Genomic DNA, 227152 nt, shown 5'->3' with positions numbered 1-227152 from the left:
ATGAAGCCGGCTCCTGTGCGCATGGCCTACGCTCTGGAAACGTAAGAACCGTCAGAAGTATTGACAACGAGTGTATCGCCTTCGTTCACGAAGAACGGAACGTTGACAACTAAACCTGTTTCTGTTTTTGCTGGTTTTGTTCCGCCTGATGCTGTATCGCCTTTGATGCCCGGTTCTGTTTCAACAACCTTCAGCTCGACCGTGTTCGGAAGTTCGATACCGAGCGTTTCTGATTGATACATCATGATTTGAACGGACATGTTTTCAAGCAGGAATTTAAGCTCATGCTCGATTTGCGAAGAGCTCAGCTCAAGCTGCTCGTATGAGCTCGTGTCCATAAAAACGTGCTGATCGCCGTTGGCGTACAGATACTGCATCGTTTTTGTCTCGATTTGGGCGCGGGCTACTTTTTCGCCTGCACGGAATGTTTTTTCCTGAATCGCGCCTGTGCGGAGATTTCTCAATTTTGAGCGGACAAATGCTGCACCCTTACCCGGTTTGACGTGCTGGAAATCAACAACGCGCCAAATGCCTCCGTCCACTTCAATCGTTAAACCTGTGCGAAAATCGTTTACTGAAATCATGGTTATCCTCCTATAGCTCCAATCAAACGGATTATAAAATAATTAGATCTTTTGCGGAATGGGTGAGAGATTCGTTCCCGCCCTCAGTGAGGACAATATCGTCCTCTATTCTGACTCCGCCCTTGCCCGGTATGTAGATTCCCGGTTCGACCGTAACGACCATGCCTTTTTCAAGAAGCTGGTCAGAACGGACTGAAAGCGCGGGGCCTTCATGGACTTCCATGCCGAGGCCGTGGCCGGTAGAATGGCCGAAATAATCGCCGTAGCCTTTGGAAGCAATATGGTCCCTCGTATAGGCGTCAGCCTGTTTGCCGGTGATTCCCGGCCTGATATTCTGCATGCCGAGCGCCTGCGCTTCAAACACGGTTTGATAAATGCCTTTCAGCTCATCACTCGGCTCTCCCACGGCGATCGTGCGCGTAATGTCCGAGCAGTATCCTTTATAGTAGGCCCCGAAATCCAATGTGACGAAATCGCCTTTCTCGACGGTTTTATCGCTTGCCACTCCGTGCGGCAGGCTTGAGCGGACGCCCGAGGCGACGATCATATCGAATGAAGAATGATCCGCCCCCTGACTCCGCATGTAAAACTCCAGTTCATTGGCGATTGAAATCTCCGTCATGCCGGGCTTAATCACCGTCAGAATATGGCTGAATGCATCATCTGCAATCTTAGCAGCTTCCTTTAATATCTTAATCTCTTCACTTGACTTAATCAAGCGCAACTTTTCAACCGAATGCGAAACCGGAACAAGCTCCGCCGGGCCGAGAAGATCTTTGTATGCGGCATACGTTCCGTATGTCATCTTATCCTGCTCAAAACCAATTTTATTTAGTCCCATTTCCTTGATCGCATCAGCTGCTTTTTTGATGATTGAGCCGGTATGCTCAACGATTTCAAAGCCCTTGATTTGATGTTTGGCCTGCTCGGTATACCGGAAATCCGTAATGAAGACCGCTTTGTCCTCTGAAATCACCGCAAGGCCCGCAGAGCCTGTAAATCCGGTTATGTACCTCAAGTTGACGCTGCTCGTCAGCAGAAGCCCTTCGATTCCAAGACCGCCAAAAAGTTCTCTCAGTTTTTTCAGTTTCATCGTTCTAGAGTCCCCCTTTTGCTATTTGTTGTTCAAAAAATAACAGACGGCAAGCTTGTAGCCTTCAAAACCGAGTCCGGTAATCCGGCCCTGAGCCACGGGTGCAATCACCGATTGCCGCCGAAACTCTTCCCTCGCATCGGGATTGGAAATGTGAACTTCGATCACCGGTATGCTGATGGCGGCCACTGCATCGCGAATGGCATAGCTGTAGTGCGAAAAAGCGCCCGGATTTAAGACGACGCCGTCATACTGATCCTCAGCCTCATGAAGAGCGTCGATGATATCCCCTTCATGGTTTGACTGGAAAAACGTCAGCTCAGCCTGAACGCCTTCGGCAAATTGAAAGAGCTTTTGCTCTAAATCGGTCAGCGTATCTCTTCCGTATATTTCAGGTTCTCGCTTCCCAAGCCGGTTTAAATTCGGTCCGTTCAAAATTAAAATGTGCGGCAACTCTCTTCCCCCTTTTTTCATTAAACAAAGCCACCGTTTGTTTCACGTTAAAAAATGTCCACTTACAGTGAACATTTTATCATAATGATTCAGGTATCAACACTATTCCTTCGATTCTCCAATCGCCTTTGAAACCTTTTCGGAATTTAATTCATTGTATTCAAACGAAATCGAATAGCCGACAAACAATCCGTACAGCAAGTAGATGCAAAACGTCGTGATAACCGTTTCCCTTTTCAGCTCGGAAACTGTCTGTACATCCGGAAACATCGGATTAAACAGATAGAATACGATGCCCCACAAAACAGCTCCGTATAAAATCCCGGGCCACATACCCTTGATTTGCTTCAGGCAGCCGAAGTACAGGAGGGCAGCGCCGATTGAAATCACCCCTATCAGCAAAATGCTGATCACCGTTCCGAGAAAACCGTTTTTCCATTCGCCGACAGCAATAGGCTGAAGAACCATGTTCGGCGTGACTTCTGAAAATTTAAACAGGTATGCAAGCTCTCCCAGCGCACTCCAGAGAATGCCGCCGATAAACCCTGTCGTAACCACCCTGCCGATGAAAGATGCCGGTTGTTCGCGTTTATTCTGCTCAAGTTCTTCGGGCTGTTTTTCATTGTCTTCACTGCTCATGACGTCAGTTCACCTCCATTTCCAGTATGTCCAAAAACAGCTGTGCCAACAGTATCTTTCCAAGTTTTTTTGAACGGAAGTGTAAAAATCAAGAAAACGGGTATACTTGAATTAGATTTGACGATTCGCTTCTCTAATTTCTAAAATTTTTAGGCACGTCAACCTAGAGGTTTCAGTACTTTTCCTGTACAATAGGTGTAAGGAAATGGTTAATGTAATCATAGATTGATACAGATAGGTTGATGCAAATGTCAAATCAAAAAAAGCCCGCATACGGAGGGCAGGCCGTCGTCGAAGGCGTGATGTTCGGCGGCAGGCGCCATTATGTAACCGCGATTCGCAGGAAGGATCAGAGCATTGAATTTTTCAAGCTGCCCCGCACATCACATCCCACGCTGGAAAAGCTGAAGAAAATTCCGTTTCTCCGGGGGATCATCGCGATTATTGAAGCGAGTGCGAACGGTACCAAGCATTTGAATTTTTCAAGCGAACGGTATGATCGCGACCCTGCATTGGACGATCAATTAAAAGAGGAGAAGCAGTCAAAGCTGACGATGATTTTTGGGCTTGCCGCTGTCGGGGTGCTATCATTCCTCTTCAGCAAATTTGTATTTACGCTTGTTCCCGTCTTTTTGGCGGAGCTTACCCGGCCTGTATTCCAATCTGATGTCGCGCAGATTATGGTCGAAAGCTTTTTCAAGCTGATCCTGCTGTTGGGCTATATTTACGCGATATCGTGCACCCCTTTCATTAAAAGGGTTTTTCAATATCACGGAGCCGAACATAAAGTCATAAACTGTTTCGAACAAAACATGCCGGTTACGGTGGAAAATGTTCAGCGTCAATCAAGGCTTCACTACAGATGTGGAAGCAGTTTTATTCTATTTACGGTGATCGTGGGCATGTTTGTTTACTTGCTTGTTCCTGCTGACCCTCTCTGGGTCCGTATTTTAAATAGAATCGCGCTGATACCAGTCGTTCTTGGCATTTCATTTGAAGTGCTGCAGCTGACGAACAAAGTGAGAAACATACCTGTGCTGAAAGCGCTGGGCTATCCCGGCCTTTGGCTGCAGCTTTTGACGACAAAAGAGCCGTCGGACGATCAGGTGGAAGTGGCAATCGCAAGCTTTAACGAGCTTCTTCATATGGAGACCAAAGCAGAGGACGAACAGAAGGAACCTTCTATATCGTAATGTAAACTTTAACGAATCGGTTAATTTTTTGGGAGGTGGACAGTTATGAAGCAACGGGTACATCCAGTCTCAGCTTTAGTGATTGCGCTTGGAATTTTTGGTTTCGTTTATTTTGCTGTCACAAGCCCCGGCCGCTTGCTGCAATATTTGTTTGTTTTTGCTGCGGTCGGCGCAATTGTCTATTTAGTCATCAGACATCTTATAAACCGCGACGCGGGCGGTGAAGGAGCAGCATTTAGAAAAGCAGCCAAACAATCAAACAAGCGTTTTCAGGATCATAAAAAACGCTCAGTCAGAGGCCGGGTGAATCATCTGAGAAGCGTGCCGTCTATCAACAAATCCAAGCCTGTCTTGGTCAAGAAAAAAAGCCAGACTCAGCTGACGGTGATCGAAGGAAAAAAGAGCAAAAAGAAAAACAGAGCTTTCTTTTAATACGTCCACTGTTTCAAAAATAATTCTGTTCGTTTTTTTCCTAGCTCAATCAGAGCTAGTTTTTTTTCTGCCGAAATCGCAAATTCCGTCGACAGCACTTCTTCGACGGGCAGGAAAATAATGTTGCGTTCGTGTTTAGTAGCGATATGCCTGGCGTCATGCGCTTCTTTCATCGTCTCAAAAAGCGCTCCGAACAGCTCAAACGCATTGTTGATCACCTTCTTCGGCCTTTCTTTTTCACTCGGCATCAAGGTAACGCCTAAAACCGGGCGTTTTTTTTCGGCGGTAAACAGCCAGATCGGAAAATTGCTCAGCACCCCGCCGTCGACGACCGTGCTGATGCCGTCAGAAGATTTCAGTTTGACAGGCTCAAAAAAATAAGGAATGCTGCAGCTCATCCGCACCGCTCTTGCGACGGAAAACCGCCCGGGATTCAGGCCGTAGCGGGTCAGATCATCAGGCAGGACAAGCATTTTGCCATTCGTTAAATCCGAGGCGATCAGTTTGAGCTTCCCTTGTTCAAAGTCGCCGAACACGGAGATTCCTTTTTCCTTTAATTTCTCGGATACCCAGTTTTCCAGTTTTTCTCCTTTATACAAACCGAGGCGCCAATAGATCGAAGCCCATTGCAGTATTTTTAACGGCAAAAAAGCAAATCTCGGGTCAAGGAGCTCGCGTTCATTCAATTCCTCCAGCATGCAGCGGATCTCCTTGCTCGTATACCCGGCCGCGATAAATGCTGCGATGATCGATCCGGCGCTCGTTCCGGCCAGTCTTTTAAATCGGAAGCCCCGTTCTTCGAGCGCTTCGTATGCTCCTGCGAGCGCAATTCCTTTCATTCCTCCGCCAGAAAAAACTCCGTCGATGTACATTCCGTTCTCCCCCCTTAAAAGATTGGCCTTACCATCATTTTAGGAAGGGGACAGAAAAAAAAGACCATCAGAAAAAGCTGCCGTTTAAAGCGGCAGCTTCTTCTATTGATTTTCCTGTTCATTTCTTTTTTGGACGCTTCTCAGATCATCGACCCTTTTGCGGTCATCCTCAAAATACTGCACAAGGTCGCCGACCCGGTCGATGCTGTTCCAGCTTAAATGATGTTCAATCCCTTCAACATCATCGTAAATTTTCTCTTCGTCAACACCAATGATTCTTAAAAACTGTTCCAGCAATTCATGTCTGTATACTAAACGCTTGCCTATTTTTTTTCCTTTAGGTGTCAGCACGAGACCGCGATACTTTTCGTAAATCAAATATTCGTCTTTGTCGAGTTTCTGAACCATTTTTGTAACCGAGGAGGGATGGACGGCTAAAGCTTCTGCTATATCTGAGACTCTTGCATATCCTTTTTCTTCTATCAGCATATAAATTTGTTCTATATAATCTTCCATACTCGGTGTTGTCATCTAATCCCTCCAAATCACACCTATTCAAATCATTACAAGTTTACACTATGTGCTTGTAAAAAACAAGCAGTCAGATAACGTTTACATCGATGTCCTATCTTTTATAATTCCATTCGTCTGTCGCGTATTTCGTCCTGGCCAGCTCCTCGACGAAGGCGATTTCTTCTTTTGTCAGTTCATAGGGCTCGAGATTGATGTTAAGCCCTTTCTCAAATCCTTTTTTAAATGCTTTGCTCGCTTCTTCTATGGTCACCTTTTCGGAGGTCAGCTGATTGATGGCGACCGCCTTTTGTTTAAAATTCCGCTGCATCCGCTCTCTGATGCGGTCGTTTTTATAGATGAATAAATCAAACAGCTTGTCTTCATCCAATTCAAGGAGAATCGAGCCATGTTGAAGAATGACTCCTTTTTGCCTTGTCTGGGCGCTTCCGGCGACTTTTCTGCCCTCGACAACGAGCTCATACCAGGAAGGCGCGTCAAAGCAGACGGATGATCTCGGATTTTTCAGACTTTGCTTTTCTTTCTCCGTTCGCGGAATCGCAAAATAAGCGTCAAGTCCAAGCTCTCTAAAACCTTCGAGAATCCCTTCGGAAATCACCCTGTACGCTTCCGTCACCGTCTGCGGCATGTCGGGATGGTCTTCTGATACGATCACGCTGTAGGTAAGCTCTTCGTCATGAAGGACGCCCCTTCCGCCGGTCGGCCTTCTCACAAAGCCCAGGCCGTGCTTTTTGACGGCTTCCAGATCGATTTCCTTTTCGATATTTTGAAAATAGCCGACCGAAAGCGTCGCCGGGTTCCATCCGTAGAAGCGGATGGTAGGCGGAATCTGCTTTTGGCTGTGCCAGTAAAGCAGCGCCTCATCAAGAGCCATATTAAAATCGGGAGCCTTGCGCCCCGAATCGATAAAACGCCATGTTTCCTTTTCCATAACCTACCCTCTTTTTCTTTGGTATACACCTAAGTCTACCATCCCCTATGAAAATTGAAAATAAATTCGGCTAATCAGATGACAGATTTCCCGCCCTTTACTATAATAGTATTTGTCTTAACATATCCATAAACATTTCCCGCTTTAGGCGGGACGATCTTAAAAAGGAGTCGGATCAGATTGTCTACCAGCAGCATTATCGTTCTCATCATTTGCGCCGCACTGATCATCTACATGGTCGTTTCATACATTTATCAGCAGCGGATTATGAAAACCTTAACAGAAGAAGAATTCCGGGCCGGCTACCGGAAAGCGCAGCTCATCGACGTGCGCGAGCCGAACGAGTTTGAAGGCGGCCACATCCTCGGTGCGAGAAACATTCCGCTCTCTCAGCTTAAACAAAGAAAAGCGGAAATCCGTCCGGACAAACCCGTCTATCTTTACTGCCAAAACAGCGTCAGAAGCGGACGAGCCGCTCAAATGCTCAAAAAACACGGCTGTCAGGAAATTTACAACCTGAAAGGCGGCTTCAAAAAGTGGACCGGAAAAATTAAAACAAAGAAATAAATGAACGCTGTCTCATGACGAGGCGGCTTTTTTCATACAAAAAAACGGCGGAATTGATCTGCACCCTGTCAAGTAGACAGTGGAAATAACTAAAACACACTAGACGGCTTTAGCCCTGTATTCCACTGGGCTGAGGCCGTTTAGTTTTTCTTATAGACGATCGTGGTTGTAAAAGTGGATATATTCATCAATTGCGCTTTGAAGTGCCTCAAATGTCTCGTACGAATTCCGTCTGTATTTCTCGCATTTTAATTTCCCCCAAAACGACTCAATGGGGCCGTTATCAATACAGCGGCCGACGCGGGACATACTCTGTGTCATATTTGCGTTTTCAATCATCCTTCTAAACTGGTGGGACGTGTATTGAAAACCTCTGTCGCTGTGAAGGAGAGGACGTGCGTTTGGGGCTGCCTCAAGCGCTTGGTTCAAGGTTTTAAACACAAGGGCGTTATTATTGGATTTCCCCAGCACATAAGACACGACCATTCCCTCATGAAGATCTAAAATGGCACTGAGGTACGCTTTCCGATGGCCGTATTTTAGCTCTGTCACATCAGTCACCCATTTTTGATTTGGTTTGTCCGCTTTAAACTCTCGATTCAGGATATTTTCGGACACATGTTGAGGCGTCGCTTTGCCGTAACGTTTTTTCTTCCGCCGAATGACACACTCCAGCTTGGCAATTTTCATCAGCCGATAGATGCGCTTATGATTGAGGCGCTCTTTAAAGCGGCGGTTCATGTTTAAGGTCATTCTGCGGTATCCGTAGATACCGCCAATTTGTTCGTGAAGTAGCGCCATTTTGGCGATAATCTTTTCATTCTGTTTTTCTCTCGCTGAAGGTACTCGGCTCCTCCATTTGTAATACCCCTGGCGCGAAACTTCGGCAATCTCACATAACATTTGGACAGAAAAGCCTTCTTTTCGATTCAGCTCTAAAATGGCGAGATATCGATCTTCGTACCGAACCTGACTTAGAACCGCCTCCTTTTGATCTCTTCCAACTTTTTTAAGAACGCATTCTCTGCGCGCAAACGCTCATTTTCCTGTTCCAGCCGTTTGTTTTCCCGTTGAATTTTTTCTTCAGGTGTCAGTTCTTCTTCGGTTTTGCGTTTTCCCCGTGTATCTTTTAAGGCTTCTTCTCCACCTTCTTGATACTTTTTCACCCATTGATACACCTGTTGGTAGGAGACTTGATGAATCTCCATTGATCTGGCGTAGTCCTTTCCATGAGCTAGACAATCCTTCGCAATCTCAATCCGTTCTTCCAATGAAACGTTCTTCCGTTTGGTCATCAAACGATTCCTTCCTCTCCCGCTGTCTTTTAACGTTTTATGACCATTATAAAGCTCAACCCACTTCATGAGTACGGATTTACTGGAAATCTTATATTTTCTCGAGATTTCTCTTTGAGAGTAGCGTCCGGATAAGAAGTCTTTCACGGCATTGTATTTTAATTCTGCGGGATAGAACTTATGGCGCTTTGAACGTTCCAAACTCTCCACACCCGCCATATCATGCGATGTTCTCCATTCACGAATCGTTTCGGCATGAATGCCATATTTTTCTGCGATCTCCTTCACCGAATTATTGCCCTGATCACATTCTGATAGAATATTCAATTTTTCTTCTTTTGAAAACCATTTTCCAGCCATGAAAAAACTCCCCCAAGGCAAACAGATTTTTTTATTTCATCTGTCTACCTTTAGGGGAGCATATCATCCGTCCAGGTTTTTTCTTTACAATAGATCGGCGGCCAGCCTTGCAAGCCCTGAGCGCTCCCCTTTTAAAAGCTTTACGTTTCCGGAAATTTTCTGATCTTTAAAGCGCTCCACGACGTAGGCCAAGCCGTTGTTCATCGCATCCAAATACGGATGATCGATTTGTTCGGTGTCCCCCATCAGGACGATCTTACTGCCCTCTCCGACGCGTGTAAGGAGCGTTTTGACTTCATGCTTGGTCAGATTTTGCGCCTCGTCGATGATAATAAATTGATCGGGAATGCTTCTGCCCCGTATATACGTAAGGGCTTCGACCTGAATAGAACCCATCCCGGCTAAAATATCCTCAAGCTCCCCGGGCTTTTTCGCGTTGAATAAATATTCCAGGTTATCAAAAATCGGCTGAATCCACGGGCGGAGCTTTTCTTCTTTTTCCCCGGGCAGATATCCGATATCCTTCCCGACAGGCACGATCGGCCTTGTGACGACCAGCTTTTTAAAATTCGCCAAGTCTTCCGTCTGCAATAAGCCGGCGGCCAGCGCAAGCAGCGTCTTTCCTGTGCCCGCCTTTCCGATCAGCGTAACAAGCGGAATGTCCGGCCTTAAAAGAAGTTCAAGCGCCATCGTCTGCTGGACATTTCTCGAGCGGATGCCCCAAACCTGCTCCTGATCAAAAACCAATTTTCTGACGGCTTTTCCATTCTGATCGACGATCCCGACCGCAGATGATGAGCCGCCGAGCGCATCCTTCATGATGATGAACTGATTCGGGCAAAACGGTTCACTGCTGATCTCATCAAGAGGCAAACAATGTTGTTCGTAAAAAGCGTTCATCTGGTCGGCATGAATATATAATTCGGTAAAACCGCTGTATATATCATCATTTTCAACAACCCGATCATGCAGAAAATCCTCTGACATCAAGCCGATCGCATCGGCTTTGACGCGGACGAGCATGTCTTTGCTGACGAGGATGACGGGACGCCCGTCCTCTTTCGTTTCCTCCTCAAGACTCAAATTTTTCGCAACGGCTAAAATGCGGTTGTCGTTTGTTTTTTTCACAAAAATTTCCTGAAGCTGATGAAAGGAGCGGTGATTGAGTTCGATTCTGATGCTCCCTCCATTTTGAAGCAATACGTTTTCATACAGCCTTCCCTTTTCACGCAATTCATCTATCAGTTTAGATACGCGCCTTGCGTTTCTCCCGATTTCATCCATATAGCGTTTTTTAGAATCAACCTCCTCCAATACAACAGCCGGAATGACAACCTCATTATCCTCGAAAGAAAAGATTGAATTTGGATCCTGCAATAACACATTCGTATCTAACACATAAATTTTACTCAATCCTTCGCCTCCTGATCAGGATTTTTAGCCTTTTCGTTTCAATCGGGTTAAAAGCTGATGGAGCGCCCGCTAAAATATATGTTTTCGTGAATAAAGATAGAAGGTTAATTCAACAATAAAAATATTGAAAGCATTTTTAAGGAGGCAACCTCAAGTGCGAATCATTTTTTTGATCTTCATTCAAACCGTTATGCTCCTTTCAGCCTGCGGCATTCAAAATAATGCACAAAATAACGCGAATGAACGTCCGCGCAACGGGACCGTTCAAGTGAAAAACACCGCCCAGGAGCCCGTCGGCCGCAAAGACGGCCAAGCCATTGCCAGACGCCTCGTGAAAATTACCGAAAGCGTTCCTGGAGTCAATGATGCAACGGCCGTCGTTCTCGGCAGGCTCGCAGTCGTCGGCATCGATGTCAAAGATAATTTGGAGCGCAGCAAAGTAGAGTCCATTAAATACTCCGTCGTCCAAGCGCTGAAAAGCGATCCGTACGGTGCCAATGCTGCCGTCGTGGCCGATCCCGACACCGTAAACCGCCTCAGGGCGATGGGAAAAGAAATTCAAGCGGGAAGGCCCGTAAAAGGCATCCTTGACGAGCTCGCAGCGATTGTCGGACGCGTTCTTCCGGAAGTGCCGAATGATGCAACAGACAATCAAAACACAAATCCGACAAAATCAAACAATGACCAGCTGAACGGAGAGCGGCAAAAAAATCTTGAAAAAGAGCAGAACGACCAATCGAATAAATACATGAAAAACAGACAGCAGTAACGAAAAAAGCTTGTGCCTTTACCTTCTCTCGCGGCACAAGCTTTCCTTTTTTCTTCTGCAGAACATTTTTGTCCTGTGAAATTGGTGATATAATGAATCACGAGCGAGGTGAAACAATGTGAGGGTAAAGTGTTCATTGTGTGACAAAATTGATCAGATCGATGATGACACACTGATTGCCAAGCGTCTTCGAAACCGGCCTATACATACGTATATGTGCAATGAATGCTATGAACGAATCAAAATCAAAACTGAGAACCGGGTGAAAACCGGCCGTTTTAAATTATATCCGCACAGAAAAGACAAAGAACAGGTAAAGTCATAGCCGTCTGAGACATGAACATGATTCATGTCTTTTTTTGCATTTTTGTTTCATACGAAACATTTTTTAGAAAAACATTGAAAATCAATCAAATAAATTGTATACTTAAATTGTTTCATACGAAACAAAAAAGGAGTGATATATCATGGATTTTGATGTTATTATCGTTGGAGGCGGCCCGGTCGGCCTGATGACTGCTTCCGAATTGGCGCTGGCCGGCGTGCGTGCTTGTATCGTTGAACGCCTGACTCAGCCTTCCCCCCATTCAAAAGCGCTGACGCTTCATCCACGGTCAATCGAAATTTTGGAAATGCGCGGCTTGTTTGAGCGGTTTAAAGAAAGAGGAAAGCCGCTGCCGCACGGACATTTTGCCGGTCTTGACACGGCATTGGACTTTTCTGAACTTGACACTCGCACCGATTATACGCTGTTTCTTCCTCAAACTGATACCGAGGAATTGCTTGAAGAACATGCTCGCAGCTCAGGTGTCTCTATCCTTCGCGGCCATGACGTCCTTGCCGTCCGGCAAAACGATGAACATGCAGAGCTCGTCGTCCAGGGCCCTGACGGCTTGTCATTTTTAACGGCAGCTTACATTGTCGGTGCAGACGGGGCGGGAAGCACCGTCCGCAAACAGGCGGGGATCGCGTTTCACGGAAGCGATGCAAGCCTGACCGCCGTGCTTGGGGATGTAGCGCTTCAATCGCCGCCAAATTCCAGTTTCTATACGCATATCAATGAAGAAGGCGCCGTCGTTATCGTCCCGTTGTCACCCGGCGTTTACCGCGTGCTCATCGTGTCGCCTCACAAACCTCAGCGCCTGTTGCACGAACCGGTGACACTGGAAGAAATACAAAAAGGCCTCGTACAGATATGCGGCACCGATTTCGGCGCCGGCAACCCGGTTTGGATGTCCCGGTTCGGCAATGCCAGCCGATTGGCGGAGCACTACAGATCAAAAAGGATCTTCCTGGCGGGAGATGCAGCGCACATTCATTTTCCAGCCGGCGGACAAGGGCTGAATGTCGGGCTTCAGGATGCAATGAATCTCGGCTGGAAGCTTGCTTCAGCCGTCAAAGGCAGGGCTTCCGACTGGCTCCTGGACAGCTATCACACGGAAAGGAATCCTGTCGGGAAAGAGCTTCTCCGGAATACGCAAATTCAAACAAAACTGTTTGATTTCACCAGGGCGGGACTCTATTTGCGCGAGCTGCTTTCAGACATCCTCACTTTCCCTGAGGTCAATCGCTACCTGGCAGAACAAATCGCCGCTCTCAGCGTTAATTACCCGTCAGATGAAATGTCGCCGCAGCATCAGCTGAATGGAAAACGACTGCCCGACCTGGATATCACGCTGAAAGACGGCTCTGCCAAGCGCCTCTATTCGTTTCTTCATTCCGGACACTTTTTGTATATCGCATTTGAAGATGATGATCCAATGCAAATCCCTTGCCTTCCGCATCTGAAAACGCTAATTGCAAAAGCTGTGTTGAACCGGCCGGAATGGGACGATGTCAAATCAGTCCTGATCCGTCCTGACGGCCATGTTGCCTGGGCTGTCAGCAAAGCGCACCAACACCCGAAACATCTCATTTCAGAAGGCATTCGCCGCTGGTGCGGAAATGTTCCAATGCCATCCTTATAATCATTTTGTTTCATCTGAAACAAAATGATATAATAAAGCAGGAAATCGATCAAAAGGAGACTGTTTTCTGCATGGAACATTTGACACACGCCAAACAAGAGATTTTTGACATGTACATTGCACTCATCCACCAGCAAGAACAGCAGGAAAGCGCAATGAAGGAGCGAATATCGGCAGAACTCGAAAACATGGAGCAGGAATTGGGCTCAGAGCTGAATCTGACCATGTCCGACATTCACACAATCGCCTGTATTGGGGATCACGAACCGATTAATGTCACCTCCATCGCAGGGAAAATGGGTCTGTCAAAAGCAACCGTTTCAAGAATTACGGCAAAGCTTATGAAAAAAGGCCTCATCGGCAAAACCCAGCTAAGCGACAATAAAAAAGAGGTCTATTTTCGCTTAGCCGGCAAAGGAAAAAAAGTGCATGCCGTTCATCAGCGGGAACACGAGAAAATCGAACAGCGGTTTAAAGGTTTTTTAGACCGCTACTCAACAGAGGAAATCCTATTTGCCAGACGGCTGTTCAGCGACTTGCTCATGAATGACTTTTTGGCAGAAACGTAAAAAAGACACAGCACTTGGCTGTGTCTTTTTTCGTACTGGACGCTTATGCCCCTGTCTCCTGTCCTTTTTTCGAGCGGTGCAGCCGGATTTTGTAGATCGTCAAAATAAGAGCGGCGACGATCAATCCTTCTCCAACCGGCAAAAACACGCCGAAAAACGTGAGAAACGTACATCCCAAAGCAAGAAAGAAATAAATAATCGCTGTTTTTAACAGGGGCAGCCGTTTGGCAAACCCCAATTGAAAAACGACGGCGGACAGGATGAAGATGGTAAAGTAAAGCCACCACATCCCCGCCCCGGGATTTTCGTCCACTTTATAAAGAGCGGCAAAAAACGAAAGCCGTTCACTTACTTCAGTCAAAAAGATTCCCCTCCCCTTTGCTTAGTTGGGTGCCTCTTTTTTCAATTCTGCGTAAACTTAAGACAATCCTGCCAGCTTCTTCTTTTTCGCTGCTTTTTCGCGTTCATTTTTATCGAGAATTTTCTTTCTCAATCTGATCGATTCAGGCGTTACCTCGCAGTACTCGTCCTCATTCAAATATTCGAGCGATTCTTCGAGAGACATGATGCGAGGTTTTTTCATGCTGACCGTCTGATCTTTTGTCGCTGAACGCACGTTTGTCTGCTGTTTCATTTTGTTGATGTTGACGACAAGGTCGTTTTCGCGGTTGTGTTCGCCGACGATCATGCCTTCGTACACTTCCGTACCCGGCTCAACGAAAATCACGCCCCGCTCTTCAACACCTTGAATACCGTAAGCTGAAGCTTTTCCGGTATCCATTGAAACGAGAACGCCCTGACGGCGTCCGCCGACTTGACCCGGCTCGACCGGCTGATAACTGTCAAACGTGTGGTTCAAAATACCGAAGCCGCGCGTCAATGAAAGGAACTCTGTCGAATACCCGATTAAACCGCGTGAAGGCACATTGAAAATCAGACGGACCTGCCCGTTTCCATTATTGATCATATCGATCATTTCGCCTTTGCGGGCGCCCATTGATTCCATCACGGCGCCTGTGTGTTCTTCAGGAACATCGATTTGAACGCGCTCAACAGGCTCGCAGCGGACGCCGTCGATTTCCTTGATGATGACTTCAGGTTTTGACACCTGCAATTCAAAGCCTTCACGGCGCATGTTCTCTATCAAAATAGAAAGATGAAGCTCACCGCGTCCTGAGACGATCCAGGCATCAGGCGAAGGCGTCGGATCGACCCTGAGACTGACATCTGTTTGCAGCTGCTGTTCGAGGCGCTCTTCGATTTTTCTTGCGGTGACATATTTGCCCTCGCGTCCGGCAAAAGGACTGTTGTTGACCGCAAACGTCATCTGAAGCGTCGGCTCATCGATGCGGAGAACCGGCAGAGCTTCCTGCTGATCGATCGGGCAGACGGTTTCCCCGACGTTAATGTCTTCCATTCCGGATACAGCGACGAGATCGCCGGCTTTTGCTTCTTCGATCTCGACTCTCTTCAGCCCTTGGAAGCCGAAGATTTTCGTTACGCGGAACGGCTTAACAGTGCCGTCAAGCTTCATTAATGCCACCTGCTGTCCAACCTTCATCGTGCCTCTGAAGACGCGGCCGATTCCGATACGGCCGACATAATCGTTGTAGTCAAGCAGCGCCACCTGGAATTGAAGCGGCTCTTCGCGGTTATCGACAGGGCTTGGAATATGGCTGACAATCGCTTCAAATAAAGCTTCCATGTTTTCATCCTGCTGATTCGGATCCGTTGAAGCGGTACCGTTGATCGCTGAAGCATATACAACCGGGAATTCCAGTTGATCTTCGTTTGCATCCAGCTCGATGAACAGATCAAGAACTTCATCAACGACCTCTTCAGGACGGGCAAAATCGCGGTCGATTTTATTGACGACAACGATCGGCGTCAAGTTTTGCTCTAGCGCCTTTTTCAACACAAAGCGGGTCTGCGGCATGCAGCCTTCATAAGCGTCGACAACGAGCAGTACGCCGTCAACCATTTTCATAATCCGTTCAACTTCGCCGCCAAAGTCCGCGTGTCCAGGAGTGTCCAAAATATTAATGCGTGTATCTTTATAATTAATCGCCGTATTTTTTGCTAAAATCGTGATGCCGCGCTCTCTTTCCAAATCGTTGGAATCCATCGCGCGCTCAGCCACGTTCTCATTTGCCCGGAATGTACCGGCTTGATGGAGAAGCTGGTCCACCAGCGTCGTTTTTCCATGGTCAACGTGGGCGATAATAGCAATATTGCGAAGATCTTCTCGAAGTTTCACATTTTCATCTCCTAAAAAAGTCAGATAACCTTTCATATTATACATGAGAATTGCAGTCATTTCAATTTGTTTAGCAAGATAAAGCGCTTCCCTCTTTATATTTTAAACATTTTTCTGTAAACTAACAGTAGACTGAAAAAGGGGATGGAAAACTTATGAAGCAAGTGAAATGGCTGTTTTTATTGTTTGCATTCGCCGCTGTCGCCAGCATCATGCTGATCGGGGTCGCGATCGCCGAAAAAAGCCTGGTCGGGGTACTAGTCGCTATAGCGGCTCTCATCGTTATCATGGGAGGCGGCTTTACGCTCAAAAAGAGAATGCGCCAAAAAGGGATACTCGAATGACAAAAGCATAAACCGGCGGTCTCGTGCCGCCGGTTTTCTAGAATAACAAAAGGTATAAGGCCATCATCAACACATACCCGCCGCAAAACAGCACGGTTCCGGTTAGGATCAGCCGCCTTAATTATCCGGTTACCTGGGCCACTTAACTACCTCTTTTTATAAACCATTTTGCACCCAAAAACCCTCTGCAACAAATTAAGGCCTCGCAACCTTAGACAAACAGCTATCCCAAAAGTTTCAGGAAAAACAAAAAAACGCACACGCGAAACAAATTCACGTGTGCGTCAGCGGATATACCATGATCAAATACCGGTTTCCCTTTTCATCCTTTTCCGTTTTCAGCTGTTCAAAACCGCAATGTGCGAGCATCTGCTGCCATTCATCCCGATCAAAAGGGACGGCGGCAAAGAGCGCTTTATGCCCTGCGTTTTTCAGCCTGCTCCCGATGTTCCCAATGATTGTTTTGCCGCGGCCCTTCCTTCGATAATCGGGATGAACGAGCAATGTGCCGAGCCAAGGTTTGCCGTTTGAGGGGGCCCATTCAAGGTGAAAGCTGACCGCCGCCGGCCGGCCGTCATCCTCCCACACGAGCCAGCTTCCGTTGTACATCGCATAGGACTGCATATAGCTTTTTACCGGTTCCCCGCTCAGCTCTTCTTCAGCCCATTCGGGACTGAAACGTATCAGCTCTTCGAAAAACGCAAGGTCAGACGCAGAAAAAGGTCTGCTATTCATGCGGCAGATAGTCTGTGAATATCGTTCGATGAGCGGCAGGATTGCCGGCTATAATGCTGTTGTTTTCAAGAAAATTGAGCGGTTTTCCGTCAATCGTCGTATATGTACCTCCAACCTCGTCAAGCAGGATGCAGCCGGCCGCATAATCCCAAGGGGCGAGACGCATCGTCACATAGACGTCCATTCTGCCCGCCGCCACATATGCAAGCTCCAGGGCTGCCGAGCCGTAAGAACGCGTTCCTCTGACCCGTTTGACGAGGGGGGATAAAACGCTTGGATCGATCCGTCTATTTTCCGTTATCCATGTTGCATTGATCGCCAAAATGGCTTCCTCAAGCGGCACCTCTTTCATCTTTTCAAGCTTGATGTCATTCATATATGCACCCTCTCCGCGAAACGCGTGGTACAATTCATCATGGGTTACATCATAAATAAGTCCGATTTTGCCTTTTCCGTTTTCAAAAATGCCGATTGAGATCGCGAAGTTCCGTTTTTGATGAACAAAGTTCATCGTCCCGTCGATCGGGTCGATAATCCAGACGATTCCATCGAGCGATGTGAGCTTGTCCCCTTGGCCTTCTTCGCCGAGAATATGATGGTCGGGAAAAGCCGATTGGATTTTTTCAATGAAAAAGCGTTCTGTTTCCTTATCGATATTCGTGACAAGGTCATTGGGATTCGATTTTGTTTCGATCGTCATCTTCTTTTTCATCGATTCCTGAATTCTTTGTCCAGCTTCCTTTACCCAGCTTTTTGCAAGCCGGTCGATTTCCTTCCAGTTTGTCATCGCACAACCTCCTTTCTATGTATACGTGTTGTTTTATTCATAGCATACTGATATTGATCTCAAAAAAGCAAGAAAAATGAAAGAAGAATCCCGTCGCCCAGATAAAAACGAACCGTCTGCCAGGTTCGTTTTTATTATGGTTTCATCCATGCAATCTGATCCATTCTTTTCTGAGCTGCTCCAGTTTTCGCTTGCTCATTTCGATTTGGGTTTCATCCTTTTTCTCCATCGCTTCATAAAGTGTTGCTAATTCATAATCGACCTCAAGCCTCCACACGGCGACCCGATTGTCTTTTTCTTCCTTAATCCCTTGTTTTACAATTGGTTTCATCGCCCTACGCCCCTTCCAGAGAAAATTGATTTGAAAAGTCATCCTTCTGGTCATAGCTTCTCGCGGCATTTATGATATTTTCTTATTCATATCGTATGAATCGCCGGTGCTTTCGCAACGTCATTCTAAAAATTGTGTGTTTACCTACCGTTTCCCATAATACGAAAGTTTCAAACGTTATTTTTTGTTTGGAAAGCTGGCTGTGGTAAAATATCATTACTGATTGGACAAGGAGGAAAAAAATGAACAATCTGCGTTTCACAGAAGAGGATTTTCACACATTTACAATAGAAGGTTTAGATGCGCGGATGGACGTTTTGAAAGAAACCGTACGGCCGAAGCTCCAGGGGCTTGGCGAACATTTTGCGCCTGTTCTTTCCGCCCTGGCCGGGGACGAAATGTTCGTACACGTTGCGAAGCATGCCCGCCGTTCGGTTAATCCGCCTGATGACAGCTGGGTTGCGTTTGCAAATAACAAGCGCGGCTATAAAAAGCTGCCCCATTTTCAAATCGGCCTTTGGGAAACCCATGTTTTCGTCTGGTTTGCCTTGATTTACGAATCTCCTCTTAAACAAGAATACGGAAAGCTGTTTAAAGATCATCTGTCAGAGATCAAAAGCACGATACCTGACGGATTTTTCTGGTCAGCCGACCATACGAAGCCTGAAGCCAGCAAGCAGTCCGACCTGGGGAAAGAAGGGCTCGAAAAGCTGTTTGACCGGCTCGAGAATGTGAAAAAAGCCGAGGCTCTGTGCGGCATTCAGCTTTCAAAAGAACAGGTGCTCAAGATGAACGAACAGGAATTTTTATCTGAAATCGAATCGTCTTTTGAAAAGCTTGCCTTTCTTTACCGGTTGACCCACAAAGTCGCGCTCTGACGATTTTGTAAAAAGGGATGAACACATTCATCCCTTTTTACATTTTGATTTTATCGTCTTCTGTCAGTTCTTTTGCCTTTTTTACCACCCGGTACGGAGAATAATCGCTCACCTCTTCAAACTGGCTGCACAGCTTTTTTTCCTCGGCTTTTCCAGGCACGATCTCTTTGAATCGACGGTATGCGCTCATTAATACATCGCGCTTTACGCCCTTTTCGTAAGCGAGCTCGACAGCCTGGAAAAACGAAATGACATCAATCGCTTCTTCGGTGCTCCAGTCTTCATCCATCGGATATTGATATTCTTCTTCCATTTTCTTCATCTCCTTGTAACGGCTTTGTTCTATGTAGTATTCGTTTTCTTTTTTGCGTCTATCCAAGGGCATGTTCCATCCCCTTAGAAAGATCTTAAATTGTTCTTTACATTCTTTCAAGAACATAATATAATTCATTTGTTTTATGCCATCAAGGAAAATAAAATCGATTTTTGACTAACAATAAGCAGTAGGCATCTACATGAAGGTGGGAATACAATTGTTGCAGCACGAAACACCCTTATTTACCGGTTTAAAAAAACACGCTGAAAAGCAGCCGATTCAATTCCATATTCCCGGGCACAAAAAAGGGTCTGGAATGGATCCTGAATTCAGACAGTTCATCGGCGAAAATGCGTTAAGTATAGATTTAATCAATATTGAGCCGCTTGATGATCTCCACGCTCCAAAAGGGATCATCAAAGAGGCGCAGGACTTGGCGGCTGAAGCGTTCGGCGCCGACTACACATTCTTTTCCGTTCAAGGAACAAGCGGGGCCATCATGACGATGGTCATGGCAGTCTGCGGGCCGGGAGACAAGATCATCGTTCCGAGAAACGTTCATAAATCGGTTATGTCGGCAATCGTATTTTCCGGTGCTGTGCCGATCTTCGTTCACCCTGAAATCGACGATGAGTTCGGGATTTCTCACGGTATTACGCCTGAATCAGCAAAAAAAGCGCTGCTTGAGCATCCAGATGCAAAAGGGCTTCTCGTAATCAATCCGACGTATTTCGGCATTGCGGCCGATTTAAAAAGCATCGTCGATGTGGCGCATTCGTTCAACGTCCCTGTCCTTGTGGATGAAGCGCACGGCGTTCATATCCACTTCCATGAGGACCTGCCTGTTTCAGCCATGCAGGCGGGAGCTGATATGGCGGCAACAAGCGTTCATAAACTCGGCGGGTCACTGACGCAAAGCTCAGTGCTCAATATGAAAGAAGGACTCGTCTCAAAAGAGAGGGTGCAGTCGATTTTGAGCATGTTGACGACGACGTCGACATCCTACTTGCTGCTTGCTTCCCTCGATGTCGCCAGAAAACGCCTGGCAACAGAAGGGCATAAATTGATCGGACAAACGATTCAACTCGCCAACCAAACGCGGGAGCGCATCAATCACATTAAAGGGCTCTTTTGCGCCGGCAGGGACATCCTCGGTTCAAAAGCAGCCTATGACTATGACCCGACAAAGCTGATTATCTCTGTGAAAAACCTCGGTTTGACGGGGCATGATGTAGAAAAATGGCTTCGCGAATCCTATCATATCGAAGTTGAGCTTTCTGACTTGTACAACATCCTTTGCATCTTTACGCCGGGAGACCGCAGCGAGGATGCAGAAGCGCTGATCAAAGCGCTGACGGAAATCGCCCGCCAGGCTGTTTCATCCGGAGTAAGCAAAACAAAGCCTGAAGTGCTTCTTCCCGATATCCCTGCCCTTGCAATGACGCCCCGTGATGCATTTTACGCAAATACGGAAGTCGTCCCGTTTAAACAAGCGGCCGGACGGATTATCGCAGAGTTTGTCATGGTTTATCCTCCAGGCATACCGATCTTCATTCCGGGAGAGATCATTACAGAGGAAAACATCACCTACATTGAAAAAAACCTTGAAGCGGGCCTTCCTGTTCAAGGGCCTGAAGATGACACGCTCCATATGATCCGGGTCATTAAAGAACAGCAGGCAATCCTGTAAAATACGAAAGCATGCGGCCGATTTGATCTGATGCCGCATGCTTTTTTTGTCTATTTCTCCTCTTCGTGACAGCAGTTGCAATGTCCGCACGTTCCGTAAAGAACCGTCACCTTTTCATCCTCAAAATGCTGAATGGTTTCATTGCATTCTTGACAAACGATCGTTCCCATCTTTCATTCCCCTTTTCATTTCAAAATGGAAGCGTTTAATTTTGTTACCCTTATAATATGATGTCACATTAACATTGTCAACGGTAAATTGTATAACACATTTATATTATTTTTGTATGTTTTTTAGCGATTGAACAATCCGGTATTTCATGTTTATTCACACTTTAAGCATGTGCAGAACGTTTTTTAAGACCTGTGTCATTTATCCTAATTTATCCTGTCATTAAGAAACATTCCGCAAATGAAACAAGAGTTATCAATTTGATAACAAATCGGTAACAACGAATGGATTTTCCTATTATCATGATAAAATAGGAATTGTTTACTAATTGAACAGTTATGTAAAAACAGGTAAATTGACTTGCATTTTTAAGAGAGGTGAAGGGACGGATGCTGTGTCGGGCTGTTATCACCGCTGTTTGTATCCTTTTTTTTGCGAGTGGATGTTCTTTATCTCACATCTCGGCTGATCAGAATGAGCAAAATGACAATACACATCGCGTCAAGCTTCTCTTTTTTTCCGATGACGAGCATATGGAACAGGAAGTCGCATACTATGATGCTCTGATGGATTTAAAACAGGAGTTTCCAAAGCAGGTTTCAGGTATGGAAATCTTGCATGAAAAGGGAGATTGGAAAAAGGACGTGCACACATTTCCAAGCTTGCTGCTTGTCCATGATAAAAAAGTACTGGTCAAGATTGAGGGAAAAATAAAAGACAAAGCAAAAATCGTGGAGCTTCTTCGAAAACAATTAAAAAAATAAGAAATCCCCGGAAAAAGGGGATTTCTTATTTTTTATTTTACGATATGGATCGGCAGGCCGATTGCTACTTCGGCAGCTTCCATTGTGATTTCTCCCAATGTTGGATGAGCGTGGATCGTCATGGCGATATCTTCTGCAGTCATTCCTGCTTCGATTGCCAGGCTCAGCTCAGAAATCATATCAGAAGCGCTCGCGCCGGCGATTTGTGCACCGATAACGAGTCCGTCTTCTTTGCGTGTCACAAGTTTAAGGAAACCGTCAGTTTGATTGAGTGACAGCGCGCGTCCGTTTGCAGCAAACGGGAATTTCGCAGCAGTGATTTCAATGCCTTCCTCTTTCGCTTGTGCTTCAGTATAGCCGACTGATGCAAGCTCAGGCTCAGAGAAGACAACTGCAGGAATTCCGAGGTAGTCGATCTCAGCAGCTTCACCGGAAATGGCTTCAGCGGCAATTTTACCTTCGTAAGACGCTTTGTGTGCAAGCGGCGGGCCTTCGATGATATCACCGATTGCGTAAATGTTTGGAATGTTTGTACGGCATTGCTTATCTGTTTTGATGATGCCGCGGTCTGTCATTTCGACGCCTACTTGCTCAAGGCCAAGCTCATCCGTATTTGGACGTCGACCGACAGTGATCAGTACGTAATCTGCATCAACGGTTTTTTCTTCACCTTTTACTTCAAAAGTGACTGTTACGCCGTCAGCTTTTTCTTCAACGCCTTTTGCCATCGCGTTTGTATGGATCTCAACATTGCCTTTTTTCTTAAGGTTGCGTTTGACAAGAGAACTCATTTGTTTTTCAAAGCCAGGAAGAATTTCGTCTCCGCCTTCTAAAATAACAAGTTCAGTACCAAAGTTTGCATACGCTGTTCCAAGCTCTGTTCCGATATATCCGCCGCCGATTACGACAAGCTTCTTAGGAATTTCTTTAAGAGCCAAAGCGCCGGTTGAATTCAGTACACGGTCGCTATATTTGAAGTTTGGCAATTCAATAGGGCGAGAACCCGTAGCGATGATCGCATTTTTGAACGTGTAAGTCTGAGCTGAATTCTCATCCATTACACGGACAGAGTTGCTGTCTACAAAATACGCTTCACCTTTTACGATATCGACTTTGTTGCCTTTCAGAAGGCCTTCAACACCGCCGGTAAGCTTGTTCACGACAGAGGCTTTCCATTCTTGAACTTTTGTAAAGTCCACTGTTACGTTTTCAGCAGTGATCCCCATATCTTCAGAATGCTTTGCATTCTCATAACGGTGGCCTGCATTGATCAGAGCTTTAGAAGGAATACATCCGACATTCAGACATACGCCTCCAAGATTGCCTTTTTCAACGATTGTTACTTTTTGTCCAAGCTGGGCAGCGCGGATGGCAGCTACATAGCCGCCAGGTCCCGCACCGATGACAAGAGTATCTGTTTCAATAGGGAAATCTCCTACTACCATGACATTACGCCTCCATTAAAATTAATTGTGGATCGTTCAGTAAACGCTTGATGTGATTCAACGCGTTTTGAGCAGTTGCTCCGTCGATCATACGGTGGTCAAAGCTCAAAGAAAGAGCAAGAACAGGTGCAACGACAATTTCACCGTCACGAACAACAGCTTTCTCAGCAATGCGGCCGATTCCAAGGATCGCAACCTCAGGATGGTTGATAACCGGTGTGAACCATTGTCCGCCCGCAGAACCGATGTTTGTGATCGTGCAAGAAGCGCCTTTCATTTCAGCAGGAGCAAGCTTTCCTTCGCGTGCTTTTGTAGCAAGTTCGTTGATTTCGTTTGAAATCTCAAAAATCGCTTTGCGATCCGCGTGTTTAACAACCGGTACAAGCAGGCCTTTATCTGTGTCTGCTGCGATTCCGATGTTGTAGTAGTGCTTCTGAATAACTTCATCAGTGTTATCGTCAATTGATGTGTTCAATACTGGATACTTTTTAAGAGCTGATGTTAAAGCTTTCACCACATAAGGGAGGTAAGTAAGCTTAATGCCTTGGTCAGCCGCAACTTGCTTAAACTGCTTGCGGTGTGCCACAAGGTTTGTAACATCGACTTCGTCCATTAATGTAACGTGTGGAGCCGTATGTTTTGAATTTACCATTGCTTTTGCGATTGCTTTGCGGATTCCGCTCATTTTTTCGCGTGTTTCCGGGAATTCGCCTTCCGGAGCTTGGGCTTGAGCTGCAGGTTGTGCGGCTGTTTCCGCTTTTTTGTCTGCTTGCGCAGCCGGAGCTTCCGCATTTCCGCCGCTTAAGAAGCTGTCGATATCTTCTTTGAGAACGCGGCCGTTTTTGCCGGATCCGGCAACTTTCGCGATCTCTACGCCTTTTTCGCGAGCGTATTTACGTACGGAAGGCATCGCGATAACGCGTTTATTCGGATCTGCATCCGCTTGGTCCTGCTTGCCTGCGCCTGTTTCTTGTGCCGGCTGTTCAGGACTCTTAGCTTTGTCCAGATCTTGACCGCCTTCGGCTGAAGACTGAACTTGTTCTTCTGTTTTGGCGTCGCCAGAGTCGTCGCCTTTAAATTGAAGATCTTCGTAACCCGGTGCATCAAATGTGATAATCGTCTGCCCGACAGTTGCGACTGTTCCCTCTTCAACTTTTAATTCTAATACTTTTCCTTTAACAGGTGAAGGAATTTCTACAACAGCTTTGTCGTTTTGAACCTCTGCCAAAACGTCGTCTTCGTTTACCTCATCGTTTGGCTTGACGAACCATTTTACGATTTCGCCTTCGTGGATTCCTTCCCCGATATCTGGAAGTTTAAATTCAAATGCCACAGTTCTCGACCTCCTAAGATATTTACGTAGTTGATAAATCCGTCAGCCGGGCGTCCCGGCCGACCGTCAGTTACACGGCTAAATGTTTCCGTCTGACTGTGGAAAGGCATGAGGGAAAAAGATGTATGACATCTTTTCCCTTTCCGGTTGTCAGATTAAAATTCCAACACTTTTTTCGCAGTCTCAAGCACGTCTTTATGGTTTGGAAGCCAAACGCTTTCAGCTTGAGAGAACGGGAATACAGTGTCAGGTGCAGCGACGCGAAGCACAGGCGCTTCAAGGCAAAGAATTGCGCGGTCGTTGATTTCGGCTACGACGTTAGCCCCGACGCCTGCTTGTTTTTGAGCCTCTTGAACGACGATTGCACGGCCTGTTTTTTCAACTGACGCGATGATCGTTTCAATATCAAGCGGGCTGACAGTGCGAAGGTCAATAACCTCAGCAGATACGCCTTCTTTTTCAAGTTCTTCTGCAGCTTTTAATGATTCGTGAACCATCGCTCCGTATGTGATGATGGAAAGATCTGTACCTTCACGCTTCACATCAGCTTTGCCGATTTCGATCGTGTACTCTTCCTCAGGAACCTCCTGGCGGAATGAACGGTAAAGCTTCATGTGCTCAAGGAAAACAACCGGATCGTTGTCGCGGATCGCGGAAATCAAAAGTCCTTTTGCATCGTACGGAGTTGAAGGAATTACCACTTTAAGACCAGGCTGCTGCGCAACAAGCCCTTCAAGGCTGTCGGCATGAAGCTCAGGCGTGTGAACGCCGCCGCCGAACGGAGAACGGATCGTCACAGGGGAAGTCCAGCGTCCGCCGGAACGGTAGCGCATCCGAGCCATTTGGCCGGAAACGGAATCCATTACTTCATAGACGAAACCGAAAAATTGAATTTCCATTACCGGACGGTAGCCTTGTAAGCCCAGACCGAGCGCAAGACCGCCGATACCAGATTCAGCAAGAGGAGTGTCAAATACGCGATCCTCACCAAACTCTTTTTGCAATCCTTCAGTCGCACGGAATACGCCGCCGTTAACACCGACGTCTTCTCCGAAAACTAAGACATTTTCGTCATTTTTCAGTTCTGTGCGTAACGCATCAGTGATTGCTTGAATCATTGTCATTTGCGCCATGGCTTACTTCGACTCCTTCTCTTTATAAATTTCCTTTTGTTCTGCAAGGTTGTAAGGAAGCTCTTCATACATGATGTCGATCAGGTCGGTCACTTTTTGCTTCGGCTCTTCGTCGGCTTTTTTGATTGCCTGTTTGATCTCTTCTTTCGCTTCTTCGATTACCTTGTTTTCTTCTTCTTCAGACCATAGGCCTTTAGCTTCCAAGAACTTGCGGAAACGGACAAGCGGATCTTTCTGCTCCCACTCATTCTCGATTTCTTTTGTGCGGTATTTCGTCGGATCGTCTCCGGCCATTGTATGAGGACCGTAACGGAAGCAAAGCGTTTCAATCAGAGTAGGGCCTTCGCCGTTGATCGCGCGTTCGCGAGCTTCGCGTGTAGCGGCATATACAGCAAGCGCATCCATTCCGTCTACTTGAACGCCGACGATACCTGCGGCTGCAGCTTTTTGAGCAATCGTCTCAGCAGCTGACTGCTTTTCGACAGGCGTTGAAATCGCATAGCGGTTATTTTGGACAACGAAGATAGCCGGAGCTTTGTAAGCGCCCGCGAAGTTGATTCCTTCGTAGAAATCCCCTTGAGATGCTCCTCCGTCACCTGTATAAGTAATCGCCACAGCCTGTTTGCCGCGCTTTTTCAGACCGAGAGCCACACCGGCTGTCTGAATGTACTGCGCACCGATGATGATTTGCGGTGAAAGCGCATTAACATCGTCAGGCATTTGGTTTCCACGGAAGTGTCCGCGTGAGAACAGGAACGCCTGATAAAGCGGAAGACCGTGCCAGATCAGCTGCGGAACGTCACGGTAGCCGGGAAGGACGAAGTCTTCTTTCTCAAGCGCAAAATGCGTAGCAATTTGAGAAGCTTCCTGACCTGCAGTCGGCGCATAGAAACCAAGGCGGCCTTGTCTGTTTAAAGAAATGGAACGCTGGTCTAAAATACGCGTATACACCATGCGGCGCATTAATTCTTTTAATTGATCATCAGATAAATCAGGCATTGCCGCTTCGTTTACGACTTTGCCTTCTTCATTCAAAATTTGAAACGTTTCGAACTGCTTTTTAATGGCATCAAATTGCTTTTTGCTATCAACGATTGCTTTTTTCGTTTTTGCAGCCATATTAAAGTCACCTCTTCCTTTCTTTTGACAGTCATAGACGTGTAATCCTTATACATACAGAATTAGGGTGTCCTAAATTGTCAGGCGCAACTCATATTTATTTCATATTAGCCGCTGTACTTGTTGTCGAAACATTTTATGTAAGGACAGCCCGACGCGTTCTAAAACTGTATCATTTATCGCTTGCTACAAACTAATACAACAAGTTCCACCACCGCTAAGTTTACACCAGTCGATGGTACTCGTCAATCGATTTCATTCCCGAAATTCAATAAATGTATTCGCTTTACTAAAACACTGTTTTCACGCTCTTCACCCTGTTATAAAACTGTTCTAGTATAAACCTCAAACTGTATTACAATAGCTTTGCAGGTTTTGTCGAAAAAAGGAGAGCCGAATCAACGGCTCTCCTTGACATCAAACCCTGCGGCCTTGTAAAAATCTTTTTTCGCTTTGTTGTAGTCTGTCGTGTAGGTATTAAAGCGTTCGTTTTGCTTTAACACTGCATCGTATGATTTGTTGATTTTATTCAGCTGCGCTTCAAGCTCGCTAAGTCCGGCGTCTTTATTCTGAAGCAGCTTGTACAGTTCTTTATCAAGCCCGAGCGCATCCTGATAGGACTTGTAGAGATTGTCATACGCCAGGTAGCGCTTTCTTCTTGACTTTCTGATCGTCGATTTTTTCGACGGAAGCTTTGTGCGCCTCAAACTCCTTTTTGGCCTTATCGATGCTTTCTTTTTCCGATTTCAAATGCCGTTCCCGTTTATCTGCTGATGTGAGCGCTTTTTCTGAGAGGGCAACGACTTGGTCAAAATCATCCATATTGAGTTTCATCATCTTGTCGTAAAGCTTTGATTCGGTTTGCTCCAGGCTTTTCAGAGATTTCTGCTCCTTTTGAAACGGCTTTTCCAGATCTACGACTTTTTCGAACGCGGCGTGCAGCGAGTCCACCGGATCTTCCCACCAGCATCCCGCAAGCAGAAAGGCCGCCGCGCAAAAGACGGCAATGCCGGTCGGCACGCGCATTTTTAAAGATTTCACTTTCGTATTTCCCCCAATCTAAACACAAATTCAACTATAAAGCGTCTTCGTTTGTTTGACAACCGAAGTCCCTGTCTCTATCGGACAAGCTGATACAAAATCGGTATGTAGCCGATATCCGATTTAGAACAGCTGACCCGGGAAATTTGCGCGAAAGTGGGCATTCGACTATACAACCTTTACGCTTTTACATAATTTATATTAGACGCTATGCCTACCAACGAAAAAAGGCTTTGCGTAAATTTACGGAGGAGGTCTTAATATGTACGGTTATTGCTGCCCTTCATATGGATACGGGTATGGCGGTTATGGTTACGGCCGCACATTCGCTTTGATCGTTGTTCTATTTATATTGCTGATTATTGTAGGTGCCGCTTATTTAGGGGGCTGCTAGTACCTGTGCAATGACCAGCCGAAACAGGCTGGTCATTTTACCAATGCGCTTTTTCAGACATTGCGCGGCATGCAAATGATCCGCTATACTTTACATATTAATCATTGGGAGTGAAGATGTTGATCACGATGGAAAACATTGTCCGCGACGGTCATCCCGCATTAAGGACCGTCGCCGAAGAAGTTCAATTGCCGGCAAACGAAACAGAAATCAAACAACTGACTGAAATGATCGAATTCGTCAAGAACAGTCAGGACCCCGAAATCGCTAAAAAATACAACCTTCGTCCAGGGGTAGGCCTTGCCGCTCCGCAAATTAACGTCAATAAACGGATGATCGCCGTTCATGCCGAAAGCGAGGACGGTACATTATACAGCTACGCGCTTTTCAACCCGAAGATCGTCAGCCACTCGGTCGAGAAAAGCTATTTGACGAGCGGAGAAGGCTGCCTTTCCGTCGATGAGCCGATTCCGGGCTATGTGCCGAGATATGCGCGGATCAGGGTAAAAGGAACGACCCTTGAAGGGGAGAATATTGACATTCGCTTAAAAGGATTTCCCGCAATCGTCTTTCAGCACGAAATCGATCATTTGAACGGTGTGATGTTCTATGATCACATCGACAAAGAAAACCCGCTGAAAGAGCCGGATCATGCAATACCGGTCGGCAGATAACAAAAAAACGGATCATGCTTTGATCCGCTTTTTTTGGATTATTTCAAAAGGCCGAGCGACTCAACCGCAAACGCAATTCCGTCCTCATCGACGGGTTTTGTAATAAAATCGGCGGCTTTTTTCAACTCTGGTACGGCATTTCCCATCGCCACTCCGGTGCCTGCAAATTTGATCATTTGCAAATCGTTCAGCCCGTCTCCGAACGCGTATGTGTCCTCCCTGTCAAATGGAAGCTTTTCGATGACTTTTTTAATCCCTTCGGCCTTTGATCCCCCCGCAGGCAGCACATCTGTCGAACGCTCGTGCCAGCGGACGAGGTCGAATTCGCTGAAGCGGCCGTATTGGCGTTCATCTGCCTCCTCACAAAACAAAAGCACCTGGAAAATGTCCCTGCCTTTATAATAAGAGCGGTCAAATTGCGGCGGATCGACTTTTAAGCTGCCGATTCCCTCGTGAATAAAGGGATGATCATCGACAGAAGACCGCATGCCTTCCTCTCCCATAAAAACGATGGGATGGCCGCATTGGTCTGAATGCGCAAGCAGCGCTTCAAGGGATTGCCCGGAAAGGGGGTTTTTATAGATGACGTCCCCTTCGAACACAACATATTGGCCGTTATAAGATATAAACGAGTCGATGCCGAGCTCTTCAAGCACTGGACTGACCATAAAAGGGGCCCGTCCGGTGGCGATGAAAACATGGTGTCCCCGCTCCTTCAAATTGGATATGGCCGTTTTTGCACTCGCGGGAATGGTTTTATCGTGGTCATAAATCGTTCCGTCAATATCAAAAAAAATCAGTTTTTTATCCATGACTGTGAATCCTTCTCCCTTAGTTGTATGATTTTATCATTCCTCTGTTCCATCATACAAAAACTGAAGCGTTCAGAAAACCTTCGCAACCCGAAAATCAAAACAAAATTGCATTCCAATAATATCCATGTAACAATGAGCAAATTCGTCATATAATAGAACTAAAGGTAACAAGGCCGGTTTGGGACAAGTCAGCGAAAGGAGGAATAAGACATGCTTCGCCGCCTTCGAAAAAAATTAAAAAAACAATTAAACGGCATGATGCGCAGAAAATCAATTGCGTAAAAAGGACCTTCACACAGGTGAACAGGTCCTTTTTTTCTCAATGCTTTTCTTATGAGGCAATTTCGCATATAATAGAAAGATGAGTCTAACAATCGGCAGTTAAGGAGAGATTTGGATGATTTATAAGGTATTTTTTCAGAGCAGCAATGACGAAGTACCTGTTCGTGAAAAAACAGATTCAATTTTTGTGGAAGCTCAATCTGAACGTGATGTCAGATCTAAATTAAAATCATACAACTACAACATTGAGTTTATACAGGAAGTTGAAGGCGCTTTTTTAGAATTTGAAAAACAGAGCGAAAAATTTAAAGTATTGGAGTTATGAGTGAATGAAATTTGTTAAAAACGATCAAACAGCCGTTTTTGCCTTGGGCGGACTGGGGGAAATCGGCAAAAATACGTACTGCGTTCAATTTCAGGATGAGATCGTGCTAATTGACGCGGGGATTAAGTTTCCGGAAGACGAGCTTCTCGGAATAGACTACGTTATCCCCGACTACACCTATCTGGTCAAAAACGAAGAAAAGATCAAAGGCCTTTTTATTACACACGGACACGAAGACCACATCGGCGGTATTCCGTACCTGCTCAAACAGGTGAACGTACCGGTTTACGGTGGGCAGCTTGCGATCGGCCTTTTAAGGAAGAAGCTTGAAGAGCACGGCCTCTTGCGCCAGACAAAGCTTCATATTATTGAAGAGGACGATATTGTCAAGTTCAGAAAAACGGCGGTTTCTTTCTTCAGGACGACACACAGCATTCCGGACTCATACGGTATTGTCGTAAAAACACCGCAAGGAAATATCGTACATACCGGCGATTTTAAATTCGATTTTACGCCGGTAGGCGAACCGGCCAACTTGACCAAAATGGCCGAAATCGGAAAAGAAGGCGTTCTCTGCCTCCTTTCTGACAGCACAAACAGCGAAATTCCGGATTTCACGATGTCCGAGCGCAAAGTCGGGGAAAGCATTGACGACATTTTCCGCAAGGTCGAAGGCAGAATCATCTTTGCCACCTTTGCCTCAAACATCCACCGTCTTCAGCAGGTGATCGAAGCAGCGGTTGCCAACGGCCGGAAGGTGGCCGTATTCGGACGAAGCATGGAATCGGCGATTGAAATCGGACAAACTCTCGGGTATATTAAATGCCCTAAAAACACGTTTGTTGAAGCCAATGAAATCAACAGGCTTCCGGCCGGGAAAGTGACGATTCTCTGTACGGGTAGCCAAGGCGAGCCGATGGCGGCTCTCTCGAGAATCGCAAACGGCACGCACCGGCAAATTTCGATCAACCCGGGGGATACAGTCGTATTTTCATCATCTCCGATCCCGGGCAATACGATCAGCGTCAGCCGCACGATCAACCAGCTGTACCGGGCAGGAGCGGATGTTATCCACGGCGCGGTAACGAACATCCATACATCCGGACACGGGGGCCAGGAAGAGCAAAAGCTGATGCTCCGCCTGATCAAGCCGAAGTTCTTCATGCCGATTCACGGTGAATACAGAATGCAAAAAATGCACGTGAAATTGGCGACCGACTGCGGAATTCCCGAGGAAAACTGCTTTATCATGGACAATGGCGAGGTGCTGGCGCTGACGAGCGAAGAAGCATCAGTCGCCGGAAAAGTCCCTTCCGGAAACGTTTATATTGACGGAAGCGGCATCGGCGATATCGGCAACATCGTCCTGCGCGACCGGAGAATCCTTTCTGAGGAAGGGCTCGTCATCGTCGTCGTCAGCATTAACATGAAGGAATTCAAAATTTCCGCCGGACCTGATTTAATTTCAAGAGGGTTTGTCTACATGAGGGAGTCAGGCGACCTCATCAATGACGCTCAGGAACTGATTGCCGGACATTTGAGAAAAGTGATGGAGCGCAAAACGACACAGTGGTCTGAAATCAAAAACGAGATTACAGACACGCTTGCACCTTTCTTGTACGAAAAAACAAAACGCCGTCCGATGATACTTCCAATCATTATGGAAGTATAATCGCGGGGCACTAAAAAAACGGATGCACCTTATCAGTGCATCCGTTTTTTCATTGCACGGAAATGTGCGTGAACGCTTTAACATCAAACAGCCCTTCGGTCGTCATCTTCACATCAGGAATGACCGGCAGCGCCAAAAAGGAAAGCGTTAAAAACGGATTGAAGCTTCCTGAAAAACCGGTTTGTTTCAAGGCGCCGTGAAGCGATTTCAAGCTCTTGTTGACCTCTTCCAGCGGTTTGTCTGATAAAAGCCCTGCGATCGGCAGTGCGACGGAATGGAGCTCTTTTCCCCCTTTCGCGACGGTCAGTCCTCCGCCGATCTTGCCCAAGATGCCAGCCGCTTTCATCATATCCTCATCATTCGTGCCGACGGCGATGAAATTGTGTGAATCATGCGATATCGTCGCTGCGATTGCTCCCTCTTTCAATCCGAATCCCTTTACAATCCCAAGGCCGATTTCCTTTATACCCCGGTGGCGCTCAATCACCGCGATCTTCAGCAAATCTCTTTCCGGATCTGCACGGAAAAATGCCCCGTCTTTCGGCTTAGCGATGACGAGCTTTGTTTCAAGCTGGTTGGGAATGATTTCGATGATGCGAACGTCCTTGTCCCGAACAAGGGGAATCCTGAGGTCCTCCGCCTGTAAATCGGGGAGATGCACCGTCTCGAGCAGCGCCGGTTCAGGCTTAGAGGCGGCAGCGTCCGCTTCATTCAGTCCGCTGTACACCTTCCCGTTAATCATCGTCTTTGTGATGCGTACATTCTTTAAATCGCTGATAAAGAGGAGATCTGCATCATAGCCCGGAGCGACCGCACCTTTCGTTTTTAACCCATAGCATTCTGCGGCATTGAGGCTTCCCATTTGATAGGCAAGAAAGGGATCAAGCCCTGACAGGATGGCGAGCTTCACCTGGTGATTAATGCTCCCTTCATCGATCAGTTCGTCCAAGTGCTTATCATCCGTACAAAAAAAGAAGCGCCTTGCATTTTTTTCGTTTACGGCGGGCAGTACGCTGCACACATTCTTTGCCACAGAGCCTTCCCTGAGCATGACATACATTCCCCGTCTGATGCGTTCAAGCGCTTCTTCAGGAGTTGTGACCTCATGATCTGTCAGAACCCCCGCCGCCCGGTAGATGTTGACGTATTTAGCCGTAAGCCCCGCTAAATGACCGTCGATCCGCTTGCCCGCTGCTTGCGCGTCAAACAGCTTTTGCGTCATGTCCGCCGCCAAAGATTCCACTGAAACGTAATCCATCACTTCCGCCAGGCCGAGTACATCTTCCCGGCTGTAAAACGGTTTTAAATCATCGGCATAAAGAGCGGCGCCCGATTTTTCAAACGCCGCCGCCGGTACGCACGAAGGGAGCATGAAATAGATGTTCAGCGGGGTCAGCCGGGCCTGTTCCATCATGAAATGCAGACCTTTTACCCCTGAGACATTCGCGATTTCATGAGGGTCTGTTATAACGGTCGTCACCCCGTGGGGAATCACCGCTTTTGCAAACTCCGGCGGCGTCACCATAGAAGACTCGATATGGACATGGCCGTCGATAAAGCCGGGAACAATCATCTGTCCCTCTGCGTCGATGACCTCTTCGCCCTCGTAATCGCCTAACCCGACAATGGCTCCGTCTGTGATGGCTATGTCTTGCTCGATCCATTCCTGATTAAAAACATCCATTATTTTTCCGTTTTTGATCACAATATCAGCTTTTCTGCGATGTCCCGCAGCACCAAGCCGGTGAATGAACATCTGTTTCTCCAAAGGTATAAAGCCCCTCTCGTTTTGTTATGTATATTGTTCAATATCGTATCTGAATCGATTGAAACAGTCAATGAAAAGATAAAAAAACCGCAAGCGAAAAACGCTTGCGGCATAAGCCGTACATTATGAATGCTGAAAAACCTTTTTCTCAAAACGGTCGATATCGGGATTGGAGCCGATGACAATGAGAATATCATCCTTTTGAATCTCCTCGGTGGCAAGCGGGGACACGATCACTTCTTTTCCGCGTTTAATCGCAACGATATTAATTCCGTACCTCGCCCTGATATCGAGGTCAAGCAGCGTATTTCCCGCGAGCCTGCTGTTGGCTACAATTTCGACAAGGCTGTGCTCATCTGACAGTTCGAGATAATCAAGCACATTGTTGGACACGATATTATGCGCGATTCTTTTGCCCATATCACGCTCCGGATGAACGATCCGGTCAGCTCCGATTTTCGATAGTACCTTTTCATGATAATCATTCTGCGCCTTGACGGTAATCGATTTAACGCCCAGCTCTTTTAGCATGAGGGTAGTCAGGATGCTCGCTTGAATATCTTCTCCGATCGCCACGATGACATGGTCAAAATTGCGCAGCCCAAGATTTTTCAGGACGGACTCGTCTGTCGTGTCGCCTATGACTGCATGAGAAGCGATCTTCGCGTATTCGTTGACACGGTCCTCGTCCCTGTCGATCGCCATCACCTCAAGGCCTTCTTCACTTAATGTCTTGCAAATGCTGCCGCCAAACCGGCCGAGTCCGATTACAGCAAATTCTTTTTTCATCGAAAATTCCTCCATGGGTCAATCTTTTACAAATTCTATCATATGAAAAAGGTTTTTTCCTCTTTTTCTTCATATGTATGTTCATTCAGGTTGCATGACTCAATTTCTGCGATTTTTCGTATTGTGCGCCCTCCTCAAGCGGCAGCAAAATGTGGAATGTGCTCCCTTCGCCCAATTTGCTGTCTACCTTTAGTTCCCCGTTATGGGCGCCGATGATATTTAAACAGATCGTAAGCCCGAGCCCTGTGCCTTCCTGTTTTGTCGAAAAGAAAGGTTCGCCGATCTTGGCCAGGTCATCTTGTGACATGCCTCCGCCTTCATCTTTGATGCTGATTTTCACAAAGCTTGCTTCCTTCTCTGATGAAATCGTGATTTTTCCTCCGTCAGGCATCGCTTCGATCCCGTTTTTGATCAAGTTGATGAACACTTGCTTGATTTGATTTTCGTCGCCGTTTATTTCCCACTCTCTTCCTTCCTTTTGAAAGGCTTTTTCGATTTCGATATGGGACAAAACCGCATTTGTTTCAAGCAGGGTCGTGACCTGCTGCAACACGGAATTGATCTTGATTTTTTTAAACTGAACCTGATGGGGCTTTGCCAATACGAGCAGCTCCCCGAGCACGGAATCAATCCGTTTGATTTCAGAAAAGATAATGTCAAAATACTCGGTTCTGTCAGGGTATTCCGTTTTCATCAGCTGCAGGAACCCATTTACAGATGTGAGCGGATTTCTCACCTCGTGTGCGATTCCTGCGGCAAGCTGACCTGCCATCGCCAGCTTCTGAGACTGCATGGCAAGGCGCTGATTTGATTTCAAAAGCTCCATTTCCGTGTTCTTTCTCTCTGTAACATCTGTCAGCGTGCCTAAGCTTCCCGTAAATTGGCCATTCGTATAATAAAGCTTATAGTGCACTTCACCCCAAAACTTGCTTCCGTCTTTGCGGTGGTACAGAACTTCGATTCTTCCTTCCCGCTCCCTGTTCTTCAGCTGGCTCATCAGATGATTCGAGATGCGCTCTTCATGATCAAAATAATCATTGTACATCGTTCCGAGACTTTCTTCAATGTTGAAGCCGGTCAGGGTGGTCCACGCCTGGTTCAAGAAGGTGATGTTGCCTTTCCGGTCGGTTTGAAACACGATTTCCTGAAGGTTGTCCATAATCCGGTTCGTTGCCGCCGAAAGCTCTTTATATTGTTTTTCGCTTTCCTTCAGCTTATAAACAAGCTGATTGGATTCATCGATGTACAGCGTCAGCCACCATACGCTGACCAATGTCACAAGTGTAAACAGCAGATCAACCGTCCAGTTAATTTGATTTCCCAATATCCCGTAAAATAAATAATTCCAAAACATAATAAAAGTCATTGCCAAAGCGGTCGCAATGATCCGTCCTTGATATCTTTTCATGACCCCACCTGCCACTTGTATTTCTCTGTTAATTGTAACATTCTTTACACCATCTTTGAGAGGATTGTTCGAAGTATTTATCGTCTGTATTGCCGAATTTTTCAGTGACGGTGATGTCGGTCATCTTTTCGGAGGAAACCGATTTCTGAACCAATTGGCAAAAAAAGCCCTGCCCGGGTGAACAGGCAGGGCGGCTCAATGTTACGATTTGGCCTGGTCCAGCGCGCTTTTGAGTTCTTCCAAAAGCAATTTGGCGCCATCCGGGCTGAGCGTAATGTTTCCGTTTCCGTATTCGCGGTTTTCGGATGTAATCTCTCCGGTTATCAGACAAACGCCGTAAGGTTTATATTTTTTCAAAACGATTTTATCCTTGTCAACGAAAAATTCAATGCTGTCCTTGATTGAGATATCAAGCGCCCTTCTCAATTCAATCGGCATCACAATGCGGCCGAGTTCATCTACTTTTCTCACAACTCCTATGGATTTCAAAGTCTTTCGCCTTCTTCCTCATTATGTTTCTATTTTTCTAAGATATTGTCTTAGTATAACGATAGACGTACAATAGGGGAAAAAGGTTTCCCCCTTTCAGACAAAAAATCCGCGCAATAAAAATGAAATAATTTTCTCATGATGCCAATATGAGGTCATCATTTTACAGGTTTTTTTCAATGTCGTCACAGACCCCCAAAAATCGATGTTTTTCAGAGAAAATTTAAATGGAATGAATATCTTTTTCTCAACGCGAAGAAAAACCATTTCGTTTATCAAAAAATTTTAAATAGAGATTGGGTGAAAATATGTTTCAAACAACCGAGATCGGAATTGATCTAGGAACAGCGAACATACTGGTTTACAGTAAAAACAAAGGAATCATTTTAAACGAACCTTCCGTCGTAGCCGTTGATACGGAAACAAAAAGCGTTTTGGCCGTCGGAATCGAAGCGAAAAACATGATCGGAAAGACACCGGGCAAAATCGTCGCAGTCCGTCCGCTGAAAGACGGGGTTATTGCCGACTACGACATGACGACCGACCTTTTAAAACAGATCATGAAAAAAGCCGGGAAAAACATCGGCTTTACATTCAGAAAGCCGAGCGTCGTCGTCTGCACGCCTTCCGGCTCGACCGCTGTCGAAAGACGGGCCATCAGCGACGCCGTCAAAAACTGCGGCGCCAAACAGGTCCACTTGATCGAAGAGCCTGTCGCAGCGGCAATCGGCGCAGACCTGCCTGTCGATGAACCCGTCGCCAACGTCGTCGTCGATATCGGCGGAGGTACGACTGAAGTGGCGATTATTTCGTTCGGAGGCGTCGTATCCTGCCACTCGATCCGAATCGGCGGCGATCAGCTTGATGAAGACATCGTTTCATTCGTACGAAAAAAATACAACCTGCTGATCGGGGAACGGACGGCCGAGGAAGTCAAAATCGAAATCGGCTATGCTTTGATTGAGCATGAAACGAAGACGATGGAAGTCAGGGGACGCGATCTTGTCACAGGCCTGCCAAAAACGATTACGCTTGAATCAAACGAGATCCAGGCAGCGATGCGCGAGTCCCTTCTTCACATTATCGAAGCGATCAGAGCAACGCTTGAGGACTGCCCTCCGGAACTGAGCGGAGACATCGTCGACCGCGGCGTCATTTTAACGGGTGGCGGCGCCCTCTTGAACGGCATCAAAGAATGGCTCTCCCAGGAAATCGTCGTTCCTGTCCACGTTGCTGCAAATCCGCTTGAATCCGTGGCCATCGGGACCGGCCGTTCTCTTGACGTAATTCACAAATTGCAAAAAGCCGCTAAATAATTTTATTTTTAACGTCTTTTTTGCAGACTTTCTTCATATCGTGGGAAATGGAGTAACGATAAGGAGGAAGAACATGCTCAAGGATTTGGGAAGACGCGTGGCCATTACCGCTATCTTAAGCGGGATCATTTTAGGCGGGATCAGTGTTTCGCTCAGCAACATGCCGAGCTCTCCCCCCGGCCAGACAGCCAAAATAAACCGCTGAAAAAGTTCGCAGCCTGCCCGCTGCGAACTTTTTATTTTGAGTCAAAATTTGTTATGATGTTATGGACAATAAAGGAGGTTTTGCAAACATGAGTTCATTTACCGATAAACTTAGTAAATACGCCCAGCTTGTCACAGAAGTAGGTGTCAACGTTCAAAAAGGACAGCAAGTCGTGATCAACGCTTCGACGGAGATTCGCGACTTCGTACGCCTGCTCGTAAAAAGCGCATATGAAAGAGGAGCAAAACATGTGACAGTCCGCTGGCAGGATGACGTCGTCACCAGACTGAAATATGAGCTTGCACCAACTGAAGCGTTCGAAGAGTATCCGGAATGGGAAGCAAAAGGCATGGAAACGCTCGCCAGAGAGGGTGCAGCATTTATTTCGATTGTCTCATCAGGCCCCGACCTTTTGAAAGGAATCGATTCAAAACGGATTGCAGCGCAGCAAAAAGCGGCCGGAAAAGCTTTGCATACATACAGACAAATGATTCAGTCCGATAAAGTGAGCTGGACTGTCGTGGCAGCCCCCTCTCCGGCATGGGCGAAAAAAGTGTTCCCTGAAAGCAGCGAAGAAAAAGCGGTGCAAATGCTTTGGGACGAAATTTTCAAGACGACCCGCGTCGACCGCGAAGACCCGGTCAAAGCATGGAAAGAGCACGACCAGACGCTTCGCGATAAAGTGAGCGTTTTAAACGAAAAGCATTATCAGGCCCTTCATTATAAAGCGAAAGGCACGGACCTCACGATTGAACTTCCTGAAAAACACGTCTGGGTCGGGGCCGGAAGCGTTAATGAAAAGGGCGATGAATTCATGGCCAACATGCCGACGGAAGAGGTGTTTACCGCTCCGAAAAAAGACGGGGTGAACGGAACCGTTTCCAGCACAAAACCGCTGAGCTACGGAGGAAACATCATTGACGGCTTTACGCTGACGTTTGAAAACGGACGGATTACCGATGTCAAAGCAGAGCAGGGCGAGGATATTTTAAAAGAGCTGGTCGAGACGGACGAAGGCTCGCACTACCTGGGCGAAGTCGCACTGGTAGCCCACGATTCGCCGATCTCAAAATCAAATATCCTGTTTTATAACACGCTGTTTGACGAAAATGCTTCAAATCACCTTGCCATCGGAAGCGGGTATGCGTTCAACATCGAAGGCGGCAAAGAAATGACGCGCGAACAGCTGGCTAAGGAAGGGTTGAATGAAAGCATCACCCATGTCGATTTCATGATCGGCTCAGGCGAAATGGACATCGACGGAATCACGGCCGACGGAAAAAGAGAACCAATCTTCCGCAACGGCAATTGGGCTTTTTAAGGCGAAAGGGCTTCAAATGGAAGCCCTTTTTATGATGCTCCGACCGGAAACTGTCCGTTTGTTGCACAGGATGTCAACAACCGGTGCAATTATCCTGCTGCTGAGTGACCCGAAACCCTTGCAGTCTAGGAAGGCCGGGCATCAGAGCGGACTTTCACAGGATGTGATGACGGCGGCGTTCAGGCAGGGCGCCTGAGCGTTTAGCCGCCGTTCCTTTCTTATTCGTGAGCACCGACTTAGCAGGCCTGGCAACGAATGCAAGGGTTTGTCGACACGCTGAAAGCCCGCCGAAGAGGCGGGCTTTCGTGTTATGCGTATAACTCGGCCAATTTGCTTTGAACCGTTTTGTCTTCTAAAAACTCATCATAGGTCATTTGCTTATCAACGATGCCGTTTGGCGTAATTTCGATGATCCGGTTGGCAATCGTCTGAACGAACTGATGGTCGTGGGACGTAAACAGCATGGCGCCTTTAAAGCTGATTAAGCCGTTGTTCAGCGCGGTAATCGACTCAAGGTCCAAGTGGTTTGTCGGCTCATCAAGCACAAGCACGTTCGCTCCTGAAAGCATCATTTTTGACAGCATGCAGCGGACTTTTTCTCCCCCTGACAAGACGCTTGCCTTTTTGAGCACTTCTTCCCCGGAGAACAGCATCCGGCCTAAAAATCCGCGCAAAAAGCTTTCGCTCTGATCGTTCGGCGAAAATTGGCGAAGCCAGTCGACAAGGTTCATATCGCTGTTCTCGAAAAACTCGCTGTTGTCCTTCGGGAAAAAGGCCTGCGATGTTGTCACGCCCCATTTAAAGGTTCCGCTGTCAGGCTCCATTTCCCCCGCCAAAATTTTAAACAGCGTCGTGGCGGCAAGCTCATTCCGGCCCGTAAAAGCGATTTTATCGTCTTTGTTCATCATAAAGCTCACCGAATCAAGCACTTTCACGCCGTCGATTGTTTTGGAAAGATCCTGAACAACAAGCACGTCATTGCCAATTTCGCGTTCCGGCGTGAAGTTGACGTACGGATATTTCCGCGATGACGGTTTAATGTCATCGAGCGTAATTTTTTCAAGCAGTTTTTTTCTGGAAGTCGCCTGCTTCGATTTGGAAGCATTTGCGCTGAATCTGGCAACGAACTCTTGAAGCTGTTTGATCTGTTCTTCTTTCTTCTTATTGGCTTCCTGGGCCATTTTAAGCGCAAGCTGGCTTGATTCATACCAGAAATCATAGTTGCCGACGTAAATTTGGATTTTGTTGAAATCGAGGTCGGCGATATGCGTACATACTTTATTTAAAAAGTGGCGGTCATGCGATACGACGATAACCGTATTCTCAAAGTTGATCAGAAACTCTTCAAGCCACTGGATCGCCTGAATATCAAGGTGGTTTGTCGGCTCATCCAAAAGAAGTACGTCAGGCTTGCCGAATAGCGCTTGTGCAAGCAGAACTTTCACTTTGTCAGATCCGCCGAGATCGGCCATTTTCTTCGTATGAAGCTCTTCAGGAATACCGAGTCCTTTCAGCAGAATCGCCGCTTCCCCTTCAGCTTCCCAGCCGTTCAGCTCGGCAAATTCACCTTCAAGCTCTGCAGCGCGAATGCCGTCTTCATCGGAAAAATCCGGCTTCATGTAAATAGCATCTTTTTCCTGCATGACTTCGTACAGGCGCTTATGGCCCATGATGACGACTTTCAGCACTTCGTGTTCCTCGTATTCAAAGTGGTTCTGCTTCAGCACGGCGAGGCGCTCTCCCGGGCTCATGTGAACGTCTCCGGTCTGCGGCTCGATCTCCCCTGATAATATCTTCAAAAAGGTAGATTTCCCCGCTCCGTTTGCTCCGATTAACCCGTAGCAATTTCCAGGCGTAAATTTAATGTTTACATCTTCAAACAGCTTCCGGTCCGCAAACCGCAAGCTGACATTACTCACAGCTATCATGTAATATCCTCCATCACTAATACTTCATTAAAAAGAGTATAACACGAATAGTCTTTAAGAGAAATGCTTTGCTTTTTTACAATAAAGTTTTAAAGCAATATGAACACTTGCATCTATGTTGTTACAATATGTTACAATTAATGTGGATTGGGGGATGGAATATGAATATAAAAGATGATCCTGAAATTAAAAGATGGATAAACATGAGGCCGTGGCATGCGCTGTTCGTCTCGCTCGCGATGGTGATTTCCACGATGTCGATCGGATTTTTTAAAGGCTATGATATGTGGACGACGGACTTTCTTATTTTTTCGTGCCTTTTAGCCTTTTTCGGCCTTCTTGTAGGCTGGCTCCAAAAGATATATTATAAAAAAGTAATGTTCGGGGAAAACACGGAAAATTAGACGGAGGAAAACATGAAGCTTATCACTCTGACAGAATACTGCATGTTTATTTTTTTTACCGGGGTATATGTGGCGGTAACCGGTTTTACAGCGCGCGATCTCGGCCTTTATCTCGGAATCGCCATCATTTATACGTTCGTACATATCGCAGCAAAGCGCATGCTGACAAAGCACGGAAAAGAAGCCGCCGACATCAAGCTCTTCTACAGCGTGCTCCTTATTACAGCTTCGGTGTTCATTACCGTGCTGTTTATTATAGTACTGGCATCATTCTCATCATAAAAGAAAAAACGCCTGGCGTCCGATGCGGACGTCAGGCGTTTTTTTAATCTGTTTTTCGGATTTCATTAAACGGGAAAAACACAAATTCCGATGTCCCGGCTATCCGCTTTTTATCAATCAGCCCGAGGCCGTTCCGGCTGTCCATCGATCTCTGGCGGTTGTCGCCCATCACGAAGTACTTGCCTTCAGGAACTTTGACAGGACCGAAGTCACCGGTCAGCTTCACCCCGACTTCCTCAGCTTCTTTTTTGTTGTGCGAAAGATACGGCTCATCCACTTTCTTCCCGTTAATGAGAAGCGTGTCATCCTTCATTTGCACAGTATCTCCCGGCAGACCGATCAGGCGTTTGACATAGTGGACATTTTTTTCATCGCCGTCGATAATGACGATGTCTCCCCGCTTCAATTCCCCGGCGTATTTCACCGTTTTATAAACAAACAAGCGTTCCCCGTCGTGGAGCGTCGGATCCATCGATGTCCCTTCAACTAAATACGGCTCGAATAAAAACGTCCTGATCAATAGAGCCAGAGCGACTGCAATGACAATGGCTTTTACCCATTCAAAGAGAGAACTTTTCTTTTTGGCGGATTTTTCTTCAGTCAAAACGCTTCCTCCTAAAACAGTCTATCACGCAAAATATCGGCTTTTCCTATACTTTATCATAAGTCATGGGATATTTCCTAATTCGCATGCCTTCTGCCGGAAAAAACAGTAAAAAAGAAAGTGCCGCAGAGAGAACAAAGCGGCACTTTCTAGCACTTATTATTCAGCTGGAACCGGCTTTTTCAAGATGCCGAGCAAGACAGCTGTGACAACTGCTCCGATCAGGACGCTCACCAAATAGAGAAGCGGATGGTTTGTTGTCAGGAAGACGAACACTCCTCCGTGCGGAGCAGGAAGCGTGACTCGGAAAAATTGAGACAATCCGCCTCCGATTGCTGATCCGATTACACAAGCAGGGATAACCCGTGCCGGATCGGCTGCCGCAAACGGAATCGCACCTTCTGTGATAAATGACGCACCCATGAAATAGCAAGTAATACCAGCTTCACGGTCGCGTTTTGAAAATTTGTTTTTAAAGATCGTTGTTGCCAGCGCGATGCCAAGCGGAGGAACCATACCGCCCGCCATAATAGCAGCGTGAGGACCGAAGTTTCCGGCGTCAATCATCGCAATCCCGAACGTAAAGGCCGCTTTGTTGATCGGACCTCCCATATCGATCGCCATCATACCGCCCAAAATGATTCCCATTAAAACAAGGTTTCCTGTTCCAAGGCCTTCAAGCCAGTGCGTCAATCCGTCCATTATCATCTTGACCGGCGTATTGACGACATAATGCATGATAATTCCTGTAAAGAAGATACCGAATAACGGGTAGATTAAAACAGGCTTCAATCCGTCAAGCACTTGCGGAAGACCTGCAAATACTTTTTTCAAGAGAACGACGATGTAACCGGCAAGGAAACCGGCAATTAATCCGCCCAAGAATCCTGCATCAGCCTGTGTTGCCATAAAACCGCCGACCATACCAGGCGCAAAACCAGGGCGGTCTGCAATGCTCATCGCAATAAATCCGGCCAATACTGCAACGATTAATTTCAAGGCGTTTCCGCCGCCGATCGCATTTAACGCAGCCGCAAATTCATTATAAGAAGGGTCTCCAGGCTTCGCTGAGTTAATGCCCCAGAAGAACGAAATAGCAACTAAAATCCCGCCGCCTACGACAAACGGAAGCATGTTGCTGACACCGCTCATCAAATGCTTGTAGAAGGCATTTCCTGCGCCGGATTTTCCTTTTGCTTCACCTTCATCATTTTGGGAAGCGCCGCCGCCTTGATAAATAGGCGCATCTTGTTTGAGCGCCTGCTCAATCAGTTCTTTTGGACGTCTGATCCCCGCTGTCACCGGCACTTCGATGACGTGTTTGCCGTTGAAGCGTTCCATCTCAACCTGTTTATCGGCAGCAACGATGATCGCGACTGCGTCTTCGATTTCCTGTGCTGTCAATTTATTTTTCACACCGCTGGAGCCGTTTGTTTCAACTTTGATGTCAACGCCCATTTCTTTTGCTTTTTCTTTCAAAGCGTCAGCGGCCATGAACGTGTGCGCGATTCCCGTCGGACACGCCGTAACCGCGAGGATTTTTCCTTTTGCAGAAGGAGCTTGAGCCTCTTCAGCCTGCTCTTCTTCTTCATCATCTTTATCATGCATGTTGATGATGTCAATGATTTCGTCTTCAGTTGCTGCTTCAAGAAGCTGCTTGCGGATTTCTTCCCGCATGAGCAATGTTGACAGCCTTGACAGCGCTTCGAGGTGCGTGTTATTCGCCCCTTCAGTTGCTGCGATCATGAAGACCAAATGGCTTGGCTGTCCGTCCAAAGATTCGTAATCGACGCCTTCTTTTGAACGTCCGAAAGCAATCGCCGGCTCTTTTACGCTGGCCGTTTTCGCATGGGGGATGGCAATGCCTTCGCCGATCCCTGTGGAACTTTGTTTTTCACGGTTGATGACGGCTTCTTTGTAGCCTTCTTTATCATTTAACTTTCCGGCTTGATCCAAAACCGTTACCATTTCTTCAATAACGTTTTCTTTCTTGCTGCTCTCAAGGCTTAGTTTGATCGTATGCTTCGTGAGTAGCTCTGTGATTTTCATAACCTTTCCTCCTTTAGATGGCTTTGACCTGAACTTCAGGAAGCAGCTTGTGTACCAGCTCTTCCGTTCCGAGTTCTTCTGAGAAAGCCGTAGCGCTTCCTGAAGCGACTCCTAACCGAAAAGCCTCTTCGATGCCCAGCCGCTTTTCGATGCCGGCAAGAAAACCGGCAACCACTGAATCTCCCGCGCCGACAGAGTTTACGAGTTTTCCTTTAGGAACGGTTGCGTGATATACCCGATCTTTCGTAAACAGCAGAGCTCCTTCTCCAGCCATGGAAACGATGGCGTTTTCCGCTCCTTGTTCGATCAGTTTTTTTCCGTAAGGAACCGCTTCCTCAGCTGTGTGAATCGTCGTCTGGAACATTTCTCCGAGCTCATGGTGATTCGGCTTCATTAAAAGCGGATTCATTTCCGGGGCCTTTAAAAGCGCTTCTCCAGAGATGTCAACAACAACCCTGACGTTTTTCTCCTTGCATTTTGCAGCAATCTTTTCATACGTGTCTTGAGGAAGTGAAGCGGGAATGCTGCCTGCCAATACGACGATATCCCCTTCCTGCATATCTGAAAACTGATCTAAAAACGCCGCAAAATCTTCGTCGGTAATCGACGGGCCCTGTCCGTTGATTTCCGTTTCGTCGCCCGTTTTCAGCTTTACATTGATCCGGGTATCGCCATTTACCTCATGAAAGGCTGTCTCAAGCTTTTCTTCTTCCAAAAATGACTTGATATATCCCCCGGTAAAACCGCCGACAAAACCGAGAACCTTTGATGGCACATGGTGTCTGTTTAATACCCTTGAGACGTTGATGCCTTTGCCCCCCGGATATTTCGAATCATAAGCTGAACGATTTAATCCGCCCAAGGAAAAGTTTTCAACGTGAACAATGTAGTCGACTGATGGGTTGAGAGTTACAGTGTAAATCATGTTTTCACTACCTTTACGACAGTTTTTTCTTGATAGTTATCGAATGAATGCTTTGCAGATCCTGCTGTAATAATCGTTGCTTCGTCTAAACTTGCAAAGGCAGAAAAAGACATTTCCCCAAACTTGGAAGCATCGGCTAAAATGAAGGCTTTTTTCGCCTGTTTGACAGCTTTTGCTTTCAGGAGGGCTTCCTCGGGATCGGGCGTTGTATATCCCGCTTCCTTATGAATGCCGTTGACGCCGATAAAGCTCTTGTCAAACCGGTACTGGCCGATGGCCAAAAGAGCGGATCCGCCTACGATCGCACCGGTTTTATGCTTCACGTGTCCGCCTAATAAGTAGAATGTTATGCCTTTTTGGATTAGTGCCTCGATATGCATGACTCCGTTTGTGACGACAATTATATCCTTCTCTTGATCTATAAAGTCGATCATTTGCAAGGTGGTCGTCCCGGCATCTAAATAAATGCAATCGCCTTCTTCAAGAAGAGAGGCCGCTTCCTTGGCGATGTTTTTCTTTTCATGAAGGTTTTTGGATGATTTCTCAAGCATATCAGGCTCCGTCCGAATGTCGGACAGCCTTGATGCCCCTCCATGAACGCGCTTTAAATATCCGCGGGCTTCCAGCGTCGACAAATCTCTTCTGATCGTTGACTCAGATGCTTTTGTCAAGCTCATTAAATACTGGATTTTCACGACATCATGCTTTTGGATCTCGTCGATGATCAGCTGATGCCGTTCGGGAGTCAACACATTACCACCCCTTTTGAAAACGCCTTCATTTCACTTACAATTCTATTGTAAACGCTTTTTCGACATAACTCAACAAAAATCTTTCAAATTCATTCAATAACCATCAAAATCCTTCACATTTTAACATCTTAACGCGATATATACCATTTGTAAACTGTATAAGCGATAAAAATCCGCAAAAATATGTGACATTATTATGATCTATTCATTCTTCATTCATTCGGGATAAACAAAATAAAACCTCATGCACAAGGCATGAGGCTGACAAAAGGCGGGTCCGTTAATTAGGTAAATTTGCTATTAAAAGAAGGAGCATCCCGTATAAATAAGCCAAAAGAAGCTTAAGGATAAATAAGGCGGCTACTCCGATCCATGCTGCCCGCTTTGAAGATCCGCCCGCTTTTTGCAGGCCGATCGCCGTTAGGGCAAATGACCAGATCGTAAAGATGTCACAGACGTTTAAAACGGTCGCAAGCGGTTCTTCGGCAGGAATCAATCCGTCCAGCGACGTTACCGAAAAGACGACGCCGGAACCCGTCATATAATAAATGACGCTGATGATAATATCCCTAATGGCAGGGATGAAATTCACAAAAACGCATAACGAAAGCATCGTGATAAAATTTGTTTTTCCCCCGCCGATTTTCGCAAGCAGCCATAGAACTAAAGCACCAATCACGAAGAAAATGACCGATTGGAAAATATTACGGACGATGATTGCAGTGCTTCTTACAGTGTTTAAATCCTCTTGACTGAATATGGCACTTTTGGAGATGACGAGATAGGCGGCCAAGGCTGATAATACAGCTGCGATGATCATCGGCAGCCAGATGGCGGGCCGTTCTCTCATTCTTTCAAATTGCTTGGCGGGACTTGTGATGAGGCCGATTAAAAACGGCTTTTTTTCTTTTGCTGTTTCTATCGTTGCTTCCACTTTCTAATTCCTCCTGAAAATTCCTTTTTATGAAATAAAGACAATACCCAGTCTAGCATTTATCAGACTAAGTTTTATTAAAATCAGCTTAATTTTGTTTTAAATTCCAATAAAAAAAGACCGATCGTCAAACGGTCTCTTTTCATTATTCATAACGCAAAGCCTCGATCGGATCTAATCTGGCCGCTTTGTTTGCCGGAAGCATTCCAAAAACGACGCCGATTACCATACTGAATAAGACCCCGCTGAGAACAACCTGCCAAGAAACGAGGGACGGCCACCCTGCCAAAAGAGAAACCAGTGAAGCTCCTCCGTATCCGAGCCCGATTCCGATCAGCCCCCCAATCAGGGTCAAAACAACCGATTCAATCAAAAACTGGGTGAGGATTTGTCCTCGCGTTGCTCCAAGTGATTTTCTGATCCCGATTTCCCTAGTGCGTTCAGTTACGGATACAAGCATGATATTCATGACACCGATCCCTCCGACCAATAGAGAGATGCCGGCAATTGAACCAATGATCGTCGTCATAATCGTTGTGACTTGGCCGATGCCTTTTGCGATTTCTTCCATGTTCATGACTTGATAAGAATCTTCAGTTCCATGATGGTCATTCATCAGCTGCACGGCTTCTTCACCGACCGCCTTGATATCATCAGCTGACTGCACCTGAAGGGACACTTTGCTGTAGTCGCTCGTGCCAAATGATGTTTTCATCATCGTAAACGGCAAATACATTTCGCTCTGTTCAAACGAAAGCAGCCCGGTTTCTTTTTTCAGGATACCGATCACTTCAACGGGTTGTCCGTTTACCCATATGACCTGACCAAGCGGTGATTTTTTGTCAAACAGTTCCTCTGCCAATTTTTCAGAAATGATTCCCGCTCGTTTTCCTGATAGAAAATCATTTTCGGTAAACCCTCTGCCTTCTTTTATGTCCAATGAATTGACATCCATATACCCGCTGTTAATACCGATTATTGATGAATCGGTTTCCTCTTCGCGATAGCGGGCAGACATACTTTCTGTTTTTGAAGCGACAACCTGCTTAACTCCTTCAATTTCCTTTAAACTGTTAATATCGGCTTCTGTAAAGCTTGCTTGATAAGCGGCAGGATTGCTGGCAAGCTCTTCTTCGCTCGGTGAATAATATAATTCCACTGTATTGCCGGGACCGCTGATAGACTGTTTGAGCATCTGTTCCCCGCCTTGTCCGACGGCTACCACGACAATAACCGAACCGACGCCGATTATGATTCCGAGCATCGTTAAGATTGACCGCATTTTATGAGCCAACACAGAGCTTAGAGCCATCTGCACATTTTCCAAAAGGCTCATTCCCCCACTCTCCTTTGTCCTTCAGGAGAGACGATTTCGCCGTCGCGCACCAAAATCATACGGTTCGTATAATTTGCTATTTCCGGTTCGTGTGTAACCAATACGATCGTCGTACCTTCGGAATTTAATTCAGAAAATTGCTCCATAATCGAAATGCTCGTTTTCGTATCTAAGGCTCCGGTTGGTTCATCTGCCAAAACCAGCTTTGGTTCATTCACAATGGCGCGGGCAATTGCCACCCGCTGTTTTTGCCCACCCGATAGTTCATTCGGCATGTGAAGCATTCTGTCTTTTAGCCCAACCTTTTCTAAAGCCCTTTCGGCCCGTTCCTGCCTCTCTTTTTTGCCGATCCCTGCATAAATCATCGGTAGCTCTACATTCTTTTTAGCGTTAAGCCTTGGCAAAAGCTGAAACTGCTGAAACACAAAGCCGATCGATCGATTTCTGACCGCCGCCAGCTCCTTATCTTTATAAGAAGAAATATCTTCTCCGTCCAGCTTATACGTACCCGACGTTGGGCGATCAAGACAGCCAATGATGTTCATGAGCGTTGATTTTCCTGATCCGGACGGCCCCATGATCGAAAGATACTCTCCCTGTTCAATGGCGACATCAATGGAATGAAGGACATCAAATGTCTCTTTCCCGATATGATAACTTTTTGTCACATTGGAAAGCTGAATCATCAGACTCTCACATCCGTTCCGTCAGTCAAATCGTCTGAAGGATTTAAAATGACTTGATCATCCGGTGAAATGCCATCCTTTATTTCGATGAGGTTATCCACCGTTTCACCGATCTTTACGTCGACACGTGTTGCCTTGCCGTCTTTTACCGTATAGACATAGTACTGATCGTCTTCTTTTTTGACAGCTTTTGCAGGCAGCGTATTCGCTTTACGCTTATCTGTTTCAATATTCATGATCAATTTAAATCCGGGCTTTCCTTGAGGGAGCCGACCGGCGATTTTAACTTTGAGCGGATACTGTACGGCTTTCTCCGTTTCAGAAGCCCCCGCAGCCGCTGTTTCGTTTTGCCTTTCGGGCACAAGACCGACAGCTGCAACCCTTCCTCTCCATTCATGATCCTGAATGACGTCTGATGTCAACGCTACTTTCTGGCCTTTTTTCACCTTTAGCGTATCGTATTCAGACAATGCACCTTCAACGATGAGACGATCAGTATTGCCAATATGTATAACCGGCTCCTGAATCTTGGATTTTTTAGATGCCGCTTCCCTTTCGACGGAAATGACAGTTCCTTCAATTTCGCTGCGGACTTCAAGGTCACTCAATTGGCGCTCAAGTGATTTCTTCTCCAGATTATACTGCCGCAACTCGAGTTTCGCCGTTTTTTCTTCCATATCTAGCTCAGATCGCTGAGACTCAAATTGTTCGCCGGCCTCTTTTTCTTTTTTGTTTAATGCTTTTTTCTTTTCGTTGATTTGCTTGAGTTTGAGCTGACTAGATTCTATCGCCAATTCATTTTTTTCTTTTTCCAGCTTCAGCTGTTCATTCGTATAGGTTAAGAGGACCGTTCCTTTTTTGACCTTGTCCCCTTCTTTTACTTTTATCTGATCGAGATCTCCCTTATCCGCCTCATAAAAAACAGATTGTTCATTTTCAAACTTTAACTTACCGGGAACCATAACGGTTGCCGCTATCTCCTTTTCCTCCAGCTTACCGGTTTTGAATTCGGCACCGGCGCTGCCGCCGGTTTGAGCAGCTGACCGGTACAAATTAATTCCGATAAATAGAGCGACAATCACGACTATACCGCTTCCGATCAATATTTTCTTCATCTTCTATGCACCCGCCGACATTGCATCAAAAAATCCGGATGCGACTGAGAATAACAAAAGAATTCCAAACAAGACAGCTACGCTGATCCACGCTGATTTTTTGGAGATTCCCCCTACTTTTTCAAGGCCGACAGCCAGCAAAACATACCCCCAAAGCGAGAATACTTCAAAGAGATTTAAAATACTTGCAAGAGGCTGCTCAGCCGGAATGATGCTCGCAAGCGATGTTACATTGTACAGTGAAGTTGAGTCGGTAAAATATAAGAATAGTCCGTTGATCAGTAAGCCGATGCAGGAAATAAACATAATGAAAAGGTTCAAAGACAGCATGTTCCGGTAAGTTGTCGTACCGCCGGATATTTTGACGCAGAGCCAATAAATAAGCGGAGCAATAAAAACGGTTGCGATTTGTATAAATATTGTGCCGAATATGGCTCCGCCCACCGCAAGTGGTCTGACAATTTCAAGTTCCTCACCCGTTAATCCGGACTCTTTAAAAATCGCGTCATAATTAGTGCCCACAGCCGTATACACTGCACCAACTACGGTTAAAACGAGTACGAGAAGCAGCGGCCCCCATATTGCCGGTTTTGTTTTGATTCTTTCAAATTGTTCGCCGGGGCTCGTAAAAATTCCAAATATCGAGGGACTTTTAACCGGATTTTTTTCCAAATTCGCTTCCATTTCGCAATACCTCCAATAGTTTTTTCTGAATATGAGTACGAATCATCCAGCCAAAAGTTTCATTTTTTCCGTTAATACGAAACTGTCATACTTGCAGCAAATGATATTGTGCTTTGACAAGCTCGTAGTAAATTCCCTTTTTTTCCATCAATTCGGAATGGCTGCCTTCCTCCATTTTTTTGCCATGATCAAGCACGATGATTTTATCGGCGTCTCTTATCGTGGAAAGCCTATGGGCGATCATAACCGCCGTCCTCCCTTTTAGCAGGGTTTTCAACGCCGCCTGAATTTTCACTTCCGTCTCTGTATCAATGCTTGCCGTCGCCTCATCAAGAATGAGAATGCGCGGATCTGCCAAAAGCGCTCTCGCAAATGAAATTAACTGCCTTTCGCCCGCCGACAGCATATTGCCGCGTTCTTCCACCTCTGTGGCATACCCGTCCGGAAGCTCCGCAATGAACGCGTCGGCGCTGACGGCTTTTGCCGCTTTGATGACTTCTTCATCCGTTGCGTTTGGGCGGCCGAACCGGATATTTTCCATGATCGTTCCTGAGAAAATAAATGTATCCTGAAGAACGACGCTGATTTGCGAACGTAGATCAGACAGCGATATATCGGCTATCGGAATTCCGTCCACCTTCACCGTTCCCCCCGTGGCGTCGTAAAACCGGCTGATTAAGCTGGCGATCGTCGTCTTGCCTGAACCCGTGTGCCCGACAAGCGCCAGCGACGTTCCGGCCGGAATGTCGAATGATACGCTGTGAAGCGCTTTTCGTTTCCCGCCGTATGAAAATTCGACCCTTTCAAACGATATGGCGCCTTTTAATTCCTTGATTTGGGCCGCATCTTCCTTATCAGCTACAATCGGCTTTTCATCAAGAAACTCAAAAATCCGTTCGGATGAAGCCATCCCCATCAAAAGCTGGTTGTACACCTGCCCCAGCCTTGATATCGGCTCCCAGAACATTCCGAGGTAAAAGGCAAAAGACACAAAGACGCCGATCGTAATCGTTTCATTTATGATGAGACTTGAACCGTACCAAATTAAAATCGCCGTTCCGACCGCATTCGTCATTTCCACGAGCGGGCGGAATGTCGCATTTTTTTTCGTCGCTTCCCGCCAGGACTCAAGGTTTTCGCCGTTTACGCCGTCAAAATACATCATGTTTTCTTTTTCTTGTGTAAAAGCCTGTGTAACACGGATTCCTTGGATGCTTTCATTTAAATGGGAGTTCAGCTTTGATTGCTTTAGGCGGACTTTTTGCCATGAACGCCTGATTTTTCTGCGCAGATTAGTAGAGATAAAAAACATGACCGGCAGCGTAATCATGATTGCAATCGTCAGCTCGGGACTGAGCGAAAACAAAATGACGATAATGCCAAGAAGAAGCAAGATATCCATCAGCAAATTGATGACCCCGCTCGTAAACAGCTCCTGAAGGGAATTGATATCATTCATGATCCGGACCAGAATGGAGCCTGCCGAACGTTCATCGAAAAAGCGGTGTGAAAGGCGCTGAACATGTGTAAACAAATGCTGCCTGAGATCGTAAATGACATGCTGCCCGAGCATGTTCATCCAGCGGATTCTCAGGACGTTCGCTCCGTAGTTGATCAAGTACATCAGGCTGATGACGCATATTAAGATCAATAAGAGGTTCATGTCCTTGCCTGTGATCGCTTTGTCAAGCGCATAGACGCCGATCAAGCTCGGCACCGTCAGCCTGACAGCGGCAGCGATCATCACCGTCAGAAAAGACAAGGGAAGCAGGTTATTGCGGTATGGCGCTAAGTATTTGAGCAAACGCCACATTTGCGACCAGTTAAAAGGCTTTTCAATGATCTGATCTGAGGAATAATAAAACCGGTTCATGAGCGTTTGTTTTTTCGCATGATTTTCCAAGGGCAAAACCTCCTATCGCGCAACATGCGGTTCATTCAGAATATTTTGGTCTTTATACTGCAAATCGAAAATCCGTTTGTACAAACCGTTTTTTCTTAATAGTTCTTCATGCGTTCCCCTTTCTTTGACAACGCCTTTATCAAGGACGAGTATTTCATCAGCATGCTTCAAGGATGAAATCCGATGGGCGATAATAAACGTCGTCCGGTCGCGCATTACATCCCGGAGCGCAAGCTGAATCCGGTGCTCCGTCTCCATATCGACGGCGCTTGTCGAGTCATCAAGAATCAGAATGCTCGGATCGAGACAGATCGCTCTCGCTATCGCAATCCGCTGTTTCTGCCCTCCCGACAGCCCGAGCCCCCTTTCGCCAAGCATTGTGTCATACCGATCCGGAAGCTCCATGATAAAATCATGGGCCTGGGCCCTTTTCGCGCTTTCGATGATGTCATCCATCGATGCATCCGGTCTGCCGTAAGAAATGTTCGCCCGTATGGTCGACGAAAATAAAAACGATTCCTGGGGCACAATCCCGATGTTGGAGCGGAGCATCTTTAATGAGTAATGGGAAAGGGGTTTTCCGTCGATTGTGACCGTTCCCGATGTCGGCTCGTAAAAACGGCTTAAGAGCTGTACGATGCTGCTCTTACCCGAGCCGGTACCCCCGATTAATCCAATCGTCGTTCCGCGCGGAGCCTGAAAAGACACCTCGTGCAAAGCGTCGGCGTTTCCTTCCGAATATTGGAGGGTCACGCCGCTGAACACGACATCACCATTCAGCCGGCCGGTTTCCTTCGGGTGAGCGCGGTCGGTTATATCCTCATCGGCGTCAAGAATCTCTAACAAACGCTCTCCCGATGCTTTCGCCTGTGAAAACAAGTTGATCACATAGCCGAGGTTCATAATCGGCCACATCATGTAATTGACAAGGCTGAAAAAAGCGACGAGCTCCCCCGGCTGCAGGCTGTTTTGAATGACAAGCCAGCCGCCGAATGAGAGAAGCGCTACGAGACAAATATTTCCGATAAACTCCATCAAAGGGAAGAATTTCGACATGATCAATGAAGCATTCAAGCTTTTGGTTCGAAAGTGTTCATTCGAATCGGTGAATTTGTGAATCTCAAAATCTTCTTTTGATAATGATTTGACGGTATTCATGCCGCTGATATTTTCCTGAACTTTCGTATTTAATCTGGCAAAGGATTTTCTGATATTTCGAAATGCGGGGTGTACTTTTTTGTCGAACCGATAGACTGCTGCTCCCAAAAACGGCAAAGAGGCGATGGTGACAAGCGAAAGCGGGACAGAATAGGAAAACATGACGGATAAGCTGAGCGTCACGAGCAGCACAAATCTGACGGCTTCTGAAAAACCGAACGATAAAAAGAATCTGATACCTTCGACATCTGCTGTGAGACGGGACATCAAATCACCCGTTTTTGCGCTGTCATAATACGAAAACGGCAGCCTCTGAAGCTTTGCATACAGCTCTTTTCGCAAACGGTATACTGATTGAATGCCGAACATATCTCCGAGATATTGGTGAAAAAACGTCGCAACGCCCTTTACCGCCATCACGACAATAAAGCCAAGGCTGATCCAAATCACTAAGCCATAGCGGCCGCCCAGGATCACTTCATCAATCGTCATCTGAAGCATGATCGGATAGACGACGGTGATCGCCGTCAGCAAAAGCATCGAAAACAGCGACCATACAAACAATTTTTTATAAGGCCAATAAAAGGCTTTTAGTTTTTTTAGCGACTCCATTCGCATCAGCTCCTTTCCAATTCATGTAAACAGGAACACATCATCTAATATATCGGTTTCCGAAATGAATTTCCACCGATTTTATAAAATTCAGACTACTTATGTAAACATTTTACCCCTTATGCTGGAAATCCCCTCAGTATCTAAAAATATATTTTTCCAAGTTTTTATAAAATGAGAAAGGAAATTTTTTGATGAATAGAGGAAAATGATGTAAAATAGTAGAAAATATTATCGAATAATAAATGACGGAGTTGATTGCAATGTCGAAACGAGAGGCTTTAAAAAATCGGCTTCTCCTCTTAGGTGAATTGGAACAAAAAATCTGGAAAGACTTCAGAAAAGAACGAGAAGGAATCTATGCAAGGCTCGGTGAGCTTGACAGGGAAATCCATCGACATAGACGTTCCAATAAAGAGTATTATGCAGCACATTGCGTGGAAATTATTAAGCAGCAGAAAGGAAAAATCGTGACGACGAAAGAGCTTAAAATGAAGCTGAAAGAACGGACCAATTTTAACGTTCACCGCATTAGTGAGCTTTATGAGCTGATTCAAAAATTAGAACCGAACATTTCGAAAGAACGGCGCGGCTGTTTTCTTTACCTTGGGAATTCGTCCGATAAAAACGGCAACCGGTTATAGCTTATGCATAACCGGTTGCCGCGCCAGTTTCTTCACCCGCCGCTTACCGGCGGAATAAAAGCGACTGTGTCACCTGACATTACGTCGCTCTCTCCCCTCTTGTACTCTTCATTGACGGCGATCATCGCCCGTTCGATTCCCTGAAGCTGGTATGTTTCTTTTAAATATGCCTTGATGCGGTCTGTTGTCGTTTTCTCTTCATCCATCATGATGCTCTGCGTCCCGGCTTGTTCCGCAAGGCCGGCAAACAGGAGAATTTTAATCATGTTTTAACACCTCTTTCTTTGCCGAAGCCGCCGCTTCGATGTCTGGTTTGCCATCCGGATAAGCTGTCGTTTCAAGCTGATCGCCGATCCAGGATTCCCCGTTTTCCCAATGCTCTTTTTTCCAAATCGGAACGATCTGCTTGATCCGTTCAATCGCATATTCGTTTGCTTCATATGCCGCTTTACGGTGAGGAGAAGAGACGGCGATGACGACCGCGGCTTCGGATATGTCCAGCCTGCCGATCCTGTGGGTAATCGCCGCAGTCGCTCCCGGCCATTTTTCGCTGATTTCTTCCCCTATTTGAGAAAGCATTTTAACCGCCATCGGGACGTATGCTTCATATTCAAGATAAAGTGTTTTTTTTCCATTTGTCCATTCCCTCACAGTGCCGATAAACGTCGTAATCGCACCCGCTTCCCTTTTTTCGACTTTTTTTACGACATCTTCGATCACGATCGGCTTTGCTGTTATGATAAATCGTTCAGACAAACGCCTTCCTCCTTTAAATGGTGTAATATGAATGATATGGCAGCCGGGTCTTCGATATGGAAGGATTGTACGTCCGGCCTTGGTGCAGGCGGTTCGCCGCGCTGATAAATAACAGCGCGGACCCCTTCCAATTGTTCGATCAATTGATGGTCCCCTTCATGTCTGGCCATCACGATCTTTGGATAAGGCGCTCCTTTAAAACCTTCGATTAAGAGGCAGTCAATTGACAGCAGACGGTAGACGGAAATCAGCTTGTCAAGCGTCCAGCTTCCGCGTGCTGTCAGCTGAAAAACACCTGCCCCTTCAACTCCGGAAACCGCTGCTCCCGAACGCAAATAACGGTCGCTGTCCTTTCCTTCCGAAAAGGAGTCGGGCTCTCCCCCATGTCCGTGATGCTTCAGGCATGCGGCCTTTACGCCGAGCCGCTCCAGCCTTTCCGTGAGCCGTTCGATAATGGTCGTCTTGCCGCTGTTTTGGTAGCCTACGATCTGGAGGATTGGAACATTTCCGGCCACAGCTGCTCACTTCCGTTCTCATCCCGATATAAAAGAACATGTACACGCCTTCCGGCTTCATAGCCCCTCGTACCTCCCGGCAGGACGACGAGGGCATTTGCATCCGCCAGCGAGGTGACCGCACTCGATTTATCCAAGCCGACAGGCTCTGCCTGGAGCATTCCGTCTTTGACCGAAACAAAAGAACGCACAAAGCGGGTAAACGGATTCGGCTTCGGAAAATCCCTGGTTAAAACGGCTTCAGCGCATAAGGCATACGGCTTTTGATCGAGAAGCCAGGTTCTGACGGAAGGCTTTACAAACAGTTCAAATCCGACAAAGCAAGCAGACGGATTTCCTGAAAGCCCGAATAACAGCTTTCCGTGCAAATGAGCAACAGTCGTCACGCTTCCCGGACGCATCGCGATTTTATTAAATAACACTTCTGCGCCGAGCTTCTCATAAATGGCTGGCAAAAAGTCAAAATCCCCGACGGAAACTCCTCCGGTTGTAATGAGAAAGTCAACTTTTTCAAGCGCTTTTTTTACGGCGTCAAAGCTCTCCTCGAAGTCATCCGAAATTTTCCCTAAATATAGGGGAATGCCTCCCGCTTCTTTGACTTGTGCCATTACCATGCTTGCATTGCTGTTGCGGATTTTCCCGGGAACGAGGGGATCGCTGACATTCAGCAGCTCTGTCCCGGTGGCGATGACACCGATGACCGGCTTTTTCACGACCGGTACCAATGCATAGCCGAAAGTCGCAAGCAGAGCGATCACTCCGGATGTTATTCTCGTTCCTTTCACTAAGAGGACCGAGCCTTTTTCAGCGTCTTCACCTTTTTTTGAAATATTGTCTCCAGGCTGAAAAGATCGCTTCAGCTCCATATACTGTTTTTCGCCCTCGCTGCAGGTTTTCGCAAGCTCCAGCATGACTACCGCATCAGCGCCTTCAGGTATTTGTGCTCCTGTCATGATCCTGACCGCTTGAAAGGGCCCGAGTGTTTTTTCGGAAACAGCACCCGCACCGATGTGATCAATGACTTCGAATCGCACCGGTTGTTCCCGGGAGGCGCCGGCCGTATCGGACGCCCTGACTGCGAAGCCGTCATATGGTGAACGGTCAAATGCCGGTACATCGTGATCAGCCGTTACATCCTCCGCCAAATATCTGTTCAGACTTTCTTCAAGATGAACCCATTCTATTTCTCCGTGTTTATGGTGCTGCGACACGAGCGCTGTGGCTTCATAAACTGGAATGGGCGTTCTTTTTTCGATCATTCAAAAAACCTCCTGTTGTTACATTCCGATCAGTCTGGCTAATACTGAATTGGCTTCCTTGATATCGTTCGTTCCGTGAACAAGCGCCCTCCCGTCATTAAAAATGACGATTCTGAACGCTTCATATGCGACATGAAGCAGATACTCATTTATGTCAACTTTCCCGATTGCGGCGAGCTTTTCGGCGAGCTCCTCTTTCGGGAGGCGTTTTAGCGCTTCGCTGCGGATCTGGACCGTTTCCCTTCCGCACAGCACGTCCGCTTTCTTTAGGCTTCTATCCGAAAGGTGGGGATAAACCGGCGCATGACCGCATGACGGGCATTCGCCATTCCTGCTGATCCGCATCTCAAAATGGGTGTTCATCCATAAATCAAAGGTCACAAAAGCGGTTTGAAGCGCTTCTTCCCTACCGGTCAAGACCTTTAATATTTCAGCCTGCTGATAAGCCGAGACCATTTGTACGGCAGGCGAAATGATTCCCGATGTATCGCATGTAGCCCCGCCGACCGGAATTTCTTCAAACAGACAGGCGAGACAGGGCGTACGCCCGGGAACGATTGTCATGTACATCCCCTGGCTGCTGACGCAAGCGCCGTATACCCAGGGAGTGCCCGTCTGTTGTGCGAGGTCATTGATGATCATGCGCGTCTCAAAATTGTCCGTCGCATCAATGACGGCATCTGCCTCTTCAATGAGAGGCTTCAGCGTTTCGGCGTTGCCTTCTGCAACATATGTATGCAAGTTGACATCTCGATTTATTTGCGCCAGGCGGTTTTTGGCAGCGATCGCCTTCGGCAAGCGGTTTTCCGCGTCTTTTTCCGTATAGAGCTGCTGCCTTTGCAGATTGCTCCATTCCACGTAATCGCGGTCAATGATGGACAAATCACCGACGCCTGCGCGCACCAGCCCTTCTGCGGCAGACGTGCCGAGCGCTCCGGCGCCGACTATCAAAACATGACTTTTATTGATTCTGTCCTGCCCTGCCTGTCCGATGTTTTGATATCTGATTTGTCTTGAATACCGTTCATCCATCAGGGGAATCTCCTTTGCTGTCTTTTTTAGTATCATATCACTTTTCCGCTGTAAAAATCTCTTTCTATTTTACCGTTTGACCGCCCGGTGGCTTCTTGAAAGCTTTGATAAAAGCGGTTCATTCAAAGCGAAACGCTTCTATTCTTTCTAAATCTGACTTTTTATTGACATTTGTAAATTCGTCTTCCTTTGCCCCGATTTCGCCTGCTTCAACGTACTCTACACAAATCTGCGAGAGGAAATCGCTGATTTTCAGCTGATCGCGACAAAGCTGTTCATAGATAGTTTGTTTGACTCTTTTATGATAGACTGCTGCAAGCGGCTGCGCTCTTCCTCCGGCGACAGGCACAACCGCATCTCTTCCTGTAGCGATCAGCTGCTTCAAAGCGGCTACAGTCTCTTTCCGGATAAGTGGCGTGTCACAGGCTAAAACGGTATAAATATCCCCTTCTTCATACGCCATGGCCGTATATATACCGGCCAAAGGCCCTTTCCCTTTGAACGGCTCGGCATCTTCAAGAACCGCCGTTTCTCCGCGGGCTTTAAAACGCTCGGTAAGCTCCGGACGGCTCAATATGAGCGCTTCCCCCCCGAGAGCTTGTTTGCACCACTGATAGAGGGGTTTGTTCTTCCATAAGGCAAATGCTTTCGGTTCCCCAAAACGGCTCGATAATCCTCCTGCCAATATGACATGAACGGGCTTCATCGCTTCCCTCCTTCGTTCAGATAGACGTTTCAGTGAAAATCATAGCAAAACATACGAAAAAGGAACAAGTCTGTAAAAGACATTTTCGAAAGCATGAGCCGTTCAAATTTTGCATATTGTAGTTGTAACTTCTTTAGGAGGCTGGGTCACCATGAAAAAACCATCAGGTTCGCTGCCTTTCTTCCATGATCTGTCACAGGAAAATCTTTTTTTAAAGGCGGAGGTCGCCAGATGCCATCAGCTGATTCATGAGCTTGAAGCGAGCTATTTTCATCAAAAGAACCGAAAGCTTAATAAAGAAAACAACGCGATGAAACAGGAGATTGAGCAGCTGACACTGGAATTACAGCGGGTTTTGGCAAACAAGCAGGACGGAGCGGATGAAGAGCTGAACAGCATCAAAAGCGGACTGCTCGAAAAAATCGTGACGCTGCAGGCGCTTCTTCAAAATGAAACATTGAAGAGAAAGCAGGAAATAGAAGAAAAGCACCGCCTTCATTTAATAAATGTCAAAGCCGCGGAAGAAAACAAAAGTCTCTATCGGCAATTCAAAGCCGAAAAGCATCATGCAGAAACAGAAAAAAAGATGAGGCTTCAAAAGGAAGAAGAACTCGGAAAACTGGCGAAGGAAAATGCCCTCCTGAAAGACGATCTTCAAGCCAAAAGTTTTCAGCTCAAGCAAATCGAAGCTGACGTAAGTGTATTAAAAGAGCGGATGATCGATATGAAAAATCGGATTGCAGAAGCGGAAAAAACGAAGGAAACGCTGTTTTACGAAACGATCGTTTCTTACAAAAGGCAGCTTGATGAAAGCGACAAGTGGATTGCTTCTCATTTTGCCGATATTGACGCATATCATCGTCAGACGAAGAAGGAAGCACAGCAGGACAGCGCATTGTTTGAGCGTTCAGAACAGGTTGAAGCGGTTCTTCAATCCGTGACAGAACAAGTCGATGTTCTGCAAAAGCAGCTGAGCGCCATTCAGAAAAACGACGGCATCATGGAACATAAAATTGAAGAATGGAAAAAACAGTATAAAGAAGAGACCCCTTCTCAAAAGTGGGTCTATAAAATAAAACTTAAGGATAAAGAAACAAAACCTTTAAACTGAACAAAACTTTAAGGGGATAAATGGATAAAACTGCTTGAGAATAGACTCAAGCAGTTTTAAGAACACGGCGGCCTGTTAAGCCGCTCTCCTTATCCTTATCAATGCAAGCGCTATCTGAAAAATTAAGGATAAAACTATTGTTTTTCTGTTTCGGTAGATATGTCTCCCTCTAATATATATTGACCGCGGTATGGTTTTTTGACTTCCGGATACATTTTAATGAGACTTTGCATGAAGGTTGTCATATTCGGAATTTCAAGCCCGCTTTCTTTTTCAATTTCTTTTTGAAGTTCGGAGCTTTTGATTGCCGCATTGTGACGCTTCAACGTTTTAATCGCCGCTTCACGCAGTTTTGCAGCTTTTGAACCCGGACGTGCCGTCCCCCTTCTGCGCCGCGTTGTACCGTCTGGAATTCCGGCAGGCAGTGCGGAGGCTTGCGGAGAAGTCTGCTGCTGAGTTTTTTGAGATGTCTGCATCTGTTGCTGCTGTTGATAGCTTTTCATCTCCTGTGCAGCTAATTCAGCTAAAACAGGGAGCGATTCGGTTTTTCGCTCTGTGCGAAAATCTTTTTTTGTATCGTTATTAAAGCTGGATGGGCGATCCAATTCACGCAGCTTTGCATATATATTGTCACGCTCAATTTGATACTCCCTAATGACCTTAACCTCAGCTTCATTTAGCTGCTCCAATCGTAAACGCAATGCTTCCCTCTCGTTAAACATACCGTTTTTACCCTCCTATCAGAATAAATAACCCTCTAATAAAAATATTAGATTACCAAACTAATTTTATCAATTATTTTTTTGTTTTTCTACTGTTGCTTCCCGTTAAGAAAATAGAACTAAATTTCTGTGAAGGCTGAATCCATGGGGTTTTTTGCAGTACATCGGCCTATCTCATCCCTCTTGTCGAAATATGGTAAATAATGAAGAAACCTAGAAAATTACTTTTGAGATGAACATAATTAAGCAACTGAATATACCGATCCGCACGGACTGGAAAGTGTGAGAAAACAGTGATCTATAGGGCTTATAAATCCAGAATATTCTAAATTGGTTGACACTTGGTGTCGAAATGGCATACATGAATGAACAGGGGACGGGCAATATAACACTTCATCAAAAACAGGTAATTAGACTCATCAAAATGAACCGAAAGAGTCTAATGATTCATTTGATAAGAGAGGCTGAATGCGGAATTTTTTTAAAAAATTTTTTTCGGAAGCACCCGGATAAATAAAAAACCCCAAAAAACGGGGCTTTTTATTTTTATTCAGCAGACTGCTCTGATTCGGCAAGAACGCGGTTCACGCGTTTTTCGAGCATCTTCATTCCGCTGCCTCCTGCCTGGAAATGGCGAAGCTGGCCTGTTTTGTCAAACACATAATAGGCCGGCACATATTCATTTTCAAACGCATCCGTTAATTTATGTTCGCTGTCGACAAATATCGGCTGTGTAATATCGTGTTCAGCGGCCACTTCTTTAATTTTATTGATATCAAGGTCATCTTCAGAACGCGGCATATGCACGGCCACTACGTTTAATTTGTCGCTGTAGCGGTCGCGGAATTCGTTGACCTGCGGCATCGCTTCTTTGCATAAATGGCAGCTGATTGACCAGAAGTGAATCAGCGTCGGCTTTTCGCCGATCAGCTCCTCTTTTGACACTTCCCCGTTTAACCATTCTGTTGCGCCAGTAAGCTCCGGCATAGGCTGACGTAATTTCATGTTTTTTCCTCCATTTTCATTTGTTCGATGAAAAAGGCCTAACAAATGTTAGACCTTTCCAATCCGATTCCATACTGGGAGACGGCATTAAAGTGTTTTTTGACCAGGTTTCCAGTTTGCAGGGCAAAGTCCGCCTGTTTGCAGCGCTTGAAGAACGCGCAATGTTTCGTCAACATCGCGGCCGATGTTGTTATGGAAAACAGTTTGATACTGCACTTCACCTTCAGGGTTGATGATGAACAGTCCGCGAAGAGCAACACCTTCTTCCTCAATGAGCACGCCGTACTCGCGGGAAACTTCGTGGTTTGTGTCAGCTGCAAGCGGATATTTCAGCTGTCCAAGTCCGTTGTCTTTGCGGTCTGTGTTGATCCAGGCAAGGTGAGTGTGGATCGTGTCAGTTGATACACCGATCACTTCTGCATCAAGATCTTCGAACTCGTCATAGCGGTCGGACATTGCTGTAATTTCCGTCGGACATACGAAAGTAAAGTCCATTGGATAGAAGAAAAGGACAGTCCATTTGTCGTTTTTCATGTTTTCCTCAAGGCTTACTTTTCCGAATTCCTTGTTAGGAAGCACTGCTTCCATTTCAAAGCGGGGCGCCTGTTTACCTACCATGCGTTCTGCCATTTTATGTATCCCTCCAATGATATTTTTGGGTTCTGCTACCCATATCCAAAATGAGAATGCAAATGATACATTCTCATTTAGTTAATAACATCACATAATCAATTATAGCGTCAACCGTTTTTTTAGTCAATTTTAATTGATAATGAATTTAAATTAGCACCACAGGCTTCCCCATCTGCAAAAACAAGCTAAAACCGAAGCATGACACTTCGGTTTTAACGTCTATTAATGAAACTTCCGGTCAACCTGCTCACAGATTTCATCTGCGGTTAAGCCTGATGCCTGAATGACAGAAGCTCCGGTCATCGTGTCTGAAATTCCGAGCATATCGGAATCCAGGCCCGTTACAACACAGCAGTCACAGCCCCTTGCATCATCTTCCGTTTTCATTAGTACAACCTCATATCCTTTTTCCTTTAATGCGGCCTCGACATCTGATAGAGATTGTTCAATTCCGATTTTTTTCGACATGAAGAAACACCTCCACCATATAAGATGCCACCTTCGCCGCGATTTTATACCGGCCTGTCAGGATTTAATCGGCCTGCTCGGAAAAATACGCTGTCATGACGCGGACCGCCGTTTCGAGCGCTTCTTCTTTCGGCGTAAGCTTCGCATGATGAAGTCCGTACGGAGAATCGACGCCGAGCCAGAACATAAATCCGGGATATTTTTTCAGCATGTAGCCAAAGTCTTCTCCCGTCATCGCTTCTTTTGCACGGACGACTTTGGCAAGCCCTTTTTCGGCTACAAAACGCATAAATTCTTCGACTAAGTCGCCGGAATTGTAAACCTGATGATACGCCGCCGGATAGCTGACCTTTCCTCTGCAATGATAAGCCGTCTCCAAGCCTTGGACCATCGCTTCGATTCTTGCCTTCACCCGCTCCATCGATGAAGGCGACAGCGTCCTGATGGTGCCTTCAAGCTTCGCTTCCTGGGCGATGATGTTTTGAGCAGATCCTCCCTTGATTGTGCCGATCGTAATGACCGCGCTGTCGAGGGGATCGACGTTTCTCGCCACGATCGACTGCATCTGGGTGACCAGTGAGCTTGCCGCCACTACCATGTCTTCGGCAAGGTGCGGATATGCCGCATGTCCGCCTTTTCCTTCAAGCTCAATGACAAGCTCCGACGTATTGGCAAAAAGGAGTCCGCTTTTTGTCGAAATCGTGCCGACCGGAAGCTCTGGTGCGATGTGCAGCGCGGTGATCATGCTCGGCTCCCATTTTTTGAAAACGCCGCTCTCAAGCATCGGTTCGGCTCCCCCCGGTCCTTCTTCCGCCGGCTGGAACAAAAACAGAAGATCCTGCTTGACGGGATGATGCACGAAATGATCGATTAGCCCTAGCGCGATCGTCATATGAAAATCGTGGCCGCATGCGTGCATCCTGTCCTGATGGACGGAAGAAAAGGAATAGCCTGTTTCTTCGCGGATCGAAAGCCCGTCCATATCGGCTCTGTAAGCCAAAATCTTCTCGGGTGCCGTACCCTTCACTTTAACAAACACCCCCGTCCTCCACTTTTCGATCTCAAGCCTGTTCTCGGGATGCTTTTGCAAATGGTCGAGAATGTAGCCCTGAGTTTTATATTCCTGGAATCCGAGCTCGGGAATTTGGTGCAGATCCCTTCGAACGGCTGTCAATTGCTCCAAGTTCATCTTTTTTAACCTCCCGCCTATACGAAAAGGCGTGGATTGTTACATCCACGCACGCTTTGATGCCGCTTCTTACAGCTGACGCAATTCCTGTTTAATTTCCGTTTTGCCTTTCGTTTTTTCGTCGATGTCTTTGATTTTTTTCGCAGGCGTTCCCGCGACTACCGTGTAAGGCGCGACATCTTCGATTACGATGGCTCCAGCGGCTACGACCGCTCCTTTTCCGACCGTTACGCCTTCTAAAACGACGGCGTTGGCGCCGATGACGACATCGTCTTCAATGACGACAGGCTTTGCTGAAGGCGGCTCGATAACGCCGGCAAGCACAGCTCCCGCTCCGATGTGGCAATTTTTTCCGACCGTTGCGCGTCCTCCGAGCACGGCGTTCATGTCGATCATCGTTCCCTCTCCGATGACAGAGCCGATGTTGATGGAAGCTCCCATCATGATAACGGCATTATCGCCGATTTCCACTTGATCGCGGATGATGGCACCCGGTTCGATGCGCGCTTTGATGTTTTTCAAATCAAGCGTCGGAATCGCGGAATTGCGGCGGTCGTTTTCGACGACATAGTCTGCGATTTTGCTTTTGTTCGCTTCAAGCGCCGCTTTGATTTCATCCCATTCTCCAAATACAACACCGGTGTTTCCTGTAATAAAAGGCTGTGCCGAAGCGCCGAAATCGATTCCTTCAAGATCGCCTTTTACATACACTTTTACAGGCGTTGATTTCTTACTATTTTGAATAAATGAAATAATTTCATTTGCATCCATCATTTTCATTATGTACGTCCTCCTTCTCTTGTCTACCCCATTACTGTATCAAAGGTAAGATTTAAAGACAAGAAAAAAAGGAGCCTGTCGAAAAATCGGCTGTAACGGCAGCGGACGCTATTGTTTCACCCCCGCCTTCCCTGCAAAAGCCCTGCCGAATTCGAGCAGCATCGCTTCTTCCTCGCCTTCCGGATTCATTTCGATTTTGACGGATGGGAGTGCGATCTCTCCCCCGAGCTCTGCGATTTTTTTCTCAAGAATGTCGACGGCGCCGCAAAAATGCTCATAGGATGTGTCGCCCGAACCGAAAACAGCAAATGTCCGGCCGCTGAAATCAAGGTCTTCCATTTCCTCATAAAGGTCCAAAAATTCGTCGGGAAGGTCTCCGTCTCCCCATGTGTATGCGCCTAAAACAATATGGCGGTAATCGTTGAACAGCGATGCATCAATATCCATCGCTTCATGGCGGTCAACTTCGGCTCCGCCCTCCAAAAGGCCTTTTTCAATCAAATCCGCCATCGCTTCGGTGTTTCCCGACATGCTGGCATAAACTAGCAAAACGTTTCCCATTCTGATTCCTCCAGATATATTAGTGTGCGATTACAGACTGTTCAAAAGGATTGACACATTTACATTCGTAAAGGCCGGCGCAAAAGAAATGCTCCTTTTGATTGGCCACTCTGAAACCGTGACCTTTGATCGTGTCGAACCATTTCAGCTCCCGCTCAAAGAAATCGAGCTGATAGATTCTCGACAATTTGTTATGATCCTGAGCGGATGTCACATAAATGACGCCGTTGTCCTCTGATACATCGAGAAAGGATTCTTCTTTTTCGACGATATCGGCACAGATCTGTTGTTCCGCGTTTGTATGGATGTTCAGAATTTCGACAGCGCCGCGTTTCCCTTTTTTTGACCCCATCGCGCAAACGAGCCATTCCCCGCCAAAAATAATCATGGAGGCCGTCATGCGGTCCGCTTCTTTTTTCACCATATAAACGGTCCCTTTTTCCAAATCGCAACACCATATTCCGCCGTTTTCATGATGAATCTGCGTCCCGATGTACAAGCGGTTCCCGTGAATGCACAGCGATCTGATGACGGGCGGATCGGACAAATCCGAAAACGGCTTGATGATATTCCAGGATGCGCCGAAATCATCTGACGTGTAGATGCAATGCTTTCCGTGTGCACATACGAATCCGTCGCTCCTGCCTGTGATGGACCATATCGTCGCATTTGTCGGGAAGCTCGACATCGTCCACGTTTCGCCTTCATCAGCCGACCTGATGATGACCCCCGATTCTCCCGCTCCGAAAACATAGCGGCCGACGTATGCGATCGAACAAATTTTACTTTTTAGCTGAAAAAGCTTTTTCCAGCCTTGTTCACACGAATAATGAAAGATACCTTCCCGCTTTACGGCTACAAAATAACCCGAGCGCCTTGAAGCGGCGACCGCTGTTGCTCCTTTATGAAACATGGGACTCTAACCCTCTCTCGTGTTTCGCCCATCTGAGAAAGCTTAGCGCAAATTCTTTGCAGCACTCGATATCCTCGTCCGTTTCCGGCGCCAGTTCGATTTTGAGCGTTTCGGGAAAAAGGTCGGCTCCCGTCTTTTCCAGCATGCCGCAAAACGTGTTTACCGCCTCGCAGAACCGCGGATACGCATAATCCCCCGAACCGAAGCATGCCGCTTTTTTCCCTTTTAAAACGAGCGAGGAGACGTCTTCAAAAAACGGTTCCGCTTCATAGGGAAGATCCCCGTCGCCCCATGTATATGTGCCGATCAATATGTAGTCATATTCAGGCAGCAGATCGATGTCTGCGTCGTCCATCTCTAAATATGTGACGTCAACGGAATGCTCCATCAACGTATCTTTTATAATCGATGCGATATCTTCGGTATTGCCAGACATGCTGGCAAACGCAATCAGCGCTTTCGCCAACTGAATCACCCCACGTAATTGATAATGATTTTCATTATTATATAGATAACTTTAAATGATAATGATTATCAATGTCAACAAAACATAAAAAAAGACAGCTCCCTGTCGGAAAACTGCCTTTTTTGATCAGATTACTCCGCTCTCGCGCATGCTTTTACGACCTCTAAAAAGGCCTGCACCTGCTTTAGCTGAAGCGCGGGTTCGTACCCCAGCAGCCACGTATCTCTGCCGATCGCTTTTCCTTTCGCATCGAGCAGAGGAATCTTATGGACATGGCTGCCGCTCCCGTGAAGCGTCACAGACGGAAGAATCGCATAGCCGATTCCGTGAAACGCCATCTGTTTGCACGTTTCAATCTGGTCGACGATGATCGTCTGTTTCGGCGACGTTTTGAATTTTTGATGCCACCAATGCTGGATTTCCTGATAGTAGGTGCTGTCGCTTTTAAACTGGATAAACGGCCGTTCGGTCTTTGTAATATCCTCGATGTTCCTGATTTCCGTATCGACGAGGTACAATTCATCCCTCATCAAATAATGTTTCGGCCCTTTCCATTCGGGATTTCCCCTGATAATTCCGATATGTACGTGATCTTCATAAAGGCTTTTCAGCATCTCGCTGCTCCAGCCGGTGACAAGGGAAATTTTTACGTTCGGATATTGTTTCACGTACGTCTTCAGGACGTTCGGCAGCCAATGCTGGCCGATGATTGAGGCCGCCGCCAGCTTGAGCGTGCCGTGAATTTCGCCTTCAAGCTCATCGATGTCCTCCTTGACCCTTTCCTGCTCGATCGTCACATCTTTTGCAAACTGGATGATTTTTTCGCCTGCCGATGTGACGGTAAGGCCTTTTTGCGATCTTAAAAATATTTTGGTGCCCCACGATTTCTCAATGGTCTGCAGCCGCTGGGACAGCGCCGGCTGTGAAACAAACAAGCGCTCTGCCGCTTTCCGCATATTTAATTCCTCGGCCAAAACGACGAGCATGTGAAGCTCTTGAAGCTGCATGGACATTCCTCATTCCAATAAGTTTTCCTTATCAACTATTTTAATCACTCTGTCAATTGTTTATCAAGTTTTGACGGATGCGTCGACGTCGAGGGAAGGCTTTAGGGGAGGGATGAATCGGCTGCAAATGAAAAATAGGCAGCTGCCGCGCCTATTTATTCAATGTCCTGAGGTGCTTGTTTAATTGTTTTAATACGACCCTGCGCGTAAAAATGCCTTCAAACACCTGATCTTCATTTTCCACGCAGACAAACGGATGGTTGATCACCATGCCGAAGCCTTTTAATATCGGGTCATCTATCTTTAACCGGGGAATATCCGCCAGCATCACATCTTCGACATGAAGCTGATCAAGCTTTTCAAATTCGATTCGTTCAAGTCCGAAAATCTTATCCATAATCATATTGGTACCGATCAATCCGTGCAGACGGAAGGAAGGGTCAAGTACAGGGATTGCTGTGTAACCGGTTTTCGTCAGGACGAGAAGGGCATGTTCCAGATTGTTTCCGATTTGGACGTGGGCGACTTTGTCAGCATCGATCATGTAATGTCCCACGGTCGTTTCAAGAAGTTCATCCGATTGCAAACTTATCATGATTATTCGACTCCTTTGTAAGCGTTTATCATCAACGCATATATTCCCTATACTACAATAATATAAACGTTATCAATATTTGTCGAAAAACTTTCTTGTTTTCAAAGGGCCGGCTTTTGCCGTTTCTGCAGGTTTTGAAATAAAAAAGATACTCAGGATGAGTATCAATTGATATAATCTGACCTAATTTTCAGACCGGACACGGTCGTATAAGGTAACCAGCTTTTTATATGTCAGGCTATCCACGTTTTTTGTACCCGTTTCTATATCATTGATCTCACTGCTCAATAGTTCTACGGCATATTCATGGTTCAGCAGCACATTCAGCAACAGCTTTCTCTCTTCTTCTGAAAAGCGTTCCATTCTTAACCAGCCCCCTAAATGATTTTGCTAGAGTGAGAAACTATGGCCTCTCACTAGTTTCTATAGGGCTAGAATAAGAAATTAAAAATCAAACGTCAACCGCACATTTCGACATCTGTTCGATTTCCTTTCAAACATTTATTTTGTATACCGGTTAGCATAGCTTGAAGCTGTATAGGAGTCGGGCTTGATTTTCGCATTGATTCCCATCGAGGTGATCCGTCCCGTCATTTCCTGAATCAAATCTTTCGTCATCCCTTTTTTTCCGATATCCAAATGAACTTCCATTGTTAAATCTGCTCCTTCGTCTGTAAACGGAAGAAGCAGATCGGTGATTTCAGTAAAATAATCATTCAGAAGGTATGCGGCAACCTCTTGGCTGTAAGCAGTTTCCAGCGATATTTTTTCCCTGAGGCTATGTATCGGTCTTTTGATGACGGTGTTTTTCAAACAGCCCCACGCACCTTTGCCTTTGCGATGCAAATGAATGGCCGTAATAAACTTCGTCCAGTTCTGATGGATCTGAGAGTCCGTTCCGACCGACAGCAAATAGCTTGAGCGCGGATCTTTGAGAATGAACGCCTTCAGCCTCTCGACCACGTCGGGAAATGTCATTTGATCTTCAGAAAGATTGTAAAAAAGAAAAGAATCAGCCATTGGAATGCCCCTTTTCATTTATGATCTGCACCGAAGATTAACGCCGTTAGCTTTTTGCTACCCTTTTTTTGTCGGTATATTTTTCAACATGTATCCGCAGCTGTCGCACGTAAAAATGACGTTTTGATTAGATTGGGCCGTCAGGACTTGATCCATTGGTTCCACATGGCCGCAATGCGGGCAAACAACGCGTGGAAATGCTTTCATTCCATATCCTCCTATTGCTGAAGCAGTTCAAAGATTTCGATCGAAATCATATCGATGTTGTCAAACGGAAATGTTGTAGGTTTATCTCCTTTTTGATAAACCGTCAGCTCAAATGTTTCATTTTTCTCGAAATATTTCACACTGCATACTTTTTCCCCGTTTACTTCGAAATAGCGCTGCGTCGGTTCGCCGGCTGCCTCAGCAGTTTCTTGCAGGCTCTGCAGTCTCGTGATGATACCCATTAATTGTGACATTCTAAAAAAGACTCCTTTCAAAAAACAACTTCAGGATCAACAAGTATTAATTATAATACAAGTTCTACATTGCATCATACCACAAAGTATCAGCCGATGACATTTTTCCTTTTCTGATCGGGAAAAAGAAAAACTGCTTTTCCTAGTTTGGGTTTTCTTGCGAATGTCATACATAAAATATTTTTTGCATGCGCTTATTCAGGGAACATATACGTTAGATGGTATGGATCATGCGGATTGTCTTATTCCTTCCGGTCACGCGGGTTCATCAAAACAAAAAACTTGGCGGGGGCAGCGCCAAGTTTTTCAAAAAATCTTGATCTGATAGAGGGGTTGGGGAACAGAGAGGATCATCTCTCTATAATTAAATGATAATGATTATCACTATCATTGTCAACCATTTTCTCGGCAATTTCTTTTTTTATCGGAAAATCTCCGGCAATGGAAAGAAAAAAAGCGGCATGGCGCCGCTTTTAAATCAAACCGTCCTGTTCATATAAATAGGAGTACGATAGATCAATGAACAGATAGAGTTCTTCATCCATCGGATAGGAAAACGTTCTGATCATTTCCCCGGTTTCGATGTCGCTGTACAAATCGCTGAAAAATCCCTTTCTCATCGTTCTCATTCTCATAATGTTTTCTAAAAAATACGGACGCCAGCTCCAGTTCTTGCCGATGTATTCAGGCTGAAACGTCCATGTTCCGTCATGCTTAAACACGTTCTTGGTCACCTGGAAGCCGTCTTCATTGCACATATAGATTCTGAAGCTGCAGTCTGAGAGCTCTTTCCCCAGGTTCAAGAGAAAGGCGTCATCTGTTTGGCTTGTTTTTTTAAGCGATGCAACAAGCTGATGAACCCGTTTGTAAAACTGTTCAGAATGATCATATAAGATTTCGAGCTTCTTTTTCTCATGCGCGATAAACTGGTGAAACTCCGCCTTTAGCCGCTCCTTCAGCAAATCCCGCTCGACAAATTGTCCGCGGGGCTCTTGCAAATACCGCCCCTGAAAATATCTGCCGCCGTTTCTCCAGGCGTATTGAAGCTGGAAGTTCGCTTCAATGTCTTCGTACAGCAGAGCTGCGCCGATTTTTCGGGCGAGCAGCGCTATGCTGTAAAGCACGTACTCATAGGAAGGCGAAGGGGAAGACAGTTTGAGAGGCTGAAGGTCGATTTTCAGCAAATCAGGGGAAAGCAGCGCGATTCTGTCGAGATTGCTGCTGCCTTTGCCGATATTATCGACAGCCACTCTAATGCCGTATGTACGGTAATACGTCAGCAAATGGTGCAGCTGCTCGATATCCCCTTCAAAATGCTGTTCTGTGATTTCAATGACGAAACGGTTCAGTTCGATCCCCTTTTCGCTATATTCCATCAAGAGCTCCAGAAAGCCCTCTCCGTGATCCATCATCAGCACATTTGCGTCCTGATTGATAAAAATCAGGAGATCCCGGTCGCTTTCTAAAAAATGGTCAAGCGCCTGGCGAATCACTTTAAGGTCGACCTCTGTCTTATATTCTTCGGGAATCGACGGATCTGAGAAAAACGGACCAAGGCTTTGAACTTCGGATTCAAGCTGAATGCGCCCCAGCACTTCATAGCCGATCACTTTCTGTTCTTCGGCGCTGAAAATAGGCTGATAGTATGGAATGACGTCTTCAATGTTCGTTAATATATCGAGTGGATCCAACACGGCACATCACCTGCTTCTAAATCTTTGTCTGATTATACCATAACGGCCCGCACGTTTGAATTTGAAATCTTAAAACGGACGCGGGTTCAGCCACTGGCCCCCGTCCATCGTCACGCACTCCCCGTTTATATATTCCGCTTTTTCCGAAAGCAGAAACGAGGCGAGGCCCGCGATTTCTTCAGGAGTGCCGAGCCGCCCTAAAGGCACGCTTTTGATCGTGGCAAGCGCTGCCTCCTCTGATTCAAAGAGCTTTTCCGCCCCGCCCGTCCTTTCGATCGGTCCGGGCGCAATCGCATTGACCCTGATCCCGTACGTTCTCCCCCACTCGACGGCGAGCGTTCTCGTCAGCGACAGTACGCCGGCTTTTGCAGCCGCGGAATGGACGACTCCGGCTCCCGCGCCCCATGCATACGTCGCCGCCATATTTACAATCAGCCCTTCCCTCTTGTGTTTGATCCAATAGCGGCCTACCGCCTGGCTGCAGTAAAACGTCCCGTTCAAGACGATATCGATGACAGCTTTCCAGCCGTTGACAGACAGCTTTTCCGCCGGGCAGATAAAATTGCCTGCGGCATTGTTGACAAGGGCGTCTATCGTGCCAAAACGGGATGCCGTTTCTTTTATCATACGCTCCACATCTTCGATCGACCTGACATCCATCCGGCAAATTTCCACCTGTCCCGGGAATGTTTCGATTTCATCTTTGGCGGCCTTCAGGTTGTCTTCCGTTCTTCCCGTAATCATTACATTCCAGCCTTCCTCTGCCTGCTTTTGGGCAATCGCTTTACCCATTCCGCTTGATCCCCCGGTCACGATCACAACTTTTTTATCCATGTTCATCCCCCTCATTATGAATGAATGGTCATTCATATCACAGTTTACCACATCCGTTAAAAAAAATTAACAAAATGAAAGGATTGTCCTGAATTCCTTTCTCTGATGATATAATGTATTGATTCTATTAAAGGTTGGTTTTAGTGATGAAAAATCCATCAAGAAGACAATTTTTAAAGGGGCTCTTCGGCCTTTCCGCAGCCGGTATATTTGCTTCTGCCGGCGGCTTTGGCTACGCTCGCTATCTTGAACCCCGCATGCTTGAAACGACACTCATTCCCATTGCGCATCCGCTGATTCCGAAAGGGTTTGACCAGTTCCGGATCGTCCAGTTCAGCGACACCCATTTAAGCGAGTACTTTACGGTTCGCGAGCTTTTGGATGTCGTCCGCAAAGTAAACGAGCTTCAGCCGGACTTGATCGTCTTCAGCGGGGATTTAATCGATAAACCGCACCAATACCGGGATCATGAAGAGGCTGTTCAAGCATTGACAAAGCTCAGCGCCCCTTACGGAAAGTTTGCGGTATACGGAAACCACGATCACGGGGGCTACGGGACAAAAGTCTACCAGTCTCTCATGGCATCTGCCGGCTTTCGCGTGCTGCGAAATGATCTCGTCAAACTGGAATTAATCGACGGCAGCATGATCGAGCTGGCTTCACTCGACGATTTAATGCTCGGCAGGCCGAACTATGAAGGCGTCCTTTCCAGGCTGAGCAAAGACGCCTTTTCGATTTTGCTCGTTCACGAGCCTGATGCAGCCTTGGCGGCAAAGGATTATCCCGTCAATCTGCAAATATCGGGACACACCCATGGCGGCCAGGTGCAGCTTCCTTTGTTCGGCCCTCTCATTACTCCGCCTTACGGGGAAATTTATACGGAAGGGATGTACGATGTAGGAGGGATGACGGTCTATGTCAACCGCGGAATCGGGACGACGAGGCTGCCGCTCCGCTTTCTGTCAAAACCTGAGGTCACCGTTTTCAAGTTGGAGCCGGAGTAAATCCTTTTGGCTCAAAAACGGGTACATCTGCATACATTAAAACAAATAGAAAACATTCCCGCTCTTCGATCTTAGTAAAAAACGAAACTTCCCAAGCCTCTTTCCGTCTATAATAAGTATAAGGAAAAGGCTCCTTTTTTTCGTTTTGGAAAAGGAGATGTTCTAAAAAGTTGTTGATGTACCAAGTACCTCCGGGAGAAACGCTTCAAGTGGCCGGGGCTTTCATCATGCCGCCTGTTCCGCTTCAGGCCTTCATCAGGGACCCGGCCCCCATTCCTTACCGGATCACCGTATCTATCAGCGCCAGAACACTGAAATTGTATAACCGGGGCAGACTGATAAAAACATTTCCGATTGGCGTAGGGAAAATTTTGACGCAAACGCCGAAAGGCGAATACGTCATTGTGAACCGTCAAGCGAACCCAGGCGGGCCGTACGGCGCTTACTGGCTCGGCTTGTCGAAAAGGCACTACGGCATCCATGGCACGAATAACCCCGCTTCAATTGGAAAAGCTGTTTCAAAGGGATGCATCCGAATGCACAACCGGGACGTTCTGGAACTGGCTTCCATTGTGCCTAACGGTACCCGAGTTACGATCACGCCTTAAATTTGAACAATCATTCGTTCTATATTAAGATATAATGGGACCTTTAGGGTAAGGAGCGTATATATGGATATTTTTAAAAATCGTAATTTCGTCCGTCTTTTTTTCGCAGCTTTCTCTTCTCAAATGGGAACGACAGTTGGAAATATGGCTTTCGCTTTCTTCTTGCTCGACAGGTTCAGCAGCCAGCCGGCATACACGACGATCGCCGAGCTGATGTATTCTCTTCCGACAGTGTTCGTTTTCTTTATCGTCGGTGTGGTTGCTGACCGTTTTGACCGCAAGAAAGTAGCTGAAAACTGTGATTGGATCAGAGCGGGTTTGACTGTCGTTCTCTTTTTTGTATTGTATTTACAATCCATTCCGCTTGTATTTTGCGTTCTGTTTATCAGAAGCGCCGTGACAAAATTTTTCTATCCGGCAGAAGCGAGTCTGGTTCAGGCCATCCTGCGAAAGGACCAATATGCCCAGGCAGCAGGGCTTAACCAAATGCTTTTCAGTTTATTTATGCTGTTCGGCGTAGGCCTCGGAGCCTTTATGTATAAAACGATCGGCCTGCACGGAGCGATCGCCCTCGACTTTATAAGCTTTATTGTTTCGGGGTTTTTGATCCGTTCCTGCAACATTCCGCTTGAAGCGCGTCAGCCGAACGGACAAAAAGGCTGGAAACACATTACCATTAAAGATTCAATGCACGACTTTAAAGAAGGCTTCGTTTATATTTTAAAAAACAAACTGCTTGCCTCGCTTGTGTTCGGATATTTTATTTTCGGGCTTGTAAGCGGCAGTTTATCCGTTCTGCCGATGTTTAAAATGAAATACGAGCTGTCCCCTGACAGCTATGAGTGGCACACGTCCCTCTTTACGGTCGTTCTCGGTATCGGACTTTTGGCGGGGGCCGTCGGCGGCGCTCTGCTTTCAAAAAAAGTGAAGCCCGAATACTTGATGTCGATTCCGATCTTTATTGCGGGAGCGTTTGTCATCCTCCTCGGGTTTACCGATCAATTGCCGATTTACTATGCGGCCGCTTTTATCGCCGGGACATGCATCGGGCCCGTCAATACCGCACTTGGCGGATGGATACCGAAAATCGTTCATCCGCGGCTGATGGGAAGGGTCAGCGGTTGGACGGATCCGCTTATGATGATCGCCCAATCTTCGGCGCTCGGATTGATCGCCCTCTTATTCCCCGGCATTATCGGCAAGGTTGATTATATATATTACGGATTGGCGGGCGTTATTATAATAGCCGCATTGTACTATTTTATCGCGCTGCCCAGATTCAGCGCCCAGACGGCAGAGATCGATGTGCAAGCCGCATTGAAAAGACAAAAAAATGCAAAAGCGAAAATAAAATCAGTTTTATAAAGAGAAAACCGCGCGTTTCGTTAAAAAAACGCGCGTTTTTTAATGGAATATTTGCATTTTCTCTTGTATTTCGTATAATTTAGACATAAGCCTTACACCTTTAGGAGGTGATGAGGAAAGAATGGATAGGAGAGAAAAGATGGACGACCATAATCATACTAAAGTATTAAAACCAACAGTTGAAAACCTTTCAAAAGCGATTTACACGGTCAATCGCCACGCAAAAACCGCGACCGATCCAAAATACCTGTATCTCCTGAAAAAGAAAGCTCTGCAAAAGCTCATCAATGAAGGAAAAGGAAAAAAGGTAGGACTTCACTTTTCAAAAAACCCAAAGTTCAGCCAGCAGCAGTCAGATGTGCTTATTTCTCTCGGAGACTACTTTTTTCACATGCCTCCAACTAAAGAAGACTTCGATAACCTTCCGCACTTAGGTACACTAAATCATTCTTATCGGAACCCTAAAGCTCATATGTCATTGAACATCGCAAAGCAGCTTCTGCAGAAATACACGGGATTGAAGGAAAAGCCGCTTATCACGAACAGGAAGCGCCCTTCGGCAAAGCCTGTATTCAAGAAGCTTGGCGAAAGCTATTTTTGATCATAAAAAAAGCCTCCAAAGGAGGCTTTTTTCAATTATTGATTTTGAAAAATATATTTGTCGAGCTTTTCGATCAGTTCGTTCAGCTCCGGCTTGCTGATCTGCTCATCTGCACCGACCTGCTCACCTTTATGGCGCAGGTCATCTGTAATAAGCGAAGAGAAAATCAATATCGGCATTCCGGCGCTTAACGGGTTGTCTTTCAAAAGCTTTGTTAAACGGTGGCCGTCCATCTGCGGCATTTCGATATCGGTGATCATTAAATCGACTTTTTCCTGAAGCGGCGTGCCGTCCTCGATCAGCTCTAAGGCATGCTCATAGGCATCTTTGCCGTTTTCAAACGAAACGATGTTGTTGTAGCCCGCTTCGTTCAGCTTTTCAACTAAAAGGCGCAGCAGCAGCGGAGAATCCTCGACAATGATCAGCTTTTTGTCCGTTCTTCTTTGGTCAAATTTCTCATCCTTCACATGATAAGGATCAAGGCCGGATTCAGACTCAAGATCAAAAATGATTTTCTCATAATCAGGGAGGAAGATCATCGTTCCGTCAAGCTTGATAATCCCTGTCATATGCCTTTCCAACCCTTGATTCAAGGCTGTCGGCTTTTCGATCTCTTCCCATGACACACGGTGGATTTGCGAAACGGCGCCTGTGTGAAACACGATTTTCCGCTTGTTGAATTCGGTGACAATATACTTTTCCTGCTTTTCTTCTTCACCGTGCTCAACATTGAAAAATGAGAATAAATCAATGACAGGGAGGATTTCGCCGCGCAGGGTGATCATCCCCTCTACATGCCTGTGGGAATGCGGCACTTTCGTGATCTCGACAGGCTGGATGATTTCTCTGACTTTCATTACATTTATGCCGAAAATATTGTGACCCACTTCAAACTTCACAATTTCTAATTCATTCGTTCCGGAATTTAATAAAATTTCCTGTTTGTTTAAAGACACTGATATCCCTCTCTATCCTACTTGGTGTTGTACCTTTTATATCGGCGTCTTTTGTTAAAAGTTGATGCTCTGTGTCATGCTTTTGGTTTTACGGTTTGATGGATGACAAGACCGGTTAAAGCAAGCAAAATCAAGGAGCCGAAAGCCATTCTGCTCGCAATGTTTCCAAGGTCTTTAAACAGCAGGGTAATCGAACCGTACAGAAGCGGTCCAAAAATGGAGGAAATTTTCCCCGAGAAAGCAAACAGCCCGAAAAACTCGCCCCGTTTGTGCTCCGGCGTCAGTTCAATAATCAATGTTCTCGAAGCGACCCAAGTCCCTCCGAGCGCGATGCCAAACAGGCTGCCCGCGACCCAAAACAGTGCTTGAGATGCCGTAAACACACCGATGCTTAAAGAGATGATCAAAATGACGGTGATGAGGCTGACCGCTCTTTTCGCCCCCATCCACTTCGTCACATAGCCCCACAGGAATGAACCGACAATGCTTGCCACGGTTGATACGAGATAGAGCAGGATAAACTGCCCTGTCGAAAAACCGATGACCGACTTTGAGTATACCCCCATCATCGCGACCACCGTAGAAAGGGTGTCATTGAGAAAAAAGTAAGCGATCATAAACAGAAAAACCGGACGGTACAATCGAATGTCCTTAAACGTCTGCACGATTTCCCTGTAGCCGCTGAAAAACGGCTTTTTCTCCATCGGTTCCGGCCTTCTGCGCTCCTTTGTAAATAAAAGATACGGAAAAGAAAAGATCAAAAACAACAAAGCGGACGGAATAAACGCTCGATAAAAATCGTGGTTGCCGACCATGAGATAGACCGTTAAACCGGCCAATGTGCCAATATAGCCTACGGCGGTTCCAAACCCGGAGATAAGCGGGATTTCTTCCTTAGTTCCCAAATCAGCCAAAATCGTGTCATAGAACACCAGGCTGGAATGATAAAAGAACTTCGCCGTTACAAACATGACGACAACGAGCATCAAAGATAACGGCAAACCGTAAAACGATTGCCCGAAAGAACTGCCTGCAAACACCCCCATGAAGACGGTGCAGGCGACAGAAATCGCCGTGAACAGCGCAATATACCGCTTCTTCCTGCCCGTGCGGTCGATGAGCACCCCGAACAGCGGCGTAAAAATGACCAGCAAAAAGCTTGCGGCGGCGTTTGAGTATGAAATAAACGTGCTGGCGACCTGATTCATGCTCGCGTTTTCGCCGACCGCCTCCTGCAGCCAAAAAGGGAAAAAGATCGTGACGATATTTGATGAAAAAATCGTGTTCGCAAAGTCGTATAAAGCCCAGGAAATAATCGGAAGCGTAAAAAACAGCTTTAACCCTTTACCTGGCGTCCGTTTGACTGCTTGTTCTTGTTCCGGCTGAATCATAATATAGCTTCCCCCTATTTTTAATCTTTACGGCATAACAGCACGCATTCAGTCCGAAAGCGTGCTGTCTTTTATCCGTTATTTTTTTAAGACGATTGTTCCGGCCAGCAAATCGTGAAGCGCTTGTTTCCTCTCCGTGAAAAACGCTAAAATATAACCGACCATCAAAATCGGGGATAAAAAGCTTCTTGCCATAAAACGTCCGGCAGCTTGGCCAAACGAGATTCTCCCCCCTTCTGCGTCGGCTACGAGAATCCCCATAATTTTCTTGCCGAGCGTAGCCTGCCATTTCGAAGATTCCATCAGCGTGTAATAAAGAAAATAAACGAGCAACGCAAAAGCGCCGATGATCGCCGTTATTTTAAGAAGCGAGAAGAAAACGGCGAAAATTTCAGGTTCTGTTACATAATTATTATCTTTTTCCAACATGGTCATAAAATCGGCATCTCCCATCAGCATCAGCGATGCAAAAACAGTAGAAATCAGATACATTGGGACACCAAGAATGATTCCGTCAATGAGAGAAGCCAAAAAGCGAGAACCGATCCCGGCATATTCGCCCCCAGCAGAAGGAGCGGCTTCATGTTTACTTAATTCCAATACATTTCCTCCTAACATCTGACTTCTATATACTACTAACATTTGCCGATTTTGATCAATATATCGAGCGGTTTTTTAAGCTGAAATTAATGTATTTCATCATTGACTTTCAGGCGCAACGTGTTACAATGGTCAAGGATTTTTACAGGAAAGGTGTTAATGATGGGAACAATTGTGATAATCAAAGATCACGAACTAACCGTTTTAGAGGACGCAAGCAAAGCCATGTATTCGGAAATGAAAAAGGATGCTGCAGAACGCGAAGATGAAATCTATATTTCCTGGAAAGAAGATCTTGATCCAGACTATGGTTATTGATCTGTAAGACAATCTCCCTGATTGTCTTATTTTTCTTTAATGCGATGCCGGCCTGCATATATTCGCTTTCGTCTACATAAAATTGATTGATTAAAAGATGACAATTTAACTGATGATGGTAAAATAAGATCAACCACAACATTTTTTAAGGTGATGAAAAATGGAACATTTGCTTAATCCAAATGTAAAAGACATTGAAATTTCGGGAATCCGCAAATTCTCAAACCTTGTATCCCGGCATGAAAACGTCATTTCTTTAACAATCGGCCAGCCCGACTTTTTCACGCCCCACCATGTCAAACAGGCCGCAAAAAAAGCGATAGATGAAAACCATACATCTTACACGCACAATGCGGGCTATCCGGAGCTGAGACAAGCTGTCCAATTGTATATGAAAAAAAAGTCTGATGTTAACTATGAAGCCGAAACCGAAATCATCGTCACAACGGGGGCCAGCCAGGCCATTGACGCTGCGTTTCGCACGATGCTGTCTCCGGGTGACGAAGTGATCTTGCCGGGACCGGTTTATCCCGGATATGAGCCGATTATCAGGCTGTGCGGCGCCGTCCCTGTGATCGTCGATACGACGTCTTACGGGTTTAAGCTGACAGCGAAGCTCATCGAGGAAGCGCTGACCCCGAAAACAAAATGCGTCGTTCTCCCTTATCCGTCAAACCCGACGGGAATGACGCTTTCCGAGGAGGAGCTGAAGGAAATCGCTTCACTCCTGAAAGGGCGGAATGTATTTGTCCTTTCAGACGAAATTTACAGCGAGCTTACATTTGACAGGCCGCACCATTCGATTGCATCCATGCTCCGGGATCAGACGATCGTCATCGGCGGACTTTCCAAATCCCACAGCATGACCGGCTGGAGAATCGGATTTCTGTTCGCGCCTAAAGAAATCGCCAAACATATTTTAAAAGTTCACCAGTACAACGTGTCATGCGCTTCTTCGATTTCGCAAAAAGCGGCTTTGGAAGCCGTCACAAACGGATTCGACGATTCGCTGATCATGAGGGAACAATATAAAAAACGGCTTGATTACGTGTACGACAGGCTGGTGACGATGGGGCTCGATGTCGTGAAGCCGTCTGGCGCATTTTACATTTTCCCGTCGATCAAATCGTTTGGAATGTCTTCCTTTGACTTCTGTACGTCGCTTCTTGAGGAAGAGGGGCTTGCGATTGTGCCGGGCAGCTCATTCTCGGAATATGGGGAAGGCTATGTGAGGATCTCTTACGCATATGCACCGGATACGCTGCGGGAGGGGTTGGACCGTCTGGAGACATTTATTTTCAAGAAGCGCCAATCGCTTCAGACTACATAAACAACGGCTTTTACGCCGTTGTTTTTTTATTTTGGAAAAGAAATGACGAAAGTCGTGCCTTTTTCAACCTTGCTTTTGACTTCGATCGTTCCGTTATGGTTTTCGATAATATTAAAGGTTACCATAAGTCCGAGGCCGGTTCCTTTTTCTTTTGTCGTCAGAAACGGCTCTCCGATTCGTTTGAGGACATGCTCTGGTATCCCTTCACCTTCATCTTGAACCGTTACGGTAACGGACTCATCGGTTTCGTTGACGCCCAAATGGACGGTTCCGCCGTCTGGCATCGATTCGACAGCGTTTTTAATCAAGTTGATAAAGACTTGCTTCAGCTGATTTTGATCGCCTTTTATAAACACTTTTTCAACCGAGAGATTCGTATTGATCAAAATGCCGTTTAAGTTTGCCTGCGTTTCCAGAAGAGCCGTCACTTCGCGGATCAGCCTGACGAGGTCAAGCTTTTCTTTCAGGGCGTTTTGCTGCGGCTTGGCCAGCATGAGAAGCTCGCTTAATATCAGTTCGATTCTGCTCAATTCGGAAAATATAATATCAAAATAGTGCTCGTTTTCTTCCATCGTCGGCTTCATCAGCTGTAAAAATCCTTTAATGGCGGTAAGCGGATTGCGGATCTCGTGGGCGATTCCGGCTGCAAGCTGACCGGCAATCGACAATTTTTCCGAGCGCAGCATCAGCTCTTCGGTCTGTTTTCGTTCAGAAATGTCCCTTAAAATGATCTGAACGGCCGTTTCGCCGAAAAACGTCGTCGGAATGCAGACCATTTCGGTGTAAATGAGCCGTTTTTCAAACGTATACCAGGTCTGTTTGATGATTTCCGATTCAGATTTGCGGTCCGTGATCCGATTGAGCCTCGTTTTCACGTTTTCATGATCACAAGGATGAAGCTGTTCATATATATCCCTGCCGATTAAATCTTCATACGTTTTCGCTTCAAACAGCCTGATCCCGGATTCGTTCATAAATACCCATTTTCCTTTGTGGATCACGGCAATCGTGTCAATCGAGTTTTGGATCAGGAGCTGGTAGCGTTCCCTGCTTTTTTGCAAAATCGTTTGAAATTTTTTTCTTGACGAAATATCAATGAGCAGAAGAAGCTCCGCTTTTTGATTTTGAAAAACGGTCGGAGCCGCTTTCACTTCAAGGTGAACTTGCGTGCCGTCGAGCCTTTTCCACGTTTGCTCGATCATGCCGACATCAAGCCCTTTTTGCATTCTTTTAATTCGGTTTTTGACGATTTCGTGGTACTCTTTTTCGATAAAATCGTAGGAATACTTTCCGATAATTTGCCGTTTGTGCTCTGCCCCGAGCAGGCTGACCATGGCGTCATTGACATAGACGATTTTTCCTTGAACGCTGATGCACAAAGGACTGGGCAAGCCTTCCACCATCGCTTCAAATTCCTCTTTCTCCGGAGCTCCGGCGGTTTCCCCAAGCTCGGCTTCCTCATGTAAAGAGCTGTTCTTCTTAGAGGGACGGTCTTCAAACACTTTCATTTTGAGAACAATTTCCCGTTCTTTTTCTCCGACATGGGTCGTCACAAAATCGATCGATGCTTCAATCCAGATCATCGTATAATCTTTTTTCACAAATCTGAAGGTGCACGGCAGCAAATGGTGTTCATTGTAAAAATAACTTTCTACCAGAAAAAGATCGTCTTCGTGTAAATAGTCCTTCAAATACGTACCGATCAATTCACTCTGCTTGTAGCTTAACAGCTCTTCGCAGTTTGCGGATATGTATATAAAACGGCCGTTTGCTGAAAGGACTGCCTGTAAATTCATATGAGGTTTATATTGTTCAAAACGTTTTGTTTTTTGTTCCATCATATCCCTCCTTTATACCCTATTCATGACCAGCATTCATTAAAACGATTTTGTTTAAAAGGATTCGCTAAAATGCGAGAAATCTCCTTCAAAACTTCTAGCATTCGTCAAATTTTGATAACAAAAAAAGAACACGGAATTGACCCGTGTTCTTTTTTGTCTAATCTTTGCTGTATTTTTTTTGCAGATCGACATAAGCTTTGACGATTTTGGCGGCGATGTTTTTGTTCATCTTCGTTTTGTCGTCAACAGACGGAACGACTACACTGAAGGCAACCTGCGGATTTTCCGATGGGTAATAGCCCGCAAAGGTGATATTGTAAGTTGGTGTACCCCACCAGTTTCGGTTTGTACCGTAGTAGTTCGTCTCTGCCGTTCCGGTTTTGCCTGATACGTCAAGCGAGCCGAATGCGCCGGCGGCAGTTCCCGTCTGGGTTACTCTTTTAAATCCCCGCTTGACGATGGCGATGTCGCTTGGGGAATTGTTGATGCGATTAAGAACATTGGGAGAACGCTCTTCAATGACAGGACCGAGTTTTTCGCTTTCAGGCTGGTGGATGCTTTTCACGACTCTCGGCTGCACTCTGTATCCGCCGTTGGCAATCGCTGAAACGTATTGGGCGAGCTGCAGAGGCGTGTATGTGTCAAACTGTCCGATCGCTTCATCAAGAAGGAGACCCCCGACTATTTTCGGGTTCGTCTGCATCCCGGCCGACTCCTGCGGCAAGTCAATGCCTGTTTTCACGCCGAGCCCAAATTGATTGTAGTAATACCTCATTTTCTTTAAGTCCTCCAGGTCTGCCGGAAGGGGGGCGCCCGGTGTGTACGTTATGCCAGCCATCCTCAATGCCACATAAAACATATAAACGTTCGAACTTTTTTCCAGCGCTCTGACTTCATCAGCCCAGCCGATGGTGTTTCCTCTGTAGGAGCCTTTTTTAACTTTCCCTGCGAAGGTCAGCTGATGATCTAAATATCTCTGCCCGTGCGGCATACCGTCTTGATAACCGGCAAGCACTGTCGCGCCTTTGACCGCCGACCCCATTTCATACTGTGTCGTAAAAGTGCCGATCGCATAATCGGTTATTTTGCCGTCGATGATCCGCTTTCCGGCCATTGACAGAATGTCTCCGTTGTTCGGATCCATCATGACGACGAACGCCCTGTCCAGCATGTAGTTTGAGCCGCGGAATTTATTAAGCTCCTCTTCGATAGCCTCTTCGACTTTCTTTTGGAGCTCTATATCGAACGTCAGCTGCAGATCGTAGCCGCGTCTTCCTTCATCGACCGTTTTCTGGCTGACGACCTCGCCTGAACGGTTTTCCGTATATTGCACCTTCGCTTTTTTCGGGTTTAAATATTCTTCATACTGATACTCGAGATAGCTTTTTCCGACCCTGTCATTCCGGGCGTAGCCTCTCGTCAGATAAAAGTCCTGCCTTTCCTTGAGCAGCCCCTGCTCAGGTGTCGTAACGCCTCCGAAAATCGAGTGCAGCGTCTTCTCGTAAGGATATTTCCGCGTCCAGTCCATAATGACGTCGACCCCGGGCAGCTCTTCAAGATGCTCGGAGACGCGCGATACCTCTTCATACGTTAAATCGCGGGCAGGCTGCTGTTTTGACGTTTTTTCGTCAAGCAGCTGGGCGTCCCCCTTTGCCGCGGTTTTCGGATTCATCGATTTTACGATTTGCGGTTCATAGGCGTAGCCGCCGGAAAACCTTCTGAAAAACGCCGCCGTTTCGAGCTCCTGTTTATCTTTCTTAAGGGCTGCGATTTCTTCGGCTGGAACCCGGTCAACCTGAAGGGCGTATGTTTTGCTGGACTCCAGTTTTTTCTCATCCTTGCTCAAAAGCGCCTCGGCTTTTTTCGGATGTGCGGCAAGCCAGTAGTCCTTCAAGTCTCTCTCTTTCAGAAATGACGTATCGATATCGATCAGCTTTGCAAGCTTTTTGGCCGTGCTGATTTTTTCTTTCGTTTTTGTATTCGATGTCACCGTGTACGTAATCGCCGGGACGCTTTGGTTGTCAACGACAACCCTGCCGTTTCTGTCGTACATTTTGCCCCGTGGAGCCGGATAAGACGCGATTTTGGCTTCGGTTTTTGAAGCCTGACGCTCATATTCCTCTCCGTTGACGATTTGTACGAGGCCGAGCTTCACGATCAGTGCGGCGAACAAAGTGAACACTGCAAAGAAATACAGATTAATCCGCCACATGCGTGAACGCCTGCTTTTTTTTATTTGAGCCGGATCATGTCCAGTTTCAGTCACCCACAACTCTCTCCTCTCACGATATTCCACTTTTGCATTAAATAACTGAGTCTTATTGTAACACTTTTGTAATGGTTGTTACAATCTGTAGTTTTGAAAAAGGCTGTCAATCACTTTTTCTATTAAAATTTATCTAACATATTTAAAATTTGGTACGTTTATGACAAGACGTGTAAAAATACAAATTGGTTGCACATTGTCAGAAAAGGATTTTCCCTTTTTTTATGACAAAGTTAACAACAAATGTACACCAAAGGAAATTAATGGATCAATTATTTCAAAAAACGCATGTTATGATGCTAGTGTACAAAACAAAACTACAACATTTAGGAGGATCATAGTTTATGAAAAAAGCTTTTCTTCTATCAGCGGCTGCTGCTGCATCGATCTTCACGTTCAGCGGTCAGCATGCGGATGCTAAAGAGCAGCCTCAAGTTCAAGTGAAAACCATTCATTCTATAAATATTTCTGATTTGGCCGGCAAACTGAATATTCAAAATCCGAACCAGCTGTCTAAAGCTGACCAGGAAAAAATTCAGTCTCTGCTTCGTTCTTATATGAATCAAGGAAATCAGCCGAAAGCATCTGCTCCGGCTCCAAAAGCGTCCAAGCCTGCTCAGAAACAGGAAGCTTCAAAACCTGCGGCTTCTAAAGAGCAGTCTTCTGAAACAAAGCAAAACACGACAGCTTCTTCAGTAAGTGCATATGAAAAAGAAGTCGTTGACCTGACAAACGCCGAAAGAACTAAACGCGGCTTAAAACCTCTGAAACTGGATGAGAAACTAAGCAGCGTCGCCCGCAAAAAATCTGAAGATATGAGAGATAAAAACTACTTTGATCACAACAGCCCGACTTACGGCTCCCCTTTTGACATGATGAAGAAATTCGGCATCACATACCGTACAGCCGGTGAAAACATCGCAAAAGGCCAAAGAACGCCAAAAGAAGTCGTACAAGCCTGGATGAACAGTGAGGGCCACAGAAAAAACATTCTGAACCCTGACTTTACAAATATCGGTGTCGGCTATGTGAAAGACGGAAACATCTGGACTCAGCAGTTTATCGGAAAATAAGCCTGACCAAAAAAACCACTTGCGATTTGCAAGTGGTTTTTCGTTTATTGATACTCTGTCCATAGCTTGTAGATGCTTTGTGTGCCGCTGTTTTCCTCGCCTTTTTCAGCGAGGCGGTCATAAAGGGATTTCGCGAGCTCAAGTCCCGGCATTTTTTCTCCCATCAGCTCGGCTTCTTCAAGCGCGATTCCCATATCTTTAATAAAATGCTTGACATAAAAACCCGGTTCAAAGTCGCCTTTCAGCATCCTTGGCGCGAGGTTGGAAAGAGACCAGCTTCCTGCGGCTCCGGTGGTGATGCTTTTTAGTACATTTTCCGGGTCAAGACCCGATTTTTTGGCGTAGGCCATCGCTTCTGCGACGCCGATCATCCCTGCGGCAATCGCGATCTGATTGCACATTTTCGTATGCTGGCCGCTGCCTGCAGGTCCTTGATATTGAATGTTTTCGCCCATGATCGAAAAAATCGGCAAGCAATCTTCAAAAGCCTTCCGTTCTCCGCCGACCATAATGGCGAGCGTACCGTTCCGCGCGCCGATGTCTCCCCCTGATACCGGGGCGTCCAATGCGTAGAGTGACTTCTTCCTGGCAGCCGCTTCGATTTTTTTGGCGAGCGACGGCTTTGAGGTTGTCATGTCAATAAGATACGAACCCTTTTTGGCATTTTCAATAATACCCCCGCTTCCAAAGTACACTTCCTCGACATCCTGCGGATAACCGACCATTGTGATGATCACATCTGCCGCTTCCGCCAGTTCTTTAACGGAGGATTTCCACTCTGCTCCTTTTTCAAGAAGGTTATCGGCCTTCCGCTTTGTTCTCGTATAGACGACTACCGGATACCCTTCTGTTAAAATATGAGACGCCATGCTGTTTCCCATGACCCCCAGACCGACGAATCCGATCGTTTGTTTCATGTTGTCTCCTCCTTAAATTGCTTTTACCATACCGCCGTCTACTAACAATGTTTGCCCAGTCATATATGTATTGCGTCCAGATAAAAGAAAGCTTGCATATTGGGCAAAATCTTCAGGCCGTCCATAGAAACCGAGCGGAATTTGCTTTTCATAGTCTTCTTTAACCTCATCTTGGGAAAGGCCCGTTTTTTCAGCTTTTTGCCGATCAAGCTCTGCAACGCGGTCTGTCGCAATTCTTCCCGGTGCCAGCGTGTTGATCAAAATCCGATCGTCCGCCAGCTCTTCCGCCAGTGTTTTCGTGAGGCCGACGATGCCCATCCGGAACGTATTTGACAATAAAAGCCCCGGAATCGGCTGTTTGACTGATGATGAAGCAATATTGATAATCCGTCCGCCGCCTTTTTTTAAATAAGGAAGAGACTCCCGGATTAAGCGGATATAGCTGAGCAAATGAAGCTCAAACGATGATGTCCAATCTTCGTCCGTCAGCTCCAGCAGACCCCCGCCTTTTGGACCCCCGACATTGTTGACAAGCATGTCGATCGCCCCGTAGGTTTCGGCCGTCTTTCGAACAAGCGCTTGAATGTCCTCTGCGTTTGCAAGGTCGCACACTTGGTAAGATACAGAGCCGCTGCCGAGCGCGTCGAGTTCTTGTGCGGCACCTTTTAAGGATGCTTCATGCCTTCCAGACAGCATGATATTGGCGCCTTCTTCAGCAAGCGCGGAGGCGATCGCTTTCCCCAGCCCTTTGCTGCTTGCGGCGACAAGCGCGGTTTTTCCTTTGATCTTTAAATCCACAGACATCAGCTCCCTTCTTTTTTATAGTGTACCATGCGTCGCCTGAAAATTGGAATAAAGGAGAACCCCCTCCTTAAAAGAGGGGGCGGCGTTTGTTCGTTATACGTTAAATTTGTTAATCGCGTCCAGCAGCTCTTTGTTTGCAGTGCTGAGCGTTTCGGTCGATGTCGCAATCGTTTCTAGCGCCGCAAGCTGTTCGTTGGTGGAAGCATTGACTTCCTCAGCGGCTGCTGCCGATTGCTGGGAAATGGCTGAAATGCTTTGGATCGAATCCGTCATCTGCTGCTGCTCGGCGCTCATCACCGAGATCTCTGAATAAATGTGATCAATCGATTTGACGAGTTCCTGCATTTCTGCGGTAATTTTGCTGAGCGCTTCTCCCGTCTCGTGAATCATGTCATTTTGCTGTTCATTCATCTTGCTCGCTTCCGTCATGGCTGAGACGGCTTCTTTTGTTTCAAGCTGAATCTGTTTGACGGTTTCGCTGATGTTCTGGGATGAGGCAGCCGATTGTTCGGCCAGCTTTCTGACTTCCTCCGCCACTACGGCGAAACCGCGCCCGCTTTCTCCGGCCCGGGCCGCTTCAATGCTCGCATTAAGGGCGAGCAGGTTGGTTTGGTCCGAGATGGCTGAAATCGCTGTGACGACTTCTTCGATGTTTTTCGTTTTTTCTTCGAGTTTTTGAAGCATTTGCTCCACTTTTTTCGTTTCGGCATTGGCTTCATTCGATTTTGCCAACAGCTGGCCGAGCGCATCGATTCCCTCGTAGCTTGCATCTTCCGACGTTCTCGAAAGCTTCTGGATGCTGTCGGCGTGGTTTTCGATTTCTTTAATTTTGACAGACAGCCGTTCGGATTTTTCATTTACGGTTTCGACCTCGGCAGCCTGTTCTGTCGCACCGGCTGCCACTTCTTCAATCGCCTTGGCGATTTCATCGCTCGTCGATACCGTTTCCTCTGATACCGCACTCAGCCGGTCGGTCGATTCAGATACTTTTCCGGAGGACGCCCTTACTTTAAGGATCATCTCTTTCATATGATCGACCATTTTGTTAAAGTCATTTGTCAGCGTGCCGATTTCGTCTTTTGATTTAACAACAGACTGAACGGTTAAATCACCTTCAGCGACAGCTTTTGTCTTGGTAATGAGCTGCTTAATCGGCCCTGTAATCGATTTCGCCAGGAAATAGCTCAAAATAATGGCGGCCGCTAAAGCGATTGCAGAAATGATGATGACCATTTTGTTCATTTCACCCGCGACCCATAGCAGCTTTCCGCTTTCAAATTGCGTGCCGATTTTCCAACCGGTGCTGCCGACGGTCTGATATGCGATGACGCTGTCTTTGCCTATCTTGATGCCGTCCTGTCCGGAAAGGACGTTTTTATATGTCTGATCCTGCGACATATCTTCGCCTTGTTTTGACGGATGCGCCAGCATCATCCCCTGTTTGTCGATTAAAAACGCATATCCATCATAAGGCATTTTTTGGTTTTCAATAATTTTGTTGATTGAATCTAAGGACAGGTCAAAGCTGACGACTCCTTTTACTTTTTGATCGATTACGATCGCTTTTGCAGCCGTGATGGTCAGCTCTCCGGAAACGGCGTCTTTGTATGGCTCCGTCCAGACGACTTTGTCAGGCGTTTGTTCAGCTCCTTTATACCAAGGTCTTTCAGCCGGATTATAGTTTTTTTCAAACGTTTTCTTAGGGAATGTGAACATTTCCTTTTGATCTGTACCGATATAAACTAAATTGACAAACTCATTTTTCTCTTTTATCTGTTTTAAATCATCGTTGAGTAGCTTCGTGATGTCGCCGTTCCTGTCTTTGAGGAACGTTTGGGCCAATTGCCCGTCGCTTATTTGCTCAAGCGCCGTTTCATAGTTTTTCAGCTGGAGCTCGATATTTCCTTTAAGCGAACTGAGCAGGCTTGAAGTAGAATCTTTTGCTTCTTCCTCAAGCATCGATTTTAGGATGAACGTTGTTGAAAATTGGAGAACGATCACTGTCAAGATCAGGACGACAGCTACGAAACCCGCAATTTTAATGTGCAGTTTTTTAAACACGCGACCCCTCCTTTTTACATACACTTTCATATTTTTTATCGGCTTTTATTCCTATTGTTTAAGACAAAAATCAATTTATAATGAAGGGAAATGAAAAAGGGGTGATGGGTGATCCTCAAACAGTTTTTTGTCGATGACGGTGCAATGTACCAGCAGGTGGAGATCCGCAATTATTCGTATGAAGATATTCCGGCTTTGGTTTCTCTGCAAAAAGAATGCTTTCCTCCGCCTTTTCCGGAAGAGCTTTTATGGAATGAAAAACAGCTACGTTCACATATTGACGTTTTTCGGGACGGTGCGCTTTGCGCAGCGTTAGGAGGGCGCATCATCGGCTCAATGACAGGTTTGATCATCAATTTTGATCCGGATCGCCCCCGCCACAAATGGGAAGACGCGACAGATCGTGGGTACATCCGGAATCATCAGGAAGACGGCAATGCTCTTTATGTCGTTGATATTTCCGTTTCCCCTCTGTACCGGAAACTCGGAATCGGGAAGCGGCTGATGCAGACGATGTATGAATTGACGGTGTTTAAAGGTCTCGAACGGCTTTTGGGAGGCGGGCGCATCCCCTGCTACCACAAGTCGGCTCATAGCATGTCCCCTGAACAATATGTGCAGGCCGTTTTAGACGGCAAAAAGCGGGATCCTGTTCTGTCGTTCCTTCTGCACTGCGGACGGTCGCCTCTTTGCGTCATTCCGGAGTATCTTGAAGATGAGGAATCGCTGAATAATGCTGTATTGATGGAATGGAAAAATCCTTTTTTGACATGATGATAAAAGGAACCCCCTGATTGCAAAGAAGGTTCCGGACCAGCACAATCAAGGGGAAAAAGGGCTCTCCTATGTAAAATACTCGATCTTGGATTCGGGAAAATACTTGTCGACATACGATTCCAATGCGCTTCGCAGCTCCGCTTCTTCGTCTTTTTGATAAATGTATTTTCCGATCCCGTATCTGCCCCATTTGTAGCGGCGCTTTTCTTCATCAAGTTCGAGCTTTGATTTCGGATAGTTTTTTTCGATAACCCGTTTGGCCGGTTTTGTAAATCGATGCTGGATCATTTCAAATGTAATGTCATTTCTGACATGGCGCGGCAGCGCCTGATCCAGCTTTTCGAGAAGGATTCTGTAGCCATCCTGCCAGCCGTCGTGAATGTAAATAGGCGCGATGATGAAGCCGAGCGGATAGCCGGCTTCCGCGACTTTAACGGCCGCTTCAATCCGCTTGTCCAGCGGGGATGTGCCCGGCTCAAAGTTTTTAATCACGAAGTCTGCGTTTACGCTGAATCTGAATCTTGTTTTGCCGTTGTGCTTTGCGTCGAGCAGATGGTCGACATGGTGGAATTTCGTGACGAAGCGCAGCCTGCCGAGATCGGTTTGTCCAAAATGCTCGATCGCCCGCTTTAACGTGTGGGTTAAATGGTCGATTCCGACGATATCAGACGTGCAGGATGCTTCAAACCTCGTCTGCTCCGGAGCCCTCTCTTTCATATATTGATCCGCCTGATCAAGAATTTCCTCAACATTGACATATGTTCTGATATACGGCTTGCTTCCCATGGTCGTCTGCAGATAGCAGTAGTGGCAATGGCCCATGCAGCCGGTCGCAAACGGTATCGCATATTCAGCGGAAGGCTTTGACGAATCAAAAGTTAACGTTTTTCTGACGCCGATCACTAAAGTCGATTTTGCGTTTCGGTATTTTTGCAAATGGCCTTCTCCCGGTATATTCCGTACCTGGTTGTGGGAAGTCGTCTCTCTGATCTCTAGTCCCATTCGGGAAAATTTATCTTTCAGCTCCCTTCCGAGCGGATATTCCAAAGCGCGCGGCTCAATATAGACAAGCTGGGGAACAAACGGTTTTATCATTGGAAAAAAGCACACATCCTTTACTTATTTCCAATACTTTTTGCCATATTCCCCGTTTATATGCGGACTTTACTCAAACAAATCCCGGTAAAGCCGCTCTGCCTCCTCGTATGAAGAAAAAACGGCATCATCCTCGGCGAACGCATGATACGTATCATAAATAAACAGTGCCAGTTCGCCTTCGTGAAGGGGATGCTCGACAACCTCGGCTTCTTTGATATGCGCTACGTTTGCAGCATGCGGGTTCCGATATATGACATACACATGATCCCCGGCTTTGACATGTTGTTTTGACATGAGAAAAACTCCCTTCTCTTTTCGGGTCAACTCGTATTATCCCCGTCCGCCGCAGGCTGCATTCAGAACAAACAACAAAAAACCCAGACATAAATGATCTGCACCCTGTCAAGTAGACAGTGGAAATAACTAAAACACACTAGACGGCTTTAGCCCTGTATTCCACTGGGCTGAGGCCGTTTAGTTTTTCTTGTAGACGATCGTGGTTGTAAAAGTGGATATATTCATCAATTGCGCTTTGAAGTGCCTCAAATGTCTCGTACGAATTCCGTCTGTATTTCTCGCATTTTAATTTCCCCCAAAACGACTCAATGGGGCCGTTATCAATACAGCGGCCGACGCGGGACATACTCTGTGTCATATTTGCGTTTTCAATCATCCTTCTAAACTGGTGGGACGTGTATTGAAAACCTCTGTCGCTGTGAAGGAGAGGACGTGCGTTTGGGGCTGCCTCAAGCGCTTGGTTCAAGGTTTTAAACACAAGGGCGTTATTATTGGATTTCCCCAGCACATAAGACACGACCATTCCCTCATGAAGATCTAAAATGGCACTGAGGTACGCTTTCCGATGGCCGTATTTTAGCTCTGTCACATCAGTCACCCATTTTTGATTTGGTTTGTCCGCTTTAAACTCTCGATTCAGGATATTTTCGGACACATGTTGAGGCGTCGCTTTGCCGTAACGTTTTTTCTTCCGCCGAATGACACACTCCAGCTTGGCAATTTTCATCAGCCGATAGATGCGCTTATGATTGAGGCGCTCTTTAAAGCGGCGGTTCATGTTTAAGGTCATTCTGCGGTATCCGTAGATACCGCCAATTTGTTCGTGAAGTAGCGCCATTTTGGCGATAATCTTTTCATTCTGTTTTTCTCTCGCTGAAGGTACTCGGCTCCTCCATTTGTAATACCCCTGGCGCGAAACTTCGGCAATCTCACATAACATTTGGACAGAAAAGCCTTCTTTTCGATTCAGCTCTAAAATGGCGAGATATCGATCTTCGTACCGAACCTGACTTAGAACCGCCTCCTTTTGATCTCTTCCAACTTTTTTAAGAACGCATTCTCTGCGCGCAAACGCTCATTTTCCTGTTCCAGCCGTTTGTTTTCCCGTTGAATTTTTTCTTCAGGTGTCAGTTCTTCTTCGGTTTTGCGTTTCCCTCGGTTGTCTTTTAAGGCCTCTTCTCCGCCTTCTTGATACTTTTTCACCCATTGATACACCTGTTGGTAGGAGACTTGATGAATCTCCATTGATCTGGCGTAGTCCTTTCCATGAGCTAGACAATCCTTCGCAATCTCAATCCGTTCTTCCAATGAAACGTTCTTCCGTTTGGTCATCAAACGATTCCTTCCTCTCCCGCTGTCTTTTAACGTTTTATGACCATTATAAAGCTCAACCCACTTCATGAGTACGGATTTACTGGAAATCTTATATTTTCTCGAGATTTCTCTTTGAGAGTAGCGTCCGGATAAGAAGTCTTTCACGGCATTGTATTTTAATTCTGCGGGATAGAACTTATGGCGCTTTGAACGTTCCAAACTCTCCACACCCGCCATATCATGCGATGTTCTCCATTCACGAATCGTTTCGGCATGAATGCCATATTTTTCTGCGATCTCCTTCACCGAATTATTGCCCTGATCACATTCTGATAGAATATTCAATTTTTCTTCTTTTGAAAACCATTTTCCAGCCATGAAAAAACTCCCCCAAGGCAAACAGATTTTTTTATTTCATCTGTCTACCTTTAGGGGAGCATATCATAAATGTCCGGGTTTCCTTCGTCAATTAAGACAATTTGAATGTATCTTTTACGAATTGAACGACTTCTTCTGTTGTACTCATAGAAAGAATTTGTTCTTTAAAAGATTCCGCCTCTTTTTTAGAAAGCTTGCTGATTTGCGTTCTTGCCGGAAGAATCGATGTTGCGCTCATTGAGAATTCGTCAAGGCCAAGGCCGAGAAGAATCGGAATCGCAATTTCGTCCCCAGCCATTTCGCCGCACATGCCGACCCATTTTCCTTCTTTATGAGCCGCTTCAATGACAAGCGTAATTAAGCGGAGAATCGCAGGGTTGTACGGCTGATAAAGGTATGAAACGCGTTCGTTCATCCGGTCGGCAGCCATTGTGTATTGAATCAGGTCATTTGTTCCGATGCTGAAGAAATCAACTTCTTTCGCAAACTGGTCGGCTATAACCGCAGTCGACGGAATTTCAACCATCATGCCGACTTCGATGTCATCGGACACCTTGTGGCCTTCTGATTGAAGCTTTTCTTTTTCTTCAAGGAGAATCGCTTTCGCTTCTTTGAATTCATTAACGGTCGCGATCATAGGGAACATAATTTTCAAGTTTCCATATGTACTTGCCCGTAGCAGCGCACGAAGCTGCGTTCTGAAAATCTCCTGCTCATCCAGGCAAAGACGGATGGCTCTGTATCCTAAGAAAGGATTCATTTCTTTTGGCAGTTCCAAGTATGGAAGCTCTTTGTCTCCGCCGATATCAAGGGTACGAACGACAACGGATTTGCCTTCCATACGCTCGAGAACGGTTTTATAGGCATCGAATTGCTCTTCTTCTGTTGGAAGCTGGTCTCTTCCCATGTAAAGGAACTCTGTGCGGTAAAGTCCGACGGCTTCGCCTCCATTTTCGAGAACGCCTTTTACATCGTCAGGCGTACCGATGTTGGCGGCAAGTTCGACATGATGGCCGTCTTTTGTGACGGTCGGCTCGTTGACGAGCTTGGCCCATTCAGCTTTTTGCTCCAGGAACTTTTGGTGTTTTTGTTCGTATTGAGCGATGATCTCTTGTGAAGGATCAACGATCACATCGCCATTGATGCCGTCGACGATAACAGTCACGCCGTTTTGAATTTCCTTCGTCGCCGCTTTCGTACCGACAACCGCAGGAATTTCCAAAGAGCGGGCCATGATGGCTGAGTGGGACGTACGTCCGCCGATATCCGTTGTAAACCCTTTAACAAAACGGCGGTTCAGCTGCGCTGTATCAGACGGAGTCAAGTCACCGGCAACGATGACCACTTCTTCGGAAATCAAGCTCGGATTCGGAATATCGACGCCGAGAAGATGTCCTGTGACGCGCTTCGTGACATCACGGATGTCTGCTGCGCGTTCCTTCATATATTCGTTATCCATTGACTCGAACATGGATACGAACATGTCAGCCGTCTCTTTCAAAGCAAATTCCGCATTCACGGAATCTGATTTGATTTTTTCTTTTACAGGGTTTAACAGCTCAGGATCGCTCAATACTAAAAGATGCGCGGAAAAAATTTCTGCTTTATCTTCGCCAAGCTCTTTCAAAGCATGGCTTTTAATCGTTTCAAGCTCTTTTTTTGAATCCTCGATTGCTTGGTCAAAACGATTAACTTCCGCTTCAAAATCAGAGATGTTTTTCTTTTCAACCGTTAGATCAGGCTCCTCAAGCCGATATGCTTTTGCAATTGCAATACCGGCTGAAGCTCCTATTCCTTTTAATTCAAGCATTACTCGCCAAGTCCTTCGCTTTTCATTGTATCTTCCAATGCAGCAAGTGCATCATTCTCGTCAGCACCTGAAGCAGAAATCGTAATTTCGGCACCTTTCGCAATGCCAAGAGACATAACGCCCATAATTGATTTTAGATTTACGGTTTTACCGTTATATTCCAAATTGATATCTGCATCGTATTTGCTTGCAGTTTGTACGAGAACAGTCGCAGGACGTGCGTGGATACCAGAGTCTGCAGTTACTTTAAACGTTTTTTGTGCCATTTTAATCAATCTCCTTTTAGCTTTAATACATTCACAATATTATATCATACAGCCGCACATGTCATCTGACAAGTACGGCCATTTTATGAACTTATTTTTCGATGCGGACGATTTCGTCTTGTGTCATGCTGACAGAGCCTTCCACATTAAGGCTTACGCTTTCGCCTTCTTTCAGGTTTGTGAAAACGATTGGCGTCATGAGAGACGGTACTTTATCCTTCACTTTTTCAATGTCGACTTCAAGCATTTTCTGTCCCGGTTCAACGCGGTCTCCTTCAGAAACAAACGCCGTGAAGCCTTCCCCTTTCAAGCTGACGGTATCGATTCCAAAGTGAATCAGAATTTCTCTGCCGCCGTCGGATTGCAGGCCGATCGCATGCTTTGTCGGGAAGACGTTAAGCACTTTCCCTTTCACAGGAGAAACGACCGTACCTTCTGAAGGGAGAATCGCAAATCCGTCGCCCATCATTTTGCCTGAGAATACTTGGTCAGGAACGTCCGTGATCGGGTGAATCTCTCCGGAAAGCGGTGAAACAAACACTTCTTCTCCCGCTTCATTTTGAAGAGGCTCTACCATGACTTCTTCAACCTGCTGTTCAACTTCGCCGCCGGCATCCGGGGCTTTTGCAGGTCTTGGCGTCCGACCTGACATGATATCCTGCATTTGCGATTTCAAATTGTCAGACTTAGGTCCAAAGATGGCCTGAATGTTGTTTCCGACCTCAAGAACTCCAGATGCACCAAGCTTTTTCAAGCGTTCTTTGTCAACTTTTTTCTGGTCGTTGACCGTTACGCGCAGCCTTGTGATACAAGCATCAAGGTGCTTGATGTTTTCTTTATCTCCCATTGCGGCAAGAATTTCATAAGGCAGATCTCCCGTCGTTTCCCCGCCGCCTTCAGAAGCGGTTTCGGCTGCGGCATCCTCGCGGCCCGGCGTTTTCAGGTTGAACTTGCGGATCGCAAATCGGAACCCGAAGTAGTAAATAACGGCAAGCACCAAACCGACAGGAATGACAAGCCACCATGCCGTACGGTTAGGCAGAATTCCGAACAGGAAGAAATCGATCAGCCCGCCGGAGAATGTCATACCGATTTTGACGTGCAAGATGTCCATTATCATGAAAGACAGTCCTGCGAACACGCAGTGAATCGCAAACAGAATCGGTGCGACGAACAGGAATGAAAATTCAAGCGGTTCAGTAATCCCCGTCAGGAAAGATGTCAACGCGGCTGAACCCATGATGCCGGCAACAAGCTTTTTGTTTTCCGGTTTTGCTTCATGATAAATTGCAAGCGCAGCAGCAGGCAGACCGAACATCATGAACGGATATTTACCTGTCATAAATGTTCCTGCGGTCAATTGGACGCCGTCTTTAATCTGCGCCATGAAAATCCGCTGGTCACCGCGGACGATTTCTCCGGCTTTATCGGTATAGCTGAAGAACTCATACCAGAACGGAGAATAGAAAATGTGGTGCAAACCGAACGGAATCAACGCGCGCTCGATGATACCGAAGACAAACGCGGCCAGTGCCTCGTTTGCAGCAAGGAGCCCGTTTGAGAAGCTGTTAAGGGCGCCTTGGATCGGCGGCCAGACAATCAGCATGATCAGACCGAGAATTAATGCACAGACAGACGTTACAATCGGAACAAAACGCTTTCCGGCAAAGAATCCCAAATATTGCGGAAGTTCGATTTTGTAAAATTTGTTGTACATGGCGGCAGCCAGAACACCGACGATAATCCCGCCGAATACCCCGGTTGCCAATGTCGGAATTCCCAGCATTGTTGTGTAAGCCGGATGGTTTTCCGTGAAAAATTTCGCTCTTTCAACTGCATCGCTCGGAATGGTACCGTTTTGCAAAAGCACCGCGCTCATCGTTACATTCATGACAAGGTATCCGATAATGGCGGCAATTCCTGCGACTCCGTCTCCATTTGCAAGCCCGATGGCGACCCCGACCGCAAACAGGAGCGGAAGGTTGGAGAAGACGATGTCTCCCGAATTTTCCATAACCTTTGCAATGAGCTGGACCGTGCCATTGGTCAGGAACGGCGCGACCTTTGTCATTTGCGGATTTTGCATGGCGTTACCGAGGGCAAGCAGGATACCTGCGGCCGGTAAAATCGCAACAGGAAGCATGAGCGCCCGTCCGATTTTTTGCAGAACGCCGAATAGCGATTTAAACATGGTGTATACCCCCTCTAAGGATAGTTTGACCTTACAGCAAAAAAACATGACAAACACATTCAAAAGACATTCTTTTTCAATTTAACCGTTTACATTTCCTTTTTTAAACGACAAAAAGGCATGGTGAAAGCGGGTACACAAAGAAACGAAAGACAGCGTCTTCATTTCCTCCCTTTTTTCACTCATGCCTGATCGAATCAGTAACACGTTATAAAGGTGTTTATGAAATTTTATTAGTCAAACGGTACAAATGTAATGTTAAGTAAACGGCTTCTGCCTCATGAACAGGTTTCTTGAGCGATTGCTGCAAGATTTTGATCATCTTCCAAGCAGTATTGTAACATAGCGGATATTCCGTTTTCAACAACAACATTAATTTTTCCGGTTCCTGAGTCGGCTCTTCCCGCGTAATCCTGTCGATCGTAAAACGCAGGTGCCGTATCAGGCGCAAATAGTTGACGCTTTCCCTGTTCACCTTCATTTGAAAGGCGTCTTCAATCACCTGGACAAGCTTCGAAATGAGCTGCGAATGCTGATTGACTTCCGAAAGCGGCCTGTTTGTCAAAGCGCTGTGAATATGAAGGGCAATAAAACCGATCTCCCCTTCCGGAAGCTGAATGCCCGATTGTTCATTAATCATGTCAACAGCTTCTTTGGCGACTTCGTATTCTTTCGGATAAAGGGATTCCGTCTCAAGCAAAAACGGATTTTTCATATCAAAGCCTTGTTCCAATCGCTTGACAGCAAATGCGATATGATCTGTCAGCGCGACATGGATATGTTCATTGAGCGGCTGGCCGATTTTTTGCGCGATATGGTAAATGACATCATTGGCGATATCGACCATTTTTTCATCGACATATGTGAGGAGCTTCTTATACTGCGATTGTTCTTTATCATTTTCCAGAATAAACATTTTTTCATAGTTCTCGTGTTCGATAAGATCTCCGCGCTTTTTGCCAAACCCGATCCCTTTTCCAATCAAAACGGCTTCCTTATAGTCTTCATGAAGGGCGATTAAAACGTTGTTGTTGAGTACCTTTTCAACGGTGAAGGATCTGTTCACGATCCTCAGCTCCTTTTTGTCATTCAATCTCTCATATCGTACAAAACTCATGAAAGCGCGTCAATTTATTTTGCCGTTTTTGATGAAAAATGTCGAATTTTTATCACTGATATTTCACTTATACTGTCGATCTTTCAATCAATCTGTAGGAGACGACCTGCTTTTCCGGCTCCTCCCCTTTGATTCTGTTTTGGAGAAGACGAAAGGCGTGCCTCCCCATTTCCTTCGTCTTGATTTCGATCGTTGAAATGCCGAGCACTTCGCTGATCGGCTGGTTATCGCAGCTTAATAAGGCAAGGGTTCCGGGAATATCGACACGGTGTTTTTTCGCCTCAAGATAAAGCCCTGCTGATACTTGATCATTGGCCACAAAAATCGCAGTCGGTTTTTCGTCCATTCTGCTCCATTTGGAAAACAGCTTTTGCCCGTCGGTAATCGTCAGCGATCGTTCAAAAACCCACTCATCCCGGTAAGGTTCACCGATGGCTTCAAGCGCTTCCTGATACGCCGCCAGCCGGAAATGGCTGTTCACACCGTGTTTGCGCACCAAGCCGATCGCTATTTTTCGATGGCCTTTTCCGATCAAAAAATCGAGCCCGCGGCGAAACGCTTCATGATGCGGGATGCTGACCGTTGAAAAACGGGGATCCTTTGAATCCTGGCACAGAATGAACGGACCCGTATCCCGCCAATTCAAAAGCTCTTCATCTGACATCGCTTTCGAACAAAAAATCAAGCCGTCCACCTGCCGCTGTTTCAGCTGTTCTAACGCAAACATTTCCTTTTCAAGCTGATAATCCGTCTGATAAAGCGCAAAATGGACCCCGGACTTGGCCGCTTCCTCGGCGATGCCTTCGATCAGTTCGCTGAAATACGGCATGCTGACCGTCGGCAGCACAACGCCGATCATGTTTGAAAAGCCTTTCGACAGATGAACTGCATGCACGTTTCTCGTATATTCGAGCCGTTCGATCGTTTCAAGAACCTTTTTCCGCTTTTCTTCCTTCACGTAAGGATGGCCGTTAAGAACCCTTGAAACGGTCGTAATTGAAACACCGGCAGCTTCGGCTATTTCCCTGATATTCGCCATTCGTTTCCCTTCTTTCATTTCATTCTTGCTCTGAAATGCGTTTCATACTCTAAAATGAAAACAGCATCGGTGCTGATCACGTTTTCATTTCAGAAAGGAGAAGAAATATGGGTATTTTTATTCTGATCTTCTTATGCATCATCATCGTACTGTCTTCAAAAGCAGCGATGAGGCCGCTCAACGAAAAACATAAAGTCGAGCCGTTCCGCTCTTTTGACGACTTTTTCATTTCAAAGGATTGATTTCTCTCTTTAAGTGTAAAAGATGTCAAAATAAAGAGGAAGAGAATTCACGGTTTATCATCTACAAAAAAGAACCCGCAGCAAGCGGGTTCCAACATTCAGGAAATCACAGTCAGCTCTTTCGGGAACCGGGTAAGCGCTTCTGCGCCGTCTGATGTAACGAGCACATCATCTTCGATTCGGACCCCGCCGATTTCCGGTACATAGATGCCGGGCTCAATCGTATATACCATTCCTTCTTTTAACAGCTCATCATTGTTATGGCTCATGGACGGATATTCGTGGGGTGAGATTCCGAGCCCATGGCCGAGGCGGTGCGGAAAATAGTCTCCGTAACCGGCTTTTTCGATAATTCCCCGCGCTTTTAAATCGAGATCGCCGATTCTGACGCCGGGCCTGCTCATTTCAAGGGCAGCGGTTTCGGCTTGGAGGACGGTTTCGTAAATGTCTTTTTGGCGGTCGCTCGCGTTTTTGAAGACGAGCGTCCTCGTAATGTCAGAGCAATACCCGTCGATGATGACGCCCAGATCAAAAAGGACAAAATCGCCCGTTCTTAATGTCCGGCTGCCGGGATTGCCGTGCGGCTGGCCAGATTTTTCCCCGAATAAGACCATCGTGGAAAACGACATCCCCTGAATTCCCTTTTTCTTCAACTCATATTCGATTTTGGCGACGACATCGATTTCCGCGATGCCCTCTGTTAGAGCGGCTGCCCCCGCTTCAACCCCGTAGTCGGCAAGCTTTGCCGCTTCGCGGAGAATGCCGATTTCCTTTTCATCCTTAACGACGCGAAGTTCGTTCAGCTTTTCTTCCGCGGAAACGAGTTCCGCCCCATTTGTAACGTGCTTCAGCATATCGGCGCGCGACAGGGAGATCGCTTCTTTTTCGACTGCGACCTTCGCAAGGCGCAAGCCGCGTTTTTGGAGCGCGGCTGAAATGAGATCCCACGGATTTTCATGATCCTCATATCCGATGATTTCATACGCCCAGCCGGCCTCTTTCGCCTGATTTTTCTCCATCAGCGGACAAACAAAAAACGGCTCCTCATGCTGAAACACGAAAACGCCCATCAGCCGTTCATGCGGGTCTGTATAAAAGTGAGTCAAATAAAATACATTTTCTTTTGAATGGATAAAAGCTGACGAAATATCTTGTTCCTTCAGCCAGGATGAAAGTTGCTCAATTCTTTTCACGTCCGGTTCCCTCCTAAAAACATGTTGCTTCATCTATATATTGTAGCAGTTTTTTAAGGCGCGTGCCTGATGAAGGCCGGGAAAGGAAAAGGCTGCCGGTTGACACGGCAGCCTTTTGCTACATTAAGATTTTAAAAGCCTGAGTCCGTTTAAGATGACAAGCAGCGTGCTCCCTTCGTGGCCGATGACGCCGAGCGGCAGGTCGAGGATCTGGAGGAAGTTGCTACAGATCAACAGGCAGATGATGCTGAGCGAAAAGATGACGTTTTGTTTAATGATCGTGTTCATTTTCTGTGACAGCCGGATCAGTTTCGTCAATCCCTTCAAATCATTTTTCATAAGCACGATATCCGCCGTTTCGAGCGCTACATCAGTCCCGCCTCCCATGGCGACTCCCACGTCGGCGGACGCGAGAGCTGGTGCATCATTGATCCCGTCTCCGACCATGACGATCGTTCCGTACGTTTCCTTTAGCTTTTCCGCTTCCGTTACTTTGCTGTCAGGCAGACATTCGGATACGACGATGTTCAGTCCCGCTTCCCGCGCGATGGCCGCTGCTGTTTCAGGCTGATCGCCTGTCAGCATCGCAGTCTGAATCCCGAGGCGGTTCAGCTCGCCGATGACCTCTTTCGCCTCTGGCCTGATTTGATCCTTGAGCGCAAAGCAGCCTGCGAGCCGGTCGCCTTTTTTTACGTACACGACCGTTTTTCCTTCCTCGGACAGACGCTTAACCGAATCTCCAAAGGCGCGGATGACCTCACCTTCGCCGACATAGCCGGCTTTGCCGATAAGCCATGTTTCTCCTTCGAATTGCGCTTTCACCCCGAATCCCGAAGTCTCTTCAATCGATACGTTTGCATCAGGGTGAATTCCTTTTGCATCGGCGTACTCGACAATCGCTTTTGCAAGGGGGTGATTTGACTGCTGTTCGATCACAGCCGCGGCGGTCAGGCATTCGTTTTCGGCGATGCCTTCGGCAAGAAGCATATCTTCAACGGCCGGTGCTCCGTACGTGATCGTTCCCGTTTTATCCAATGCGACGATTTTGCTGTTTCCGAGCTTCTCAAGAAAGACGCTTCCTTTAACAAGCAGGCCGTTTCTTGCCCCGTTTGATATCAGCGACAGTGCGGCAGGCATGATCGACGCAACAAGCGCACAAGGCGAGGCGACGACCATAAACACCATCGCTCTGTAGAATGTCTCGCTCCAAGTCCAGCCGAGCATATAATGCGGCAGAAAAAGCAGCAGTCCGACTGCGATCAGAACGCCTTTCACATATACATTTTCAAAGCGTTCAATAAACGCTTGCGACGGAGATACGCTGTTTTGCGCAGATTCGACCAGCTTAATGATTTTTTTGAAAAGCGAGTCCTTGTTCGCCTTTTTGACGCGGACAGTCAAAGAGCCGTTTAAATTGACGGTGCCCGCAAAAACGGCATCTCCGCCCTTTTTTTCAACAGGAATCGATTCGCCCGTAAGCGCGGACTCATCGACACTTGTCTGTCCTGATTCGATTTCACCGTCAGCTGCGATTCGTTCACCGGGTTTGACCATGATGACGTCTCCCGCCTCAAGCTCCGCTGCCGCAACCTTTCTCTGTCTCCCGTCTTCCAATCGGACGGCTTCTTCCGGTTCCAATTTCATCAGGGATGTCAAGTCGCGTTTGCTTTTATTTAGCGTATATGTCTCAAGGGCTCCGCTGAGGGAGAAAATAAAAATCAAAATTGCGCCTTCCGCCCAATAGCCGATCAGGGCGGAGCCAATCGCCGCAAATATCATCAAAAGCTCAACGTTCAGCGTCTTTTCCGATAACGTTTCAAGTATCCCCTCTTTTGCTTTGGCAAAGCCCCCAATGCAAAAAGCGGCGAGAAAAAGGGCGGCAGACAGCGCTTCACGGGCGGAGAACAGCCAGCCTGCGGCAATCAGTATGCCTGATAAAAGAGCCGCAGCCAATTCGCCATGCTGCCTTACATAGTCAAAATTGAAAATCGGATGCCGATGCTCAGTCTTATTTCGAATCTCTAATTGCATTGTTGGTTCCTCCTAATTGAGAATGTAATTCATCGTCAATTTCCTTATAAAAAACAAATTGCCGCCTTCTACGGCAGCATAAAAAGTAAAGATTTCAGTCATTTGATAGCTATTCCCGCTTTATGCGATGCAAAAACGGGAACGTTCATTTTTATTATAGCATGGTATCTTCACGTTTCAACTAATAATTATTATAATTTCTTTTTGATATTAATTATCATTTGCATCAAATCATAAAAAAAGCCGAAAGAAATTTTCAGCTTTTTTTCTCCGCCCATTCCTTCATTTGTTCAACGGTGATCGGCCCGACGACCGATTTCTCCAGCTCCCCTTTTTCGTTAATGAAAAACGTCGAAGGGATCGTCATGACGTTGTACGCCTTCATTATGTCTCCATCGCGGTCAAAAACGATCGGAAATGACAGGTTGTTCGCTTTAATAAAACGATTCACCGCCTGTTCGTTTTTCTCCGCATTCAAGAGGTTGACGGTAATAAGTCTTACGTCTTCATGCTTCTTATCGTAATAGGATTGAAAGCGGGGAAGCTCTTCTCGGCACGGCGGGCACCAGGTCGTCCAAAAATGGATGATCGTTTTTTGCCCTTCGGCGGGAATGACGACCCGCTCTCCTTCTATCGTTTTCATGTGCATCACCGCCGGCGACACATGTTTGGCGGCCGCAGAAGGCTGAAAAGCGAACATCCCTGCCAAAAGCAAAAAAATAAGTGAATAACGCATCATGCCATATCTTTTCATCGTATCTCCCTTTCTTTTTTTATTAGCTTCCCCGGGAGACGAAAAAACTATGAAGATCAGCGGCTCTCGATTCGCGGAGATCCCGTTTTATTTGTTAACATCAAGGTCACGCCCAGCTCCTTGCAAATCGTGACATAATGGAGAGCCGTCAAAAGAAGCATTCCTGTGTTCATCGCGAGAATAACCCCCGTCATCTGCAGCTCCTCCATCGAACCGAGGATATACATCATCAAAAACGATACGGCGCTTGCCCAGACATTGTGGTAAAAGGCGTCTTTGACAAGGCCCATCCCGATCAGGCATGCTTGAAACGGCATCACAAAAAAGTGGAATAAAAAATACGGCCAAAGCAGCTTCAGGTAAAACGCCGCTTTTACTGAATCAAAAAACAAATGGGTCAGCGGTTCTGCAAAATGATACATCACCATCACAGACGGTATACCGTAAAGCAGCGTGATGAAAATCGCCTGTTTGATCCGTTTGATGACCCTGTCGTATTGCCTGTACGCATAGCTTTCGGAAATGCTCGGAATCATGACGACCATAAGCGAATGGGCGATAAAAGCCGGAAAAAAACCGATCGACATCGCAACTCCCGAAAGCATGCCGAACTGATCGACGGCCCCCGTTTTAGAAACGCCCGCGGCAATCAGCGTCCCTTTCACCAAAAAAGGCTCGACCGCATTTGTGACGGCATGGAAAACGCGCATGCCGGTAGTCGGTATGGAAACGGTGAGCAGCCGTTTCAACACATCGCTTCTCCGCAAATGGACATGCTGCCCCTTTGCGGCGGCCCGCCTGACCAAAATAAACTGGGAATACAAATAAACGAACACGACGACTTCGCTTGCAACGAGCACAAACACTGAGATCAAAACAGACGTATCGATTTCAAAGGAATACCATTGAAAAAATAAAAACAAGCCGATAAGCTGAAAGATTTTTTTCAATGCATTCGCCGTCGCGATTTTCCCCATTTGCTGGACGCCCATAAAGTAGCCTCTTGCAATCGAGGTAAATGCGACGGTTGGAATCATGCCGATCACAAGGCCTCTGATAAAAGGATGGTAAGAATCAAAAATCGGGATAAAGGGAAGGATGACGGCGGCAGCCGCCGTGGAAAACGCCGTACAAAGCGCCGTCAATCGAAAAGCATGTTTCAGCATGCTTTCATGCAGCTTCGGATTGGATTCCGCGATAAATTTTGATATAGAAACGGGAAGTTCGAGACTCGCGATCACCACAACCAAAAAAATTGAAGGTAAAACACTCATATAGAGCCCCATGCCATGCTCCCCAAGCTCCCGCGCGAGAATCATGTTAATGACGAACTCAAGGCATTCTGCAAAAAAAGCAGCTACCGATAGAAGAATGATTCCTTTCACAAAACGGTTCATGAGGTCTCTCCTTGTCTCAAGGGTTATACCCCATCATATGAGACAAGTTCAAAAATTATTTTATTTTTCATCCTATCAAATATAAAAAAGCCAAGGCTGTAGAGCCCCGGCTTTTGCGGTCAAATCGCAAACACGTGATTGCCGATGCGTTTGACGATTTTTCTCGTTTTAATCCAGTTGTCCGATGCAGTGTCCGGATTATAAAAATATAAAGCGTTTGTTTCTTTTTTATGTTGATCGACCGCTTCTTCGACAGCTTTCTTCGATTCGCGGTCCGCTTTATGGTTGATGCTCCCGTTAAGAACAGGCTCAAAAGCGTTTTTTTGGTAAATCACGCTTTTTACGCTGTCGGGAAACCCATGGTGCTCCACACGGTTCAGCACGACGTCGGCCACAGCGACCTTTCCTGCAAAAGGCTCGCCTTTGGCTTCAGCGTGCACAAGCCTTGACAATAAATCTTTCTCCCCGCCCGTCAATTTCGGCTCTTCTTTCTCTTCGCCTTTCCTTTCATGGCGCGGCCGGGGCGCAAGTTCGATGATCGTTTTTTCATCGGTCATATGGGAAAAAGCAGGATGTGGTTCCCGGTCAATGCTTGAAAGCAGCCGGTCCATTTCCTGTCTGTCTTTTTTCGAGAATATCTTGACGGCCTGTGTATGTTCGATTTTTGCCGCAGGGAGCATGCAGATTATAAAAGCAGCTATCGCAGCAATTTTCGATTTCATTCCATTCCTCCTAGTCAACCACTTCGAAAAAACATATGTATTACGGTAGCAAGACAAACCGTTCATTTCACTAATAAATTTTTGGCAGGCCTTCCATCAAAGCGTCCAGCTGGCACATTATTGTATAGACAGGGCACGGATTTTACAGAAAAAAACAAAACATCCAGCAATACTTGTGCTGAATGTATAGGATTTCATCATATAAAAAGGCTTTCTCATCGGTTGAGAAAGCCTTTTAGCTTCTTGGCTCTTTCATGTATTGAAAAATGACGTCTCCCCCGCGCTGGGCAATCCCCCGAAAGTGCTTGAAATCCTCCTGCTTCGTCAAGATGGCTCTAAAAGAAAGAAAATCCTCTTTTTTCACGCGAAATTCATGAATGTTTCCCGATCTCAAGTTCTCGATGTGCTCCATAGCATTTTCCTCTGTCAACTTGTCCCTCTCCTTCCTTTTAAAAATCACCTTTAACTAATTAACTATACCACTAAGCAAAAACGCGTACAACAATTGTCACGTTCTCCCCCATTTCGCTTTACTTCTCTATGAAAATATTGCAAAATACTTTCAATAGGCAAAAACATTTTATAAGGAGAGGAAGCCACGTGAAAATTGCAAAAGTCGGGAACGTCATCGAATTTAAAAACGGACTCACCGGAGTCGTTGAAAAAGTAAACGAAAACTCGGTCATCGTTGATGTCACGATTATGGACAACTACAGAGACTTAGAATTGGACTCCTTAACCGTCGTCAACCATAAAAACTACAAAATTATAAAAGACTCCTTTCATTAATCAAATCTCCGATTCATCATGTTTTTCCACGCAATCTGCAACAATTTCCGCACGAGCTTCTAAAGAAGGAAAAACCGCCGTCTGGCTGGGTACGGCGGTTTTTCTCGATCTTCCTGCATTACCTAATGTACCTTTCTCCCATAAAATTAATGGAAATCAAGTCTATTCTATATAAAGAAGCACACAAAAAATGAATATTGACACAGAAACCTCGTTAGAAGGAACGGTATTCGCCTGATTCCTTTAGAAATAAAACATAGAATTAATTTCCTGCTCTCAGCTTTTTTACGAAAAGTAATTCATCCCGGATTGGAATCCCGTTATCGGCTTTCAAAGGAATCTCAGGTTTTATTTTTCTGGCTTTTTCAACTGCGTTCACATACAATTCCGCAAACGCATAACCTCTCTTTTGATAAAAGCCGATCGCCCTTATATTATCGTTGGTTGTGATTAACTTCACGCTTTCGCACCGTTCTTGCTCAGATGCCCGCTCCACTTCTTTTAAAAGGGCAGACCCGATCCCTTTATTTTCAATGATGCTGTCCAATGAGACAATTTCGCATTCGTTTTCATCCATGACGAACGTAATTAAACCTATGATGTCCCCTTTTTCATCCAATGCGGCATAACCTTCTAATTCATCGCATTGAAATGAACCATTGGAATTTACCATGACAGGGCTCCCCCAATGTGTGCTAAAAAATTGCGCAACCGCCGATTTCGGCAAATCGCTTGTTGGCATGACTTTCATTTCTTCCCCTCCCTGTATTTTCCCATTGTTTTTCAATCTTTTCATATTATAAACTTGTCATACATTAGTCTATATCGTGTATGCACAAAGCCTAGCGATACGGCTGTCGGTAAATTTATTTATTTTTCCCTGCATTTGAAGTATTCATTATCAATAAGATAAAGAACGAAGCAATCAAACAAAAAATAATGTCTGTTGCATTCAATGTGTTAAATTGAAATAGCTTTTTTATTCCGAGAATCATCATAAACCCGAAAAAACAGATGGTAAAGAGAGCCAATCCAAAAAACCTCACCTGTCTTGGAATAGACAACCAGCATTTTAAAAGCTTTTCAGAGATTTTGCTCATTTCCCCATCCCCCTATCCATAAATTCACAGTTGGAAACGTTGTACCTTCTAGTCGTTCCTCTAAAAGAATCGGAAACGGCCGCCTTTATTGATAACAATCGATTATTTATAGTTTGCATTCCTGCTCAAGTCTCTCAAAAATTAAATTGCATTCAAGAAGATAACAACCGTCTCTGCTAATTTTATCGTTATTGATGATATATTTCTATGCCTGGCGCAGAAGGGCTTGCAGTATGTAACGCGGCAGTTTAGTTTAATAAAGTGATAGATTCAGCTCTGTAATAAAGATTGTTCATTTATCTCAAAGTTTGATTAAATCAGGTATTTAATGATGATACCCATTTGTGTATAATTAGAAGAATATTCTGATATTTATTATTTCTACAGGTGGGATAGTGATGGAAAAACACGAATATGAGTGGATAAAACAAACGAGACAGGTTTTGCTAGACCAGTGTAAAGAATTGAACGGCAATGATTTTACAAAAGAGTTTGGATTTGGTTTTCAAAGTATAAGAGATTCTTTAGTTCATGTGGCGGGTTGTTATCATGCTTGGCTGGGGTCTTTTGTGCTTTCAGAAACATCTTCACCACTATTAACAAAGGAAGCAATCAATGGTATGCAGATAGAGGATATTCAACATTATTTTCAACAGGCGAATGTATATGTAGATGCTGTATTTGAACAATTCACTGATAAATTTGATGATATTATCGAAAAAGAGCCTTCTTGGAAAGTAGGCAGTGGGGCTGTAAGAAAAACGCCACACCAATTACTAATCCATTCTATTACGCATGAATTTCATCATAAGGGGCAAATTGTAGCAATGCTACGGTTGCTTGGTTATATTCCTAAAAATACAGACATTTTGGGACTACCTGAAAAGGAATTTGCTATACATAAATAATAGATAATGAGTTATTAACCTAACGGGGTGACGGCGTTTCGGTTACGTCTAAGCCGCTGTATAAGCGAAAGGAACTGCTGGCCGGCCTGAATACCGATCATCCTAACGTTAAGGTAGTCGATAGTGTGCGCAGCCGTGCTGCGGATTACTTGAATTAGTCCGCGAGAACAAGATCGAGGGGACGTTATGGAGCGCGTTGATTCGACTTATGCGGAGAACAGGCGGTCAGATCGCTGGCTGAAGGTCGTGAATTACGAATATATCGACGTTTTCACAACTGGAATTTTCGTACTTGGACGGACAATATCCGGTATTATGAGTTTATGCCGAACGATGCCCAGCGGAGGTTGAGCGGATATACGTTAAGAAAGCGGGGAAATCCGTCTATATTGAGCCGATTGGTTGCCGGGTGATACCGATTCAAAACAAAGAAAGGTTGCTGCGGATTCCTTTGTTTCATGAATGGCGTTGAATTGGACGGTCATAATCAGAGGTTGAGACGGATGGATTACGAAACAAAGGGCTATGATATTATGATGATAAGGAGTATCCGGACGTTCGCCATGAACGCTGCGGAACTGCGATTACACGTAAACACCACGAAATACGAACGATGAAGATACGGGATAGGCGACGAACAGACGAACGAAGACGTAAATGAGACAGATGACGGTGTGATCTCATTTTTACACACTTCGATTAACGAATTGAATCGCGCTTCATATTGACGATCTAACATCCGGTCCAGCACGCCTTATAATATCCGGTTAAATTTCAAATAAAAAAAAGACGCGTAACAGCACGCGTCTCGGTCACAACCGCAAACAATCTCCTCGCCCAGTCCACCACTGCAAAATGCCGTTTTTTTACGGGTCACACTATCTGATATATTGCGTGATCTCACTTCGTTTCACACTCCGCTCCAAAACGGAAACATCAACGATTATCCACCGTCTCCGGATACAAATCATGATTCATCAAGCGGTATTCCGCCATTTTCTCGTATTTCGTCCCCGGGCGGCCGTAGTTGGTGTACGGGTCGATCGAGATGCCGCCCCTTGGCGTGAATTTGCCCCAGACTTCGATGTAGCGGGGGTCCATCAATTCGATCAAATCGTTCATGATGATGTTCATGCAGTCTTCGTGAAAGTCTCCATGGTTGCGGAAGCTGAAGAGATACAGCTTTAAAGACTTGCTTTCTACCATTTTTTTATCAGGGATATAGCTGATATAGATCGTCGCGAAATCGGGCTGGCCCGTTTTCGGGCACAGGGATGTGAATTCAGGGCAGTTGAATTTTACGAAGTAGTCCCTGTTTTCGTGCTTATTCGGAAAAGCCTCCAGCACATCCGGAGAATAGTCAAACAAATACTCCGTTCCCTGGTTACCGAGAAGGGTTACGCCTTCTAACTCTGAATCTTTTCTCATCTTATTCTTCCTTTCTATATTAAACTCCCCGTTTGTTTCCCCAGATCAGGGTGTGAAGCTGCGGCAGCACGCGGACGCGGTTTAATTCCGGGTCGCGCGTTACGGCATCGACCAGCTCTTCGTATTTTCGAAGCAGCTTTTCGACGAGCCGCTCCTGTTCTTCTGTATGCACATCTTCGTTTCCGACCTGGAGGTAAAACGGAATTTCTGGATAGCGTTGGTGAACGCTTTTCGCAAATTGAAGGTCTGCCTCTGTGAAAATAACGACCTTCAGGCTTGCTGCAGCCTGCCTGCCGTGTCCTTTTAGCTTGCCGATGATATGGTCAAGCTTTTGAAAATCGGTTTTCATGTTCGAACTTGGCGGCTTTGGCGAGATTGTCAGATCATCGATTTTGGTAAACCAGTCCTGATAGAACGTACCCTGCGTTTCAAGAGCGGTCCGAATATCGTTTTCCTTCAAAAGTGAAATCAGTTCGCCGAGCTGTTTTAACAGCGCCGGGTTGCCTCCTGAAATGGTGACATGCGAAAATGAGTCTCCGCCGATTTCTTTCAGCGACCCGTATATTTCTTCAGCAGCCATCCATTTGATGTCTTTTTTGGCCGATCCGTCCCATGTGAAAGCCGAATCGCACCAGCTGCACGAATAATCGCAGCCGGCGGTTCTGACAAACATCGTTTTCTGGCCGATGACCATTCCTTCTCCCTGAATGGTCGGGCCGAAAATTTCGAGCACCGGAATCGGTTTAGCCATGGTGATCACCTTGTTTTGGGCGGTAGACGACATAGCTTGTCGGCGTTTCCCTGACAAATACTTGAACGCAGTGCGGACGGTTTTCGAGTCCTTCTAAATAGGCCTCGACTTTGTCGTAAATGGCTTTCGCTACAGCCTCGGTCGATGGTATCTGCTCGCGGCTTTCCCCGGAAAATTCCTTGTGATCATTTAAAAGCGTGTGATCGTATTTCCCGTGAATCAATTTTTTAATGGTGCTGAAATTCGCGAGAAAGCCTGACTCATTCAAATGATCTCCGGCAATCGTAATATTGATGGTATACGTATGGCCATGAACCCTGCTGCAAGCGCCCGCGTCTTCCCGCGGAATGAAGTGGGCCGCCGACACCTGCATATCTTTATTCAGTTCGAATGCGTACGGGTGACTTGTTTGCGGGTAGATTTGTGTAAGCAAATTAAGCTCTCTCCCTTTTCATTTTCATATATTCCTGATAGCCGTTTGCGCGCAGTTTGCAGGCCGGGCATTCGCCGCAGCCGTCGGCGATGATGCCGTTGTAGCAGGTCAGCGTCTCGTTTTTGACGAAATCGAGCGCACCCAGTTCATCGGCCAGCTTCCACGTTTCCGCCTTGTTCAGCCACATGAGCGGCGTGTGAATCACAAACGGCCGCTCCATTGCAAGGTTGACGGTAACATTGCACGATTTGACGAATTCATCCCTGCAATCCGGATAGCCGCTGAAATCCGTCTCACAAACGCCTGTTACGATATGGCGCGCGCCGATTTGGTAGGCAAGAATGGAAGCAAATGATAAAAATATAAGGTTTCGTCCGGGAACAAACGTGGACGGAAGCTCGCCTTCTTTCGCCTCGATCTCGATGTCATCCCTTGTCAAGGCATTTGGCGCAAGCTGATTTAAAAGCGCCATGTCAAGCAGATGGTTCTTGACGCCAAGCTTGTCGGCGATGTTTTTCGCGACTTCGATTTCCTGTTGGTGCCGCTGATTATAATGAAAGGTGACCGTTTCCACCTCTTTGAATTGTTGTAGGGCCCATAAAAGGCATGTCGTGCTGTCTTGACCGCCGCTGAAGACGACGATCGCTTTTTCCTGTTTCATAATTCCTCCTTCTCCGCTTTCGCTCATGCTTCTTAAAAAAGCATCGGCAGAACGAAAAAACACCTTCCTTGAAAAGGAAAGGTGTTCTAGCAAACAAACAATAAAAAACGCCATACCCCAAGGATACAGCTTTCCTTAGTTTTTTATAGAGGGTTTTGCTAGAACCTCTCCCGCAGATTTCCCGAGCGGATTTTGTTCAATTTTCTTTCGCCATCTTATCACAAATCCGGATTTTCGCCAAGGGGAAACTCTTAACGGTTCGGCAGCCTTTTGAACATCAGAAAGAAGATGAACACAAGGCTTAACTGGCCGAACAATGGATAGATCGTCGAAATCAATTTTCCGTAGCCGATCTGTCCTGTCAAGTAAACCGTAAGCAGAATGAGGATGAAGATATAAAGGCTTTTCATATGAATGTATTCGTTTATCTGCTTTTCAAGCCCGTACAAATTGCCGATGACCGATGTGAAGACTTCCCCGAAAATGATAAACAGGTAGATGATATGCACGGAGTGCTGAACGATATAGACGACCTGCGCCATCGGGATTTCGTATAAAATGACATTCGGCAATGTGGACAGAGACAAAAAGCTCGCGATTAATACAAGGGTCAGCAGGGTCCCTCCGATTAACGCCCCCTTTTTAATCAGCCGTTCCGATTTCAATTCTGAAGCGATCGGCACAAGCACGGCCTGTGCGAGCGATAAATTAAAAGCGCCGTATGAAACAGCTGCCACAATCCAGTCCGGTTTTGCCGAAAAGCCGGGCAATTTGTGTACGGCAGGGCCGCTGAAGATAAACGAATCAAATAGCACAATCACTGAAAAAAACAGCAATAACGGAACGACGATGACATTGACGCTGAAAATCCCCTTCACGCCGCTCATCATCACGAACAGGCTCAAAGCAATCGTCACGAGCATGCCGGCCTGATTGGAGAGCCCGAGCTGCTCTTCGAAAATCGCTCCGGCTCCTGACAGCATGACAGAAGTCACGCCTAGCAGCACCATGAGCATGAAGATATTGACGAATTTCCCGAGCGTCTGCCCAAACAGGAATTTGTTCAACTCCTGATACGATTTGGCATTGATCCTGACCGAAATCAGCATGATTTTCGCACCGAGAAATGTAAACATCAGCCCGCTGATCAAGATGCCGGCCAAACCCGTCCAGCCGAACCTTAAAAAAAATTCAACGATTTCCCTTCCCGTCGCAAATCCAGCTCCTACAACCGTTCCTACATAGACAAATGCCAGCTGAAAAGCGGATCCTCGTGATTGACTCATATTTCTCCCCCGTAAATTGAAACATGGTTTCCGCAAATTCCCTTTCTCCATCATATGAGACATGTTCCTTAAAAAGAAGGACAAACTTGAAAAACAGGAACGAAAAGGAAAAGAATATTTTGAGCATGGATCTTGAAAGTCAAAGAAGGTCAATGTATACTAATAGTCAGAAATGGTCAAACAAAAGGCCGTTTTTTAAAATCGAATTGGTCAAAAAAGGTCAAATTCTAAAAAGGGGGTTTTGGCAAATGCGTTGTCAACATTGTCAAAAAAATGAGGCGACGATTCGCCTAAACATGCAAATCAATTACACAAAGAAACAAATGGACTTATGTGAAAACTGCTATAAAGAGCTGACTCAGCCTTCAATGTATTCCGGAAACCACTTCTTTGGAGGGGGTTCTTTCTTCAGCCAGCCTTCTCAAGCGCAGCAGCAAACCGCTGCCAAAAAAGGCTTGCTCGATGAACTCGCCGTCAATTTGACAAATGCCGCAAAAACAGGATTGGTCGATCCTGTCATCGGCCGCGACGATGAAGTGGCGCGCGTGATCGAAATTTTAAACCGCAGAAATAAAAACAATCCGGTCCTAATCGGAGAGCCGGGTGTCGGTAAAACGGCGATCGCCGAAGGTCTTGCGCTGAAAATTTCGGAAGGCGATGTTCCAAATAAACTCAAAAACAAAGAGGTTTACCTGCTCGATGTGGCCTCCCTCGTTGCCAATACAGGGATCAGGGGCCAATTCGAAGAGCGGATGAAACAGCTGATGAAAGAGCTGAAAGAACGCAAAAACGCGATTCTCTTTATCGATGAAATTCACCTCCTTGTCGGCGCCGGCTCTGCTGAGGGCTCCATGGACGCAGGCAACATCTTAAAACCTGCGCTCGCCAGAGGAGAGCTGCAAGTCATCGGGGCAACGACATTGAAAGAGTATCGCCAAATCGAAAAAGACGCAGCGCTGGAACGCCGCTTCCAGCCGATCATGGTGCATGAGCCTACAATCGAACAGGCCACGGCCATTTTGAACGGCCTGAAGGAAAAATACGAAGCATATCACGGGGTTTCTTATACGGATGAAGCCGTCAAAGCTTGCGTCGTCCTGTCAAGCCGCTACATCCAGGACCGCCATCTTCCAGACAAAGCGATCGACCTATTGGATGAAGCCGGTTCAAAAGCGAACCTCGAGAGCGATACCGTAAGCGAAGAAGCAGCCTCAAAACGGCTGAAAGAAATCGAAGCGGAAAAAGCAAAAGCGCTGCAGGAAGAGAATTACGAGCTCGCTGCAAAACTTCGCGATGAAGAAGAAGCGCTGCACAATGCGCTCGACAATCAAACAGAGGAAAAACGGGCAACGGTCGGGGCTGAAGACATTCAAGCGATCATCGAACAAAAAACGGGCATTCCCGTCGGCAAGCTCCAGCAAGATGATCAGAAAAAAATGAAGGAGCTTGAATCGAACCTCGCAAGCCGCGTCATCGGACAGCAAGAGGCCGTGAAAAAGGTTGCAAAAGCCGTCAGAAGAAGCCGCGCCGGACTGAAATCAAAAAACAGACCTGTCGGTTCATTCCTGTTTGTCGGCCCGACAGGCGTCGGTAAAACCGAGCTTTCCAAACGGCTTGCGGAAGAACTGTTCGGCACGAAGGATTCGATTATCCGCCTCGACATGAGCGAATATATGGAAAAACACGCCGTGTCAAAACTGATCGGGTCGCCTCCGGGATATGTCGGACACGATGAAGCAGGGCAATTGACGGAAAAAGTCCGCAGAAACCCGTACAGCATCGTCCTGCTCGATGAAATCGAAAAAGCCCATCCGGATGTTCAGCACATGTTCCTTCAGATCATGGAGGACGGCCGTCTGACCGACAGCCAGGGACGGACGGTAAGCTTTAAAGACACCGTCATCATTATGACAAGCAATGCCGGAGCATCCGAAAAGCGGACAACCGTCGGCTTTAACAGAGAAGAACGGCTGTTGGGCGAACAATCATTGATCGACTCTTTAAGCAGCTACTTCAAGCCTGAATTCTTAAACAGGTTTGACAGCATCGTCGAGTTCCAGCCTCTTGAAAAAGAAGATCTGGTGAAAATCGTCGACCTGCTTCTGAAAGAACTCGAAGAAACCTTAAAAGACCAGCATCTGTCATTAAAGGTGTCTGACGAAGCGAAAGAAAAAATAGCCGATATCGGATACCATCCTGCATTTGGCGCGCGTCCTTTAAGACGAACGATTCAAGAGGTCATCGAGGATCAAATGACAGACCTGCTTCTTGAAGAAGACAGCATCTCAGGCTTCGATGTAACAGTTGAAAACGGCGATATCGCGGTAAAACCGGTCGCATAGTTCCGTCTGCCGGCTTCCTTTACGGAAGCCGGCATTTTTCATCTCCCAATGAAAAAAATTCCATTCAGTCGTCCGAAAGTCCCTATTCGCCTTGATTTTATAACAATTTGTGAAACCCGCTAAAGTTCCTATCTTATGGCACCGATATTAACGATAGAAAAGTTAGTTAAAGGAATTGGTGAAAAAAATGGACAAAACATCGTTAATTGGAATCATTTTAGCTATCATCGGAGTAGGTGTCGGCATGGTGATGAAAGGCGTCAGCCCTTCGGTTCTCGTCAACCCGGCGGCATGGCTGATCATCCTTGTCGGGACCATCGCAGCAGTTACCATCGCCTTTCCAACAAGCGAATTAAAAAAGGTTCCGAAGCTCTTCGGCATCTTATTTAAAGAACGGAAGATGATCGAAATCAACGAGCTTATCCCAATGTTTACAGAATGGGCGCAAATCGCGAGACGTGAAGGCCTTCTCGCTTTGGAAGCGAACCTGAACGAAATCGATGACGAATTTTTGAAAAACGGAATGAGCATGGCCGTAGACGGGCAGAGTGCGGACTTCATCCGCGACGTCCTGACCGAAGAAGTCGAAGCAATGGAAGAAAGGCATCAGGTCGGTGCCGGCATCTTTACACAAGCGGGAACATACGCCCCGACGCTCGGCGTTTTGGGAGCGGTCGTCGGCCTGATCGCAGCGCTGGCGGATATGAGCAACACCGAAGCGCTCGGACACGCGATCAGCGCGGCATTCGTCGCCACCCTGCTCGGGATCTTTACGGGATATGTGCTGTGGCACCCTTTTGCAAATAAATTAAAACGGAAATCGAAGCAGGAAATTAAAGTTCGCGAAGTTATGATCGAAGGCATCCTTTCCATCTTGGAAGGCCAGGCACCGAAAGTCATTGAGCAAAAGCTTCTGATGTATGTTTCCCCTAGCGAACGTTCCGGCCTCATGACGCAAGAAGGGGAAAAAGGGGACAGCTCTAATGGCTAAAAAAAAGAAAAAGCATAAAGACCATGAAGAACATGTAGACGAATCCTGGCTCATCCCTTACGCCGATCTGCTTACACTCCTTCTGGCCCTCTTTATCGTGCTGTTTGCGATGAGCTCGATAGACGCCAAAAAGTTCGATATGCTGTCTAAATCATTCAATGCCGTGCTGACAGGCGGCACAGGCGTGATGGATTATTCCAGCTTCGTCGAGCCGAAATCGCCTACGCAAGAGGACGGAAAAAAGCCAGATGAACAAAAAGTCGCTAAACAATCTGATTCAAAGCAAAAAGACCAGGAAGCGCTGAAGAAAATTCAGGAGCAGGTCAACCAGTTCATTAAGGATAAGAAGCTTGAAAAGCAGGTCAATACGAAGCTCACAGACGAAGGACTGCTTCTTTCGATTGAAGACAATATCTTTTTCGATTCGGGAAAAGCGGAGGTTCGCCAGCAAGACGTCCCGCTCGCAAAGGAAATTTCTGATCTGCTCGTTTTAAATCCGCCGCGGAATATCGTGATCAGCGGACATACCGATAATGTGCCGATCAAAAACTCGCAATTTAAATCAAACTGGCATTTAAGCGTCATGAGGGCCGTTAATTTCATGAGCCTCTTGATCGAAAATCCAAAGCTTGACGCCAAAACATTCAGCGCGAAAGGCTACGGTGAATATAAGCCGATCGCTTCCAACCGTACGGAGGAAGGAAGAAGAAAAAACAGGCGGGTTGAAATCCTCATCCTGCCGATGGGCAAAGAAAATCTGAATGAAAAAGAATAGGAAGCTGCATTTAGCGGCTTCCTTTTTCTTTTTCATTATTAAAATGTTTCGCATTCAAGCCTACCCTTTTCAGCATCTCGATGCAGGCCTCTTTCTCCTCGCTGCTCAGCACGCTGATCATTTCATGAATCTCCTGCGCGTGACCCGGGAAAATCTGCTCCAGGAGCCTGACTCCCTTGTCCGTAATTTGAGCATAGGTCACCCGGCGATCGGTTGTACAGGCCCTTCTCATGATCAGCTCTTTCTGTTCCAGCTTATCAACGACATATGTAATGCTTCCGCTCGCCAGAAGAATCTTGTCTCCTATTTGCTGAAGGGGCTGGTCCCCTTTGTGATAGAGAAGCTCCAAAACGGCAAATTCGGTCGGGTTCAGACCATGTTTATGAATATGTTTATTCATGTGATCGTTGATTGATCTGTACGCTCGTGATAGTACGATAAATAATTTTAATGACTGTTCCTGTTCTCGGTTATTCATATCTCTCATCTCCAAAGAAACAACTACAGGAAAACATTAATAAACTATGAGGAAAATGTCAACTGTTAACATTCACCCCTTCAAAAGATAATAGGCCATAAGAACCATTTCCTTATTTACTGGAATTCCCCGGTATTGTGTCCTATTTTCAAGGTATTGGTTATCTTTTCTATAAATCGGCTCCTACTAGTGATATAATACCTCTATTCCTGTATTGATTGGGAGAGAGTGAAAAAATGAGCAATTTGAAAAATATATGGAAGAACATGAGGCTTTATTTGATCCTGGTGATGATCCCGGCTTTCATTATAAGCTTTTTTGTATACGAACAAGAACGCGAAAATATTACCGAGAAGCACCGGCAGACGGCGACTCTCATGCTGAATATCCACCGCAACCAGATCAATTATCTGATCGGCGAAACAGAGGCCAGGATGAGCTCCATGGCAACGGCCCTTAACCACCCTATCGATCAGAAACAAATGAAGCGGATTTTGACGGACACGTACAAAAAAGAGCCGCGCTTTTCGGCTTTGTATCTGCTCAGTAAAGACGGCGATGTCATGGTCAGCACGCTGCCTGTCAAAGAAAAAAAGCATCTCCCCTACAAAAGCATTCTGCGAAAAGCGGAAAGCTCAAAAAAATCGGTCATCACAGATGACGTCGGCAGCACGTCGCATAACCGCGAGCTGAGCATTTTCACCCCCGTCTTTGATCCCGAAGGCCATGTGACAAACTTTTTGCTGGCGTCGATCCGCATCGATTATTTAAAAAATATCATGAACGTGCTGAGCCCTGAGCTTTACATCAAAATTCTCAATCAGAAGGACCAGATTGTCCTTACGGCCGGACATGCGCCGCCTGAGAATGAAACCGGTCAGACCGTCGATGCCTTTTTGGATCAGATCGACTGGAAGCTTGAAGTATATCCGGAGCCGGTTCAGCTTGACGAACTGACCCGCAGCCTTCTGCTTTCCTTCTTAAGCATCTTTATTCTGCTTAACATATTGTTCCTTTTGATTCAGTATATGCTGTTGAAGAGGAGGACCAAGCAGGAGCGCGCCCAAAATGAAGCGCAAAAACTTGAGCTGATCGGCACCCTCGCGGCAAGCACGGCTCATGAAATCAGAAACCCGCTGACCGGAATCAGCGGATTTATCCAGCTTCTTCAAAAAAAGTACAAATCTGAAGAAGACCAAATGTATTTTTCTGTCATCGAGCAGGAAATCAAGCGGATCAACCAGATTGTCAGCGAGTTCCTCGTGCTTGGAAAACCGACGGCTGAACAATGGAAGCTGAACTCAATGAACGAAATGATCGATGAAATTATGCCGATTATTCATTCGGAAGCGAATTTATACAATGTCGAAGTCTCATTCCATGATCCTGCGGAAAATCCGGCATACGTGTATTGCAAAAAGGACCACATTAAACAGGTCGTGTTAAACGTCGCAAAAAACTCGCTGGAATCGATGAAAAACGGCGGAAAATTGCTGATTAAAATTGAACATGATGAACAAACAGCGGAAATTATCGTGAAGGATAACGGGGAAGGAATTCCAAAAGAAATGATGGAAAAGATCTTTCAGCCTTTTGTCACTTCAAAAGAAAAAGGAACCGGTCTCGGCCTGGTCGTGTGCAAACGAATCATCTCCATGTACGGGGGCGCCATTCATATTGACAGCGAACGGCATAAAGGAACAACCGTAACCATCACGCTGCCGATTTCAAACGAGCAGAACGGCTGAAACGTTCAGGCTTTTCCCGTCCCTCTTTAGAAGAGCTGTCCTTTTCTTCCCGCGGCAGCTCTTTTTTCATTTCTGGCCGTCAAGCCGTATACTTTTCCAGAACGAGCGTATCTAAAAAAACGGGCAATGGCTTGTCTGATGTATGAGTTTCATTCATTGTCATCTTTTGATATTGATAGATTAACTGATCCAGCTCCTGGCTGCGCTTAATCGTTTCATCCCCTGTATATCCATAGATTTCGGCAGCTTCCACCATCATCTGCCGCTTTTCATTGATGGAATCAAGCAGTTCCTCTTTCTGTGAATAGCTTTGCATACGCTTCACCCCTTACCGCCTTAAAGTTTCGAAAATCTTTCAAATTTGCGTACTTGAGCATTATTACAGATTATACTTATTTTGTAAACCTATTTTTTTAAAAAAGTTTCGAAATCGAGTATAATAGATTTGTTGGATTAAGGATGTTATACCCAATAGTGAAAATAGATAAACGCCGAAAAGGATTTTATTCATATACAGGAGGTCTTTTTTATGCTGTTTAGAAAGCTAAAGGCGCTGTTTGCCGCTAGGGAAGCTTTATCAGGCATTCCGTTGTTTTTCAGGGCATTCAGGGCTTGGAGAAAAGGCGATTATCCCCTTTTCCCGAAAAAAACGATTTGGCTTGCCGCAATCGCCCTCGTTTATGTGCTGTCTCCCGTTGACCTGATTCCGGATGTTCTCGCGGGTGCGGGATGGATTGATGATGCGGCTGTTCTCGCCTTTTTATTCAGACTCATTGCAAAAGAGCTGGAAGATTTTGAAGCGGGGGTGGGCGCAAATGGAAGGTAAAACGATTCTGGGCCTTAACCACCTGCTGTTTTCCGTTTCTGACCTTTCGGCTTCCATCAGCTTTTACGAGAAGGTGTTTGATGCCAAATGGCTTGTAAAAGCGGAGAAAACCGCTTATTTTGATGTAAACGGCATCTGGCTCGCGCTGAACGAGGAAAAGGATATTAAGCGGACGGAGATACACGATTCGTACACGCATATCGCCTTTTCGGTCAAACAGGAGGATTTATCCCATTGGGAAAAGAAATTGAATGACTTGGGCGTCAATGTGTTAAAAGGAAGGAAACGCCATGAAGGCGATAAAGATTCGATTTATTTTTCCGACCCTGACGGCCATAAATTCGAGCTCCACACCGGAACCGTGCTCGACAGGCTTGCATACTATCAAAAAGAAAAGCCTCACCTTTCCTTTCACGAAGCCAACATTCAGAAAGTGTACGAAAAAAACAAGTAAACAAGCGCCCCGGTTTGCCGGGACGCTTGTTTTATGACTGCTTCAGCCGCTCTTTTTCATAGATCGGCACCCATCCTTCAGTGGTGACGAAAATTCTGACGGCGACGACTTTCCTGTCTTCTTGAAGCGTAAAATAGTGGCGCGTATTTTCCGGTACGGAAATCAAATCGCCCGGATTTAACAGAACGTCGAAAAACGTGCCGTCCTTGCCTTCGATCGCAAAGATTCCATGGCCGCTGACGATGAATCTCACCTCATCATCTGTATGGTGATGCTCCTGCTTAAAGTTTTTGAGCAGCTCATCAAGCTTCGGATTTTGATCGGAGAGCGAGATGACATCCCGGGCTTTGTAGCCGCGGCGCTCTGATATATCTGAAATCTCGGCTGCGAACGCGTCTAAAATCTGCTGCTTTTCTTCATCGCTCAAATCGTATTTTTCTCTTAAACCTACAGGAAGCTTTGTGATATCCCATTGTTCGTAAATAACTTCCTGCTGCTGCAGAAATTGTTCTACTTCTTTTTGATTTTCGATTGTTGTGTTTTGTTCATCATGGATACGGATCGTTGCCATGCTTTTCCTCCCCCTTTGGCGCACTATGCATATTGCGCCTGAAATGTTTTTAATTTTAAGTGCCAGCTGAATAAAAATTCATACGCTTCAAGCATTCGTTTTGCTTCAAACGCCGTTTTTCCCCAGACGGTAATGCCGTGGCTGCGGATCAGGACGGCGCCCGCGTCTTTTGAAAGATGCGCGGCAAAGTCAGCCGCCAGATCAGGGATATGGGCGGTGTTTTCGATAATCGGGACGGTGACCTCCGCGTTTTCCTCCCAGTATCCGAGAGCTTTAATGATTTCCTGCCCTTTAAAGCGTACCTCTTTTTGTTCACGATAAAGCTCCGAAATCACGTTGTTGTCGATCGTATGGACGTGAAGACAGCAGCCTGCATTCGTTTTGTTGTAGACGTGCACATGCAGGAGCGCTTCTGCCGACGGTTTAAGCGCATGGCCGCTTTCTGCCGGCTTTCCTACTTCGTTCGCCAGCAGAAAATCCTCATCGGTTTCCTTTCGTTTATCCTTTCCGCTCGCGGTAATCAGAAAGCGGAGCGGTTCGTCCGACACCTTGATGGAAAGGTTGCCGCTCGTTGCCGGGAACCAGTCTCTTGCGGCAAGCTCCCGTTTTACTTCGGCAAGCTCCTGCCAGCGTTTTTGCACTTGATCCATTCCTCCACCTCCCCTGCGCCAAGAAGCGCTTGCTTCACATCAAAGAAATCTGTAAATGCGGCATGATTCAATTGCAGCTCTCCGCATTCCTTGAGCAGATAATCCCTCGCGATGCACAAATCTGAGCGTTTTGCAGCTTCAACATCTGTAACCGAATCCCCGATCATCACGATAAAATCGTCTTCTCCTTTAAGCCTGCGGATGATCGAAGGCTTGCAGCAGCCGCATTCGTTATCGCATTCAGCGTCACACGGATGCGGCCATTTCACCGATATATAGCGGCCGTCGAAATCAGCTTGATTGCAGTAGATCCGCTCCTTTTCCACGATGCCTTCAAGCAGCGGATAGACGAAAAAATCCATGCCTCCGCTGACAACGTAAAAAGGGAGGTCGTGTTCGGCCAAAAATGATACAAATTCTTCAAAGCCCGGGCGGATCTCCGCCTGCTCGAGGATATATGCCGCAATCTCTTCCTTCAGCGCGCTGGGCAAAAGCTGAAACATGCTCCCGACGCCGTCTTTGATCGACATCTCCTTTGAAAGAACACCGTCTTTTAAGGCATGCCATTCTTCAGGAGCAAACCTTTTCATAATGCTGATGATGTTGTCATTATTCGTTATCGTTCCGTCAAAGTCGCAAATGATCAGAGGCCGCCTCATGCAGTTACCTCGACTTTCCCCCATTTTTCAAGGGCGAGCCTTAAATCCGGAGAACGCTTTGCCTTTTCTTCGATAGGCTCGGCTTCAAGAACGGCTTCAACGGCCGCTCTAAACGCCCTTCCCCCGCCGCTTGCTCCGTTCGGGTGGCCGTGAATGCCGCCTCCCGCGTTTATGATGTGGTCAATGCCGAAATCCTTCATCAAAAGCGGCACCATCCCCGGGTGTATGCCGGCAGACGGGACGGCAAAGGAAGGCTTAAAGACGTCCTCTTTCGTACACTCCTCATGAATAGCGAGGGCTTCGCGCTTTGGAAGCGCAACGCTTCCGTACGGTGAAGGAAACAGGCTGAAATCCGCCCCCGCATAGCGGTTCAGCTTGCCGAGCAGAAGCGAATGGGAAAAACCGTAATACGGCGATGATGTAAACGCTCCGCTTACCGCCGGATGAGCCATGATCGGCAGCGGAATGTCATCATCCTCCGCGAGGCTTTGCAGCACGTCAAGCCCGTAGGCAAACACGTTAAACAGCAAGACATCAGCGCCAAGCTCGGCGGCTTTTCTCGCTTTTGCTTTCAGGTCCATCGTCCTCCCCGTCAAATTGACGGCATAGAGCGTTTTACGGCCTGTTTCTTCATAGGTTTCCTGAAGCACTTTTTTTCCTTCTGCAATCCGTTTTTCAAAGGGTGCATTACCGGTTTCAAAGAAAATTTCATCATCCTTGATTATGTCGACTCCGCCGAGCGCCTGCTGTCTCAGCTGCTCTTTTATGTCTTCCATGCTGCGGCCGATCACGCCCTTAAAAATACTCATCAGAAGCGGCCTTTCAAATTCGCCGATCTTCTTGCGGATCCCGTAGACCCCGAACTTCGGGCCCGGCAGCGTTCGTTTAAAACTCTCCGAAAATTCGAGATCCGCCAATTTGACTTTTCCGTCAAGGGACAGCTTCCCAAAAACGGTCGTGAGGACGGCCGGGATATCGTGCGTAACATTGATTTCCGGATAGGCGATGGTGACCCTGGCCTGATGCTCTCCCTGTTCTCCTTCCGCTTCCTCGACCCCGACGACCCGTCCTTTATGCCTTTGTAATTGCTCTTTTTCTAATCGCGGCAAATCCGTCCATGATCCCACGGTCAGGCCGATTGCGATTTGTTCGGCTTTTTTTTCCGGATCGCTTCCGGGATCTGTCAGGACATACGTTGCCAAAAGTTCGCTCATTCTTTAGCTCCTTCCTGCTTTTCGTGCATATAAAAAACCTCTTTAATGCGGCTGCTTTTCGCTTTAAAGAGGTTTCGTTTTCTGCGTTTCGAATCCTTATCTCTCAGCGGCAGCTGCAAGAATTAGCACCGTGCTTTTAAAAAGTCGGTTGCCGGGCTTCATCGGGCTCGTCCCTCCACCTGCTCTTGATAAGAATATTGATTTTTATAAATTATTTTGAATTATCCCATCGTTTCTTGCACTTGTCAATGAGAGACTCCCGATTTTTTGAAAATATTCAGCTCCGCGATCCGGCGTGCGGCTTCCCGCAGGCGTTCTTCGCTTGTCAGAAGGCCGACTCTTACATATCCTTCGCCATGTGTTCCGAAGCCGATGCCAGGCGCTGTGACAACATTGGCTTTTTCAAGAAGCAAATCGGAAAACTCCTCAGACGTAAAGCCTTTCGGAACGGGCATCCATGCAAAAAAAGATCCTTCGGGCGCCACCGCCTCCCAGCCGATGCCGCGAACGGCTTCTATCCAGACGTTCCGCCTTTTTTCGTATCGTTCGTTTAGTTCCCTCACACAGCTCTGATCCGAAAGAAGCGCTGTGGCCGCGGCATCCTGAACCGCTTTAAAGAGGCTTACGTACATGTGATCCTGATAGAGGTTCAGCGCTTCGATCACAGAGGCGTTCCCGGCGGCAAATCCGACTCTCCATCCAGCCATATTGTACGTTTTGGAAAGCGTATAAATTTCGATCCCGGCGTCTTTTGCCCCGTCGGTTTGAAGGAAGCTGACCGGCCTTTTTCCGTCATAGCCGATCGCCCCGTAGGCGAAATCGTGGACAACGCAAATTCCGTGCGCTTTGGCGAGCTTGACCGTTTCTGCAAAAAACGCCGGCGTCGCCTGGGCTCCTGTCGGATTGTTCGGGTAGTTCAAATACATCAGCTTCGCTTTTTCCTTCACGATTGCCGGAATTCGGCCGTAATCAGGCAAAAAACGGTTTTCTTCCAAAAGCGGCATCGTTTCCATCTTCGCTTTCGCGAGCTCAACGCCTGACCAATAATCCGGATATCCCGGATCGGGAACAAGCACCGTGTCCCCCGGATTCAGCAGGCATTGCGGCAGCTCGACAAGCCCGGCTTTTCCCCCGAACAATACAGCGATTTCTTTTTCAGGATCGAGGGTAACGCCGTATTCCTTTTTGTAAAATTCGGCTGCCGCCTCTTTTAGTGAACGGCTGCCACGAAACGACGAATATTTGTGATTTTCGGGATTTCGGACCGCTTTCGTCATGGCATCTACAATGTGAGCCGGTGTCGGCTGATCCGGATTTCCCTGGCCGAGATTGATTACATCGCACCCGGCCGCAATTTTTTCATTCACCTTTTTAACCAAAGAAGCAAAAAACTGCTCCGGAAGCTGCTTCAATACATCAGAAAACTCAAATTTCATTTTTTTCACCCGCTTTGAAAAATTCTTGAAATGATAGTCCATCATCATATATTGTTAAAAGTAAAATGTAAAGTAAAAAATGAGGTGGCTCAAATTGAAATGGACGATCTCCTGCCTGCAATTCAATATATCGTACGGAAATCCTTCCGAAAATTTCAAAAAAGCGAGCCGGCTGATCGAAGCTGAAAGCCGGCGCTCGGACATCGTAATCCTTCCCGAGCTTTGGACGACGGGATATGATTTAAAACGTCTCGACGAAATCGGAGACGATGAGGGAGTGCAGACGAAAAAGTGGCTTCAGCAAACGGCAAAAGCGAACGATGTCCACATCGTGTGCGGCTCTGTCGCCGTTAAGAAAAAAAGCGGCGTGTACAATACGATGTACATCGCGGACAAACACGGACAACTCGTCAAAGAATACAGCAAAGCACACCTTTTTCAGCTCATGGATGAACATCTTTATTTATCTTCCGGATCAGCTGACGGCAGTTTTGAGCTTGAAGGCGTAAAAGCAGCGGGATTCATCTGCTATGACATCCGCTTTCCGGAATGGATCAGGAAGCACACCTCAAAAGGAGCCGGCATCATCTTTGTCTCAGCTGAATGGCCGCTGGCCCGCCTCGATCATTGGCGTGCTCTTTTGACGGCGAGAGCGATCGAAAACCAGTGCTTTGTCGCAGCCTGCAATCGCTCCGGAAAAGACCCGGCAAACGAATTTGCGGGCCACAGCATGATCATCGACCCGCTCGGACACGTACTCTCAGAAGCCGGACGTGAAGACACGGTGATCAGAGCGGAAATTGATCTTGATGACATTGCAAAAACGAGGGGGCACATTCCGGTTTTCGAAGACATCCGCAAAGATTTATATTAAAAAGTATTGACAAAGAAACCGCGATGCTGGTAACATTTTCAGCAACTGACCGACTGAAATTTTAAAATTTTATATCGATTTCTCTTATCGAGAGTTGGGTGAAGGACTGGCCTAATGACCCCAACAGCAACCGACCGTAATACCATTGTGAAATGGGGCGCAAGTTTTGCGCCGCTAGGGCACGGTGCTAATTCCATCAGATTTGCATTCTGAGAGATAAGAGAGGCAGACACGACGATAAAGCCTCTTTCTCTCACTGAGAAAGAGGCTTTTTATTTTTTGGAGGGAACGAATATGACCGTAACGAAAACCGCTGTATACGAAACATTGACAGAAAGCTCCGCTGCTGCTCTTGCCGTCCGCCTCGGACTGTTTTCAAGCAAAAGCACCTTGACGTGCCGGGAAATCGGGGACGGAAACCTGAATCTTGTATTCCATGTGTACGATAAAGAGCAGAACAAAGGGCTGATCATCAAACAGGCCGTGCCATATGCAAAGGTCGTCGGCGAAAGCTGGCCGCTGTCGCTCGACAGGGCAAGGATTGAAAGCAGCGCGCTGATCAGGCAGGCTGAACACGCCCCGCATCTTGTGCCGCAGGTTTATTATTCGGACACGGAGCTTGCCGTAACCGTGCTTGAAGACCTTTCAAGCCTGAAAATTGCAAGAAAAGGTCTGATCGAAGGCAAAAACTACCCGAATCTGTCGCGGGATATCGGAGAATTTCTCGGAAAAACCTTGTTTTATTCCTCCGATTATGCGCTCGATCCAGAAGTCAAAAAACGGCTTGCCAAGCAATTTGAAAATCCGGATTTATGCGATATCACGGAAAGCCTCGTGTTCACAGATCCTTTCTTGGATCATGAGACAAACGATTTTGAACAGGAGCTTCGCGATGATGCGAAAAAGATATGGGCGGATGATGCGCTGAGGCTCGAAGCGGCGGCATTAAAAAAACGTTTCATCACCTCTCATGAAACGCTTATTCACGGTGACTTGCACACGGGCAGCATCTTCGCCGGAGATGCGGAAACAAAAGTAATCGATCCCGAATTTGCCTGTTTCGGGCCGATCGGATTTGACATCGGACAGTTTATCGCCAACCTCTTGCTAAATGCGCTCGCCCGTGAAGAAGCGGAACGCCGCCCTTTATTCGCCCATGTGGAAACCGTATGGGAGACGTTCAGCAGAACGTTCAGCGAGGCGTGGGAAAAAGACGCCCTCTTCACATACCGGAATGCGCCGGAATACCTTGAAGACACGCTGAAAAAAGCGTTTGAAGACGCAGCCGGCTTTGCCGGATGCGAAATGATCCGCCGGACGATCGGTCTGGCTCATGTAGCTGATCTTGAAACGATCGTTCCATTCAGCAGACGGATCAGCCAAAAAAGGCTCGCCTTGAACATCGGTTCAGCATTAATCAAAAAACGCAAAGAATACCGGACGCCGAAGGACTTGATCAATGCGTTTTTAGAACAAGCTTTTAGGAGTGAATGACATGTCAGAGCAATTCGCTGTGCCCCGCTCTGTGGAGTGGGAGGATACATCAGTCAAAATCTTAAATCAGCAAAAGCTGCCGGAAAAGACGGAATATCTTCATTTAACTACAAAGGAAGACATTTATGATGCGATCAAAACCTTGAAAGTCCGCGGCGCGCCTGCGATCGGAATCACTGCGGCTTTCGGTCTGGCTCTCTCTGCCCAAAGCATCGAAACAGAGGATGTATCCGAATTCCTTCGAGAAGTCAAAAACATAAGAGACAAATTGAACGAGGCAAGGCCGACGGCCGTCAATTTGTCATGGGCGCTCAAGCGGCTTGTAAAAAGCGCGGAAGGAGCGAAATCGGTCAATGAAGCAAAAACCGACCTCGTTCATGAGGCGATTCAGATCCAGATTGAAGATGAAGAAACGTGCCGTCAAATCGGACAAAATGCACTTCAACTGTTTAAATCGGGCGATAACATCATGACGATCTGCAATGCGGGTTCGATCGCGACAAGCAGATACGGAACAGCGCTTTCCCCATTTTATCTGGCAAAAACAAAAGATCTCGATCTCCACATTTACGCATGCGAAACCCGTCCCGTTTTGCAGGGTGCACGCCTGACGGCATGGGAGCTGATGCAGGGCGGAATAGACGTCACGCTCATTACCGACAGCATGGCTGCCCACACGATGAAAGAAAAAAACATTTCGGCGGTCATCGTCGGAGCCGACAGGATCGCCAAAAACGGAGACACGGCAAACAAAATCGGGACGTACGGTTTGGCGATCTTAGCCAAAGCGTTTCAAATTCCTTTTTTCGTCGCCGCTCCTCTGTCAACCTTCGATCCATCGATTTCAACCGGCGACGACATTCCGATTGAAGAACGCGATCCCGATGAAGTCAGACAAATCGCCGGTGCGCAAATCGCTCCGAAAGAGGTGCCCGTATTCAATCCGGCGTTTGATGTCACGCCCCATCATCTTATTTCCGGGATCATCACGGAAAAGGGGATCATCACCGACAGATTCGAAGAGGAAATCGACGCGCTGTTTTCTTCGGCTAAAACCGCTAAAGTCCTTTGATCAGGCTGCTTTAGCGGTTTTTTATCGATTGAATAATATCGTCTTTTTGTTCTTTCGTAAGGACATGCAGTTTGACGAACAATTCAGCGTATCCTGCAACTTTTTGCGGGCGGATGAGTTTCATCTATTCGTCCTCCTTTTCACCGCGGCCAACATTTTTAGCTTAATAAAATGATATGTCGCAAGCGAAAAAAAGAAACGGCATACGCCGATTATTTTCCTTTATACGGAATATTTTCGATCTCAAGCAAAATCGCTTTTTTGTCTGTTTCATTGCCGGCATAGCCGGTCAGCGTGTTGTCTTTTCCGATCACGCGGTGGCAGGGAATGAAAATCGGCAGCGCGTTCTTTTTATTCGCCTGGCCGATTGCGCGGACCGCTTTCGGATGGCCGATTGCCTCGGCAATGTCGGAATAGCTCCGCGATTCCCCGTAAGGAATGGAAAGCAGCGCTTCCCACACTTTTTTCTGGAAAACCGTCCCCTCTTGATGCATCGGAAGGGTGAACGCTTTCCGCTTTCCTCTGAAGTATTCCGTCAGCTGGCGTTTTGCAAGCTGCAATAACGCCGTTTCCTGATGTGCAAGATCAGGATCTTCCGCTTTCATGCTGTCCAATTCTTCTTTTTCAAAAATCAAGTGTGTAATATGTTCGTTTTGCTCGACAATGTATGCCTGTCCAAAAGGCGAGCTGACCTCGCTGTAAAAGCCCATAACGCTATAAAACCTCCTCTTCATGCTGCTGCCGGATCGGGAGGGTCAGGTGAAATGTCGTACCTTTCCCTTCTTCGCTCTCGACCTCAATTTTTCCATTGTGTTCTTCGATTATTTTATAGCTGACCATAAGCCCAAGTCCAGTCCCCCGTTCTTTTGTCGTATAAAAAGGCTCCCCGAGCCGCTTCAATTTATCCTCCGTCATCCCGATCCCTTCATCTGTGAGCGACACGACGATATGGTCTCCGTCTTTCGGCCTGATTGACACGTAGACATTGCCGCCGTCAGGCATGACTTCGATTGCATTTTTCAAAATGTTGATGAATACCTGCTTGAGCTGATTCGGCTCGCAATAGATGAGGGGGATTTGGCCATTAGTGTCAAGGTGCATCTGAACGTTGTCCAGGTTTGCCTGTGCATGCAGAAGATCCATCGTGTCCTGCATGATTTTCACAATATCCTTTTTTTCGTACATGATCGCCTGCGGCTTTGCGAGAATCAGAAACTCGGTAATAATCGATTCAATCCGTTTTAATTCAGATGTGATCACATTGAAGTATAGGGAGTGTTCCTCTTGAATGCTTCCTTCTAACAGCTGGATAAATCCTTTTAAAGCGGTCATCGGGTTGCGGATTTCATGGGCGATTCCCGCCGCAAGCTCCCCGACGACATGAAGCGTGTCAGATTTGCGGAGCCGTTCTTCCAGCTCCTTTCGTTCCGTCACATCCCTGAGCATCGCCAGATTCATATTTTGGATGATATTTCGCTTAAATGAAAATTCTAAGATCCGGTTTTGGTCGGTTAACAGAAATGGAATGTCATTGTCCATTTCCTCCAAAGAAATGGCTTTTGCCGGAGAGGCTGCATTTTCTATTTGATATCCGGAGATGGCGTCAAGAAGATTTGCAGTTTTTAGCCGTTCAAGAGGGATGCTGAGAATGTTTCCGGCTTGCGGATTCGCATCGATAATGTCGTATCGGTTGTCGAAAAGAACGATCCCGTCCATTGATCCGTTGAAGACTTTCCTGAATTTCAGCTCGCTTTCCCGCAGCTCTTTTTCCATCCGCTTCCGGTCGCTCACATTTCGCAAAATCATTAAGCCCTGGCTGCCGAACATGATGCGCTTCGACGTGAACTCAAGTTCTTTATATTGCCCGTTCGCCATGCGGAACAGCAGCTCTGCCCTGATTTCCCCTTTTTCATCATATTGCTCTTGAATGAAAAGATACCGCTCATCGGATTTATCGATAAAATCTTTGATCCTTTTATGTAAAAGCTCTTCCATCGGCAGTTCGAAAATTTTGCAGGCCGACTGATTAGCCTTTACGATCCGGCCGTTATTGTTCAAAATAATGATCGCATCCATCGCATTTTCGAACACTTCCCGAAACCGCTCTTCGCTTTTAAACAGCTGTTTTTCCATCGACCGTTTTTCGGTGATGTCCCTCATGATCGACATATAAAAACCGTTTAAAATATTCGATGTAATCGTCAGCTCAAACAGCCTGTCTTTCCCGGACCTCAGCCGCACGGGCAGTTCGCCTTTAGCCTTTCCCTTCCTGAACAAAGCGCTCAAAATTTTGTCGAGCTTTCCGGCGTTTTCTGCGGAAACGAACTGCGAAAGTCTCAATTTGGACAGCTCGTCTTTTTCGATTTCGAAGCTTTGGCAAAACGATTGGTTGGCATCGATAAAACGGCCCTGATTGTCAAAGATCACGATGCCTTCAACAGCCCTGTGAAACAAATCCTTAAACAGCTTTTCATTGATCGTGCGTTCGCGCTCCAATATTTTTTTTGATGAAATATCCCTCATTACGACAAAAAAGCAATCATCCCTTATTCCTTTGTTCGCCGTAAACTCAATATATTTGACTGAGCCGTTATCCAACCTGATCGCGGCTTCTTTTTTCGTATATCCCCGCTTCAAAAACCGCTCGACGTTTTGCTCTAATTCTTCAGGCGGAACAGCGTGCAAAAAATCGAGCGCCGAACGGTTCAGCACGTTCTTTTTCTGGCTTTGCAAGATTTTGCAGGCGGCATCATTCGCCTGAACAATGTTCATTCGTTGATCCAAAATAAAAATAGCGTCCAGCGTTCCGTTGAACAGCAGTTCATACTGATACAAATCCGCCTTTAGCTTTTCGTTTTCCCGCTTCAGTTTTTTCAGCTGGTTTTGCAGATATAAAGATTCGTTCAAATCAAGAGTATCCGCCATTTGTTACACTCCTTCTTCAAAACCTATCCTCCAATAATTCTACAAACCGTCTGATCTTCCTTCATTTGCTTCAAACTTTTACAAGATTTCCACCCATTTTACAGAACAATGACGCTATAATCGTTCATTACGATTCCGTTACACCTCCCTAACAATGGGCCTTCATTCATAGGAAAAGACATGGTTTTTATTTTAAAATGATAAACGAAGCATCATTCAACAGAAACAAGCGCTTGACTGCTGCAAACTTATAAAAAAAGGGTGATGTTATGACGAATTCACGTGACAGCTATTTTGACAACGCCAAATTTCTGTTAATTTTTCTTGTCGTGTTCGGCCACATCATCCGGTCATATATCAATGACAATGATGTGCTGCTTCATATATACAAATTCATCTACACGTTTCATATGCCGGCTTTTATTCTCATATCAGGCTATTTTGCAAAAGGATTCAACCGTCCCGGATATGTGAAAAAAATCGCTGTGAAGCTGATCGTTCCCTACTTGATTTTCCAGGGGATATATACGGTGTTTTATTCGTTTATAGATGATCAAAGCCTGACTGCCTTCAATCCGTTTGAACCGCAGTGGTCGCTTTGGTTTCTGCTCAGCTTGTTTTTTTGGAACCTTTTTTTGTTTCCATTTACAAAACTGCCTGCAGCATGGTCGTTTGCCGCAAGCCTTGCGATCGCCGTTCTTGTCGGGTATATCGACGCCGTCAGCGATACGCTCAGCCTTTCGAGGACATTCGTTTTCTTCCCGGTCTTTTTGGCGGGCTTTTATCTAAAAAAAGAACACTTCAAAAAGCTGAAAGGCTGGAAAGGAAAACAGGCGGCTCTAGCCGTATTGGCGGCAACGTTCGTTTTTTATTTCTTCGTAGATTTCGATTATTCGTGGTTGTTCGGTTCAAAGCCTTATTCTGAATTTGGAGACGTCGGAATGAAAAGCGCCCTGAATCGCGTCGCACTCCTTGTGCTGACGTTTGGCTCAACCTTCGGGTTTATGGCACTTGTGCCTGAAAGACGGTATTTCTTTACCCTTTGGGGAACAAGGACATTTTATGTGTATTTGCTGCACGGCTTTATTATTAAGTCATTCAGAAAAACCGGTGCGGAAGAATGGCTCGCCGACTATCAGAGCCTGACCGTGCTGATCATCGCAACCGCCGTCTTGACCTTCTTCCTGTCAAGCGGATTCGTTAAAACGGTGGCTCAGCCGTTTATCGAACTGAAAATGACGAATTTGCTGAGGTGGCTGAAAAAGCAGGCACGGTATAACGTGTAAATAAGAAAAAAGGACCAAATCGGATTTGGTCCTTTTTCAATCTTTCTGCTTATCCTTTTCATCTTTTTTCTTTTTCTTATTCTGTTCGATGATATCGATAAACTTAAAGGCGTTGACATCGCCGAGTTCGCCCGAAAATTCCTCCTGAAGCACTTTTTTGTTCATCGGCTTTTTATGATTTTGCATATCCTTGCTTTTTTGATTTTTCTCCACCGTTCCGTCAATCTCCCTGTTTTCCTTGTTTTGAATTGCGGTTTGCACCCCTGTCTCCGTTTTCCGCATCAAACTGTGTGATATATTGGTGATCATGCATGCTTTCAGCCGGCGTTTTATTGTTCAAAGCGGCTTCATTTCTGGCAACTTTTCGTTTCATACACGACATTCCTTTCGTTTTGTTTATCCATATCTTTTCCTGAAAAGAGCCGTCCACACATCCATTTTCCGGAAAGAAAAAAAGCACCGAAAAACGGTGCTTATTTAAACAATTGTTTCACTTTATTGACGACGTATGAGCTGCCTCCGCGGTTTGATACATCCTCAACCATCATCGTGACTAACAGGTCTTTCTTTTTGTAGTCATAGGCTGTGAACCAGCCGTTTTCCTTGCCTTTTTCGCCTTTTTTCTTTTTCAGTTCGGCGGTTCCCGTTTTGCCCGCGATCGAGAGACCCTTGACGACCGGCTTATAAGCGGAGCCGCGCGGATCATCTACAACGCCTTTCAGCCCTTTTGTAATGGCCGCTGCTTCGTCTGCGGTTACGAGGTTTTTGTGCCAGATTTCCTTCTCATCGCCGTCTTTTTTGATCAGGCGCGGTTTGATCAGGTTTCCGTCATTGATAAACGGCGTATAAGCGGCTGCCAAATGAATCGGGGACATCAGCATCTGTCCTTGGCCATATGCAGTATCGCCCAGCAGAATGTCTGAGTCGATCCCGTCGTTGGCGATCGAAGATGCCGTCGTCGGAAATTCGTATCCGAGCTTTTCTTCAAAGCCGAACGATTTTAGCCCTTCGACAAATTTGTCGCGTCCCGTATCAATAGCCGTCTGGGCAAAATAAATGTTGTCAGAGGTAATGAGCGCATTTTCCAAGTCGACATCGCTCAGCTGTTCTGAAACCCTTGCCACCTTATATCCGCCCCATGACGAATCTTTCTGCCATTCTTTGCCGACGATATGTTTCTTTTCATCCGCCTTGATCGCACCGTTGTTCAGCCCGATCGCGGCCGTGATCGGTTTGATCGTTGAACCGGGCGCATACGTTTTGTTGAATTTCGCAGTAAATGGCGCTGCACTGTCTTTGTTCAGCTTTTCCCATTCGCCTTTCTTCCAGCCGAACAAAAATCCGTTCGGGTCGTAGGATGGTGCGCTGACAAGTGCCAATGTTTCCCCTGTTTGCGGCTGGAGGGCCACTGCTGCGCCGGAATCGTTTTTCAATTGGCTGTAGATCTCCTGCTGCTTTTTAATGTCGATCGTCGTGTGGATGTCGGTTCCGTCCTTGGCTGCTTTTGATGCGATCGTAGCACCTGATTCCGGAATCGAAATCGACCAGCCGATTTCGCCTCTGAGCTGCTTTTCGTAAATATGTTCAAGGCCGACGATGCCGAGCATTGAATGTTGGCTGTAGTTGTCTTTGTTCTGTTTCAGCTCTTCATCTGTAATCGGTCTTATGTATCCGGTAAGATGAGCGGCTGCTTCACCGTAAGGATAATATCTCGATGTCGTGTCCTGTTTCAACACGCCAGGTAAAGAGGTCGCTTTTTTAATAAGCTCCTTCTCGTCAGGCTTTACTTTTTTAAGAGGGACAAAGGAGTCATTTTGCACCCATGAAGCCGACAGCTGTTTTTCGATATCTCCCTTTTCCATATCCAGGAGGCCGGCCAGCTTTTTCAAGACCGCATCTTTATGATCACCGAGTTCCCCGCGGACGACGCCGATTTCGGGCACTTTCGCATTCGTTGCGAGCGCCTTGCCGTTCCGGTCATATATGTTGCCCCTGACAGGCTCTTCCGCGGTAATCCGGACCGTTTCCCCTTTTTTCAGCTGTGAAAACATAAAGGACGGATTCCAATTGATGTTCCACGATGTTTTGCCGTCTTTCTTCTCTTTTACAAGCTTCGCTTTTCCTTCAAAAGAAACGGGTCCCGCCAATGTATTCATGCTGACTTTGTACGGTACAATCTGCGAATCTTTTTTGTCTTTTTCTTTTTCGTCCTGATCACCGGCCGTCACTTTTAAGTCGGTGACTCCGACATCTTCATAAATCGATTTATTTCGTTTGATGAAGTCGTCTTTCGAGATCGATTTTTGCGCTTCAGCCGACAGCTGGTCATACATTTCTGCAAAATTTTGCTTGTTCCATTTGTCTACATATTGATCCATGCTTTCTTTTGCCGTCGGGCTGTTTGAGCAGGCTCCGGCGAGCAACAGAAATCCGGCGGCCATAAACAAATGGATGATTCTCTTTTTCATGAAGTTTCCCCCTTTTTTTCAAGTCCGCCATTTTAGCATTATACCATATAAAGGGTGACTTTATGTGGATAAAAAAGACAGCCGCATGGGCCGTCTTTTTTAACCGATAATAACTCTTTCTTTTGGATAATGATAATTCGCTTCGCTTTCTTTTCTTCCGATCAAATAAAGCAATGTTACAATTCCGATCCGGCCGATGAACATCAGGATCATGATGACGATTTTGCCCGTCGTGCTCAGATCGGCCGTGATCCCCAGTGATAAACCGGTCGTACCGAAAGCTGAACAAACTTCAAACAGGATTTCCAATAAAGTGTGTCGTTCTGTGGCCGTCAGGATGAGTGTCGAACATAGCACCAAGAGCACGGCAACCATCGTTACGACAAGCGATTTCATTAAATCGGACTGGTGAAGCTCCCTTTTGAAAATTTTTACCGATTTGTTTCCTCTGGCAAAATGGAATAAAGCCAGCAGGTTTAAAGCGAACGTTGTCGTTCTGATCCCCCCGCCGACAGAGCTCGGCGAGGCGCCGATAAACATCAGGATGCACATAAACAATACCGTTGTATCCGTAAAGTGGCTGATGTCCATTGTCGCGAGTCCCCCGCTTCGCGTCGCCGCGGATTGAAAGAGCGAGAAGAACAATATTTCATGCCACGATTTTCCTAAAAATGAAAAGCGGGCTTCCATGACATAAATGCCGACTGCTCCCCCGAAGATTAGGAGGAAAAAAGTGACTGTCGTCAGCTTTGTAAATAAGCTGAAAGTAAATTTTCGTTCCCTGCTGAACAGAAAATCCTTCACTTCGGTCAGAACGGGAAATCCGATCGCTCCGAAAATGAGCAGCAGGATCACGATGAACTGGACAAAATAATCGTGGCGATACGGAATCATCGAATCGCCTGTAATGTCAAATCCCGCGTTCGTCGTCGCGCTGATGCTGGTGAAAAAACCGTGTATAAATGCTTCTCCTGGCGAATCAAAATATTTCAGAAAATAAGTGCCGAGGATCAGCCCGCCGAAAAACTCAATGGCAACAATCAGAATCAGCACATGCTTCATCAGCTTGACAACCCCTGATAAATTGGACTGGTTCTGGTCTGTCATGATGAGACGGCGCTCTTTCAAGCCGATTCGTTTTCCGAATATGAGCCAGACAAAAGTACCGAGCGTCATGATGCCGATCCCGCCGAATTGGAGTACAAACGCCAATATCCAAATCCCCGCCGTGCTGAATGTATCGGCTGTATCAACTACTGTCAAGCCTGTCACGCTCACGGCGCTTACCGCGGTAAACAGCGCATCCATAAATGACCAATCCACGCCATCTTGATGCGCAATGGGGAGGCTTAATAGCATCACGGAAACCGAAACCGCCAAAAAATAATAGAGCGCAATCAGCTGTACTGGCGACAGAACACGCAAAAGCTTGTTTAATAAAACCTTCATAATCGTTCCTTCTTTTTATTAGTTGTTTCATCATCTTCTGTATAACGTGTTCCATTTTAAATGAAACATTCTGTCGTGTACAGAAGCTTTTGGATTTTTGTATATAAAAATCCCCCCTTTTTCAAGGAGGGATTTCCAAAAGCTTTATTTTGCTTCAAGACGGCGGATTCTGTCATGTAAATCAGGATGGGTTGAGAAAAGCGATGTATGCTTTTTCCCATTGATTTTCAATGTTGCAACAGACGCCTGTTCGTCTTTGATTCTTGACGTATAACGCTCAAGAGAACGAAGCGCGTGGATCATCTTGTCCTTGCCGGCAAGGTCTGCCCCGCCTCTGTCCGCATGGTATTCACGGTGCCGCGAATACGCGAAGACGACAAGGCTTCCAAGGATGGAAAAGGCAATTTGGAAGACAATGACCGCGATAAAGTGAACGATCGGCGCAAGCTCTTCACGGACAACCCGTGATACCGCCCATGCGGCAATCCTTGCGAAGAAGACGACGAACGTATTGACGATACCTTGAAGCAGGGTCATCGTCACCATATCGCCGTTGGCGATGTGTGCGACTTCATGGGCGAGCACGCCTTCGACGGCCGCATCGTCCATTTCCTGAAGAAGTCCTGTAGACACGGCGACCAGCGAGCGGTTTTTAGACGGTCCGGTCGCAAACGCGTTTACTTCAGGGGAATGGTAAATCCCGACTTCCGGCATTTTCGTCAGCCCGGCAGCGCGCGCCAGTTTGTGAACGCGGTCAACCAATTGCTGTTCCTCAAAGCTGAGCGCATCTTTCTTCGGATTTAACACCTGAACGCCCATTGCCATTTTTGCCATCCATCTCGACATCAAGAGCGACATGAAAGATCCGACAAAACCGACGACGGCGCTGAAGACGAGAAGCGCGGCGATGTCAATGCCTCCGCCTGATGTAAAATACGTCCCGACGCCTGTCAGCGAACCGATGATGGACAAGACGATACCGATTGTCGTAATGACCAAAATGTTCGATAATAGAAAGAGAAGGATTCTTTTTCCCATAATTACCTCCGTGTTACAATAAGATCAAATGAACTCGTATAATAAAATTATAAGGCATTGATTTGAAAATGCAAGCGATAAGACGTAAGATAATGTGTGATGTTTGCTATTTTATTTTTTATGACATAATGAGGTGGATCCATGGAACCTTTTAAACTGACTCGCCTGGAAATGGCCAAGCTGATGTATTCGCTGAAAGGGCAGCTGGATATAAGCCCGCTCGCAATCGTGCTGAAATCGGCCGACATGACGGTCGATGAAGCGGAACATCATATAAAAATCCCTGAATTCATCATCCGATACGAACGCAAAAAGCAAAAAACCGAACACGGGCTTTCCACAAACGAAATTGTCGAGCTCGGCAATTTGTGTGAACTGACATCTTTAAAATCAACCGCGATTCAAAACTGGATCAAGCGCGATATCAAAGATTTGATGGGCCATCCGGAACTCGGCAAAAAGTATTCCATCGACCAAGCCGTCATCCTTCTTATTGTACGGGATTTAAAATCGGTTTATGACTTTGAAACGATCAGGCCCATTTTAAAAATGATTTTCAATACGATTACCGACCGGTCTGACGATATCGTCAGTCCGCTACGCTTTTATGAAGGCTATGCACGCGTTCTTGATCTTGTGCATCAGAGAGACGATTTTGTGCGCAAAGAGGCGACGATGGAAACGATCGTCTATCAGGAGACTGACCGCATGCGGGATTATTACAAAGAGCTTGCAGAACCTGAATGGAAGAAAACGAGGGACATCACGGCGGTTACCGTGCTTTCCGTGATCGCTTCCCATATTCAGGCGACGGCGCAGGCAGTGATCGATGACGTATTTGCCAAACACTCCGCAACATAATGTTTTACGTTACGCCCGGCTGCCGAAAGCCGGGCGTTTTTCGTACAGGCTTCAACAATTGCCAGCATAAAAAGCCCCTGTCCATTTCAAACTAAACAAGCAGTACACTAAGAAAAAGGAGTTGAAAGCATGGCAAGAACAAATAAATTGATTGTCCCTGGGGCAGAGCAAGTACTGGACCAATTCAAAAACGAAATTGCCCAAGAATTCGGCGTGCAGCTCGGTTCAGATTCAGTCGCTCGCTCAAATGGATCTGTAGGCGGGGAAATGACAAAACGTCTTGTACGGCAGGCACAAGCTCAGCTAAGCGGAAATACCGACAAATAAATACCTCCTGAATTATTCGCCGGGACTGCTCGGCGGATATTCTTGATTCCATTGATCAGATGGCTTTTTCTCCTTTTGCATCGGAGGCTTATTTTGATTATGGCTCTCTCTGCCGGAACCATTTTTCGAATTTCCTTTCTCCGGCTGCTGACCGTCTTTGTCATTATGGTATTTTTTTTGAGGGTTTTGATTTTTTGGGGTATTTGTCTCCTCTTCTTTCTTTGTATCCTGATCAGATTCGTTTTGATCCTGACCTGAAGGTTTATCGGCATTCGGCTGATCTTCCGTATCGGAATCTTCATCATCCGTATTTTGCTCTGTCTGATCTTCTTCTTTTACGGCTTTGTCTTTTTCAGTTTTTTCGGCATCTTCCTGATTTTGGCCGTCCTTTTCGGCTTCTTCCTGTTCGGCTTCCGGTTTTGGATCTTGCGATTCGTTTTTATGAGAGCGGATGTAGCGTCCGGTAGAAACGCCTTCCTTCTGCGCTTTTGCGCGTGTATCAAGATCAGACTCTACGGCTTCCATTTTATAGTTCTGCTCCTCATACTTTTTTGCGACGTCGTCGATCTCGCTATTAACCGTTGCTTTATATGTATCATCATCATTATTTTCATAAACTGTTGTGATCAATACTTCTTTTGATTCTTTGACATATCCTTGTTTATCGCTGTCCTCTACGATTTCGCTGACGACCTCTTTAAAATCTGTATTTTCCCAATTTTCAATACTCCCTAATAAGTCCTTTCCATCCTGATTTAGCGGGACCAAGTCGACGACTTCGCAGTTTTTGTTAAGGGTCAATTCAAAGCTGGGATTAATGTCGATCGTCATATAAGCGTACGCTTTGTTGTTCAAAGCATCGGGAATGATCATAAAAGCGAGCAGCATGATCGCCGCGATTGAGAAAACGCCGGCTTTTAACGGGCGAAGGGCAAGCAAATCAAAAAAACCAGCGCGCCTCCTTGACATTCTGGTCTCCGCGGGAAACGTAATCTCCTGACCGATTTCATAATCTTCCTCCGTCTTTTTTGCTTTTAAAAATTGTCCGTCAGGGGTTAGCAATGTGACGAATTTTTTATTTTTTTCTACAATAATCCCTCTTCTCATGAGTTGAGCACCCCTTTTAGATAATCTTTAAGGTAAATATAATCGCCGGTTATAATGATGACCATGGCGATGATATACTTACGGTTTCTTTCAACTGTTTTTCTGCTTACAGCCACCAGCTTTTCAAGCTGTTTAACGGGCAGCTGCTTTTTTTGAAACAAAATGTCCAGCAAGTCTTCATGCTCGACAAGCGTCAGCGCCACTTTGATGGCGTTTTGCCTTGCATCCGTATGTTTCGGAGAATTCTCCAGCAAATCTGAAAAAGATAGGCCGAAGCTTTTCAGTCTTCCTTTAAAATGCAGAATTTCCTCCCGCCTCTGTTCCTGTTCGAGCTGGCGGTTGAATTCGTTTATGGAAAGCTCAGCTTCAATCACGCTTTGAGACGATTCCTGCTCTTCTCCTTCTTGTAAATCCATGTTTATATTTTGTGCGTTTCTAGCTTCTTTTCTTATATAGTCAATGACTTTTCGCTTAATGATGAGTTCGGCGAATGCAAGCAGGGAATTCCCCTTTTCAGACGAATATTTTTCAATGGCTTCATTAAAAGCGATCAAGCCAATGCTGAATTCATCATCTTTTTCATCTATATATCGTTTGCACACGGATGAAACCGTTTTAGCCACAAAAGGCTTGTACTGCTCGATAAGCTCGTTTTGCAACTGCTGATTTCCTTTTTGTATGCTTATCACAGACTCTTCTAATGTCGGTTTCTTCTTCCCTGTCTTAAACAAAAGGCTAAGCACTGGTTTCACCTCAGTTCCTCCCTATACTACTCATTTATGATAGCTAATTTGATAGGGATTCGCAAAGGAGAAAAGGTGGAATTCATTTCTATTTTTCAAATATGACAGTCATTTGCATGATCTTATAGATCAATTCGATATATCTTTGAGGATTAGGGGGGTTTTTCTTTTGTTTTTGTAACATCTCTGTTAATAAAATGAAATGATATTTCGATGAAACCCGACAATATTCGTACATAAAAAAGCCGCCGGCGTTATGCCGGCGGCTTTTGTGTTATTCTTGCACAGCCCGTTTTTCTTGTTTTTTCGGGTTTGTCAGGAACCATCCTCCAAGGGCGATGGCGATCAGCACGGCCCAGAAGATAAGTTTCCATGTGCCTGAATGGATGAAATGCTCGGATACGATATGGATTTGCGGATGTGCAAGCGTATAGAGCGTCAGTTTGACGCCGACCCAGCCGACGATCAGGAAAGCAGCCGTTTCCAGGCTCGGACGTTTCTTCAATACATTGACAAATGCACTTGCAGCAAAACGCATGATGACAAGTCCTATGATACCTCCGGCCAAGATGACGATAAATTGCCCGCCGTCAAGCCCGCCGATTTGCGGAAGGTTTGTCGCAGGAAGCGTAACAGCGAGCGCCACCGCGGCTAAACTAGAGTCTACTGCAAAGGCGATATCCGCCAGTTCGACTTTTATAACAGTCGGCCAAAAACCGCCTTTTTTCGTTTCCTTCGCTTTTTCCTCTTTTTTCAGAACATGGGTTTTTACGATATGATGGATCGAAATGTACAGCAGATAAACGGCTCCGATCGCTTGAACCTGCCATACGTTCACAAGGAAAGAGATGGCGAACAGTGCGCCGAATCTCATCGCAAACGCGCCGGCCAGCCCGTAAAAGAGCGCTTTTTTTCTTTCTTTTTCCGGCAAGTGTTTAACCATGACCGCCATAACGAGTGCGTTGTCTGCCGCCAAAATCCCTTCCAGCCCGACTAAAATGAGAAGAACCCAACCGTATTCCAGTAACAATGCTGCATCCATATAATATCTCCTCCTAAGTGATTGTCTCTTTCTCTTATTCCCGCTAATGCGGCAGGGTATTTTCGGCAAACAAAAAAGACCTCTGCCAACATTAGGCAAAGGTCTTGCTAGACATGGTCATTGATTAAAACATGCCAACAAAGCCGATGGATGAACATCCATGAAATGACGACTTTGTTTCCGGTTTACATCCGGACGCTACTCCCCTTTGGGAAAAAGAAAAAATATTGAATTATAAGATAATAGTAACCTCGGAACGTTCTGCTGTCAATCCCTATTTTTATCTAGAAAAGGAGGTGTTGCTTTGATTTTGTTTCTCCTGTTTTTCCAAAATAGATACAGAACAAACAGAACGACAATAGCGATCCCGATCGGAAGAAGGTACCCGTCCAGCAGGCTGCCGACATTTTTCCAGTTTTCGCCTAGATAAAAGCCTAAATAGACGTATACGAACGTAATCGGCGTAATCGCGAAGAATGTATAAATGCAAAAGGCCCATACATTCATTTTCGCAAGCCCGCACGGAATCGAAATAAGCGTTCTGATACCGGGAATAAACCGGCCGCTGAACGCGACAAAACCGCCGTGTTTCTCAAAAAAGCGGTCAGCTTTATCAAGCGCCTCGGGCTTGATGAAAAAGTATTTGCCGTATCGTTCTAAAAATGGACGTCCTCCGTATCTGCCGAGCCAGTAAAGAGTCAGCGGTCCGACGACACCGCCGAGCGATCCTGCCAGAACGACGCCCCACAGAGACATGTCGCCTTGATAGACCCAATATCCGGCAAGCGGAAGGACGATTTCGGCGGGGACGAATTCGATGCACAGCGCCAAAAAAATGCCGAAATACGATAGACTTTTAAATGCTTCTGCCATTGATAAAATCAATTCTTCGATATCGATCACAACCTTTAAACGATTGATAAATTTCAAGTTCTAAAGAACGCACAAAATGATTTTAACACATTCAGCCTACTTGAGAAAATGCCTTTATGAGGCCGGGAGGATATGATCGTCCATTGGCGAATATCATCATATGTAGTATAATTCACAAATTATAGCGAATGCCGATTTTCCCCGGCAGTCGCCTTTACACGTCAAGTATACGGTTTCTATTTTACATCCTCAGAAAAAGGCGGAGAAAAAAGTGACACAAGTTTCAGGTGATTATAATGGATGGCTGATTGTTATATCATATATCACGGCGGTTTTGGCAGCCTATACGGCCCTTGATTTATCCGAACGGGTCGTACATACGAAAGGCTGGAAAAGCAAAGGGTGGCTTTTGGCCGGCTCCTTGACGATGGGGCTTGGCATCTGGTCCATGCACTTTATCGGCATGATCTCGTTTCAAACCGAGGCTGCCATGACGTACGATTTTTGGCTTGTCATGCTGTCGATTGTTGTCGCCTTCAGCGGTGCCCTCGTATCATTTTACGTGATAAACGGAAAGGACATGCCGGGTTTAAGGCTTTGGGCCGCCAGTTTTGCAATGGGTGTCGCCATCGCATCGATGCACTTCATCGGGATGGAGTCGATGGAAAACATAGAGATCGTCTATCATCCCGTTCTTTATACGGCATCATTCGCGATTGCCATTACAGCCTCTTTTGCCGCCTTGAAGCTATCGCGTATATTCGCGAAAAAAAGAGGTTCCTTTCGGACTCTGTTTTATAAAGTCGGAAACGCGCTTCTAATGGGCGGTGCGATTTCAGGCATGCACTACACCGGGATGGCGGCGGCAACGCTTTACATGCGGCATGGAATCGGCCGCGAACACGGGGAAATGGATACGGTCCAATTAGGGATTGCGATCGTCATCTTCACCCTTTTGCTTCAGGCTCTTTTGATTTTCGGCGCGTTTCACGACAAGCGCCTGCTGATTCAAACCGAAAAAGTCCGGGACAACGAAGAGCGATTTCAATCTTTGATCAACTACAACATTGATCCGATCTATGTTTTCTCGCTTGAAGGACGCATGCTTTTCGCCAATTCGTCCGGATGCAGGCTTCTGAAAAAGATGGGTATAGAAACCCCCGCCATGCTCTCGTCTGCTTTTCCGCATGAAGAGCGTGAAAGGCTTCTCGGCTGGTTTCATCAGGTGAAAAGCGAAAAGCAAGCGCTCAATCGCGATACGCAAATCACGCTGTACGGCAAACAGTTCGACTTAAATCTGACGCTGATTCCCGTTTATGTCAGACAGAAGCTTGACAGCATATATCTCATCTGCAAAGATATGACAATTCAGCGCGAAGCCGAACGAAAAATTCACCGAATGGCCCATTACGACGCTTTAACGGACTTGCCGAACAGGAGGTACGCATGTATCCATTTGGAAAATGTCCTCCATCAACATAGCGGAAACACAGCCGTTTTGTTTTTGGACTTAAACCGCTTTAAAGAATTTAATGACGCCCTTGGCCACGACATCGGAGACTTGCTGCTGATCGAAGCTTCAAAGCGCTTGGCGGAATGTGTGCCTGAACAAGGGTTTATTGCGCGCTTGGGCGGAGATGAATTCATTATCATTATCCCGGCAGACCCGCGAAAAGAAAACATCGACAGGCTGGCACAAAAATTGATCCGGCAGTTTGAAACGGCTTTTCATATTAAAGAACACAGGCTGAAAACGTCTGTCAGCATCGGTATTGCGATCTCTCCGCTCGACGGAACGGACGGCGAGGAGCTGATGAAAAAAGCGGATATGGCTATGTACGCCGTAAAAGAAAAAAATAAAAGCAGGTATCAGTACTTTTCTCCATCGATCAAAAAGCAGCCTGATATGAAAGAGTCGCTTATCCTGATGTATGTTCCTCAATTCAGCGTTTCTACACAAAAAGTGGCGGGGGCAGAAGCGGTCTGCCTCAATACAGCAGATGCGGCGATTCGCCACCCTGAGGACATGACGGCAGAATTGGGGAAATGGATGATCGATGAAGCCTGCCGGCAGGCCAAAAAATGGCATGACAGCGGCACACCGCTGACCGTACCCGTAAACGTGCCGCCCCGGCACTTCGAATCCGACCGGTTCATACGCGATTTCGAAGAATGCTTGGCTACGCACCGGCTCCCGCCCGGATTGATTGAAGCGGAAGTCACCGAATCCATGATTATGGATCATTTGCCAGATTCAAAAAGAAAGCTCGTTTCATTAAAAAGGCTCGGAGTCGGAATCACGATTGACCATTTCGGAACCGGCAGCAGTTCTTTAACCGTCCTGCAAGACCTGCCCGTCGGCAAAATCAAAATCGACAAATCCTTCATTAAAGGGATTCCATCCGATTCGAAATCAGAACGGATGGCTGCAGCAATCATTTCATTCGCCCGCCACCTTTCATGGGAAACCGCCGCTGAAGGAGCCGAAACCGCGGAGCAGAAAGAATGGTTATCGGCAAAAGGCTGCAGCGTTTTCCAGCGGGCCCCCGGCCTTATCCTTTCCGCTGAGGAAATGGAGAAGCTCTTATCTGAACAGAGCAGCATTCGGGTTTAAACCTGAATGCTTTTTGTTTTGAATCCATAAGTTACTATTCATGAAACAATCTGCCCCGAGGAATCACTAAAGAAAAAAGGAGTTGGACCGATGCATACGATGTGGAAAGGCTCGATCAGCTTTGGTCTTGTCAACATCCCGGTGAAACTGTTTGCAGCGACGGAAGATAAAGACGTGAAATTGCGCTCGCTTCACAAAGAATGCCGCGCCCCAATCAAATACGAAAAAAAATGCACAAACTGCCATGAGGATGTGGCTCCTGAGGATATCGTCAAGGGATACGAATATGTAAAAGGCAAATTTGTCGTATTAACGGATGAAGAGCTGAAACAGCTTAAAGAAGAACAGGAAGAGAAATCGGTGGAAATCGTCGACTTTGTACAATTAAAAGAAATCGATCCGATCTACTTCAACCGTTCATATTTCGTCGGACCGGGAGACAACGGCACAAAAGCGTACACCCTGCTTCGGGAAGCGCTGAGAAAGACAGAAAAAATCGGAATCGCCCACATCACCATCCGCTCGAAGAAACAGCTCGCCATCCTTCGCGTATACGAAAACTGCATTTTAATGGAATCGATCCACTATCCTGATGAAGTACGGAACTCTGCCCACGTTCCCGGCGTTCCTGAAGAAACGGAGGTCAATCAAAAAGAGCTGCAAACGGCGATTTCGCTCATCGATGAGCTCACGACCTCATTTGCGCCTGAACAATACGAGGACACTTACAGAATCGCGGTCATGGATAAAATCAAAGAAAAAATCGATCAAAACGAAGGCGTCACGCCAAGTGCGGCCGCCGCTCCGCGGGATGATGTCATCGATCTCGTCAGCGCCCTTCAGGCAAGCATCGAACGGACGAAAGCTCCGAGAAAACAGGAAGCTGCAAAAACGAAAGGAGCGGAGGACAAAAAACGAAAAACCTCGCGCAAAAAAGCCTCCGAAGCAAAATAACAGATGGCCATTACAATGCAGCCCGTCCTTACGTCCGTGCCTCCTTCGGGCGAAATGTGGCGGTATGAAACAAAGTATGACGGCTACCGGGCGCTGTTGACCGTTTCAAAAACAGAAGTCTCCTTGATCAGCAGAAACGGCCAGCCTTTGGACAGTCTCTTCCCGGAAATTGCGATGTTTGCCAAAAGAAAGCTGACCGCTCTTCACGATCACCTTCCTTTTACGCTCGACGGCGAAATCGTTTCTTTGACAAACCCCTTTCGTTCTAACTTTGAATACGTACAAAAAAGGGGCATGATGAAAAATCAGGATCTGATCGAAAAAGCGGCCGAAAAAAAACCGTGCCACTATCTCGCCTTTGACCTGCTGACTTACGAAGGAAAAACGATGACTTCATCACCTTATACAGAGCGAAAGCAAAAGTTATCCGGCCTGCTTGAGGGCCTTGGACTTCCGATGGCGCCCGATCCCCGTTCGAGTGAACGGATTCAATTGATCCCGGAGACGTCGGATTTTGATTCGCTTTGGAGCTCGGTCAAAAGGTTTGACGGTGAAGGAATTGTTGCGAAGAAAAAAGACAGCCGGTGGCTCGAAAATAAAAAGACAGCCGAGTGGCTCAAGCTTAAAAACTATAAAAGAGCCGCCGTTTTTATGACGGGGTATAACAAGGCAAACGGCTATATGTCGATCGCTGTTTCCGACCGCGGACAAATCAGGGAAATAGGTTCTGTGTCTCACGGGCTCGGAGAACAGGAAAGGAACGCCATTCTCGCCATCGTAGCCGAATACGGAACCGAAACAAAGGCCGGAGAATATGTCATCGACCCTTCCATTTGCTTGACTGTACATTATTTAACGATTCATTTCGGCACGCTTCGCGAGGTATCGTTTGTCTCTTTTGAATTTGATATGACGTGGGAGGAATGCACGTATACACGGCTTCTGCTTCATTCAAGAAATGTTCACCCGTCATTGCAGCTGACAAGCCTTGACAAGGTGATTTTTCCGGAAAGCAACAAAACGAAAGCCGATTATGTCAGCTATATAACCGAAATCGGCGATGTTCTGCTTCCTTTTTTGGAAAACCGCGCGCTTACTGTGATCCGCTATCCGCACGGGGCGGGCGGAGAATCTTTTTTTCAAAAAAATAAGCCTGATTACGCCCCGGAGTTTGTGACATCCGTCAAAGATGATGAGCACGAACACATCGTCTGCCGTGACTACTCCGTTTTGTTTTGGCTTGCCAATCAGCTTGCGCTCGAATTTCACATCCCTTTTCAAACGGTCGATACCGAAAATCCGACCGAAATCGTCTTCGACCTTGATCCTCCGTCGAAATCGGAATTTCCGCTGGCTGTCCGCGCTGCGGAAGAGCTCCGCCGTTTATTTGAGCAGCTCGGCCTCGTTTCTTTTCCGAAGCTGTCCGGGAACAAAGGGATACAAATTTATATACCGATTTCAAAAAACGCGTTTACGTATGAAGACACCCGCCTATTCACAAGCTTTGCCGCATCATACTGCGTCTCGCTTTTTCCAGATCTGTTCACAACAGAACGGCTGATAAAAAACAGGGGCGGAAAACTTTACATCGACTATGTACAGCACGCGCCGGGCAAAACGATCATCTGCCCGTATTCGGCAAGGGGAAATGAGCTCGGCACGGTCGCAGCTCCGCTTTATTGGGAAGAAGTCGGCGAAAAGCTGTCTCCCGCCGATTTTACAATGGAGGCTGTCGTAAAACGGACAAAAGAAATAGGATGCCCTTTCGAAAGTTTTTTCAGACAGCCCCAGGATAAACAGATCAAAGCGATTCTCGATCACTTGAAAGAAACCGGGCGGGCGGAAAGCTGACGATCAGCGAAACAAAAGGTGCTGGCTGTGAATTCCGGCTTTTTTCAGCAAAGCCATCAGCTGTTCCTGCTCTTCTTTTGTCAGACCCGAAAACGCCCGCGCGATTCTCAAGGAGTGGATCGGATAAATCTCGTCAAGATAAGTTTTGCCCTTTTCCGTCAAGCTTGCGTAAACGGATCGTTTATCCTTTGGATCCTGCTCTCGTTTGATGAAACCGTTTTTCTCCAGTTTGTCGATCACATACGTTACGTTCCCGCTTACAAGGAGCAGCCTGGAACCGATTTGCTGCAGCTTTTGGGCACCCCTTGTATACAAAAGCTCCAACACAGCAAATTCCGTAGGGTTAAAGCCGTGTTCTTTGCTGTCCCGTATACTATGCTCTGAAATGCTTTTAAAAGCCCTGGCAAAAACCTTGTACAATGACATAGCGCGGTGAACTTCTTCCTCATTAAACGAAAGTCTCATATCATCTACCTCTTATACAATTTTCTTAAATGAATACAGGAAAATGAAAACCCTTACAAACATAGCAAAAAAAGGGCGGTATTTTCCTCTATTCAATATGTATTATATTTTCGTTATACGAAAGAAAACTCCTTCTTATTTTTTTTAACATATTAAAAAGAAGCCCGCATTTTTCAAAACGTCTTGTTTTGAAAAGGGGCTTTATTTTTGCGGAAAAAATAAAAATATTCGTTTCGGAGCTCCGAAATCGTCATTCTCTTTACATGATCCCGATTATATACACCAATTGAAATCAATTTTTCCGAATAGTGGTTCCGTTCTTTTTCCAATGCAAGTTTCAATAATTTACTCATGGTTTCTCCTTTCATTTTGGTGTATCCTTTAAGTCAAGAATACCCCTTGTTTGTTAAGGCAATATGAAGATCACGTTAAAATTGACCCACCTCCTTTAGGGCTTTAAGAGGATTTCCGGCAAAGGCCGTTCTGCACCGCCCTGAGAAGCGGAAATGCATCGTTTCCGGCGAGCTTCATTAAAGTCTCCAGCAGCTCATCCCTTTTGATGTCCAATGCGACGATTTCTTTAGCGAGTGAGACGGCTTTGTGTTCTTTCATGAATATATTCCTCCTAATCAGAGCTATAGCCAAAGCATACAGGAGTGATCCTCTGGCCGCACCCTTTCTGTAAACTTTTCTTCCGTGTTTTTTAAAAAATCCCTTAATCTATGTTAGATTTTCTGACAAATGGCAGTTTTTTTATCGCATTTTCTTATATAATACAAAAAAAGTCATCTTAGGGGTGGGAAAATGACAGTCGAAGATCTTTCTTATAAGGATAAAAAAGTGATTTCCATCGGCATCGTCAGCGAGCTGACGGGCTTATCGGTGCGGCAGATCCGCTACTACGAAGAACGGAAACTGATCTATCCGCATCGCTCATCAAGGGGCACGAGAAAATATTCTTTCACAGATGTGGAACGGCTGATGGATATTGCAAACAAACGCGAGGACGGCGTTCAAACGGCGGAGATCCTCAAGGATATGCGCAAAAAAGAGCAGAGCTTAAAAAACGACCAGCAGCTGAGGAAAAAAATGCTCGAGGGGCAGCTTAACGCCCATTTTAAATACAGAAACCGTTAAAAAAACGAATCGTTTGTCACACGATTCGTCCTCACTGCTCGCCGGCTATATGCCCGATATAGTCTATCATGACACCCTTGTCTGGATCATTGCGGATGCGAAACGCGATTTTTCCGGGCTCTCCGCTTTTCGTCTTGTATGATGCATGAAACACGTGGATGCTTCCTTCAGACATTTGAAAGTCATCCTTATTAAGCCCGGAAATCCCCCATTTCCTTTTTGCTTTAAGGACTTCTTCAGGCAAAGGGTTCGCACCTTCGACATAAAGCTGTTTCATTTTCGGCAGATCGTCTTCTATGATGGCCTCAAGCATGTCTTCAGCGGCAGCAAGCCGCCGGTCTTTTCCTTCATCTCCATTCTGATCCTGGCAGCCGGCGATGACGGCGAAAGCCAGGCACAACATGACCGCGACGAATTTTTGCATGTCCCAATCCCCCTTCTCTCGCCTAAATATATAAAACGTTCTTGAAGCCTGGCAAGTAAAAAACCCTCCTTGAAAGGAGGGCTTACGGTTATAAAGCATGAATAAAAGCAGTTGCAATGCCGAAGTAAATCAAAAGTGACAAAATGTCATTCAGCGTTGTAATCAGCGGACCTGATGCGATCGCAGGGTCGACTTTGCATTTGTGCAGAATGATCGGCACGATCGTTCCCGCCATCGTTCCGATGATAAGCGTTGCAAACAGCGATGTCCCTACGACAAATCCGAGCAGAAAATTGCCTTGCCAGACAATCGCGATTCCCGTAATGAAAACGGCGCACACCAAACCGATGATGATGCCGGTTCTCAGCTCGCGAAAAATTAAGCGGAAAATCGTTTTTTTGTTGAGTTCTTCCTTAGAAAGGCCTCTGATGACAACAGCCAATGACTGAGTGCCTGTATTTCCGGTCATCCCGGCGATCATCGGCATGAAAAATGCCAATGCGACAACACGCTGGAGCGTATCTTCAAAATAGCTCATAATGCTGCCGGATATCAAACCGATGAACAAGAGCAGAATCAGCCACGGCAGCCGGCGGTAAGCCGCCACGTACGATTTCGTATCAAACGTGATCGCTTTACCCGAAGCTGCGAATTTTTCGTAGTCTTCATTCGCTTCCTGGATGACGATGTCGATGATGTCGTCGACCGTCACGATCCCGACGAGCTTCTGGTCCTTTTCCACGACCGGAATCGCCAGAAAGTCGTAGCGTTCAATCAGCCTTGCAACTTCTTCCTGATCTTGAAGGGCTTCGGCAGAGATAACCCTTGTAAACATCAAATCCTGAACCTTTTCACCCGGTTCGGCCAAAATCAAGTCGCGGTACGATAATACGCCGACGAGCTGCTTTGCTTCATTAATGACGTATAAATAGTTGATCGATTCTGCGATCTCCGCAAAGCTTTTCAGCTTTACGACGGCTTCTTGCACCGTATAGTGCTGCGGAATCCATACAAAGCGGTTCGTCATGATTCTTCCCGCCGTTTCAGGCGGATAGTTCATCAGCACCTTGACCGCTTCAGATTCCTCCTCTTCCATGCTTGACAGAAGCTGCTCCTTGAGCTTCGGTTCCATTTCCTCGAGGAGCGCGGCGAGGTCGTCATTGTCCATTTTGTTCATGACATGAGCCGCTTTTTCTTTGCCGACTTTGTTCAAAACGGTGAGCTGTTCTTCTTTTTCGAGCTCGCCCATCAGATCGGTAATGTCTTCAACCGTTAAAAAAGACAGATACCGCCCGCGGTGTTTTTCAGGCATTTCTTTAAATATAATCGCCATATCGTAAGGCTGGAGTTCCTCTAACACGTTTTGAAACTCTTTGCGTTTTCCGTCTCTCAGCAAAATAATGATGCGTAATATCAGTTCATCATATGTCATGTTTTGTACCATGGCAAGCTGTACCTCCTTCTTAGGAGATCCGTAATCGCCATAGCGGAAGGTGCGGCGGTATCAGGATCTCCTCATATTGAATCAGTGTTTTGCGCTTGATGATGTTTCTCGTATGTTTAAACCGCCTCGAATGGGGAGAATCCATACTCACACCTCCTATTGTTTTCGTATTGGAAAATACGCTCTTTACTTTCCTCAAAAAATAAAAAAACACCTATTTCATGAGCATGAAGGTGTTAAAAGCCATACGTAATAAAACCCTAACGCCTTCAATCGTAGAGCTTTAGCACTGTATGGCATAGGCAAACGCGCCAGCTGCGTTAAAAATCACCTTATGTCGATGATTCTTGTTGACCCATTGGCGTCTTTGGACATTTTTGGGCAGCAGCGTATCTCCATACAGGAGCCTCACCTAACGAAGAGCTGTATTTACCGGACACAATGAGATTACAGAAAAAAAGGGTGCCTGTCAATAACAAAAACGGTTTTATCTCTTATCTATATGCACTTGTTTCCTTTTTCGCCAAAAATATCGTTAGGTGTGCCTTCCGAGCCCGCTATTTTTCTCTGCCGTCCGGAATATCTTCCTGCGAGAGAAAATGATAGTTTTCGTGCAGCAAAAGCGCATATTCCCCGTCAAACTTTGGGTGCGGCACGAATTCGGCTTCGTTGATCGACAGCGCATCCCGCTCGCGGGCTTCTTTTTCCTTCATATATAAAATATCTCCTTTTTTCATTATAGGATGTCCTTTTGCCCGCCGTAATATGAGACGCGATCAGGCCTTTTCGCTCATCAGATCAGCAAAACTCCCAATGATTCGACTTTTTTCCTCTATTATCTATATTTTTTGAGTTTTCATAAAATTCATACAAATGAACCTTTTTTTAACAAAATAAATGTTTTACAATAGTATCATGCACCTTGTAACCCATCTTAAGCAGCACAAAACAGGGAGGGCTTTTAAATGCAAATGCGATTAATTCCTTATGTGACGGACGAAAAGTTTATGGACGTTAATGAACTGCCGGAAGGAATCGATGCGATTAAGGCGCCGGAGCTGTGGTCACAAGGTTTTAAAGGAAAAGATGTCACCGTCGCGGTTCTTGATACGGGCTGTGACGTCAATCATCCCGATTTAGCAGACAGAATCATCGGAGGCAAAAACTTCACCGACGATGACGATGGACAAGAAGATCAAATCAGCGATTATAATGGACATGGCACACATGTGGCGGGCACGATTGCCGCCAATGATAAAAACGGCGGTATTTCCGGCGTTGCACCGGAAGCGAACCTTTTAATCGTCAAGGTTCTCGGCGGTGAAGACGGAAGCGGCCAATACGAATGGATCATCAACGGGATCAACTACGCGGTCGAGCAAAAAGCGGATATCATTTCAATGTCGCTCGGCGGTCCGTCTGATGAACCGGAATTAAAAGAAGCGATCGAAAACGCCGTCAAAAGCGGAGTCCTCGTCGTCTGCGCCGCCGGAAACGAAGGCGATGGAGACGACCGCACCGAGGAATATTCATATCCGGCTGCATACAACGAAGTGATCGCCGTCGGATCCGTGTCTTTGACGAGAAAATCGTCGGAATTTTCAAACGCAAACAAAGAGATTGATTTGGTTGCACCCGGCGAAGAAATCTTGTCGACGCTGCCGGATGGACAATACGGCAAGCTGACCGGTACGTCCATGGCTACTCCGCACGTAAGCGGCGCGCTCGCCCTGATCAAATCCTTCGAAGAAGACGCATTCAAGCGGGAGCTGACAGAGCCTGAGCTATACGCCCAATTAATCCGCAGGACCCTTCCTCTCGATTACTCAAAAGCGCTGATCGGAAACGGCTTTTTATATTTATCCGCTCCTGAAATATTGGCTGAAAGGGCCGGCGAGAAAAAACTTCTTTCCTTGTAAAAGAAACCGGAGGCTGCCGACAATGTCGGCAGCCTTTTTATTGGAGCAGAATCTTTCCAATTGTAAGAATTCAAAAATTATTTTGACTAAAAGATCGCCACGGTATATAATCTACTAAACAATTTCATACCGGGAGCACGGTAATCTAGCGTGACGTTAGATTTTAAAAGGGAAGATTGGTGAAAATCCAACGCGGTCCCGCCACTGTAATTGAGGAGGTTATTTCAGAGAAAACCCACTGTTTCTATACGGGAAGGGTGAAATAACCGCTGATTCATGAGCCAGGAGACCTGCCTGTTCTGACACACCATATACCTACGGTCGATAGGAGGTGTTCGAGTTGACGTAACAAAAGGCTACGTTTATTTCTCGTTCACAAAAATGCTGTATCAGGCATTCACCTTCAACCTATCCGGAGAGTGAGTGCCTTTTTTTATTGAACATTAAAAGGAGGAGACCTAACATGACAAATGTGAAAACAAGCAGCTTGGGATTTCCAAGAATCGGCTTGAACAGGGAATGGAAAAAATCGCTTGAGGCCTATTGGAAAGGAAACACGGACCGTGAGACATTCCTGAACGAAATGGACGAACAATTCGTTGCAGCCCTTAAAACGCAGGTTGACCAGCAAATCGACATCGTACCGGTTTCCGACTTTACGTTCTATGACCACGTTCTGGACACGGCGGTGATGTTCAACTGGATCCCGGAGAGGTTCAAACATATTAACGATCCTTTGGACGCTTATTTTGCAATGGCGAGAGGCACGAAAGAAGCCGTATCGTGCGAAATGACAAAATGGTTTAACACAAACTACCACTACATCGTTCCTGAATATGAAAAAAACGCACAATACCGTCTCACAAAAAATAAGCCGCTTGAAGATTACCGCCGGGCGAAAGAGGCATTGGGCCTCGTCACGAAACCCGTCATCCTCGGCCTTTACACATTTGTAGCGCTGGCCAAGGGTTACGAAAAACAGGATATCAAAGACATTTATGAAAGCATGATCCCTCTTTACATCCAGCTTCTGAAGGAACTTGAAGAAGAAGGCGTAAAATGGGTGCAAATCGACGAACCTGCGCTTGTCACGGCTTCTCCTGAGGAAGTCGCCGCCGCGAAAGATATCTATCAGGCGATTGCAGCCGAAGTATCCGGGCTGAATGTGCTTCTGCAAACGTACTTTGATTCAGTTGACGCATACGAGGAGCTGATCTCCTTTCCTGTTGAAGGAATCGGGCTGGACTTCGTCCATGATAAAGGAAAAAACCTCGAACATGTAAAAGCGCACGGCTTCCCTAAAGATAAAGTGCTTGCCGCCGGAATTCTCGACGGTCGAAACATTTGGAAAGCCAACCTTGAAGAACGGCTCGACTGGATTACGGAGCTGATCGGCGGACTCGGCGCGAGAGAAGTGTGGATTCAGCCTTCAAACAGCCTGCTTCACGTTCCTGTCGCCAAGCACCCTGATGAACAGCTTGCCGACGATTTGCTGAACGGCCTGTCCTTTGCAAAGGAAAAGCTTTCAGAGCTCAGCCTGCTGAAGGAAGGATTGGTTTCCGGGAAAGCGGCCGTCAAGGAGCAAATCGATGAAGCAAACGGGCATCTGGAGGCCCTTAAACGATTTGGAACCGCCGCGGACACGGCGTTCGCAGAAGAAAGAAACAGGCTGACCGCTGAAGACTTTAAGCGCCCGACGCCTTTTGAAGATCGGCTCCGGGTTCAAAATGAATCCCTCGGCCTGCCGATTTTGCCGACGACAACGATCGGAAGCTTCCCGCAAACCGCCGAAGTGCGCAGCGCACGGCAAAAATGGCGGAAAAAAGAATGGTCAGACGAGCAGTACGAGGCATTCATTAAAGCCGAAACGAAAAAATGGATCGACATTCAGGAAGAGATCGGACTTGACGTTCTCGTTCACGGAGAATTCGAACGGACGGACATGGTCGAATATTTCGGCGAAAAACTGGGCGGATTCGCATTTACCAAGTATGCCTGGGTGCAGTCGTACGGCTCCCGCTGCGTCCGTCCGCCGGTGATCTACGGAGATGTCGAATTCAAAGAACCGATGACGGTCAAAGAAACGGTATACGCCCAATCCCTGACCTCCAAGCAGGTAAAAGGAATGCTGACAGGTCCTGTCACGATTTTAAACTGGTCGTTCGCCCGCTACGATCTTCCGAGAAAAGAAATCGCATTTCAAATCGCGCACGCCCTCAGAAAAGAGGTCGAAGCGCTTGAAAAAGCCGGAATTCAAATCATACAGGTTGACGAACCTGCCTTAAGGGAAGGACTTCCGCTGAAAGAACGAGACTGGGATGAGTACCTCTCATGGGCGGCTGAAGCTTTCAGACTGTCCACATCATCTGTCAAGGATACGACGCAAATCCATACGCACATGTGCTACAGCAACTTTGAGGACATCGTTGACACGATTGAAGACCTTGACGCAGACGTCATCACGATCGAACACAGCAGAAGCCACGGCGGATTCCTCGATTATCTTGAAAAGCATCCGTATTTGAAGGGGCTCGGCCTTGGGGTATACGACATTCACAGCCCGCGCGTCCCTCCGACAGAAGAAATGCTCACGATCATTCAGGATGCCCTGAACGTTTGCCCTGCCGACCGCTTTTGGGTCAATCCGGACTGCGGCTTAAAAACGAGACAGCCTGAAGAAACGATCGCCGCGTTGAAAAATATGGTTGAAGCTGCAAAACAAGCGAGAGATCAACTCGCTCAAACCGTTTGATGTCAAAAAAGAACCGTCCGTGCGGATGGTTCTTTTTTATTATAGTTCAAAAGAACTAACGTTTAAGGTCTAATTGGCAAATTTTAATTATGACTTTTGATTCATTCGTACGATTTCTTTCCAGATTCTTTTCTTTTAACATATTGATAGTAGATGATGGAAGGGAAGGAAAATATGTAGTGATAGACGATGGAAAATCCTTAGAAAGAGAATTAAAAAGAAAAGCGTATGATGAAGACATTCACTCTCTCAAACTTTATATAAGAGATTTGAATTCCGTCATATCTGAGCTGAGACATGAAAGCTCGTGCATTTTAAAGGCTCATCAAATGCATATAAACGGATGGCGGGGCCAGGCGCGGGAAATGTATGACGCCCTTTTGGATGATCTCGACCGCGTGGAATTTCGCGTGTATGACAGGCTGAGAACCGTGAAACAGCGTGTCGCCGAGGAGATTGAAAGGCTTCAGCTGGAAGCCGGGGAGCTTTAAATGACCATTCGCCTGAATGTAAACGATTTGCACGCCCTCGCCCGTCAATTTCGCCGTTCCCACCAGCAAATCAGCGACCTGATGCATCGTTTGAACCGCCATCTGCAGGTTCTGCTCTCAAGCTTGACAGCGGCACAAACAAGCGCCATCGATCAAGCGCAAACCGAAATGGAACATGAGATCAAAGGATACCTGCTTACGCTGGATGACCTGGAGCATTTGCTTTCACACACTGAAGCCCGCATGATCAAAACGGATCAAATGCTTGCGGCGCGGCTCTTCCAAAGCGGCGGACACTTAACCGGCTATCCGCCCATTATGAGCTTATTGGCATCAGTGCGCCCGTCCGGAAGCTTCAGGCTGACAGCATCGCTTTTATCAGAGCCGCTTGTTTTGATGAAGCAATTGACAGAAAACGGTCTGTCCGGCCTGTTTTTTAAAGACCGCGCCGCTCCATATTTTCAGTTTGATGATCAAGGAAAGAAACAGCTCTGGTCTGTGCGCCGCCTGTTAAGCCGGGAAGTCGCGGGGAATCTGTGCCTTATCGCATACGGACAAATTGCCGGATCCCCGCTTTCCCGCACTGTTTTCACGTTCGCAAACGTCAAAGCAAAAGCGGGCATATCCGACGTCAAAACGGTTCGTCTTCCCGACTCTTCGTACATCCCCGCCGCAAACCTTGGGGATCTTGAGCGCGAAATCGATAAAAAAGAAGCCTTAAAGGCTTCTTTTTTAATCGTTACCATGTGGCACCGGCCTGCTCAATCCGGTGCTCTCCGTCTCCTTCTTTTAAAATGACTGCGTCTTTATTTTCCTTGATGGAGGCGACAGCCAGCGCTGTATCATGGACATAGCTCGAATTCCATAAGTCATGAATCGGCCGTTTTTTGAAAATATTCAGCAGCATGAGGATGAAGACGGAATGGGTAACAAGCAGAATGTTTCCCTCCCGGTGCTTTTCGGTGATTTGCCCGAGCGCCCGTCTGACCCGCTCTTCAAATTCGCGAAAGCTTTCCCCTTCATTCGGAATATATCGTTCAGGCGCCTGAAAATAAGCGTCAAGCATCTCAGGGTCGTTTCGTTTAATGTCGTCAAATGTCTTGCCTTCCCAAGAACCGAGAGAAATTTCTTTAAATATGCCGTCTTTGATGATAGGGATCGAACGATTTTTGAGCATAGCCATGGCGGAGTCTACGGCGCGGCCGCTTGTGCTGACATACGCAGCCTGAAACGGGATGTCCTTCAGCTTTTCGCCGAGCGCTTTGGCGTTTGCCAATCCTAAAGGCGTTAATTTTGAATCCTCCCATCCCTGCATTCTCTTTTCGATATTCCATTCGGTCTGCCCGTGTCTGGCAATATACAAGGTAAGCAAAAAAACCCTCTCCCGTCCATTTCTTTGTACGTCTATTTTATGTGAAGCCCAATACGAAATCAAAAATAAAGAATATTCTGAACAACATTCATTTTTCTATGCCGATCAGCTATAATCATCATGAGGACAACCAAGGAGGATACAAAAGATGAATCATGAAGCATTTTTGCAGCGTGCGATCGAACTCGCAGTCGAAAGCGTAAAGGACGGGACAGGCGGCCCCTTTGGCTGCGTGATTGTCAAAGACGGCACGATCATTGCCGAAGGGAAAAATAATGTAACGACGAGCAATGATCCGACCGCCCATGCCGAAGTGACGGCCATCCGGCTTGCCTGTGAAGCGCTTGGCGATTTTCAGCTGAACGACTGCATTATTTATACAAGCTGTGAGCCTTGTCCGATGTGCTTAGGGGCGATTTACTGGGCGAGGCCGAAGGAAGTGTACTTCGCGGCAAAGGATTCCGATGCCGCATCAGCCGGTTTTGACGACTCATTTATTTATAAGGAAGTCAGAAAAGAACAGAGCGAACGAACGATCCCTTTTTATCATGTAGAGCTTCGGGATAAGCTCGAACCTTTCCTGACATGGAAGCACACGGACGATAAAATAGAATATTAGGGAGCCTGGAAGGCTCCCTATTGTTTGTACCAGTCAAGTTGCTGATCTTCCGCTTCAAAGTCCAGGCTGTCCGCTTTACCGTCCTTCTGAATGCTGAGCCTTACCGTTTTTCCCTTCAGCTTTTCCGGACTTTCGGCTATGTCCCGCTCAAAATCAGCCGTTTTCTGATACGTTTTGTTTCCGGCTTTTGTCTTAACTGTGATCCGTTTATCGGTTTCATCGACGAGCGTTGCGACGATTTTCCGGCTTCCGTCCTTTTCCTGTTCGTATACGCCGTTTTGATCGGCTTTCGCCTGCGGCATCAGCTCAATCTCTTCTGCTTCCTGGCTTTTTCCGTCCACCTCTACTTTCACAAGCTTGCCCATGAGGTCTTCGTAGTCTTCATTGTTCTTAAAGCGTTTGCTTTTTGGAATAATAACCTCCTGATCCTTAATTTTGATCGTCATCTGGTCGTCTTCTGCTTGTACATACTGTCCGATAAGATCAAAGTCGTCTTCTGTTTTCTTGTCTTTATCATGAGAGTATTTTCTTAAATCGCTTTTTTTTCGAGCGGCTTGATCAGCTGGCTGCTGTCGATCGTTTTCCTGCGCGCCGCCGGCACAGCCTGTAAACATGGCGAACACAAGAAGAACGGTCATCATTATCGTCCATTTCATATATTTCATGTGGTGCTCCTTTCGAATGTATTCTAAAAAAGAAAGCAAACAACCTCCTGTTTGCTTTCTAAAACGGTTATTTCACTTGCAGGTCTACATCGATGTTTCCCCTCGTCGCCTTGGAGTAGGGGCAAAATTCGTGCGCGGCCTGCACAAGCTCCTCCGCCTTTTCTTTTTCCAATCCGTTTGCGGAGACAACGAGCTGAACGCCAATCTTAAATCCGCCGTCACTTTCATCCTTCATTAAACTCACGCGGCCTTCTACCTCAGATTCAAGATCAATGCCCTGCTTTTTGGCGACCAGTTCCAATGCGCCGCCGAAGCATGCTGCATACCCTGCGGCAAACAGCTGTTCAGGGTTTGTTCCTGTCTCGCCATCCTTTTTTTCATTCGGCATGACAAGATCGTAATCGAGGATTCCGTCATCTGAAGTGACGTGTCCGGATCTTCCGCCTTTTGCCGTTGCTTTTGCTGTGAATAATGTAGTCATCTCAACTTCCTCCCCTAAAGTTTTTGTCCTTACTTCTTATATTTCACAAAACGCGCTTTTTAAACATGATACTTGTGAAAGAATAGGAAAAAGGCAAAAAATCTTATACAATAAAAATGGAACAAAATAAAAGTTGGTGAATCGATGGCAAACGAATTTGAACATATGAAGCTTGACAATCAGCTGTGTTTTCTGCTTTATGCCAGTTCGCGCGAGATGACGAAGCGGTACAAGCCGCTTCTGGATGAGCTGAACATCACCTATCCGCAATACTTGGCGCTTCTTTTATTGTGGGAGCATGAAAGTTTAAGCGTGAAAAAGATGGGGGAGCTTCTTTACTTGGACTCGGGGACTCTGACACCGATGCTGAAAAGAATGGAGCAGCGCGGGTTGATCACGAGAGAACGGTCGCCTGAAGATGAACGGTCTGTGATCGTCAAGCTGACTTCCTCCGGTGCAGAGATGAAAGAAAGAGCAAGCTGCATCCCGCAAACTATGCTGGCGCAGACGAACCTGCCCGCTGAAGAGCAGAAGCGATTAAAACACGCGCTCAGTTCGCTTCTTGCTTCAATGACGAAAGAAAACGGAGCGTAGACGAAAAGCTAAAATAGGCGCCTTCAATGGAAGGCGCTTATTTTTATGACACGATTTCAAGTATGACGTCGACATTATCGGAAATCGCTTTTGAATACGGACAAAGTTTGTGGGCTTGATGAACAAGGTCTTCAAGCTCTGCCGGTTCAATATTTGTTCCTTTCACTTGCAGTTTGACGCCGAGCTTATAGCCACCGTCCGCTTCATCCTTCAGCAGGCTGACATCGGCGGTCACTTCAGTCTCAATCTCCATCCGCGCTTTTCTGGCGGTGAGCTGCAATGCGCTGTCAAAGCAAGCCGCATATCCTGCGGCAAACAGCTGTTCAGGATTGGTGGCGTCTCCCCTCTCCTTTGCTTTAGGCGCTCCCGGCATGGCAAGCTCCAACGCGAGCACGCCGTCAGAAGAGGTGACTTTTCCGTCTCTTCCTCCTTTAGCAGTGACTCGGGATGTAAATAATGGTTTTGTCATGATACTTCTCCTTTATTTTATATTGTGCACAATTGAATTTTACAACATATAAATTGGAGATGCAATAAAAAAAACATTCTGCCTAAGTTTCAGGCAGAATGTGAGTCTGTCATATACGAATTTGTCCGTTTCCTTTAATGATATATTTAGAAGAAGTCAGCGCTTTAAGGCCCATCGGACCTCTTGCGTGAAGCTTCTGCGTGCTGATGCCGATTTCTGCGCCGTATCCGAATTCAAACCCGTCGGTAAAGCGGGTTGAAGCATTGTGATAAACCGCCGCTGCGTCTACTGACGTCAGGAAAAAGCGGGCGTTTTCTTCATTTTCAGTCAAAATCGCTTCTGAATGCCGCGTTCCGTACTTGTGGATATGTCGGATCGCTTCATCCAGATCACGGACGGTTTTGACGCTGACGACCGGCGCTAAAAATTCCGTCTCCCAATCGGGCTCTTCGGCCGGTACCGCCGAAGGAAGCAGCTCGCAAACCGCCTCATCTCCCTTGATTTGGACGCCTTCTTTTTCAAGCTTTTGCAGCAGTTCTTTTGCGAAACGCTTCGGCCAGTTTTCATGGATCAGCACCGTTTCGATCGCATTGCAGACCGAAGGCCTTTGCGTTTTGGCATTGATGACGACTTGCTCAGCCATCTCGCTCTCTGCCGACTCGTCTATAAACATATGGCAGTTTCCTGCCCCGGTCTCGAGCACCGGGACCGTCGATTCGCGCACGACCATGTCGATGAGGTTTTTTCCTCCCCTTGGAATCAATACGTCCAAGTAATCATTTAACGTAAACAGCTGTTTTGCGATTTCTTTGCTCGTATCTTCGATCAGCTGGACGGCATCCTTCGGAAGCTTCGACGCGCCGAGCGCTTCCTGTATGACGCCGACAAGCGCCTTGTTGCTGTTGATCGCAGACGAGCTGCCGCGGAGTATGCAGGCGTTTCCCGTTTTCAAGCAAAGGGTCGCCGCGTCAACCGTCACATTCGGACGGGCTTCATAGATCATGCCGACAACGCCGAGCGGGACCCGGACTTTCTCGATGAGAAGCCCGTTTTCTTTCTTGATCGTTTCAAGGCTTTCCCCCACGGGATCATCAAGCTCTGCAAGAAGAAGGACGGCATCCGCGATATCGTTCAGCCGTTTCGGACTTAAGGCGAGACGGTCCAGCAGCGATGGTGAAAACCCCTTTTGCTTGCCTGCGGCAATGTCTTTTCCGTTCGCCTCCAAAATGTCGTCCTGTTTTGCCCGTAGCGCTTCAGCAATCAGACGAAGCGCTTCGTTTTTGCTTTCCGTCGTCTGATGTACAAGCTTGTCTTTTGCGATTTTCGCTTTTTTCGCTTTTTCGATCACTTCACTCATCTAAATCAGCCCCCTATTCGTTTATGCTAATCCAATCATCTCGATGGATGACTTCTATCCCTTTTTCGTGCTCGAATTCGTCGCTTCGTTTTCCCTTTACTTGAAGAAGCTCTTCCGCCGAATACAGCGTCTGGCCTTTTCCCGCCAAACCGTTCGGTCCGTAGACCTCGACGACCGCGCCTTTGGCAAACTCTCCCCATACATCCGTCACACCCGCCGGCAGCAGGCTGCTACCGTTTTCGGCCAAGGCTCGTTCAGCTCCTTCATCAACGGTGATTTTTCCTGATACCGGAGAATGAAACGCGATCCACTGCCTGTGATTGTTCACAGAAGACAGATCAGACTGTCCGATGTACGTTCCGTCCCCGCTCCCTTCTAAAATCTGAATCAATTTGTCTTCTCCCGTCCCCGTGCCGATGAATACATTGACACCGAGAGAAAGGGCCGTTTTTGACGCCAACAGCTTTGACCTCATGCCGCCCGTTCCGACTTTTGAGCCGATCGAGCCGGCATAGCTTAATAGATCGTCAGTGATGTCGGCGATAAAATCGAAGCGCTTGGCGCCGGGGTTTTCAGCCGGATTCGAGTCATAGAGACCGTTGATATCCGTCAGAATGATCAGTTTGTCCGCATGGATCAATCCGCTCACAAGTGCGGACAGCATATCATTATCGCCAAATGTCAGCTCTTCGACAGACACCGAATCGTTTTCATTAATGATGGGCACAAGCCCTCTTTCGATCAGCTCCGTGATGGTCGCATACGCGTTTCGATACCGCTCTCGTTTGGCAAAATCATTTCTCGTCAATAAGATCTGCGCGGGCATCAAACCGTGTTCGGCAAAGTGCTGGATATATTGCTGCATCAAAAGGCTTTGTCCGACAGCAGCAGCGGCCTGCTTCCCTTTTAAAGTGACGGGCCTTGCCGGATATCCGAGCCGGGAAAAGCCGGCCGCTACAGCGCCTGAAGAAATAAAAATCACGTCATGGCCTTCTTTTTTCAGAGCGGCGATCGCCCGGACGTGGTCGCTGACCTTTGCCTCGTCAATTCCGCCCTTTGCATCCGTTAAAGAACTGCTTCCGATTTTAATGACAATCCGTTGTTTTTTCACGTTTTTTCCCTCCGAAAAGATCAAGGCTTAAAGCCAATAAAAAAAGCCCTTTTCATCCTGCAAAAAAAGGACGAAAAGAGCTTTCCGCGGTACCACCTTCATTGAATGCACAAAACGGCATTCCGCTTTCCCCTGTAACGCCGGGATGCGCCTGGGTTTTCCCTCCAGGGCTCTTGAGGCAGGTTCGGCAGGTTTCATGTGGTGAAATGTTTCAGCATATCATTTCACTCTCTTTCACAGAAAGAACTGCTTACTGGTCCTCATCAACGCTCGCTGATTTTTTATTATTATGCCGAGGAAAACGGACGCTGTCAAGACTTTTTAGTTGAAGACGATCGTCTTATTGCCGTGCACGATGATCCGGTCTTCCAAATGCCATTTGACCGCTCTTGCGAGAACGCTTCGTTCAATCGTGCGGCCGATGTTTTTCAGCGCCTCCGCATTATCCCTGTGATCGACGCGTTTAATATCCTGCTCAATGATCGGGCCTTCATCCAATTCGTTTGTCACATAATGGGATGTGGCTCCGATTAATTTGACGCCTCTTTCGTATGCGCGTTTATACGGGTTGGCGCCGATAAAAGCGGGCAGGAATGAATGATGGATATTGATGATTTTGTTCGGATGCGCCGAAACGAAGTCCGGCGTCAGGATCTGCATGTAGCGGGCGAGGACGATAACGTCCGCACGGTACTCTTCAAGCCATTTGAGCTGCTGCGCTTCGACTTCTTTGCGGATGTCTTTATTTGCTTTCATATAAAGAAACGGAATGTTGAGCGATTCAACGGTTTCCCTTGCGTCCTCATGGTTGCTGATGACGGCAGCAATCTCCGCCATCAAATTGCCGCTCTGCCATTCCCACAACAGCTCATTCAGACAATGCAGCTCTTTTGAAACAAAGACGACGACCCGCTTTAATTCGCTTGCCGGAGCGATGCTCCATGTCATTTGGAAAGACTCAGCCACAGAAGCGAACATGTCTTTCATGTTGCCGATCTTTTCGCGGATTCCCGGCGCTTCAAATTCGATTCTCAAGAAAAAGCGGCCGCCCTCGGGATCTGTCGTATATTGGCTGGATTCGATAATATTCGCGCCGTTTTCAAATAAAAACGAAGAAACCGCGGCGACGATTCCCGGCTGATCCGGACAGCTCACGAGCAGGCGCGCTTTTTCACGATTGACTTCCCGATATTGCTTTAACTGCTGTTTCATATACGATTTCATGTTTTGCTAAACCCTCTTTTTCGTAATCATAAACTATCTTTTCATTATACTGGAGTTTATTGAAAAATCAATTTATCGAAGGCCTATTTTGATCAAAGATCAGCTGACGAGCTTCAATCCGACTGCCGATGCCAAAATGAGCGCGATGAAAAAGATGCGTCTGGCATCCTTCGGTTCATCGTAAAAGAGAATGCCGACGAGCGCTCCGCCCGCGGCGCCGATTCCCGTCCAAACCGCGTATGCTGTGCCCATCGGCAATGCGTTCATCGCGAGCGAAAGCAGGAAAAACGAAGCGGCAAAACCGATGATCAACAGAAAAATCCATCTTATGAGCTTATCTTTATGAAATTGGTTCATCATCGTTACGCCGAGCATTTCGAGCAATCCAGCGGCAATTAAATAGATCCATTCCATTACGATTCTTCCCCTTTCTCTTCATGTGTCACCAGTTTCAGCCCGATCACACCGCACAGCAAAACGCCGATCAAGGCAAGCTTGACGATGTCGGCCGGTTCGTGAAACAGGATGATCTCACACAGCACAGTGCCCGCTGTGCCGAGGCCAGTAAATACGGCATAAACGGTTCCGACCGGCAGCTTCTCCCCCGCTTTCACCAATAGATAAAAGCTGGCGACGACGCCAAATGCCGTGCCGATCCATTCAATGGCCGTATTCGCGTGTTTCAGCCCAGTCACCCAAATAATTTCAAATAAGGCTGCCAGTACGACGCTGCCCCATTTCATATTCAATCCCTCCAATTCATGTATCAGCGCAAAGAAAAGCCCGGGTTTATCGATGAAAAACGATACTCCCGGGCTTTTATCCCTCCGTGTGCATATGAAGCTTCATATGTGTTTTCTCTCGGACCAGACCACATCAAAAGACGTGCGGAACCCTAGAAAACTTTAGCGCTGTATTCTTCATGTACTGTATAGACTACCAGCCTTTTGCGGCAAAATCAACCTTCGCGCTTGCGAAACGCTTTGATCAACGCTTGAATATGCGCCTGTTGATAGCGGTTATGATCCGACATATGCCAGATCCCCCAGCGGATCGTGGCAAGACCTCCTTCGTAAGGGACGGTCTTCAGTAAATCTTCTTCTGTCAGTTGTTCGGCGGTGTTTTTCAACGCTTCAAGCACTTCGTCGCACCGCGCTAATAACACGGACAGCGGAACACCCTTCACCTCAGGCAGGAAGCCGTTTTCATCGGTCATCGGACCGATCGCTTCTTCCAATTCCCGCGGCAGGTCCTCCTGCCTTAATCTGTACACCCAGCGGGTGTCAACATTGATTAAATGGCTGATCAGTTGGGCGATGCTGTTTTGATCGCCGTGTTCTCCTTTATACTCAAGCAGCTCCTGGCTGATGCCGGACACGATCGACTTCAGCCGCCCGACGTTTTCGCTGACGGCCGAAAACAGAACCCCCACGGCCGGCGCCATCTTTTCGTCAGTATGCAAATCTTTGACGACCCCCATCCCCTTCACTCCTCTATCAAAAACGTTATCATGGCAAAATTTTAGCACCCGAACGTTCGGATTGTAAACGTTTAAAAAAAGCGGACATTCTGGTTGTCCGCTTTTTTCAGCTTACTTCAGTTTTCCTGCGCCGGCCTGCTGTTCGACGATTTCAGGTACGTCACGGGCGGCGTCGATTTTCCCGTAAAGCTCAGGTTTCCAGCCTACCGATTTTTTGATTGATGCGCTGTTCGCCTCGTTATACGTGCTGACAACATCGATTTTTGAGACGCTTTCTTGGTTATTCAGCAGCGTATCTTCTTCGTATAAAGCGTCCCCTTTAAAGGCTTTCATCAGCTTCTGAGGCTTCGCTCCCTCAGGCAGTTCAAAGTAGTTGTCCTCGGCGTATATTTTCGAAGAGTATCCTACGCCCCATGAATAGTCGTAGTTGTTTTCAGTATTTTTAAAGTAGTTGTTGTAAATATGCACTTTTCCGTAGCGAACCCGCGGTGCGCGCTCCTTGATGTTTTCATACATGTTATGGTGGAATGTCACTCTCAAATGGCCGTTGTCGGCGGAATAACTGTCGCTTGAACCGACAATCGTGTTTTTATCATGTCCTGAGAACACATTATATGACACGGTCACGAAATCCGATTGTTTTTTGATATCCAGCAGTCCGTCGTGATGCTGGAATTCGCGTCCGAAATACGTTCCATTCAAGTCGTCAGGTTTGTTTCCGTCGTTGAATGAGCAATGGTCCACCCAAATATGTTCAGATGATTCTACTAAAAGGTTGTCAAATTCAGAGTTCCAGTTCCCGTCGCTCCCGTCTGTCGGATCCCAGGCTGGAAAATAGTCATAGGCATTTTCAAATTCGATATTACGGACGATGACATTTTCCGCTTTTTTGATATAAAAGCCGCCTCCAATGATTCTCGCGTCTTCCCCCAGGCCGATGATCGTCGTATTTGAACCGACGTTGATGACGACCCGCTCTTTTTGATTTTTTTCGGAGCGGGCTCTTGCTTCCTCAAGCTTTCCTGACGGCTCCTTTTTCCCCCACTTATCGGGATCATACGCTTTTAAATACTTCTCAAGGCTGTATTCGGGGTCTCGATAATCGTCATAGCCTAAAGATTTATTTTCATCATCGACATTCAGATCAATCGTTCCCTTGATATAAATGATTTTCGGCGTATCGTTGGAGCCGTTGGCACTGTTTTTTCCGCCTAACGCATCTACAAGCTCCTGACGGTTTTCCACCGTATATACTTGATCAGAGGAAGCCTCCGCCCCTCCGGTCGTACCTTCGCCGTAGGCTCCCCAGCCGTCATTCGCTCCGAGCACTTCACGCCCGTGGTCTGCCGCGTGAACGGGCACGGAAGAACTGAACGCCAGCATGGCAAGCGCGATTAAACCAAAACCTTTTTTCATTTCATACACCTCATCCAAATTTTTTCACAAAAACTAATATATTTTACAGGAATACAAATAACAACATATTTCCCTCCTATTTTTCAGTTTTTCATTTTTATTCTTTTTATGACAATCATCCCGATTAATTCGATAAAAATCTTCCTGAAAGCGTAGAAAATCAAGATAACCAGATCGGCTAGTTGTTTTTTCAGAATAATTCATCATTTGAAATCTCTTATTCAAAAAAAGTGTCGGCTCTGCCGGGTGCAAAAGAAAACCCCGTCTCTTTGTAAAAAGAGACGGGGTTGGCCGGCTTACCACGGCTTGTCCACCGCAAGGGCTTCGGCGAGAGCTTTGCTGTGCTTCCTGTGGCTTTTTCGTTCTTCAGCCCGCTGTTTGGCCGTTTGGTGGAGCATGATTTCTTCTTCGGTCTCAGGTACGACCTGCGGAACGGGCTGGGGATTTCCGTCTTTGTCTAACGCCACAAACGTTAAAAAGGAGGTGGCCGCAAGCTTGCGTTCCCCTGTGAGCAAATGCTCTTTAATCACTTTGACAAATACCTCCATAGACGTTCTTCCCACCCATGTTACGTAAGATTCGAGACAAACCGAATCCTCCTGGCCGATCGGTTCGAGAAAATCGACAGAATCCATCGATGCGGTCACCGTCCCGCATCTGGAATGCCTTGCTGCGGAAATCGAGGCGATGTCGTCAATATAGCTCATCAGCTTCCCTCCGAACAGCGTGTTGTGGTTGTTCGTATCAAGCGGAAAAACCCGGCTCGTTTTGACAACTTTCGATTCCTTGCAGTATTTTTTCTCCGGTCGATTCATGTTCCATTACTCCTTTGATGTCTTGAATGTGTTTGTGAAGTGGAATTTTCTTTATTAAACACTATTAGAATTCATTTGTCTAAAGTTTTTTATCCGGATAATCTGTAAGGTTTTCTTTCGAAAGCGTTTATTTCCTGAGCCGGGAAGGGAATAATGGCAGTATGATCGCGAGACGGGGGAGAGCATATGGATTCAGCAGTATCGAAAAAAAATGATAAAGCAAACTGCACCAGCGAATACGACATTTTGAAAAAAGTTGTGCTGTGCCGGCCGGAATATATGACGATTAAGGATGTCATCAATGAAACGCAGAAACACTTCCATGAAGAAAATATCGATATAACGATTGCCGTCCGCCAGCATGAAGCATTTGTCAAGGAATTGGAAAAGCGCGGCATCGAAGTAGTGCTGCTTCCTGCTTTAAGCCAATTTCCCGAGCAGGTTTTCACAAGGGATATCGGATTTACGATCGGGGAGACTGTTTTTACCTCCCGGCTCTCGGCTGATATCCGCCAGGGTGAGGAAACCGTGCTTCAGGAGTGGCTTTCAAAAGAAAACATCGCTTACCGTTCGTTAAACAAAGGCGATAAAATAGAGGGAGGCGACATTCTCATCGATCAGCATACCGTGTATGCCGGCATCAGCGAACGGACATCGCTTTCAGCCGTTCAGGAGCTTAAACGGCTGCTTCCTACACACGAAGTGATTCCCGTTCCATTTGAAGAAACCTTCCTTCATCTTGATTGCGTCTTCAACATTATTTATCCGCACGAAGCGCTCGTCTATCCAAAAGCGCTGGGAAAGCGCGAATACAAGGTGCTTAAAAAGCGCTACGATATGATCGAGATACCTGAGCATGAACAGTTCAGACTGGGAACAAACGTGCTTTCCATCGGAAATCAAACCGTCATCAGCCTCCCTGACAATCAGGCGGTCAACAGACAGCTAAGGTCGCGAGGTTATACGGTTATTGAAGTCGACCTGTCGGAGATTATCAAGTCAGGCGGTTCTTTCAGATGCTGTACAATGCCGCTTGAGCGGAGCTGTACGTAAGGAGGCCGATTAAAGCGGCTCCTTTTTTTCTGCCTTTCTTTTTAACCTCTTCACGCTTCCCAAATATAAATAGAGCTTATCAAGTGTAACAAGATAAAGACCGATTAACAAACCCCCTGTGAAAGCTATGATTACAGCAGGTACAATTTTCAACATGATCCTTACAGCAGGTGCTTTCAGTAAGCCTGCATACATTGCCTTTAAAAGTAAAAGGAAAAAGATGACCGGAGTCAGCAGCGCCTTTGGAACGTGAAAGTGTTGAGGCAGCATTATAAAAAGCATGATGCTTAAAATGCCATGATTGCGAAACCGGCAATTTTCAAAACAATGTTTATTCGAAAAGCTTTAAACAAAGTTTTGCTTGCAGCCTCTAACAGCCGTTTATAGTAAGGGGCTATGTTCCGTGAAGTAAGCCGTTCTTCAATTTCAAAAAAGCGGTAGTCTATTTTTGGAATAGGGTGCTTTGCAGCAAAATCTTTAACCTTTGAGCGATTGATTTCGCATCCGCTCATTTTACAGCCGTCCGGCATGGCTTCTGCATCAGAAAAAGAGTACGTGAAAGAAGCGTTTGAACTTCGTCGTTGACACCGTACGCTTGATAAGGTCCTTTAAGGCGGCAGTTTGAAATTCCCGTCTACGGGCAGCACGCTTTTGCCTCGCTTCGTTTCCTCCATTCCCGAAACGGTAAATACCCAATTATGACTGGTGGCGTTCATCATATGTATCGGGATTTTCGCATTTTTTACACTGGACTTAATGGATTGCTGTTTCATGTATAAGCAATTGTCTCTCCGACATAATCCCTTCGTGAATCGGGTAAACACATTCTTAAATTTTGGGAATGGATGAGAAAAGTATGCAACCGTATGCTGCGTTGAACCGCGAGGAGACTCGTTTTGAATCGTTTCCAACATATCTTGACAGTCTTCATCTTTAATTTCAGAGCCCTGTTTTTCCTCGAGCATGTTCTTGAGGTGAAGGTAAAATAGCGCACCAATAATTGATCCTCCCGATACGGTAGAGATTACTTCTACATGACGAAGCAGTCCCATATCGGCCATTCTTGCAAGAACGCCGATATGAAAGAATGCGGCGCAAAAACCTCCGCCAGAAAGAGCCAAACCGAGTTTACCTTTCCTTTCTTCGAGCATCATCAAGTCTCCTTATTCAACAATTTCATTATTCTTTCGGAGAACATGATTTATGCTGTTCGAAAATACTGATCCCTATCTGGCCTGTACCGTCACCTTCACATCATCGGCCTCCTTTTTCACATCCCCGTCATACAAATGGCAGGCGACGAAGTGCCCTTCCTCAGCTTCCTTCAATACGGGCTTTTCCGCAGCGCAAATGTCCATCGCAGCAGGGCACCTTGTCCTGAATACGCACCCTGTCGGCGGGTCGATCGGGCTTGGAAGCTCGCCTTTTAAAATGATTCGCTTCCGTTTGTCTTCAATATCCGGGTCAGGAATCGGAATGGCGGACAAAAGCGCCTGTGTATACGGATGAAGCGGTTCTTTATACAATCGGGCGCTCGCCGTAATTTCAACCATGTGGCCGAGATACATGACGCCGATCCGGTCGCTGATATGCTTGACCATTGAAAGATCATGGGCGATGAACAGGAAGGTCAATCCTTTTTCTTTTTGCAGGTTTTTCAGCAGATTGACCACCTGGGCTTGCACGGAAACGTCGAGTGCGGAAATCGGTTCGTCGGCTACGATGAACTCCGGCTCCAGGGCGAGCGCCCTCGCAATCCCGATTCTCTGTCTCTGGCCGCCGCTGAATTCGTGGGGATAACGATCGGCAAAGCTGCGGTGCAGGCCGACCGATTCCAGGAGCTCGTCCGCTTTTTCAAGCCGCCCCTTCCGCCCTTCGTACAGGCCGTGGATTTCCATCGGCTCAAGCATAATGTCTCTGACCGTCAGCCGCGGGTTTAATGAAGCATACGGGTCCTGAAAGATCATTTGGATTTTGCGGTTGTATTGAAACGATTCGGATTCGTCCAATGCGTGGATGTTTTTCCCCCGGTATCGAACCTCGCCTTCGGTCGGTTCGTAAAGGCGCATCAGCACCCTGCCCGTCGTCGATTTGCCGCAGCCTGATTCACCGACGAGCCCGAATGTCTCCCCTTCTTTAATTTCAAATGAAATACCGTCGACAGCTTTGACCGTTTTGCCCTTCCCGGCGTCAAAATGCATTTTCAGACGGCTGACGTTCAGCAATGTATTCTGTTTCATGCGGTTCCCCCCGTTTTTGGTGAAAAATAGCGCCGAATCGTGCACAGTTCCTTTTCATATACCGTGTCTTCGATGGATATGATTTCGATCGTTTTACCCGTCTTCGGAGAATGAAGCATCTTTCCGTTTCCGTAATAAATGCCGACATGATGCACCCGGCCGTGCCCTTCTTCATATGCAAAAAACAACAGATCTCCCGGCTCCGGCCGGCTAAACGGAACTTCTCTGCCGCCCTTTGCCTGATCACCGGCATCCCGGGGCGCAAAGCAGCCGTTTGCTTTCAGCATCGAAAACGCAAAACCTGAACAGTCATAGCCAAATCCGCTCATACCGCCCCACAGATAAGGCAGGTGCAAAAAAGCTTCTCCCGTTTGAACGATGTCTTTTCCCGAGCCTTTTTCACCGGATAGAGTGCCTGCGTCCTTTTTCCTCAGCAGCCTTGACCCCAACGGCGTGTCCACCTGATACCAGGCTCTGTCTTCCCCGAGAACGGGAAGCGACGTGAGAAAGCTTAATTCGAGCTCTCTCTGTTTCTCCTCTGTATATAAATAAGCGGTCGGCTTTCGGATGACGGCGAACGTTCCCGCCTCCGCCCGGCGTTTTTTTGCCAGACAGGCTTTCGGCATCCAGCCCGGATAGCCGCGTTCATCTTTCGCCGACGGCTGTCCAGGGATCACGATCGCTGCCCAGCCGTCCCTTTCCTCAAGTACCAGCACTTCTTCACCGAACAGCACCTGTGTTTGAATGAGATTCGCCGTACACAGCTCAAGGCGCTTCTCATATGTTAAAGAATCAAGCCAGCCTTTTACACGGACGGGCCGCGTGAGCATTGCCTGATCGATCCTCCGCGGTGCGTCAGGATTCGTCCAGACGTTCGCTACTGAAACGGCTGCCGTATACACATTCATCGTATCGCCTCCCCTTTGACGTCTGTGATGCCGAGCCCGGGTGCATCAGGAATCACAATCCTGCTGCCGGCGTAGCTGACCCCGCCTTCAACGATCTCCTCATTCAGCATCAGCGGCGCATCAAAATCAAACCTTGTCACGTTTTTTTGGCTTGCTGCAAAGTGAGCCGCCGCCGTAATGCCGAGCCTTGTTTCGATCATGCTGCCTGCCATGCACTCGACTCCGCACGCTTCTGCGATCGCATTGATTTGCAGCGCCCTCTTGATGCCGCCCGCTTTCATCAGCTTGATATTGATCAAGTCAGCGCTTCTCGTTTTCAGTACCTGAAACGCCTCCTCCGGCGAAAAGACGCTTTCATCAGCCATGATCAGCGTATCGACTGCGTCTGTCACCCGTTTTAGTCCTGCAAGATCGCCTTTATGGACGGGCTGTTCGACAAGCTCAATCTCAAGCCCTTCATCCTCCATTTTTTTGATTGCTCTGATCGCCTGTTTCGGTGTCCAGCCTTGATTCGCGTCAAGCCGGAGCTTCACGCCCGGCCCCGTCCGCCTGCGGATTTCACGGATGCGGGCAAGATCGGTCTCGATGTCGTCTTTTCCAACCTTTACTTTTAACGTGCGAAATCCGGCTTTTTCATAGCCGGCAGCGTCTTCGCCCATTTCATCCGGATCATTGACGCTGACGGTGAAATCCGTCTCCATTTCCCGCCTGTATCCTCCCAAAAATTGATACAGGGGAAGCCCGCACATCTGTGATAAACAATCGTAAACGGCCATATCAACGGCTGCCTTTGCGCTCGTATTTCCGCTTATCAGTTTGCCGATGTCGTGAAATATCGCTTCTGCCCTTAGTAAACTGCGGCCGGTCAGAGCCGGTGCGAATACTTCTTTGATCGCGCTTTCGATGCTGTCAAGGGTTTCTCCGGTAATGACGGCAGTCGGCGGCGCTTCCCCCCAGCCTGCCGCATTCTCAGCCGACATTTTCACAATAACGGCTTCTGCGGTATGTACCGTTCTGAGCGCGGTTTTAAACGGCTTTACTAGCGGAACGGCGATACGGTATGTATGAATTCCCGTAATTTTCATGGCGGCCTCCTTTAAAAAACTCCCGGTTCGATGACGAGCTGCTTTTTATCGGCATCAAGCACGCCTTCCGCTCCGACCGGAATGGCAATGTTCGGAGAAGAGTGACCGATCTTAAAGCCGGACAGCGCCGGTTTTCCTTCCGGGACGATATAATCTTGAATAATGTCCTTCAACGTCAGCGACTCATCGCGCTTTTTCGGAATGCAGTCATGAAAATCGCACAGCAGAAAGCCTGCGGCATCGGACAATTTCCCGGCCATTTTCAAATGATTGAGCATCCTGTCAATTCTATAAGGCTCTTCATCGATATCTTCAATAAACAAAAGCTTCTCTCTTGTATCGATTTCAAACGGCGTGCCGAGGGTCGTCACGAGGAGTGCGAGGTTTCCGCCGGTCAGTCCGCCTTTCGCTTTTCCTTTGACGATTGTCTCTAAAGGCGACACGTCTTCGGTCAGGCTGAGCGTCATGCTATGAAACAGCTGCTGAAATGACCGCTTTGTCAGCGGGTGGACGTCTTCCTTTCCGATGTCAGAGCTTAACATCGGGCCGTGGAATGTGATCATGCCGGTGCATTGCTGGATGGCAATATGTAAAAAGGTGATGTCAGAGTAGCCCCAAAAAATTTTCGGATGGTTTCTGATGATGTCATAATCAATCCGCTCGGCGATCCGCCCCGTGCCATACCCTCCGCACGCACAAATGACCGCTTTTACGTCAGGGTCTTGGAACATTTCGTGCAAGTCGTTGACGCGCTCTTCATCCGTTCCCGCCAAATAGCCGCACCTTTTGCCGACGGCGCGGCCGAGTTTGACGCGGAGCCCAAGCTCTTTTAAATATTCGACGGCTTTATCGAGCCGATCTGCGACGGGCGGGCTGGCGGGAGCGATCACTCCGACCGCATCCCCTCTCTCCAGTTTGCAAGGTGCTATTTTCAATGCAAAATCCCCCTTTGTCAAAAAACCGCCCGAAAACTGTGCGAAGAGCGCACATGAATGCCCCGGGCGGACGCTTTTTTAGATTACGTTTTTTCGGCCCATTTCAATTCGATATAGCCGACAGGATGGCGGATGATGCCCTTTACATTTTCCTTTTCCAAATGAACCTGATTATAGAAATAGACCGGAATGATCGGCATGCCTTCAAACAGCAGTTTTTCCGCCTCGTGCAGCAGTTTATTGCGCTTTGTTTCATCAGCTTCTTGTTTCGCCGCTTTAATCAGCTGATCATACGCTTTGCTGCTCCAGCCGGTCCTGTTCATCGAATTGCCGGTTTGAAAGCTTTCCAGAAAGTTGATCGGGTCCGCATAATCAGGCAAAAAAGAGCTTTGGGAAAATTGAAATTTGAGCGCTTTTTGCTCTTCAAGGAACGTGTTCCATTCCATATTGGCCAGCTTCACGCTTACGTCCAATACGCTTTTCAGCTTTTGCTGAATCGCTTCGGCCATCTTTTTATGTTCGGGCTTTGTGCTGTATGTCAGCGTAACATCCGGAAGCTTCTCATAATGCTCTTCCTTCATTCCTTTTTCAAGGAGCTTTTTCGCTTCTTCAGCGTTAAATGTGACTAAATCCCCGCCTTCCTCGCGAAAATCCTTGCCGTTTGATCCTTTCAAGCCTGGCGAGACGAAGGCGCGCGCAGGTTTTTCGCCGTTTTTCGTGACGTAGTCGACGATTTCCTGCTGGTCAACGGCTATCGCGAACGCTTTTCTAATGTTCTCGTTTTGGAAAGGCTCCATATTGACATTGAATCTGTAAAAATAAAGGCCGGCCTGGTCAAACACCTTCACCTCGTCAGATCCCATCAGCTTTTCGCTCATCTCCGCCGGCACATAAGCTGTGTCAAGCTCGCCTGACTCAAACATTTGATAATCGGTATTTCTGTCACTGACCATCGCCCATGTGACTTTATCGAGCTTGACGGTATCCTTATCCCAATACGTATCGCTTTTTTCCATCGTCAGGCTTTCATCATGCTTCCACTCCGTCAGTTGAAACGGCCCGTTCCCGACGAATGTGTCAGCTTCTTCATGCCATTTCGGGTTTTCTTCGGCTATTTTCTTGTTGACGGGGAAAAAGGCCGGGTTTGAGACGATGCTTAAAAACGATTTTTGCGGGCTTGTCAGTGTGACTTTAAGCGTTTTGTCGTCAACGGCTGTAACCTTGACATCGTCCTTTGAGCCCTTTCCGCTGTTAAACGCTTCACCGCCCTCGATAACATATCCTAAAAACGCGGCGGATGAACCGGTTTTCGGATCGAGCAGACGCTTCCAGGCGTATTCGAAATCGCCTGCTGTCAACGGATCGCCATTTGACCATTTCGCCTGCTCGCGGATTGTAAAAGTATATGTCTTTCCGTCATCGGAAATGTTCCATTTTTCGGCTGAAGCAGCCTCAGGCTCATGATCTGAGCCAAGCCGGGTGAGCCCTTCCATCAGGTTATTCAGCGCCTGCCATGACACATTATCAAAGCCGATCGGCGGGTCGAATGACGTCGGCTCATTTTCATTGTTCAGCTTTAGCACCTGTTCTTTTTCCGCATGGTTACCTTTTCCCCCTGCACCCTGTCCTGCCTGTTCATTGGCCGTACATCCGAACAGCATGATGAAACCAACTATGACGATCAAACTGCTCCACCATCTTTTCATCAAATCCCCCCGTTTCATTTGTTAAGACGAAAGTATAGCCCGCTTCGCCCGTTCATCCTGAAGCCAGCAGCATACGTCATGCCCCGCCGACACCTCTGTTTTCACCGGATAGACCCTTTCGCAAACCTCCATGGCGTACCCGCAGCGGGCGGTAAACGGACAGCCTTCAGGCGGGGAAAACAAATCCGGCGGCGTCCCGTCGATCGGAACGAGGTCTGCATCATCAAGGTCAAGCCTCGGCACGGATTTCAGCAGCCCTTTTGTGTACGGGTGCTGAGGCCGATAAAAAATGTCGGCTCTCGTTCCCGTCTCCGCGATTTTCCCCGCATACATAACCGCGATTCTGTCAGCCGTCTGTGCGACAACGCCTAAATCATGGGTAATTAAAATGATCGCCACCCCGGTTTTCTGCTGAATGTCTTTAAACAGCTCAAGGATCTGCGCCTGAATGGTGACATCAAGCGCCGTTGTCGGTTCATCGGCGATCAGGATCTCGGGTTCGCAAATCAGCGCCATCGCGATCACGATCCTCTGCCTCATCCCTCCGCTGAATTGGTGCGGATACTGCTTTAAGCGCTCTGTCGGATTCGGAATTCCGACGAGCTCAAGCATCGAGATCACGGCTTTTTTCGCTTCCTCTTTCGTAACGTCCCGGTGCTGAAGGATCGCCTCTGTCAACTGATCGCCGACGGTCAAAGTCGGATTGAGCGCCGTCATCGGGTCCTGGAAGATCAGCGAGATTTCCGCCCCCCGTATCGCCCTCATCTCCTTTTCAGGCAGATGGCGCAGGTCTTTTCCTTTAAAGCGAATCGAACCGTCCTTGATCACGGCCGAATGCTTCGGCAACAGCTGCATGATGCTTTGCGATGTGACGCTTTTGCCGCACCCTGACTCACCGACGATCGCAAACGTTTCACCTTTATATAAATCAAAACTTACGCCGCGGACGGCTTTGACCGTCCCGCCGTATGTCGAAAACGAAACATGCAGGTTATCGACTTCCAATATTTTTTTCTGCAATCGTCATGACCTCCTCAGCTTCGGATCAAGTGCATCCTGAAGGCCGTCCCCAAGAACGTTGAAGGCGAACATCGTCAACGAAATAAAGAAAGCCGGGAAGAACAGCCGCCACCAATGTCCTGACAAAATCACCGGCAAACCGTCGTTTGCCATAACGCCCCAACTGGCGAACGGAGCTTGAATTCCAAGGCCTAGAAAGCTTAAAAAAGCTTCGGCAAATATGGCCGACGGCACCGTCAGCGTCATCTGAACGATGATCGTCCCCATCATGTTCGGAAGCAGATTCCTTCTGATGATCCGCATCGTGTCCGCCCCAAACGTTTTCGATGCGAGAACGTGTTCATCATGCTTGACCTTCAGCACCTGTCCCCTGACGATCCGGGCCATCCCGACCCAGCCGGTGACGGTCAGCGCGACGAGAATCGTTCCGAGCCCTGGTCCCATCAGGACCATTAACAGGATGACAACGAGTAAATACGGGAGACCGTGAAGGACTTCGATGACCCGCATCATGATATGGTCGGTTTTGCCGCCTTTAAGCCCGGCAATTCCGCCGTAAACGACGCCAATTGCAAAATCGATCAAAGCCGCCATTACACCGACAAAAAGAGAAATTCTGGCTCCGTACCATGTTCTTGTAAAAACGTCGCGGCCGAGCTCGTCCGTTCCGAACCAATTCTCTCCGGACGGAGGAAGGTTTTGCTGTGAGAGTGATTGCTGTGTAACGCTGTGCGGAGACAAGACGGGTCCGAGAGCCGCCATGATGAAGAGGAATATTAAAATCCCTAGACCGGTCATCGCAAGCTTGTTTTTTCTTAAAATCCGCCAGGCGTTCTGCCAGTATGAAAGGCTCGGCCTTACGACAGATTCGCTTTCGCCTTTTTCCTGTTTTTTCGGAACGAACCATTCGTTCGGGATATGCCCGCCCGGCGGAGCTTTATGTTCCGTGCGAACTGGGAGGCTCATATGTCTCACCCTTTCTTATGCAGTTTAATGCGCGGATCGAGAATTCCGTAGGCCATGTCGACTAAAAACAGCATAACGATGAGGATGATACTGTAAAAAACGGTGGTTCCCATTATGACGGGATAATCGCGGGAGTTGATGCTTTCGACGAAGTATTTTCCCATTCCCGGAATGGCGAAGATTTTTTCGATGACGAAGCTGCCTGTTAAAATCGCGGCTGAGAGCGTCCCGAGAATCGTAATGACGGGCATGAGCGCGTTTTTCAGCGCATGCTTGACGACGATTTTAAAAGGAGAAAGCCCCTTCGCCCTCGCCGTCCGGATGTAATCCTGGGTCAACACCTCAATCATGCTGGAACGCGTCAGCCTGGCGATGATCGCCATCGGCCCCATGGCCAAAGCGGCTGTCGGGAGCACCATGTGCATCGGGCTCGTCCATGTCGACGGCGGGAAGATGTTCCAATTGACGGCAAATTGTTGAATCAGCATAGTTGCCATAATAAAATTCGGAACGGAAATTCCGAGGACGGCGAGCGTCATCGCCAAGTAATCGATGATCCCGTTTTGCCGAAGCGCCGCGAAGATGCCGAGGACGACGCCTGACAAAATTGCGATCACAAGCGCCGTCATCCCCAGTTCAAACGAAACGGGGAAGCCTCTTGCCAGCAAATCGTTTACGCTCTGCGACGGCTGTTTGATCGACGGGCCGAAATCAAACGTGACGATCGATTTCAAATAAAACAAATATTGAACAAAGAGAGGCTCGTCCAAATGGTAGTAAGCCTCAAGGTTTTGCTGCACCGCTTCATTTGTAGTCCGCTCTTCATTAAAAGGAGAGCCGGGTATCACTTTCATCATCACAAAGGTGAGCGTCGTAATCACCAAAATGGTCGCCACCATCGAGAGCAGCCGCTTGATGATGTAACCCGCCATTTTTCATCACACCTTCCTATGAAAATGTCGTCCTCATCGCAAGCTCTGTCATCACAAGCATCGCCTGGTAAGCTTCCAAAATGTCCTTTGCTTCATAGCGGACGATTGTCGTTCCCGGCTTGATGTCGGTGCCAGGCATCAAGTTCGCCCATTCCGCCTGACCGTAGTTGGCAAATTCGATGCTCAGCACCGGCCTGTCGGGAGGCGTGAGCGGTTTGATTTTATCCTTGTTCCTGAGCGCAAAGGCCGTCTGCTCTTTTAAAAGCTGCCCCGCTTTCTCCGGCGTCAGACATTTGACAGCCGAGCGGGAAATCGTCTCTTTGACGGCGGCCGTCGCCACGTTCGGTATGAGCTCCTCCGCTTCGAGCGCCGCCTGTTTGTCACCTGCCACCATCAGCACCGGAACGCCGTAATAGCCCGCGACATAGGCGTTAAATCCGAGCTCGCCGACGGGCCGATCGTTTATGTAAAAATGCCTGACGCCGAAGATCATGCTGTGCGACATGACGCCTTTCATCGACGCCCTTGCGTGGTAACCGACAAAAATCGCCCCACCGCACGTGTCATCAAGCCCCTGCACCATCGAAAACGGCTTGACATCCCCTGAGATCAGCTGTGCTTCAGGATGAAGCCGTTCGATGAGAAGATTGTTCATCTTCGAATGGCTGTCATTGACAAGCACTTCAGAACAGCCGTTTTTAAACGCTTCTTCTATGACGTAATTGGCTTCATCCGTCATTATCGCTCTGCCCCGTTCATAGTTCAGCTTGCTGGAATCGACAAACGTATCATCCGGAAGCCCGGAAATCCCTTCCATGTCAACAGACATATACAGCTTCATCAAAACCCCCCTGACAAATCTCTCAAATTTTGTATTATTTTAAGAATATTCTAACAAATTATATTAGAATTTTAATAGAATTGCAATAACTATTGTCAATTTTAGAAATTAAAGATCATAATGGAAAAGTGTAGAAATATGTCGAGTGACAATTAAAAGAGGCTGCGTACAGGCAGCCTCTCATTCATGAATCCCATTTTTCCGGCGGTTAACCGCTTCGTTTATTTCCTTGTATTTCTCCATCGTTCTGACAAATACCTCGTCAAACATCTGCGGTGCCGCCTTCCGGATCACATCTGCCCCTTCGGCGGTGATGCCTCCTTTTGTCGCCACCCTTTGAAGCGTTTCTTCAAACGTCATTTGTTTTTCCAGTAACAGTTTTCCCGTGCCGACTAAAGAATGGATCAGAAAGTCAAATGCTTCTTCCTTTGTCAAGCTGCTGTTCCTGAGTGCAGCCTGGGCGAATTCTTCAAATATCGAAGCAATGAATCCTGGCGATGAGCTTGTTAAATTACTTGCGGCATCGATATCTGCTTCACGGATGTTTTTCACCGTACTAAATAAAGAGAGATATTCTTCGAGCCGTTTTTTGTTGTCTTCTGTCACCCGTTCCCCGTGAACGACAAGTGAAATACCGGTACCCGTCTCAGATGTCAAAGTCGGTATGTATCTTGATACTTGCCGGTCTGTCCATTCGTGTAGCCGACTGATCGTAACCGCAGCGGCAATCGATACGATATGCGCATCCTTTCGGAAAAAGGGGCTGATTTTTGTGACCGCTTCTTCGACAGCCAAAGGTGGAACGCATATGAAGATAAGACCGCATTCTTTTGCCAGCTCTTCAGCCGATTGGAAGGAAACGTTCGGATAGCGTTTCGTTAGTTCTTCCGCTCGGCTGCCGATCGTCCTTGTATTTACTGACACCATATGATCATCAATTTTTCCTTGTTCAAGCAGTTTGGACGCAATCATGTCTGCCATGCTCCCAAACCCGATAAAACCGATTTTATTCAACGTATAACACCTCAGGGAATTTTTTGTACACAATCCGTCAGGCGGCCCTCCTTCTATATTACCCTGTTTCTTTTACAATTTCCCACAATCTTTTCATGTTTATCCCACACTCTTTGTTTATGATGTATGCATCAAAGGTTATGATAACAATAGGAGCGTGGAGAACATGGAATACAATAGGGAAAACAAACGTGAACCCAAAAATGAAATCATCATCCCTGAACATCAGGCTAGTCACACTGTCAATCGTGCGGAACAGCAAAAACGAAAACTTTCTTGGCTGACGCCGATCATCAGCGGCATCATCGGAGGAAGCCTTGTCCTCGGCGTCACGACGTTTCAGCACAGCGGGACTGAGAAAACGACATCGGCCGCGCAAACACAAGCGACGGAAACGACGACATCTTCCTCGCAAAATACGAAAACCGAAAAGCTGTCAAGCTCAAGCTCGACAGATGTGTCAACAATGGTCGAAAATGTATCTCCGGCCATCGTCGGCATCTCAAATTATCAAAAACAGTCGCAGAGCGACATGTTCGGCTTTGAAAGCAGCGAAAACAGAACAACCAGCGGAAGCAGCAGCGGCAGCTCAAGCGAAGAGGAAACAGGCACAGGATCAGGCGTCATTTATAAAAAAGCAAACGGAAAAGCTTATATTATTACAAACAACCACGTTGTCGAGGGCGCGAGCAAGCTGACGGTTTCCCTTTCAAACGGAAAAGAAGTGGAAGGCAAGCTGATCGGCAGCGATTCATTGACAGATCTTGCTGTGGTGGAAATTTCTGCGGCTAACGTTGAAAAAGTCGCAACGTTCGGCGACTCCTCAAGCCTGAAAGCGGGCGAACAGGTCGTCGCGATCGGGAACCCGCTCGGCAAAGACCTTTCCCGCACCGTGACGCAAGGAATCATCAGCGGCGTAAACCGGACCGTTTCCGTCGATACGTCAGCTGGCGAAACCGAGATGAACGTCATTCAGACGGATGCGGCGATCAATCCGGGCAACAGCGGAGGAGCCCTGCTCAATAAAAAAGGCGAAGTGATCGGCATTAACAGCATGAAAATCAGCGAAACCGGCGTTGAAGGAATCGGGTTTGCGATTCCGAGCAATGACGTCAAGCCGATTGCAGAACAACTCTTGTCAAAAGGAAAAATCGAACGTCCGTATATCGGCATCAGCATGATGGATCTCAGCCAGGTTCCTGAAAACTATCAAACAGGCACGCTCGGGCTGCCCAGCAACCAATTAAACAAAGGCATCTACATCGGTCAGGTCGCGTCAGGATCTCCTGCTGAAAAAGCGGGTCTAAAAGAAAATGATGTCATCATCAGCCTGAATGGCAAGGAAACCGATTCTGGAAGCAGCCTTCGCAGCATCCTATACAAAAATACGAAAATCGGCGAAACGGTGAAAGTGACGATTATCAGAAACGGCAAAACGATGACAAAACAAGTGAAACTTGATCAAAAAGAAGTAACCTCTTCTTAATTGAATACGCATCCCCCTGGGCTGCCGGAATTACCGGCGGCCTTTTTGCATAACAAAAAAACCAAGGCCCGAACAAGGCCTTGATTTCCAGGCTGTCGAGAAAATCGACAGCCTGAAGCCCAGCTCTTTTAAGCTGGGCTTTTGTGATTATAGAATTAAAGGATGTTTTGGCGAGAAAAAGGTTAATTTACCTTTTTTGATGATAGAATAGTATGAAAATGCACAAATAAGGAGGATTTTAAGAAAAAGAAAGTTTTATTTATTGGAGTGCCAATTGTGGCAATCCTTGCAATCATTTTATTTATTTCAGGCAGATCCCCTGAACCTTCATATCTCGCAAAAGAATTTGAAGAGAAAATTAAGCAAGAAGATGCTAAAGGATTATTGAAACTTGTTAAAGTTGACAATGGAACGAAGTGGGAAGAAAAGGATGCTGAAAGTATAATCAAGTATTTAAAAGATGATGAATCTGATTATAAAAATCAAATCATGCTTTTAAATGCACAGGCCAGCTACTATGAGTCAGACGGAAAAGCAAGTAATATCATTTCACAACAATACCCAGGTGAAAGCATATCTAATATTGGCCCTTTTTATATTGCAAAAGAAAAAGGAATCTTTGGGGACGATAAATACGTTTTAAAAGCGCGTAGCTATAAATTAGAAGTACATGCAGCCAAAGGAGCAGATGTTACCTTTAACGGTGAAACAATTGATATGCAGGGGAAGGACTCAAAGGAACTTGGGGTATTCGGACCTGGGGTATACACCATTAAAGGCAGTAAAAAATTCGATTATACAACAGTTGATGATAAAGCGGAAGTGACTCTATTCGATCCCAAAGATTTTGAGGCGACAGCAAGTCTTGATTTTAGTGGAGAAACCGTTTCGGTCAATTCTGATATCCCTAATACAAAGATTCTAGTCAATGGAAAAGAATCTGGAGAAACCATTTCGGAAAATACAGATTTCGGTCCTGTTAAAGATGGGATTAAACTTCAAGGGGTTGCAGATTTTCCTTGGGGCGAAGGAAAAAGTGAGACCGTAACAGTCAATTCGGCGACTAACGAAGAATATAATCTTACGCCAAAGCCGATTGTCAATAATGACATGGAAGAGAATTTAAAATCATTGATTAATGATTTTGCTAAAAATAGAAACGAAGCAAAAGTGAAAAAGGATGCAAATAAGCTCAAAAATGTTTCAGACAGTTTGAAGAAAAGCTACATAGAAGTGATCAAGAATTATGACAAAAAGAATTACTATGAAGGGAAAGCCTTGGGTACTCGCATTGACTTTTCCAAGGTGACTTATGAAAACGGCAGCGGGGGGAAACAGTTACTCCATGTTCCCGTGGAATTTCATCTGAAATCCAGAGAAGTTTATGAGTTTATTGATTCAGAACTTGAAGAAAATTTCGATGAAGAAATCCTAACTTTACAGTACGATGAACAGAAAAAAAGCTGGTTTATTGACAGTGAAAAGGATGATTATGAGTCATCGAGTGATGATTATATGGTAAGTAAAGACGTAGCAAAAACGACTTTTTAAGGTGATTAGCCCTTCATAAATGAAGGGCTAATCTCTTTTTCTTTGCTTGTTTTTTTGTTTTTCTCTTTTGAGTTTGTCTTTTTCTTCCCGATAAAACTCATGAAACATCTTCATTAAAACGAGTTTTTCAATCCTAGAAACATAACTGCGTGAGATCCCCAGTTCCTTTGCAATTTCTTTTTGTGTTTTTTCTTTTTTTAAATTAAGTTCAAACCTTCCGAATATAACTTGTTTTTCACGCTCATCTAAAGATGTGTCTTTTTATATTGTGTAATTCCAGATTTAACTGGATTGTGTCGATAACATCCTCATTTTCAGATTTCAGCACATTAATCAGTGAAATTTCATTTCCTTCTTGGTCTTGGCCGATGGGTTCGTGTAATGAAACATCCTTTTGAGTTTTCTTCCGAGTTCTCAAATGCATCAGGATTTCATTCTCTACACATCAAGCTGCATAGGTGGCAAGCTTAGTTCCTTATAATCAGGGGAATAGCTTTCAATCGCTTTAATTAATCCAATGGTTCCAATAGAAATCAAATCCTCCTGATCTTCTTTTGTATTCTCGAATTTTTTAACAATGTGGGCTACTAATCGAAGGTTGTGCTCAATCAACATATTCCTTGCGTTTTCATCCCCTTGGGCCATTAATTCTAAGTATTTTTTTCGTCGCTCTTTGACAGCGGTTGCGGAAATGCATTGTTTTTGACATATGATACTAAAAAAACAAGCTCCTTGAGAATAAAGCTCAGTGCACCAAAAACAGCAGACATTTTAGCACCCCCAAAAATTTAGACAGACGCGTACATCAATGTATGCCAAATTAAAACAGTCCGTGTCTGTACAAATGAAAGTTTTTTAGGTATATGTGTTGTTTGGTTTTATTAATTTGACCTTATTATATTTTATGTCAAATGATACAATTAAAGTTAAAGTAAGCATGCGATGCGGAGGATTAAATTTTGAATAGGGATAAAGAAGAACTTAAAAAGTGGTTGAACTGTTTAGGTAAATAAAAAGGTGGAGATTATTTAATGGCTAATGATAATGAAATTACATCAGGCATCAGTCATGCTTCTGTTAATATTGCAAAACTTATTGAAGATAATTATGTAATCGTTTGTGACACAAATGTATATTTAGGTTTGTACCGTTTTTCGCCAGATTTCGCTAATTTTGCTTTAGACTGTTTACGGAAAATACAAGCGCATATAATGATTCCTTATACTGTTAAAATCGAATATGATAAACACTATCAGGCTCTATTCAAACGTCGTCAAGGTAAGATTGAAAATTCAATAGAGGACACAATGAATTTAATTGAAAAGCAGCAAAATAAACTAAAAAACAGTTGTGCTACTTTAATTACTCGCCAATTTCCAGGAGCAGATGAACTTATAGATGAAATTGATGAAAAATATGATGAATTAAAAACTATGCTTACAGATTACTTTGAACAGCGAGGTGTTTTAACCCTAATACAAGAAAATAGTTGGACAATTGATGTCGTTAAGGAATTTGTACAAAAATTAATTGACGATAAACAGATAATGCAAGATTTTACTCGGGATGAGATATATAAGATATGCGAAGAGGGTAAAAAAAGATATAAAAAAGAAATACCTCCAGGATATAAAGATGGTAAGAATAAAGATGGTATTCGAAAATATAGCGATTTGATCTTATGGAAAGAAGTATTACAATTTGCTAAGGAAAAGCAGAGTAATATTATTTTTGTTACAGATGATGTAAAGGCAGATTGGTGGAATCGCAAAAAGGATAAAGTCGAATTTTTGTCACAACTTTATGAGGAATTTGCTAAAGATACAAAGAAAAGGGAATCAGAAAATGGTGGCGTTGCCGGACCTTCGATGAAAATCGTGCCATTTGTATCTGCGGATTTCTATGAAGCTGTTTCTAGGAGTATGAACGTTCCAAAAACCGATGTTGTAGAACAAGCACTGAGAATTACTGATAAAGTTTACATAAACATGATTGAGCATGCAGCATTTGATTCTATACATGACACTCTAAAGTATTCTGGCTTTGATTACGTTGATGAATCAGCATTAACATATATAGGTTCAGAGGGTATTGAAGAATGGGATATTGATAATTACACATTAGACAGTTTTACAATGGTTGAGCGTGATGATGATCAGATAATATATGAATTGAGATATAATGTGGAAATGAGCAGTCGTTCTTGTGATTATTGGGGGAGAGATGATGACACAAAGGAAGTTATTGTTTCTCCCGATTATAAGCACGGGGTAATGGGGCAACTAACTATCAGTGTTGTTAGAACTGTCGATATGTTTATGGATTTTGAGGACTCAGATGATTTTGATTCGTCTGAAATTGTTTCCGGAGATTTTCTGGAAACGTCCTTTCAATCTTGTTTTCCAGATGATGATATTGATGATGTTCCGGATGCTTATAGTAGATGTCCGGATTGTGGTCGAAAAATCAACATAGAAAATGACGGTGGTAATGGGTTTTGTTTGAACTGTGCACCAAATCATTAACGAAAGCCGGTGAAGGTGCCCTTTATGAGGGCACCTTTAAAATCATCTCCATCTCCAATTAATTTCATTATCATTTTCATAAATTCCAGGGAGGGATATAGCTACCTTTTTTTGTTTTTCATCAATAATAAACCAATTTTCATCATCTAACCATTCTTCACTATACTGCTCTATGGCAAAAGGGTCATCCTCGTTTACTACGGCCTTAAAGAAATCTTTGAACTTTTCCATGTTTTCATTAGGAATGATTGTTCCATACATCCAGACACCTTCAACAGTAGCGCCTTTTATTTCACCCAAGCATTCATTTTTATAATATAGAAGCATACTATCACTCCTTCGGATGCAGTTTGATAAATTGTTTTGGAACTTCACCTTTTACAAAGTATTCAGTATCTCTTTGAGTCCATTTTAAAGCTTTGTTTTTCCAATGTTCAGACTGTCGAGTATCATTTTTGATTAACCTTTCAATTTGTTTAGGCGATAAAATTACAATATCCTTCACTTCACCAGACCTGATTGCTTTACGGAGAGCAGATATGTCGAGCTCTATTATATTTTCACCATATCCCTTTGCAACCTTTTGATTTATTGTAAAACTTGTATATGGGCTGTTGGATTTCCCGCCTTTTCTGTATCCTCCAAGGACGTGCTCTGTTACAGTAACCTGACGACCTTGGTACATACCAGTTTTGTTGGCAGGTACAAGATTACCGGTTTCGGGAGAAATATGAGACTTACCTATGCCGTTTGGTCTTTCAGGCTCATAGGGAAAGTCTTCACCTCTGTAAAGATTAGTGGCCTTACCGTTGTATGAGTTTACATTAAGCACTTTTCCGGCTTTTTGCATCCCGAAAGGTGCTATCATTGCGATCGCGCGATCTAGACTATCCTGTCGCTGCTCATCCGAAATCTTATTCCCGAACATATCCCGGCCGGTGATTGTTTCGCTGAACCCGTTGGCCGCGGCTAGACCGTATAGACCCTTTTCAGAGTTTTTCAAAGCCTGGAATGTTTTCGGCGTTCTATAGGCAGCCAGGGCTTTATCAACTGTTGTGACCGCCTTCTCGGCTTTGTACATGCTGTATGCGCCTTTGATCCCTTTAGCACCTTTCCCGAACCACCCGACAACCGGGATGTATCCGGCGGCACCCATCGCTCCCGCAGCAACCCGTTGCCCATATGTCAGCTTCTCACCTGTGACGGGGTCGACTCCTTCAGAAGCTCTCTTGTAATCATAATAACCAGTGATTTCGCCCACAAATGTGCTGCCGGCATCAAGCATTTTTTCATACCATGGCCGGTTTGCAAGCTCTTCCTGCTTCCTGGCAAGTTCCTCTTGCTCCTTGGCAATTCGCCGAGCTTCGGCCTGATCTTTTTTAAACTGGATATAGTTTTCAGCATTTTTATGTACGTCGTCTTTCAGTTGATAGGCTTCGCTGGCCCGGTAAGCTTTGGCATCATAGTGAATCGGGGAAGCACTTTTCCCTTTGCCAGTTGCACCGATTAGAGCGGTATAGTCAGCGGTAACCATCTGCTGGTTGATTTCAGATGCGGCGTATTCCTCTTTGAGAGCGGCGTCCAGATCATCGACGGCTTTGATCGTGTCTTTGCGCTCATCGTTTGCATCATTGAGGTGTTGTTTGAATGTGTCAGTTGAAAAGACTTCTAAAGGCAGTATATCATGGATGCTTTGTAAAATGGCCTTCATGTCTTTTTTCTGCTGCGAAACAATTGCCTTAGAATTTTTATAGGCATTGGCAAGCTGGTTCTCAAGAAACTCCATGTCGACAAACGTGTCTCCGGAAAGGTTGGGATCTTTCACAGCTGAAGAAACACCGTTGAGAAACTGAATCTGCATATCAATCAGATCGACCCAGTCGTCCACGATTCCTGCCTGATCCTTGTAAAAAGCTTTGATGTTGTCCGCGCCTTTTCCCTGAAGATCGTCCCCGAGGTCTGCCATTCCTCGGAACGCCTTTTTCAGGTTGACAAACTGCTCTCTGGTGCTTTGGTACTCCTTGGACCGTTTCTCCATAGCGGCTAATAAAGTTTTTGACTCATAGATTTTCATTCATCAAACCCTTCCTAAATCTTAGTCAGTAAATATTTTACCACTATACGGAAATGAATTGGTGAATAAATCCTTCTCATCTATGAAAATAAATCTTATTGAGGTAAAATATGGTTGTAAAAAAATGAATTATTATGTAAAATGGTCAACATGAAGAAAAAGGAAATTTAATAATTGTAATTATCTAAAAACTCTTAATCTTGAGAAAGGATGATGGGGAATTGGGAGTGAAAATTGCGTCTGAACAAGTGGTGAATATGTTGAATCAATGGTATGGACAAATTAAACGTCAAAACGTACACAATGCCAAAGAAATGAGATCTGAGATCGAACAAGCTATGAAAAACATGGAAGAGAATCAAAATGTTTTGCTTTACTTTAATATGATTGATTCCAGATATAAATTGCTTCAAGAGCATTACACTGAATCCGGAATCCTCTTGAAGAGTCTGAAAAACCAAACAGAACAAAGTAAGACCGATGACATGTTGCAGTATTATTTTTATTTCTTCAGCGGTCTTTATGAGTTTTACATGAAAAATTTTACCCAAGCCATTAATTTTTACAGAATAGCGGAAGCGAAACTTCATAAGATCCCCGATGAGATCGAAAAGGCAGAGTTTCACTATCAAGTTGCAATTGCATATTATAAGATTAAACAACATTTCTTTTCGTTAAACCATATCGAAAAAGCATTGGAATCATTTAAAGCCTATGAAGAATACAGCAACCGAGTTATTAAAAGTACAATGGTTATCGCGGCAAACTACATGGATTTATATCGCTATGAAGAAGCAATTAAACTCTACAAACAAGCTTTAGAAAAAGCACGGACTACGGATGACCCGTTCTCGGAAAGTTTAGCTTATTTTAACTTGGGAGTATGTTATGAACGACGCGATCATCTTTCCGAAGCAAAGGAATATCTGCAACAAGCTATCGATATACCCGAAAATCGGCAATCAGTATCTGCTATTAGAACAATGTACATGTTGAGTAGGGTTTTATACAAAACAAATTCCTTGGACGAGGCGCGTACATGGTATCGAAAAAGCTTTTCCAGGGCAGAAGAAGCAGCAGACTTTGAATATAAAGCCAAGCTGCAAATCATATACTCTTTGTATGATCGGCAAGATTCTGTTTGCTTAGATGAGGGATTAGAGCAATTGAAAAACAAGAAGCTCTGGTCAGATGTCGCAGAACTGACATCACTTGCTGCTTACCATTATAAAAAAGAAGGAGATATTCATAATTCGGCGAAGTATTTTGAGCAGGCTTGCCACGCGAAAGACCAAATTCTTAAACTTACGGAGGTGTTGTCATGAAACGCGCCAAATTAATTTTGACTACTGCAATTTTCGGAGGTCTTCTTGTCGCATTCAGTCTTTCAAACACATCAACAGGGAATGCCGAGTTTGGAACATCTGCGCCGATAAAGGTCGCGGAAGATGCTCACTTCGGTTAATTCTTTTTAGCCCTTCTCGAAAACTGGGAAGGGCTTATTTTACGCTAACAACATCCTCAAACTTGATAAAACGTGTAACCCATATTACATGAGATATTCTTGGCTGCGGATTTATGTTTCTCTACAATTTGAAAAGTCAAGGCCCGAAAAAGGCCTTGATTTTTCTATTATTTGATCGGTTTGAGACGGGCTTCGATCTCATTTCGTCTGTTTTCCAGATACGGAGGAAGCGCAAGGCTTTGACCAAGCTCATCGATGTCTTCGTCGACGGCAAATCCGGGACCGTCTGTCGACAGCTCAAACAGGATGCCGTTCGGTTCTCTGAAATACAGCGCTTTGAAATAATAGCGTTCTACGATGCCGGAATTGTTGAAGCCGTGCGCGCTGATGGTTTCATGCCATTTTTGCAGTTCTTCCTCATCTTTGACGCGGAATGCGACATGATGGACGCTTCCTTTTCCGGGGCGCTCCCTTCTGTGGTCTTTCGTCTCCGTGATATGGACTTCCGTCGCGGCTCCGCCTTCTCCTGATTCAAAAATGAGGAGCTTGCGGCCGGTGTCGGCGATGGTTTCTTCAGCGATCTGCCGAAAGCCGAGGATGTCTGTCAGAACTGATGCAGTCGGCGCCTGATCAGAGACAGACAGCTCGACCGGGCCGAGTCCCCTGATTGCATATTCTTTAGGTATGACGCTGTTTTTCACAGGCACTCCGATGTCTTTACCTTTTTCATCAGCAGCGAGAATGATATTTTGGCCTTCATGATCTGAAAAACTGAGAATGCTGCGCCCTGCCCGCTTTGTGATGCCTCCGTGGCGAACGCCGAGCTCAATGAGACGTTTTTCCCAAAAGCGGAGCGCCTTCTCCCCCGGCACGCGAAGGGATAGCGAAGAAATGCAGTTCGTTCCTTCTATGCGACGCGCGAGCATCGGAATCTCGAAAAACGTCAAATCCGATCCCGGAGTCGCCACCTCATCTCCGTAAAACAAATGATACATGGTCGGATCATCCTGATTGACCGTTTTTTTGATAAGCTTCATTCCAAGTCCTCTCACATAGAAATCGAGATTTTTTTGCGCATTTGCCGTTAACGCGGATACGTGGTGAATACCGTGTACGTTCATGTAGATCCTCTCCTATCCAAAAATATCTCGAATTCGAGATATATCTTATGTCCAAATTATGTGATTTCGCGGCAAAAGTCAACCGATTCGACTCGACCGAAAAACCTTAACAATAACTATTTTATCAACTATTAAAGTTCGCTTATAAAACTAATAAAAGGCAATTTACACGATTGAAAATGGATAAAAAACGGGAAAATACGAAAATCAGAAAATTTATTTTATTTTTATTTTACGAAATTGGTATTACAATATAAAAAAAGTTTTTTAGATGAACAATGGGAGGCGTAACAAATGAATGCAGAAGCAAACGGACTCAGGAAAGAGATAGGCTTGTTATTTGCGCTTTCTCTTGTCATTGGAACGATCATCGGCTCAGGCGTGTTTATGAAGCCCGGCAGCGTTCTTTCTTATTCCGGAAATGCGCAGATCGCGCTTTTCGCCTGGCTTCTCGGAGGGGTTTTAACGCTTGCGGGCGGATTGACCATCGCCGAAATCGGCACACAGATACCGAAAACGGGCGGTCTTTATACGTATCTTGAAGAGATTTACGGAGAGTTTTGGGGCTTTTTGTGCAGCTGGGTCCAGATTATCATTTACGGACCGGCGATCATCGGCGCCATCGGGTTGTATTTCGGCTCTCTCGTGACCCATTTGTTTTCCTGGGACAAGTCATGGGCAGCGCTTGTCGGCATCATCACCCTCGCCTTTTTGTGCATCGTCAACATCATCGGCACTAAATACGGCGGAGTGATTCAGACGATCACGACAGTCGGAAAGCTGATTCCCATTGTCTTTATCGTGATTTTCGGCCTTTGGAAAGGCGATGAGCAGATCTTCAGCACGGTCACATCCAGCATCAGTGACCAAAACTTCGGGGCCGCCGTTTTGGCGACATTGTTTGCATATGACGGCTGGATTCTTCTCGCAGCGCTCGGAGGAGAGATGAAGCATCCTGAAAAGCTGCTTCCCAAAGCGATGACCGGAGGGATTCTCCTTGTCACGGCCTGCTATTTGTTTATCAATATAGCGCTGCTTCATGTTTTACCGGCTGATCAGATCGTTAAACTCGGCGAGAATGCGACGGGCACAGCCGCCTCGATGCTATTCGGGCCGATCGGCGGCAAACTGATCTCCATCGGAATCATCGTCAGCATTTTTGGATGCTTAAACGGAAAGGTGCTGTCCTTTCCGCGCGTGATATTCGCGATGGCCGAAAAGAAACAGCTGCCGTTTTCGCACTGGATCTCACACGTTCACCCGACGTTTCGTACGCCATGGATCGCCGTGATCGTGCAGATCGTCATCGCCTGTATTTTGATGGTCATCAGCAACCCCGAAAAGCTGTCAGAGGTTTCGATTTTTATGATTTACATCTTTTATGTGATGGCATTTTTCGCGGTGTTTATTTTAAGGAAGAAGAACAGCGGGCTGAAAAGATCGTACAGTGTGCCGCTTTACCCGTATTTGCCGATTGCGGCCATCGCCGGATCTTTGTTTGTCCTGGCAAGCACGCTTATCACGGACTTTTACAGCTGTTTATGGTCGATCTTGATCGGCCTTACCGGACTGCCGTTGTATTTTTGGATGAAAAAAAGAGATAACACCGTTTAAAAGCTGCCGGCAAATGCCGGCGGCTTTTTTATCCTTTCACAGACCCGATCAAAATCCCTTTGGCAAAGTGCTTTTGCAAAAACGGATACACAGCTAAAATCGGGAGCGTCGCAATGACGATGACGGCCAGTTTGATCGACTGCTCCGGCGGGACGGCGTTTTCTGCCAGTTCGTTTGTCGTTCCGGTCAGATCAGAAAGGATCGTCACCTGGCGCAGCACCATTTGCAGGGGCCATTTTGCGCTGTCATTGATGTAAAGGAGCGCGTGGAAAAAATCGTTCCAAATGCCGACCGCATAAAACAAGGCGAATGTCGCAACAATCGGTTTTGAAAGCGGAAGCGCGATCCGGAAAAACACGCCGATCTCCGAGCAGCCGTCGATTTTCGCCGACTCTTCGAGCTCTCTCGGCAGCTGCTGAAAAAAGTTTTTAATAATGATTAAATTAAACGGGTTGATCGCCATCGGCAAAATTAAAGCCCAGTAAGAATCAAGAAGTCCCAGCGATTTGACGACGAGGTACGTCGGAATCATCCCCCCGCTGAAAAGCATCGCAAAAATGACGAGGTTCAGCACCAGGTTCCTTCCTTTGACGTGCCGCTTGGCGAGCGGGTACGCCATCGTAAACGTAAAGACGAGCTGAATGATCGTGCCGACAATCGTGATGAACACAGACACCCCCATGCTCCTGATAAATGTCGGCGTTGAAAAAATATAGCGGTACGCATCAAGCGAAAAGGTCTCCGGAAAGATAAAAAAGCTGCGTTCCGCAAGTTCTGCTTCTGTTGCAAACGAACCGGCGATGATGTACAGAAAGGGCAGCACCGTCACAAGCCCGCAGCAGCCGAGGAAGACGATATTTAACACATCGAACGCCCGTCCGGCTTTCGTGTTATGAAGCGATTCTGGACCGGCCATTTCCTTTCACCCCCATTTTTAAAACAGACCGTCCTGGTCAAATTTTTTCGCAATATAGTTCGCCCCGAAAATCAGGATGACGCCGACCACCGATTTGAAAAGCCCGACTGCCGTACTGTAGCTGTAGGCGCCCTGCGTGATCCCGACAACGTAGACATACGTGTCAAAAATCTCTGCCACGCTTCTGTTCAAGGAGTTGGTCATTAAAAAAATCTGTTCAAAGCCGATGTTCAAAAAGCTGCCGATTCTAAGAATAAGCAGGACGACGACCGTGCTTCTGATCGCAGGAAGCGTAATATGCCACAATCTTCTGAAGCGGCCCGCCCCGTCCATCACGGCAGCTTCATACTGCTCCTGATCAACCGAAGCAAGCGCGGCCAAAAACAAAATCGTGCCCCAGCCCGTTTCCTTCCATATGCTCTGCATCACGATCAGCGGCCTGAACCATTCAGGGTCTGAGAGAAAAGAAATCTCTCCCCCCGTTATCCCTTCGATGAGTTTATTGATCACACCGGTGTCGACCGTAAAGAAGACAAAGGTGATGCTTGCGACGATCGTCCACGAGACAAAATGCGGGACATAGATCAGCGTCTGAATGCACCTTTTGTAAATGGCGTGCCTCAGCTCATTCAGCAGGAGGGCAAGGATGAGCGGCGCCGGAAATGCAAAAATCAAATCGAGAGCGGCGAGCATGAGCGTATTGCGCAGCAGCCTGAAAAAATCGGGATTCATAAAAAAGTCTTTAAAATACTCGAAACCGACCCATTCGCTTTGCCAGAAGCCGAGATACGGCGAATAATCCTTAAAGGCGATCAATACGCCCCACATCGGCCAGTATTTGAAAATGAGAAAATATAACACACCGGGAACGAGCAAAAGATACAGCCATTTGTCGCGTTTTATGGCGGTCAGCCAATTCGTTTTCCTTTTCGTTTTGACGGCGGCTCTCTCCGTTTTGGCGGCGATTTCCATCTGCCGCACCCCCTTTCGATGTACTGGTGAACAGCGCTATTTCGACTTTTGATACAATTGATTCAGCTCTTTCATCAGGTCCTCCCCGCCGCTTTTATACCAGAGTTCCACGGCATCCTTAAAGCCTTTTTCATCGATGTCACCAATGATAAACTGCGTTTTCGCGTCAAGGATGATGTTGTCGAGCTGTGCCCCTTTTTGCGTATATACATCAGATACGAGCGATTCAGCCGGGTTGAACACGGCTATTTTTTCGCCTTCTTTCATGACTTTCTGCCTGTGCTTGAACAGCTTGGACCTTTGCTCTTCGATATAATACCTTTGCTCGGGAATCCCCATGCTGAACTGTGCGAGTCCCTCATGCTCATAAAGCAGTTTTTTGTTGTTTCTTTCAAGGGATGTAAATGCGCCGTTTTCAAGCTTGTAATTCCGCCCTTCCACCCCGTTATTGGCGATGATCTGGGCTTGCTTGTCATTCATGTTGTCGAGAAACTCGAGCACCTCCTTCAATTCTTTTTCCGTTTTGACGCTCGCTTTCGGAATCGCGATCATTCCCGCATATCCTGAGGTAGGGAATGTATAGGTTCCCTTCGGCCCTTCTACGCTTCCGATGACGTCGATCACATCTTTGTTTCCGGAATCCTTTTCCTCTAAAGCGCTCTGGATTTGTGAAGCACGCGAACCTGTATCAACGATCACGCCCGCCTTTCCCTTCACAACCGGATCGTTCCACTTCGCCGAATCCATCACGGCAAAATCCCGGTTGATCAGCCGTTCATCGTAAAGCTTTTTAAAGAAGAAGAGCGCCTCCATATACTCGTCCGTCGTAAAATCGGGAACAAGCTCGCCATTCTCATTGACTCCGTAACGGTTCGGCGCTCCGAACCACGTCTGCATAATATCCCACGGACTTCCGTTGCCAAGCCCCATCCATTTCGGCACCACCATTCCGTACGTGTCGTCTTTGCCGTTTTTGTCAGGGTCTTTTTCTTTGAACGCTTTCAGGACTTCGTAAAAATCGTCGATCGTTTTCGGCATATCAAGCCCGACGTTATCCAGCCAGTCGGTTCTGATGATGATCGAGGCGCGGATCAGATCCCTTGCTCTGTATATGCCGTAGACCTCCCCGTTTATCGAGCTGTTTTTCATAACCTTTTTGTCTGCCCGGCTTAAGTTTTTGTAATCCTTTAAGTATGGAGAAAGCTCCCAAAATGCTCCTGCTTTGACCGATTTAATGAACCCCGGCGACTTGTCCGCCACAACGATGGCATGCGGCAAATCGCCTGAAGCCATAATGATGTTAAATTTGTCGTTGTAGGAAGAGTTCGGAACCCATGTCACACTGATTTGCTTTTTCGTATACGTTTCGAGCGCTTTTAGCGAAGGGCTGTTTTCCCCCGGGCTTTCCGGCGATAGAAGCGGAGCCATAATGCGGATTTCGTTTTTTTGTCCGTCCTTTTCCTGTTGATGAGACGTTTCATTTGCGCTGCCCCCCATGATAAATAAACAGACTGCCGGTGCGGCAAGCCATTTTTTCACGTTTTTCGGCATCAGCATCTGCGATTCCCCCTTTGATTTTCTCCTAAATGTAAAACGCTTTCAATTTTCCGGCAAGCTTCATTTTTTGCACTCTTTTTGTCCTTTATTTGCCGGCATGATCTTTTCTTGAAGGCTGCATTCGGGCAGCATATCACCCAGCAGTTCAAGCACGGCGATCGTGTTTAAACACCATTGCGATATGCAGTTGGTCGTAACCCACGGAATTTCATAGAGCGAATCCCATGTATTCGTCTTTCTTACAGCAACAGGAAGCGGAGTATGGCTCTTTGTTTCATCGAGCAAAAGTCCCCACGCTTTTTCGGCAAGCCTCCGGTCGTTCCGCCGTTTTGCCGCATAGGCGACCATCGCGGCGGAAAACATCGGCCAGTGAAACAGCCCGTCATGAAGCGTTCCGCCCGACATGCTTCGCTTTTCTTCATCGCTCAGCACATAACATTCACCGAATTCAGCCAGCATGTCACACCATTCTTCGTCCTCTAAAAGCCCGGCCAGCTCCATCCATACTTGCGGAGCGCCAAAGGCGATCACCATGTGGTAGCCTCCTTCGTTCCCGTCTCCGATATGAATCAGCTTCGCGCTCGCAGGTTCATATTCAAACGACGGACCTGACAGCAGGCGAAGCGGCATTGTTTTAAGCTGGGCGATTCCTTTTTGGATTTTCGCCAGGTAGGCCTGATCACCCGTTCGTTCCCATTCTGTCAGCCAATTGGAGCAGAATGCCGCCCAATCGGGGCCGACCCTCGCGTGCGTGGCTGTGCCGTTCGGATAATACGCCCTCATCGGGTCCAGCGTCTTTAATGCCTGGTCGGCATCCTTTACTTCTGTTAAAATGTCGCCCGTCCGTTCATCCGCGGTCAAAAAGTAGTAGGCTTTATGCAGCCCGGCCATGCTGATTCTCGCTTCCTTGCAACCGCAGCCCCAATGGACGACATTGTGCCTTGACCCCAGCCCTTTATATTCGCCGAAATGATAGCAGTCGACTTCGCTCGTATGGCGGGTCATCGCTTCTGCCATTCTGAACACGTCCTCCCTTCCCGATCTGAAAAACATCTGCCAAAGCCACAAATTCGGGACGAGCTCTGTATTTTGCCAGGCATAGCCGCCGAGGTCATAGCGCCACACATGGCGGACGGGGTCATACGTGTGCATGACATCGCCAAAATGCCAAAATCCGTACCAGCCGCGCTGGTCAACTTCATTTTTGTAAAAGGAAAAAGCCGCATTTAGCTGTTCTTCAAGCTTTGCTTTAAAGGGATGGCTCGTGTCTACCGCGCTCCATACACCAAGGGCGCGGGTTTTATAATAATAGTCCGGTTCACAGACCAAAAGCGGCGGATGCTGCCATTCGCCAGCCAATGCTGTGAGCTCTGCGCCGCTCGGCGGTTTTGTAAAAAAGGCAATGTTGGCTTCGCTCGTATTGGCGATTCCGACGGCTGTCGAGCGCATTTCCGCGAACCCTTCATAGGCGCTTTCGACATGGGTGCTCTTTGAATAATGGCGGAAATCCATCGCCTCTGCCTCAGGAGGCCAAAACCATGCGGTCATTTTCGTTTCTGTGGAGCCGAGGCCCGATACCTCAAGAGATGACGGATACTTTTCAAAAAAATTCTTTAGCCCTAGAGCCATTCCCCCGCTTTCGCCTCCCGCATACATCAGCCCTTTCGCTCGTCTTCCATGGATGGCGGACACCCATGCGCAATCTTCGCCAGTCCGTTTTTGCAATCTGTAATGAGTGGGCGAATCGTGAATAAGCTTATAGTCATTCCAAACCGCGTTTGTTGATGCATCACGGATCACTGCAGATGTATCGGCATTTTCCGTGATGAGCTCCCCCGCGATCTGCTTTTCGTAAATGCCGTTTCCCTCGCCAAACCGTCTCGTCAAAAGCAATTGGGCGGCTTCTCCGTAAATTCCGCTGTCAGCGGCAAAGCGGATATGCCGGTTCCACGGCGCCCCGCTGAACTTCGCGGAAAACTCAAGACCGATACCTTTCACCCATTCGCGTTTCGCATCACAATCGATCAAGATCGTGTACATGATCCTGATGGACGCACTTCCCGCATAAAAAATGAATCTGATGATAAATGGCAGCCACTCATTTCCGGAGCTTCCGCAGTGAACCCCCTCTGTCTTAATGACCGCCTTCACCGGGCCGTTTTGTTCGACTGACGCACTCTTGATCACACCTTCAAATCGTTCAATACGATGGATTTTCTCTGATGGTGTGCCGCCCCTCCTTTCTTTAAAAGCGATGAGCCGGCCGGCGCCAAATGTTTCACCCGAAACTGAAATCGAGCTGATCAATGGTGAACCCGTTTTGTTAAAGCAGCAGACAAGTAAACCTGTATTCACGGTGATCCCGTTTTCTGCCTCCGCCACTTGAAGACTCCTTACAGGCGCTTTTTGTCCTCCTTTTTGCAGGATAAAACGGTCAGCGCACCGTCCCTCAAAAACCGCTGCATGCCCGGTCCACTTTACAGACCCGTCAGGCCAGTACGCCAGCGGCCAGCTTTGCAAAAACGGCGCGGAACCGCCCGGTGCAGCAATTGAAAGCTGTTCTTCCTTTTGCAGCACGCCTTTTTTCCAAGGAACTCCCCATGTTACACCGCGTTTGACAGCGGGAGGCGATTTCAGCCATTTTAATTCAGCCTGTGTCATCAGAAGCGCTCCTCCTTTCGTTTTGCATCGATCAGCCTGATTTTCCGCATCAGGCGGCCTTTCCGTCAATCATCCGTTTTTGCAGCGGCACTTGTTGACAGAAGACAACGTTTTCTCCTTTTTTGCCGTCCCGTCTTTGTTTTGCCGCTGCAATGCCCGCAAAAAAAAGCCACCGGCAATCGCCGATGACTTACATGTCCGGAAACAGGATGATGCGGTATTGATACGGTCCGATCATCAGGCGTCCCGCTGCTTCCCTTTTATTCGCGATCAGGTCGACGGCGTCCTTATGAAGGGTAACTTCTCCCCCTTTGCCGTCCATATTGATCATCACCCAGACGATGCCGTCCGGTCCTGTCCGCGGGGCGACGATCGTGCCCGGCGTCACATCCGTTTTCATGGTGATGCCGGCTTCTTCGGCGTAATGGCTGATCAGCCTCTTCAGCATCACGTCTCCCGCTTCTCCAGCCGGCATTGAACCGAGCATGACGATTTTTCCTTTTCCCTGTTTATGCTCGGTGATAAAAGCCTTCCCTGATGCGGGGCCTTGTTCGATGATGCCAAGCGCTTCGGATGGACGGGCTTCAAAAACGGCGCTCCAGAGGCTTAGCGGAGCCTTTACGCCAAAAGCGCTTCCTACCGCGCGCCGTTCGTCCATCGGAAACGTATAAAGCGTTTTGACGCCGGCGCATGTTTCTAAAGGCCCCAGCCCGCAGTCCGTATGGATCGTATGGTGTTTTGTCCTCCCGCCAGTCAAAGGCCCGGCTACCCAAATGCCGCCGTTTTCCGCGAATGCCGACGCTTTTTCGATCAATTCCTGCGGCATGTAATGAAGAAACGGGGTAAACAAGAGCTTATAGCCGTCAAGTGCGCTTTCTTCGAAAATAACGTCCCTGTGGATGCCCAATGATACAAATCGTTCATAAAATCCGGTGATCAGCGACCTGTAATTGAGCCCTCGATGGGGCTCGGTTTTTAAAAATGCTTTCGCCCGGTCCGAGTAGACGACGGCAGCTTCAGCTTGAACGGGAGCGGTCGAAAGCATGACAGGCTCAATCTCTTTTCTGGCACGCTCGACTTCAAGCACATTCGCATATCCCACGTCAGGTTCGCCCCATGCGCTGAGGACGGACCCGTGCGGCTGCTCTGATCCCGCTCTTTGCTGCCGCCACAGCCAATAGCAAAAAGCCGCGCCGCCCAAGGCGTAGGAAGATACGGCTTCAGCCTTCAAATAGCCGTCTTCATGAGGCGCTGCATAGCTTTCGAGCGAAGCGCTGTAGGAAGGGCTTGTTTCCATAATCCAAAACGGCCGCCCTTTTTTGATGTTTCTCCATAAGTCACAGTTGAACAAAAAAGCTGCACTGTTTTCTTGGGAGGCGTACGTATCAAATGATGCAAAATCAAGATCGCTGAACAGCTCTTCATTGTTCACGCCGAACATGACGCTGCTGTTATGGGTGATCGGTGCATCTGAATAGGCTCTGATCACAGCCGCTTGTTCGCGGGCAAATTCGGCGATCTTTTCCATGGAAAACTGCTGATACATCGTCCTTAAAGAGGAATGATGCAAAAACGGCGTCGCGCCGGGCTGCGGAATTTGTTCGAAGCGTTGGTACGTCTCGCTCCATACATCGGCTCCCCACGCTTCATTCAGACTGTCAATCGACTGATATTTCTCCCTGAGCCATTTGTGCCACAGCGTTTTGCACGTCTGACACATGCATTCGCTGACATGGCATTTGAATTCATTGTCGAGCTGCCAGGCGGCAAGTCCGGGCAGCCTGCCGGTTTTTTGTGCGATTTGTTCGGTGATCAGCCTGGCCCGCTCCCTGAAATACGGATGGTTCGTACAGACATGCTGCCTTGAACCGTGGCCCATCGTTTCGCCTCTTTCGTTGACATACATCCTTTCGGGATGGCCGTGGGTCAGCCAGATCGGCGGAGTCGCCGTCGGCGTGCACATCACGGTTTCAATCTGATGGGAGGCAAGCTTCAGAATCACATCGACAAAAAAGCCGATGTCAAACTTCCCTTCTTCAGGCTCCATTTTCGACCAGGCAAACTCGCCGATCCTTACGACATTGATCCCCGCTTCTTTCATCTTTTTGATATCTTCTTCAAGAACGGCTTCATTCCATAATTCAGGATAGAAGCAGGCGCCGTGATACAGTTTTTTCATACTCACACCGTCTCTTTAACGAGCGGCAGTCCGAGCTCTTCAATACCGGCTGAGACGAGTTTTGCCATTTCCCGGGCGCCTTTTTTTGTAAAATGAGTGTAGTCATTTATATTTTCCGAAATCATGAAATATTTAAAAATCTCACTATAGCCTTTTTCCGAAAAATGCTGAAGACTTCTATCCATCAGGTCTATTAACAGAACGTCTTCTTCGGCTGCGACTTGCTTCATGGCGATGCAATAATCGGGGAAATCGTTTAAAAACACGCCATCCTTGTAATGAAGCCTTGCCACCGGGGTGATGAGAAGAGGTACGGCTTCTTTCTGGCGCGCCCCGTCGACATACATTTTTAAGTACTGTTTGTATGTCGTATACGGCTCTGTGTAGCGTTCGGGTTTGTCCTTTGACGAATCGTTGTGGCCCATTTGAACAAACAGCCAGTCGCCTTTTTTGATGACATCCAAAATCGAAGCAAGCCTTCCCTCTTCGACAAAGGTTTTTGAACTTCTGCCTCCGATCGCCCGATTGATCACCTGAACATCTTCCGACACATAGAGCTGCAGAAATTCCCCCCACCCTCCTTGGGGTGAATCCGCTTTGTAGTTCTGCACAGTCGAATCTCCAGCCAAATATATAGTGGTTGACACGATCAGGACACTCCTTTTCACGATAAAATTTTTTCAATTCTGTCCTCGGTTGTCAGCGGGGTTGCCGAACGTTTTTTAAGCAGATCCTGAAGTTTTTCTAAGCAGCGTTTCTGCGTTTTCGAGCGGCCATGATTGCCGCCGCGGCAGGAAGCTTAAACCCCGAATTCCTGCAGCAGCTGTACACCATATCGGTATAGCGTGTTCCGTTTGCCTGAAAATCCAGATTTGTCACCTCTTTCCGGCTCGTATTGCAATCGCTTTTTTTCATTTTATGGGAACTCATACTTTTTTGTTTTTGAAAAAGCATCGGGATTCGCCCGACGCCTCCGGTATCGCACCTATTTTTGCCGATATGTTACAAATTTGTCTTCAGCGATGATTTCCCTGATCCGCTCCTTCGGATCGCCTTCTGAAATACCGCCGTGATAGCAGATCCCCCTGTCAATATCGCAATCTAAAAATTTCTCAAGAGACTTAAGTGCCTGCTTCATATCGGGCGTGACCCGGGGAACGGGCGGCTGCAAAACGCCTTCTGAGCAAACGAGTGCATCGCCTGTGATTAACGTTTTGCTTTTCTTCAAATAGAGGCTGATGTGGCCTGGGGTATGACCAGGTGTGGCGATCACCCGAATGCCGCCGCAAAACGGCAGTTCCATTCCGTCTTCCAGCTCCCGGTCGATTTTCGCTTTCGGCGGATGTTCTAAAATGGCCAGCAACGCTCGCGGCATCGCTTTTTTCGTTTCCTCATCCATATGCTTCGGATCTGTTTTCATGAGTGGACGCTCGCCCTCAATGTACGGCTTTTCCAGCTTATGGGCATAGCTTTTTGCCCGGCCGCCGGCTTCCCGTAATAAATCGGGAAGATTGCCGATGTGATCGATATCCTGGTGCGTCAAAATCACCGCCTGAAGGCTGCTGATCGGGACTCCCGCCTTCTCTATCTCCCGCTTGATTTGTTCAAATTGCCCCGGCATGCCGGTGTCGATTAAAACGGCCGCTTCTTCATCCCATACAAGCACGGGATTCAGCATCATCTGCTGTCCAAAAGCCTCTCCGCCTATTTCAAGCATTTCCAAACCGTCTGACATTCTCATCGATCATCCGCTCCTTACTAAAGACTGGTACACAGGCTTTCTGTACATCAACAAGCATAATAGCGGATAATACATTTGTCGATAAATAAATAATTATATCACACATTTTATATATTGTCAATATTATTTTAAATTTTTTTTTACTTATATTGACACCGTATAAATATTCGGACGGGGCGGCTTTTTCATCCCCGTCCCTAAATAAAATCCGGGATGCGGCGGCTGGTTGTAGGCGACATTCTGCCAGGCGACGCCTAAACGGTAGACGGGATCGTGCATGAGCGTATAAAAACGGTGCTCAGTCAGTTCAGTCGTCGTATAAATTCTCAGGGCATCGCTGTTTGCCGTCCTGAAGATCACCTCTTCCCGCCAATCGCCGAAAATATTCGCTTGAAGAACAGGCGTGCCTTTCGTCCAATTGTTCGAAAGGACCCTTTAGCAGTCAGCAGATTGATCAGTCTTCCGTTATGATAATCCCACTTATCGATTTTAGGAACGCCATCCGGCTCTTTCCAATCATGGTCCAGCAATTCGCGAAGCAGATCGCCGTCCCACCAGATCGCAAAGTTGGCAGAAGCCGGAGCCGCATCGCTGATTTTTTCTCCCTTATTCGTGTAAAGGCCGTACGAATTCCCCCGATTCCCCGGAGGATCGATCGCCCAGACGAGAGCGCCTTTATAACGGGGATCGATGTGCGCCGCCATTCCCCGGCCGACATCTGTATCAGCGGGGACGCCCCACAGCACCTCTCCTGTCCCTGCATCGCGAAATGAAAGGCCGTACGGCAAGCCCGGATCTTCATGCACCTGAAACACTTCGAGGCCGCACCGGTCGGGATCAAGGTCGCTGAGATGCATCGCATCTCCGTGCCCAAGCCCTGTCGTATAAAGGCCCTTGCCGTCGTGATCGACGGCCATCGCGCCGTAAATGATCTCATCCTTCCCGTCACCATCGACATCCGCGACGCTCAGGCTGTGATTCCCCTGTCCGGCATAACCGGCGTATCCGGGATTGTTGCTGTCAAACGTCCAAAGCTTCGAAAGCCCGCCGCCGCGGAAGTTGTAGGCGACAAGCACCGTTCTCGTGTAATACCCCCGCGCCATCACGAGGCTCGGCCGTTCTCCATCCAAATAGGCGATGCCTGCGAGAAACCGGTCCATGCGGTTGCCGTAACCGTCTCCCCAGTCTTCGAGCCTGCCGCGCGGCGGGTCGTAATCAACAGTCGCAAGTTCCCGGCCCGTTTCCCCATGAAAAACGGACAAGTATTCAGGGCCTGTTAAAATTCTGCCTTTTTCATTCCGGTAATCGGCAGATTTGTCGCCGATGACCCGTCCTGTCCCGTCAATCGTTCCATCAGCCGTTTTCATGGCGATTTCCGCTTTTCCGTCGCCGTCGAGGTCATAGACCATAAACTGGGTGTAATGAGCGCCTGCACGGATATTTTTGCCGAGGTTGATCCTCCATTTCGATCGGGCTTGTCAAGCCTCTGGCGATTTTTCTGCCGAACAGGACGGCTGTCAAAAAGAAGAGAATAAAAAGGGAGATGAGTATAGCTTTCATCGCAGAGATTTTGGAAAACATCGCATCAAAGGGAATCAGGCTCCAGTATGTCCAATTTTCATAGGGTGATGTGACATATGACATAAAAAAGCGGCTGCCGTTATTCTTCACGATTGTATATCCGTTTTGAACATGGGAAGATAAACGGGGCGGGTCGATTTTTTGTAAAGGGCTGTCCGAAAAAAAGGTGTGCCGTCCATCCGACATGGCAACCTTGCCAGCGCCTTCCTCCCAATCCTTCGGGAGATCGCCGACAATGCCTTTTAAGTCCGCCACGATCAATACGATTCCCAGATGGTCAAGATTCAGCTGTTTGTACGACCGGATTTCCCTGACTGATAAAAGCTCGCCGTTTGCGCCGGGCTTTGTCACCCATACGTTTCCCCCTTTCATGCGGGCCGCTTGCTTTGTCAATCTGCTGATTTGCCGTTTTAACGCTTCAGAGGAGTTTGCCCCGGCCGAGTATTCCGTTCCAAATGCGTCGACTAAATGGATCGACTTGATGTACCGCTTTGATCCCGTATATTCGGCAAGCTGATCCCAAATCTCCCGTTTGATCCGGTAGCGGCCGTATTTGTTCTGGTCATGTCCCGCTTTTAAGAGGTTCGTTTGAATGTTTTGATCTGTCGCGATTTGATATGACACGTCTTCGATCTTTTTCAGCTCATCTTCAATGCTCTTTGACGACATCATCAAAACTTGCGACGATTTCCGGTAAATTTGCTGATCATACATGCGGAAAGCGTACTGAACGCCGCCCAACATCAAAATCAGCGAAATCGCCATGATAAAGGAAATGAGGATAAACAACTGATCTTTAATTTTTAAATGCTGAAACCTGTTCACTGGACGTTAGCACCTTCATTCGCGCATGAAGGTCTCATGGCGGACGTCAAGCGCGCGGAAAGCGCGAAACGCCAGTTTTGTCAATACGAGGCTTAAAGCGCTGCCGCTGAAAAACAAGAGACATGTGACATGAAATAAGGTGAGCAGCACGAAGCCGATCGCACTTACGATCATCAAAAAAGAGACGAGCGGGCGGGCAAAACCGATCATGAAGCTGTATTTCAGCGCTTCGATCTGGTTCATCTCATAGTGGACATAGATCGGGAAAATGTAGGAGAGGATGATGGCATATATGATAAAAAGGCTGATGAATAAGCTTATAACGGCAGGCTGATCGAGAAGATAGACGGCGGCGATTCGAAAATCGACGTACAATAAAAGAGCGGTAAGGGACAGGATCAGACCGAGTATGACCGATCTCCCCCACCCTTTTTTAAATTCTATATAAAACGTCTGAAAAACGGGGATATCCGTATTGCCCATCGCCCATTTTCTCGTCACGGCAAACATGGCGCAAGTCGCCGGAGCAAGCCCGAATACGATCAATCCCGCAGCTGAAAAACCGATCCACAGCATATTCAGAAGCGCAAGCCTCATCACCCACTCGGAAAAGCGGTAAAATCCGTTCGACAACACGTGAATCATAATAAATAACCCTCCCCTTTTGTAGAAAACGCTTACATTTTGTGGAACAGAGTCTGATTTTGTATATTTCGCTTCCTGTTTGATAAATCCTTCTTTCTGAATGACGAAAAATGGGAGCTAAAAGCTCCCATCACCCGTTTTTACGATGAACAAAAGACTTTCAGCTGCTTAGGCCGGACGTACAAATCCTCGCCTACTTTGATTTGCAGCTTCAAAAAATCGTCTTTCGTTAATTCGATTTCAATGATATCCCCTGTATCGGTTCTCCTCAGCTCAAGCTGAACCGTCGACCCGATTGCGCGGATGTGTTCCGCCTTACAATGAATTCCGCTGTCATGGTCCGGCGTTTTTTCGACAATAAAGTGGTGCGGCCTGGCAAACCCGATACCATTGGCAGCAGTCTTTACGGTTTTCACATCTCCCGGCAACTCAAACTTGAAATTCCCATCGTAAATATATCCGCTGTCAAGCCGGCCTTTGAATTGGTTGACCGTACCGAGAAAATCGTACACGAACGGGTTCTCCGGCATTTCATACACGGCCTCAGGCGTGCCGACTTGCTCGATCCTTCCGTTGTTCATAATCACGACGCGGTCTGAGATGTCAAGCGCTTCCTCCTGATCATGGGTGACAAAAACGCTCGTAATATGAAACTCGTCGTGCACTTTTCTGAGCCAGCGGCGCAGTTCTTTTCTCACCTTTGCATCAAGGGCGCCGAACGGTTCATCAAGAAGGAGCACCTGGGGATTGACGGCAAGGGCGCGGGCGAGAGCCACCCTTTGCCTCTGCCCGCCTGAAAGCTGGGAAGGATACCGTTCGCCAAATTCTTTCAGCCTGACGATGTTCAGCAGCTCATCGACCTTTTGCTTGATTTCTTTTTTCGAAAGCCTTTCTTTCCGTGGACGAACTTTCAGTCCATAGGCCACATTTTCAAAAACGGTCATATTGCGAAAAAGGGCGTAATGCTGAAAAACAAAGCCGACATTGCGGTTTTTCACATGTACGTTTGTCTGATCAGCCCCCTCAAACAAAATGTTTCCCCGATCAGCTTGTTCAAGCCCGGCGATGATCCTGAGCAGCGTCGTTTTCCCCGATCCGGACGGCCCCAACAAGGAGATCAGCTCCCCTTTTTTGATTTCAAGATTGATATCTTTTAACCCATGAAATTCACCATACGATTTGGAAACATTTTTGATTGATATACCCATTGTTACCTAAGCTCCTTTTCCTGCCGTTTTTGTCTTTTTTTCGAGTATGTTCTTCAGCACCAGCGTAATTAATGCCAGGATGGACATTAATGAAGCGACGGCAAACGCGGCTGAAAATTGGTATTCGTTATATAAAATTTCGATGTGGAGAGGCATGGTATTCGTCTCTCCTCTAATATGACCGGAAACGACGGAGACGGCGCCAAATTCGCCGATCGCCCTCGCCCCGCATAAAATCACGCCGTATAAGAGGGCCCATTTGATGTTCGGCAATGTGATGTACCAAAAGGTTTTCCAGCCCCCCGCCCCGAGGGTCAGCGATGCCTCCTCCTCAGCCGATCCCTGGCTTTGCATGAAAGGGATCAGTTCGCGCGCAACAAACGGAAGCGTCACGAACAATGTCGCCAGCACGATTCCAGGCAGAGCGTAGACAATTTTGATGCCGTGGTCAATCAGCCACGGACCGAACAGCCCTGTTGTGCCAAACAGAAGAACGAAAACAAGGCCGGCGATCACGGGCGAAACCGCAAAAGGCAAATCGAGCAATGTGACAAGAATGTTTTTCCCTTTAAAATCGTATTTTGTGACAAGCCAGGCGGCTGCGATGCCGAATACGGCAGAAAGCGGCACTGTTATCGCCAGCACAAGCAGCGTCAGCCTGATGGCCGCCAAAGCGCCCGGATCTGAAATCGATGCGAAATACACATCCGCTCCTTTTTCAAAAGCCTTAATAAAAATGGCGGCAAGAGGCATGAGCAAAAAGACGGATAAAAACAGATAGACGATGGCGATGGAGAACGCCCGCACCGTTTTCGCGCCTGAAGATGGACTCGTTTGACTTGCGTTTTGCATATGCGTCTGTGCGTTCAATTTTGTCAACTCCTTACCCACCGCTTTGATACACGCCATTGAAACAGATTGATCATCAACAGCAATAAAAACGAAATCATCAGCATAACACAGGCAACAGCCGTTGCCCCGCTGTAATCGTATTGCTCAAGCTTTGTCATGATAATCAGCGGCGCAATTTCCGTTTTGTACGGAATATTGCCGGCGATAAAAACGACTGAGCCATATTCGCCGAGGGACCTGGCAAACGCCAAAGAAAACCCTGTGATTACAGAAGGCAGCAGCTGGGGAAAAATCACCTTCCAAAAAGTCTGCCGCGGAGCCGCCCCGAGAATGGCCGATGCTTCCTCGATTTCTTTCTCGATGTTCTCGATCACCGGCTGAACCGTCCTCACGATAAAAGGAAGGCCGATAAACACCAGGGCGATGATGATGCCAAGCGGCGTAAAAGCGACTTTTATGTGCAAAAATTGTCCGATCCATCCGTTTGGCGAGTAGAGCGATGTAAGCGCAATTCCCGCGACCGCGGTCGGCAGCGCAAACGGAAGGTCGACAAGCCCGTCAAGCAGCTTTTTTCCGGGAAAGGTATAGCGGGTCAGCACCCAGGCGATTAACAGGCCGAATACGGCATTGACAAGGGCGGCCGCCAAAGCGGTCATAACCGTAAGCCGGATCGAGGCGAGAACTCTCGGTTCGGCGACCGCCTGCCAAAAGTCGAGAAACCCCATTGAGGCTGTTTTCATAAATACCATCGTTAACGGAATCAGGACGATGATGCCGAGATAGGCCATCGTAATGCCTAAGCTGATTCCAAAACCGGGAAATATGTTTTTTCTTCTTGTCGCACCTGCTGTTTTGATTGTGAACACCTCCAGCTTGCGTTACTTTTGATACAATTGATCAAACAAACCTCCGTCGTTAAAATGCGTTTCCTGGGCTTTTTTCCAGCCGCCGAAGCCGTCATTTACGTTCACCAGCTCTACGTGCGGAAACTGCTTTTGATATTTTTGAAGCACTTTTTTATCCCGAGGCCGGTAGTAATGTTTGGCGGCAATCTCTTGGCCTTTTTCGGAATATAAATATTCCAGGTATGCTTTCGCTGCTTTTTCAGTCCCTTTCCGTTTTGCAACCTTATCAACAACCGCAACTGGCGGCTCCGCCAATATGCTGATCGAAGGGTAGACGATCTCAAACTTATCTTTTCCAAGCTCATGCAGCGTGAGATAGGCCTCATTTTCCCAGGCGATCAGCACGTCGCCCAAGCCCCTTTCAACAAATGTCGTCGTCGCGCCGCGGGCTCCCGAATCCAACACCTCGACATGGCCGTACAACTCTTTCATATACGACTCTATTTTTTTCTCGTCTCCGCTGTAGACCTTATCAGCATATGCCCATGCGGCGAGGTAGTTCCACCTCGCGCCCCCCGATGTTTTCGGATTCGGGGTGATGACTGATACGCCGTCCTTGACCAGATCATCCCAGTCTTTAATCTGCTTTGGATTGCCTTTTTTCACAAGAAAAACAATCGTTGATGTATAAGGGGTTGAGTTGTCGGGAAGCTCTTTTTGCCAATTTTTTGACAGAAGGCCTTTGTCCGCGATGCTGTCAATGTCATAAGCGAGAGCAAGTGTGGCCACATCGGCTTCCAATCCGTCGATAATGGAGCGCCCCTGTTTGCCTGATCCTCCGTGTGACTGCTTGATGGTCACGTCTTGGCCGCTCTTTTCTTTCCAATACTCTTTAAAGGCCTGATTATATTCCTGATAAAGCTCCCTCGTCGGATCATACGAAACATTCAAAAGCTCGACAGAACCCGAATCGGAAGACTGGGTATTTTCGCTTGAGCAGCCCGCTCCGATCAGTGTAAAAACGATGAACAGTATAGAAATGTTGAACAGTTTCATAAATTGCCCTCCTTTAAATGTTATTTTTATATGTTGATATAGGCGTTTTCGCTACTCTTCTTTTCCGAAATGCGAACCCGGGCTCCCCCCTTTAGCGCTCCCGATCAATAAAAAAAGCCCCTGACATGAAAACATGTCAAGGGCCTTCGGCTGTCCGATCGGCATCTATTAGCTCAAATTTACATTCATCATATTCAAAGTATTCCTACAAGTCAACTAATTTTTAAAGAAATCTTTCAAAATTAAAAAGGTTTGACCCGCAGATAAACCGGATCAAACCTTCTGACATTCTATTTTTTAGCTTTTGCAGACTTTTTAATATTGACGCCGACCGCCGTCCCGTTTCTGCTCGAATCGGCGACGCCCAGGAAAGATTTGTGTTCCCGGTCAATGAAAATGCTCTGCACGTTTCCGATGTCCACGGGACTCGTCCCAAACTTATGACCGAACTCATTGAGCTTCAGCCTGACATCCTCAGGCATCCCTTCTTCATAGCGGTATGATGAGAGACTGTTCGTGTAAATTCGCGGTTCTTCAATCGCATCCTGCAGGCTCATTCCGTATTCAAAATAATTGAGGATCGTCTGGAATACCGAGGCGATGATCGTCGTTCCGCCAGGCGAACCGACGGTAAGCACAGGTTTGTCGTCTTTAAACACAATCGTCGGCGTCATGCTGGAAAGCGGCCGTTTATTCGGCTGCACTTCATTGGCTCCGCCCGGAACTGCATCAAAGTCGGTCAGCTCGTTGTTTAAGAACAATCCGTAGCCGGGCACCATAATTCCCGTTCCGAAGAGCTGTTCAATCGTCGTCGTATAAGAAACGACATTGCCCCATTGATCTGTTACGGTAAAGTGTGTCGTTTCCCCGACCGTTTTATCGTCAGGCTGCTTCACGATCGAATAGTTCGGCTCGCCTGATTCGTATTTCCACGGATCGCCCTCTTTCGCCTCACGGTTTACCGAGTCGAGGCTGATCAGCTTCTGCCGCTCCTTAATATAATCGTCATTCAAGAGCCCTTTCAGCGGGACATTGACAAACTCGGGATCTCCGGCGTATGCCGCTCTGTCGGCATATGACAAGTGCATCGTTTCAGCCAGCAGATGATATTTTTCAAATGATTTCGGATCGTACTGGGACACATGAAAATCGTCGATCAGCTTCAGCATTTGCAGCATGAAAACTCCGCCTGAGCTCGGAGGAGGCATGCTCGCAATATCGTAGCCGTGATATTCTCCCCAGATCGGCTTGTCGGTCGTTACCTCATAGCGCGACAGATCGTCCGGCGTCATCGAACCCCCGAAATCCTGAACGACCCCTGCGAGCGCTTCACCGATCTTTCCTTGATAAAACGCTTTTGACCCTTCTTTTTTAATCAACGTAAACGTTTTCGCCAAATCTTTTTGAACGAGAATGTCTCCCTCTTTCAATGGTTTTCCGTCAGGAAGAAAAATTTCTTTCGCTGCCGTTTTGCTCAGCTTGTCCTGATATTCATCAATCGCGTCAGCCAGTACCGAATCGATTGGAAACCCGTCTTTGGCAAGCTTGATCGAAGGATTGATGAGGTCCTTCATCTTTTTCGTGCCCCACTTTTTATGCGCAGCTTCAAGCCCCTTCAGCGTACCCGGCACACCGACTGCATTTCCGTGCGTCGACCTTTGTGAAAAAGGGATGACTTTTCCGTCTTCGTCCAAAAACATATCCGGAGTAGCGCCAGCGGGAGCCCGCTCACGGCTGTTGATGATCGAGGTTTCCTTCGTTTTGCCGTCGTATACCATCATAAACCCGCCGCCTCCGAGTCCCGACATCATCGGCTCTGTGACATTCAGGGCAAATTGAATCGCAATCGCCGCATCAATCGCATTTCCGCCTTTTTTCAAAACATCGGCACCGATTTTTGACGCCAGCGGATGGGCTGTTGCGACCATTCCGTCTGTTCCTACGGCAACTTTTTCCCCTTCATCTCTTACACCTTCTGCTTTTGAAACTGGACTGAAAAAGCAACCAACCGTTAAGCAAAAGACCAAAACAATGAAAGCAAAACGTCTCATCAGCTCACTCCCTTTCCAGTTTGTTTCCACTATAAAAGAAATTGAGTTGAAAATAAAGAAGAATCATAATTTTCAATATTTTTTGAATCGAATTTCCCGGTTTTAAAAATGGTTTTATCATCATTCTTTAGGCATAATCAAATAAAAGGACAAACAGACTAGTTCATAACGAAACACATCATTGTTACGTTCACCGTTTTGTCAAAAAATAGACACACTTGAAAATTGATTGTTTTTTTCGACTGCACCTGTTTTTTTTCGACAAAAAGTTATATAATATTTTGATGTGTGCATTGTCTCATTTAAACAATGGAGGGTTACAAATGTTAAAAAGAAAAAAAGACAAGTTTTCTGTGCTTTTGACGGAAATTGCAAAAAATTTAGACGAAACTGCCGAGTATTTTGTTAACTATAAAGTGACGAATCAAACGACCCTTAAAGAATTCGCGGATACCTTAAAAGAGTATGAGACAAAAGGTGATAACTATGTACATACGATGATTAAGGAACTGAATAAGGCTTTTATCACGCCTATTGAGCGCGAAGACATCCTTCAGCTGACGAACAGCCTTGACGATGTGCTCGACGGCATCGAACATTTCTCCGCAATGATGGAAATCTTTTCGATTACGTCTTCTGATGAACACATCGATAAATTCAGCGGCTATATCAGAGAATGTGCAAAAGAAATCCTGATCACGATCGAATTGATGGCGGACAACCGTCTCAAAGAAATTCAGCCGCACGCCATCAAAATTAAAGAATACGAACACAACTGCGATAATCTCCACCGCAAATCATTAAAAAATCTTTTCGGTACGGAAACGGATCCGATTAAAGTCATTCAATACCGGGAAATTTATGAAACGCTTGAAGAAATCGCGGATTCGTGCCAAAGTGTAGCAAACAATCTGGAAACCATCATAATGAAAAATGCGTAACGAGGGATTATAATGGATCTATTATTTGTATTAACCATACTGATTGTCATCTTTGCTTTGGCATTTGACTTTATCAACGGGTTTCACGATACTGCAAATGCAATCGCCACCTCGGTTTCGACAAAAGCTTTAAAACCAAGGCATGCCATTATCATGGCAGCTGTGATGAACTTCGTGGGCGCCATGACGTTTACGGGCGTCGCGAAAACGATTACGAGCGATATCGCCGACCCTTTTAAACTGCACAACGGATCACTGGTGATTCTCGCCGCTCTGATCGCCGGAATTACATGGAACCTCGTGACGTGGTACTTCGGCATTCCGAGCAGCTCATCCCACGCGATTATCGGGGCCATTGCCGGGGCTGTCATCGCATCAGCAGGATTCGGCGCGATTAAATACAGCGGATTTATTAAAATTATCGAAGCACTTATTTTATCACCGATTCTTGCCTTTGTTGTAGGATATATCATCTATACCATCGTCAAGCTCATATTTAAAAACAGCAACCTTGCCAAAACGAACAAGCAGTTCCGCCGGGTGCAAATCGCAACAGCGGCGCTGCAATCCTACACACACGGAACGAACGACGCCCAAAAATCGATGGGGATCATTACGATGGCATTGATTGCCGGCGGCATGCACAACACGCACGAGGTCCCTTTCTGGGTGCAATTCGCATGCGCCTTGGCCATGGGGCTTGGAACGTCAGTCGGCGGCTGGAAAATCATTAAAACCGTCGGCGGCAAAATCATGAAGCTCCGCCCTGTCAACGGTGTTTCCGCCGACTTAACGGGCGCTGCGATCATCTTTGGGGCCACGGTCATTCACTTGCCTGTCAGCACGACTCACGTTATTTCTTCATCTATTCTCGGAGTCGGCTCCGCCCACAGGGTGAAAGGCGTTAACTGGGGCACGGCCAAACGAATGGTCGTCACATGGGTGATTACCCTTCCGATTGCAGGAACCCTCGGCGCGTTTGCCTACTTTATACTGGATTTGTTTTTTTAGTCAACTTGAGCCTCCCGCTAAAGAATATCTTTAGCGGGAGTTTTCATGTTTAAGAGATTTCCCTCATATGTATAGAAGCAGTATTGCACTTTTTCTCGGGAAGAGGGAACAAGCTATGCTGCTTTTTTATCAATTTTCAGTCTGGGTGATCGTCCTCGCCTTAGCCTTGTACGTTTTTGCCGTCTGGCGTTTTGAAAAAAAGATGAAAGAAAAAACGATCGCAATCCGGAAAACATGGTATCTCCTTTATGTGATCGGCGCCGCGCTTTACTGGACGTACGATCCGCAGTCCATTTTCAGCAATTGGCTCCATTACTTGATCGTCGCCGTCTTTTTTACGTTGACTGATGCGTTTATTTTCTTAAACGCCTACTTCAAAAAGCTCGGCACGAACGAATTGGCCACAGACACAAGAGAGCTTCTTGAAGAAAACAACGACCTGCTCCACACGTATCAAAACAGGCTCAAAACGTACCAATACCTATTGAAAAACGAACCGATCCACATCTACTATGGAGATATAGAAGCTTACGCTGAAGGCATTGAAAAACTCATCAAACGGTTTGCCGAAAAAATGAATATATCCGCCGCACTATGCGAATATAATTCACAAGAGAGCAAAGATCATTTGCTCGAACATATGGAAAACCGTTTCGCTGTTCAGGAAAAGCTGGACCGGAAAGACGTGTATTACGAAGAAAACGGAAAAATGGTCCTGATTCCATTCTCGATTCATGAATACGACTATGTGATGAAACTGACATCCGAGGACCTTGTCACTGAGTTTGATTATCTGCTGTTTACTTCTTTAACCAGCATCTATGATCTTCTGCTACCAAACGAAGAGGAAGGTGACGAATGATGGAGCCGGTTTTTCAGCAAGACAAAGACCGTTCAACGGGGCGCGGCACATGTAAAGTATTCAAAAAGCAATCAAAAACCCACATCGCCAAATACGAAGTCAGCCCCCACACCGAACGGATTTTCAGGCAAAATGCCCGGCTGATCGATGAGTATAAACGAAAAAAAGCCTGATAAGAGAGGACGGGAAATTTCTCCCGTCCTTATTCCGTTTTCCCCGATCTTACATACAATAAACCAAAATGACTGCAATCGGGTGATGGTGTGAAAAAAATAAAGAAGCATGTGAAACATGTCGATTTTGCAAAATTTGGCCTCTCAGACTATACGGCCCTCCTCAGGAAAAGAAGCGAGAAGGTGATCAAGGCGTTAAACAGAGGGAAAAAGAAGAGTTGATATCTTTTTGAAAGCCCTTCGGATAAAACTCGTATTTCTAGACGGAAATAAATCACCTTTATCAAAACAGCCGGTTAGCGGTAAATTGTACCGCCGACTGGCTGTTTTTTATACATTTCAATATTGCATATAGGTATTACAGACGTTAACCCATCCGATTTTAATGGGGAGATCATATAAAAATATATTGCTAGGTTTCTTTTAGTCCGAACACGGAAATATATGGGATCCTTTATAAACAGAAAGGCAGCAAGTACGTGAAAATAATCCTGACCACGATAATCAGTATATTTATCATTCCACTTTCATTGGCCGCGACTGTTCTCTATGCCGGTTTGACTATGCTGGTTGATGTCATGATGCGAAATGAAACATCAGGGTACCTCACCATTCCAATGAAAACTAAAAAGAAACATCGGGCTCCAAGCATCGCTCTTTAGCCCGGTGCCCCTTTATCCCAAAGAATGCTCCTGTTCATCTGCTGTTACGGATTGCGGCAGCCGATCAGCCTTGATCGGTTTTACAAAGAAGGCGACAGAAAGCGATCCCGCCACTGCAAGACCCCCGGCCAGCAAAAATGCGCTCGTAAAAGCCCCGCTGTATTCTACGATGAATCCCGTGACGGTTGGACCGATAATGCCTGACGTATTGGCGAGAAAATGCATGAATCCGCTGACTCCTCCGACACGGTCGGGATGAACGATGTCCTGAATGATCGCCCAGTAGGTAATCCCGGTCACATACAAAAAGAAAACCGATAGCGCGACTAATGCAACTGCTCCTGCCGTCGTCGTCACCACTCCGGCAAACCCTATACATACAGCCGCGGCCAAAAGGCAAACGACGAGAACCGCTTTCCTAGAAAACATCTGCTTGCCCATGATGCTGAAAATATAATCCGAAATAAATCCGCCCAATGCAAGACCGATAAATCCGACAACCCACGGAATGATAGTCGCAATGCTCATATCGTGGATGCTCAGCCCGCGGGCTGTCGTCAAATAGCTCGGAAACCATGTTAAGAAAAAAAACAGAACGTAATTATACGAGAAAAAAGCAAACGCGGTAAAAAGAACGGTCGGCTGTTTTAAGTAAAAGGACAGCGGAATGCCGCCGCCCTTTTGCAAATTCCTCTCTTTCTCAGCGGCTGCACTTTGAGATGCGTCCGGTTTGTCTTTCATGAACTTCATCCAAAACCAAGTCCAAATGAGACCGATCAGCATAATCAGCACAAAGGAAGCTTTCCAGCCCCAATGGATCGCAATCAGCCCGACGATCGGCCCTGACACCGCCCCTCCGAGCGGCGTTCCGCACATGGCCATTCCGAGCGCCCTCGCCCTTTCTTTTTTCGGGAACCAATTGTTGACCGCCTTGCTCGTAGCTGCTGAAAGAGGACCTTCTCCCATGCCGAAGATGACGCGGATGATAAAGAGCGACACAAAGTTGTACGTAAGCGCAATGGACCCGCTGAACACCGACCAGACAACCATTGCCGCCGACAACGTATGCTTTGCCCCGTATTTGTCAGAAGCCCAGCCCCCGATAAAATTAAAGATCGCATATCCAATGAAAAAGCTGCTGAACAACATCCCCATCTGGGCGGGACTGATGTGCAGGTCTTCCTGAATGAACGGGGCGGCGACAGACAGCGCCGAACGATCCAAATAATTAATCACTCCGGCTAAAAAGAGCATCACAAGCACAAAACCCCTGCCGTTTGAGAACATGGGCAACCCCTCTTTCCGCTTTTTTTATGAAACGTTAATCTGCCAGATTGATCATCATCTTCACAGAATTTTCCTCCGGTGCAAACGCTGCTTCAAAGCCGCCGGCAACTTCGCTGAATGGAAGGTATCCTGTAATAAACCGTTCTGTGTCAACCGCACCGTTTTCAATGGCACGAATGACCGCCGCAAAATCGCTCCGCAAAGCATTGCGGCTGGACAAAATCGCGAGCTCCCTTTTATGGAACTCGGGGTCCGGAATCGACAGGCGGTCATTGACAAGCCCGACATAGACAAGGCGTCCCCCGTAAGCGGCGTACTTGTAAGCCTCATTCATGGAAGCGGCATGGCCTGTCGCGTCAAAAACCGCCTGGGGAAAATCGCCGGCTGTCAACCGCTTGATCTCTCCGGCCGCGTTTTCACCCGCGACGACGGTTTCATCGGCTTCCGCCCACATCCGGCTGAATGCCAGGCGGTCTTCCCGCAGATCCATCGCGATCACGTTCGCCCCCTTCAATTTGGAAAATTTCATTACGCCGAGGCCGATCGGCCCCGCTCCAATCACCAGCACCGTCTCCCCTTTTCGAATATCCGCTCGTTCTGCGGCGTGGGCGCCGATGCTTAAACACTCGACGACAGCCGCTTCGCTGTGTGTCAGATTATCCGTTTTCAGCAAATGGTCTGCAGGGACTGCCAAATACTCCTGCATTCCTCCGTCAATGTGGACGCCGAGCACATTAAGGTTCATGCAGCAATTGGGGCGGCCGCTGCGGCACGCGGCACAATTGCCGCATTCCAAATAAGGAATGACTGTCACCCGATCGCCGGTCTTCAACAACCCTCGGGAATTGCGGATCTCGGCGATTTCGCCCGCCAGCTCATGACCGAGCACCCTTGGATACGAAAAGAACGGCTGCCTTCCGCAATAGGCGTGAAAGTCCGTGCCGCATACCCCGATGCGCTTGATGTTGACGAGCGCTTCCCCCGGCTTCGGCTCCGGCTCTTTTATTTCAGTCATGTTGAAGCGGTAAGGCTCCTCACACACGATTCGTTTCATCGGTTCACCCTCCTATACGCCCGAGTAGGCCAAAAACCCGCCGTCCACAGGTACCGTAATGCCGGTGACAAAGCCCGACATCTCCTCATCCGCCAGCCACAGCAACGTTCCCAATAAATCCTCGGGCCGGCCAAACCGTTTCATCGGAGTATGTGAAATGATGCTTTCCGCTCTCTCCGTCAATCCGCCGTTTTGATCGAGAAGGAGCCGCTCGTTTTGCTTTGTCAAAAAAAAGCCCGGCGCAATCGCGTTGACGCGGATGCCCGTTTCAGCCAGGTAGACGGCAAGCCATTTCGTAAAATTTTCGATGCCGGCTTTTGCGGCGCTGTATGCGGGAACTTTCGTCATCGGGACTTTTGCGCTCATTGAGGATATATTGATCACTGATGCCCCTTTTCTGTTCAGCATCTTTTTCGTAAATATCTGGGTTGGAATGAAAGATCCGAGAAAGTTCAAATTGAAAACAGAACGAACATCGGCTGTGTGCAGGTCAAATAGCGTTGTGATATTTTCATTCAAGAGGTGGTCGGGATGCAGGGTTTCATTCGATGTCGTGCCGTTTGGATGGTTGCCTCCGGCTCCGTTGATCAAGAGGTCGCAGCCGCCAAAACGTTGTGCTACGAGACGCTCTGCCCGTTCGACGCTTTTTTGGTCGAGGACATCGCATTCGACCGCGATCGCCTCGCCTCCGGCTTTCTGAATGTCTGCGGCGACAAGCTCCCCGTTTTCAGCATTCCGGTTCAATATGGCCACCTTCATGCCCTGGCGGCCGAGCTCCCGCGCCATTGCGCCGCATAGCACTCCGCTCCCGCCGGTAATAACCGCCGTTTTCCCCTTTAACTGTTGATGGATTTCAAGCATTGTGAAGCCCCCCGTTTTTCTTTTTCCAGCGAATCCCAAATTCCCCATAAATACATGATCCCAAGCGCCCTGTCATACAGCCCGTATCCAGGCCTGCATGCTTCATTCCAGATGTGGCGGCCGTGATCGGGGCGTACATATCCGGAAAAGCCGGTTTCATGATAGGCTTTGACGATCCCGCAAATATCTACAGAGCCGTCCTCCGTCCTGTGCGACGTTTCGATAAAATCTTGATTATCATAAACTTTCACATTGCGGATATGTGCAAACGGAATCCGATCTGGATGCGTTTTGATGATTCGGATCATGTCGTTTTTCGGATTGGCGCCTAAGGAGCCGCTGCAAAGGGTGACGCCGTTGCTTGGATGGTCCACAAGCCTGAGCACCCGGCCGATGCTTTCTTCAGAGGTGATGATGCGCGGAAGCCCGAAAATCGGCCACGGCGGATCATCCGGATGAATCGCCATTTTGATCCCGCAGCGTGCGGCGGTAGGTATAATTTGCTCCAAGAAATAGTGAAGATGATTCCACAAATCGTCTTCTGTTACGTTTTGATATGCTTCAAAAAGCTTTGTCAGATGCTCAAGGCGCTCAGGCTCCCAGCCCGGCATCGTAAATTCCACGTTATTTGCGATTTTATCGACGATTTCAAAAGGGTCGATTTGGTCGACTTTTGCGTGTTCGTAAAACAAAGCGGTCGAACCGTCTTCCGCTTCTTTGTACAAATCGGTGCGGAGCCAGTCAAAAACGGGCATAAAATTATAGCAGATTACTTTGACGCCCGCCTTGGCCAGGTTTTCAATTGTACGCTTGTATCTTTCAATGTAAAGGTCTCTTGATGGCAGTCCAAGCTTTATATCCTCGTGAATGTTAACGCTTTCAACAACATCGATGTGAAACCCGTGCTTCTCGCAAATCCGCTTGACCTCCACAATGTCTTCCAGCGGCCATTCTTCGCCTGCAGGCAGATGATGAAGCGCCCATACGATTCCTTCAACACCGGGAATTTGCCTGATTTGCTCGAGGGTAACGGTATCATTGCCTTCTCCATACCATCTGAAAACCATTTTCATCACAGATCCCCCAGTTCAATAGGATAGTATCATTTTTGTCACCTGGTCCGGACAGTTTTTCGCTTTTCTCAGCGCCGCTTCGATTTCTGTAAACGGCATGACGTCGGTAATGAAAGATTCAGCGATCTTTGAATTCTCATGCAAAAACCGAATGACCTCCGGAAATTGACCGATGCTGTGCCTTGTACCATGAATATCGATATCTTTCTTCGTCAAAAGGAGCCCGGGAATCGTGACAGGTTCCCCTGTTAAGCCGACGATCACAATTTTCCCTCCCGCTGCCGCCAACAGGATCGACTGTTCGATTGTCGCAGGAACTCCCGCCGCTTCGATGACGATTCCGGCTCCTTCTCCATTCGTCAGCTTCAATATCTCTTCTTCCGCATTTACGTCAGCCGGCTGAATGGCGGCGTCTGCGCCGAATGATTCGGCAAGCTTCAGCCTTTTACGCACGGGATCGACGGCGATAACGTCCGCCTGAAACCGCTTCTTGATCTGAGCCAATATCGTTAACCCGATCGGCCCCAATCCCAAGATGACAATGGTCTCGCCGTCTTGAACGTCTGCTCGCTTGATCGCCTGCGCCCCGATAGCAAACGGCTCGCACAAGGCGCCTGTGGCAAAATCCATATCATCCGGAATCGGGTGAACATGGGTTTCAGGGACGGCGATAAAATCAGCGAACCCTCCTTTTCGCACCGAGCCGATCATATCGATGTTTACACAGGCATTCGTCCTTCCTTTTCGGCAAGGGTAGCAGCTGCCGCATGAAATGGCCGGCTCGATCGCAACCCGCTCCCCCGGCGCCCGTTCTTTTACCGCTGTTCCCGTTTTTTCAATGACGCCAGACAGCTCGTGTCCGAAGATTTGCGGATACCGGCCGAAAGGATTCGAACCATCGTAAAAATGTACGTCGCTCCCGCAAATACCGGCCGCCTTCACCTTGACAAGGACTTCATGGGCGGCCGGTTCAGGGCATGGAACGTCTTGAAACACAATCGAAAAAGGCTTTGTCATTACCGCGGCTCTCACGCTCGTCACTCCTTTTTAAAGCGCTTACTTTTTGAAATAACCGGGAAATTCTTCGATCAGCATTTCCTTATCCACAATAACAAGCTTTAAATGCTCTTCGGCAATTCGGCGGGCTTCTGACGGCTGATGCGCTTTGATTGCTTCGATGAGGGCCGCATGCTGCTCATAAATCGTGTCCCAGTTAAAATCTGCAGCAAGTCTTAAAAACCGGATTCTCCGAAACGGAACGTTCATTTGCTGGATCGCTGACCAAATATTCGCTTTGCGGCATCCTTCAAAAATCAAGTTGTGAAATGCTTCATCCAAATCAAACAGGCTCTCATAATTTTTCTGATCGATCGACATCTCCTGCATCTTTACATTTTGCTCAAGCTCGATCATCGTTTGCTCCGGGAAATCCCGGCACGCTAATTCGGCAACCGCCTTTTCAAGGTTTTCCCTCATAAATCTCGCTTCCTCCACGAGATCGAGGTCAATTAACGATACTCGCGTTCCTTTTTGGGGATAGATTTCAAGCAGCCCCTCTTTTGCAAGCTGAAGAAAAGCTTCCCTGACCGGCGTTCTGCTGACTTCATACTTCCCGGAAATTTCTTTTTCCGAAATGTGCGTCCCCGGAATCAGCCGAAACTTCATAATATCTTCCTTAAGCCAATAATAAACCTGATCCCTTGCAGATCGTATGCTTGACTGAGTGATATTCATGATGCACCTCCCTTCCCCCATATGCTACCATACATGCATGGTAGTGTGGTAGTTGTTTTTTGAAAATTCTAAAATAAAAACCGAATTTTATATGTACATTTAAGAATGAATTGAGTTGGAGGGTGACCGGCACAATGCTTATTTTTTTCGGTAAAAATGAATTGAATTTTGAACGTTCCGTTAATGATGGCTGTTTTATCATGTTTATTTATAGAAAAGCTCCCGGAATTCATCCAGGAGCAGTTGGAACCCCGCAGGACTCTCATGAAAGAGAACTTTTTTATTTTAATAATAATTCAAGTTTTGCCTTTGTTTTCGGGCCATAAATACCGTCAGCCCCCAATCCATTCATCAACTGAAACCGTTTCACCGCATCCGCCGTTTTCGGGCCGTAAAATCCGTCGATCCCGTTATTTTTGGCTCCCTTGTCCGGATAAAAATAAAGAGCCGCCAGCGCTTCTTGGATGTGGCGGACGGCCGTCCCTTTCATCAGCGGGCGTTTGACTTTATAGATGCCCGACGGCAGCGGGTAAGATGTTTTGCTTGTTTTCTTTTCAATAGCCGCCAGCGCTTTTTCGGTGGAAGAGCCGTAAATGCCGTCAGCTGTGATCCCTGCTTGCTTTTGAAGAGACGTCACCGCCTGTACGGTTTCATTTCCGTAAGAGCCGTCGGCACCGTACTTCGGCAAAGGGAAGCCCGCGGCAATCAGCCGTTTTTGCAGCGTCTTTACGCTTGAGCCTGATGAGCCTTTTTTCAGAATCGTCCCTGTCGATTTGCTTGATTGGCTCGTTGCCGCCGTTGTTTTCGCTACCGTTTGATTCCCCAGAAGGCTCTCGACTTTTTTTCTGAATGCCGCAAGCTTGCTTGAATCGCTTACCCATGGCGCCGGACAGTTTTTGTTCGTCACATCATAGTGGCGCACGATGTTGTCAGTCGAAAGCCCGTAGCGCTTGCATACATCCGCGACCAGTTCGGCAGCATTCTGAACGGTGTCGCCATGAATGTTGCCGTTTTTTTCGACACACATTTCGACGCCGATTGCCGTCGTGTTGGCATTCGGCTTAAGAAAGCTCACATAGCAGCGGTTCCCGTCATGCGCATGGTAAGCGACTTTCATTCTCCGGAATGATCTGCTGCACTTCGTTTCGGTCGACGAAATAATGGGCCGAGGCGTAGCGTTCCGCGGCAATGCAAGCGCCGTTGAAGTAATTCCGCTCATTTAGCGCGGATGCCCCGGGAGTTGCCGTCCAGTGCATCACGACGCCTTTCACTCCCGACAATTTAAGCCCAGGCCGGGTGTGCTGATTGACTTTCACAAAGTTTTTCACAACCTTAACCAATTAAACCACTCCCAATGAAAAGGCCGCCCAGCGGGCAGTCTATTTCACCAACCCTTTTTTGCTGCAGCACCTCTTTTTGCAGCTTTCCTTTGTCAGTGACATAGTTGTTTTTATACCAGGCGACAAGTGAAGTGACGATTGTAAACACCATGGAACCCGCCAAATAGAAGGCATCTGCCAATGTGTTGACCTGTTCCTCGCTGATCGGCAAAGCCGTTTTACCGATCATGATCAACGTTTGGTTTGCCAATGCAATCAAAAGAAGCACCGTGCGAACCACTGTGCCTTTATCAAAGTTTTTCATATTGCGTTTTCCTCCTATTTCTGCAAAAGGTTATAAAAAACGGCGATGGCTCCGCTGATGATGCCGGTGCTGACCGCCGTGATGATCGCGCCCGTAATGCTGCGCTTAATCCATGTTGTATTTTCTTCAATCTTGTTGAGCTTTTCGTTAATCGAGATAATCTGCTGATCGTGGCGTTCAGACGACCTTTCCAGCGTGGTCACGCGCTGTTCGAGCGTTTTGTGATCGGCTTTCAGCTCTGTCATCTCTTTTTGAAAAACGTCTAATTCCGGCGTTTGCGGCATGCTGCATTCCTCCTGTCCACCTCCTAAGGAACGAGGCAAAATAAAGATCCGTCTATATAGACGGATCTAATTGTTTATGAGTATAAGCTGGATTATTGGTAAACAATCCATCGACTTTTAATTGAAGCATTTTCTTTGTTAAGCTGTTTTCATTCTCCGCATCAAAAAATACATGAATCTGCATGTTTTCCTTATGAAACATGTTGACAACGGCTTCGTTGACCAATTTGGCATTCGGTCCGGCTGCGGAAGCGTACGTTTTCATTTTTCTTAACGAATCAGGCGTTAAACGGCTGACTTCGTCATCGCGAAGGAGACGGGTCAATGGAATGTTTTTATTGATTGACCGGATTTTCTGCAAGCTTTGTTCGCTAAAGGATTCCACAACAGCTTTGTTTTCAGAAATCAAATCATATTTTTCCAGTATATTAACAAGCTGCTTCTCCATGACCAAGTGCCCATTTTCGCCTTCTCTCGTTTCAATGTAATAATTTGTTGACTTCCCGAATGTTTTGATGATTTCTTCGATGGTTAGTATTTTCTGCCCCTTGCCGGCGTTAAGCTTTTTAAGCTGAGACAGCTTTAAATCCTGAACTTTCCCCTTTCCGTTTGTCGTTCTGGCAACATCCTTATCATGCATGGCAACAAGCTTTCCGTCTTTCGTTTGCCTGAGATCGATCTCGATGTAATCCGCTTTATCTTTGACTGCGCGTTCATAGGATAACAGCGTATGTTCCGGTTCTAATGCCGAAGCTCCCCTGTGGGCGATCATGAAAGGATGGTAGCTGTCGCTTGGTGCTGATTTTGTTGAAGTCTCAGCAGTAGAACAGCCGCTTATTAAAATGAATAGTCCGATGATGAGTGGGTAGGTTAACTTTTTCATAACGTTAAAAATATCATACTTTTCCACCAATATCAAAATTCCCTTTTAAAAAATACTCTTACATAAACCTAAAAGCACTGGTTGCGCATCTTTTGAATTGCCGTTACCGGTTTTGGCACTCCCCTTTTATCGACGAAACGGTTGGTCATCGGCACTTTGATTTCTTCAGCTTCAATGGTCTGTCACGGCAAAAGACCGTATATTTTTCCTCCGGGTTTTCGTTTATTAGTGCTTCTTCTAAATTAAATGATAAAAAAACACCCTCAGCTTAAGCCGAGGGTGTTAGGGATTTAAACTTATCGTTTAACAATAAAAGCAGGTGTTTTCACTTGGAAATTGCCTCCATTAACGGTATCGTGAAAATACCCTTTAATACGAACACTATTTTTTCCTTTCTTCAATTTAAGTTGTGAAATTTTAAACACTCTTGTCGGTGTCTGTTTTTTAAAAGTTCCTGATAGCAACTTACGAGATTCCCAGTAATCTTTATTCCAAACTTCAGCCGAAAGCGTATACTTAAAGTTCGCAATACTACCGCCCCCGTATTTTGCAACAACGTCGATAGAAGTTGCTTTTGGTGAGTAGGAATCAGCATCTGTACAAATCTTTAAAACATAATTAGCATATTCATCTGAGCAAGGCATAATACATTTCTCCTTTTAGTTGGATGTAAAGTAAGAAAATCGGCCTCAATTAACATGTTTCTTTCAGCTTCTCCGAAACATCAAAATCACCAACACAGGTTGTTCTTTTCCTCAAGGGTCGGAAAGACCGGCAATTTTGACAGGCAGATAAGGAACGAACGACTCTTAATCCGCACAGTACTTGGGTGCAGACTGGTGAATAACCGCCTTTTGCGGTGGCTCTGGGTCGGTATTGAACATTTTACAAAACAGTGTCTGACGCTTGTTCAGCCCTTCTTACTGAATAGAGCTTGTCCCACCGGCGGCCGCGAATTTTCCATGCGTGACCTTTTTGTTGGAAACCCCGGGTTTTCGGCTGATGACCGAATTGAAATAAATCTTCATATTGTCTGTCCTTCGTTCTTGGCACCACAGGACGCCGCCCCTCTATCAATTCGTCTCTTTACCAATCACTAGTTTGTTTTTCGTCGAAGCTGATTGGCGCGATTTTCTCTCTTCACCTATAGGTGGCAAACGTATGACAAAAGCATGATCATTTTTTCACGCCGGACAATCGGCAGAATGTTTGATCTGTTTTTTCATTTTCGTTTGCGCACGCTTCACGTTTGTCTGTACGGTTGATTTTTTGATGCCGAGCAAAGCTGCAATCCGTTCATAGGAAAAGCGTTCAACCTTATGCAAAATAAAAATTTCTTTTTCCCGGGCCGTCAGGACGGATAGAGCCGCC

235 protein-coding genes, 5 pseudogenes, 7 riboswitches and 1 other annotated feature (1 of these 248 only partly in view) are annotated in these 227152 nt (G+C 46.7%); of the genes and pseudogenes, 66 read left to right on the top strand and 174 right to left on the bottom strand.

What is annotated here, in order from left to right; translation table 11 throughout:
* Positions 1-26 precede the first annotated feature (26 nt).
* From efp to NSQ39_RS06720, 4 genes are all read right to left on the bottom strand, one after another.
* Complete coding sequence (gene efp, locus NSQ39_RS06735; RefSeq protein WP_046131889.1) at positions 27-584, bottom strand: elongation factor P; 558 nt, start codon at positions 582-584, stop codon at positions 27-29.
* A 31-nt stretch (positions 585-615) separates the two neighbouring features.
* Positions 616-1677 carry a M24 family metallopeptidase gene (locus NSQ39_RS06730; protein ID WP_175077345.1) on the bottom strand — a complete coding sequence of 354 codons (1062 nt, stop codon included), beginning with the start codon at positions 1675-1677 and terminating at the stop codon, positions 616-618.
* A 21-nt stretch (positions 1678-1698) separates the two neighbouring features.
* A complete protein-coding gene (aroQ, locus tag NSQ39_RS06725; protein WP_175077346.1) occupies positions 1699-2130 on the bottom strand; it encodes a type II 3-dehydroquinate dehydratase in 432 nt (143 codons plus the stop codon).
* A gap of 102 nt (positions 2131-2232) precedes the next feature.
* Positions 2233-2769, bottom strand: coding sequence for a YqhR family membrane protein (locus tag NSQ39_RS06720; protein WP_175077347.1), 537 nt, complete (start codon positions 2767-2769; stop codon positions 2233-2235).
* 248 nt (positions 2770-3017) lie between these two features.
* Here NSQ39_RS06720 and NSQ39_RS06715 point away from each other — a divergent pair, with 248 nt between their 5' ends.
* Together NSQ39_RS06715 and NSQ39_RS06710 are read left to right on the top strand one after the other, a co-directional pair.
* Positions 3018-3962 (top strand): DUF1385 domain-containing protein, encoded by a 945-nt coding sequence (locus NSQ39_RS06715; RefSeq protein WP_046131893.1) that lies wholly within the window; start codon positions 3018-3020, stop codon positions 3960-3962.
* Between the two features lie 45 nt (positions 3963-4007).
* Positions 4008-4394, top strand: coding sequence for an SA1362 family protein (locus tag NSQ39_RS06710; protein ID WP_335497618.1), 387 nt, complete (start codon positions 4008-4010; stop codon positions 4392-4394).
* On the opposite strand, the gene NSQ39_RS06705 is transcribed toward NSQ39_RS06710, so the two are convergent.
* The 3 genes from NSQ39_RS06705 to NSQ39_RS06695 all read right to left on the bottom strand — a co-directional run bounded on the left by NSQ39_RS06705 (position 4391) and on the right by NSQ39_RS06695 (position 6728).
* Positions 4391-5266 carry a patatin-like phospholipase family protein gene (locus NSQ39_RS06705; RefSeq protein WP_046131895.1) on the bottom strand — a complete coding sequence of 292 codons (876 nt, stop codon included), beginning with the start codon at positions 5264-5266 and terminating at the stop codon, positions 4391-4393. The two genes, NSQ39_RS06710 and NSQ39_RS06705, sit on opposite strands and share 4 nt — an antisense overlap.
* A gap of 102 nt (positions 5267-5368) precedes the next feature.
* Positions 5369-5797: a transcriptional regulator MntR gene (mntR, locus tag NSQ39_RS06700; RefSeq protein ID WP_046133028.1), complete on the bottom strand. Its 429-nt coding sequence runs from the start codon at positions 5795-5797 to the stop codon at positions 5369-5371.
* A gap of 94 nt (positions 5798-5891) precedes the next feature.
* Positions 5892-6728: a lipoate--protein ligase family protein gene (locus NSQ39_RS06695; protein WP_046133027.1), complete on the bottom strand. Its 837-nt coding sequence runs from the start codon at positions 6726-6728 to the stop codon at positions 5892-5894.
* 234 nt (positions 6729-6962) lie between these two features.
* On the opposite strand from NSQ39_RS06695, the gene NSQ39_RS06690 reads away from it, so the two are divergent.
* Positions 6963-7295: a rhodanese-like domain-containing protein gene (locus NSQ39_RS06690; RefSeq protein WP_046133029.1), complete on the top strand. Its 333-nt coding sequence runs from the start codon at positions 6963-6965 to the stop codon at positions 7293-7295.
* Between the two features lie 150 nt (positions 7296-7445).
* On the opposite strand, the gene NSQ39_RS06685 is transcribed toward NSQ39_RS06690, so the two are convergent.
* Positions 7446-8950, bottom strand: a protein-coding gene (locus NSQ39_RS06685) for an IS3 family transposase (protein WP_341014135.1) whose coding sequence is annotated in 2 segments (ribosomal slippage) — positions 7446-8293 and positions 8293-8950 — 1506 coding nt in all. Because the reading frame shifts where the segments join, the coding sequence is not laid out codon by codon here.
* A gap of 84 nt (positions 8951-9034) precedes the next feature.
* The gene (locus NSQ39_RS06680; protein WP_175076996.1) at positions 9035-10363 is read right to left on the bottom strand and encodes a PhoH family protein; all 1329 of its coding nucleotides are present in this window, start codon (positions 10361-10363) and stop codon (positions 9035-9037) included.
* Between the two features lie 154 nt (positions 10364-10517).
* Here NSQ39_RS06680 and NSQ39_RS06675 point away from each other — a divergent pair, with 154 nt between their 5' ends.
* The 4 genes from NSQ39_RS06675 (at position 10518) to NSQ39_RS06660 (ending at position 13668) form a co-directional block, all read left to right on the top strand.
* Positions 10518-11132, top strand: coding sequence for a YhcN/YlaJ family sporulation lipoprotein (locus NSQ39_RS06675; RefSeq protein WP_046131906.1), 615 nt, complete (start codon positions 10518-10520; stop codon positions 11130-11132).
* A gap of 118 nt (positions 11133-11250) precedes the next feature.
* Positions 11251-11457 carry a YlaI family protein gene (locus tag NSQ39_RS06670; RefSeq protein WP_046131907.1) on the top strand — a complete coding sequence of 69 codons (207 nt, stop codon included), beginning with the start codon at positions 11251-11253 and terminating at the stop codon, positions 11455-11457.
* 142 nt (positions 11458-11599) lie between these two features.
* The gene (locus tag NSQ39_RS06665; RefSeq protein WP_175076995.1) at positions 11600-13099 is read left to right on the top strand and encodes a monooxygenase; all 1500 of its coding nucleotides are present in this window, start codon (positions 11600-11602) and stop codon (positions 13097-13099) included.
* A 71-nt stretch (positions 13100-13170) separates the two neighbouring features.
* On the top strand, positions 13171-13668 hold the full coding sequence (locus tag NSQ39_RS06660) for a MarR family transcriptional regulator (RefSeq protein ID WP_175076994.1): 498 nt from the start codon (positions 13171-13173) through the stop codon (positions 13666-13668).
* Positions 13669-13711: 43 nt separating this feature from the next.
* Here the strand turns inward: NSQ39_RS06660 and NSQ39_RS06655 are convergent, their stop codons facing one another.
* Entirely contained in the window at positions 13712-14029 is a 318-nt protein-coding gene (locus NSQ39_RS06655) for a YlaH-like family protein (protein WP_175076993.1), read from the bottom strand.
* A 57-nt stretch (positions 14030-14086) separates the two neighbouring features.
* Entirely contained in the window at positions 14087-15925 is a 1839-nt protein-coding gene (gene typA, locus NSQ39_RS06650) for a translational GTPase TypA (protein WP_046131916.1), read from the bottom strand.
* A gap of 155 nt (positions 15926-16080) precedes the next feature.
* Between typA and NSQ39_RS06645 the strand changes: the two genes are divergently transcribed.
* Positions 16081-16269, top strand: a complete 189-nt coding sequence (locus NSQ39_RS06645; protein WP_175076992.1) for a YlaF family protein — start codon at positions 16081-16083, stop codon at positions 16267-16269.
* Between the two features lie 273 nt (positions 16270-16542).
* Here NSQ39_RS06645 and NSQ39_RS06640 read toward each other — a convergent pair whose 3' ends face one another.
* The 3 genes from NSQ39_RS06640 to NSQ39_RS06630 all read right to left on the bottom strand — a co-directional run bounded on the left by NSQ39_RS06640 (position 16543) and on the right by NSQ39_RS06630 (position 18122).
* Positions 16543-17004: a GNAT family N-acetyltransferase gene (locus tag NSQ39_RS06640; protein ID WP_175076991.1), complete on the bottom strand. Its 462-nt coding sequence runs from the start codon at positions 17002-17004 to the stop codon at positions 16543-16545.
* The gene (locus tag NSQ39_RS06635) at positions 16997-17791 is read right to left on the bottom strand and encodes an inositol monophosphatase family protein (RefSeq protein ID WP_048353081.1); all 795 of its coding nucleotides are present in this window, start codon (positions 17789-17791) and stop codon (positions 16997-16999) included. The genes NSQ39_RS06640 and NSQ39_RS06635 overlap by 8 nt, the downstream gene beginning before the upstream one ends.
* A gap of 142 nt (positions 17792-17933) precedes the next feature.
* Entirely contained in the window at positions 17934-18122 is a 189-nt protein-coding gene (locus NSQ39_RS06630; RefSeq protein ID WP_175076990.1) for a hypothetical protein, read from the bottom strand.
* Between the two features lie 242 nt (positions 18123-18364).
* Between NSQ39_RS06630 and NSQ39_RS06625 the strand changes: the two genes are divergently transcribed.
* Positions 18365-19000 (top strand): YktB family protein, encoded by a 636-nt coding sequence (locus NSQ39_RS06625; RefSeq protein ID WP_175076989.1) that lies wholly within the window; start codon positions 18365-18367, stop codon positions 18998-19000.
* Positions 19001-19037: 37 nt separating this feature from the next.
* Here the strand turns inward: NSQ39_RS06625 and NSQ39_RS06620 are convergent, their stop codons facing one another.
* Positions 19038-19313 (bottom strand): UPF0223 family protein, encoded by a 276-nt coding sequence (locus NSQ39_RS06620; protein ID WP_046130610.1) that lies wholly within the window; start codon positions 19311-19313, stop codon positions 19038-19040.
* A 220-nt stretch (positions 19314-19533) separates the two neighbouring features.
* Here NSQ39_RS06620 and NSQ39_RS06615 point away from each other — a divergent pair, with 220 nt between their 5' ends.
* Entirely contained in the window at positions 19534-21006 is a 1473-nt protein-coding gene (locus tag NSQ39_RS06615) for an aminotransferase class I/II-fold pyridoxal phosphate-dependent enzyme (protein ID WP_175076988.1), read from the top strand.
* A gap of 50 nt (positions 21007-21056) precedes the next feature.
* Here NSQ39_RS06615 and NSQ39_RS06610 read toward each other — a convergent pair whose 3' ends face one another.
* The gene (locus NSQ39_RS06610) at positions 21057-21176 is read right to left on the bottom strand and encodes a GapA-binding peptide SR1P (RefSeq protein ID WP_082094090.1); all 120 of its coding nucleotides are present in this window, start codon (positions 21174-21176) and stop codon (positions 21057-21059) included.
* A gap of 378 nt (positions 21177-21554) precedes the next feature.
* Between NSQ39_RS06610 and NSQ39_RS06605 the strand changes: the two genes are divergently transcribed.
* Entirely contained in the window at positions 21555-21941 is a 387-nt protein-coding gene (locus NSQ39_RS06605) for a hypothetical protein (protein ID WP_231947443.1), read from the top strand.
* A gap of 32 nt (positions 21942-21973) precedes the next feature.
* On the opposite strand, the gene lpdA is transcribed toward NSQ39_RS06605, so the two are convergent.
* From lpdA to NSQ39_RS06580, 5 genes and pseudogenes are all read right to left on the bottom strand, one after another.
* Positions 21974-23386 carry a dihydrolipoyl dehydrogenase gene (gene lpdA / locus NSQ39_RS06600; RefSeq protein ID WP_046130605.1) on the bottom strand — a complete coding sequence of 471 codons (1413 nt, stop codon included), beginning with the start codon at positions 23384-23386 and terminating at the stop codon, positions 21974-21976.
* Positions 23387-23390: 4 nt separating this feature from the next.
* The gene (locus tag NSQ39_RS06595; protein ID WP_175076987.1) at positions 23391-24719 is read right to left on the bottom strand and encodes a dihydrolipoamide acetyltransferase family protein; all 1329 of its coding nucleotides are present in this window, start codon (positions 24717-24719) and stop codon (positions 23391-23393) included.
* Between the two features lie 155 nt (positions 24720-24874).
* Positions 24875-25852 carry a pyruvate dehydrogenase complex E1 component subunit beta gene (gene pdhB / locus NSQ39_RS06590; RefSeq protein WP_175076986.1) on the bottom strand — a complete coding sequence of 326 codons (978 nt, stop codon included), beginning with the start codon at positions 25850-25852 and terminating at the stop codon, positions 24875-24877.
* Between the two features lie 3 nt (positions 25853-25855).
* A complete protein-coding gene (gene pdhA, locus NSQ39_RS06585; RefSeq protein ID WP_046130602.1) occupies positions 25856-26971 on the bottom strand; it encodes a pyruvate dehydrogenase (acetyl-transferring) E1 component subunit alpha in 1116 nt (371 codons plus the stop codon).
* Positions 26972-27369: 398 nt separating this feature from the next.
* Positions 27370-27922 (bottom strand): annotated as a pseudogene (locus NSQ39_RS06580) (YkyA family protein).
* A 352-nt stretch (positions 27923-28274) separates the two neighbouring features.
* Between NSQ39_RS06580 and NSQ39_RS06575 the strand changes: the two are divergent.
* Together NSQ39_RS06575 and def are read left to right on the top strand one after the other, a co-directional pair.
* Positions 28275-28406 carry a YjcZ family sporulation protein gene (locus tag NSQ39_RS06575; protein WP_175076985.1) on the top strand — a complete coding sequence of 44 codons (132 nt, stop codon included), beginning with the start codon at positions 28275-28277 and terminating at the stop codon, positions 28404-28406.
* 119 nt (positions 28407-28525) lie between these two features.
* Positions 28526-29080, top strand: a complete 555-nt coding sequence (gene def / locus NSQ39_RS06570; RefSeq protein WP_046130608.1) for a peptide deformylase — start codon at positions 28526-28528, stop codon at positions 29078-29080.
* Positions 29081-29118: 38 nt separating this feature from the next.
* Here the strand turns inward: def and NSQ39_RS06565 are convergent, their stop codons facing one another.
* Positions 29119-29892, bottom strand: coding sequence for a Cof-type HAD-IIB family hydrolase (locus NSQ39_RS06565; protein ID WP_046130601.1), 774 nt, complete (start codon positions 29890-29892; stop codon positions 29119-29121).
* Positions 29893-30292: 400 nt separating this feature from the next.
* On the opposite strand from NSQ39_RS06565, the gene NSQ39_RS06560 reads away from it, so the two are divergent.
* Positions 30293-30502, top strand: coding sequence for a DNA-dependent RNA polymerase subunit epsilon (locus NSQ39_RS06560; RefSeq protein ID WP_046130600.1), 210 nt, complete (start codon positions 30293-30295; stop codon positions 30500-30502).
* Positions 30503-30506: 4 nt separating this feature from the next.
* A complete protein-coding gene (gene rnjA, locus NSQ39_RS06555) occupies positions 30507-32174 on the top strand; it encodes a ribonuclease J1 (RefSeq protein ID WP_175076984.1) in 1668 nt (555 codons plus the stop codon).
* A gap of 49 nt (positions 32175-32223) precedes the next feature.
* Here the strand turns inward: rnjA and ade are convergent, their stop codons facing one another.
* From ade to NSQ39_RS06535, 4 genes are all read right to left on the bottom strand, one after another.
* A complete protein-coding gene (ade, locus tag NSQ39_RS06550; RefSeq protein WP_373688035.1) occupies positions 32224-33930 on the bottom strand; it encodes an adenine deaminase in 1707 nt (568 codons plus the stop codon).
* A 135-nt stretch (positions 33931-34065) separates the two neighbouring features.
* The gene (locus NSQ39_RS06545) at positions 34066-34731 is read right to left on the bottom strand and encodes a potassium channel family protein (RefSeq protein ID WP_046132236.1); all 666 of its coding nucleotides are present in this window, start codon (positions 34729-34731) and stop codon (positions 34066-34068) included.
* A gap of 85 nt (positions 34732-34816) precedes the next feature.
* Complete coding sequence (locus NSQ39_RS06540) at positions 34817-36139, bottom strand: ATP-binding protein (protein ID WP_175076982.1); 1323 nt, start codon at positions 36137-36139, stop codon at positions 34817-34819.
* A 201-nt stretch (positions 36140-36340) separates the two neighbouring features.
* Positions 36341-36628 (bottom strand): AbrB/MazE/SpoVT family DNA-binding domain-containing protein, encoded by a 288-nt coding sequence (locus tag NSQ39_RS06535; protein ID WP_046132238.1) that lies wholly within the window; start codon positions 36626-36628, stop codon positions 36341-36343.
* 308 nt (positions 36629-36936) lie between these two features.
* Here NSQ39_RS06535 and mreBH point away from each other — a divergent pair, with 308 nt between their 5' ends.
* The 3 genes from mreBH to NSQ39_RS06520 all read left to right on the top strand — a co-directional run bounded on the left by mreBH (position 36937) and on the right by NSQ39_RS06520 (position 39470).
* On the top strand, positions 36937-37944 hold the full coding sequence (mreBH, locus tag NSQ39_RS06530) for a rod-share determining protein MreBH (protein WP_046132239.1): 1008 nt from the start codon (positions 36937-36939) through the stop codon (positions 37942-37944).
* 73 nt (positions 37945-38017) lie between these two features.
* Positions 38018-38149: a protein YkpC gene (locus NSQ39_RS06525; RefSeq protein WP_096891714.1), complete on the top strand. Its 132-nt coding sequence runs from the start codon at positions 38018-38020 to the stop codon at positions 38147-38149.
* An 88-nt stretch (positions 38150-38237) separates the two neighbouring features.
* Positions 38238-39470 (top strand): aminopeptidase, encoded by a 1233-nt coding sequence (locus tag NSQ39_RS06520; protein WP_175076981.1) that lies wholly within the window; start codon positions 38238-38240, stop codon positions 39468-39470.
* A gap of 308 nt (positions 39471-39778) precedes the next feature.
* Here the strand turns inward: NSQ39_RS06520 and NSQ39_RS06515 are convergent, their stop codons facing one another.
* Positions 39779-41398, bottom strand: coding sequence for an ABC-F family ATP-binding cassette domain-containing protein (locus NSQ39_RS06515; RefSeq protein WP_046132242.1), 1620 nt, complete (start codon positions 41396-41398; stop codon positions 39779-39781).
* Between the two features lie 161 nt (positions 41399-41559).
* On the opposite strand from NSQ39_RS06515, the gene NSQ39_RS06510 reads away from it, so the two are divergent.
* Together NSQ39_RS06510 and NSQ39_RS06505 are read left to right on the top strand one after the other, a co-directional pair.
* The gene (locus NSQ39_RS06510) at positions 41560-41802 is read left to right on the top strand and encodes a hypothetical protein (RefSeq protein WP_057957605.1); all 243 of its coding nucleotides are present in this window, start codon (positions 41560-41562) and stop codon (positions 41800-41802) included.
* 12 nt (positions 41803-41814) lie between these two features.
* On the top strand, positions 41815-42084 hold the full coding sequence (locus tag NSQ39_RS06505; protein ID WP_046132244.1) for a hypothetical protein: 270 nt from the start codon (positions 41815-41817) through the stop codon (positions 42082-42084).
* A gap of 43 nt (positions 42085-42127) precedes the next feature.
* Here NSQ39_RS06505 and lepB read toward each other — a convergent pair whose 3' ends face one another.
* From lepB to NSQ39_RS06450, 11 genes are all read right to left on the bottom strand, one after another.
* Positions 42128-42688: a signal peptidase I gene (gene lepB / locus NSQ39_RS06500; protein WP_046132245.1), complete on the bottom strand. Its 561-nt coding sequence runs from the start codon at positions 42686-42688 to the stop codon at positions 42128-42130.
* 159 nt (positions 42689-42847) lie between these two features.
* Positions 42848-44737, bottom strand: coding sequence for a PTS fructose transporter subunit IIABC (locus NSQ39_RS06495; protein WP_046132246.1), 1890 nt, complete (start codon positions 44735-44737; stop codon positions 42848-42850).
* Positions 44738-44750: 13 nt separating this feature from the next.
* Positions 44751-45662 (bottom strand): 1-phosphofructokinase, encoded by a 912-nt coding sequence (pfkB, locus tag NSQ39_RS06490; protein WP_048353064.1) that lies wholly within the window; start codon positions 45660-45662, stop codon positions 44751-44753.
* On the bottom strand, positions 45659-46414 hold the full coding sequence (locus tag NSQ39_RS06485; RefSeq protein WP_175076980.1) for a DeoR/GlpR family DNA-binding transcription regulator: 756 nt from the start codon (positions 46412-46414) through the stop codon (positions 45659-45661). Before NSQ39_RS06485 ends, pfkB begins: the two co-directional genes overlap by 4 nt.
* 280 nt (positions 46415-46694) lie before the next feature.
* Complete coding sequence (locus tag NSQ39_RS06480; protein ID WP_175076979.1) at positions 46695-47348, bottom strand: Yip1 family protein; 654 nt, start codon at positions 47346-47348, stop codon at positions 46695-46697.
* A gap of 145 nt (positions 47349-47493) precedes the next feature.
* Complete coding sequence (locus tag NSQ39_RS06475; RefSeq protein ID WP_175076978.1) at positions 47494-48684, bottom strand: ABC transporter permease; 1191 nt, start codon at positions 48682-48684, stop codon at positions 47494-47496.
* Positions 48681-49370 (bottom strand): ABC transporter ATP-binding protein, encoded by a 690-nt coding sequence (locus NSQ39_RS06470; protein WP_046132251.1) that lies wholly within the window; start codon positions 49368-49370, stop codon positions 48681-48683. Before NSQ39_RS06470 ends, NSQ39_RS06475 begins: the two co-directional genes overlap by 4 nt.
* A complete protein-coding gene (locus NSQ39_RS06465) occupies positions 49370-50485 on the bottom strand; it encodes an efflux RND transporter periplasmic adaptor subunit (protein WP_175076977.1) in 1116 nt (371 codons plus the stop codon). Before NSQ39_RS06465 ends, NSQ39_RS06470 begins: the two co-directional genes overlap by 1 nt.
* 3 nt (positions 50486-50488) lie before the next feature.
* On the bottom strand, positions 50489-51169 hold the full coding sequence (locus NSQ39_RS06460; RefSeq protein WP_046132253.1) for a Yip1 family protein: 681 nt from the start codon (positions 51167-51169) through the stop codon (positions 50489-50491).
* An 85-nt stretch (positions 51170-51254) separates the two neighbouring features.
* Positions 51255-53042 carry an ABC transporter ATP-binding protein gene (locus NSQ39_RS06455; RefSeq protein ID WP_175076998.1) on the bottom strand — a complete coding sequence of 596 codons (1788 nt, stop codon included), beginning with the start codon at positions 53040-53042 and terminating at the stop codon, positions 51255-51257.
* 42 nt (positions 53043-53084) lie between these two features.
* Positions 53085-54842 (bottom strand): ABC transporter ATP-binding protein, encoded by a 1758-nt coding sequence (locus NSQ39_RS06450; protein ID WP_046132255.1) that lies wholly within the window; start codon positions 54840-54842, stop codon positions 53085-53087.
* A 263-nt stretch (positions 54843-55105) separates the two neighbouring features.
* On the opposite strand from NSQ39_RS06450, the gene NSQ39_RS06445 reads away from it, so the two are divergent.
* Positions 55106-55486 carry a Rok-like winged helix domain-containing protein gene (locus NSQ39_RS06445; protein ID WP_046132256.1) on the top strand — a complete coding sequence of 127 codons (381 nt, stop codon included), beginning with the start codon at positions 55106-55108 and terminating at the stop codon, positions 55484-55486.
* A 32-nt stretch (positions 55487-55518) separates the two neighbouring features.
* On the opposite strand, the gene moaD is transcribed toward NSQ39_RS06445, so the two are convergent.
* The 6 genes from moaD to NSQ39_RS06415 all read right to left on the bottom strand — a co-directional run bounded on the left by moaD (position 55519) and on the right by NSQ39_RS06415 (position 59754).
* Positions 55519-55752, bottom strand: a complete 234-nt coding sequence (gene moaD / locus NSQ39_RS06440) for a molybdopterin converting factor subunit 1 (protein ID WP_046132257.1) — start codon at positions 55750-55752, stop codon at positions 55519-55521.
* Complete coding sequence (locus tag NSQ39_RS06435) at positions 55745-56242, bottom strand: molybdenum cofactor biosynthesis protein MoaE (protein WP_175076976.1); 498 nt, start codon at positions 56240-56242, stop codon at positions 55745-55747. Before NSQ39_RS06435 ends, moaD begins: the two co-directional genes overlap by 8 nt.
* The gene (gene mobB, locus NSQ39_RS06430; RefSeq protein WP_175076975.1) at positions 56221-56757 is read right to left on the bottom strand and encodes a molybdopterin-guanine dinucleotide biosynthesis protein B; all 537 of its coding nucleotides are present in this window, start codon (positions 56755-56757) and stop codon (positions 56221-56223) included. Before mobB ends, NSQ39_RS06435 begins: the two co-directional genes overlap by 22 nt.
* Complete coding sequence (locus tag NSQ39_RS06425) at positions 56724-58016, bottom strand: molybdopterin molybdotransferase MoeA (protein WP_175076974.1); 1293 nt, start codon at positions 58014-58016, stop codon at positions 56724-56726. The genes mobB and NSQ39_RS06425 overlap by 34 nt, the downstream gene beginning before the upstream one ends.
* Before the next feature lie 18 nt (positions 58017-58034).
* The gene (locus tag NSQ39_RS06420; protein WP_046132261.1) at positions 58035-59048 is read right to left on the bottom strand and encodes a MoeB/ThiF family adenylyltransferase; all 1014 of its coding nucleotides are present in this window, start codon (positions 59046-59048) and stop codon (positions 58035-58037) included.
* Between the two features lie 118 nt (positions 59049-59166).
* Complete coding sequence (locus NSQ39_RS06415; protein ID WP_046132262.1) at positions 59167-59754, bottom strand: molybdenum cofactor guanylyltransferase; 588 nt, start codon at positions 59752-59754, stop codon at positions 59167-59169.
* A 151-nt stretch (positions 59755-59905) separates the two neighbouring features.
* Here NSQ39_RS06415 and NSQ39_RS06410 point away from each other — a divergent pair, with 151 nt between their 5' ends.
* Positions 59906-60865 carry a sporulation protein gene (locus NSQ39_RS06410; protein ID WP_216899464.1) on the top strand — a complete coding sequence of 320 codons (960 nt, stop codon included), beginning with the start codon at positions 59906-59908 and terminating at the stop codon, positions 60863-60865.
* A gap of 134 nt (positions 60866-60999) precedes the next feature.
* On the opposite strand, the gene rok is transcribed toward NSQ39_RS06410, so the two are convergent.
* From rok to fadH, 17 genes are all read right to left on the bottom strand, one after another.
* Complete coding sequence (rok, locus tag NSQ39_RS06405; RefSeq protein WP_046132264.1) at positions 61000-61587, bottom strand: transcriptional regulator Rok; 588 nt, start codon at positions 61585-61587, stop codon at positions 61000-61002.
* 546 nt (positions 61588-62133) lie between these two features.
* Entirely contained in the window at positions 62134-62592 is a 459-nt protein-coding gene (locus NSQ39_RS06400; RefSeq protein ID WP_175076972.1) for a TlpA family protein disulfide reductase, read from the bottom strand.
* Positions 62593-62679: 87 nt separating this feature from the next.
* Positions 62680-63222: a biofilm-specific peroxidase AhpA gene (gene ahpA / locus NSQ39_RS06395; RefSeq protein WP_175076971.1), complete on the bottom strand. Its 543-nt coding sequence runs from the start codon at positions 63220-63222 to the stop codon at positions 62680-62682.
* Between the two features lie 225 nt (positions 63223-63447).
* A complete protein-coding gene (locus NSQ39_RS06390) occupies positions 63448-63693 on the bottom strand; it encodes a YkuS family protein (RefSeq protein ID WP_046132267.1) in 246 nt (81 codons plus the stop codon).
* A gap of 64 nt (positions 63694-63757) precedes the next feature.
* Entirely contained in the window at positions 63758-64882 is a 1125-nt protein-coding gene (locus NSQ39_RS06385) for an N-acetyldiaminopimelate deacetylase (RefSeq protein WP_175076970.1), read from the bottom strand.
* 69 nt (positions 64883-64951) lie between these two features.
* Positions 64952-65662: a 2,3,4,5-tetrahydropyridine-2,6-dicarboxylate N-acetyltransferase gene (dapD, locus tag NSQ39_RS06380; protein WP_048406117.1), complete on the bottom strand. Its 711-nt coding sequence runs from the start codon at positions 65660-65662 to the stop codon at positions 64952-64954.
* 108 nt (positions 65663-65770) lie between these two features.
* The gene (locus NSQ39_RS06375; RefSeq protein WP_048353045.1) at positions 65771-66223 is read right to left on the bottom strand and encodes a flavodoxin; all 453 of its coding nucleotides are present in this window, start codon (positions 66221-66223) and stop codon (positions 65771-65773) included.
* A 19-nt stretch (positions 66224-66242) separates the two neighbouring features.
* Positions 66243-67136, bottom strand: a complete 894-nt coding sequence (locus NSQ39_RS06370) for a WD40/YVTN/BNR-like repeat-containing protein (RefSeq protein ID WP_216899466.1) — start codon at positions 67134-67136, stop codon at positions 66243-66245.
* Positions 67126-67602, bottom strand: a complete 477-nt coding sequence (locus NSQ39_RS06365) for a flavodoxin (protein WP_216899468.1) — start codon at positions 67600-67602, stop codon at positions 67126-67128. The genes NSQ39_RS06370 and NSQ39_RS06365 overlap by 11 nt, the downstream gene beginning before the upstream one ends.
* Positions 67603-67733: 131 nt before the next feature.
* Complete coding sequence (locus tag NSQ39_RS06360) at positions 67734-68609, bottom strand: LysR family transcriptional regulator (RefSeq protein WP_216899470.1); 876 nt, start codon at positions 68607-68609, stop codon at positions 67734-67736.
* Between the two features lie 151 nt (positions 68610-68760).
* A complete protein-coding gene (cbpB, locus tag NSQ39_RS06355) occupies positions 68761-69204 on the bottom strand; it encodes a cyclic-di-AMP-binding protein CbpB (protein WP_216899472.1) in 444 nt (147 codons plus the stop codon).
* A gap of 183 nt (positions 69205-69387) precedes the next feature.
* Entirely contained in the window at positions 69388-69567 is a 180-nt protein-coding gene (abbA, locus tag NSQ39_RS06350; protein ID WP_006638386.1) for an antirepressor AbbA, read from the bottom strand.
* A 138-nt stretch (positions 69568-69705) separates the two neighbouring features.
* Positions 69706-70224 carry a ribonuclease H-like YkuK family protein gene (locus tag NSQ39_RS06345; RefSeq protein ID WP_216899475.1) on the bottom strand — a complete coding sequence of 173 codons (519 nt, stop codon included), beginning with the start codon at positions 70222-70224 and terminating at the stop codon, positions 69706-69708.
* Positions 70225-70281: 57 nt separating this feature from the next.
* Positions 70282-70431: a hypothetical protein gene (locus NSQ39_RS06340; RefSeq protein WP_216899477.1), complete on the bottom strand. Its 150-nt coding sequence runs from the start codon at positions 70429-70431 to the stop codon at positions 70282-70284.
* Between the two features lie 11 nt (positions 70432-70442).
* On the bottom strand, positions 70443-70685 hold the full coding sequence (locus NSQ39_RS06335) for a YkuJ family protein (RefSeq protein ID WP_046132276.1): 243 nt from the start codon (positions 70683-70685) through the stop codon (positions 70443-70445).
* Positions 70686-71158: 473 nt separating this feature from the next.
* Positions 71159-72379, bottom strand: a complete 1221-nt coding sequence (locus tag NSQ39_RS06330) for an EAL domain-containing protein (RefSeq protein ID WP_175076968.1) — start codon at positions 72377-72379, stop codon at positions 71159-71161.
* Between the two features lie 69 nt (positions 72380-72448).
* Positions 72449-73213 (bottom strand): 2,4-dienoyl-CoA reductase, encoded by a 765-nt coding sequence (fadH, locus tag NSQ39_RS06325; protein WP_175076967.1) that lies wholly within the window; start codon positions 73211-73213, stop codon positions 72449-72451.
* A 146-nt stretch (positions 73214-73359) separates the two neighbouring features.
* Between fadH and NSQ39_RS06320 the strand changes: the two genes are divergently transcribed.
* From NSQ39_RS06320 to NSQ39_RS06305, 4 genes are all read left to right on the top strand, one after another.
* Complete coding sequence (locus NSQ39_RS06320) at positions 73360-74217, top strand: metallophosphoesterase (RefSeq protein WP_216899479.1); 858 nt, start codon at positions 73360-73362, stop codon at positions 74215-74217.
* 227 nt (positions 74218-74444) lie between these two features.
* Entirely contained in the window at positions 74445-74825 is a 381-nt protein-coding gene (locus tag NSQ39_RS06315) for a L,D-transpeptidase (protein ID WP_231947486.1), read from the top strand.
* Between the two features lie 63 nt (positions 74826-74888).
* Positions 74889-76190: an MFS transporter gene (locus NSQ39_RS06310; RefSeq protein WP_057957608.1), complete on the top strand. Its 1302-nt coding sequence runs from the start codon at positions 74889-74891 to the stop codon at positions 76188-76190.
* A gap of 139 nt (positions 76191-76329) precedes the next feature.
* The gene (locus NSQ39_RS06305) at positions 76330-76791 is read left to right on the top strand and encodes a YkyB family protein (RefSeq protein ID WP_057957609.1); all 462 of its coding nucleotides are present in this window, start codon (positions 76330-76332) and stop codon (positions 76789-76791) included.
* Positions 76792-76826: 35 nt separating this feature from the next.
* On the opposite strand, the gene NSQ39_RS06300 is transcribed toward NSQ39_RS06305, so the two are convergent.
* The 3 genes from NSQ39_RS06300 to NSQ39_RS06290 form a co-directional block, all read right to left on the bottom strand.
* Positions 76827-77747 (bottom strand): chemotaxis protein, encoded by a 921-nt coding sequence (locus NSQ39_RS06300; protein WP_175076965.1) that lies wholly within the window; start codon positions 77745-77747, stop codon positions 76827-76829.
* Positions 77748-77821: 74 nt separating this feature from the next.
* The gene (locus tag NSQ39_RS06295) at positions 77822-79138 is read right to left on the bottom strand and encodes an MFS transporter (protein WP_048353039.1); all 1317 of its coding nucleotides are present in this window, start codon (positions 79136-79138) and stop codon (positions 77822-77824) included.
* Between the two features lie 78 nt (positions 79139-79216).
* Entirely contained in the window at positions 79217-79738 is a 522-nt protein-coding gene (locus tag NSQ39_RS06290; RefSeq protein WP_236809841.1) for an RDD family protein, read from the bottom strand.
* Between the two features lie 162 nt (positions 79739-79900).
* Here NSQ39_RS06290 and NSQ39_RS06285 point away from each other — a divergent pair, with 162 nt between their 5' ends.
* Both NSQ39_RS06285 and NSQ39_RS06280 read left to right on the top strand, forming a co-directional pair.
* Positions 79901-80056, top strand: a complete 156-nt coding sequence (locus NSQ39_RS06285; protein WP_172796347.1) for a hypothetical protein — start codon at positions 79901-79903, stop codon at positions 80054-80056.
* Positions 80057-80216: 160 nt separating this feature from the next.
* Positions 80217-81397 (top strand): annotated as a pseudogene (locus tag NSQ39_RS06280) (aminotransferase A); the annotation flags it as partial.
* A gap of 15 nt (positions 81398-81412) precedes the next feature.
* Here NSQ39_RS06280 and NSQ39_RS06275 read toward each other — a convergent pair.
* The gene (locus NSQ39_RS06275) at positions 81413-83224 is read right to left on the bottom strand and encodes a PAS domain-containing protein (RefSeq protein ID WP_046132424.1); all 1812 of its coding nucleotides are present in this window, start codon (positions 83222-83224) and stop codon (positions 81413-81415) included.
* 160 nt (positions 83225-83384) lie between these two features.
* Positions 83385-85493: a peptidoglycan D,D-transpeptidase FtsI family protein gene (locus tag NSQ39_RS06270; protein WP_175076962.1), complete on the bottom strand. Its 2109-nt coding sequence runs from the start codon at positions 85491-85493 to the stop codon at positions 83385-83387.
* Positions 85494-85837: 344 nt separating this feature from the next.
* Between NSQ39_RS06270 and NSQ39_RS06265 the strand changes: the two genes are divergently transcribed.
* A complete protein-coding gene (locus tag NSQ39_RS06265; protein WP_046132426.1) occupies positions 85838-86566 on the top strand; it encodes a CAP domain-containing protein in 729 nt (242 codons plus the stop codon).
* A 44-nt stretch (positions 86567-86610) separates the two neighbouring features.
* Here NSQ39_RS06265 and NSQ39_RS06260 read toward each other — a convergent pair whose 3' ends face one another.
* The 4 genes and pseudogenes from NSQ39_RS06260 to NSQ39_RS23055 all read right to left on the bottom strand — a co-directional run.
* Positions 86611-87483: an NAD(P)-dependent oxidoreductase gene (locus NSQ39_RS06260; protein WP_046131857.1), complete on the bottom strand. Its 873-nt coding sequence runs from the start codon at positions 87481-87483 to the stop codon at positions 86611-86613.
* A gap of 12 nt (positions 87484-87495) precedes the next feature.
* Complete coding sequence (locus NSQ39_RS06255) at positions 87496-88281, bottom strand: SDR family oxidoreductase (RefSeq protein WP_175076997.1); 786 nt, start codon at positions 88279-88281, stop codon at positions 87496-87498.
* A 99-nt stretch (positions 88282-88380) separates the two neighbouring features.
* Positions 88381-89307, bottom strand: a complete 927-nt coding sequence (locus tag NSQ39_RS23060; RefSeq protein ID WP_414826761.1) for a methyl-accepting chemotaxis protein — start codon at positions 89305-89307, stop codon at positions 88381-88383.
* A gap of 15 nt (positions 89308-89322) precedes the next feature.
* A pseudogene (locus tag NSQ39_RS23055) lies at positions 89323-90246 on the bottom strand (HAMP domain-containing protein); the annotation flags it as partial.
* Between the two features lie 246 nt (positions 90247-90492).
* On the opposite strand from NSQ39_RS23055, the gene NSQ39_RS06245 reads away from it, so the two are divergent.
* Positions 90493-91122, top strand: a complete 630-nt coding sequence (locus tag NSQ39_RS06245) for a GNAT family N-acetyltransferase (RefSeq protein WP_048353132.1) — start codon at positions 90493-90495, stop codon at positions 91120-91122.
* Positions 91123-91191: 69 nt separating this feature from the next.
* Here the strand turns inward: NSQ39_RS06245 and splB are convergent, their stop codons facing one another.
* The 8 genes from splB to NSQ39_RS06205 form a co-directional block, all read right to left on the bottom strand.
* The gene (gene splB, locus NSQ39_RS06240) at positions 91192-92220 is read right to left on the bottom strand and encodes a spore photoproduct lyase (RefSeq protein ID WP_046131855.1); all 1029 of its coding nucleotides are present in this window, start codon (positions 92218-92220) and stop codon (positions 91192-91194) included.
* Positions 92221-92289: 69 nt separating this feature from the next.
* Positions 92290-92517 (bottom strand): transcriptional regulator SplA domain-containing protein, encoded by a 228-nt coding sequence (locus NSQ39_RS06235; RefSeq protein WP_046131854.1) that lies wholly within the window; start codon positions 92515-92517, stop codon positions 92290-92292.
* Between the two features lie 139 nt (positions 92518-92656).
* Positions 92657-94212 (bottom strand): IS3 family transposase gene (locus NSQ39_RS06230; RefSeq protein ID WP_231947364.1). Its coding sequence is split into 2 segments (ribosomal slippage): positions 92657-93555 and positions 93555-94212, totalling 1557 coding nucleotides; the frame shifts between segments, so codons are not numbered across the junction.
* Positions 94213-94303: 91 nt separating this feature from the next.
* A complete protein-coding gene (gene ptsP, locus NSQ39_RS06225; RefSeq protein WP_175077540.1) occupies positions 94304-96022 on the bottom strand; it encodes a phosphoenolpyruvate--protein phosphotransferase in 1719 nt (572 codons plus the stop codon).
* On the bottom strand, positions 96022-96288 hold the full coding sequence (locus NSQ39_RS06220; RefSeq protein ID WP_006638411.1) for a phosphocarrier protein HPr: 267 nt from the start codon (positions 96286-96288) through the stop codon (positions 96022-96024). The genes ptsP and NSQ39_RS06220 overlap by 1 nt, the downstream gene beginning before the upstream one ends.
* A gap of 91 nt (positions 96289-96379) precedes the next feature.
* Positions 96380-98479 (bottom strand): glucose-specific PTS transporter subunit IIBC, encoded by a 2100-nt coding sequence (gene ptsG, locus NSQ39_RS06215; RefSeq protein ID WP_046132445.1) that lies wholly within the window; start codon positions 98477-98479, stop codon positions 96380-96382.
* A 220-nt stretch (positions 98480-98699) separates the two neighbouring features.
* The gene (gene glcT, locus NSQ39_RS06210) at positions 98700-99596 is read right to left on the bottom strand and encodes a glucose PTS transporter transcription antiterminator GlcT (RefSeq protein WP_096891708.1); all 897 of its coding nucleotides are present in this window, start codon (positions 99594-99596) and stop codon (positions 98700-98702) included.
* A gap of 67 nt (positions 99597-99663) precedes the next feature.
* Positions 99664-100635 carry a LacI family DNA-binding transcriptional regulator gene (locus NSQ39_RS06205; protein WP_216899146.1) on the bottom strand — a complete coding sequence of 324 codons (972 nt, stop codon included), beginning with the start codon at positions 100633-100635 and terminating at the stop codon, positions 99664-99666.
* A 107-nt stretch (positions 100636-100742) separates the two neighbouring features.
* Between NSQ39_RS06205 and NSQ39_RS06200 the strand changes: the two genes are divergently transcribed.
* Positions 100743-100877, top strand: a complete 135-nt coding sequence (locus NSQ39_RS06200; protein WP_269082057.1) for a hypothetical protein — start codon at positions 100743-100745, stop codon at positions 100875-100877.
* Positions 100878-100975: 98 nt separating this feature from the next.
* Here the strand turns inward: NSQ39_RS06200 and NSQ39_RS06195 are convergent, their stop codons facing one another.
* The 6 genes from NSQ39_RS06195 to NSQ39_RS06170 form a co-directional block, all read right to left on the bottom strand.
* Positions 100976-102103 carry a M24 family metallopeptidase gene (locus tag NSQ39_RS06195; protein WP_202049487.1) on the bottom strand — a complete coding sequence of 376 codons (1128 nt, stop codon included), beginning with the start codon at positions 102101-102103 and terminating at the stop codon, positions 100976-100978.
* A 90-nt stretch (positions 102104-102193) separates the two neighbouring features.
* Positions 102194-104101 (bottom strand): heavy metal translocating P-type ATPase, encoded by a 1908-nt coding sequence (locus NSQ39_RS06190; RefSeq protein WP_048353030.1) that lies wholly within the window; start codon positions 104099-104101, stop codon positions 102194-102196.
* A gap of 256 nt (positions 104102-104357) precedes the next feature.
* Positions 104358-104855, bottom strand: coding sequence for an endospore biogenesis thiol-disulfide oxidoreductase StoA (gene stoA / locus NSQ39_RS06185; RefSeq protein WP_082142490.1), 498 nt, complete (start codon positions 104853-104855; stop codon positions 104358-104360).
* Between the two features lie 56 nt (positions 104856-104911).
* A complete protein-coding gene (locus NSQ39_RS06180) occupies positions 104912-106252 on the bottom strand; it encodes a polysaccharide biosynthesis protein (protein ID WP_216899151.1) in 1341 nt (446 codons plus the stop codon).
* Between the two features lie 119 nt (positions 106253-106371).
* Entirely contained in the window at positions 106372-106974 is a 603-nt protein-coding gene (locus NSQ39_RS06175; protein ID WP_216899153.1) for a cell wall hydrolase, read from the bottom strand.
* 235 nt (positions 106975-107209) lie between these two features.
* Entirely contained in the window at positions 107210-107386 is a 177-nt protein-coding gene (locus NSQ39_RS06170) for a hypothetical protein (protein WP_373688024.1), read from the bottom strand.
* 188 nt (positions 107387-107574) lie between these two features.
* Between NSQ39_RS06170 and NSQ39_RS06165 the strand changes: the two genes are divergently transcribed.
* A complete protein-coding gene (locus NSQ39_RS06165; RefSeq protein WP_006638423.1) occupies positions 107575-107763 on the top strand; it encodes a YkvS family protein in 189 nt (62 codons plus the stop codon).
* A 262-nt stretch (positions 107764-108025) separates the two neighbouring features.
* On the opposite strand, the gene NSQ39_RS06160 is transcribed toward NSQ39_RS06165, so the two are convergent.
* Positions 108026-108514 (bottom strand): GNAT family N-acetyltransferase, encoded by a 489-nt coding sequence (locus NSQ39_RS06160; RefSeq protein WP_175077533.1) that lies wholly within the window; start codon positions 108512-108514, stop codon positions 108026-108028.
* A gap of 115 nt (positions 108515-108629) precedes the next feature.
* The gene (locus NSQ39_RS06155; RefSeq protein ID WP_175077532.1) at positions 108630-108863 is read right to left on the bottom strand and encodes a hypothetical protein; all 234 of its coding nucleotides are present in this window, start codon (positions 108861-108863) and stop codon (positions 108630-108632) included.
* A gap of 398 nt (positions 108864-109261) precedes the next feature.
* On the opposite strand from NSQ39_RS06155, the gene NSQ39_RS06145 reads away from it, so the two are divergent.
* Positions 109262-109771: a DinB family protein gene (locus NSQ39_RS06145; RefSeq protein WP_175077531.1), complete on the top strand. Its 510-nt coding sequence runs from the start codon at positions 109262-109264 to the stop codon at positions 109769-109771.
* A 936-nt stretch (positions 109772-110707) separates the two neighbouring features.
* Here the strand turns inward: NSQ39_RS06145 and queF are convergent.
* The 5 genes from queF to NSQ39_RS06120 form a co-directional block, all read right to left on the bottom strand.
* Positions 110708-111199 (bottom strand): preQ(1) synthase, encoded by a 492-nt coding sequence (gene queF, locus NSQ39_RS06140; protein ID WP_046132306.1) that lies wholly within the window; start codon positions 111197-111199, stop codon positions 110708-110710.
* 19 nt (positions 111200-111218) lie between these two features.
* Positions 111219-111950: a 7-carboxy-7-deazaguanine synthase QueE gene (gene queE, locus NSQ39_RS06135; RefSeq protein ID WP_175076237.1), complete on the bottom strand. Its 732-nt coding sequence runs from the start codon at positions 111948-111950 to the stop codon at positions 111219-111221.
* The gene (gene queD, locus NSQ39_RS06130; protein WP_175076238.1) at positions 111943-112383 is read right to left on the bottom strand and encodes a 6-carboxytetrahydropterin synthase QueD; all 441 of its coding nucleotides are present in this window, start codon (positions 112381-112383) and stop codon (positions 111943-111945) included. The genes queE and queD overlap by 8 nt, the downstream gene beginning before the upstream one ends.
* A gap of 1 nt (position 112384) precedes the next feature.
* Entirely contained in the window at positions 112385-113044 is a 660-nt protein-coding gene (queC, locus tag NSQ39_RS06125) for a 7-cyano-7-deazaguanine synthase QueC (RefSeq protein WP_175076239.1), read from the bottom strand.
* Between the two features lie 129 nt (positions 113045-113173).
* A riboswitch (PreQ1 riboswitch) is annotated at positions 113174-113218 on the bottom strand.
* A gap of 77 nt (positions 113219-113295) precedes the next feature.
* Entirely contained in the window at positions 113296-114330 is a 1035-nt protein-coding gene (locus NSQ39_RS06120) for a YkvI family membrane protein (protein ID WP_175076240.1), read from the bottom strand.
* A 248-nt stretch (positions 114331-114578) separates the two neighbouring features.
* Here NSQ39_RS06120 and NSQ39_RS06115 point away from each other — a divergent pair, with 248 nt between their 5' ends.
* From NSQ39_RS06115 to motB, 3 genes are all read left to right on the top strand, one after another.
* Positions 114579-116672: an ATP-dependent Clp protease ATP-binding subunit gene (locus NSQ39_RS06115; RefSeq protein ID WP_175076241.1), complete on the top strand. Its 2094-nt coding sequence runs from the start codon at positions 114579-114581 to the stop codon at positions 116670-116672.
* Between the two features lie 187 nt (positions 116673-116859).
* A complete protein-coding gene (motA, locus tag NSQ39_RS06110) occupies positions 116860-117663 on the top strand; it encodes a flagellar motor stator protein MotA (protein ID WP_175076242.1) in 804 nt (267 codons plus the stop codon).
* Positions 117656-118438, top strand: a complete 783-nt coding sequence (gene motB, locus NSQ39_RS06105; RefSeq protein WP_175076243.1) for a flagellar motor protein MotB — start codon at positions 117656-117658, stop codon at positions 118436-118438. The genes motA and motB overlap by 8 nt, the downstream gene beginning before the upstream one ends.
* A gap of 10 nt (positions 118439-118448) precedes the next feature.
* On the opposite strand, the gene NSQ39_RS06100 is transcribed toward motB, so the two are convergent.
* A complete protein-coding gene (locus tag NSQ39_RS06100) occupies positions 118449-118916 on the bottom strand; it encodes a MarR family winged helix-turn-helix transcriptional regulator (RefSeq protein ID WP_175076244.1) in 468 nt (155 codons plus the stop codon).
* A 236-nt stretch (positions 118917-119152) separates the two neighbouring features.
* Between NSQ39_RS06100 and NSQ39_RS06095 the strand changes: the two genes are divergently transcribed.
* Positions 119153-120664 carry a PAS domain-containing sensor histidine kinase gene (locus tag NSQ39_RS06095; RefSeq protein WP_175076245.1) on the top strand — a complete coding sequence of 504 codons (1512 nt, stop codon included), beginning with the start codon at positions 119153-119155 and terminating at the stop codon, positions 120662-120664.
* Positions 120665-120743: 79 nt separating this feature from the next.
* On the opposite strand, the gene NSQ39_RS06090 is transcribed toward NSQ39_RS06095, so the two are convergent.
* On the bottom strand, positions 120744-120980 hold the full coding sequence (locus tag NSQ39_RS06090; protein WP_175076246.1) for an aspartyl-phosphate phosphatase Spo0E family protein: 237 nt from the start codon (positions 120978-120980) through the stop codon (positions 120744-120746).
* Positions 120981-121193: 213 nt separating this feature from the next.
* Here NSQ39_RS06090 and NSQ39_RS06085 point away from each other — a divergent pair, with 213 nt between their 5' ends.
* A complete protein-coding gene (locus NSQ39_RS06085; protein WP_175076247.1) occupies positions 121194-121490 on the top strand; it encodes a YkvA family protein in 297 nt (98 codons plus the stop codon).
* Positions 121480-121944 carry a metallothiol transferase FosB gene (gene fosB / locus NSQ39_RS06080; RefSeq protein ID WP_175076248.1) on the top strand — a complete coding sequence of 155 codons (465 nt, stop codon included), beginning with the start codon at positions 121480-121482 and terminating at the stop codon, positions 121942-121944. Before NSQ39_RS06085 ends, fosB begins: the two co-directional genes overlap by 11 nt.
* Positions 121945-121975: 31 nt before the next feature.
* On the opposite strand, the gene NSQ39_RS06075 is transcribed toward fosB, so the two are convergent.
* The 5 genes from NSQ39_RS06075 to NSQ39_RS06055 all read right to left on the bottom strand — a co-directional run bounded on the left by NSQ39_RS06075 (position 121976) and on the right by NSQ39_RS06055 (position 126474).
* Positions 121976-122515, bottom strand: coding sequence for a 1,2-dihydroxy-3-keto-5-methylthiopentene dioxygenase (locus tag NSQ39_RS06075; protein WP_175076249.1), 540 nt, complete (start codon positions 122513-122515; stop codon positions 121976-121978).
* 23 nt (positions 122516-122538) lie between these two features.
* Entirely contained in the window at positions 122539-123165 is a 627-nt protein-coding gene (locus NSQ39_RS06070) for a methylthioribulose 1-phosphate dehydratase (protein WP_175076250.1), read from the bottom strand.
* Positions 123123-123824, bottom strand: a complete 702-nt coding sequence (mtnX, locus tag NSQ39_RS06065; protein WP_175076251.1) for a 2-hydroxy-3-keto-5-methylthiopentenyl-1-phosphate phosphatase — start codon at positions 123822-123824, stop codon at positions 123123-123125. Before mtnX ends, NSQ39_RS06070 begins: the two co-directional genes overlap by 43 nt.
* Positions 123821-125038, bottom strand: a complete 1218-nt coding sequence (mtnW, locus tag NSQ39_RS06060) for a 2,3-diketo-5-methylthiopentyl-1-phosphate enolase (RefSeq protein ID WP_175076252.1) — start codon at positions 125036-125038, stop codon at positions 123821-123823. The genes mtnX and mtnW overlap by 4 nt, the downstream gene beginning before the upstream one ends.
* A 93-nt stretch (positions 125039-125131) precedes the next feature.
* Positions 125132-125233: riboswitch (SAM riboswitch) on the bottom strand.
* Positions 125234-125283: 50 nt separating this feature from the next.
* Positions 125284-126474, bottom strand: a complete 1191-nt coding sequence (locus tag NSQ39_RS06055; RefSeq protein WP_175076253.1) for a pyridoxal phosphate-dependent aminotransferase — start codon at positions 126472-126474, stop codon at positions 125284-125286.
* Positions 126475-126568: 94 nt separating this feature from the next.
* Here NSQ39_RS06055 and NSQ39_RS06050 point away from each other — a divergent pair, with 94 nt between their 5' ends.
* The 3 genes from NSQ39_RS06050 to mtnA all read left to right on the top strand — a co-directional run bounded on the left by NSQ39_RS06050 (position 126569) and on the right by mtnA (position 129914).
* The gene (locus tag NSQ39_RS06050) at positions 126569-127348 is read left to right on the top strand and encodes a carbon-nitrogen family hydrolase (RefSeq protein WP_175076254.1); all 780 of its coding nucleotides are present in this window, start codon (positions 126569-126571) and stop codon (positions 127346-127348) included.
* 81 nt (positions 127349-127429) lie between these two features.
* Positions 127430-127571, top strand: a riboswitch (SAM riboswitch).
* A gap of 71 nt (positions 127572-127642) precedes the next feature.
* Positions 127643-128842: an S-methyl-5-thioribose kinase gene (mtnK, locus tag NSQ39_RS06045; RefSeq protein WP_175076255.1), complete on the top strand. Its 1200-nt coding sequence runs from the start codon at positions 127643-127645 to the stop codon at positions 128840-128842.
* Position 128843: 1 nt separating this feature from the next.
* Positions 128844-129914 (top strand): S-methyl-5-thioribose-1-phosphate isomerase, encoded by a 1071-nt coding sequence (mtnA, locus tag NSQ39_RS06040; RefSeq protein WP_175076256.1) that lies wholly within the window; start codon positions 128844-128846, stop codon positions 129912-129914.
* 10 nt (positions 129915-129924) lie between these two features.
* On the opposite strand, the gene NSQ39_RS06035 is transcribed toward mtnA, so the two are convergent.
* The 3 genes from NSQ39_RS06035 to NSQ39_RS06025 form a co-directional block, all read right to left on the bottom strand.
* Positions 129925-130038, bottom strand: a complete 114-nt coding sequence (locus NSQ39_RS06035) for a hypothetical protein (RefSeq protein ID WP_232517654.1) — start codon at positions 130036-130038, stop codon at positions 129925-129927.
* 88 nt (positions 130039-130126) lie between these two features.
* Positions 130127-130624 carry a methylated-DNA--[protein]-cysteine S-methyltransferase gene (locus tag NSQ39_RS06030; protein ID WP_175076257.1) on the bottom strand — a complete coding sequence of 166 codons (498 nt, stop codon included), beginning with the start codon at positions 130622-130624 and terminating at the stop codon, positions 130127-130129.
* 4 nt (positions 130625-130628) lie between these two features.
* Positions 130629-132839 (bottom strand): PAS domain-containing sensor histidine kinase, encoded by a 2211-nt coding sequence (locus NSQ39_RS06025; protein WP_046132286.1) that lies wholly within the window; start codon positions 132837-132839, stop codon positions 130629-130631.
* Positions 132840-133108: 269 nt separating this feature from the next.
* Between NSQ39_RS06025 and NSQ39_RS06020 the strand changes: the two genes are divergently transcribed.
* Positions 133109-134125 (top strand): acyltransferase family protein, encoded by a 1017-nt coding sequence (locus NSQ39_RS06020; RefSeq protein WP_175076258.1) that lies wholly within the window; start codon positions 133109-133111, stop codon positions 134123-134125.
* A 36-nt stretch (positions 134126-134161) separates the two neighbouring features.
* Here the strand turns inward: NSQ39_RS06020 and NSQ39_RS06015 are convergent, their stop codons facing one another.
* The 5 genes from NSQ39_RS06015 to htpX all read right to left on the bottom strand — a co-directional run bounded on the left by NSQ39_RS06015 (position 134162) and on the right by htpX (position 139080).
* Entirely contained in the window at positions 134162-134338 is a 177-nt protein-coding gene (locus NSQ39_RS06015; protein ID WP_099047030.1) for a hypothetical protein, read from the bottom strand.
* A gap of 7 nt (positions 134339-134345) precedes the next feature.
* The gene (locus NSQ39_RS06010) at positions 134346-134498 is read right to left on the bottom strand and encodes a hypothetical protein (RefSeq protein ID WP_164918148.1); all 153 of its coding nucleotides are present in this window, start codon (positions 134496-134498) and stop codon (positions 134346-134348) included.
* A 100-nt stretch (positions 134499-134598) separates the two neighbouring features.
* Positions 134599-136593 (bottom strand): penicillin-binding transpeptidase domain-containing protein, encoded by a 1995-nt coding sequence (locus NSQ39_RS06005; RefSeq protein WP_175076259.1) that lies wholly within the window; start codon positions 136591-136593, stop codon positions 134599-134601.
* Positions 136594-136692: 99 nt separating this feature from the next.
* Positions 136693-138042, bottom strand: a complete 1350-nt coding sequence (locus tag NSQ39_RS06000) for a TrkH family potassium uptake protein (protein ID WP_175076260.1) — start codon at positions 138040-138042, stop codon at positions 136693-136695.
* A gap of 144 nt (positions 138043-138186) precedes the next feature.
* Positions 138187-139080, bottom strand: coding sequence for a protease HtpX (htpX, locus tag NSQ39_RS05995; protein WP_175076261.1), 894 nt, complete (start codon positions 139078-139080; stop codon positions 138187-138189).
* 141 nt (positions 139081-139221) lie between these two features.
* Between htpX and NSQ39_RS05990 the strand changes: the two genes are divergently transcribed.
* Both NSQ39_RS05990 and NSQ39_RS05985 read left to right on the top strand, forming a co-directional pair.
* Positions 139222-139941, top strand: a complete 720-nt coding sequence (locus NSQ39_RS05990; protein ID WP_175076262.1) for a DUF1836 domain-containing protein — start codon at positions 139222-139224, stop codon at positions 139939-139941.
* Positions 139942-140070: 129 nt separating this feature from the next.
* A complete protein-coding gene (locus NSQ39_RS05985; protein WP_046132453.1) occupies positions 140071-140268 on the top strand; it encodes an alpha/beta-type small acid-soluble spore protein in 198 nt (65 codons plus the stop codon).
* 12 nt (positions 140269-140280) lie between these two features.
* Here NSQ39_RS05985 and NSQ39_RS05980 read toward each other — a convergent pair whose 3' ends face one another.
* From NSQ39_RS05980 to NSQ39_RS05965, 4 genes are all read right to left on the bottom strand, one after another.
* On the bottom strand, positions 140281-141375 hold the full coding sequence (locus NSQ39_RS05980) for an anti-sigma-I factor RsgI family protein (protein ID WP_341014416.1): 1095 nt from the start codon (positions 141373-141375) through the stop codon (positions 140281-140283).
* Positions 141372-142127, bottom strand: coding sequence for an RNA polymerase sigma factor SigI (gene sigI / locus NSQ39_RS05975; RefSeq protein WP_175076264.1), 756 nt, complete (start codon positions 142125-142127; stop codon positions 141372-141374). The genes NSQ39_RS05980 and sigI overlap by 4 nt, the downstream gene beginning before the upstream one ends.
* Positions 142128-142392: 265 nt before the next feature.
* Positions 142393-143160 (bottom strand): TerC family protein, encoded by a 768-nt coding sequence (locus NSQ39_RS05970; RefSeq protein ID WP_341014415.1) that lies wholly within the window; start codon positions 143158-143160, stop codon positions 142393-142395.
* 50 nt (positions 143161-143210) lie between these two features.
* Positions 143211-143379: riboswitch (yybP-ykoY riboswitch) on the bottom strand.
* Between the two features lie 48 nt (positions 143380-143427).
* Entirely contained in the window at positions 143428-144033 is a 606-nt protein-coding gene (locus NSQ39_RS05965; protein WP_341016877.1) for a DedA family protein, read from the bottom strand.
* Positions 144034-144304: 271 nt separating this feature from the next.
* Between NSQ39_RS05965 and NSQ39_RS05960 the strand changes: the two genes are divergently transcribed.
* The 3 genes from NSQ39_RS05960 (at position 144305) to NSQ39_RS05950 (ending at position 149452) form a co-directional block, all read left to right on the top strand.
* Entirely contained in the window at positions 144305-146647 is a 2343-nt protein-coding gene (locus tag NSQ39_RS05960; protein ID WP_341014414.1) for a diguanylate cyclase domain-containing protein, read from the top strand.
* 90 nt (positions 146648-146737) lie between these two features.
* Positions 146738-147601, top strand: a complete 864-nt coding sequence (ku, locus tag NSQ39_RS05955) for a non-homologous end joining protein Ku (protein WP_341014413.1) — start codon at positions 146738-146740, stop codon at positions 147599-147601.
* 3 nt (positions 147602-147604) lie between these two features.
* Positions 147605-149452 carry a DNA ligase D gene (locus NSQ39_RS05950; RefSeq protein ID WP_341014412.1) on the top strand — a complete coding sequence of 616 codons (1848 nt, stop codon included), beginning with the start codon at positions 147605-147607 and terminating at the stop codon, positions 149450-149452.
* 3 nt (positions 149453-149455) lie between these two features.
* On the opposite strand, the gene NSQ39_RS05945 is transcribed toward NSQ39_RS05950, so the two are convergent.
* The 3 genes from NSQ39_RS05945 to NSQ39_RS05935 all read right to left on the bottom strand — a co-directional run bounded on the left by NSQ39_RS05945 (position 149456) and on the right by NSQ39_RS05935 (position 150529).
* Positions 149456-149917: a MarR family winged helix-turn-helix transcriptional regulator gene (locus NSQ39_RS05945; RefSeq protein ID WP_048354390.1), complete on the bottom strand. Its 462-nt coding sequence runs from the start codon at positions 149915-149917 to the stop codon at positions 149456-149458.
* 173 nt (positions 149918-150090) lie between these two features.
* On the bottom strand, positions 150091-150270 hold the full coding sequence (locus NSQ39_RS05940) for a stress protein (RefSeq protein WP_341014411.1): 180 nt from the start codon (positions 150268-150270) through the stop codon (positions 150091-150093).
* Between the two features lie 103 nt (positions 150271-150373).
* Positions 150374-150529 (bottom strand): hypothetical protein, encoded by a 156-nt coding sequence (locus NSQ39_RS05935; protein WP_341014410.1) that lies wholly within the window; start codon positions 150527-150529, stop codon positions 150374-150376.
* A 192-nt stretch (positions 150530-150721) separates the two neighbouring features.
* Between NSQ39_RS05935 and NSQ39_RS05930 the strand changes: the two genes are divergently transcribed.
* Positions 150722-151054 (top strand): MerR family transcriptional regulator, encoded by a 333-nt coding sequence (locus NSQ39_RS05930; RefSeq protein WP_175076268.1) that lies wholly within the window; start codon positions 150722-150724, stop codon positions 151052-151054.
* A 31-nt stretch (positions 151055-151085) separates the two neighbouring features.
* On the opposite strand, the gene NSQ39_RS05925 is transcribed toward NSQ39_RS05930, so the two are convergent.
* From NSQ39_RS05925 to NSQ39_RS05910, 4 genes are all read right to left on the bottom strand, one after another.
* A complete protein-coding gene (locus tag NSQ39_RS05925) occupies positions 151086-151478 on the bottom strand; it encodes a hypothetical protein (RefSeq protein ID WP_341014409.1) in 393 nt (130 codons plus the stop codon).
* 88 nt (positions 151479-151566) lie between these two features.
* Positions 151567-152922, bottom strand: coding sequence for a magnesium transporter (gene mgtE, locus NSQ39_RS05920; RefSeq protein ID WP_341014408.1), 1356 nt, complete (start codon positions 152920-152922; stop codon positions 151567-151569).
* Positions 152923-152941: 19 nt separating this feature from the next.
* Positions 152942-153067 (bottom strand): hypothetical protein, encoded by a 126-nt coding sequence (locus NSQ39_RS05915; protein WP_341014407.1) that lies wholly within the window; start codon positions 153065-153067, stop codon positions 152942-152944.
* Positions 153068-153183: 116 nt separating this feature from the next.
* A riboswitch (M-box (ykoK) riboswitch) is annotated at positions 153184-153349 on the bottom strand.
* A 130-nt stretch (positions 153350-153479) separates the two neighbouring features.
* Positions 153480-153659, bottom strand: a complete 180-nt coding sequence (locus NSQ39_RS05910) for a transcriptional regulator SplA domain-containing protein (RefSeq protein WP_341014406.1) — start codon at positions 153657-153659, stop codon at positions 153480-153482.
* Between the two features lie 228 nt (positions 153660-153887).
* Between NSQ39_RS05910 and NSQ39_RS05905 the strand changes: the two genes are divergently transcribed.
* From NSQ39_RS05905 to NSQ39_RS05890, 4 genes are all read left to right on the top strand, one after another.
* Positions 153888-154841 carry a S8 family peptidase gene (locus NSQ39_RS05905; protein WP_341014405.1) on the top strand — a complete coding sequence of 318 codons (954 nt, stop codon included), beginning with the start codon at positions 153888-153890 and terminating at the stop codon, positions 154839-154841.
* A gap of 120 nt (positions 154842-154961) precedes the next feature.
* Positions 154962-155153: riboswitch (cobalamin riboswitch) on the top strand.
* Between the two features lie 151 nt (positions 155154-155304).
* Positions 155305-157593 carry a 5-methyltetrahydropteroyltriglutamate--homocysteine S-methyltransferase gene (gene metE / locus NSQ39_RS05900; protein ID WP_341014404.1) on the top strand — a complete coding sequence of 763 codons (2289 nt, stop codon included), beginning with the start codon at positions 155305-155307 and terminating at the stop codon, positions 157591-157593.
* A gap of 179 nt (positions 157594-157772) precedes the next feature.
* Positions 157773-158084 carry a DUF5082 domain-containing protein gene (locus tag NSQ39_RS05895; protein ID WP_341014403.1) on the top strand — a complete coding sequence of 104 codons (312 nt, stop codon included), beginning with the start codon at positions 157773-157775 and terminating at the stop codon, positions 158082-158084.
* Positions 158085-158882, top strand: coding sequence for a WXG100 family type VII secretion target (locus tag NSQ39_RS05890; protein ID WP_341014402.1), 798 nt, complete (start codon positions 158085-158087; stop codon positions 158880-158882).
* On the opposite strand, the gene NSQ39_RS05885 is transcribed toward NSQ39_RS05890, so the two are convergent.
* Entirely contained in the window at positions 158824-159456 is a 633-nt protein-coding gene (locus NSQ39_RS05885) for a histidine phosphatase family protein (RefSeq protein ID WP_341014401.1), read from the bottom strand. The two genes, NSQ39_RS05890 and NSQ39_RS05885, sit on opposite strands and share 59 nt — an antisense overlap.
* Before the next feature lie 148 nt (positions 159457-159604).
* Here NSQ39_RS05885 and NSQ39_RS05880 point away from each other — a divergent pair, with 148 nt between their 5' ends.
* Positions 159605-160075: a nucleoside deaminase gene (locus tag NSQ39_RS05880; RefSeq protein ID WP_341014400.1), complete on the top strand. Its 471-nt coding sequence runs from the start codon at positions 159605-159607 to the stop codon at positions 160073-160075.
* Between the two features lie 17 nt (positions 160076-160092).
* Here the strand turns inward: NSQ39_RS05880 and NSQ39_RS05875 are convergent, their stop codons facing one another.
* Together NSQ39_RS05875 and NSQ39_RS05870 are read right to left on the bottom strand one after the other, a co-directional pair.
* Positions 160093-160740, bottom strand: a complete 648-nt coding sequence (locus NSQ39_RS05875) for a hypothetical protein (protein ID WP_341014399.1) — start codon at positions 160738-160740, stop codon at positions 160093-160095.
* 67 nt (positions 160741-160807) lie between these two features.
* Complete coding sequence (locus NSQ39_RS05870) at positions 160808-161221, bottom strand: organic hydroperoxide resistance protein (RefSeq protein ID WP_341014398.1); 414 nt, start codon at positions 161219-161221, stop codon at positions 160808-160810.
* Positions 161222-161365: 144 nt separating this feature from the next.
* On the opposite strand from NSQ39_RS05870, the gene NSQ39_RS05865 reads away from it, so the two are divergent.
* Positions 161366-161815: a MarR family winged helix-turn-helix transcriptional regulator gene (locus NSQ39_RS05865; protein ID WP_341014397.1), complete on the top strand. Its 450-nt coding sequence runs from the start codon at positions 161366-161368 to the stop codon at positions 161813-161815.
* A gap of 43 nt (positions 161816-161858) precedes the next feature.
* On the opposite strand, the gene NSQ39_RS05860 is transcribed toward NSQ39_RS05865, so the two are convergent.
* From NSQ39_RS05860 to NSQ39_RS05820, 9 genes are all read right to left on the bottom strand, one after another.
* Entirely contained in the window at positions 161859-162284 is a 426-nt protein-coding gene (locus NSQ39_RS05860; RefSeq protein WP_341014396.1) for an organic hydroperoxide resistance protein, read from the bottom strand.
* Positions 162285-162393: 109 nt separating this feature from the next.
* Entirely contained in the window at positions 162394-163641 is a 1248-nt protein-coding gene (locus tag NSQ39_RS05855; RefSeq protein WP_341014395.1) for a glutamate-5-semialdehyde dehydrogenase, read from the bottom strand.
* A gap of 13 nt (positions 163642-163654) precedes the next feature.
* Entirely contained in the window at positions 163655-164752 is a 1098-nt protein-coding gene (gene proB / locus NSQ39_RS05850; RefSeq protein ID WP_341014394.1) for a glutamate 5-kinase, read from the bottom strand.
* Between the two features lie 63 nt (positions 164753-164815).
* Positions 164816-165028 (bottom strand) — a binding site (T-box leader).
* Between the two features lie 45 nt (positions 165029-165073).
* Positions 165074-165976 (bottom strand): formyltetrahydrofolate deformylase, encoded by a 903-nt coding sequence (gene purU, locus NSQ39_RS05845; protein WP_341014393.1) that lies wholly within the window; start codon positions 165974-165976, stop codon positions 165074-165076.
* Between the two features lie 99 nt (positions 165977-166075).
* Positions 166076-166390 (bottom strand): DMT family transporter, encoded by a 315-nt coding sequence (locus tag NSQ39_RS05840; RefSeq protein ID WP_341014392.1) that lies wholly within the window; start codon positions 166388-166390, stop codon positions 166076-166078.
* Positions 166390-166719 (bottom strand): DMT family transporter, encoded by a 330-nt coding sequence (locus NSQ39_RS05835; protein WP_341014391.1) that lies wholly within the window; start codon positions 166717-166719, stop codon positions 166390-166392. The genes NSQ39_RS05840 and NSQ39_RS05835 overlap by 1 nt, the downstream gene beginning before the upstream one ends.
* A gap of 63 nt (positions 166720-166782) precedes the next feature.
* A riboswitch (guanidine-I (ykkC/yxkD leader) is annotated at positions 166783-166886 on the bottom strand.
* A gap of 48 nt (positions 166887-166934) precedes the next feature.
* Positions 166935-167456: a DinB family protein gene (locus tag NSQ39_RS05830; RefSeq protein WP_341014390.1), complete on the bottom strand. Its 522-nt coding sequence runs from the start codon at positions 167454-167456 to the stop codon at positions 166935-166937.
* A gap of 111 nt (positions 167457-167567) precedes the next feature.
* Positions 167568-168872: a pectate lyase family protein gene (locus tag NSQ39_RS05825; protein WP_341014389.1), complete on the bottom strand. Its 1305-nt coding sequence runs from the start codon at positions 168870-168872 to the stop codon at positions 167568-167570.
* Between the two features lie 296 nt (positions 168873-169168).
* Positions 169169-169687 (bottom strand): acyl-CoA thioesterase, encoded by a 519-nt coding sequence (locus tag NSQ39_RS05820; RefSeq protein ID WP_048354409.1) that lies wholly within the window; start codon positions 169685-169687, stop codon positions 169169-169171.
* 186 nt (positions 169688-169873) lie between these two features.
* On the opposite strand from NSQ39_RS05820, the gene NSQ39_RS05815 reads away from it, so the two are divergent.
* Entirely contained in the window at positions 169874-170740 is an 867-nt protein-coding gene (locus NSQ39_RS05815; protein ID WP_175076282.1) for a dimethylarginine dimethylaminohydrolase family protein, read from the top strand.
* A gap of 287 nt (positions 170741-171027) precedes the next feature.
* On the opposite strand, the gene NSQ39_RS05810 is transcribed toward NSQ39_RS05815, so the two are convergent.
* The 12 genes from NSQ39_RS05810 to proG form a co-directional block, all read right to left on the bottom strand.
* Positions 171028-171252 carry a hypothetical protein gene (locus NSQ39_RS05810; protein ID WP_175076283.1) on the bottom strand — a complete coding sequence of 75 codons (225 nt, stop codon included), beginning with the start codon at positions 171250-171252 and terminating at the stop codon, positions 171028-171030.
* Between the two features lie 96 nt (positions 171253-171348).
* Positions 171349-171894 carry a patatin-like phospholipase family protein gene (locus NSQ39_RS05805; protein ID WP_202049323.1) on the bottom strand — a complete coding sequence of 182 codons (546 nt, stop codon included), beginning with the start codon at positions 171892-171894 and terminating at the stop codon, positions 171349-171351.
* A gap of 72 nt (positions 171895-171966) precedes the next feature.
* Entirely contained in the window at positions 171967-172980 is a 1014-nt protein-coding gene (locus tag NSQ39_RS05800; protein WP_175076284.1) for an ABC transporter ATP-binding protein, read from the bottom strand.
* Complete coding sequence (locus tag NSQ39_RS05795) at positions 172977-173888, bottom strand: C40 family peptidase (protein ID WP_175076285.1); 912 nt, start codon at positions 173886-173888, stop codon at positions 172977-172979. Before NSQ39_RS05795 ends, NSQ39_RS05800 begins: the two co-directional genes overlap by 4 nt.
* The gene (locus tag NSQ39_RS05790) at positions 173885-174973 is read right to left on the bottom strand and encodes a dipeptide epimerase (protein WP_175076286.1); all 1089 of its coding nucleotides are present in this window, start codon (positions 174971-174973) and stop codon (positions 173885-173887) included. Before NSQ39_RS05790 ends, NSQ39_RS05795 begins: the two co-directional genes overlap by 4 nt.
* An 11-nt stretch (positions 174974-174984) precedes the next feature.
* Positions 174985-175908, bottom strand: coding sequence for a S66 peptidase family protein (locus NSQ39_RS05785; RefSeq protein WP_175076287.1), 924 nt, complete (start codon positions 175906-175908; stop codon positions 174985-174987).
* 83 nt (positions 175909-175991) lie between these two features.
* On the bottom strand, positions 175992-177632 hold the full coding sequence (locus tag NSQ39_RS05780) for a peptide ABC transporter substrate-binding protein (protein WP_175076288.1): 1641 nt from the start codon (positions 177630-177632) through the stop codon (positions 175992-175994).
* A gap of 3 nt (positions 177633-177635) precedes the next feature.
* On the bottom strand, positions 177636-178634 hold the full coding sequence (locus NSQ39_RS05775) for an ABC transporter ATP-binding protein (protein WP_175076289.1): 999 nt from the start codon (positions 178632-178634) through the stop codon (positions 177636-177638).
* Between the two features lie 3 nt (positions 178635-178637).
* A complete protein-coding gene (locus NSQ39_RS05770; protein WP_048354413.1) occupies positions 178638-179600 on the bottom strand; it encodes an ABC transporter permease in 963 nt (320 codons plus the stop codon).
* Between the two features lie 5 nt (positions 179601-179605).
* Entirely contained in the window at positions 179606-180532 is a 927-nt protein-coding gene (locus NSQ39_RS05765; protein ID WP_048354414.1) for an ABC transporter permease, read from the bottom strand.
* Between the two features lie 16 nt (positions 180533-180548).
* Complete coding sequence (locus NSQ39_RS05760) at positions 180549-181373, bottom strand: M55 family metallopeptidase (RefSeq protein ID WP_175076290.1); 825 nt, start codon at positions 181371-181373, stop codon at positions 180549-180551.
* Positions 181374-181553: 180 nt separating this feature from the next.
* Entirely contained in the window at positions 181554-182387 is an 834-nt protein-coding gene (proG, locus tag NSQ39_RS05755; RefSeq protein WP_175076291.1) for a pyrroline-5-carboxylate reductase ProG, read from the bottom strand.
* A 166-nt stretch (positions 182388-182553) separates the two neighbouring features.
* Here proG and NSQ39_RS05750 point away from each other — a divergent pair, with 166 nt between their 5' ends.
* Positions 182554-183873, top strand: coding sequence for a S1C family serine protease (locus NSQ39_RS05750; RefSeq protein ID WP_175076292.1), 1320 nt, complete (start codon positions 182554-182556; stop codon positions 183871-183873).
* 276 nt (positions 183874-184149) lie between these two features.
* The gene (locus NSQ39_RS05745) at positions 184150-185424 is read left to right on the top strand and encodes a TcaA 3rd/4th domain-containing protein (RefSeq protein ID WP_236809701.1); all 1275 of its coding nucleotides are present in this window, start codon (positions 184150-184152) and stop codon (positions 185422-185424) included.
* A 27-nt stretch (positions 185425-185451) separates the two neighbouring features.
* Here the strand turns inward: NSQ39_RS05745 and sigK are convergent.
* Positions 185452-186194, bottom strand: a pseudogene (sigK, locus tag NSQ39_RS05740) (RNA polymerase sporulation sigma factor SigK).
* Positions 186195-186455: 261 nt separating this feature from the next.
* Between sigK and NSQ39_RS05735 the strand changes: the two are divergent.
* Entirely contained in the window at positions 186456-187949 is a 1494-nt protein-coding gene (locus tag NSQ39_RS05735) for a PIN domain-containing protein (protein WP_175076293.1), read from the top strand.
* A 42-nt stretch (positions 187950-187991) separates the two neighbouring features.
* On the opposite strand, the gene NSQ39_RS05730 is transcribed toward NSQ39_RS05735, so the two are convergent.
* Complete coding sequence (locus tag NSQ39_RS05730) at positions 187992-188276, bottom strand: hypothetical protein (protein WP_175076294.1); 285 nt, start codon at positions 188274-188276, stop codon at positions 187992-187994.
* A gap of 4 nt (positions 188277-188280) precedes the next feature.
* Complete coding sequence (locus tag NSQ39_RS05725) at positions 188281-189987, bottom strand: ribonuclease YeeF family protein (protein ID WP_445662410.1); 1707 nt, start codon at positions 189985-189987, stop codon at positions 188281-188283.
* Positions 189988-190250: 263 nt separating this feature from the next.
* On the opposite strand from NSQ39_RS05725, the gene NSQ39_RS05720 reads away from it, so the two are divergent.
* Both NSQ39_RS05720 and NSQ39_RS05715 read left to right on the top strand, forming a co-directional pair.
* A complete protein-coding gene (locus NSQ39_RS05720) occupies positions 190251-191348 on the top strand; it encodes a Rap family tetratricopeptide repeat protein (RefSeq protein ID WP_309245919.1) in 1098 nt (365 codons plus the stop codon).
* Positions 191345-191488, top strand: a complete 144-nt coding sequence (locus NSQ39_RS05715; protein WP_175076297.1) for a hypothetical protein — start codon at positions 191345-191347, stop codon at positions 191486-191488. Before NSQ39_RS05720 ends, NSQ39_RS05715 begins: the two co-directional genes overlap by 4 nt.
* 167 nt (positions 191489-191655) lie before the next feature.
* On the opposite strand, the gene NSQ39_RS05710 is transcribed toward NSQ39_RS05715, so the two are convergent.
* The gene (locus NSQ39_RS05710) at positions 191656-192609 is read right to left on the bottom strand and encodes a ring-cleaving dioxygenase (protein ID WP_175076298.1); all 954 of its coding nucleotides are present in this window, start codon (positions 192607-192609) and stop codon (positions 191656-191658) included.
* Between the two features lie 294 nt (positions 192610-192903).
* Here NSQ39_RS05710 and NSQ39_RS05705 point away from each other — a divergent pair, with 294 nt between their 5' ends.
* Complete coding sequence (locus NSQ39_RS05705) at positions 192904-194223, top strand: APC family permease (protein WP_175076299.1); 1320 nt, start codon at positions 192904-192906, stop codon at positions 194221-194223.
* 28 nt (positions 194224-194251) lie between these two features.
* On the opposite strand, the gene NSQ39_RS05700 is transcribed toward NSQ39_RS05705, so the two are convergent.
* From NSQ39_RS05700 to ggt, 16 genes and pseudogenes are all read right to left on the bottom strand, one after another.
* On the bottom strand, positions 194252-195139 hold the full coding sequence (locus NSQ39_RS05700; RefSeq protein ID WP_048354419.1) for a carbohydrate ABC transporter permease: 888 nt from the start codon (positions 195137-195139) through the stop codon (positions 194252-194254).
* An 18-nt stretch (positions 195140-195157) separates the two neighbouring features.
* On the bottom strand, positions 195158-196111 hold the full coding sequence (locus NSQ39_RS05695; RefSeq protein ID WP_175076301.1) for an ABC transporter permease: 954 nt from the start codon (positions 196109-196111) through the stop codon (positions 195158-195160).
* A gap of 36 nt (positions 196112-196147) precedes the next feature.
* Entirely contained in the window at positions 196148-197662 is a 1515-nt protein-coding gene (locus NSQ39_RS05690) for an extracellular solute-binding protein (protein ID WP_341016876.1), read from the bottom strand.
* A 66-nt stretch (positions 197663-197728) separates the two neighbouring features.
* Positions 197729-200329, bottom strand: coding sequence for an exo-rhamnogalacturonan lyase family protein (locus NSQ39_RS05685; protein ID WP_335497142.1), 2601 nt, complete (start codon positions 200327-200329; stop codon positions 197729-197731).
* 190 nt (positions 200330-200519) lie between these two features.
* A complete protein-coding gene (locus NSQ39_RS05680) occupies positions 200520-202508 on the bottom strand; it encodes a beta-galactosidase (RefSeq protein ID WP_175076303.1) in 1989 nt (662 codons plus the stop codon).
* A gap of 2 nt (positions 202509-202510) precedes the next feature.
* Positions 202511-203155 carry a rhamnogalacturonan acetylesterase gene (locus tag NSQ39_RS05675; protein WP_175076304.1) on the bottom strand — a complete coding sequence of 215 codons (645 nt, stop codon included), beginning with the start codon at positions 203153-203155 and terminating at the stop codon, positions 202511-202513.
* A gap of 97 nt (positions 203156-203252) precedes the next feature.
* Positions 203253-203423, bottom strand: coding sequence for a hypothetical protein (locus tag NSQ39_RS05670; protein WP_175076305.1), 171 nt, complete (start codon positions 203421-203423; stop codon positions 203253-203255).
* Positions 203424-203493: 70 nt separating this feature from the next.
* Entirely contained in the window at positions 203494-204249 is a 756-nt protein-coding gene (locus NSQ39_RS05665; protein WP_175076306.1) for an MBL fold metallo-hydrolase, read from the bottom strand.
* 144 nt (positions 204250-204393) lie between these two features.
* A pseudogene (locus NSQ39_RS05660) lies at positions 204394-205712 on the bottom strand (rhamnogalacturonan lyase); the annotation flags it as partial.
* Positions 205648-206655, bottom strand: a complete 1008-nt coding sequence (locus NSQ39_RS05655) for a cache domain-containing protein (RefSeq protein ID WP_236809703.1) — start codon at positions 206653-206655, stop codon at positions 205648-205650. The gene NSQ39_RS05655 and the pseudogene NSQ39_RS05660, both read right to left, overlap by 65 nt.
* A gap of 15 nt (positions 206656-206670) precedes the next feature.
* A complete protein-coding gene (locus tag NSQ39_RS05650) occupies positions 206671-207300 on the bottom strand; it encodes a YesL family protein (protein ID WP_175076307.1) in 630 nt (209 codons plus the stop codon).
* A 140-nt stretch (positions 207301-207440) separates the two neighbouring features.
* Complete coding sequence (locus tag NSQ39_RS05645) at positions 207441-208508, bottom strand: sulfate/molybdate ABC transporter ATP-binding protein (RefSeq protein ID WP_175076308.1); 1068 nt, start codon at positions 208506-208508, stop codon at positions 207441-207443.
* Between the two features lie 6 nt (positions 208509-208514).
* The gene (gene cysW, locus NSQ39_RS05640; RefSeq protein ID WP_046131315.1) at positions 208515-209360 is read right to left on the bottom strand and encodes a sulfate ABC transporter permease subunit CysW; all 846 of its coding nucleotides are present in this window, start codon (positions 209358-209360) and stop codon (positions 208515-208517) included.
* A gap of 23 nt (positions 209361-209383) precedes the next feature.
* Positions 209384-210148 carry a sulfate ABC transporter permease subunit CysT gene (gene cysT, locus NSQ39_RS05635; RefSeq protein WP_231947481.1) on the bottom strand — a complete coding sequence of 255 codons (765 nt, stop codon included), beginning with the start codon at positions 210146-210148 and terminating at the stop codon, positions 209384-209386.
* A 90-nt stretch (positions 210149-210238) separates the two neighbouring features.
* The gene (locus tag NSQ39_RS05630; RefSeq protein ID WP_175076309.1) at positions 210239-211261 is read right to left on the bottom strand and encodes a sulfate ABC transporter substrate-binding protein; all 1023 of its coding nucleotides are present in this window, start codon (positions 211259-211261) and stop codon (positions 210239-210241) included.
* Between the two features lie 290 nt (positions 211262-211551).
* Positions 211552-213312 carry a gamma-glutamyltransferase gene (ggt, locus tag NSQ39_RS05625; RefSeq protein ID WP_046131129.1) on the bottom strand — a complete coding sequence of 587 codons (1761 nt, stop codon included), beginning with the start codon at positions 213310-213312 and terminating at the stop codon, positions 211552-211554.
* A 323-nt stretch (positions 213313-213635) separates the two neighbouring features.
* On the opposite strand from ggt, the gene NSQ39_RS05620 reads away from it, so the two are divergent.
* From NSQ39_RS05620 to NSQ39_RS05605, 4 genes are all read left to right on the top strand, one after another.
* Positions 213636-214253 (top strand): DUF47 domain-containing protein, encoded by a 618-nt coding sequence (locus NSQ39_RS05620; protein WP_006638544.1) that lies wholly within the window; start codon positions 213636-213638, stop codon positions 214251-214253.
* Positions 214254-214265: 12 nt separating this feature from the next.
* The gene (locus tag NSQ39_RS05615; RefSeq protein ID WP_046131130.1) at positions 214266-215264 is read left to right on the top strand and encodes an inorganic phosphate transporter; all 999 of its coding nucleotides are present in this window, start codon (positions 214266-214268) and stop codon (positions 215262-215264) included.
* Positions 215265-215379: 115 nt separating this feature from the next.
* Positions 215380-216126, top strand: a complete 747-nt coding sequence (locus tag NSQ39_RS05610) for a type II toxin-antitoxin system SpoIISA family toxin (protein ID WP_046131131.1) — start codon at positions 215380-215382, stop codon at positions 216124-216126.
* Entirely contained in the window at positions 216126-216299 is a 174-nt protein-coding gene (locus tag NSQ39_RS05605) for a type II toxin-antitoxin system SpoIISB family antitoxin (RefSeq protein ID WP_046131317.1), read from the top strand. Before NSQ39_RS05610 ends, NSQ39_RS05605 begins: the two co-directional genes overlap by 1 nt.
* A gap of 674 nt (positions 216300-216973) precedes the next feature.
* Here NSQ39_RS05605 and NSQ39_RS05600 read toward each other — a convergent pair.
* From NSQ39_RS05600 to NSQ39_RS05545, 13 genes are all read right to left on the bottom strand, one after another.
* Positions 216974-218248: an MFS transporter gene (locus NSQ39_RS05600; RefSeq protein ID WP_341014388.1), complete on the bottom strand. Its 1275-nt coding sequence runs from the start codon at positions 218246-218248 to the stop codon at positions 216974-216976.
* 34 nt (positions 218249-218282) lie between these two features.
* Positions 218283-219302, bottom strand: a complete 1020-nt coding sequence (locus tag NSQ39_RS05595) for a zinc-binding alcohol dehydrogenase family protein (protein WP_341014387.1) — start codon at positions 219300-219302, stop codon at positions 218283-218285.
* A gap of 12 nt (positions 219303-219314) precedes the next feature.
* Complete coding sequence (locus tag NSQ39_RS05590) at positions 219315-220163, bottom strand: SDR family oxidoreductase (protein WP_046131133.1); 849 nt, start codon at positions 220161-220163, stop codon at positions 219315-219317.
* Positions 220139-221236 (bottom strand): mannonate dehydratase, encoded by a 1098-nt coding sequence (uxuA, locus tag NSQ39_RS05585; RefSeq protein WP_046131134.1) that lies wholly within the window; start codon positions 221234-221236, stop codon positions 220139-220141. Before uxuA ends, NSQ39_RS05590 begins: the two co-directional genes overlap by 25 nt.
* Before the next feature lie 15 nt (positions 221237-221251).
* Entirely contained in the window at positions 221252-222268 is a 1017-nt protein-coding gene (locus tag NSQ39_RS05580) for a zinc-binding alcohol dehydrogenase family protein (RefSeq protein WP_046131135.1), read from the bottom strand.
* 24 nt (positions 222269-222292) lie between these two features.
* Entirely contained in the window at positions 222293-222970 is a 678-nt protein-coding gene (locus NSQ39_RS05575) for a GntR family transcriptional regulator (RefSeq protein ID WP_046131136.1), read from the bottom strand.
* 280 nt (positions 222971-223250) lie between these two features.
* Positions 223251-224087 (bottom strand): peptidoglycan recognition protein family protein, encoded by an 837-nt coding sequence (locus NSQ39_RS05570; RefSeq protein WP_419761773.1) that lies wholly within the window; start codon positions 224085-224087, stop codon positions 223251-223253.
* Positions 224062-224310 carry an N-acetylmuramoyl-L-alanine amidase gene (locus NSQ39_RS23050; RefSeq protein ID WP_445662406.1) on the bottom strand — a complete coding sequence of 83 codons (249 nt, stop codon included), beginning with the start codon at positions 224308-224310 and terminating at the stop codon, positions 224062-224064. Before NSQ39_RS23050 ends, NSQ39_RS05570 begins: the two co-directional genes overlap by 26 nt.
* Positions 224303-224614, bottom strand: a complete 312-nt coding sequence (locus tag NSQ39_RS05565; RefSeq protein WP_175076313.1) for a phage holin — start codon at positions 224612-224614, stop codon at positions 224303-224305. Before NSQ39_RS05565 ends, NSQ39_RS23050 begins: the two co-directional genes overlap by 8 nt.
* 14 nt (positions 224615-224628) lie before the next feature.
* Positions 224629-224898, bottom strand: coding sequence for a hemolysin XhlA family protein (locus NSQ39_RS05560; RefSeq protein ID WP_046131139.1), 270 nt, complete (start codon positions 224896-224898; stop codon positions 224629-224631).
* Between the two features lie 52 nt (positions 224899-224950).
* Positions 224951-225781 (bottom strand): glycerophosphodiester phosphodiesterase family protein, encoded by an 831-nt coding sequence (locus tag NSQ39_RS05555; protein WP_175076333.1) that lies wholly within the window; start codon positions 225779-225781, stop codon positions 224951-224953.
* Between the two features lie 296 nt (positions 225782-226077).
* Positions 226078-226425: a hypothetical protein gene (locus tag NSQ39_RS05550; RefSeq protein ID WP_048356346.1), complete on the bottom strand. Its 348-nt coding sequence runs from the start codon at positions 226423-226425 to the stop codon at positions 226078-226080.
* 540 nt (positions 226426-226965) lie between these two features.
* A protein-coding gene (locus tag NSQ39_RS05545; protein WP_175076314.1) for a sigma-70 family RNA polymerase sigma factor crosses the window boundary here: on the bottom strand, positions 226966-227152 show its 3' end. 317 nt of this gene lie beyond the right edge of the window; only the last 187 of its 504 coding nucleotides appear in the window; its start codon lies beyond the right edge, outside the window — the gene reads right to left on this strand; its stop codon occupies positions 226966-226968.

The organism is Bacillus sp. FSL W8-0848, from assembly GCF_038007805.1.
In the GTDB taxonomy this organism is placed as follows: Bacteria; Bacillota; Bacilli; order Bacillales; family Bacillaceae; genus Bacillus; species Bacillus glycinifermentans.
The sequence above is the reverse complement of the archived record's forward strand: the minus strand, read 5'-3'. Positions and strand labels throughout refer to the sequence as shown.

Coding starts and splice junctions, on each gene's coding strand:
- NSQ39_RS06730 (WP_175077345.1), bottom strand. CDS start 1,677: ATGAAACTGAAAAAACTGAGAGAACTTTTTGGCGGTCTTGGAATCGAA.
- NSQ39_RS06315 (WP_231947486.1), top strand. CDS start 74,445: ATGCCGCCTGTTCCGCTTCAGGCCTTCATCAGGGACCCGGCCCCCATT.
- mreBH (WP_046132239.1), top strand. CDS start 36,937: ATGTTTCAAACAACCGAGATCGGAATTGATCTAGGAACAGCGAACATA.
- ptsP (WP_175077540.1), bottom strand. CDS start 96,022: ATGCTTGAATTAAAAGGAATAGGAGCTTCAGCCGGTATTGCAATTGCA.
- NSQ39_RS06305 (WP_057957609.1), top strand. CDS start 76,330: ATGGACGACCATAATCATACTAAAGTATTAAAACCAACAGTTGAAAAC.
- NSQ39_RS06465 (WP_175076977.1), bottom strand. CDS start 50,485: ATGAAGAAAATATTGATCGGAAGCGGTATAGTCGTGATTGTCGCTCTA.
- NSQ39_RS05810 (WP_175076283.1), bottom strand. CDS start 171,252: ATGAGCGGATGCGAAATCAATCGCTCAAAGGTTAAAGATTTTGCTGCA.
- NSQ39_RS05750 (WP_175076292.1), top strand. CDS start 182,554: ATGGAATACAATAGGGAAAACAAACGTGAACCCAAAAATGAAATCATC.
- NSQ39_RS06385 (WP_175076970.1), bottom strand. CDS start 64,882: ATGAACTTGGAGCAATTGACAGCCGTTCGAAGGGATCTGCACCAAATT.
- abbA (WP_006638386.1), bottom strand. CDS start 69,567: ATGGAACGCTTTTCAGAAGAAGAGAGAAAGCTGTTGCTGAATGTGCTG.
- NSQ39_RS05700 (WP_048354419.1), bottom strand. CDS start 195,139: ATGGCCGGTCCAGAATCGCTTCATAACACGAAAGCCGGACGGGCGTTC.
- NSQ39_RS06340 (WP_216899477.1), bottom strand. CDS start 70,431: ATGAAAGCATTTCCACGCGTTGTTTGCCCGCATTGCGGCCATGTGGAA.
- NSQ39_RS06505 (WP_046132244.1), top strand. CDS start 41,815: ATGAAGCTTATCACTCTGACAGAATACTGCATGTTTATTTTTTTTACC.
- NSQ39_RS05605 (WP_046131317.1), top strand. CDS start 216,126: ATGGAGCCGGTTTTTCAGCAAGACAAAGACCGTTCAACGGGGCGCGGC.
- NSQ39_RS06475 (WP_175076978.1), bottom strand. CDS start 48,684: ATGAGCCTTTTGGAAAATGTGCAGATGGCTCTAAGCTCTGTGTTGGCT.
- NSQ39_RS06710 (WP_335497618.1), top strand. CDS start 4,008: ATGAAGCAACGGGTACATCCAGTCTCAGCTTTAGTGATTGCGCTTGGA.
- NSQ39_RS06620 (WP_046130610.1), bottom strand. CDS start 19,313: ATGGAAGAAGAATATCAATATCCGATGGATGAAGACTGGAGCACCGAA.
- NSQ39_RS05815 (WP_175076282.1), top strand. CDS start 169,874: ATGGATTCAGCAGTATCGAAAAAAAATGATAAAGCAAACTGCACCAGC.
- NSQ39_RS06115 (WP_175076241.1), top strand. CDS start 114,579: ATGCGTTGTCAACATTGTCAAAAAAATGAGGCGACGATTCGCCTAAAC.
- NSQ39_RS05925 (WP_341014409.1), bottom strand. CDS start 151,478: ATGCAAAAATTCGTCGCGGTCATGTTGTGCCTGGCTTTCGCCGTCATC.
- NSQ39_RS06625 (WP_175076989.1), top strand. CDS start 18,365: ATGAACAATCTGCGTTTCACAGAAGAGGATTTTCACACATTTACAATA.
- NSQ39_RS05760 (WP_175076290.1), bottom strand. CDS start 181,373: ATGAAGCTGTATATGTCTGTTGACATGGAAGGGATTTCCGGGCTTCCG.
- mtnW (WP_175076252.1), bottom strand. CDS start 125,038: ATGAGCGAACTTTTGGCAACGTATGTCCTGACAGATCCCGGAAGCGAT.
- pfkB (WP_048353064.1), bottom strand. CDS start 45,662: ATGATTTACACTGTAACTCTCAACCCATCAGTCGACTACATTGTTCAC.
- NSQ39_RS05575 (WP_046131136.1), bottom strand. CDS start 222,970: ATGAATATCACTCAGTCAAGCATACGATCTGCAAGGGATCAGGTTTAT.
- stoA (WP_082142490.1), bottom strand. CDS start 104,855: ATGAAAAGATATGGCATGATGCGTTATTCACTTATTTTTTTGCTTTTG.
- NSQ39_RS06170 (WP_373688024.1), bottom strand. CDS start 107,386: ATGGAGCACATCGAGAACTTGAGATCGGGAAACATTCATGAATTTCGC.
- NSQ39_RS06515 (WP_046132242.1), bottom strand. CDS start 41,398: ATGATAGCTGTGAGTAATGTCAGCTTGCGGTTTGCGGACCGGAAGCTG.
- NSQ39_RS05820 (WP_048354409.1), bottom strand. CDS start 169,687: ATGAATCGACCGGAGAAAAAATACTGCAAGGAATCGAAAGTTGTCAAA.
- NSQ39_RS06450 (WP_046132255.1), bottom strand. CDS start 54,842: ATGGAGTCGCTAAAAAAACTAAAAGCCTTTTATTGGCCTTATAAAAAA.
- NSQ39_RS06095 (WP_175076245.1), top strand. CDS start 119,153: ATGAGCAATTTGAAAAATATATGGAAGAACATGAGGCTTTATTTGATC.
- NSQ39_RS05950 (WP_341014412.1), top strand. CDS start 147,605: ATGGCCATTACAATGCAGCCCGTCCTTACGTCCGTGCCTCCTTCGGGC.
- queC (WP_175076239.1), bottom strand. CDS start 113,044: ATGAAACAGGAAAAAGCGATCGTCGTCTTCAGCGGCGGTCAAGACAGC.
- cysW (WP_046131315.1), bottom strand. CDS start 209,360: ATGCAAAACGCAAGTCAAACGAGTCCATCTTCAGGCGCGAAAACGGTG.
- NSQ39_RS05590 (WP_046131133.1), bottom strand. CDS start 220,163: ATGCTTGAAATCCATCAACAGTTAAAGGGGAAAACGGCGGTTATTACC.
- pdhB (WP_175076986.1), bottom strand. CDS start 25,852: ATGGCGCAAATGACAATGATTCAAGCAATCACTGATGCGTTACGCACA.
- NSQ39_RS05725 (WP_445662410.1), bottom strand. CDS start 189,987: ATGGAGAAACGGTCCAAGGAGTACCAAAGCACCAGAGAGCAGTTTGTC.
- NSQ39_RS05835 (WP_341014391.1), bottom strand. CDS start 166,719: ATGAAATGGGGCAGCGTCGTACTGGCAGCCTTATTTGAAATTATTTGG.
- NSQ39_RS06370 (WP_216899466.1), bottom strand. CDS start 67,136: ATGTTTCATAAAGGAGCAACAGCGGTCGCCGCTTCAAGGCGCTCGGGT.
- NSQ39_RS06265 (WP_046132426.1), top strand. CDS start 85,838: ATGAAAAAAGCTTTTCTTCTATCAGCGGCTGCTGCTGCATCGATCTTC.
- NSQ39_RS06495 (WP_046132246.1), bottom strand. CDS start 44,737: ATGAAAATCACAGAGCTACTCACGAAGCATACGATCAAACTAAGCCTT.
- NSQ39_RS06100 (WP_175076244.1), bottom strand. CDS start 118,916: ATGAATAACCGAGAACAGGAACAGTCATTAAAATTATTTATCGTACTA.
- NSQ39_RS05565 (WP_175076313.1), bottom strand. CDS start 224,614: ATGAAAAACTTTGATAAAGGCACAGTGGTTCGCACGGTGCTTCTTTTG.
- glcT (WP_096891708.1), bottom strand. CDS start 99,596: ATGAGTTTTGTACGATATGAGAGATTGAATGACAAAAAGGAGCTGAGG.
- NSQ39_RS06575 (WP_175076985.1), top strand. CDS start 28,275: ATGTACGGTTATTGCTGCCCTTCATATGGATACGGGTATGGCGGTTAT.
- NSQ39_RS05980 (WP_341014416.1), bottom strand. CDS start 141,375: ATGAGAAGAGGGATTATTGTAGAAAAAAATAAAAAATTCGTCACATTG.
- NSQ39_RS05705 (WP_175076299.1), top strand. CDS start 192,904: ATGAATGCAGAAGCAAACGGACTCAGGAAAGAGATAGGCTTGTTATTT.
- NSQ39_RS06665 (WP_175076995.1), top strand. CDS start 11,600: ATGGATTTTGATGTTATTATCGTTGGAGGCGGCCCGGTCGGCCTGATG.
- fosB (WP_175076248.1), top strand. CDS start 121,480: ATGGAAGGTAAAACGATTCTGGGCCTTAACCACCTGCTGTTTTCCGTT.
- NSQ39_RS05710 (WP_175076298.1), bottom strand. CDS start 192,609: ATGAACGTACACGGTATTCACCACGTATCCGCGTTAACGGCAAATGCG.
- NSQ39_RS05875 (WP_341014399.1), bottom strand. CDS start 160,740: ATGAAATATATGAAATGGACGATAATGATGACCGTTCTTCTTGTGTTC.
- NSQ39_RS05965 (WP_341016877.1), bottom strand. CDS start 144,033: ATGGCAGAAGCATTTAAAAGTCTATCGTATTTCGGCATTTTTTTGGCG.
- NSQ39_RS06695 (WP_046133027.1), bottom strand. CDS start 6,728: ATGGAAAAGGAAACATGGCGTTTTATCGATTCGGGGCGCAAGGCTCCC.
- NSQ39_RS05865 (WP_341014397.1), top strand. CDS start 161,366: ATGGCAAACGAATTTGAACATATGAAGCTTGACAATCAGCTGTGTTTT.
- motB (WP_175076243.1), top strand. CDS start 117,656: ATGGCTAAAAAAAAGAAAAAGCATAAAGACCATGAAGAACATGTAGAC.
- NSQ39_RS06470 (WP_046132251.1), bottom strand. CDS start 49,370: ATGATTCAGCTTTCCAATGTGACAAAAAGTTATCATATCGGGAAAGAG.
- NSQ39_RS05985 (WP_046132453.1), top strand. CDS start 140,071: ATGGCAAGAACAAATAAATTGATTGTCCCTGGGGCAGAGCAAGTACTG.
- ade (WP_373688035.1), bottom strand. CDS start 33,930: ATGTTCATTCACCGGCTTGGTGCTGCGGGACATCGCAGAAAAGCTGAT.
- NSQ39_RS05860 (WP_341014396.1), bottom strand. CDS start 162,284: ATGACAAAACCATTATTTACATCCCGAGTCACTGCTAAAGGAGGAAGA.
- NSQ39_RS05570 (WP_419761773.1), bottom strand. CDS start 224,087: ATGAAAGTCGCTTACCATGCGCATGACGGGAACCGCTGCTATGTGAGC.
- NSQ39_RS06640 (WP_175076991.1), bottom strand. CDS start 17,004: ATGAATAGCAGACCTTTTTCTGCGTCTGACCTTGCGTTTTTCGAAGAG.
- NSQ39_RS05690 (WP_341016876.1), bottom strand. CDS start 197,662: ATGCCGAAAAACGTGAAAAAATGGCTTGCCGCACCGGCAGTCTGTTTA.
- lpdA (WP_046130605.1), bottom strand. CDS start 23,386: ATGGTAGTAGGAGATTTCCCTATTGAAACAGATACTCTTGTCATCGGT.
- NSQ39_RS06630 (WP_175076990.1), bottom strand. CDS start 18,122: ATGAAACCAATTGTAAAACAAGGGATTAAGGAAGAAAAAGACAATCGG.
- NSQ39_RS05615 (WP_046131130.1), top strand. CDS start 214,266: ATGGATCTATTATTTGTATTAACCATACTGATTGTCATCTTTGCTTTG.
- NSQ39_RS06155 (WP_175077532.1), bottom strand. CDS start 108,863: ATGAGCAAAATCTCTGAAAAGCTTTTAAAATGCTGGTTGTCTATTCCA.
- NSQ39_RS06320 (WP_216899479.1), top strand. CDS start 73,360: ATGAAAAATCCATCAAGAAGACAATTTTTAAAGGGGCTCTTCGGCCTT.
- NSQ39_RS05620 (WP_006638544.1), top strand. CDS start 213,636: ATGTTAAAAAGAAAAAAAGACAAGTTTTCTGTGCTTTTGACGGAAATT.
- queE (WP_175076237.1), bottom strand. CDS start 111,950: ATGGCTAAACCGATTCCGGTGCTCGAAATTTTCGGCCCGACCATTCAG.
- NSQ39_RS05680 (WP_175076303.1), bottom strand. CDS start 202,508: ATGAAAAAACTGTATCACGGCGCCTGCTTCTATCCTGAATTATGGAAT.
- NSQ39_RS06285 (WP_172796347.1), top strand. CDS start 79,901: ATGGGAACAATTGTGATAATCAAAGATCACGAACTAACCGTTTTAGAG.
- NSQ39_RS06705 (WP_046131895.1), bottom strand. CDS start 5,266: ATGTACATCGACGGAGTTTTTTCTGGCGGAGGAATGAAAGGAATTGCG.
- NSQ39_RS05780 (WP_175076288.1), bottom strand. CDS start 177,632: ATGAAACGGGGGGATTTGATGAAAAGATGGTGGAGCAGTTTGATCGTC.
- NSQ39_RS06235 (WP_046131854.1), bottom strand. CDS start 92,517: ATGTCAAAACAACATGTCAAAGCCGGGGATCATGTGTATGTCATATAT.
- NSQ39_RS06205 (WP_216899146.1), bottom strand. CDS start 100,635: ATGGCGAATATCAGGGAAATAGCCGAAGCTGCCGGTGTTTCAATTACG.
- mgtE (WP_341014408.1), bottom strand. CDS start 152,922: ATGGTACAAAACATGACATATGATGAACTGATATTACGCATCATTATT.
- NSQ39_RS05650 (WP_175076307.1), bottom strand. CDS start 207,300: ATGATTCACGTGTTGTCGAACGGATTTTACCGCTTTTCCGAGTGGGTG.
- NSQ39_RS06005 (WP_175076259.1), bottom strand. CDS start 136,593: ATGAAAAAGAGAATCATCCATTTGTTTATGGCCGCCGGATTTCTGTTG.
- NSQ39_RS06520 (WP_175076981.1), top strand. CDS start 38,238: ATGAGTTCATTTACCGATAAACTTAGTAAATACGCCCAGCTTGTCACA.
- NSQ39_RS05685 (WP_335497142.1), bottom strand. CDS start 200,329: ATGACACAGGCTGAATTAAAATGGCTGAAATCGCCTCCCGCTGTCAAA.
- NSQ39_RS06415 (WP_046132262.1), bottom strand. CDS start 59,754: ATGAAGCCCGTTCATGTCATATTGGCAGGAGGATTATCGAGCCGTTTT.
- NSQ39_RS05970 (WP_341014415.1), bottom strand. CDS start 143,160: ATGGATGCAGCATTGTTACTGGAATACGGTTGGGTTCTTCTCATTTTA.
- NSQ39_RS06090 (WP_175076246.1), bottom strand. CDS start 120,980: ATGCAAAGCTATTCACAGAAAGAGGAACTGCTTGATTCCATCAATGAA.
- NSQ39_RS06445 (WP_046132256.1), top strand. CDS start 55,106: ATGTCGAAACGAGAGGCTTTAAAAAATCGGCTTCTCCTCTTAGGTGAA.
- efp (WP_046131889.1), bottom strand. CDS start 584: ATGATTTCAGTAAACGATTTTCGCACAGGTTTAACGATTGAAGTGGAC.
- rnjA (WP_175076984.1), top strand. CDS start 30,507: ATGAAATTTGTTAAAAACGATCAAACAGCCGTTTTTGCCTTGGGCGGA.
- NSQ39_RS05665 (WP_175076306.1), bottom strand. CDS start 204,249: ATGAGAATGTCAGACGGTTTGGAAATGCTTGAAATAGGCGGAGAGGCT.
- NSQ39_RS05825 (WP_341014389.1), bottom strand. CDS start 168,872: ATGAAAAAAGGTTTTGGTTTAATCGCGCTTGCCATGCTGGCGTTCAGT.
- NSQ39_RS05610 (WP_046131131.1), top strand. CDS start 215,380: ATGCTGCTTTTTTATCAATTTTCAGTCTGGGTGATCGTCCTCGCCTTA.
- NSQ39_RS06075 (WP_175076249.1), bottom strand. CDS start 122,515: ATGGCAACGATCCGTATCCATGATGAACAAAACACAACAATCGAAAAT.
- NSQ39_RS05715 (WP_175076297.1), top strand. CDS start 191,345: ATGAAACGCGCCAAATTAATTTTGACTACTGCAATTTTCGGAGGTCTT.
- NSQ39_RS06345 (WP_216899475.1), bottom strand. CDS start 70,224: ATGGCTGATTCTTTTCTTTTTTACAATCTTTCTGAAGATCAAATGACA.
- NSQ39_RS06360 (WP_216899470.1), bottom strand. CDS start 68,609: ATGCAGCTTCAAGAGCTTCACATGCTCGTCGTTTTGGCCGAGGAATTA.
- mtnX (WP_175076251.1), bottom strand. CDS start 123,824: ATGAGGCGGCCTCTGATCATTTGCGACTTTGACGGAACGATAACGAAT.
- NSQ39_RS06245 (WP_048353132.1), top strand. CDS start 90,493: ATGTACCAGCAGGTGGAGATCCGCAATTATTCGTATGAAGATATTCCG.
- NSQ39_RS06310 (WP_057957608.1), top strand. CDS start 74,889: ATGGATATTTTTAAAAATCGTAATTTCGTCCGTCTTTTTTTCGCAGCT.
- NSQ39_RS06145 (WP_175077531.1), top strand. CDS start 109,262: ATGGAAAAACACGAATATGAGTGGATAAAACAAACGAGACAGGTTTTG.
- NSQ39_RS05645 (WP_175076308.1), bottom strand. CDS start 208,508: ATGGGTATATCAATCAAAAATGTTTCCAAATCGTATGGTGAATTTCAT.
- NSQ39_RS05990 (WP_175076262.1), top strand. CDS start 139,222: ATGGAACCTTTTAAACTGACTCGCCTGGAAATGGCCAAGCTGATGTAT.
- NSQ39_RS05550 (WP_048356346.1), bottom strand. CDS start 226,425: ATGCCTTGCTCAGATGAATATGCTAATTATGTTTTAAAGATTTGTACA.
- NSQ39_RS05830 (WP_341014390.1), bottom strand. CDS start 167,456: ATGGGGGTCGTCAAAGATTTGCATACTGACGAAAAGATGGCGCCGGCC.
- NSQ39_RS05795 (WP_175076285.1), bottom strand. CDS start 173,888: ATGAATGTGTATACGGCAGCCGTTTCAGTAGCGAACGTCTGGACGAAT.
- NSQ39_RS05905 (WP_341014405.1), top strand. CDS start 153,888: ATGCAAATGCGATTAATTCCTTATGTGACGGACGAAAAGTTTATGGAC.
- NSQ39_RS05890 (WP_341014402.1), top strand. CDS start 158,085: ATGACCATTCGCCTGAATGTAAACGATTTGCACGCCCTCGCCCGTCAA.
- NSQ39_RS06410 (WP_216899464.1), top strand. CDS start 59,906: ATGAAAAAACCATCAGGTTCGCTGCCTTTCTTCCATGATCTGTCACAG.
- purU (WP_341014393.1), bottom strand. CDS start 165,976: ATGAAATCGTATATGAAACAGCAGTTAAAGCAATATCGGGAAGTCAAT.
- ptsG (WP_046132445.1), bottom strand. CDS start 98,479: ATGTTTAAATCGCTATTCGGCGTTCTGCAAAAAATCGGACGGGCGCTC.
- NSQ39_RS05855 (WP_341014395.1), bottom strand. CDS start 163,641: ATGAGTGAAGTGATCGAAAAAGCGAAAAAAGCGAAAATCGCAAAAGAC.
- NSQ39_RS06030 (WP_175076257.1), bottom strand. CDS start 130,624: ATGGGCTTTTACAGCGAGGTCAGCTCGCCTTTTGGACAGGCATACATT.
- NSQ39_RS06120 (WP_175076240.1), bottom strand. CDS start 114,330: ATGAGTCAATCACGAGGATCCGCTTTTCAGCTGGCATTTGTCTATGTA.
- NSQ39_RS05730 (WP_175076294.1), bottom strand. CDS start 188,276: ATGCTTCTATATTATAAAAATGAATGCTTGGGTGAAATAAAAGGCGCT.
- NSQ39_RS05790 (WP_175076286.1), bottom strand. CDS start 174,973: ATGAAAATTACGGGAATTCATACATACCGTATCGCCGTTCCGCTAGTA.
- NSQ39_RS05560 (WP_046131139.1), bottom strand. CDS start 224,898: ATGCCGCAAACGCCGGAATTAGACGTTTTTCAAAAAGAGATGACAGAG.
- NSQ39_RS06175 (WP_216899153.1), bottom strand. CDS start 106,974: ATGAAATCGAAAATTGCTGCGATAGCTGCTTTTATAATCTGCATGCTC.
- NSQ39_RS05805 (WP_202049323.1), bottom strand. CDS start 171,894: ATGATGCTCGAAGAAAGGAAAGGTAAACTCGGTTTGGCTCTTTCTGGC.
- NSQ39_RS06540 (WP_175076982.1), bottom strand. CDS start 36,139: ATGAAAAGATATCAAGGACGGATCATTGCGACCGCTTTGGCAATGACT.
- NSQ39_RS05940 (WP_341014411.1), bottom strand. CDS start 150,270: ATGAGTAAATTATTGAAACTTGCATTGGAAAAAGAACGGAACCACTAT.
- moaD (WP_046132257.1), bottom strand. CDS start 55,752: ATGATTAAAATTCTCCTGTTTGCCGGCCTTGCGGAACAAGCCGGGACG.
- metE (WP_341014404.1), top strand. CDS start 155,305: ATGACAAATGTGAAAACAAGCAGCTTGGGATTTCCAAGAATCGGCTTG.
- NSQ39_RS05670 (WP_175076305.1), bottom strand. CDS start 203,423: ATGAAAAAAAGCGATTGCAATACGAGCCGGAAAGAGGTGACAAATCTG.
- NSQ39_RS06275 (WP_046132424.1), bottom strand. CDS start 83,224: ATGGAACAAAAAACAAAACGTTTTGAACAATATAAACCTCATATGAAT.
- pdhA (WP_046130602.1), bottom strand. CDS start 26,971: ATGGCTGCAAAAACGAAAAAAGCAATCGTTGATAGCAAAAAGCAATTT.
- NSQ39_RS06635 (WP_048353081.1), bottom strand. CDS start 17,791: ATGACAAACTGGAAGGAAATCGACCGGCTTGCAAAAAGCTGGGTAAAG.
- mtnK (WP_175076255.1), top strand. CDS start 127,643: ATGACCGTAACGAAAACCGCTGTATACGAAACATTGACAGAAAGCTCC.
- uxuA (WP_046131134.1), bottom strand. CDS start 221,236: ATGAAAATGGTTTTCAGATGGTATGGAGAAGGCAATGATACCGTTACC.
- NSQ39_RS05630 (WP_175076309.1), bottom strand. CDS start 211,261: ATGAAACTGTTCAACATTTCTATACTGTTCATCGTTTTTACACTGATC.
- NSQ39_RS05695 (WP_175076301.1), bottom strand. CDS start 196,111: ATGGAAATCGCCGCCAAAACGGAGAGAGCCGCCGTCAAAACGAAAAGG.
- mtnA (WP_175076256.1), top strand. CDS start 128,844: ATGTCAGAGCAATTCGCTGTGCCCCGCTCTGTGGAGTGGGAGGATACA.
- queF (WP_046132306.1), bottom strand. CDS start 111,199: ATGAGAAAAGATTCAGAGTTAGAAGGCGTAACCCTTCTCGGTAACCAG.
- NSQ39_RS06335 (WP_046132276.1), bottom strand. CDS start 70,685: ATGTCACAATTAATGGGTATCATCACGAGACTGCAGAGCCTGCAAGAA.
- NSQ39_RS06070 (WP_175076250.1), bottom strand. CDS start 123,165: ATGGATCAAGTGCAAAAACGCTGGCAGGAGCTTGCCGAAGTAAAACGG.
- NSQ39_RS06425 (WP_175076974.1), bottom strand. CDS start 58,016: ATGATCGAAAAAAGAACGCCCATTCCAGTTTATGAAGCCACAGCGCTC.
- cysT (WP_231947481.1), bottom strand. CDS start 210,148: ATGGCCTATCTCGGCATCATCGTCCTGATTCCGTTAACGATGGTATTT.
- NSQ39_RS06000 (WP_175076260.1), bottom strand. CDS start 138,042: ATGAAGGTTTTATTAAACAAGCTTTTGCGTGTTCTGTCGCCAGTACAG.
- NSQ39_RS06375 (WP_048353045.1), bottom strand. CDS start 66,223: ATGGGAAACGTTTTGCTAGTTTATGCCAGCATGTCGGGAAACACCGAA.
- NSQ39_RS23060 (WP_414826761.1), bottom strand. CDS start 89,307: ATGATCCTTAAAGTAAGGGCGTCCTCCGGAAAAGTATCTGAATCGACC.
- NSQ39_RS05770 (WP_048354413.1), bottom strand. CDS start 179,600: ATGAGCCTCCCAGTTCGCACGGAACATAAAGCTCCGCCGGGCGGGCAT.
- NSQ39_RS05800 (WP_175076284.1), bottom strand. CDS start 172,980: ATGAAACAGAATACATTGCTGAACGTCAGCCGTCTGAAAATGCATTTT.
- htpX (WP_175076261.1), bottom strand. CDS start 139,080: ATGGGAAAAAGAATCCTTCTCTTTCTATTATCGAACATTTTGGTCATT.
- NSQ39_RS06510 (WP_057957605.1), top strand. CDS start 41,560: ATGAATATAAAAGATGATCCTGAAATTAAAAGATGGATAAACATGAGG.
- NSQ39_RS06610 (WP_082094090.1), bottom strand. CDS start 21,176: ATGGGAACGATCGTTTGTCAAGAATGCAATGAAACCATTCAGCATTTT.
- mntR (WP_046133028.1), bottom strand. CDS start 5,797: ATGACAACACCGAGTATGGAAGATTATATAGAACAAATTTATATGCTG.
- NSQ39_RS06645 (WP_175076992.1), top strand. CDS start 16,081: ATGAAGCAAGTGAAATGGCTGTTTTTATTGTTTGCATTCGCCGCTGTC.
- NSQ39_RS06390 (WP_046132267.1), bottom strand. CDS start 63,693: ATGTCGAAAAAAATCGGAATTGAACAATCTCTATCAGATGTCGAGGCC.
- NSQ39_RS05600 (WP_341014388.1), bottom strand. CDS start 218,248: ATGTTCTCAAACGGCAGGGGTTTTGTGCTTGTGATGCTCTTTTTAGCC.
- ggt (WP_046131129.1), bottom strand. CDS start 213,312: ATGAGACGTTTTGCTTTCATTGTTTTGGTCTTTTGCTTAACGGTTGGT.
- rok (WP_046132264.1), bottom strand. CDS start 61,587: ATGTTTAACGAGAGGGAAGCATTGCGTTTACGATTGGAGCAGCTAAAT.
- NSQ39_RS06455 (WP_175076998.1), bottom strand. CDS start 53,042: ATGAACCGGTTTTATTATTCCTCAGATCAGATCATTGAAAAGCCTTTT.
- NSQ39_RS05555 (WP_175076333.1), bottom strand. CDS start 225,781: ATGAAAAAGTTAACCTACCCACTCATCATCGGACTATTCATTTTAATA.
- NSQ39_RS06180 (WP_216899151.1), bottom strand. CDS start 106,252: ATGAACCGTTTTGTGAAAGGAATCATTCTTCTATCGGTAGCTGCTTTT.
- NSQ39_RS06220 (WP_006638411.1), bottom strand. CDS start 96,288: ATGGCACAAAAAACGTTTAAAGTAACTGCAGACTCTGGTATCCACGCA.
- NSQ39_RS05870 (WP_341014398.1), bottom strand. CDS start 161,221: ATGACTACATTATTCACAGCAAAAGCAACGGCAAAAGGCGGAAGATCC.
- NSQ39_RS06565 (WP_046130601.1), bottom strand. CDS start 29,892: ATGGATAAAAAACTGATTTTTTTTGATATTGACGGAACGATTTATGAC.
- NSQ39_RS05765 (WP_048354414.1), bottom strand. CDS start 180,532: ATGGCGGGTTACATCATCAAGCGGCTGCTCTCGATGGTGGCGACCATT.
- NSQ39_RS06010 (WP_164918148.1), bottom strand. CDS start 134,498: ATGAAACGAAAAGTTGCCAGAAATGAAGCCGCTTTGAACAATAAAACG.
- dapD (WP_048406117.1), bottom strand. CDS start 65,662: ATGAAAATGATGGATGCAAATGAAATTATTTCATTTATTCAAAATAGT.
- NSQ39_RS06295 (WP_048353039.1), bottom strand. CDS start 79,138: ATGATTCAGCCGGAACAAGAACAAGCAGTCAAACGGACGCCAGGTAAA.
- NSQ39_RS05945 (WP_048354390.1), bottom strand. CDS start 149,917: ATGAGACTTTCGTTTAATGAGGAAGAAGTTCACCGCGCTATGTCATTG.
- NSQ39_RS06020 (WP_175076258.1), top strand. CDS start 133,109: ATGACGAATTCACGTGACAGCTATTTTGACAACGCCAAATTTCTGTTA.
- NSQ39_RS05840 (WP_341014392.1), bottom strand. CDS start 166,390: ATGGAATGGATCTATTTAATTGCCGCTGGATTGCTCGAAATGCTCGGC.
- NSQ39_RS06400 (WP_175076972.1), bottom strand. CDS start 62,592: ATGAAATTACGTCAGCCTATGCCGGAGCTTACTGGCGCAACAGAATGG.
- NSQ39_RS06460 (WP_046132253.1), bottom strand. CDS start 51,169: ATGGAAGCGAATTTGGAAAAAAATCCGGTTAAAAGTCCCTCGATATTT.
- ahpA (WP_175076971.1), bottom strand. CDS start 63,222: ATGGCAGAACGCATGGTAGGTAAACAGGCGCCCCGCTTTGAAATGGAA.
- NSQ39_RS05880 (WP_341014400.1), top strand. CDS start 159,605: ATGAATCATGAAGCATTTTTGCAGCGTGCGATCGAACTCGCAGTCGAA.
- NSQ39_RS06195 (WP_202049487.1), bottom strand. CDS start 102,103: ATGAAGCAACATGTTTTTAGGAGGGAACCGGACGTGAAAAGAATTGAG.
- ku (WP_341014413.1), top strand. CDS start 146,738: ATGCATACGATGTGGAAAGGCTCGATCAGCTTTGGTCTTGTCAACATC.
- NSQ39_RS05935 (WP_341014410.1), bottom strand. CDS start 150,529: ATGAAAGAACACAAAGCCGTCTCACTCGCTAAAGAAATCGTCGCATTG.
- cbpB (WP_216899472.1), bottom strand. CDS start 69,204: ATGATAAGTTTGCAATCGGATGAACTTCTTGAAACGACCGTGGGACAT.
- NSQ39_RS06055 (WP_175076253.1), bottom strand. CDS start 126,474: ATGAAATTTGAGTTTTCTGATGTATTGAAGCAGCTTCCGGAGCAGTTT.
- NSQ39_RS06260 (WP_046131857.1), bottom strand. CDS start 87,483: ATGAAACAAACGATCGGATTCGTCGGTCTGGGGGTCATGGGAAACAGC.
- NSQ39_RS05930 (WP_175076268.1), top strand. CDS start 150,722: ATGACAGTCGAAGATCTTTCTTATAAGGATAAAAAAGTGATTTCCATC.
- NSQ39_RS06525 (WP_096891714.1), top strand. CDS start 38,018: ATGCTCAAGGATTTGGGAAGACGCGTGGCCATTACCGCTATCTTAAGC.
- NSQ39_RS06690 (WP_046133029.1), top strand. CDS start 6,963: ATGGTCGTTTCATACATTTATCAGCAGCGGATTATGAAAACCTTAACA.
- NSQ39_RS06660 (WP_175076994.1), top strand. CDS start 13,171: ATGGAACATTTGACACACGCCAAACAAGAGATTTTTGACATGTACATT.
- NSQ39_RS05915 (WP_341014407.1), bottom strand. CDS start 153,067: ATGGATTCTCCCCATTCGAGGCGGTTTAAACATACGAGAAACATCATC.
- NSQ39_RS06545 (WP_046132236.1), bottom strand. CDS start 34,731: ATGAAAAAAGAATTTGCTGTAATCGGACTCGGCCGGTTTGGCGGCAGC.
- NSQ39_RS05595 (WP_341014387.1), bottom strand. CDS start 219,302: ATGAAACGAATCGTGTGTGAGGAGCCTTACCGCTTCAACATGACTGAA.
- fadH (WP_175076967.1), bottom strand. CDS start 73,213: ATGGATAAAAAAGTTGTGATCGTGACCGGGGGATCAAGCGGAATGGGT.
- NSQ39_RS06190 (WP_048353030.1), bottom strand. CDS start 104,101: ATGCAATTAGAGATTCGAAATAAGACTGAGCATCGGCATCCGATTTTC.
- NSQ39_RS06035 (WP_232517654.1), bottom strand. CDS start 130,038: ATGAAACTCATCCGCCCGCAAAAAGTTGCAGGATACGCTGAATTGTTC.
- NSQ39_RS06200 (WP_269082057.1), top strand. CDS start 100,743: ATGGGTATTTTTATTCTGATCTTCTTATGCATCATCATCGTACTGTCT.
- NSQ39_RS06420 (WP_046132261.1), bottom strand. CDS start 59,048: ATGGATGAACGGTATTCAAGACAAATCAGATATCAAAACATCGGACAG.
- NSQ39_RS05910 (WP_341014406.1), bottom strand. CDS start 153,659: ATGAAAAAAGGAGATATTTTATATATGAAGGAAAAAGAAGCCCGCGAG.
- NSQ39_RS05735 (WP_175076293.1), top strand. CDS start 186,456: ATGGCTAATGATAATGAAATTACATCAGGCATCAGTCATGCTTCTGTT.
- NSQ39_RS06025 (WP_046132286.1), bottom strand. CDS start 132,839: ATGGCGGATACTCTTGATTTGAACGAATCTTTATATCTGCAAAACCAG.
- NSQ39_RS06560 (WP_046130600.1), top strand. CDS start 30,293: ATGATTTATAAGGTATTTTTTCAGAGCAGCAATGACGAAGTACCTGTT.
- NSQ39_RS06715 (WP_046131893.1), top strand. CDS start 3,018: ATGTCAAATCAAAAAAAGCCCGCATACGGAGGGCAGGCCGTCGTCGAA.
- NSQ39_RS06720 (WP_175077347.1), bottom strand. CDS start 2,769: ATGAGCAGTGAAGACAATGAAAAACAGCCCGAAGAACTTGAGCAGAAT.
- splB (WP_046131855.1), bottom strand. CDS start 92,220: ATGATAAAACCGTTTGTTCCCCAGCTTGTCTATATTGAGCCGCGCGCT.
- motA (WP_175076242.1), top strand. CDS start 116,860: ATGGACAAAACATCGTTAATTGGAATCATTTTAGCTATCATCGGAGTA.
- NSQ39_RS06160 (WP_175077533.1), bottom strand. CDS start 108,514: ATGAAAGTCATGCCAACAAGCGATTTGCCGAAATCGGCGGTTGCGCAA.
- NSQ39_RS06085 (WP_175076247.1), top strand. CDS start 121,194: ATGCTGTTTAGAAAGCTAAAGGCGCTGTTTGCCGCTAGGGAAGCTTTA.